Raw genomic sequence first — 190,041 nt, 5'->3', positions numbered from 1 at the left:
TGTTACTGACATCGTATTTTGACCGAAAATTGACGATGTCTGCTGACCGATATTTGACGATAATCGTGACCGTAGAGCATCGAAGACGGGAAAGCCCGAATTTATGGCTTTCCCGTTCTTGTTAGATGTCTACTTGGTAAGTTTCCTTCTTCCTCAAGTTGAACCTGGCTTCCCGCATGATCACGTACCAGTCGCGATCCAACTCAATCCTACAAGGAATTCCCTTGTCTCCGATTCGAATTTCTATGCACTCGCCGCAATGCAGCGTATACGAGCGACCGCCGAGGTATACCACCCAGCACGCCCCGTCTTTGTCATACGTCATCTTGTTCCACGATCTGGTCATGAAAGCTCGCCCTGAATGACGTGCTTCACCATGTGGTCGTCGATGATCCGCCGCTTATTCTGCGCCCCATAAATCAGGCTGTGGGTACACACTTTGTTGATAAGCCGCGCGGATCCGCTTGAGAAGCGGTATACCTCATCGACGGCTCCGTCTGAGAAGATGTCATGCTCGCTGCCGGCGTAGGCTAGATGACGCCCGATATACTCTCTGGCCTGAGCGCGGTCGAAGTGCGGCAGCTTGCACTGCAAATCGATTCGCTGGCGGATGGCGGCGTAGGCTTGCAGACGAAGCCGGTCCCAAAGTTCGCTTTGACCGACCAGAATAAGCGCCATGGGGCTTTGGGCATCCATTTTGAAGTTCAGCAGAAACCGTACTTCCTCGAGCATTTCCCGATCCAACAGGTGGGCTTCGTCGACGATGACAACCGGTAGCAGGCGGTGAATGCCGCGCATGAGCTCAATCTCCCGGTGCAATTGCCGCTTGGCATCGCCGCGGTAGAACTTCGATTCGCATCCGAGTTGCTCAAGCATCCCCTTGTAGAAGTGACGGGGCGTCAGCTTCGAATCCGACAGATACAAGATCTTATATTTCGCCGCATCCAGCGCCGAGGTAAACCTGCGAATGGTTGTCGTTTTGCCCGTACCGCAGTCGCCGGTAATGACAGCAAAGAGCTGGCGCTCGGCGGTGTATTCGAGCCGTCCCAACGTCTCCTCCAGCATGACGGACGCATACAGTTCCTCGGTCGGCATATCCCGTGAAAACGGTGTTCGACTCAGCTCGTAAAACGATTCAAACATGGCCGTCCTCCTCTTTCCGGACGGTCCGGTAGGAGACCGCGTGTGCCTGCTGAACATGGCGCTCCGCATGTCTGCGCTCAGCGCCGCGAAGCAGACGGGAGGAGTCTGCCGCTTCCGGCTGAAGGTGATCCGGAAGTTGCGGCCTTCGGCCTGATCGTTCCCCGATGACGAGTTCACGGGCTTTCCATGGTGTATGCCCTTCATGCTCGATCGTCACTTCCACGATGTCGGCCGGATCGTAGGCGACCTGAACCGTCCGTCCGATGAACAGAAGCCCGACTTCATACTTCTTGCCCATGAAACTGATGCAGCCAGCCTTGTCCACTTTCCGATCCTCACAGTGGAGGAAAGCGCTGGCCAACATGTCCGGTTCCACGAAGCGCAGTGGTTTCGCGTCGCTCCGATAAGCCGTTTCGGGGCTTTTCTCTTCCAAAGCGGAATGCGGTTTGTGTTGATGGCACTCGCTCAGCCATACCTGAAACCAGGTATTGAGCTGTTCTAGCGTCTTTACGTTTTCGAGTGAAACTTCATTAAGAAATCCTTGTACTACGCCGTTTAGCCTCTCAACCTTGCCCTTGGATTCCGGCGAATACGGCTTTGCAAATAGCAGGCGAATGCCTAGTTTGGCACAAGTCCGGCCCATCCATTTGTTCTTGTATTGCTTGCCGTTGTCGAAGTAAACCGCTTCTGGTAAGCCATATTTCTCGATGGCTTTGCGGAAGCAATCTTCGACGATGGCCTTCTCCAGCGACTCGTAGAAGGCGCCATGAAGCACGAACCGGGTGGCGTCGTCGACGAACAGGACCAGGTACACTTGCTTGTTCGTGCCGCCCGGTCCAATGGGGAGAAACGGGCCAAATTTTATATCTGACTGCCACAGACTATTGCGATGGCGCTTTTGGAACCGCCTGGCGGCGATTCCGCTGCTAGCGTACATCCGCATCTGCCGGGAACTGTAGCCGCGCTGGGTCAGTTGTTCTTGCAGGGTACTGCGTTTGAGCTTCCCCGGTGTCACCTTCTGATCCCATTCCAAAATCTGAATGATCTGGCTGACGCTGCGGCCCGGGACTTCCCGACGCAGGAGAATGGCTTCTTCCAGCAGTTCCGCAGAAATGGCATCCGGGCCAAGCTTTCTGCCTTTGGCTTTCGGCTTTAGTCCGCTGAAGCCCTCCGTCCTGTGCTTCGCTAAGTACCGACGCAAGGTACGCTCCGACAGTCCCGTCTGAGAGCAAATCGCTGCTCGAAGCTCCTTGGCCTTGGCCGGATCCAATCCGGACGTGAGCAGCGGTGACAAGAAGGTAAACCGCTGCTCCGCTACATCCTCTGCTTTTCTCTGATCTTTCATCTCTCATGCCTCCATTTATTCAGGATTAGCATGAGTTTATGACAGAAGGGTGCGGACATACAGGCAGAACGGGTCTGTAATCCAAAGATTTAAATTGGCGATGGGGCGGACAGATCTTCTCAGCCATCCAGCGGCGTTACCGACAAACCGTCCAGGGTGGTGGAGTGCGGACTGTGAAGGACAGGACGAGTTCTCCACAGGAAGATGAAAACGAATGGCAATCGATTGCAAGACGCATACCGCATACAGTGCCCAGAGAGCAAACCAGCCTCTCCATCTGGCGATGGTGGATTCGTCTGCTGCAATGTCCTCTCGCACCGGCTCCGACAGCACACCTTCGATGCTTTCTGCGTCGTAACGCCTGTAGGGTACGAGCAGATCCGGCAGTTCGTGATGAATCGTCGCGCACGGCTCACAACGAAGGCGGCGAATGATGAGCTTTGCCCGAGTCCCACAACTCTTGTACCACGCCCGTGGACGACTGCCTACAACGATTAAATCCCCCTCACAGCATGGGCAAGGCACACGTCCCGCACTCCTAACAAAAAACGCCGGTATCCGGCTCCTTCTCAACCAACGAAAAATCTGATACAATGACCATATTGTGGTGGGAAGACGTCTCCAGTGGTGCTGCTCGAACAGCTCCACATCTAAATGGAGGCGTCTTTTCCTTTCCCTGGATTGATGTTCTGGTCATTATATCGGTCAGGATTCGGACAACCATTACCGTCAGTTTTTGGACATTACGTATTAGCGGAAACAGTATATTAAAAAAGCCGCCGTAAGATTTATCAAGTACAAACGCAATTATAAATATTTTCATGAGGATTTGGTTCAGCAAGGGTGCGAGGGGCTCTTATATGCTTATAGAAACTATGATCCCACAAAATACGATGTTAAGTTCTGGACGTATGCTGAATATTTTGTTTTTGGTCAGATGAAGGATTATATTAAAAAATCTACAAATATCATACGTCCGAGCAATAAAATAAATCAATTAGCAATGAAGATAAGAAAACTCGATCTTTGGGGAAAAAGCTCAGATGACATAGCAGCTATTTTAGGGTGTTCAAGAAAAATGGCAATAATGGCAAAAAGTTTTTTGAGAGATAGAAATGTAGCTTCACTACAACGAAAAGTAGTACGTCTAAATACAGAAGAAGGAAACCTTGAGTTGGGAGATATTGTCCCCAGCAACATGGATGATTACAATGATGCTATTATTTCTGACTTTCTGGAGACACTTACCCAAAATGAAAAAGAGCTTCTTTTTCTTAAAATGGAAGGGTATAAGTTCAATGAAATTAAAAAAGTAACTGGGTTACAATTAGCAGAAATAGAATCTATAGAAAAATCACTCATTATGAAACATGAATCTTACTACCAACATAAGTATAATGAAAGTGAGGAAGCTGAATTGACCAAATTAACTCAGAAGAACGCTCCACTTTTAACAAAAGCAGAGTATACAAAATTAAAACAATCGGGCTTATCAAATGAGGAAATTGCTGTAAAGAAAAAGATATCTAAGAGCATGGTAAATCGCTATTCACAAAAGTGGAAAAACGAAATCGAGTCAAAAAGCAAAGAGGATGTGAAAGATCAAGTGCTAACGGTATCTGTAAATGAAAATAAAGAATCAGAACATATTAGACGAGAAATGGAGATCATTCAAAAAGAAAATTTCTCTCTAAAAGAGCGCCTGACAAAACTACAAGAAGAAATCAATTTACTCTGGAAAATGCAGGATATATTAAGAAGTAAGATTTGGGACTAAGATGGGGGCCCCTAGGGTGACATCAAAACTGGAACTGCACCCGTAGAAGTTTGTGTGGCGTTATTTTCGAACAGGGGTTCGATTCTCCTCGGCTCCATTTGAAAAATCCACAATCGCATGAGATTGTGGATTTTTGCGTTTATATTTTAGGCTCTCATAAATTATGAAGGTAAATATAATACTATGTCGAAATATATCATTAATTTAATTATGGGGGATCCTGGGAAATGAAAATAATGGATAGAGTTATAGATCCTAAGAATATTCACTTGGCTTACCTCAGGGTTATCAACGAGTCTATGAATAAAGAACTGTTGATCGAAGCCGAACAAGAGTTATTCCATGATTCAATCCCAAAAGTATACGAAGATATTCAACAAATTTTACAGTCGCCCCAGAAATACAATTTTAATACAGTTGAGCAATTGCATAAACCTAAGTATTCCTCCGAAACAGGTGAATACGGGAAGAGAACTTTGATAAGAATTAACTTCTTTGACTCTGTGATCATTCAATGCGTGGTAAATATTATTGCTGAACAATTAAAGAGTTTAATGCCAACATGGAACTACGGTTATAAAATCGTAAGTAGAACTGATTCCCCTTACTTCTACCAAAATTGGAGAACGGGATACGCAAAATTCGTCAAAAATGAGCTTGAAATTATTGAAAACAGGAGATACCTCTCGGTAATAGAAACTGATATTGAAAAATTCTATCCTACCGTAAATCATCAACTCCTACTATCTGAATTAATACCTTATTTCTCATCTTACGAAGACTCAGCTATTATCCTTTTGTGGATTGAGAAGATTTTAGATATTTATTTTGAAATTGATGAAAATCAATTCAAAGTTGGATTACCTCAAGGACCGTTACATTCTCCCCTCTTTGCCTTATTTTATATAAGGGATTGTTTCAATGACGTTAAACAAGAGTATCCTCGCATTACTTGCTTTGGTTATGTTGATGATTTGCGTATTTACTCTGAGTATTCCACAGAAATAGCAAATTCAATTTTTTTGAGCTTAAAAAATATATGGATAAAAAGAGAATCTCTTTAAATGAGAGTAAGACCACCATTGCAAATATCACTCAACATAAAGAACATGAAGCTAAGCTTATGAGTAAGGCATCTAACCTAGGTAGAGCGATCAGAGACGAAGTTGTTCTTTCATCTGAAGGTTTGGAAGAAATGAAGGAGCGGTTAAGAAAACTATTTAATGAACTTAACGAAATATACTCTGAAGAAGAGAGTCAAAAAAATAAGCTGACAGAAAAATTGGAGAAGTTTGTTGATTACCGTTTAGTTAAACTTATTAATTCAAATGATGGCTGGTATGAACAACTTGAAAAAACATTTTCTGGTGATTATTTAAAAGGAAATATTGTCGCCGTTTGGCATATTCTATATATAAAAGCAGAGGCTCCTGCGATGAAACGGGCTTTTCTTTCAAAGCTGAGAACTGTCATTTTCTCCGAAGAAGCTCAATCTTTTAGTTATGTGAAATTTTTAGCTTACAAATATCTGTTCAAGTGTTCCCCTTCTGAATTACGTCTGTCTAATGAAGAAATTACGGAGAACTTTACTCGTTTAATTACGGAGAATATGGAAAAGGTGTATCTAAAAGCGATACTTTCATCTATTCATAAAAACTGGATTCCGCACATCCCAATATTAAAGGATTTGACCACTAAGACGAAAGATAATGAGTTGCACTCTTTGTGTTACAAAAAAGGACTGATTGATGAAGTACCAAACCTATATAAAAGACATGTATTTCAGCCAAGATTAATTCAAAACAATGAAGAATTAATTTTTGAATCTAGGAAAATTGTTGTTGGAGACCCTATAAGATATTTAGAGGACGAGGACTTAAAGACGATTAAATATAGGCTTTTTAGATTTGATAAAGGTAATTGGAGAGTACAATACACAGGTACGTTAGATTCTTTAAAAGATGTATCTTGGCATTATGATGACTTAATTAAAAGTCTACTAAAATCTTTAGTTTCATGGTTGAAAGTTCAGATAATTATGGAAGATCAAAGAGTGCCATCTAGCGTAGTTGATCCTGATCATATTTGGTTCGATATGAAAACTGGTCACATTTATTTGCTCGGTAATCCTGCTTGGCAGTTAGACTATCTTTTTGATAAGACTCCATCTATCTTATGGAAAAAGTCATTTGTTTCTTTGTTTCAAGTTCTTTTTAATATCGATCTTTCAAAAGGAATAAATGTTTTTAAAAAGTCATGGACTTCTTCACAATCACCATTGTTGTATCATTGGCAATATCGAATACTTAATTATCTTTTTTCTAATAAATTTTCCGTAACGATTTTTCTTCAACAAATGGATAAAGTTCTTTGTGATATGGAATCCAAGACTATTGTAGATTTTGAACAAATTAAACTTGATCATATAGTGAAGCATTATGTAACTGATTTAGAACATAGAGACAATTTTATTTTAATCGCCAATTTCGTAGAAGGAAGTTGGAAAAATGGCTCCAAAGAATGTTACTTTTTTACCTTACATAATCATGAACATGCACGTTACCTTGTATACAGATTACATGAGATCTTCGAAAGATCTGGGTTTTCAATTTATCTAAATAGCAAAGAAGCATTTCGTTTATTTTCTGCTTGCTTTTTGCATGACTTTGGAATGCTTTCTGAACCAACTAAACATAGACTACATGACACCAACAAGATGGATATTCAACACTTACAAAACGAAATCCGTCAGATTCTTCAAGTGGCTGTTGCGAGGAATCCCGGATCTGTTGATTTAGAACTACAGCAGATTTATGAAATTTTTGGTAATGTTGAGCGTGTTCGGGAGAATATTGTTCGAGTTGAACATCCATACATTTCCGAAAAAGAGTTGGTGGGTGACTATCCTGATTTGCCTCTTAGTGTGGCAGAGAGAAGGGATATTGGCGTTATAAGTGCTGCCCATGGTTGGGGAAAAGCTGAGGTTATAAATATTTCAGATGATTTGCATGATGGGAAACATCCAATCCATCTGAAACTCCTCTCATTACTTCTTAGGATCGCGGATCTAAGTGATGTGTCAAAAGAACGGGTTAGGAGAGAAGTACTTGAAAGAAATTACCATAGAATGTCGGACACATCGGTGTTTCACTGGATAAAACATCTGAGTGTTGATAAGTTAACTATTGAACATCGAGACCTGGAAGATGGTGCTACAGAAATTATATTTACTATCAGTCATAATTATCTACCAACAGGTAGTATCTTGACTGAAGTATTAGAAAGAACTTGTGGGAAAAACTGCAAAAAAATTGATAGTAATGACATGAGCGAATTTATTGACAGAGGTGCCAATTTAGGTCGAGGGAGCTTCTTTAGCTATTTTGAACGGTCACAATGTGATATTACTTGTGCATTTATTAATGAGTCGTATAGATGGTTTTATGCGGAAGTAATTTTTATCAATGATTATTTTAGGCAAAATGAGATACCCGTATCATTTGATCTCAAAATTGTAAAGACAGAGCAGAGTCAAGTAGATTTTAATTTTATTAAGAATAGGAACAGTTTGAAGTCTGCCCAGGAGTTTATGTTTCAATATTTCCAAAAATAATTTGTAGTCATTAAATGTCGGCGAATTGTGGATTTGCTTATCAACGCTGCGCCTCCATAAGATGCAAAGAACCTCTGACCTGGGATACTAGTCCGAGGTTCTTTGCATTTTAAGGCTCAGTAGGATCGGCCAGCGGCTGAAGGGATATGAGTCCAGTCTGTGGTCGAGCGATCACTAGCAAGTCTTACCTCTTGAACATTGCCGTCAGCAAGATTAAGCTGTATGCCCACAATAGCCATGCGGCCAATAATGTAGTGCTTTCGTCAGATATAGCCGGAAACGCGAAGTTATGGAAGGCGAGGGATAATATATCGAGGAGCATGCCTGGTAAGGCTAGGAAAGCGGCGGAACGGAATCGTTCTGAAGGAACAATGTTAAACATGCCATACAAGGGCACAGTACACACATAAATGACCGGCGCAGAGATTATAAACGTTATAGCCGTTTTCATCTGTTTCTCCGCATCGATCAGCCATGCTCCGAAAAAGTGAAAGATCACTGTCGCCATGAGCCACAGGAAGAATCCCCATAATAGAAAAAGGCCGTTACGCTGACGGATCGTCAGTCCTGCTTTCATTTGTCCACCCCATTTGAAATAAAATCGAACAGAGCCCGCAATGCATCAAATACGGCTTCTTTAGGAAACTCTTCGTCCAATAAAGCTTGAACCGCTAAGCCATCGATTAATGCGTTCATCAGAATGCCCCAATGATCCAAGCTTATAAGATCAACGGGCGACGATCCCCATCGCGAAGCAAGAAGTTCGGTCAGGTGCTTGTTTTCTTGCCGAATCATAGAGCCTAATTGTTGACGATTTGGTTCAGATTGAAGGCTTGCAGCCAACGATGCGAAAAACAATCGGTGATACGTGGAGTTGTAACTGCACCTTTCTTGAGCGGATAACAACGCTTCCTCTATGCGTGCATGGTTTTTCTGCAAAGATTGCCACGAGGAATCGCATAAGCTTTGAACCAGTTCAATCATTAACTGTTCTTTCGTTCGAAAATGATAAAAAACGGTCCCTTGACTGACATTCGCTTGCTCGGCCACAGCCTTTAAAGTCGTCTTTTCAATTCCTCGTTCTGCCAGGCATTGTTGAGCGGCTTTTAAAAGCTCTGGTTTCGTAACCACATTTGGTTTTGCCATGTTTCCTCCCCTAATAGTAAGTTGGTTGAATAACTAACTCATTTTATTACTATCCTAACCTACGATCTCCAAAATGTCAAAATAAGGATGCAATTGACCGAGATGAGGTGACACCATCCAAACCGAAAATTTAGGACAGGGTTTCGATTTCCCTTGCCTCCATACCAAATTCACAACAGCACAAGGTTCTGTGAGAGTCAATGCATAAGTTTGCCACAACGGTAACCTCTGCTTTAACGCTTACGGCGAAAATAATAATTAACACCTTAGTACGGTTTGTTGAATAATAAACGAATCGCGTTCATTTAACCATTGAAAGCAGCCCGTTTCTTTTTATAATTACAGACATATGTTGATTAATCGATCGATATTGATTTTTTAACGACCTTAATAATCGTAAAATAGAGGAGGTAATGTTATGTCAAATTCAAAAGAACTTACCGGAACGCAGAAAATGATAGGGGATTTTGCCCCAAAACTTGTCGCATTAACGGATGATGTTTTATTTGGAGATGTGTGGGAGCGTAAAGAGCTTTCTCCTCGTGACCGCAGTTTAATTACCGTGGCTAGCTTGCTAACTGGCGGAAATACAGAGCAACTGAAATTTCATTTAAATAAAGCAAAAGAAAACGGTCTTACGGAAAATGAGCTTGTTGAAGCCATTACCCATCTTGCTTTTTACGCCGGATGGCCGAAATCGATGTCTGCCATTATGGTTGCAAAAGAAGTGTTCTCAGATAAAGCGTAACAACATAGGAGGTATGGAATATGTCTGACAAGAAAGTTTGGTTTATCACTGGTGCCGGGCGGGGCATGGGCGTGGACATTGCCAAAGCCGCCTTGGCCGCTGGCTACCGGGTCGTCGCAACAGGCCGAAACACCGAAGCGGTAGCCAAAGCCGTAGGTGAAGCCGAAAATTTGCTGATCGTGAAACTGGACATTACGAGCCCTGCCGACGCCGAGGCTGCCGTAAAGGAGGCGGTAGGCCGGTTCGGAACGATCGACGTGCTCGTAAACAACGCCGCCAACTGTTATCTCGGCTTCTTTGAAGAGCTAACCCCGAAGCAGATCGAGGGTCAACTCGCCACCAATCTCATCGGCCCGATGAACGTCACCCGTGCTGTGCTGCCCGTGATGCGCAAGGCGCGTTCCGGTCACATTATTTCGATTTCCTCGACCGCCGGCTTTGTCGGGTATGAGTTCTGTTCCGCCTATGCCGCTTCAAAGTTCGGCCTCGAGGGCTGGATGGAGTCGCTGCATTTCGAAGTCACTCCGTTTGGAATCAAAACTACCATCGTCGAGCCGGGCTTTTTCCGCACCAAATTGCTGGAGCCGGAGTCTTCGACGTACGCGGAAGGGTTCGTCGAGGACTACGCCGAGCGTAATGCCGGGCTTCGGCCTTGGTGGGAGGGAATGAACGGAAAGCAGTCCGGAGACCCTGCCATGCTCGCCAAGGCGCTGATCACGATTGCGAGCGAGGAGGAGCCGCCGCTGCGCTGGGTAGCCGGTGCCGACGCAATTGGCGAAGCGGAGCGGAAGATCGCCGAATTCCGGCAGCAGATCAACGCTTACCGCGACCTGTCCGCTTCCCTCGCTTACGAAGACGATTTGGAAATATAACGATTGGAAAGTGAGGAACGATCAAATGGAATATGTGAAACTTGGCAATACCGGCCTGGATGTATCCCGGCTTTGTCTTGGCTGTATGGGCTTTGGCGTAGCGGAGCGGTGGATTCATCCATGGGTACTTGATGAAGAACGCAGCGTCCCATTATCAAAAAAGCCCTGGAGCTAGGCATCAATTTTTTTTGATACGGCGAACGTATATTCAGACGGAACAAGCGAAGAAATTGTTGGACGAGCTTTAAAGGATTATGCCAATCGAGATGAAATAGTCCTCGCGACGAAGGTTTATTTCCGTATGCATGAAGGTCCGAATGGCGCCGGACTTTCCCGGAAGGCAATCATGAGTGAAATTGATAAGAGCCTAAAGAGACTGGGAACCGATTATGTGGATCTGTATCAAATTCACCGCTGGGACTACAATACTCCCATCGAAGAGACGATGGAAGCACTGCATGATATTGTGAAGGCCGGGAAGGCACGATATATCGGTGCTTCCGCCATGTATGCATGGCAGTTTCTGAAGGCGTTACATGTAGCCGAAAAACATGGATGGACCCGGTTTGTATCGATGCAGAATCATTTGAACCTCATATACCGTGAAGAAGAGAGGGAGATGCTGCCGCTTTGTAAGTCGGAAAAAATCGGTGTGATTCCATATAGTCCGCTTGCAGGCGGAAGATTGACTCGAGATTGGCAGGAAACCACGCATCGTTCCGAAACCGATCAAGTGGCAAAAGCTAAATACGACGCGACTGCAAATACCGATCGGGCCATCGTGGAGCAAGTTGCGGCCATCGCTGAAAAACGCGGCGTTCCCCGCGTTCAAATCGCACTTGCCTGGTTGCTGCAGAAGGAACCGGTCACAGCTCCTATTATTGGTGCTACGAAAATGTCTCATCTCGAAGATGCGGCAGCCGCTCTATCGATTGCGTTAACACCCGAAGAAATTGCGGCGCTGGAAGAGCCGTATGTGCCTCATCCGGTAGTAGGCGCTCAGTAATTGCGGTGCAGAAAAGCGACCATTGCATGGTCGCTTTTCTGATTTGAACTAAAATTGTTGGAAAAAAGCATTTATTTTTTTATGTACGGTTTTAGTAATTGCATCTCATCGTGCTCGGTTAGCAAGGACTTGATTTTAGAAGTAATATAGCTCTTGCTGCCAGCGATAAAATGCGCATTTGAGACCCCTATTTGATATATATATTTTCTTTCACATGGAAATATTATAGCATCTAATTTTTGGTCTTAAAATTAAACTTAATCGCCTCGTCATTAAGCCACGAATGGCAAATTATCAAGATGCCGGAAAAAATCGGCGATTTACTACGATACGAAATCAACTTATGTTTAAAAAAGGTTTGACAGCGTTTACAAAGCGAAAGGAGTGAAAAACATGAAGAAAAGACTGAGCATACTTATGGTAATTTGCCTGCTTTTCAGTTTGCTGCCCTTATTTGCTCCGGGTTTCGAAGGCGTGGCCCAAGCGGCCGGAGGTCCGGCGCAGCAAGGAAATCTGCTGCAGAACGCCGGATTTGAGTCCGTCACGACGGCAAGCGGATGGACGAACAATGTGGCGCCGGTAGCCTGGACGTCCCCGTGGAAAGCGGCCGGGGCTCCCGTTTTTACAGCGGATAACGCCGTAGCCCATACAGGGCAAAATTCGGTCCGTGTCGATGCGCAGGCAGCAAGCCGAATGGCTCTGGAGACGTCCTCGGTTCCGGTCGCGCCCGGCTCTACCTATAAGCTGGGGATCTGGATCAAAACAAGCAACCTGGTCCCTACATCGGGAGGAGGCGCCTATGTCAGAGTGCAATTTTTGGATAGTACCGGTGTAAAAGTTTCGGGCACAGCCGTTCCAAACACGGCAAAAGTATCCGGAACGAGCGATTGGACCTACAAGGAAATGATCGTAACAGTTCCGGGCGGCACTACGCCTGCTGTCAGCCAGTTGAAGGTCGAGCCTTACGCGGACAGCTTTACGGGAACGGTCTGGTTCGACGATGTATCACTGATGCCCTGGTTCAACCTGACGCTGGATCAAGCCTTCGTTACTTTGCTGCCGGGAAAGACGGCGAAGCTCACTCCCGTCTATGATCCCGCGAACACGCCGGCCCAAACTTTGGTCTGGTCTTCTTCCAACCCGGATGTCGCGACAGTAGACAATAGCGGCAACGTAACAGGTCAAAGCTTGGGGGTGGCGACCATTACCGCACAAACGCCGGACGGACTGCATTCCGCATCCAGCCAGATCAGCGTTGAGCCGGAATCCAATTTTCAGCAATACGATGCGCTTCGGCTAAAATGGTTCGACAAGTTGACCGGCGGCGCGTTCGACCGTTCTGATCCGGGCATTTCCGCCTATTTGTCCAACCTGGTTAACAGCGTCACCAATGCGAATCAAACCGGCTTCTGGGATACGATGAACAAATCGGCGACAAGCACGTATTTGTGGAGCGACTTGGCCAGCACATCGGATTCGGCCCAGATCAGCACCGCCTACGGCCGATTGAGGACGATGGCGCTCGCTTACGCAATCGACGGTTCGAGCCTGTACCGTAACGAATCGTTGAAAAATGACATTTTAAGCGGCCTCGACTGGATGTACGCCAACCGGTTCAACGAAGGCAAAACGGAGTACGGGAACTGGTGGGATTGGGAAATCGGCACGCCGCAAATTTTGAACGATGCGATGGTGCTGATGTACGATGCGTTGACGCCGTCGCAGCTTGGCAGCTATATCAGAGCGATCGACCGGTTTGTACCGGATCCGCAGGTCAGGACGATCAACAAGGTGACGGAAACGGGAGCCAATCTGCTCGATAAAGACCTGGTCGTCATCGTTCGCGGCATCGTCGGACGGACAAACGCGAAAATCAGCCAGGGGCGAGACGGGATGAGTCCGGCCTTCCCTTATGTGACAAGCGGAGACGGCTTTTACACGGATGGCTCGTTCATCCAGCATACGAATATTGCCTATACGGGTAGCTACGGTGCCGTTCTGCTTAACGACATGGCGAATTTGCAATATTTGCTCGGCGGCTCGCTCTGGACGGTAACGGATCCCAATGTGAACAACGTATACGATTGGGTGACGAACGGTTTTGCTCCCCTGCTCTACAAGGGAGCTATGATGGATATGGCCAGAGGCCGGGCGATTTCCCGATCGAACTCCCAGGATCACGATGCCGGCAGATCGATTATCGCATCGCTTGTGCGCCTGGCTCAAGGAGCTCCTTCCGACAAGGCGGCGCAAATCAAAAGTATGGTCAAAGCGTGGATTCAGGCGGATACGACGTTTGCCGACTATTACGCGAATTTGCCTATTTACGATATCACGCTGATCCGCTCGCTCATGAACGATGCTGCGATTGCACCGGCTAGCGAACCGGCCAAAAATCAAGTATTCGCCGCCATGGACCGGGTCGTTCACCTGCGTCCGGGCTTCGGGTTCGGCATCGGGATGTTTTCGAACCGCATCTCCGCATTCGAGTACGGCAACGGGGAAAACTCCAAAGGGTGGTATACCGGCATCGGCGCGACCTATTTGTACAACAACGATCTGACCCAGTTCAGCGACAATTATTGGCCGACGGTGGACAGCTCGCGGCTGCCCGGCACGACAACGGACGGCTCGACAGGAACGCTGAAGGACTGGGCGTCGTACATGAATCCGCGGACATGGGTAGGGGGTTCGTCCCTGGATGGCCTTTACGGCGCGGCAGGAATGGATTTCTCTCTGAGCAAAACGACCGGCAGCAGCCTGCAAGGCAAAAAGTCATGGTTCATGTTCGACGGCGAAATCGTCGCATTGGGGACCGGCATCTCAAGCCAGGACAACCGCAGCGTGGAGACGATTGTCGACAACAGGAAGTTAAACGGCAATGGGGATAACCTGTTGACGGTGGGCGGGGAAGCCAAACCGTCGCAGCCCGGCTGGTCGGAAACGATGAGCAATGTCAAGTGGGCGAATCTCGAAGGCAATGTGCCGGGTTCGGATATAGGCTATTATTTCCCGGAGGGCGCGACCATTTACGGTTTGCGCGAGGCAAGGACAGGCGCTTGGAAAGACATCAATACGGGAGGTTCCGCGGCCCCGATTACGAGAAATTATTTGAGTCTCGCTTTCGAGCACGGCGTAAGCCCTGCGGGCGCTTCCTACGCGTATGTCGTGCTGCCGAACAAGGACGCGGCGGCGACCGCGAATTACGCCGGCAATCCTAACGTCGCCATTCTCGGCAATACGCCGGATGTGCAGGCCGTAAAGGAGAAGTCGCACGGCATTACGGCGGCGAACTTCTGGAATCCTGGAACTGCCGACTTCATTACCGCGCGCAATCCGGCTTCCGTCATGGTCAAGGAGCAAAACGGCGAGCTGGAGCTTGCGGTTTCCGACCCGACGCAAACGCAGAGCCAGGTAACGGTCGAATTGGCGCGATCCGGACTATCGGTGGAAAGCCGGGACAGCACAGTGGAAGTAGTACAGACGTCGCCGACGATACAAGTCACGGTCAATGTAGCCGGTTCATACGGAAAGACGCACGTCGTTACATTTAAGGATACGACCCCGCCGGTTACAACGGACGATGCCAATCCGGATTGGCACAATACGGCGCAGACGGTGCACCTGACGGCAACCGATATAGGCAGCGGCGTCGCGGCCACATACTACAGTGTGGACAACACCGATTTTGTGCAAGGAAATACGATCGTCCTGAGCGACGAAGGGATCCACACGATCCGCTATTACAGCGTCGATGCCGCCGGCAACCGCGAACAAACGAAATCGGCCGAGGTCAAGATCGACGAAACGCCTCCGGCTGTCGCTACGTCGGCAGCGACAACGGCAGCCGCGGGGCAGTCAACGGTCACGATCACGGTGTATCATCCGGATCCGGTGAACATTCCGTTTGCGATCACGGACGCGCTCAGCGGCGTCGCCCATGCGGAGGTGACGCTGGACGGCGCCTCCGTCAACCAGCCTGTCACGGCTGAACCGTTAGCGCTGTCGCTCGGCGATCATTCGCTCGTCGTAACGGCAGCCGACTACGCGGGGAACGTTACGACGCAGCGCTATGTACTGCGGGTAATGATGGATATTCCGCATTTGCGCGAAGAGCTGCAGGTGGCGGGCAGCCGCGGATGGATTACCAATCAGGGAATTCTGAGCAGTCTGCTCGCCAAGGCCGACCATATTGAGCAAGTGCAAGATCAAGCAAACAAGCGCTGAACGGATTAAACGATTTGGAGAACGAAGTGCAAGCGCAATCCGGCAAAAAGATTGACGCCTCATTCGCACAGCTGCTGCTTAGCGATATTGCCTACTTGAAGAGCCGTCTGGAATAATGAGCTATAGGCTGGACATAGTAAGCGGGCGAGAAGCCGCATCCATCTCAACTTGAGTGGATAGCGGCTTTTTGCATTATGGGGGGGGAATTTCAGCTGCCGAAGAAAGTGCGGCTGCGCTGCGGATTGGGAATGTGGGTCTCCGGCTTCGTTGAACTTGTGTTCCAATGAAGTTGATATAAGGTTGGAACACGAGTTCAAAGGCGCACGCTACGCTCCAAGGCCCACATTCCCATCCTCCGCTCCGCCTTTCTTTGGCAGCTTGGCAATTTCCGATAAAAACGCGATGCGGCAAAAAACGTCCACACCGATTCGCAAGAAATGTAGACGGATGAAAAAATGCCGATATACGGATAGTGAAGCGGTTTTGTATGATGCAAACACAGGCCGAACCGCTCCTGCCGTTCCGCCGCCACATGCATAATGCAAGGGGAGTGTTTCCATGAGAAAAGTATTCCGCACCAAAATGATGCCGATTCTCGCATCCGTTCTAACGCTATCGCTTATTGCGGCGTGCGGCAGCACGGGCGAGCAAAAAGGATCGGCAGCGCCAAGCAACGCCCCGGCCGCAAGCGCCTCCAAGGAGCCGATGAAAATTTCGTTCTGGACCCCGCTGAATGCGAACCCTAAAGCCGTCGTCAAAAACTTGGGCGAGCTTCCGATGGTGAAGGAATGGGAGAAGCGCACGAACGTTGCGTTTGAGTTCCGGCACTCGTCGGGCAATACGCCTCAGGACGACATTCAGCAGTACGGGGTGATGATCGCGTCCAACAATTTGCCAGATGCCATGCTTTGGAACTGGGACAGCGTGCAAGGCGGGCTGCCGAAAATGTTTAAGGACGGCACGATCGTTAAGCTCAACGATCTGATCGCCAAAAATGCGCCGAACCTGAAAAAAATTATCGACGAAAATCCGCAAATCGCCAAACAAATCAAAGCGGATAACGGCGACATTTACGTGCTGCCGCACCTGCGGGTCGGCCAATACGGACAATACAAAACTTTCAGCGGCATGATGATTCGCCAGGACTGGCTCGACGAGCTCGGCCTCAAGGCGCCGGAAACGATCGACGAGTGGGAAACTGTGCTGAAGGCGTTTAAAGAGAAGAAAGGCGTCATCCCGTTTACTTTGGACAAAGGCACCCCCATCTCCAACTGGGACTTTGCCGGAGCCTTCGGCGTTCCGGGAATAGGGGCGACCGCAAACGCCGGCAGCTTCTATCTCAGCGGCGGGCAAGTCAAGTTCGGGCCGATTCAGCCGGAATTCAAGCAATATTTGGCGACGATGGCAAGATGGTATAAGGAAGGGCTGATCGATCCGGACTTCGCCTCGAACGATGCCAAAACGAAAGATGCCAAAATTACGTCGGGCAAAGCAGGGGCCTTCTTCGGGTACATCGGCGGCAGCATGGGAACGTACATGCCGGCGCTGCAGAAGGCGAATCCGAAGGCACAGCTTGCCGCCGTTCAGTATCCGGTGCTCCACAAAGGCGAGGAGCCGAAATTCATCAATACCGCCTGGGATTACGACAATGTCGGAACGGTCATCACCAGCTCGAACAAGCACCCGGAGGAAACGGTCAAAGCGCTCGATTATTTGTACAGCCAGGAAGGCGCGCTGCTGAAAAATTTCGGTATCGAGGGCCAGACCTACAACATGGTGAACGGCCAGCCGCAATATACCGACCTGATTTTGAAAAATCCGGACAACTTGCCGATTTCGCAAGCGATGGCCAAGTACTTCATCGCCAACTACGGCTTCACGGGGCTGGACGACGACCGCTATAACGACCAGTATTATCAATTGCAGGCGCAGAAAGACGCGGTCAAGATTTACGCGAAATATGCGAAAAACGCGTACAGCGTCATGCTGCCGCCGGTCAGCCTGACTACGGACGAAGCGAAGGAAGCGGCCAAAATTTTGAACGATGCGGGCACGCTCCTTACGGAGCAGATTACGAAAATCGTAATGGGCGCGCTGCCGCTGGACAGCTACGATAAGACGATCGACCAGCTCAAGAAAATGAACATCGATCGCGCAGTCGCCATCTATCAGGCCGCTGTGGACCGCTACAATAAACGCTAATGCTGCAGAAGGGGAGCCTGGTTTCTCCCCTTCCTTCATATTTTGACAACATGGCAAGGAAGTGAGCGTATGGCGAAATCCATCCGGCTTTTATGGGACGACGTCAGGAAAAACCGGGCGATTTACCTGATGGTGCTGCCCGTCGTGCTGTACTTTTTCATTTTTAAATATTTCCCGATGTATGGAGCGGTTATCGCTTTCAAGGACTTCACTCCCGCCAAGGGAGTATGGGGCAGCGACTGGGTAGGGCTCGAGCATTTCAAGGACTTCTTCGAAAGCTACTACTTTGTCCGCGTGCTGCGCAATACGTTTCTGATCAGCTTCTACAATCTCGTCTTCGGGTTTCCGGCCCCGATTATTCTCGCCTTGCTGCTCAACGAAATTCGGCAAAAGCTGTTCAAATCCGTGGTGCAGACGGTGTCGTACCTGCCGCACTTTATTTCGCTCATCGTGATTTGCGGCCTGATTATCGATTTCACGAACCGCGGCGGGGCAGCAAGCTCTCTCATCGCCTTTTTCGGCGGGCCAAGTACTCCGCTGCTGAACGACGCCGGCTATTTCCGTCCGATCTTCGTGAGCACGTCCATTTGGCAGGAGATGGGCTGGTCGTCCATCATCTACCTTGCCGCGCTGAGCGGCATTAACCCGGAGCTGTACGAAGCGGCCAAAGTGGACGGAGCGGGCCGGTTCAGACAAATTTGGAGCGTGACGCTGCCCGGGCTCATTCCGACCATCATGATCCTGCTCATTCTTCGGATCGGCGGGCTGATGGAAGTCGGCTTCGAGAAAATCGTTCTGCTGTACAATCCGAATACGTACGAAACGGCCGATGTCATCTCGTCTTTCGTGTATCGGGAAGGGCTTGCCCAGGGCAACGATTACAGTTATACGACGGCGGTAGGACTGTTCCAATCCGCGATCAACTTTGTGCTGCTGATTAGCGCAAACCGCATTTCCCGGAGATTTTCCGGCAGCAGGTTGTGGTAGTGGTAGGGGGGGACTATTGATGAAAGGAACCGCAGCGGAACGGCTGTTTGATATCGGCAACACGATTTTGATGCTGCTTCTGATCGTGTGCACGCTTTATCCGTTTTACTATGTGTTCATGGCGTCCATTAGCGATTCGAACCTGCTTATACAGCATACGGGTTTGCTGTTCAGGCCGCTGGGCTTCAATCTGGGGGCTTTCAAGAAGGTGATCGAAAACCCGAATATTCTGAGCGGGTACCGGAATACGTTCATCATTTTGGTGGCGGGGACGGCTGTCAATTTATTGTTTACGACGCTTGGCGCTTATGCGCTTTCCAGAAAGTTCATGCTGCGGAAGTTCATCATGATTGCTATCGTGTTCACGATGTATTTTAGCGGCGGTCTGATTCCTACGTATTTGCTGATCAACAACTATTTGCACCTTGGCAACAGCTTGCTGGCGCTGATCATTCCCGTAGCCGTCAGCACGTGGAACCTGATCATCATGCGGACCTCCTTCGAGGCCATTCCGGAGACGCTGCTGGAATCGGCGAAGATCGACGGAGCGGGGGAATTCCGGATCCTGTTTCAGCTTGTCGTACCGCTGTCGATGCCGGTCATCGCGGTCATGATTCTTTATTATGGCGTAGCTCACTGGAATTCCTGGTTCAATGCGATGCTGTTTCTGAGCGACCGCAACAAGCTGCCGCTGCAGCTCATCCTGCGGGAAATTCTCGTGCAGAACAGCACGGACTCGATGACGACCGGCACCGGCAACGCTAACGACACGGAGGCAATCGGACAAAGCATCAAGTACGCGACCATCATGGTGGCGACGGTTCCGATTCTCGTCGTGTATCCGTTCCTGCAGCGATATTTCGTGAAGGGCGTTATGGTCGGGGCGATCAAAGAATAGAAAAACGGTTGTGTCATGCCGGTGTAGGTGGGATAATGGCGGAGGAACAAGGGGGAGTGCAGCTTATGAAACGCAGCGTGTTCTTATTTTGGCTTTACTCTAACCTGACGATCTTATGTATCCCCATTCTCATCGCCATGGGCATCTTGATGCAGTCGAAGCATTTGCTCCAGTCCGAAGTGATGCGCTCCAACGAGGCGCTGCTTAACCAGGTGAAACAATCGCTGGACAATCAATTTCAGGATATTAAGAAAATCGGCCTGCAGCTGTCGCTGGATCCCAAAGTGTTAAGTTACATCAATCAGACGGATTTTTCGGCTCCCGATGTCAAGCTGAGCCTGCTCGATTTGATTAAGACGCTCCGCTCTTATGCCGCTTCGAACGGGAATATCGACGATTTTTATATTTACGTGAAGGCCGGGCAATTCGGCGTTACGACGTCGGCTCTGGACGAAGCGGATATTTTGTATCAATTGTTCCACGAGAAGAAGGGCGTCACGTACGAGCAGTGGAAGGAGAGCATGCGCAAGAGCTACTTTGGCAGCTTTGTCAAGCTGGCGGACAACGACCTGGTTTTTTTGCAATCACTTCCGGTCCAAAATATGAACGAGGAGGCGCCGGCTACGCTTGTCGTGATGCTGAACGGGGACCGCCTCAAGGCGGCGATCTCCGGCATCCAGCTCGCTCAGGCAGGGAGCGTCGTGATCGTCGATAAAAATAACAAGCCGCTGATGGCGGCGGGCGAGGCGCTCAATACTGCGGACATTGATTTCTCGCAGCTGACGAAGGAAAGCGGCTCGTTCTCGCAAAAGCTGAGAGGCGAGCAGGTCACAGTATCTTACGTCTCCTCCGGCGAGAACGACTGGAAATATGTATCGGTTATACCGACCAAGGTATATTCCGCCAAGGTGAATCAGCTGCAAATTTGGATTTTGATCGGACTCGCCCTCTGCGTTCTGATCGGCGGGGCGACGACCGTCTGGCTGACGAGAAGAAATTATTTGCCGATCCGGCGCATGGTCGATCTCGTGTCCCCGAAGGTGAAATCCAATCTGGAGGGCATCAAGAACGAATTTACGCTGCTGCAATCGTTCATGTCGGAAAATGCGGCGTTTCAGGATTTGGCCGCGCGCACGATCCGGATGCAGCAAAACGCGCTGCGCAGAAACTTCTTGGCGAGGCTGCTGAAAGGCGCGTGGAGAGCGGGTCGGCCCTTGCGCAAACGATGGAGTCGTTCGACCTGAAGTTTGAGACGAGCTGTTTTGCCGTGCTGCTGTTTCATATCGGCGGATATGCGGCGCTGTTCAAGGATAACGACCCGCGGGACGCCGAAACCAAGCTGCAATATGTATATCATATTGTGACGAATATAACGGAGGAATTGATCGGCCGGAAGCATCCGGTGTTTTCCACCGAAGTGGACGGGATGGTCGCGTTTCTGGTCAATATTCGGGGAGAGGACGAAAGCGCGGCGAAGCAGGAATTGGTGGACATTGCCGGGGAGGCGCAATCGTTTATCCAAAGCAACTTTTACATTCAGCTGACGATCGGCATCAGCAACACGCACCCGTCGGTTTCCGGCATTCCGCACGGCTTCGATGAAGCGCTGGAAGCGCTGGAGTACAAATTCGTCATCGGCCCGAGCCAAATCATTACGTTCGACCGTATCCGGAGGCCGAAGAACGAGCTGTATTACCCGCTCGATACGGAGCGGCAGCTGATCAACTACATCAAGACGGGGCAATATGAAGAAGCGATGGAGACGGTCAGCGGCATTTTGACTGCGAACGTAGCGGACGGAACGCTTTCCGCGCAGCTGGGCAAGCTGCTGATGTTCGAGCTGATCGGGACGATCCTGAAGTCGATCGAGCATTTGCAGCCCGGCCCGGACGAATTGTCCGTCGAGAAAACCGAGCTGATCAAGCTTCTGACCCAGTGCGAATCGTTCGCGGAAATGGAAGACGAAATTTACCGTTTTCTGAGAACGGTATGCGAGTATATCGACGCCAGGAAAAAAAGCCATAACAGCAATCTGAAGGAGCAAGTGCTGGCTTATATCGAAGAGCATCTGTCCGACATGAACCTCAGCCTGACCTCCTTGTCGCTGGAATTTGACGTGAACGCGCCGTATTTGTCCCGGTTTTTCAAAGAGCAGACAGGGGAAACGTTCGTCGATTACGTGGGCAAGCGGAGGGTCGAGCTGGCCAAGCGGCTTATGACGGAAACGGACGATACGATCGCCGAAATTACGAGCAAGGTCGGTTTCACGAACAGCAATACGTTCATCCGCGTATTCAAGCGGTATGAAGGCATTACGCCGGGGCATTTCCGCAAGGGGGAGTGAGGGGCAGCTCCCGCAAGTCAAACCGGTCGGCGCTTCGGCTGTAACTCAGGCGGGGGCGGAGACTGCACGTCCGGGGCCTAAACTGCTCGGGGACATGGCAAATAGTCCATAATGCAAGAGCGCCGGTCCAATTGTGTAGTGGTGCTCTTGTGCTTACCCGCACAAGATGACTTTGCCAAGTGGATTCGTGATCTGTACGAGAAAATCCATATGCGTACGTGTCCTGTTCCTTCTCCGGATGGAGGGCAGCAACTTCATGGCATTTACAGGCTTCCTTTACGATTGCTGGTCAGAACATGACCAACAAACTGCCCCCTGAATTCAGTAACCTGGTTGGCGGGTATAGTTTAAGTAAGACTGGTGTTGTGGTTCTGACTAGGAGCCGCCTCGCGCTGGTCTTTTTTATTTTGGGTATTCGGATTTTGTGGTGGAAAAGGTTTGTAATTCGCCCTCCTTCAATTTCTCAATCAAAGTGGAAATGTCGATATCAAGAAGGTCACTACGCTCACGATTAAACAACTTTCAACCATTTTTTTTTGCGATAAACTACTCTTAGAACATCACTATCACCGACTTTACTACAACTTTCTAAAAGTAAATTTACTTTAGAAAATCCTTGGGGAAAGAGCTGAACCCCATTCCCTAAAAGCGTAGGCAAATAGTAGATATCGTACAAGTCAATCAGATTCTTATTTAGAAACTCACGAATGATCACTCCGCCACCCATCAGCCATATATTCCCTGGTCGATCTGCCCATATTTGTTTTACAAGTTCGTCAACAGGCGTATTGACAAATGACACTTCATTATCGGAGAAACGATTCGGGTCGTGCGTATATACGTAGCACTTTTTCGCGGCATACTTCCATTGACCTTGTGAATGCTTTCTGATGTATTCATAGGTTGTTCTACCCATAATGATCGTGTTTATCGACGAATACAGCCGATCAAAGCCATAATCGGGCTGTGGATCAGGTGTTTCATAAAGAAAATCAAGCTTGTTATCTACACTTGCGATATACCCATCAAGACTTGCAGCAATATAAAGAATGACTTCGTTTTTCATCTACTTCACCACTTTCTATTATCGTTAATTCTCAATATCGAGTTGTCGAAACAGTTAAATTCCATTCGAGCGTAATACTCATTTCCACCAACTCCACCATACAAACGAAAATATGACAACTATCGTCATAATTAGAATGAGATGAACAATAATATAGGATATTTCAACCATACAATCCGATAATGCAACACCATGATATTATATCGTTTTCAACCACGTTTTCCGAATAGCCTTTATGGGAGCCGATTATACAGCCCTTCGCTACTATGGATGTGACAGGTCTGCAAGAGAAGTGGAGAAAATACGAAAACTTGTGCAGTAAAGGTCCACCCGTTCCGAAAAATAGGCTCGTGCTGCAAAAAACCTCGAAGCTAAGCGGCTTCGAGGTTTTTTTTCAAAGAGCGTGTATGCAGATACTATTTGTCGTTTCGACCTGGATACAAACGTTTTTGGTTGCGCTGCTTCTCCAGCAGATGCGCCATCCTTTGTTGAATGTTTCTGCTATATGGCGTTGCAAGAGCCGGATGTGCAAAGTTGCATGTTTCTAAAGGATCGTCGGTTAAGTTATACAGCTCATATTCGTCATGGACCGGCTCGGTTTTGACCCGTGCGACCGAATGGATGTACTCTCCGCCGATTCCACATCCAAATGGCTGAACAGCTACGTCTTTCACCCCCGGATGGCTCCAGAATTGAACATTATCAAAATAGCGGGAGAGCTTCCACAATTGTTTCGCTCCATTTCTGTGTACGGTCGTGATTACGGCTTCGATATGGTTAGGCTGAATAACGGAACAATACGGCTCTCCCAATGGATTAATTTGATGCTGACCTCGGGTAACATCGTCATCGGTCATGAAATAAATCGGCTCATCGGCCGCTGCGGCATCGTTCTGTCCTAACATAAAGGGAGTAAGGTCGCGTCCCACAAAAGGATGGACTTCGCTGAATTTGTTTCGCAAACGGCTCTGAATTTGTTCTATGTCAGCCTTCGCCAGTCCAAGCATGGTAGGCAGGAGATCCACATGGCTTGTAAGCGTGTGGAGGTTTTTATTTTGCGGAAAAAGATGTTTGTTATGAATGAGGAGTGGAACGTGCACAACCTCTTCGTAGGCGCAATACCATTTTTGATGAAGACGCCCGTGAGCGCCTAGCAGGTCCCCGTGATCGGAGGTGAAAATAACAATCGTATTGTGATAAAAAGAAGATCGGGTAAGAGCTTCAAATACTTTCATCATTTGCCGATCGACATTTTTCTGCAGCTGGTAGTAAAGCTTACGGTAAAACGATTGGTCGATAATGGGCTGCAAAGCTTTTGGATAAATATCGCGGTAGCTTGCTTGACAGCGCGGTTTGGTAAATAAAGGTTCGTTGATTGATGGAGGGGGGGCGACTTCCGGCATAGGGTCGACCTCAAACTGAAACATGGGAAGCCGCGCTGTAAGTGCACCATATAAAACGATATCGTGAGGGTTCACAAAAGAGGCTACGATTAGCCAAGGCTTGGCATTCTGGTCGCGGCTTTTCTGGCGGTTCAAGGAATCGAGGAGTGCAACGACTTCCGAAGCATAAATTTCGTCTCTGCCGCTTACTTTCATGCGAGCGGAAGAGGCGGAATTTCGTGGATCTATGCCGTGAGGCTCCGGGCCGATCCAGCCGGAAAAACCGAAGCTGTCCAAACGGTCGGCACGGGAATATAATTGCTCCCGCCGCTTATCAGGTACGCCTGTCACTGGATTATAGCTAGTGAGGCTAATGTGCGTGCCGGGTATGGCAATATCTTCGTATGATATATGCCATTTTCCTCTATAATAAGTCTGGTAGCCGGCTTCGCGAAAGTAATCCCCCATCGTAGGCACTGTGTTTCTTTCCAGCCAAAACATATCGGAGTCGTAAGTTTCCTTTGCGATGCCGTTCGTCTGGCTGACTCCATGGAGCGACGGATAATGGCCGGTCAACAACGTAGCCCGGCTAGGGCAGCAGGCAGTGCTGCCAATATAATGCCTGTGGAACTCCATCCCATGAGCCCTTAAAAGCTCTTGTGTCATGAGATTGTTTCTTCGCCATTCTCTTATTTCCGAGTTTTCGTAAACGGGGGGATACCGTTCCTCATCCACGAGAAACACAAGAAAATTCGGTTTTTCAACAAATCCGGAAAGAGATGGATTACCGTCCATGGAACACACATCCTAGATAAGATCTTTACCCTAGATTATGTTGAAAATGTCCGGCACAGTATCCATCTGGAGCCTGTAATCATCCCCGCACTTGTTGTCCCGCCAATCAGTCCCGCTATAACGGATACCTTTCCAGATCCGGGATATCCTATCCTCAAGAGGAGGAGGTCGAGAGCGGATGGACGAAAATCGGGTGACGGCAACTCCAAAATTGGAAGCAGAATCCATAGCGGAAACCGACAGCAATCAAGATTACGAATTGATGCGCGAATACGCCAAGCAGCTTAATGGAGAAATAATTGATAGCGAGGACGGGAGGAATTACTGATTTTGAATATCTCGAGCTATTCGTTAGCACGATAACCGGGTGCCTCGGCAGCCGGTATTTGACATTCGTCGGGAAGCACACTACAATTATCTCGATTAGCCGGCTAATGGAAGGGACGCGGCGCTGTGGAATTCAACTATTCGGAAGCTCTGACCCATTTATTGAGCCACGTTTACCGGCTGTACCGGCATAACGTGGATCTGCTCATTCAGGAATACGGCGTCTATCCCGGCCAGCCGCCTCTCTTAATGCGGCTTACGGAACAGGACGGGCAAATTCAGAAGGAGCTTGCCAGCAAGGTTCATGTGCAACCGGCCACACTGAACGTCATGATCGGCCGAATGGAGAAGGCCGGACTCGTGGAGCGCCGACCGGACGCGGACAATTACCGCGTGTCGCGGGTTTATTTGACCGAGAAAGGGCGCTTGGCAACCTCGGCGGTGAAAAGTGTGCTGAAAGAAATCGAAGAACGCTGCTTTGCGCGTTTCAGCGCGGAAGATAAGGCGGTGTTCCGGCAGCTGCTGCAGCGGATGCACGACGATTTGCGGCAGCTCAAGCATGAAAATGAGACATTGACTATGAAAGGACAAGGTGGTGAGCAGACGTATGATGCCAAGCGTTAATTTGCAGTCCGAAGCGCCGGCGCGGCCGCACCGCCTGAAAATGGCGCTGATTCTCGGCGCGCTCGCGGCGTTCGGGCCTTTGTCCATCGACATGTATTTGCCGGCACTGCCTGCACTCGCTCAAGATTTGCATGCCAATCCGTCGCTGACCCAACTCAGCTTGACCGCCTGTCTTGCCGGCTTGGCCGTCGGCCAGCTCGTGGCGGGACCGCTCAGCGACGTGCGCGGACGGCGTATGCCGCTTATGTTCGGACTTATTCTTTACGCTGTAGCTTCATTTTTATGCTCGATGAGCCCCTCCATCGAAGCGCTGGTCGCGCTGCGCTTCATTCAAGGCGCCGCAGGCTCGGCCGGCATCGTCATTTCCCGGGCGGTGGTCAGGGACATGTACTCGGGAACGGAGCTGACCAAATTTTTCGCTCTGCTCATGCTGATCAATGGAGGAGCGCCGATCTTGGCCCCGATTGCGGGGGCGCAGCTGCTCAAGTTTACCGCTTGGCCCGGCGTTTTCATCGTGCTCGGTGTCATCGGCATGATCATGCTGGCCGCCGTCCTGTTGGCTTTGCCTGAGACGCTCCCGGCCCAGCGGCGTTCCAAAGGAGGAATGAGGGGGACGTTCTCCACCTTCTGGCGGTTGCTGCGCGACCGCAGCTTCATGGGCTACGCTTTGTCGCAAGGACTCGTCTCCGCCGCAATGTTCGCCTACATTTCCGGTTCGCCGTTTGTGGTGCAAAATTTGTTCGGTGCCTCTCCGCAAATGTTCAGCTTGATCTTTGCCATGAACGGTATCGGCATCATCATCGCCGGACAGCTGACCGGCAGGCTGGCCGGGAAAATCGGCGAAACGAAGCTGCTCGTCTTCGGGCTCGGCTATGCGGCGACGGGCGGGGTGCTGCTGCTGGCGATGATATTGGCGGGAGGGGGACTGCCGGCGATTTTGCCCCCGTTATTCATGGTCGTATCCAGCGTCGGCATCGTAGGCACGACTTCTTTTTCGCTGGCAATGCAGAAGCAGGGCCAATCGGCGGGGAGCGCTTCCGCTCTGCAGGGCCTCTTGTCCTTGATCAGCGGCGGGGTAGTAGCCCCTCTGGTCGGTATCGGCGGGGGCGGCACGGCGATCCCGATGGGCACAGTGATTGCCATCGCGGATGTCGGCGCTGTGCTGTGCTATTTGTTCCTGATTGTCAGAGCGAAAAAAGAAGCTTCCCCTTCCAACTAGGGGAAGCTTCTTTGCTGCTGACCGAGTGCGGAGCGTGCCGGGCGGCCCCCGGGTTAGTTCCGGTTAACGGAAAATTGTTCCGCTAGCGGCCTATTTCCCGGGTATTTCCCGAAAATAGCGGAACGAGAGTACGTAATTACCGCGTTCTGGGGGAGGTTTCGCCCTAAAACCGGAGCAATAACGGAACCGTGTTCCGTTATGATTGATCCGGTCCCCTTCATTCCGCGCAATAACGGAACTACGTTCCTTTAAGGCGGCCAGGGCTAATTAGTGTAATTCGGCATGCGTGATGGAGTCATGTTTTGCACGCCAGCAGCGTTTCCGAGTCGAAGCCTTCGTCTTGTCTTTTCTCAGCAATCAGAAAAATACTCTGCTGCTCGTTAATCCCCCGACCGCGTGCGGCGGGGGATGCCCTTGCTTTTGTACATCTTCCAGCAAAGGGAATCGCAAAATTCCTTAGTCGTGTCGAACCTTGTTATGTTATAGTTAAGGTGTAATTGACCAGGTTTCGGAGGAAGCTCATGAATAAATATCAATCGGCGCTCTTCTCTTCCATGAAGCAACAGATGTCCGAATGGTTCGACGGACTCCGTGCGGCTGATTCGGAAGATGTGGAGCGTTTTTTGCATTCGCTGAAAGGTACGGCCGGCACGATCGGGTTGAGCCGGATTGCGGACATCGCCTCGCAGCTGTATGACCGGTGCGCGCACATTCAGCGCGACTCAGCGGCGTTCAGCCAGGAGGAGCTTCGCGAATTTCTGTACCCGTTAACGAGGGCCGCTTACGACGAGCAGTTGCTGGACGCGGACGACGGCGTGCCGGCCATGCCCTCGCTGCATCCGGCCTCCGCTTACGAACCGGGGGAGGAACCGCTGCTGCTCGTGCTGGACGACGATCCGACCTTCCTGCTCTACATACGGGAACAATTGGAGGGGCTCGGCTGGGTCGTGATGACGACGGTGGATCCGGCCAAGGCGATCGAATATTTCCATGACCTTAAGCCGGACTGCTTCATTACCGATTTGAACATGCCGGAGCAAAGCGGACTCGAGGTATTGGCGGCGCTTCGCGAGAAGGCCAGGCGCCAGTTCATCCCGACCGTAGTGATGAGCGGCTTTGCCGACAAGACGCATCGCATCGAGAGCTATCGGCTCGGGGCTGACGACTATATCGTCAAACCGTTCGAGTGGGACGAATGGATCGTGCGCATGGAACGATTGATCGAGCGCAAGCGCGAAGTCGAGAAAGTGGCGATGCTGGACAAGTTGACCGGCGCGTATACGCGCGGCTATTTGTCCGACAGCTTTCAGTCCATGGAATCCCGGCTCATGCGAAATGGAGACCCGTTCAGCTTGGCCCTTGTCGATTTGGACCGATTCAAGCAAATTAACGACAAGTACGGACACTGGATGGGGGACCAGGTGCTGGAGCGATTCGGCAAGACAGTTCGCGGGTTCAGCCGCAAGGAGGACTGTGTGATCCGTTACGGCGGCGAGGAGTTCGTGCTGCTGCTGCCGAACGCGAGAATGCCGGAAGCGAAAACGATGGCCAAGCGGCTGCTCTCCGTTTTCTCGCAGCAGTCGTTCGGAGACGGGGAGGACGTCTTCCGCGTGACCTTTTCAGCGGGGCTCGTCGAAGTGACGGAGGCAGGGCGCCCGTTAGAGGAGTGGCTTCATGCGGCGGACGCCGCTCTTTATGCCGCGAAGTCCGGCGGACGCAACCGTGTAATGGCTGCCGGGGGATCGGCGCAAGCTGCGCCTTTGAAGAAGCAGCTTCATATGACGATTATCGACGACGATGCGGTGATGCGAACGATGCTGTCGGAATCGCTGCGCGAAGCTTTCGGCGGCGGGTACGAGCTCGAGATCGAAACGTACCGGGACGGGGTGAGCTATTTCGAGCAGGCGCCCAAAACGCGGCAAGGGCCGGCGTTCTTCCTGCTGGACGGGATTATGCCGCGAATGGACGGCTTGGAAATTTTGCAAAGGCTGCGCCAGGAGAAGCCGGCTCATCCGGTTTACATTATTATGCTGACGAATCGAAAGAGCGACCGGGACATCGTTCGCGCCTTGGAGCTTGGGGCCGACGACTATTTGACGAAGCCGTTCAGCATGAGCGTGCTGGAAGCCAGAATCGACCGTCTGGTCAAAAGGATCCGGTGACAATGCTCGATACCAGCTTACGGGTATTGCTCGCAGCCGTTATCGCCGTAAGCGCCGTCTTGGCGGCGCTGCTGGTTTATCTGGTGGTGCGCAAAGCTTTGGACAATCGGCGCAGCCGCATCGTCGCGAGGTACGAAGAAGAGCTGCGGGTGAAAATGTACCGGTATTTGCAGGAGGGCCGGCTGATGCGGAATATGCTCCCGCACGGAAACCGGTATAAATTCGCGGCCCTCGAAGCGCTTTTGGCCCATTACCGCACTTTGTTGTCGGGCTCCGATATTCAGAAGCAGATTGCCGCGTTCGCCGAGCTCGCATTTGCCGATATTTATCGTAAGAGGCTGTACGGCAGGCAATGGAGCTTGCGGATGAACACGCTTTATTATATCGACAAGTTCGCCATGCGCTCGTTCGAGCGCGAGCTGGTCCGGTTGACCGAAGCGGGCAGGCTCCAAACGCAAGCGGAATTCGAGCTTGTGCTGAGCATTCTGGCCTCCTTCGCCAGCGACGAGCTGCTTCCGCTGCTGAGCCGGAGCGCGGGCCGGATATCCGAGGCGATGTGCCGGGAAATTTTGCTCCGCGTCCCGGAGGAGCGCTTCGAACCGTTCGTCGCCCGCTTCGATTCGCTGCCGCCGCAATTGCAGTACGGCGTGCTGGACGTCATCGGTTTGAAGCGCGGGACGGAACGGATCGGATTTTTGCTCGCGAACCTGACAGGCACAGGCGCCGAGCTGCGCATCCGGGCGCTGAAGGCTTTAAGCCAAATGCCGCTGCTGGAGACGCGCGCCGATTATGTGAATCATGCCGCCTCCGACCTGTGGCAGGAACGAATGATGGCCGCTAAGCTGTTCGCCGTCGTGCGCGACCGCCGGTTCTTGCCCGTGCTGGAACAGCTTCTCGCCGACAGCGTTTGGTGGGTGCGCCAGCAAGCGGCGCAATCGATCCTGAGCTTTCACGACGGGCGGTCCGTCTTGGCGAAAGTCGCGGCTTTCGGAGCGGACCGTTTTGCCAGGGATACGGCGGAGGAATATTTGGAGAAGGAGGGGAGCGGCGATGGCGACCGTTGATCGCTTGCAATGGTTCGGATGGTTGCTGTTCGGCTATATGGCGCTCGTCGTTTGCTTCTACACGTTCCTTTTTTTGGTTTCGGCCGTCCAGATGCGCCGCTCGTACCGATTGGATTCGGGCGATCTTCATACGATGCTGGAGGATAATACATACGCGAAGCCGGTCTCTATCCTGGTGCCGGCTTATAACGAAGAGAAGGGGATCTATGCCAGTGTACGGTCACTGCTCAGCATTCGCTATCCGCACTATGAAGTGATCGTGATCAACGACGGATCCAAGGATCATACGCTGCAGACGTTAATCGAAAAATTCCAGATGGTGCCCGTCCATAAAACCGTGCGCAAGCAGCTGGAGACGGCGCCGATCCGCGCGATCTACCGTTCGCAAATCCACCACCATCTGTTCGCCATCGACAAAGAGAACGGCGGCAAGGCCGATGCGCTCAATGCCGGCATTAACGTGTCCCGCTACCCGTACTTCTGCTCTTTGGACGGGGACTCGCTGCTGGAGCGGGAAGCTTTCCTGAAGGTGATGAAGCCGATTCTCGATGCCGACGGGGATGTGATCGCATCGGGCGGCAGCGTCCGGATCGCAAACGGATGCCGGATCGAAGCGGGCGAGGTGGTGAGCGTCGGGCTGCCCCGCCAGCCGCTCGTCGTCATGCAAGTGATCGAATATTTGCGGGCGTTTCTTATCGGGCGCATCGGGCTCAGCCGGCATAACTTGCTGCTGATCGTGTCCGGCGCATTCGGCGTTTTTTCCAAAGCGTGGGTCGTCGAAGCGGGAGGATACCGCAAATCGTCCGTCGGCGAAGATATGGAGCTCGTCGTTCGCCTGCACCGTCTCAACAAAGAGAAGAAGCAAAACAAGAAGATCGTCTATATTCCCGACCCCGTGTGCTGGACGGAAGCTCCCGATTCGCTGAAATATTTGCGCAGGCAGCGCAACCGCTGGCACCGCGGCTTGTTCGAAAGCTTGTGGGCGCATCGACGCCTCATTTTCAATCCGGGATACGGGGCAATCGGCCTTATTTCGATGCCGTATTTCGTCTTGATCGAGCTGATCGCCCCCGTCATCGAGCTGCTTGCCTACATCTTCTTCCTGATTGACTTGCTCGCCGGCGGCATCTATGTGAAATTTGCGGCGCTGCTGTTCTTGCTATTATTGTTATACGGATCTTTGTTCTCCATGTTTGCCGTGCTGCTGGAGGAATGGAGCCTGAGGAAATATCCGAAGGTGACCGATATTGTGAAGCTGTTCCTCTATGCCCTCGGCGAAACGCTATGGTATCGGCCGCTTACCGTTCTGTGGCGCTGCGAAGGGCTTCTGCAGCTGGCGATCGGCAAGAGGGGATGGGGCGAGATGAAACGCAAAGGGGTCTCGGCATGAGGCTGCAAAACGTACGGATTCGGGGGGACCTGTGATGGCGAAAATATTAATTGCGGATGACGAGTCGGTTTTGCGCATGCTGATTCGCGATACGCTGGAGGACGAAGGGCACGAGATCGAGGAAGCGAGCGACGGCGCGGAGGCGCTGGAGATGCTGGCCGAGCGGGAATACGATTTGCTTGTGCTGGACTACATGATGCCGCGCATGACGGGGATCGAAGTGATCGCCGAGCTGGCGCGCCGCTCCGAGCCGGGACGGATGAAAATATTGATGCTGACCGCCAAAAGCCAGCAGTCGGACCAGGAGCAAATCCGGGCGTCCGGCGCCGACGCTTTCATGGCCAAGCCGTTCAGTCCGGCGGAGCTGGCTCGCCTCGTAGAGGAGATGTGTTCATGATCGGAGCGCTCAACAAAAGCTTGTCCCGCTATTTGTTCTCGCGCATGGCGGCGGTTCTGCTGCTCGTCGTCATCGGCGGGGCCGTGCTTGTGGGCTACAACCAGCATTCGAAGCTGCAATATCAGGGCGCCATTGGCGAATGGAGGGCGAAGCAAGAGGCGGTTAGCGCAGTCGGCGACCATCTGGATCATCTATTTTTTCATGCGAGAGGGTATTTTGCGTATCAGCTTCCGTCGGATTACGAAGCCATTTTTACGGAGAAAGCGGAGCTCGCCGACGCTTTGGCCGCTTATCGGGCGCTTCCGCTGAACGACAGCGAAAAGAAATTGACGGCGAAAATCGAACAATTCGTCAGCGTTTATTACGCGGATTATTTGCCCAAAGGGGTTCAGGCGGTTCGCAAGAACGATTACGACGAGCTGCGCAGGCTTACGGCCAGCGGCATTCCGAACGAAGCGAACAATCTCGTTCAGGAGGCGTCCGCAGCATCCAAGGCGATTGACGCTCAGCTTAAGCAGGCCTACGAGGGGCTGTTCGAATCGATCTCCAATCGGGATCTTCTGTTTCTCGCGTACGTCGCCTTTCTTCTTCTGATTTACGCCTGGATGGCGTGGTTAACTTCCCGCAACATCGGGCTTCCGCTGCGCCAATTGACCGATGCCGCAGGAAAGCTGGCCGCCGGGGAGTACGTGGAGCTGAGCGTCTCCGGCCGCAAAGACGAGATCGGCCAAATATCGCGGGCGTTCCAGCACATGATGCAAGAAATTCAGACGAAAGAAGAAGAGCTGATCGCGCAGAACGAGGAATTGACCGCCCAGCAGGACGAGCTTCAAATGCAGCAGGAGGACTTGCAGGCGGCGCTCCGTAAAGCCGAGCAAAATGAAATGCAGCTGGAGCGGCGCAATCGCCTTGTGCAATCGATGTCCTTGGCGGTGAATAGCGAGGAGCTGCTCGGCAGCATCATTCGCGGCATGGTCGATCTGCTGGAAGCGGATAAAGGGCTATTTGTTTTGCTGGGCGACCGCAAAGATCATGCCGCCTTCGGCCTGTCCGAACGCGCTGTGGAGCAATGTCTCGCTTACCTGGAGGAAGGCCCGCTGCAGCGGGTGCAGGAAACGAAGCAGCCGTACACGATAGCGCGTCCGGCCGCTCCATCCGAACGCGGCATCCATGAACAGACGTGGACGGCGCAAGACGTGTATTTGCCGGTTCTGTCCGCTGAACGGGATACGGTGACGGCGCTCCTGATCCTCACGTTCACGGCGGGGCCGATCAGCCCCGAGCGGGAACGGGAAGCCCAGTCGCTGGCCGTCCAGATCTCGCTCGCCCTGGAGAGGCTCCGCCTCTATGAAGAATCGGAAACGCAGCGCCGCATGACGCAGGAAATACTCGATGCGATCCATGAGGGCGTTCAGTTTGTCGACGCGCAGGGCCTTATCCGCAATGCCAATTTGTCCATGTACGAGCTGTTCAAAGAGGGCAGAGCGGCTTACGTTGACCGGCTGCCGGTGGAGAGATTCTATCGATTCGTCGAAGATAAAATAGAGCGCAGCCACCAGCTGGTCGGCTTCATGAACGACCGGATTAACGGGGGTCCGTCCGCGCGCGGCTATGAGTTCCTGTATGAAATCAGCCGTCCCGAACGGCGCATGATCCATGTGTACGCCGAGCAAATCTACCGCGGCGAGCATCGCCTCGGCACCGTCTTCGTGCACAGCGACATTACGAAGGAATACGAGGTCGACCGGATGAAGTCGGAATTCGTCAGCACGGTCAGCCATGAGCTGCGCACTCCGCTTTCCAGCGTGCTCGGTTTCGCCGAGCTGCTGCTGACCAAGGAGCTTAAGCCGGAGCGGCAGCGCAAATATTTGAGCATGATTCATCAGGAAGCGATGCGGCTCACGGGATTAATCAACGATTTTCTCGATGTGCAGCGAATGGAGTCGGGCCGGCAAGCGTATGACAAGCAGCGAACGGATGCGTCGGCCGTTATTCGCGAAGTGTTCGATCTGCTGGCAGCTACGACCGAGAAGCATGAGCTTCGGTATGAAATGAACGGGGAAGCGCCGATCATACTGGGCGACCGCGAGAAGCTGGTGCAAGTATTCACCAATTTGATCGGCAACGCCATCAAATATTCCCCGCACGGCGGCGCCATAACGGTAAGCTGCAGCCAGACGGAGCGGGAAGTGGCGGTTTCCGTATCGGACGAAGGGCTCGGCATTCCGACAGAAGCGATTCCGAGGCTGTTCACGAAGTTTTATCGCATCGACAATTCCGATCGCAGGGAAATCGGCGGAACGGGACTGGGCCTGGCGATCGTGAAGGAGATCGTGAAGGCGCACGGGGGCAACGTTCATGTTGCCTCCGAGCTGGGACACGGCAGCACGTTCACGGTGACGTTCCCTTCCTTCAACATTGTGGCCGGCGATCTCCCTTCGCTTGAGCACGAGTATGGGAACGTTCCGGATAAGTCCTCTACGGTGATCATTATTGAAGACGACGAGAGCTTGACGGAGCTGCTGGAGAACGAGCTGCGCAGCCAAGGCTTCCGGGTGGCCTCATTCGCGAACGGACAGGAAGCGCTGGAAGCGATTCGGGCGAGGAAGCCGGATGCCATCGTACTCGACATTATGCTGAAGCACAGCATCGACGGCTGGACGATTTTGCGCGAATTGAAGGAAGACGAGGAAGTACGGGACATCCCGATATTCGTCTCTTCCGCGCTGGATGAGAAAGAGACGGGGCGTTCGCTGGGCGCGACGGTTTATCTGGTGAAGCCTTACCCGCCGAGCCTGTTGTCGCAAACGATCCGCGATACGCTGGGCGAGGAGTCCTAGGGATAGACGAAAGGCGAAGCGGGTTGTTGCCGGTGCCGAGGATCGGATTTATGCTGCCGGGCCGCAAGTCTGGCCGAATTGATCTTGCGGGCCGGCGACAGGATAGGCAATTCGGCCGGATTGTCACCGTACCGCCGTTGACTACTGCCCGGGAGAGGGGTTCGATTCATGCTTCGCCACGGAACGGAAAGCAAATCCATATTTCGCAAGCACTTGTTTCTGTTTATACTCACGATCCTGATCCCGACGATATTGCTGCTCTCCTTTCAGGTGTACCGCGTATCGCGGGAAGCCGTATCGCAAACGGAAAGCGTTTCCGTAAGCCAGTTGGATCGGACTGCGCGCAATTTGGACATGCTTCTCGGCCAATTGGATCAAATTTCGCTGCAAATTTCGCTGACACCGGCTATTCTCGATTTGCTGACGCGGCCGTTCGACCAACCGGCGTACCAATATGCGGAAATCAAAGATCAGCTAAGAAGCTGGATGACCTCCAACCCTTTGTTCGATTCGATGTATTTGGATATTTTGCAGAACAGAAAAGTTCTTACAACGAACGAGGGAATATACGACGAGTCCGGCTTCTACGATCAGGACTTCATGAAGCGGCTGCAAGCGGCACCCGCCGCACCCGCCGGCGCCTGGTTCGGTCTGCGCCAGATCGGCGGCTCCCAGACGCGTGAGGTGCTGACGTATGCTAGGGGGATTCCGCCGACCCAGCCGGCCCCGCTCGGGCTGCTGGTGCTGAATGTTCGCAAGGACGTGTTTTTGAGCACGCTGCAAACGCTTCAAGCCGGATCGCCCAACCGGATGCTGGCCTTCGATCCGAAACCGAAATAGGTCCAACGGAAAAAATATGAAATCCCTATTTACAGACCGACGGTCGGTATGGTAACATCGTTCATGTCGAGACCGACGGTCGGTATTGATGAAAGGGGTGAACGGCAATTCCGCCTGCTACCGCGAGTTTCCAAGCGATCCTCGACGCTGCCGAGGCGCTCGTCCAAGTGAAGGGCTGCAGACGGATGACGCTGCAGGATATTATTCGGCAGACGGGCTTGTCCAAGGGCGCCATCTACCACTACGTATCGGGCAAGGACGAGCTGCTCGGCATGCTGCTCCAATCGCGCGTAGAGCAAATGAACGTGCGATTCGCCGAAGCTGTGACCGATCCGGCAACGCCGGGCCTCGGCGATCCGCTGCGGCTCATAGCCGAAAGCATGGTCCGGTCCGCGAGCGAACGGGATGTGACGAGCAACATTTTCATTTACATGCTTAGCCGGATGGATAATTCGAAGGTGAACGCTATGGTCCGTGAGATGTATGCCTTCGCCCTGCAGACGTGCACGAGATGGATCGACGCCGGAAAAATGCACGGGGCGATAGCGGCGGAGGCCGATAGTGCGAAGCTTGCGGAGCCGCTCATTTTGTTCATGTACGGCATGCGGGTGCAGCGCACGATTATGCAGGAACAGCAGCTGATGACGGTGAATGATTTGGTAGCGATTATGTCCCGCTTATTACAGCCTTAGCGCTGATCAACTTATCGAAGGAGTGTTTTTCATGTCAAAACGAGCTTACGTTATTTTCACGCTTCTCATTAACGGGATTGTGCCCTGGGCCCTCTACGTCTGGTTGTCGGATTACATGAGCAGCATAGCCGCTCTTTCCATTGCCACTTTAGTGCCGCTAGCGGACAACCTCGTCCATCTGGCGAAACACCGCAAGCTGGATGCGTTCGGATCGCTCATGCTGTTTACGTTCCTGCTGACGATCGCGCTCGTGCTCTTCGGCGGCAGCGAAAAAATGCTGCTCGTCAGGGAGTCGCTGATTACGGCTTCAGTCGGCCTCATCTTCCTCGGCTCGCTGTGTTTCCGCCGCCCGATCATGTATTATCTGGCGCTGCGTTTTATCGGCGGGAGCGAATTTCCGTCCAACTGGAACTATGCGTACTTTCGCTTCGTGTTGAGGCTGATGACGTTCGTATGGGGCATTATGCTGACGATGGAAGCTGCCGTTCGCGTAGTCATGGTGTTCCGGCTCTCCACCGCAACTTATTTGGCGCTTTCGAACTTCGTGCTGTACGGCTTCATCGGCGCGGCCTTGCTGTGGACCATCGCTTACCGCCGCCACTCCGGCGCGAAGTTCGCCCGCATCAAGCAGCACGCCGCATAAGGAGAGAGGAAGGAATGCTCATGGACATAGTTCGGCTAAGCAAAGAAGACGGTAAAAGCTTGAGGGCGTTATACAAGACGGTCACGGCAGATCTGGAACAAGCCGGCGTACACCAGTGGGACAGATGGTATCCGAACCGGTTCGTCATCGGAGGCGACGTAAAGCGAGGAGCGGCGTTCGGTATCCGGGACGGCGGCCGGATCGTTGCGGCGGTCGTCGTCGACCGCCGCCAGAGCGCGAACTACGGCGGCCTGCCCTGGTCCGACGGGACCGGCGATCCGCTCTGCATTCACCGGCTTGCGGTACACCCGGAGTACCAAGGCCGAGGCATCGGAAAAAAGCTGCTGCAATTCGCCGAGGACAGGGTGCGGCGCGAGGGAGGCACGAGTATCCGGCTTGACGTTTATACCGGAAATCCGGGAGCCGTTCAGCTGTACCGGCGGGCCGGGTACGCCGAAGTCGGGGCGATCCGGTTCCCTATGCGCCCGGAGCCTTATCTATGCTTCGAGAAGCTGCTGCTGCCGAATCGTATTCCCGCCGAATAGCGCCCGCGTTCCCACGGGGGGCACCCGGGCCACCCCGCCGCGTCCCCTCCATCGCTTCCGGCGCCTCTCGCCGCCCCGGACCCCTTTCCGCCTAGCCGCGGCAGCGACGCGCAGTTAAAACGCCCAATTCCCCTTGCGGAAGACCGGCTCCGACCCCCCGCTCTCCATAATCCCGTCGATATCCATCTCTCCGGAACCGATCATAAAATCGACATGCGTCAAGCTGTCGTTCAGCCCATGCGCCTTCAAATCATCTTCGCTCATCTCTTTCCCGTCTTCGAGGTTGAGCGGGTAAGCTCTGCCGATGGCAAGATGATTGGAGGCATTTTCGTCAAACAGCGTATTGTAAAAAATCAGGTTCGAATTGGAAATCGGCGAATCGTGCGGCACCAGGGCAATTTCGCCGAGATAGTGCGAGCCTTCGTCGGTTTCGATAAGCCCTCGCAGCGCTTCGTACCCCTTGTCGGCGGTAAAATCGACAATGCGGCCGTCCCGGAACGTGAGCGAGAAATTCTCTATAAGATTGCCGGCGTAGCTAAGCGGCTTGGTGCTCGCGACAGTGCCGTTCACGCCTGTTTTGAGGGGCGCCGTAAACACTTCTTCGGTCGGCATGTTGGGCACGAACGTGACACCCCGGGCGTTGGAGCTTCCGGCGGCAACCCAGACGTGGCCTTTCGGCAGCTCCACGGTTAAATCCGTGCCTTCCGCCGTGTAACGTAAAGCTTTGTACTTGCGTTCATTAAGCCGCTTGGCGTGCGCGGACAAGCCCTGCGTGTGCCGCTTCCACGCCTCGACCGGATCGTCCTCATGAATGCGGGTCGCCTGAAAAATGGCGCTCCATAACGCGCCGATCCGTTCTTCGGCCGGGAGAGACGGGAACACTTTGTCCGCCCACGGCTGGGACGGATGCGCGACGATGGTCCAGCTGATTTTGTCGGTCATCGTATAATTGTTGAACGGGCGCATGGCGGTGCTGGCCGTTCGCCGCGCGTTTTGCACGCGCCCCGGGTCGATGCCCTTCAGCAGGTCGGGATTGCTCGCGTCGATGTACAGGTAAGCGGCTCCGGCGGCGGCCATCTCCTCAAAGCCTTTGGCCCGCCACATCGGATATTCGAGGAACGCCTCGTCCGGTGCGAGCTCGTACTTGAGGCGGGTCACTTCTTCGTCGGACCATTCGACGTGGACGTTGTGCGCGCCTTTCTCATAGGCGCGTTTCACGACTTTGCGGACGAACGGCGCAGCGGTGAGCGGGGCGTTCACGAGCAGCGTCTGGCCTGGCTGTACGTTAACTCCCACTTCCACGGCGAGCGCTGCGTATTTATCCAAATTCGTATCGAAATCTGTCATGATCTTCCTCCTGCAATATGATACCTTATTATACCAAACGTTCCATGATAAATCCTGCTCAAAGCGGAAACACGAATGGCGCACCAAGCCGTCGCCAAAGCGCTTCAACCTATGGAGGGCATCTTCATGCTCGATTCATTCGGCGATGCCCGACGTGCCGCGCCTTGGGCCGGACATCCGGCGAACGGTATGTGCGGCAATAACGAGTGAACGGCTCTATCGCATAATGATGCGATAGAGCCGTTTTGCGTTGTCAAGATGGCGGCTGGGCCGGCATATGATGAAATAGAACGGGCTCCGCCATGAACTGATGAGGGGGTATCCGCATGCTTCAGTATTTGGACTTCGGGCACTTTTTCCACAGATTGCCGATTCCGATCGGAAAGCATGACAAGAATGAGCTGGAAGCCATTTACCCGGGCAAAGACGGAAAACCCCGCGATTTCACTTATTGGCTCATCGCCCTGATGTGGAGCGAGGAGGAAGTCTCCGGCTGGAAAGTCATCGTGTTTCCGGTGGCGGAAGGGAGGGCTTTCTGGGCGGTTCCGCCTCTTTTTCACACGGATGCCCCTTCTTCGTTCGACAAGGCCTGGAAGCTGTCCGAGACATTGAGAGCGTATTCACGCGGCGATCAGCTGACGCAAAAGTTCGTCAATCCGTATTGGGACGATTGGGCTGCCGTATAAGCCGCAAGAGGAGGAGCAAAGCATGCTTCATCTTATCGTTTGCATCAAGCAAGTCCCCGACAGCAGGGAAATTCGCATCGATCCGGTTAACAACACGTTGATCCGGCAAGGCGTACCCAGCATTGTCAACTTCTATGACTTGCACGGGTTGGAAGAGGCGCTTCGCATCAAGGACGAACACGGCGCCCGGGTAACGGTTGTTACGATGGGACCGCCGCCGGCCGAAAAGGCGCTGAAAGAATGCATCTCGCTCGGCGCGGACGAAGCCGTTCTCGTCACGGACCGGAAATTTGCGGGAGCGGATACGCTGGCGACGTCATACGTGATCGCCAAGACGATTCGCAAAGTGGAGGAAGTGTGGGGGCCGGCGGATATCGTGTTTTGCGGCAAGCAGACGCTCGACGGCGATACCGGGCAAGTCGGGCCCGGCATTGCGTGCCGCCTCGATCTGGAGCAGCTCACTTACGTGGGGAAGGTGGTGCGGGTCGATCCTTCGAGCCGCAAAGTTACGGTGCACCGCTTTCTGGAAGACGGAATCGAAGTGGTCGAATCGTCCATGCCGGTGCTCATTACCGCGCTGAAGGAGCTGAATAAAGTGCGCAGAGCGCCGCTGCCGGGCATGATTCGCGCCGCCCGCTACAAGCCGTACATATGGACTACGGAAGATTTTCCCGATTTGGACGCAAGCAAGATCGGGCTGAAAGGGTCGCCGACGATCGTAAGCAAAACGTGGGTGCCCGAAGTAAGAAAAATTAACGGGCAAGCGGTCGGCGGCGAGTCGGAGAGGGAAATTGCCGGAGCGCTCGTCGAGCAGCTGTGGAAACCGGTCTGCCGGAAAAATTCGGGTGGACATCGTGAAGGGAGGGAGAGCGCATGTCTGCGAGAAGAGAAGCTGAACCGGCCCCCGATTGGTCCGATTACCGCGGCGTGCTGGTGATCGTGGAGCAGCGGGGAGGGGAAGCGAAAAAAGTGTCCTGGCAGCTGCTTGGGGAAGGGAAGCGGCTCGCCGCCAAGCTGGATGTCCAGCTGATGGCGCTGGTAATCGGGGACGATGTCGGGCATTTGGGCGGAGGAAGCGATTTATTACGGCGCGGACAAAGTGTTTTTATGCGAAGCGCCGGATGCTGAAGGCGTACCGGACAAGGCCGTACAGCCGGGTCGCGATGAAAGTGATCGGCGAGGCCAAGCCGGAAATTTGCCTGTTCGGGGCGACGGGCACCGGCAGAGATTTGGCCGGAGCGATCGCCACGCACTTGCCTACGGGGCTGACGGCGGACACGACCGAGCTCGATGTCGAACCGCCGCCCTCCCGTCTCCTGCTGGCCAGCCGCCCCGCCTTTTCCGAGAAAATGATGGCGACCATTCTGTGCAAGCAATACCGGCCGCAAATGGCGACGGCGCGCGCGGGCGTATTTCAGGCGCTGCCGCGCGATACGTCCCGCCACGGGGAAATCGTGCGAGTCCCGAACCCGCTGAGCGAAGAGCAGATTGCGACGCAGGTGCTCGATTTCATCCGGGAGCAGGGCAAAGTCAATTTGGAGGAGGCGGAAATTATCGTAGCCGGGGGCCGGGGGCTCGGGGGACCTGAGCCTTTTGCCATGCTGAAGGAGCTGGCGGACGCTCTCGGCGGGGTGGTGGGAGCTTCGCGGGCGGCGGTCGACGCGGGGTGGATCAAGCACGAGCATCAGGTCGGACAAACCGGCTGCACCGTAAGGCCGAAGCTGTATTTTGCCATCGGCATCTCCGGGGCGGTGCAGCACCTCGTCGGCATGTCGAACTCGGAAGTGATCGTGGCGATTAACAAGGATCCGGAGGCGCCGATTTTTCAGACGGCTCATTACCGTATCGTCGGGGATTTGTTCAAAATCGTGCCAGCCATCACGGCCGAAGTGAAAAAGAGACGGAAAGGAGGCGGAGGCAGATGAACGAGAAATTCGACGCGGTCGTCGTGGGAGCCGGTCCCGCCGCGCGGCGGCGGCGCTCACCATGGCCCGGGCCGGCCTCAGCGTCGTGCTGCTGGAGCGGGGCGAGTTTCCCGGCGCGAAAAACATTTTCGGCGGCGTCCTGTACCGGAAGCAGTTGGAAGACATCGTGCCCGAGTTCTGGAAAGAAAAAGGGTTCCCGATGGAGCGGCACATCGTCGAGCAGCGCATTTGGATGATGGGCAAGGAGTCCGTCGTCACGTTCGGCCACCGCAACGAAGCGTACAAACAGCCGTACAACTGCTTTACCGGGCTGCGGGTCAAGTTCGACCAATGGTTTGCCGACAAGGCGGTACAGGCCGGCGCGATCCCGGTCTACCAAACGGTGGCGACAGATGTGATCCGGGAAGGAAGCCGGGTTGTCGGCGTGAAGACGGACCGGGCGGACGGCGACCTGTACGCGAATGTCGTCGTCATCGCCGACGGCGTCAACTCGCTCCTCGGCAAAGCGCTCGGCATCCATAAGGAATGGCGGCCCGACGAAGTGTCGCTGGCGGTCAAGGAAGTGATCGCGCTGCCGAAGGAAAAGATCGAAGACCGGTTCAACCTGGAAGGCGACGAGGGCGTCACGATCGAGTTCATGGGCGAAACGACGCTGGGGATGGCCGGGATGGGCTTCCTGTACACGAACAAGGAAACACTGTCGCTCGGCGTCGGCGTTATGGTCGACCAGCTGCGGGAGAAGAAGGTGAAGCCGTACGCTCTGCTCGAAGCGGCGAAGCAGCATCCGATGATCCGCAAGCTGATTCAAGGCGGGGAGACGCTGGAATATTCCGGGCACCTCATTCCCGAAGGCGGCTACCATTCCATCCCTCCGCTGTCCGGGGACGGCTGGTGCGTCGTCGGCGACGCGGCGCAGCTCGTCAATTTCGTGCATCGGGAAGGCACCAATCTGGCCATGACGTCGGGGCGGTTCGCCGGCGAGGCGATCGTGGAGGCGAAGGGGCGGGGCGACTATTCCCGGGCTTCCCTGCAGTCGTACGACAGGAAGATCAGGAGCTCGTTCATCGAAGCCGATTTGAAAAAGTACAAAGGCATGCATCAATTGCTGAAAGAGCAAGACCCCGAGCTGCTGTTCGACAAGCTGCCGCACGCCCTGAACGAAGCCGCATATCAACTGTTTTTGGTCGATGGGCTTTCGAAGGCACAAAAACAAAAAACGGCCATAAAATTAATAAAAGATGCGGCCGGGGGAACGGTGAATTTGCTGAAGCTGGGCTACAAAGGCTGGAGGGCGATGAACGGATGAGCGAATCGATTTCCGACAAGCTGTTTACGATCCGCTACAAGTGCGACGACGTGTCTCATTTGATTATTAAAGAACGCGACAGCTGCTTGAAATGCGCGAAGAAAGACTGCAACTACTTCTGTCCGTCCGATGTGTACGAATGGGACAAAAAACAGAAGCTCACGACCGTCGCCTTCGAAAACTGCATCGAATGCGGCACGTGCCGCATCGCCTGCCCGTACGACAACATCGAGTGGGTGTATCCCAAGGGCGGCTACGGCATAACGTACAAATACGGGTGACCGAATTGCGCTGCTTGCCAAAAAAAGCGCTCCGATCCAGCGAGAGGTCGGAGCGCTTTTTTATTGTGCGCTGGGTTGGCGGCTCGGGGGCCATGTTCTTTGGCAGGGGCTTTCAGTAATTGTGCTTTTTACCGGGACTCAGACGCTACAGGCGGGTGGTGAAGAGGACAAGCTGGCATAGTTCCGTTGAGCGGAGCTATTAAGAACCGGTTCGCTCTGCAGCGTCTTAAGGGGCGTTATTAGACGCCAATTGGACGGAATGAACGTCCAGAGCCCTGTTGTTCCATAAATAACGACAAAAATTCCTATGGAGAGACTTTCGAGTCGCTAACGGACGGATTTTGCATTTTGGCTAAATATCTGCGTCCGTGAAGGCTCTAAATAGCGAACAGGGGCTTTAAAAATAAAGCGTTCGGCGTTTACTACGCGTCGAGAATTCCGATTTGGCCCATTTGAGCATTTGGCATATACCGGAATGATCAGGTTTTTTCCAAACTGCATCTTTTGCCTGCTCCGAGCCGTAGTTACAGCAAAAGCGGCGCATCGGGGGAACCGGCAAGCTGAACGCAGCCATATCGTCCAGGCCCGCACCGGTGCGAATAAGGAGCGAGTAATGCGAAAAGTTTTTCGATTCAGCGTACCAATTTTATCCTACTCTATTGTAAATTAGAGTTGTAGATTTGGATGAAATTGGGGGAGTGGATTATATGAAGTTATTACTACGGGTTTGCATGTATCCGGCTTTGATCGTGTCTCTTGCGGCATGCGGAGCCGCGGCTAAACCTGCCGCAACCATGCATAGCGAAAAGCCATCTATACAGCAAGAGGCGGCCGCTGCATCCGCGCCGGCAAGCCGGCCGTCTGGCGCCGATTCGGCAGCAGCTCCGCAAAATCAACAGGCCAACGGCAAAACCGAGAGCAGCCAGCAGCAATCCCAGCCGCAACCACAAACAACCGAGAGCAGCCAATCGCAATCCCAGCCACAGCCCCAGACGCAACCGCAATCCCGGCCGCAACCACAACCGCAATCTCAGTCCCAGCCTCAATCTCAGCCGCAGCCCCAGACGGAAACAGCGTCAACAACAGCGAAAGATACCGCAGCAGCAACGCCGGCAGCGGCGGCCAAACCGGCAGCAGACCAAAAACCGACCCAAGCTCCGGCAGAAAGCAAAAAGGAAACCGCTGTACAAATCCTTAGCGTCACTTCTCCCGTCAAACGCAATGCAAACGCTGCACTCCGTGCCAAAGTCGCGCCCGGAGCTATGGCTTCTATCGTTGTCCATTATAAAAGCGGACCCAGCAAAGCTGCCGGCCTGGAAGCGAAAAAAGCCGATGCGGACGGCAATGTCAGCTGGTCTTGGCGTGTAGGCGGCAATACCACGCTCGGCAAGTGGAGAATCACTGTGTCATCCGGCAGCGAAAGCGCAGAGACAACATTCGAGGTCGTTCATTAGAAAGAAGACCGCGGCAGTGCGACTGCCGGCTGCGGCTGCGGGATGTCCCGGGCGCGCGCTTTACGGTCGGACCAGTGCGATCTTGAGCGACTATAGAAGCATAACCTGCATGAGCGAAGGGGCGGCTGCCGCGTGCAGCCGGCTCTTTTTTCGAACAATGCCGGCAATTGATAAGAAACGGTTGACACTGCCGAGCGGAATGATCTATGCTGAGAACGAACGGCCTCTGAAAAAAAATAAGAATACAAAACAAAATGTTAGAAGATAGAAAGGAGGCATTCGATCCGATGAAGCACGTGAAAGAAGAGATGGAGTTCCTCACTTCGCTGACGAAAGGCATCGCCGCGCAATTCGGGGACAAGTGCGAAGTCGTCCTGCACGATTTGACCGGCGATTACGACCATACGATCGTCGCCATTGAAAACGGTCACATAACCGGCAGAAAAATCGGGGACAGCGGCACCAACTTGGGCCTGGAGGTGCTCCGGGGCACGGTGGAAAACGGCGACCGCTACAATTACATCACGCAGACGAAGGACGGAAGAATTCTCCGCTCGTCGTCCGTTTACATCAAAAACGCCGAAGGCAAAACGATCGGGGCGCTGTGCATCAATCTGGACATTTCCGATCTGCTCGTGGCCGAGAATACGATCCGCTCGCTGACGATGCACAGCTTCGATCAAGAGGTGAAGGAAACGTTCGTCAGCGACGTGAAGGACTTGCTCGATTACTTGCTGCAGGAATGCCACAACGAAATCGGCAAGCCGGTAGCGATGATGACCAAGGAAGACAAGTGCAAGGCCATCGAGTATCTCGACAAAAAGGGCGCTTTTCTCGTGAAAAAGGCCGGGGACAAAGTGTGCAAATACTTCGATATATCCAAATTCACCCTCTACAATTACTTGGAGGAAATTCGCTCTGCCGATAGCCAATCCAGACTGGAGGACTAACATCATGTACAACGAATTGTCAACGCCTGCAGTTATCGTCGATTTAGACATTGCGGAGCGCAACATAGCGCGCATGGCGGAGCGCCTCCGCGCCAAAGGCATCGCCCACCGTCCGCACATCAAGACGACGAAATCCGCTTATTTCGTCCGCAAGCAGCTGGCGGCGGGAGCGGCGGGCATTACGGTAGCCAAGCTGGCGGAAGCGGAAACGTTCGTCCAGCTTGGCATCGATAACATTTTGGTCGCGTATCCGATCGTCGGCGAGGACAAGCTGCGCCGGCTGGAAGCGCTGCGCAGCAAGGCGAGCATCGTCGTCACGGTGGACAGCATGGAAGCGGCCGAAGGGTTGTCCGGCGTAGGCATGCGTTCGAAGCAACCGGTCGACGTCCTCATCGAGGTGGACGGCGGCCTGCATCGCGGCGGCCGGCAGCCTGGCGCGGACACGGTCGATTTTGCCCGTGCGATATCGGCGCTGCCGGGGATTCGCCTGAAAGGAATCATGGGCTATTTCGGCACGATCTACCGCAACAAAGACGAAGAGGGCTTCCGCAAGGCGGCGCAGCACGAATCGCAGGTGCTGCGCGAGACGGCGTCGCTGCTGCGGGCGGCGGGATTTTGCGCGGATATCGTCAGCGCCGGCTCGTTCGCCGTCGGCCCTCATGTGCAACTATTTGGACGGGGTGACGGAAGTTCGGGCTGGCAACTACATTTTTTTCGACGCGTCCGGGGTTTCCATGGGGCTCGCCGCCGAGGGCGACTGCGCGCTGCGCGTCATCGCGACGGTTGTCAGCGTGCCGCTGCCGGGTAGAGCTACGATTGACGCCGGCACGAAGACGCTGACCAGCGACAAAGCCCATCACCGGGAAGGCTTCGGCATCGTGGTCGGGCAGCCGGATATCGCCATTACGGGACTGAACGAAGAGCACGGCTTCCTGCAGTTCGACCCTGCCAAAGTGCAGCTGCGGGTAGGGGACCGGATTGAAATTATACCGAACCATTCCTGCGTCATTCCGAATTTGAACAACACGATTACCGGCGTCCGTGCGGGCAAGCCGGTGGAAGCGATTGCGGTTGACGCGCGCGGTTGCAATTACTGACAAGGGGCGGCAGACATGGCGGGATATCGCGATTGGATCGACAAGGAGCGGCTGACGGAAATTTTGCGGGATCTGGTGCGCATCCCGAGCGTCAATCCGGGGTTTCCGGACGGACACGGGGAAGCGGAGGTCGCGCGCTATGTGAAAAGTTTTTTTGAGGAGCTCGGATTAAAGGCCGAGATGCAGCCGGTCGAGGCGGGCCGCGATAACGTGATCGGCACGCTGCCGGGCGCGGGAGACGCGCATTTGCTGCTGGAAGCGCATATGGATACGGTGCAGACGGCCGGCATGAGCGTCGATCCGTTCGGCGCCGCCGTCAAGGACGGCCGGCTGTACGGCCGCGGCGCTTGCGACACGAAGGCGTCGCTGGCGGCGATGCTGGCTGCGGTGGAGACGCTGGCGCGGCGCGGGGCCGTGCCTGCGGCGAACGTGCATGTGGCGGCAGTGGTCGACGAGGAGATCATGTACCGCGGCGTCGCCAAGCTGGCCGAGCACATTGAAGGCGGCCGTCTCCGCTACGATGCCGCGATTGTCGGCGAGCCGACGAATTTGAACGTGATCGTCGCCCATAAAGGCGTGGTGCGGTGCCATATCGACGTGCACGGCGTCGCCGCGCACAGCTCGACGCCGGAAAGCGGCGTGAACGCGATCGAGCATATGGCCGAGCTCGTGCTGTACTTGAAGCGAATGGCGCAGACGGAATTGCCGGCCATGCTCCATCCGCTGACGGGAGCGCCTACGCTGTGCATCAGCATGATTCAGGGAGCGTCGCTCCGAACACGGTAGCCGAGCACTGCCGCATTGCGATCGACCGCCGCACGATTCCGGGCGAGGACAGCTACGAAGTGTGGCGGGAGCTTAAGGCGCGTCTGGAAGCGTGGCAGGCGGAGATGCCCGGCATGAAGCTGGAAGTGCACGAGCCGTTCGTGCTGGACTACTCGATGGAAGTCGCGCCAGAGCACCCTTTTGTCGCAACGTTGTCGCACATCGCCGGGCAGTACCAAGCGGGCAGCGGCGTCATCGGCGCCCCGTACGGCAGCGACGCCAGCAAGCTGACGCGGGTCGACGTGCCAACCGTCGTGTTCGGTCCGGGCGATATTACGCAGGCACATACACACGACGAATGGGTCGATCTGGAGCAAGTAGCCGAGGCGGCGGCGATTTTGGTTCATACTGCGCTGCATTACGGTTCGGTCATGGACGGTCGCGGCGGCTAAGCGGACGTTCGTCTCATGGGAGGAGCCAGCCCGGACCTTGCGTATGAACATGCTGCCGTAATTGCTCTAACGGCAACTGCAGCGGCATGTTTCGGGGGAATGCCTGCTACAAGTGCCTGAAAAGCAACTGGAGAAGCAGTGGGAGCCGCTTGTCAGCAAAAATGCCGCTGTAATTGCGCAAGCAATTACAGCGGCATTTTTTGCATTGGTTTAGTCGCGGATTTCCACGATCAGTTCGATTTCCACCGGTGTATGGAACGGCAAATCGCTCGTGCCGATGGCGGAGCGGGCGTGGCGGCCGTTCTCGCCGAACACTTCGATCAGCAGGTCGGAAGCGCCGTTGATGACGTACGGCTGATCGGCAAAACCGGGAGCGCTGTTGACGAAGGCGAGCATTTTGACGATTTTGACGACGCGGTCGAGGTCGCCGAGGTAATGCTTCATGACGGCCAGGCAGTTGATGATGACTTGTCTTGCCGCCGCTTGGCCCTGCTCGATCGTCAGCTCTTTGCCGAGCTTGCCTTCGTACATCAGCACGCCGTCGATGCGGCAGTCCTGGCCGGACAAATACAGCAGGTTTCCGGTGCGATTTGCAGGAATATAGGAAAATTTCGGCTTGCCTACTTCCGGCAGCGTAATACCGAGTTCTTTCAGCTTGTTTTCGATTTGCGACATGGCAGGTGTCCTCCTAAGAGTTAAAAGAATTTAAGTTTCCTTGCAATCAAAACCTTGCTAAAATAATAAGTATCCATCGCAAAGGAGCGATTCATGTTGAATGAAGAGCTGACACAGCTTTTGCGTTCCGTTATTCGGGAAGAGCTCGTTCCGGTTCACGAGCGCCTGGACCGTATGGACGGCCGTCTCGACCGGGTGGAGGGACGCCTCGACCGGATGGAGGGACGTCTCGACCAAGTAGAAAGCCGCCTCGACCGGATGGAATCGGAACAGCAAATCATCAAGCAGGCTGTGCTGGAGACGAATGAAGCGGTACAGCGGCTTGAGGCCATTCAAGAACAACAGCACCGCATCATCGAAATGTTATCCGCCCGCTCGATTGAGCATGAGCTGCGCTGAAACGAATCAAATAATCCTTATAACCGCCGCAAGGCGGTCTTTTTTTTGCTAGCTCAATGGCAGCAGTGCTGTGCCGTTATGAAAGTGCCGCTCCTCGCGTGCGTATGCTTGCCGTGCTCAATCGCCGTCTTCCCCGCGACGAGCACTTTCGATATGCCGGCCGGGTACTGGCGCGGCTCCTGGAACGTGGCGGTATCCTGAATCGCCAGCGGATCGAACACGACGACATCGGCCGCATAGCCGGGAACGAGCAGCCCGCGTTTGCCCAGCTTGAACCTTTGCGCGGGGAACGAGGTGATTTTGCGGACGGCCTGCTCGAGCGATAGCACGCGGTCGTCCCGCACGTATTTGGCGAACACGCGGGGGAACGAGCCGTACAACCGGGGATGCGGCCTGCCGGTTTCGCAGTGCAAGCTGTCGGAAGCGATCAGCGACTTTTCATAGCCGACCACTTGCCGCACATCGTCGTCGGACATAAGGAAGTAGACGATCGACACTTTGCCTTGCTCGCTGATAAGCAGATCCATCATGCAGTCGGCCGGGTGCTGGCCGCGCAGCTCGGCGATTTCCTGCATGTGCTTGCCTTCCAGGGCGCGGTTCTCTTCGGTTTGCACCGACGAAACGTAAATGCTCTGCCATCCCGTCGAGCACAGCAAATTGTCCCAATCGGTCTGCTCGTGCGCCAGCTCTTCCTTGATGCGGGCCCGTACGCTCGGCTGCTTAAGCGCTTCGATCGTACGCTCGATGCCGCCTTCCAGCGTCCATGGAGGAAGCACCGTGGTCATCATGGTCGAGCTTGCCGAGTAGGGGTATACGTCGCACGTTACATCCATGCCGCGGGCGCGGGCGTCTTCGATAATTTCCAGCGCCTCCTGCACTTGTCCCCAATTGCGCTTGCCCGCCGCCTTCAGGTGGCTGATGTGCAGCGAAATGCCGGCTTGCTCGGCGATCCATACGACCTCGCGCACGGAAGGGATCAGGCTGTTGCCTTCGCCGCGAATGTGAGTGGAGAGCAGCCCGCCGTATTTCGGCAGCACTTTGCACAGCTCGGCGAGCTCCTCCTTGGCCGTATAGCTTCCCGGCGCGTAGAGCAAGCCGATCGACAAGCCGATCGCGCCCGCCTTCATGCCGTCTTCCAGCAGCTCTTTCATGCGCGCCAGCTCTTCCTTGGTCGCCGGGCGGTTGTCGAAGCCCATCACCGCGATGCGCAGCGCGCCGTGGGCCACATAAGTGGCGACGTGCTCGGCCGGACTCGAGCGGGCGACGAAAGCCATGTACTCGGCGACCGTTTCCCACGGCCATTGCCATTTGGTGCTGCCGAGCACGGGCTGGATGTAATTTTGCAGCGTGCTCAGCCTTTCCATGCTCACCGGTGCGGGCGCAAGTCCGCAGTTGCCCAGCACCTCGGAAGTGACGCCTTGCTGCAGCTTGATTTCGCTGAGCGGGTAATCGATGATCATCAGATCGGAATGGCAGTGCCCGTCGATAAAACCGGGAGCGATGACCTGGCCGCCGACATCGACGACGCTTGCGGCTTCTTGGTCGACATAGCCGACTCGGGCGATTTGACCGTCCTTGATCCCGACATCGCCGCGAAACCAGGGATTGCCTGTGCCGTCTACGATTTTTCCGTTTTTGAGAATGAGGTCGAGCACGGGTTGATCCTCCCTTAGATGTTAATCATTCCAGCATGCCGCGCGCGGCGACTGCGATGGCGCGATAACGGCCGTTCTCGTGCAAGTACACCCGGTTGTGCAAATTGACCGTGCTGCAAATATGGTTTGGAACGATGCGCACACGGCTGCCGATAGTCAGACCGTCGCCGGCTTGCGCGCGAATCATGCCGTGCTCCTCGGTAAGCCGCTCCAGCATTGCCTCGGGGGCTGCCGGGATATAGCCGAATCCGCTCAGGTTCAGCGGCTCTTTGTCCGGCTGCACGTCGGTGGCGAATGTCTTGCTGCCGCCGTCGATGATGGCCAGCGTATCGCTTGGTCTGCTCACGACGGTGGCCAATACGGAGGCGGCGCAATCGTCCAGCGAGCAGACGCCAAGCTTCGCCTGCATCCGGTCGTAAAAAATGTACGTTCCGGGGCGCACCTCGGTCACGCCTTCCACTTCGCCGGCATAAAGAGCGGTCGGCGTGGAGCCGACGCTGACTTCGCGCACGGGAACGCCTTGCGCCCGTATCTGCTCCGCCAAGGCGACCATAAGCCGCCCTTCTTCGTGCCCCGCGCTCCGCAAATCGAGCGTCGGCTTGCCGTCCAGCAAATTGCCGCGGAACGTGTAAATGCCGTCCAGGTCCAGGTGCGGCAGCCCGTGAATGAGCTGCGCCAGCTTGACCGCTTGTTCGTACGGGACGCCGGTGCGCCTGAGCCCGCAGTCGATCTCGAGCCGCACGCGCAGCGTGGTGCCGCGCCGGGCGGCGGCTTCCTCCATGTTTCGCGCGCCCGCTTCGCTGTCGACGCCGACGCATAACCGAATCCGTTCGCTCAGCCGCAAAGCTCTTTCCATTTTCGCGGCGGTGACGAGCGGATAAGCGACGAAAACGTCGTCAATCCCGTGGTCCGCCATGACCTCCGCTTCGGAAATTTTGGCCACGGTGATGCCGCTGCGCCGGCCGCAATTTGCGCCGCAGCAAATTCCGGGATTTTGTGCGTTTTGGCGTGGGGTCTGAGTCGAACGCCGAGGCGCTGCACGGCTTCCGCCATGCGGCGAATGTTGGCCTGCATGATCGATGCGTCGATGACGAGGCAAGGCGTCTCGAGCTGCTGTTCTTCAAACGTCGGTTGCTGATCAGGATGCCCCATACCGGCACCTCCTTTGCATCGTTGCAAGATTTCAGGCTGCCCGAGAAAGTAGGGCTGCGCTGCGGATTGGGAATGCGGGTCTCCGCCTTTCTCGGGCAGCCTCAAGATGTAAGAGTGCATGGGGATGCATCTGCCATGATAGTAACATAAACCGGCGGCGGTTCAAACAAAAAGTTTGGCATCATAACAAAAAGTGTGTGAAGTCGACCTCGCAGGCTGCGCGCGGACACAACCGGCCGGCCGAGCTCCGCACCGATCGGCGCAAGCCGCTGTGGCGCACAGGCGAACAAACTGTTTATAATGGGGAAAACGCCGAAAGCCTGCGAGGAGAACGACTGTGCCGACGATCAAAGATATTGCCAGCGCCGCCGGAGTGTCGGTGGCCACGGTCTCTTATGTGCTCAACGATACCCGTTACGTCAGCCCGGACAAGAAAGAGCGCGTGCTCCGCGCCATCCGGGAGCTGAACTATGTGCCGAACGCCGTCGCCCGCGGCCTTCGCGTGCGCGAAAGCAAGACGATCAGCCTGATCGTGTCGGACATCACCAACCCGTTTTACCCGGACGTGGCCAAAGCTTGCGAGGACTACGCCCGCGAATTCGGCTATACGGTCAATATGGTGAACACGGGCGACGACCCGCAGCGGCTCGCCGGGGCGCTCGAGCAGCTGCGCAAAGGCAAGGTGGACGGCGCCATCGTCACGACGGCGATGGAAGCGGACCGCGAGCTGCTGCGGCAGCTCATGGAGGAGGGCTACCCGATTGTGGTTGCGCACCGGCCGCTGGAACGTTTTGCAGGGGATATGGTCGTGTCCGACAACTACCGGGGCGGCGTGCTGGCGGCAAACCATTTGCTCGGGCTCGGGCATACGCGCATTGCGCTGATGACGGGCGTCCCGGGCTCGACAGTCAGCCTCCTCCGCGAGCAGGGATACGAGGATGCGATGCGCGAGGCGGGGGTAGAGGTACGGCCGGAATGGCTTATATCCGGTGAGGCGAAATATGCTCCCAGCTTTCAGGCGACACGCGCTTTGCTTCAGTTGCCGCAGGACATTCGCCCCACTGCCGTCATTAACATTTCCGACATCGGCGCCCTGGGAATTTTGGATGCGGCGTACGATTTGGGGGTGGAGGTGCCGGGCGAGCTGGCGGTCGTCGGCTTCGACGATCTGTTTATCGCGGCCAGCCGCTGCGTGCAGCTGACAACGGTCAAAATTCCGCGCTACGAGATCGGGCGTACGGCGACGGAGCTGCTGTTGAAGCGGATCGCCGGCGGCAAGCCGGAGCGTTCCGAGCTGCTCACGCTGCCGGTCGAGCTTGTCGTGCGGCGCACGTGCGGTTCGCAAACAAGCGAGTATAACGTTTCTGAAGAAACGTAACTACACGGTGCTGCCACGGAAGTCCCGGTCATGGAAGTAAATTGGACTACAGGTACGTTATCTGTGACAAAACGGCGTGTTTTCTCCTCGAGGGACACAGAAGACGTTATTTCAGGGAAAACTCCTCCGTTTCCAGCTTGAGACGCCAAATAAAAGATTTCCTGTCCACTGCAACGTCCACACAAGAAAAAAAGACCTAATAAAGGATTCTCGGTCCGTTCGAGTGCAGCTTCCCGCCGATGGTCCCCGCACGAATATGCTCGAGACAAGGGAAAGATGCGCCCGGCCGGGCAACTCCCGAATTTCCGGTCTTTTGTACGAACGTTAATTTGGGAACATTCTACCTGCCAGCCCCTTCTCCAACAAGTTAAAAATGCGTTATTGTTTGCCGATTTACGGCATGGTATGATCACGTTGCAAGTTTCATCTAATCGATTAGATGGACTAAGTTTGCCCATTTCCGATGCGAAGAGGAGGAAACTTCCCATGAAAATTGCTCGTCCCGGTCCCGGCAAAGCTTTAGATCTGCTAGCTATCGGACGGCTGTGCATCGATCTGAACGCCAACGAAATTCACCGCCCGATGGAAGAGACGCGCTCGTTCACCAAATACGTCGGCGGTTCGCCGGCCAACATCGCTATCGCCGCCGCGCGCCTCGGGCTCCGCACCGGATTTATCGGCAGAGTGTCGGACGACCAGTTCGGACGGTTCATTCGCGATTACCTGGAGCGCGAGCGCATCGACACGGGCTCCGTTGTGACGGATCGGCCGGGCACGGTAACGGGGCTGGCGTTTACGGAAATTTTATCGCCCGAGCAATGCAGCATCCTGATGTACCGCGAAGGCGTCGCCGACCTCAATCTGGAACCGGCGGACGTAGCGGAGAGCCAGATATCGTCCGCGCGGGCGCTGCTCGTTTCCGGCACGGCGCTGGCCCGAAGCCCGTCGCGGGAAGCGGTGTTCCGGGCGGTGGAGCTGGCGCGCAAGCACGGCGTCGCCGTTATGTTCGATATCGATTTCCGGCCTTATACGTGGGCGAACGCCGCGGAAATTTACACGTACTGCCGTCTTGTCGCCGAGAAAAGCGATGTCATTTTCGGCGGGCGCGAGGAGTTCGACCTGCTGGAGCGATTTCCCGGCGAGACGGCGCAGCCGGCTGGCGGAGAGGACGACGCGACGGCCCGCGAGTGGCTGGAACGATCGGCTGAGCTCGTCGTCATCAAGCACGGAGGCAGGGGCTCCAAGGCTTATGCCCGCGGCGGCAGTGTATGGCAAGCCGGCATTTTTCCGGCGCAGGTGGTCAAGACGTTCGGGGCGGGCGACTCGTTTGCCGGAGCTTTCATCTACGGCTTGCTCAGCGGCTGGGACATCCCCCGCTGCCTCGCTTACGGCAGCGCCTCGGCGAGCATCGTCGTATCGAGCCACAGCTGCTCGGACGCGATGCCGACGCTGGAGCAGATCGAGCAATTGCTGGCAAAGCACCAAAGTCCTTACGCACCGAAGTCATAAGAGAATAGCGAGAACCGGAGGGAATGCAGCATGACACGATTGAAAAATTTCATCGGCGGCGCTTGGGTCGAGTCGAGCGCTGCGAAGACGGAGCCGGTGCCGAATCCGGCTACCGGCGAAGTGATGGCGCACGTTCCTCTATCCACGGGCGACGACGTGGCACAGGCCGTGCGCGCCGCGCAGAAGGCGTTCCGCGAATGGAGCCGGGTGCCGGTTCCCCGCCGCGCTCGTCTCATGTTTCAATATCAGCAGCTGCTCGTGAAGCATCGGGACGAGCTGGCTGCGCTGATCACGCAGGAGAACGGCAAAAGCTTGACCGAAGCGCAAGGCGAAGTGCTGCGCGGCATCGAGTGCGTGGAATTTGCCGCGGGGGCGCCGACGCTGCTGATGGGCAGCGCCCTGCAGGGAATCGCGACAGGGCTCGATTCGAGCATGTACCGGTACCCGCTTGGGGTTGTCGCAGGCATTGCGCCGTTTAATTTTCCGATGATGGTGCCGTGCTGGATGTTTCCGCTCGCCATCGTATGCGGCAATACGTTCGTGATGAAGCCGTCCGAACGGACGCCGCTGACCGTGAACCGGCTGGCGGAGCTGCTGCAGGAAGCGGGGCTGCCGGACGGCGTGTTCAATATCGTTCACGGCGCGCACGATGTTGTCAACGGCTTCATGTCCGCTCCGGAAGTCAAAGCCGTGTCGTTCGTCGGGTCGCAGCCGGTGGCCGAATACGTGTACAAGACGGCGGCCGCGCACGGCAAGCGCGTACAGGCGCTGGCCGGGGCGAAAAACCACTCCATCGTCATGCCTGACGCCGATCTGAACCTGGCCGTCAAGGAAATCGTCAACGCTTCCTTCGGCTCCGCCGGCGAACGCTGCATGGCGTGCTCCGTCGTCGTGGCCGTCGGCGATATCGCGGATGCGCTCGTGCAGCGGCTGCGCGAAGCGGCGCAGGCGATTCGGATCGGCAACGGGCTGGAGCCGGACGTGTTTCTCGGCCCGGTCATCCGCGATGCCCATAAGGCAAGAACGCTCGGCTACATTGAGAAGGGCCAGTCCGAGGGGGCTGAGCTGATCCTCGACGGCCGCGGAGCGGCAGAGGAGCGGGACGGGTATTTCGTCGGCCCGACGATTTTCGATCGGGTAGACCCCGGGATGACGATATGGCGCGACGAGATTTTTGCCCCGGTGCTTTCCGTCGTGCGTGTGGAGACGTTGACCGAGGCGATCGAGCTGGCGAACCGGTCGGAATTCGCCAACGGCGGCTGCATCTACACGAACAGCGCGAAGGCGATCCGCGAGTTCCGGGACACGATGGATGCCGGGATGCTGGGCGTCAATGTCGGCGTGCCGGCGCCGATGGCGTTCTTCCCGTTTTCCGGCTACAAGAAGTCGTTCTATGGCGATTTGCACGCGAACGGCCGGGACGGCGTCGAGTTTTACACGCGCAAAAAGATGCTGGTGGAGCGCCATTAAACGCGGTTGATCATTTACCGGGTTAACGGTCCGTATTGTAAAATAATCAAGGAGGACGACCAAATGAACATGTTCGATCTGACAGGAAAGAAAGCGATGGTTACCGGAGCAAGCCGCGGGCTTGGCCGCGGGATGGCGACAGGGCTCGCCAAGGCGGGCGCGGAAGTCGTCATTGTCGATTTGGCGGAAGACGCCGAGGAAGCGGCCCGCGACATTGCCAAGACAGTCAGCGAATATACGGGCAAACCGGCTGCCATTCATGCGGTGCGCGGCAACTTGCTCGACCGGGCCGACCGCGCGCGCGTGTTTGAGGAAGGGCTGCAAAAGCTGGGCGGGCGCATCGACATTTTGATGAATAACGCTGGCATTCACGACCGCCGCTCTTGTCTCGACCTGCCGCTGGAAGCGTGGGATCAGGTGCTCGAAATCAACATCAGCGCCGTGTTCGATCTGTGCAAGCGCGCCGGCGAGAAGATGGTCGCCCAAGGCTCCGGCAAAATCATCAACACCGCCTCGATGCTCAGCTTTATCGGCGGCTTCAACGCTACCGCTTATGCCGTCAGCAAAGGCGGCGTCGCGCAGCTGACCAAGTCGCTGTCCAACGAATGGGCGGGCCGCGGCATCCAGGTGAACGCGATAGCGCCGGGCTATATGGCGACGACGATGAACCAGGACTTGTTGCAGGATCAGGTGCGGCTGCCGCAAATTTCGGCGCGCATTCCCGCCGGCCGCTGGGGGACGCCGGAAGACGTGGAGGGCATCACGATTTTCCTCGCTTCTTCGGCTTCCAACTACATTACCGGCGCGGTCATTCCGGTCGACGGAGGCTACCTGGGCCGGTAACGGACGGGCATGACGATCCCGCAGCCAGCAATCGCCGATGTCCAGGCCAAAAAGAGAGTCCGGGCTCCGCAAAGTGTTGTGAATTTTAACTTACCGTAGTAAAATAACTAAATTATTTATAGCATAAACAACAGGAGAGAGGACATCATGAACGCAGTAGAAAAAGTCAGCAGCTTTGTCGGCAAAACGTTTTCGCTTTGGGTGATTTTGTTTGCCTGTCTCGGCTTCTTTGCGCCGCACCTGTTCACCGGCCACAAATCGTGGGTTTCGCCGCTTCTGGGCGTCGTCATGTTCGGCATGGGCCTGACGCTGTCCGCAGCCGATTTTCGCGAAGTGTTCCGCCGCCCGAAGGACGTCGCTATCGGCGTGATCGGGCATTACCTGATCATGCCTTCCATCGCTTATTTGCTCGCCGTCGTTTTGAAGCTTCCGCCGGAAATTGCCGTCGGCGTCATCCTGGTCGGCTGTTGCCCAAGCGGTACCGCCTCCAACGTCATGACGTTCCTGGCCAAAGGGGATGTGGCGCTCGGAGTGTCGATCGCTTCCGTCTCCACCGTCATCGCGCCGTTCGCCACCCCGGCCCTCATCTCGGTGCTCGCCGGCAAATGGATGGATATTAACGCGAAGTCGTTGTTCATGGACATTGTTCAAGTAGTGATACTGCCTATCGTCCTAGGCATTATTGTGAAAGCCTTGTTCCGCAAGCAAGCCGCGGCCAGCGTCAAAGCGTTGCCGCTCATTTCCACGATTGCGATCGTGCTCATTGTGGCCATCGTCGTCGGCTTGAACCAGCCCAAAATTTTGTCCAACGGGCTGCTCATATTCGCCGCCGTCATTCTCCACAATTTGCTAGGCTACTTGCTCGGATATTTTTTCGCCAAGCTGTTCGGCATGGACCTGGCCAAGCGCAAAGCGGTTACGCTCGAAACCGGGATGCAAAACTCGGGCCTGGGAGCCGCTTTGGCTGCCGCTCATTTTAGCCCGCTGGCAGCCGTGCCGAGCGCTCTGTTCAGCGTATGGCACAACTTGTCGGGTTCGATGCTGGCTACCTGGTTTGCGCGCAGAACCGGCGATAAGAACAATCAGCCGTCAGCCTGAAAAAGCCCGCGCCATCCGGGACCGCGGCACACATAGCGGCGAATCAAAAGAGGCAGTCCGGACGCGGCATTCGCGTCCCGGGCTGCCTTTTTGCATGCAATACTCCTTGACTGTGCGTTATCGATGTTGAAACTTCGTTATATCGAACGCGGTTGCAATCGTTTACAATTTGAACTACAGCGGAACATGGACAACCTAGTAGAAAAGCGTTAGGCTGCCCGAGAAAGTATGGCTGCACTGCGGATTGGGAAAGCGGGTCTCCGCCTTTCTCAGCAGCCTGAAGCTTGCTTGCCGATGTTCCGGCCATTCAATGCTACAGGAGGGGTACAGACACATGAAAAACCGATTGAACCGCGTGCTGAGCATCGGTCTTGTCGCTTCGATGTCTATGGGGCTTCTGGCTGCCTGCGGAAGCGGCGGCAATGCGCAGCCGAAAGCTCAGGAGCCGGCGAAAGGCACTGACACTAAAGCCGCAGCCAAACCGTTCGAAGGCAAAAAGCTGACTATCGTGCTGGCCAACCACCCGTGGGGGGACGCGATTAAAGCCTTGCTCCCGCAGTTTGAAGAAAAAACCGGGATGAAGGTCGATGTGCAAAGCTTCTTCGAGGATCAGCTGTCGCAGAAATTGACCGTGCAGTTCACGGCGGGTTCGGCAACGCCGGACGTATTCATGTACCGCCCGCTGCAGGAAGCGAAGCTGTACTACAAGAACGGCTGGATCGCGCCGCTTGACGAATATGCCAAGAAAGACGCTGACTACGATCTCGCCGATTATTCCAAGGCGTCGATCAGCACGGTGACGGTAGACGGCAAGCTGTCCGGCATTCCGACCATCACCGAGCAGCACATTTTGTACTACCGCAAAGATTTGCTCGAAAAGGCGGGCATTCCGGTTCCGAAAACGATGGACGAACTGGAAGCAGCGGCGAAAAAGCTGAACGATCCGAAGAACGAAATGTACGGTTTCGTCGCCCGCGGCCAGCGTTCCGCGCTTGTGACGCAAGTAGGCTCGTTCATGTACTCCGAGGGCGCCGACTTCATGAAGGACGGCAAGGCGACGATCAATACGCCGGAAGCGATCAAAGGCATGACGATCTACACGAATCTGCTGAAAAATTACGGCCCTCCAGGGGTGCTGAACATGTCGTGGCCGCAAGCGATCGGCGTGTTCGCGCAAGGCAAAGCGGCATTCTTCGCCGATGCGAACTCGATCTACAAAAACGCCATCGATCCGGAGAAATCGAAAGTGGCCGACAAAGTCGGTTACGCGCAGTTCCCGGCGGGCAGCAAAGGCTCGCAGCCGTATAACGTAACGTCGTGGGGCCTGGCGATGAACTCCAAAGCGGCTAACAAAGACGCGGCTTGGGAATTCATCAAATGGGCGACGAGCAAGGAAATTACGCTGCAGACGCAAAACAAAGGCAACCCGGGCGCTCGCTTGTCGGTATGGGACAAGCCGGAAGGCATCGCCGCCTTCCCGAAAGAGTGGGCCGCTGTTGCGAAAGAAGAGCAGAAGGGCGGCGTCGACCACTCCTTGCCGCCGGTTAACAACGTAGGCGAAGCGCGCGACATTATCGGCGCGGTCGTGCAAAAGGCGCTGACGGGCGAAGACATCAAAGCTGCCGCCGATCAGGCGAACAAAGACTTCCAAGCGCTCATCGACAAGGAAAACGGCAAGTAAGCAAGACGAATAGAAGTGGATGCGGGGATGTGTCCCGGTGCGCGGGCGCATCCCCTCATTCCTACAGAGAGGGCTTCGATCGGAAAGGGATGATTTGGAATGCCGACAAACTGGTTCGACCGCAATTTGAAATGGATTTACACCTTGCCTGCGGTGCTGTTTGTTCTGCTTATGATGGTGTTTCCTATTTTATATACGGTGAGAATCAGCTTCTACGAATGGAGCATGTCGGCCACGACACCTCCGAAATGGGTATTTCTCGCCAATTACAAAGCGCTTTTAACCGACAGCCGCTTCTGGCACGCGGTACAAAGCACCATTGTGTTCACCTTCGGTTCGATTAGCGTAGAGACTGTGCTTGGCGTCGCTATCGCCTTGCTGCTATTCCGCGACTTTTTTGGCAAAAATATAGTAAAGACGCTGTTCTTGCTGCCCATGGTAGCAACTCCGGTGGCGATGGGCCTCGTCTGGCTGCTCATTTACGAGCCGTCGATCGGCATTGCCAACACGCTTCTGAAAATGTTAGGGCTGCCGCCGCAGCTGTGGATCGCTTCGCCGACGCAAGTGCTTCCGTCCCTGATGGTGATCGATATTTGGGAATGGACACCGATGATTTCCTTGATCGTTATGGCCGGTTTATCGACTTTGCCGTCGGAGCCGTACGAAGCCGCCGAAGTGGACGGCGCGTCCGCCTGGCAAAGACTGTGGCACATTACGCTGCCGCTGCTGCGCCCGACTATTATTGTGGCCTTTATGCTGCGGTTGATCGACGTTCTGAAGACGTTCGATATCATCTATGCAACAACGCAAGGCGGGCCTAACAACGTATCCGAAACGCTGAATATTTACGGGTATACACTCGGTTTCCAATACTTTAAGCTGGGCATGGCCTCGTCGCTGCTCGTCATCTTCTTTGCGCTGGTGATGGGAGCTACATTGCTCATGGTCTGGATTCGCAGAAGACTGGAGGCGTAAAGCATGAAGAAGAAAAAACGGTTACTCAATATCGTTCTTGGCGTGCTGACCGCGATCGTCATGCTGGCCTTCTCGTTTCCGTTCATATGGATGCTGCTCGCTTCCTTCAAGACGCAGGCGCAAATTATGGCGACCGATCAGTTTTTCGTCTTTAAGCCGACGGGCAAAAACTACTCGAGCGTGTTCGGCGAATACGACTTCCTGAAGTTCGTCTGGAACAGCTTCGTCGTCGCGGCGGGCTCCACGCTCGGCTCGCTTCTCCTCGGGCTGCCGGCCGCTTATGCGATCGCCCGCCACCGCCTGCAGGGGCTCGGGCTGATCATTTTGGTCGCGCGCATTATTCCGGGCATTACGTTCCTGATTCCGTGGTTCATCATTTTCTCCAAGATCGGTCTCGTCGATTCGTTCGTTTCGCTTATTTTGAGCCATATGCTCGTCGGGCTGCCGTTCATTATTTGGGTCATGATTTCGTTCTTCGAAGGGCTGCCGGAGGAAATCGAGCAAGCTGCCCTGATCGACGGCTGCACGTACAACAAAGTATTTACGAACATCGTGCTGCCGATTTCCGGCCCGGGCATCATCACGGCGTCGCTCTTGTCGTTCATTTTCTCGTGGAACAACTTCATGTTCTCCATCATTTTGGCCGGCGACAAAACGAAGACGCTGCCGATCGCCGTATTCAACTTCTTGTCGTACTCGGAAATCAACTGGGGCGCCCTGATGGCTGCAGCCTGCATCATTACGCTGCCGGTTCTCATCATCGCTCTCGTCGCGCAGCGCTACGTCGTAAGCGGCCTTGCATCCGGCGCCGTTAAGGGCTAAACTGTCCGTACATCAAGAAGCAAGGAGCTATCCTGGATGAACGGGAAACTTACGATTTTCAGCAAAGCGGTCAGTCTACTTATATTGCTGTTGACGCCTGTTCTCATTCTTTATATATACACGAACAAGGTCAGCGTGGATGTGGTGAAAGACGAAATTCAGTCTTCCAGCCTCAGCCAGCTGTCCTTTTTTCTTCATCAATTCGATACGACGGCGGAACAGCTGGCGATGTTTCCCGTCATCGCCAGCTCCGATCCGTACGTGCGGGACTTTGTCGACATGCGTTCGGACAACAACCAGTACGAATGGATCAGGGAGAAAAACCGCGTCGCGGAAGTGTTAAGCCTGCAAAGCGTGTCCAGCGCCTGGACCAACGATCTGACGCTGTATTTGCCGTTGGAAAACGCGATCGTATCTTCGAATCCGGTCAATTCGACCGACGTGCAGACGTTCTTGTCGTTCCGGCCTTCGCCCGGGATGTGGACGTTCGACCCGACGGTGCGCCCGGATGCCAGGCCGCCCGGGCCCCGTTTTGTCCGGCAGCTGGTTAACCCGTATAATGCCAAATCTTTCGATCAGATTAAAAGTATGATTCAGATCAGCTTTTCCGTATCGAATATGACGGCGATGCTCGATCAGGTCAAGTCCGGGGGCAAGGGCGACCCGTTCTTTTACCGTGCCGGCTTGCCGCCGATCGGCAGCAGCACGATGGACAGCGGCGTCGTGTCCGGACTGGTCCCGATTCTCGGCGGCCAGCGGCTGGCGGAAAGCGGGAGCTTCGTCTGCCAGCTCGGAGGCAGGCAATATTACGTGTTTTACGTGCAATCCAAACAGCTCGATTGGTATTTGATCGACTATGCGCCGGTCGAAAACATTTTGCTGCCGATTACGAAAACGAATGCGCTGTTCTACGTCACGATCGGCTTGCTCCTCGCGCTCGGCTTTCTTTCCGCGTATTTGCTGTACCGCCATGTCCAGCGGCCGATCGGCAAGCTGATCCAGGGCGTGCAGCGGATCAAGAAAGGGGACTTGTCCGCGCGGATTCGTTACCGGCCGAACAACGAATTCGATTTTCTCATCGTGCGGTTTAACGAAATGGCCGAACAGATTCAAGATTTGGTCGAGCGCGTATACGTCGAGAAAATCCGTCTCAACGATGCGACGCTGAAGCAGCTGCAGGCGCAAATCAATCCGCATTTCCTGTACAACAGCCTGTTCTTCGTCATCAACATGGCGATGCTTGGCGATACCCGCTCGGTCGTGGCGATGGCGCAAAATTTGGCGGAGTACTACCGCTATACGACCCGCATGGAAAATCAAACCGCCCCGCTGCGAGAGGAGCTCCATCTCGTCGAAAACTATTTGACGATCCACAACTTGCGGCTGCAGCGTTTCCATTACGAGATCGACGTGCCTGGGCCCATGATGGACTTGCAGGTGCCGCGGCTCCTCTTGCAGCCGATTGTGGAAAATGCGATCGAGCACGGCGTGGAGAGCCAGCCGGACGACGCGCTGATCGTCATTAGCGGCAGGCAGGACGAAGAATGGAATGAGATCGTGGTCGAAGATAGCGGCGCGGGCGTATCGGACGAGGCGCTGCGGGAGCTGGAAAAGCAGCTTTACCGGCCGATGGAAGCGAGTATGGGATATGGGGTCTGGAATGTCCATCACCGGCTGCAATATGCGTTCGGAGAAGGGGCAAGGGTGCAGCTTGCTCACAGCGCGCTGGGAGGTTTGAAAGTTACGCTATCGTGGAAGCGGAGGGATGATAATGACGCAGCTGCTGATCGTGGATGACGAGGCGCATGTCGTCGAGCGGCTGGCGGCGATGGTTCCGTGGGAGTCCGTCGGCGTTGCCGCCGTGCATAAAGCGTATTCCGGCATGGAAGCGCTCGAACTGCTGCAGGAGCATCCGATCGACGTCGTGCTGACCGACGTGCGCATGCCCGGCATGACGGGACTGGAGCTGTCGGCGCACATTCGCCGCAACTGGACGAAAACGCGGTGCATTTTGCTGTCCGGCCACGCCGATTTTGAGTATGCCAAGGAGGCGATCAGCTCGGGGCTTCCGGCTATTTGCTTAAGCCCGTTAAAGACGAAGAGCTGCTCGCTACTGTCGACGATGTGGTGAAACGTCTGCAGGACGAATGGGCGCAGGTGTTGTCCCACGAACGGACAGCCCGGATGCTGCGCGAAAATTTGCCGCAAATGCGCGGCAATTTGCTGCATGAGCTGCTGGAAGGCCGCCGCTACTCGCTCAAGGAGCTGCAGGACCGCATGTCGATGCTTCGCGTGCCGTCCTTTTTCGGGGAGCCGTTCCGGCTTATGCTCGTGCGCCTGGAGGAGCCGTTTTACACATACGATTCGCAGAGCCTCGCTCTGCTTGAATATGCAGTCGGCAATATCGCGGAGGAATTGTTCGCGCCGCATTTCGAGCTGTGGCCGGGCAAAGACTCCCACGATTATTTGGTCTATGTGGTGAGGAGAGCGGGGGGGCCGGATGCTGAGGAGAGCGCGAATGGGGAAGGAGAGCCGTTCCAGACGCTGGAGTCGACCGCAGCCCAGTGGCAAAGCGCCGTGCAAACGTATTTGAACGGCCATTTGACGATTTTGATTAGCCGTATCGGCGTATTCCCCGACGACTTGTCCGAGGTGTACGATACGACCCTTTCCGCCTTACGAAAACATGTCGGCGCCGAAAGAGACTTGATCATGACGGTCGCCGGAGAGCGGCAGGAAGGCTCCGAAGTCCGGTCGATTCCGGCGCTTTACGAGCTGCCCACGATGAATCAGCTGCTGGAAGCCGGTCAATGGGAGACGGCCGGAGAGCGCGTGGAGCGCATATTCGGCGAGCTTCGAGGCAAGCAGGAGGAGCTTCACGAGCACTTGCTGGAAACGTATTTCGTCATCGCCTCGGCCGCCTCCTATTACGCCCACAAAACCGGCCGCCCGCTGGCGGGGCTTCTCGGCTCCAGCTATGAAAAGCTCATTCAGGGCGCTCCGTACCGCTCGTGGCAGCAGCTTTACGATTGGGCGGCGGACGTGCTGCACCGGCTTCGCAGCCAGACGGAAGACGAGGCCAAAGATTCCCGCACGAAGCTGATCGAGCAGGTGCAGCGGTTCGTGGAGCAGCATTTGGCGAGCGACGTGTCTCTCACGGCGATCGCCGACCACGTATTCATGCACCCGGTCTATATTTCGAAAATTTACAAGCTGGAAACGGGCGAAAATTTGAGCGACTACGTGAATCGCGTCCGGATGGAGAAAGCCGCGCACATGCTGCTGCGCACGCAGGACAAAATTTACGAAATCGCCGCCAGCATAGGCTACCAGAGAGCCCATTCGTTCATTAACGTGTTTAAGAAGCATACCGGCCTTACGCCACAGGAATACCGGGATAAGTACAGCAATGCGTGACAGTCAACGTTCACGCGTTTCCCCGGCGAGTCTGAGGGCATAGCGGAATACGGTTCCGCTATTTGCCAAACGGAACGGGAATCCGGCGAAATAACGGACTCCCGTTCCGTTATTTCGGTGAAATGCCCTGGTTTTGCACGACAAGGTGCTGTGCTGGGGGCAAATAGCGGAACCGTGTTCCTCTAATTCCGGGAAATGACGGGAAATACAGGGCATAGCGGAACTATGTTCCGTTATGATGCCTGTGGCATTTTCGGTAGCGGTTGTTCGGGCTATACAGCCGAGCTGTGTCAGGGGATGGCCTCAACGCGGCTGCTTCCGCACAAGCTGCCACAACAAGCCTGCCACCACGGACTGCCCAAACTCGGAACGCACCGGCACGGGCCTTTCCAACAGAACTACCCGTGAGGGGATGCCATAACGCCGACTACCCCGCCACAAACTACCACCCCACGGACTTCGCCAATACCGAATGCCCCAATACTTCGCCCACCACGGGCTCTCCTAGACTAAACTCTTCTCAATCCCTTCGACGCTGAGTTCCCGGTCGCCACACCTCCGCCTAACATCCGCTCTCTTCCTATAACGAAAGCGGGGCGCCCAAGTCGTAATTGTAGTCTCACGATCATCTCTCGAAGCTTGTTGCCGGAATCGGGCCGATGAACCGCTCGTATTTCTCTCCGCTCAGGAGGAGCGATTCTGTCGTCAGGTACAGCATTTCCGCTACTTCCTTCATGGCCGGAACAAATATCCCTAGTAGAGATAATCCGATCCTTCCTAACGGCAGGACGGGTTTCGCCGACCCCGCGGCCATACGTGCGAGCCGGATTATTTCTTTGCCTGAGATGATGCCGGCTCCGGGGATGTTCCATTCCTGACCGCAGGCATGATCATGCAGCGCGATTTCTACCGCCATTTTGGCAGATCCAGCAAGTATACGTGTTTTTGTGTTGACCATATACTGTTTATACTATATACTGAATACAAAAGATACAGTTTATATTATAAACAGTAAGGAGTGGATCATGATGAAGGCTGCAAAAATACCGAATCAACGCGGCTCCCTTGTTGAACAGACCATGAAAAAGGAGGGTATTGCATTGACCGCCGCAACCGATACAGGCATTAATCCGGCAGGCCGCAAGGAATGGATTGCGCTTATCGTCCTATGCCTCCCGTTGATGATCGTATCGATGGACGTCTCCGTCCTGTTTTTCGCCGCACCCGCCATTGCTGCGGATTTGCATCCGACCGCGACCCAACAATTATGGATTTTCGATGTCTACGCTTCATTCTCGCCGGTCTGCTACTGACAATGGGCGCCGTTGGTGACCGAATCGGACGTCGGCGTCTGCTGATGATAGGCTCGGTGGGATTTGCATTATGCTCGATGTTCGCCGCGTTCGCCCAGACGGCCGCTGCCCTGATTTTGGCCCGCGGTATTCTTGGAATTGCGGGATCGACCCTGATGCCCTCGACACTGGCTCTCGTTCGCACGATGTTCCAAGACCCTGCTCAGCGGACCAAAGCGATGTCTATATGGAGCGCTGTCATGGCCAGCGGCGTCACTGTCGGGCCGATTATCGGCGGCCTGCTCATCCAATCGTTTTCTTGGGGCTCCGTGTTCCTCATTAACATCCCCGCAATGGTGCTGCTGCTTCTCATCGCGCCCTTCCTGCTGCCGGAGACACGCAGCGCCGTACGCGCCCGGATTGATTTATTCAGCTCGGTCCTTGCTCTCGCAGCCATTCTGCCAATTACTTACGGCGTCAAGACGCTCGCGGAGGACGGCTGGACAACGATTCCTATCGTTGTTCTCGCGGCAGGTATGATCGCCGGATTCGTGTTCGTCCGGCGCCAGTTGACCATTCAAAACCCTTTGATCGATATCCGTGCGCTAATGGAGAGGCGGACCGGCGGTTCGATTCTCATTAACCTTATCGCAACATTTACGCTCATGGCGAGCGCATTGGTCAATACCCAGTTCCTCCAGTCGGTTCTCGGGTACTCCCCGTTCGTCGCGTCGCTGTGGAGTGTACTGCCATCGGTTGCCGTCGGGGCGGCGGCACCGATTGCCGCAAAGCTGTCGTTAACGCACGGGAGGCCGCGCATCATGGCCGGAGGGTTCGTGTTGTCGGCGATTGGATTCGGTGTGCTGACCCAGGTGCGACTCGATGGTCTCCTGCCGCTTGCCTTCATGCTCGTTGGAGCCGGATTGGTCGCGGCGGGAATCGTTTCCGTCATGACCCTCGTCGCAGATTACGTTGTCGGTGTCGCGCCGGCCGATCGCGCAGGAGCCGTCGGGGGGCTCATCGAAACGTCCAGCGAGCTCGGAGGCGCCTTCGGCATCGCGCTTCTCGGCAGCATCCTCACGGCCGTCTACCATAATGCCGTATCGTCTCTACTCCCCGCAGGCCTGGCGCCGGAATCGGCCCTGGCGGCAGGGCAGACCATTGCCGGTGCGGCAGCCGCTTCACACTTATTGCCCGCCGAGGCCGCATCCCAAGTAATAAATGCCTCCAAGGAAGCCTTCATGACCGGCATGCACGTCACCTGTCTCATCGCCGGCGTCATCCTATTGCTTGCGACAGCAGTCACGGCGGTATTGCTCCGCGAAAAGAAGACGGACGTTAGCGCCGCCGCGTAATACCGGCCACGAATAAAAAAGGCTATTTCAAGGATTATCAACCTTGGAAATAGCCTTTTTTTATTTCGCTGAACAGCTTTATTTGTCCGTTTTGCCGGTCCTTTTTCGATCTAAATATTGTTCGATACCGTCCAGAATCCGCTCCAATCCGAAGTCTATGTCGTTGCCGACGTTGTTCTCGCTGTCATTCTCTTCGGTATAGGCCCCGGACATGACGATCGGATGCAGGTTCGGGTATTGTTCCGGCTTGACCAAAGCCTGAAGCGCTGCCGAATAATGGAGCCCGCTGAACGCTTCCGCGCTGGAACCGGCCTGAATCGCACGATCTATGTCCCGCTGAAGCATCCCGCTGGAACGCGCGTAGCCGCTTAGCAGTAGAACGATGGACATTTTTTCGTAATCATTCAGAGGCATGTCCCGCAGAGGCCGCAGCGCCCAATCCACGATGCGCAGATTGTTAGGCGCAATCGGAATTCCGAAGATCGGGATGTCTCCATACCATGGATGGTCGCGAAAAATGCCGATCGTACCCATTACGTACTCGCGCAAGCTCTCCCGCCATTCATGGGAAGGTCTCTCCGGAGGCAATGGAATGTCGCATGCTGCGTCCTGCATGAGGAGCAGCAGGTCGTCTTTGCTTGGAATGTAGCGGTATAGAGACATCGCAGTGAAACCGAGTTCCGATGCAACTCGGTTCATCGAGACGGCATCAAGGCCGTCCTTGTCCGCAATTTCGATCGCCTTCTTCACGATCTGGTCGATGCTCATCTCCCGCTTAGGCCCGCGCTGAGGCGGTTTCGCAAATCCCCAGCCGAGCGCTACGCCGGTCGGGAGCAACTTCGCTGCTTCTTCCGGCGTCAAGTCGTTTTTAGGCATACGCGCTCCTCCTCTCCAGTTGTTCGAAGCCGGCCTTAGAATCGCGTGCCGTTGCGAAGCCGTCTTACGATTAAAATGCTTATATAATAAACAGTATATCACAGTTAAGAAAATTGGGAAAAGCGGAAGCGATTCGTCCTAATCATTCGTGCATTTCGCTATTGCCGCACTTATCATGTTCGTATATACGAACCAATAAATTTGTTGGAACGGATTTAAAGTGCAATTAACGTGAATTATAATTGAATTACGCCTATAAAGTTCGAACATGCGAAACTGCAGCGAAGCGAAGAAAGGGGCGGCGTCGCTTGAAAATGGTCAAATCGGCCTATCGGGCCTTGAATGTGCTGGAGCTGCTGGCAAACCGGCCGGCGGGCCTTTCTTTTACGGAAATTTTGCACGAAACGGGCCTTGCCAAGAGCACGGTTCATGAGCTGATGCAAACGCTAGTGAACCGCAAATATGCCCACTATCGGCCGCTCACGAAAACGTATGTCGCCGGAGCAAGGGTATTGACGCTCGGCGTGCAATATTTGCGGCATTCGCCGGATATGCGGCAGGCTGCGGAATTGGCGCGGCTCATGGCGTCGTGCCCCGGGGCGAAAGTTCGCGTCGGCGTGCTGTCGGGGGAACGAGTCGTCATCGTGCAGGAGGAGCGGGCGGAAGCGGGGGCGGAGCCTTACGGCCCGGCCGTTGGAGCGGAGCTGCCGCTCACTTCCGCGCTCGGCAAAGCGCTGCTGTGCCTCCATTCGGAGGAGGAGATCCGCTTGCTTTGGGAAACCGGCAGAGGTGCTAACGTCCGGTCGGGGCAGGTGCAGAGCGAATGGGAAGGATGGAGGTCATTCGTCTGGCAGCTGCGGGAAGTGCGGTCGCTTGGCTTTGCCTTCGAAGCGGATCACACAGGGCGAGGGCAGTATAGCATTTCAGTCCCGGTCTGGACCGATTCGGGCGAGGTGGCGGTCGCTGTCTGCCTGGAACTGGCGAAGGCGGAAACCGACTATGCGGACTTGAAACGGATCGTTTACACGCTCTATGACTGGTGTCAGCGAATGAACCCGGCCGCCAAGCCGGGGCGTGCGGAGTGCGGCGGCGAGGCAGCAGTGGCAGCCAATCCCATCTACGTATCACTGCCGAACCTCGATTCGCAAAAGGCGCTCGAATATTTACACACATTCGAGCAGGCGTTTCAAGCGGAGAAGCTGCCTTGGCTCATGACGGACGGCCATGACGACGAATGGAAACAACGCCTCTGCCTCGAACTGGCGATGGACAAGTTCAGCCCGCGCTGCATCATTATCTCGCCGGTCGACGCGCAGGAATCCGATCGGCTGTTTCGCGCGGCGGCGCAGGCCGGCATTCCGGCGGTCTGCTTCCAGCGCCCGTCGCGCAGCCGGTTCGCGGACTACTACGTCGGCGGCGACGGCTACGAGCAAGGCGTAATGCAGATGGAATACGTGGCGGCGCGGCTGAAGGGCAGAGGCCATGTGCTGCTGCTCGAGGGGGATCCGTACAACGACAATGCGCGCAACATGTCGTTCGGCCATCAGACGGTGCTCGCGAAATACGGGGAGCGGTTGCGGGCGACGTCCGTTCCCGTGCTGCGGTGGAGCAAGGAGGAGTCGCGGCAAATCGTCGCCGAGCTGCTTGCTTCCGGAGAAAAGCTGGACGCGGTCGTCGCCGGCACGGATCATATGGCCGAAGGCGTCGTAGAGGAGCTGGTGCGCCGCAAGCTGGCCGGCAAAATCATCGTCGTGGGCGGCGACGGGGACGCTTCGGCGGTTCGCCTCATCAAAGCCCGCCAACAGCATGCGACGGTATTCCAGCATCCCGCGGAGGCGGCGCGTACGGCGGCCCGCGTCGCCTCGGCCCTGGCGTCGGGGCAAGCGGACGGCGGCATGGAGCGCAAGCCGCTGCTGCGCGATGTTCCGGGGAAGGAAGTGTACGCCGCGGTCATTCCGTACACATTTTACGACGCCTCGAATATCGCCGAGCTGGAAGCTTACTGGGCGCGGAGCGAATCGGGGCTGCGAACGCACAAATTGGGAAAGGGGTATGTGCCGTGACAGTAACAGCGTCAATGCCGGCTTATCAGTACTTGCAGCTGGAGGAAAAAGAGGCGGTGCTGGTCGTCACGATCCGCCGCGAAGAAAAGCTTAACGCCATGAACAATGTCATGATGGCCGAGCTTACCGACTGCTTCACTCGCATCCGCGAGCATAGCGGAGTGCGTGCCGTCGTGTTGACCGGCAGCGGCAAAGCGTTTATGGCCGGTGCCGATATCAACGGCTATAACGAGTTTGACATGGGACAGTTTTTTGCTTTTCAGGACAAGGGCCGGGAGATGTACCGCGCGATTGAAAACTGCACCAAGCCGGTCATCGCCGCGGTTAACGGCTACGCGCTCGGCGGCGGCTTCGAGCTGGCGCTCGCCTGCGACATCATCATCGCTTCGGACAAAGCCAAATTCGGGCTGCCGGAAGTGAAGCTGGGGCTCGTTCCCGGCGGCGGCGGCGTGCAGAAAATCGCCCGCCTCGCAGGGCCGTTCGTCGCCAAAGAACTGACGATGACCGGGCGTTTCCTGACTGCTGCGGAAGGGAAGGCGCTGCTGTTCGTGGGTCAAGTGGCGGAGCCGGAGCGGCTGCTGGAAACCGCATTCGCTCTCGCCCGGGACATTGCGGGCCAGGCGCCGCTTGCCGTGCAGGCGCTCAAGAAGCTCGTCGACGCCGGCCGGGACGCAAGCCTGGAAACCGCGCAAGCGTACGATCGCGCCTATCTCGCCAACCTGTTTCACAGCGAGGATGCGAAGGAAGGAATCGCGGCGTTCGCCGAGAAGCGGCCGCCTCATTTTCAAGGGAAATAGGCATCGCCATACCCATAACAAAGGAGAAGAGAACGATGGACAAAGCGTTATCCGGCATCAAGGTGCTCGACTTCACCCATCTGCTGCAAGGGCCGTTCGCGACGCAAATGCTCGGCGACCTCGGGGCGGACGTCATCAAAATCGAACGAAAAGGGAGCGGGGACAGCTACCGGGCGTGGACGTTTTTGAAATATTGGGTCGGCGGCACGGAATCGCCGTGCTACTTGGCGTTCAACCGCAACAAGCGCTCGCTCGCCCTCGATTTGAAAACGCCGGAGGCGAAGAAGATCATTTATCAACTGGCGGAACAATGCGACATCGTCGTAGAAAACTTCCGCCCCGGCGTCATGGCGAAGCTCGGCTTCGGCTACGAAGATTTGAAAAAGATCAATCCGCGCATCATTTACTGCTCCAGCACCGGGTACGGACAAGACGGGCCGTACGTCGACCGTCCCGGCCAAGACTTGATGATCCAGTCGCTGAGCGGGCTGACGACGCTGACCGGCACCAAGGATGCGCCGCCGACGCCGCTCGGCACAGGCATCGCCGACCAGCTCGGCGCTTACAACATCGTGTACGGCCTGCTGTCGTCGCTGTACTACCGGGAAAAGACCGGCATAGGCCAGAAGCTCGAAATCAACTTGTTCCAATGCCTTTTGACGCACCAGCTGCAGGAGTTTGCCGTGACGCTCAATTCCGGCAAGCTGTTCGAGCGCCCGCAATCCGGCATCGCTCACCCCGGCCAATCGGCGCCTTTCGGCATTTACAAGACGGCGGACGGCTATATGTGCATTTCGGTGAACCCGATTCCGGTGCTGGCCGAAGTGCTGGGCGACGAGGGGCTGAACGAGTATAACGACCCGCAGACGCTGTACGACAAGCGCGACGAGGTGTTTTTCCGGATTCAGGCCAGCGTGGTGAAGCAAACGACGGCTTACTGGGTGGAGAAAATGCTGGAACGCGACATGTGGGTATCGGAAGTGTACAACCATCTGCAGGTTGAAAACGACCCGCAAGCCGTTCACTTGCAGGCGTTCACGTCGTATGAGCATCCGACGGCGGGGACTGTTCGCACGGTGAACGTTCCCGTGAAATTCAGCGAGACGCCGGGCGAAATTCACCGGCATCCGCCGCTCATCGGCGAGCATAACGAGGAAATTTTGCGCGAGCTCGGGTATTCGGCGGAAACGATCGAAGAAATGAAGCAGACCGGCGTTATTTAGCTCCGGTGCCGTGATGGAGGAAGGGAACCGATGGTCAAGCTCAAAGGGATGACTTGGAACCACGTCAGAGGGTATGCCCCTCTGGTTGCGGCTGCGCAGCGATTCCGGCAGCTGCATCCCGAAGTCGAGATGGAATGGGACCGGCGTTCGCTCAAGGACTTCGGAGACTACCCGGTTGATTTGCTCGCCCGCGAATACGACATTATTTTGATCGATCATCCGCACGTCGGGATCTGTTCGGAACAAGGCGTTCTCGTGCCGCTGGACCAGCATATTCCCGCAGCTTATTTGCGCGATCAGGCGGAGAACTCGGTAGGGCCGAGCCACCGCAGCTACGAATGGGGCGGCCGCCAGTGGGCGCTCGCCGTAGACGCCGCGGCGCAGGTTGCGTCGTACCGTCCCGATCTGCTCCCCGCGGCGGACGTGCCGCGCACATGGCAGCAGCTTATAGAGCTCGCCGAATCGCTGCCTCCCGGCCAAAAGGTCGGGTGGCCGCTCTGCCCGACGGATGCGATGTGCAGCTTCCTTACGCTGTGCGCGGGTATCGGCGGAGGGGAGTTTTTCGACGAGGCGGAAGGCGTGCCGCATCCGGTCGGGGAAGCGGCTCTCGAACGGCTGCTGGCGCTGCTGCCGCTGCTGCACGAATCGTCGCTTGGCTCCAATCCGATTCAAATGTACGACCGCATGTCGACCCGGGACGATATCGTGTATATCCCGTTCGCCTTCGGCTACACCAACTACGCCAGAGCCGGCTTCTCGGACAAGCTCATCCGTTTCGCCGACATTCCCGGCGACTCGGGAGAACCGCGAGGCGGTCTGCTCGGCGGCGTCGGCATGGCCGTATCGGCGTTTTCCGCGCACGTGCCGCTGGTGCTCGAGTTCGCGATGTATGCGGCGAGCGGCGAGACGCAGCGTACGGTATACGTGGAAAGCGGCGGGCAGCCCGGCCACGCGGCGGCGTGGCGCGACGATGCGGCGAACCGCAGCTGCAGCGGCTTTTTCCGTGATACGCTGCGCACGCTCCGGCTCAGCTATATGCGGCCGCGAAACCGCGCCTTCCCGGCGTTCCAAGAGCAGGCGGGAGTGCTGCTGCACGATGCGCTTAAGCAGCATGCGGCGGGCGGCGCCAAGGCGAAGCCCGCCGAAATCATTGCTGCCATGAACAAGCTTTACCGCGAAGCGTGCGCTTCCACCGGCAATCATTGATGTTGCCCTAACCTTAACGTCTGCCGGATGTGCTCGAAAACTTCGTGCGGGTTGCTTCCGGCAGGCGGCATTTTGAACTGCAGCATTGCTAAAATTTGCTCCATTTCACCGCGAGTGAGCGGCTGCGCGGACGGCTTCAATTCGTAGCCGAAGCGGCCGTTCACCTCGATGGTCCCCGTGCGGATATCGGAGATGTTGGCGATACCTTTTTGCCGCAGCCGCAGCTCGAGCTGCTCCGTCGTCATCCGCAGCTTCTTCAAGTTTTCCTCCACGATGTTCCCGTCCACAATAACGACCGTAGGCTTCCCGATAATGAGCCTCTCAAACAAACTCCACCTGAGGGCGATAGACTGAAAGATGAGTAAAATGACGATAAACAAGGCGATGCATACAATCGTCTGCCACACCTTATCCTCCGCGACCGCATGCCCGATAATCGTGCCGATCGAGAGAACGGTAACCATTTCGAGCGGAGTCATCTCGGAAATGACCTTTTTCCCCGCAATCCGAAGCAGCACAAATCCGGCAATGATGATTACGACTGCTTCATAAGCGAACGTGAACACAAGCTGAATCCCCTTTACAGTTGTACTTGTCCAATAAAAGGATAACGTCCCTATCTTAGTAAGATGCCCGGCGCGGTGTGCATTCATGCATAAATCGTTATTGACGGGGGATTGTGTCTTATGTATGATGTATACATAGACAGAAGGAGAAGGGTGTAGGTCATGTTATGGTTGCGTCCAAATTTAATCTGAAACCGATCGATAAACCGTCGACGACGAAGGAGAGGGCGTACAACGAAATTAAACATGTCATCCTCAGCGGCTACATTTCATCAGACCAGATTTTTACCGAAGTGAAGCTGGCCGAGCTGCTGAACACGTCCCGGACGCCGGTCCGCGAAGCGCTGCAGGATTTGTTGAAAGAAGGCTTGATCGTATCGGTCCCGCGCAAAGGAATGGCGGTCCGCAAAGTAACGGAGAGCGAGGTGGAACAAATTTTTCTGCTCCGCACCACGATCGAAACGAACGTGATTCAGCGGCTTGCCGAAACGATCGAGGCTAAGCAATTGGCGGAGCTGAAGCAAATTTGCCGGCTGCAGGAAGAGGAAATGTTGCGCAATGATGACATCGCTTTCATTAAGCTGGATCAGGAGTTTCACATGGCGCTGACTCGGATTGCCGGCTACGAATTGATCGAGCAGGTGCTCCTCAATCTTCATAATCTGTCGCAGCTGATCGGTCTGCGGGCGATTAAGAAGAGCAACCGGATGAAAGAGGTGCTGGAAGAGCACCTGGATATCATATCGTGCATCGAGCGCAAAAACAGCCTCGAAGCGGCCATTGCGATGGCGAACCATTTGAACAAGACAAAACTGTCGCTTACGCTAGATGGATAGCGGAAACGGCGGTGGCTTTTACGGCAATAGGTAAGCGCTTGCAGGAAAGATCAAATAGGCAAATAAGATGTTTAATGTGAGAAAGCATAACAATTTACGACAGGTATACCGCGAAATTAGTAAAATATATTGACTTGAGCCGATGACAGCCGTATGATCAGGTTAGATATTCTGACAATTGATTGTTTGGTATTCATGTAGCATTTTGTGTATACACAACACATAATACTCTGTGCATCAGGGTGAAAGGATGGTCAGCTATGGTTCGGAACGGCAAACAGTATTTGGAGTCTCTGCAGGATGACCGGTGCATCTATATTCATGGGGAGCGGGTCAAGGATGTGACGACGCATCCGGCATTCGCCGGCATCTCCCATTCGTTCGCCAAGCTGTATGATATGGCCGCCGACCCGGCAAACGAGATGACGTATACGACGGAGGACGGAACGGTCGCCAACAAAGTGTTCATGATGCCGCGCAGCCGCGAAGATTTGGCGGAGCGCCGCCGGGCGATCCAGCGTTGGGCGGAAGCGACATGCGGCTTCGCCGGCCGCAGTCCGGACCACGTCGCCGCTTTCCTGGCCGGGTTTTCGAGTTATCCCGAAGTGTTCGGCGAATATGAGCAGAACGTGCATAACTTTTATAAGAAAGCCCGCGACGAAGATCTGTTCGTCACCTACGTCATCATCCCGCCGCAGGTCGACCGCAGCAAAGCGGCTCACGAGCAGGAAGAAAAGTACTTGCCGGTAGGTGTGCTGGAAGAGCGCAAGGACGGCATCGTCGTTCGCGGCTCGCAAATGCTCGGCACGAGCGCGGCGGTCTCCAACTACTTGTTCGTCAGCTGCATTACGCCGTTGAAGCCGGGCGATGAAGACTACGCCATTTCGTTCGTAGTGCCGCTGAACGCACCGGGCCTTAAGCTGTATCCGCGCCCGAGCTATGCGATGGGCAAGGAGAGCGTGTTCGATTACCCGATGTCCACCCAGTTCGACGAAAGCGACTCGCTCATGGTGTTCGACGACGTGTTCGTTCCGTGGGAGCACGTTTTCGTCTACAAAAACATCGAAGCTACGCGCGATCAGTTCCATAAGACGCCGGCGCACGTGCTGGGCAACAATCAGGCGCAAATTCGCCTTTGCACGAAAATCAAATTCCTGATCGGCATCGCCCGGAAAATTACCGCAATGGGCGGTACGGACAAATTCCCGCAAGTGCAGGAGCGTCTCGGCGAGCTGGCGTCGCTGGCGGCGACCGTCGAAGGCATGCTGCTGGCGAGCGAGTACGAGTGCACGTTCGACAAGTACGGCAACGCCCGCCCGGCATCCCGCTTCCTGTACGGCATCGTCGGAATGCAGGACCAGGTTTACGCCGGCGTCATTAAAATTTTGCGCGAGCTGGTCGGCGGCGGCGTGCTCCAAATGCCGTCCTCCTATCACGAAATGGTGAACGAGGAGACGAAGGACGATATCCGCCAATACATCCGCGCGACGGGCGTCGATTCCGAAACGAAGATCAAATTGTTCCGGCTCGCCTGGGACGTCATCGGCTCGGAATTTGCCGGACGCCATCAGCAGTATGAAATGTTTTACAACGGAGCACCTTTTGTGGTGAGAGGGCACGCGTTCCGCAATTACGGCTACCATGAGCCGCTGGAGCTGGTGGAGCGTTTCCTGAGCAGCTACGAGCTGCCGAAAGCTTAACAAACATACGTCGCGGAAAGGGGTTCAACGCAAGCCATGTCCAAAGTAATCAACGAATTGTCGCCCGAAATGGCGGAGCAGCTGCAAGGCCAGAGCATTGTGTTCGTGAACGTCGTCAACAAGGAAACCGGGGATATTTACTCCACCGTTCTGTCGTGGGTATATGCCGTCAGCCCGACGGCGATCCGCTTCGCCATCGATGCGAAGTCGGATTTCGTGCGGATTTTGCAGCAGGATCCGCGGCTCGTCATGAATTTTATCGCGCAAGAGACGGTGTTCTCCGTCAAAGGCCAGGCAGCCGTGAAGGTGGCGCAGACGGAAGGGCTGACGCTCAAAATGGCGCTCATCGAAGTAACCGTGGAGGAAATCCGGGACATCATGTTCTACGGCGGCAAAATCGTGACTCAGCCGGCTTTCGTCAAGACGTACAAGGAAGATTTGATCAAGAAGCTGGATGACGAAATGAGAAACGCGCTCAAGAACTTGCCGTAACCGGCCGGCCGAAGCGCCGAATATAGGGAGGAGCAACGAGTTTTATGAAGATCGCTTCGATTCAATTGGAGATCAAGGATCAGGAGAGCAACGATAACTTTTCGGCGGTCTTTGGGATCGGGTTCACGCTTGGCAAAATGTTGTTTCTCAAGCCGATCGATAACATTCGTTACTGCGCCGGTGGTCAGATTTAGTCTCTGCGCGAGTTGTCCGGCCGTCATCGGGCCTTCCCGGAGCAAAATCGAAAGAGTCTTCATATCGGTAATGCCTAACCCGTGTTTCGCTGCAGCCGCCTGATGAAACAACGCCGTTTCGGTGCTGTATACCTCCCCCAACAAGTGCATTTGGCCTATTAGCGATTTTCGGTGCTCGAGATCGTTCATGTATTTTTCTCCTTATCCGCTTGACATCATATATCTTAGCAATTAAGATATATGATAACTAAAATAATTATTGATCAAGATAAATTTCAAGGCTATTATAGTCCTAATCCACTCCTAACACAAGAAAGGAACATCAACGTGAAGACGAAAACCGATATCGAAAGCCAACCGGCAAAAGCGGCCGTACGGGAGCCATACGTTACCGGCTCCGTGATTTCCAGGGACGGCACCGTCATCGGCTACCGCCAGTTCGGCCGCGGCCCGGGCTTGGTGGTGCTCCACGGAACCATGTCGTCAGCCCACAACCATATGCAGCTTGCCGAGGCGCTGGCCGAAGCGTTCACTGTTTACGTGCCCGACCGCCGCGGTCGCTGTCAAAGCGGTCCGTATAGCCAAAATTACAATATACGGGAGGAGATCGAAGATTTGGGCGCACTTCTTGCCGCAACGGGCGCCCGTAACGTGTTCGGGGTTAGTTCGGGAGGCGTCATCTGTCTCCAAGCGGCGCTTGCCTTGCCTGGCATTGACAAAATCGCTGTTTTCGAACCGCCGCTGTTCATGGACAGCGCGTTTCCGACCTCCGTATTGACGCGCTATGACTCAGAGATAGCTCGAGGCAAATTAGCTGCAGCGCTTGTCACGGCGATGAAAGGAGCGCAAATGGGCCCGCCGATTTTCCGCGCTATGCCTCGCTGGCTGCTCGAGCGGCTAACGAACATGGCGATGGCTGGCGAGGAGAAGAAAGGCTCGAGTGATTATGTAACGATGAGGAAGCTCGCTCCCTTGCTGCACTACGATTTGCGGCTTGTTGCCGAGAATAGCGGGGATTTCGAGAACTACAGAGCCATTTCCACCGAAGTGCTTTTGCTCGGCGGCAGCAAAAGTCCCCCTTACCTGAAAACCGCCCTCGACGAGCTGGAAAAGGTGCTGCAACACGCCATACGCCTTGAGTTGCCCGGGCTCGATCATGCAGCTTCGTGGAATAGCGACAGAGGCGGCAAGCCGGAACCTGTGGCCCACGCGCTGCGCCAATTTTTTTCTTGACCGAAAGTTGCCGAAGTGCAATGTCGGGCGAAGATGACGCCCGGCCAGACGCGCCATGCAAAAATGAACCGGCTGCCGATGCGGCAGCCGGTTCATTTTATCGCAATCGCTCATTCGTTTCCTTGCAGCGTCCGATACATCGCGTTCAGCAGACGGTGCGTTTTGTCGCAGCTGTACTCCCAAAACATGATGCCGGCCAAGCCTTGATCCTTCACATAGTCGCATTTGCGCCGAATCGATTCCTCGTCGTCGTAGGAGATGAGGCTGGATCCGTTAAACAAGTACGGCGCGCACGCTTCCTCATCCCAGTAACGGGTATAGCCGTTTTTATTGATATAATCGGCGGCGAGCTCGGTAAAAGCAGGCCCGTAGCCGCCGCTGCCGCCCGCCATTTGATGAAGGCCGCGATTGCGGTCCGGAACCCCGTGCCAGACGCGGGAATAAAATGCGGCTCCGATCACGAGCTTTTCCCGCGGTACACCTGCCCGGACGAACATGTTCACGGAAGCGTCCGCGCTGATCCTGAACAGATCCCCCGCCGGCGCATATAAATTCGTATGGTGCCCTGTCAGCACTTGAAAACCGCCGCGCATATCGTACGTCATCAGCTGGACGAAATCCAGATACTTCTGTGCCTGATCCATCTCCGTGCCGTCTACGTAATATTGGTCGGCTCCCGCCGCAATCGTAAGCAAATAACGGCGCCCCTCCAGGGAACCTTTCGCGTCCAGCGCTTCCCTGATCGTCCGAAGCAGCAGCGTGAAGTTTCTTTTATCGTCCGGGCTCGAAGCAATTCCCGCTTCCCCGTAGCAAGGGTACTCCCAATCCAGATCGATTCCGTCAAAAGGATGCTCGCTCAGCACCCGTACCGCCGAAGCGGCCATCTTCTTTCTGCCTTCTTCGGTGAGCCGCCCTCCGAGATCCGCCGGCGCCCCAGCCTCCTACGGATAGCAGCACGGTAAGTCCCGGATGCTCCCGCTTGATGTCCCGGATAACGTCTGCATGCTGCAAATGTTCCACAGTAATTTCATCGCCTCGGACATGGCCGAAGGTACGTTCAAATGGGTTAATTGGGCCAAATCGTCCCGAGCCATCGCCGGCAGCGCGGCATCGACCGCATAGCCCGCCACTATATACGTTTTCGGCATTTCATCTACTCCGATCCTTTGGATTTGCTGCAAATTGCCGCCAATATGCGCAGCGCTTCTTTCCCTACGCCGATCTTATACCCGGACGACGTATAACGGATTCGATGTTCTCCGTCCAGCACGAAGAGATGCGGGAAGCCGGCTTCGTGAGCGGGCGGCTTTCTTACGAAATCCGGCAACGAAGCGCAGCTCGCATCCCGCGCAAAAACGGTTCGCGCCGGCAGCTTCGGATAATGTGCCGGTTGAAACGAAGCGGTGCGCTGCGAATCGCCGATCACCAGCACAACGGGAACCCCCGCCTTGTCAAGCGCCTCGGCCGCCTCGCTCAGCTCGCGGAACAGATGCTTGCTCGGCTCCCGTTCGGGCTCGATCCATGCAGCGATCGCTCCCTCCGATCCGATGAGATCTCCCACCGTTTTGGAAGTGCCATCGAGAAGCGCGAGCGTGCCGTCTTGGTCAAAAGTTCCGAGCACAGGAATATCCACCGCCATCCTGCGATAGGTCAACGTAACGTCGGTCTGTTCCCCCGCCGGTACAGTGAAGTAAGCAAAGCGCACTTTTACTGTGCCGTCCTTCAGCCGGATACCTGATGTCAGGCGGTACGCTCCCGGCTCCACCTCGAACGGCTCGTCATAGACGTCGGTTTTGCCGTGCGGGTAGACGAGCGTTTTGTACACGCCGTTCTCCAGGCGGGCGAAGGTGAAGTTTTCTCCATAGGAAGCCGCCGGAGCGTCACTCCCGGCATCGGGATCCCGCAGCAGCCGCAGCTTCCCCCAAGCCCTGCTCTCTTGCCGCCCGGTTGACGTTAAACCGAACGCCGCATCTTCCCAGCTGCCGTTGTTCCGGTATTGCGGCTTCTGCTCGCTCGGATGGAGGCGCGCCGGAATGCCAAGACTGCGGCATACGGCCACAAACAAAACGTGCAGCGACACCGGATCGCCTGCTTTCAATTTGTAGGTCCCTACCGGATTTCCTTTTCCCGTCAAGTTGGGGATATCTTCCCACAAATTGAAGCCCTGCTCCAGTTTGCGGGCAAGAAGCGAAGGGTCCGCTTTGAACGCTTCGGACTCCTCGACGGTGAAAGCATTGCGGAAAAATCGCCGATACGGCACAATCATTTCATAGAGGACGCGCGGACAAAGAATATACGGGACGAACGTGTCCTCGGCGATAGCACCGCGCTGCGCGAGGGCTTCGGTCAAATGATCGTCCAGCGCGGGGCGGAACGTATCGATCAAATCTTTATCGTTCAACGTTTCCAAGAGCCGCAGCGGCCACTCGCCGTATTCGCCGGACCGCTCCCGCAGGAAGGCTGCGATCTCCTTGTCGTTGCCCCGCGCTTTGTGCAGCACGTTCCATACCCGCTCCGGCGGGAGCCCCGCTGCCCAGGCCAGCCCGAACGCTTCCTCCTCGCCGATGAATGAGCTCTCGTATTCGGTCCGGATTCTCGTCCCTTCCTCTAGACGGCTGTTATGCCGGCTCAGTGCCTGTTCGGAAAGCGGCTCTTCGGCCTCTCCTTCACGCTCCGGAGGAGGGACCATATCGAAATCTGCCGTTCCGGCAGGCTGTTCTGCAGCCCCGATTACGAGCTCAAAGCGGTCGCCCTCATAAGCCGAAATCTTCCTTTCGCCCCACATGCCGCCTTTCACCGCGCGAATCACCAGATCGCCGAAGCCGGTCTTGAGCGATGCCTCTCCCCGCTCGTCGCTCGGCAGTATCGCGATCGGATACAGTTCGGCCGTATTGTACAGCTCGAAACGGACATCGGCGCCGCAAACCGGCGCGCCTTGCCCGTCCTTTACGGCGACGGTCACCGTTCGGGCCGGCGCATATTGCTCGAGCAAGTTGATTTCCGTAAACCATTCGTCCGCGAGGGTAATATGTTCAGGCCCCGGATAATCCGCGTAAATGCGCGTGTTGATCAGCATGGCCCGCCGGGCTGGCGGACTGAACCACCCCCGATTGAGACGGGCTTCCGGCTCGCATGCGCCGATATAGTGCCACTGGCTGTCAGCCCACGCTTCTACCCAAGCGTGGTTGGAGTCGCAATGGGCCCAGCGCGGCGTATACACTTGGCGGGCGGGAATGCAGATGCTGCGAAGTGCCGCCACCGCCAGCGTCGACTCCTCGCCGCAGCGTCCCCGCGCACTTCGGATCATGGCGAGCGGCGACATCGTCCGCAGATCGCTTCCGATGTACGTCGCTTTTTCATGGCACCAGTAATTCGTTTCCAAAATCGCCTCCGCCATCGGGAGATTAACTGTCCGGGCTGCCAATTCGTTATATAGAATGCCTCGGGAATCCTCGATATTTTCCGTATTCACCCGGTACGGCAGCACGAAATGCAGGAAGAGGCTGTCCGGCACGCGGGATCCCCAAGGCACCTGCTTGCGGATTTCCAGCGTCCGCCGGACATGGCTTAAAAACAACGATCCGTCATAATCCGCCAAGTCGTTCACCGGCATGTACGCGAATAAGTACTTCAAAGCCCACGTCTCTTCCTCGCTCAGCTCCTCCGCGAAAATATCGAACAGCTCGTGTTCGCGGGCTTTGGCGAGCAGACGCTTCGCGCGAAATTTCCGATCGATTCGCTCCAAAGCTTGCCGGTCAAGCGAGAATACTGGCGCCTGGATGGTCACTTCGGTTCACTCCTTCCACAGTTTCCCGTCTTCTCGTATGCAGAAAACCGCTTTTCCGTCCGATGACGGGGCTGTAATCTGAAACAGGCTGCGGGTCGTCTCGATGACTGGGTCAATGCTCCACGAATCGGCGCCCATGAGCAGCTTCGCGTCTTTCGAAAATTCGCCGTGGGCGGCAAAATAATTGCGCTCGCGGTAAAAGAGCTTACGCAGCTCCCATTTGATGCGCTCATCCCGCGGAAGCTCGAACGACTGCGGCCCGTCGCCGTCCGCGAATACAACGTAGCCCCACAGCTCCGGATAATGCATATTGATAATGCCCATCGGCGACCATACCCAGTTATCCTCCGGATAAGGCTTGCCCGTCTCCGGATTCAGCACTTTGCGGTATTCGCCGTCACGAACTTCCGTCCGCCATTCGACGCGGGAGAAGTTGACGCGCCAAAATTCGCCCGGTGCCGGCGGCCGGCATCCGGCCGCGCATTCCCGCAAGCTGGCCCACGGCATCGCCACCTCAACGCTCCACTTCCGGTTGTCCGCGCCGGGGTCGTTTAACTTGCCTTCGATATGCACAGCCGTTTTCAGGCCGCTGATGTCCCAGCCGTTTACCGGCGGGCCGCCGTCGCGGTACGGCTTCACAAGCAGCAAATCCCACACCGTATTCAGCGCATTGATTTCGAACTCGTAATAGCGATGAGTGTCCCCATCCGGATCGATGAAGATTTCAAAGTCGTTGTCGTAGAAAATGACCGAATCGCGCTCCGTCAGCGTTGCCCAAATATGATCCTCGGTCAGCTCCGCCGCAAAATAAAAATATTCGTCGTCCCACAGCATTTTCACCCGGGTCTGCTTCGCTGGCTTGGGACGAAGATCGCCTTCGATATCGACGAAATCGTCCGTCCAATCCGCCGGCGCCCAGAACGCCTTATCTACGCGGCCGTCCGGAACGAGTGGCCCCTGCGCGCGCCGGCATATGTAATGTTTTGGAGCATATTCGATCTTTGGCTCCGGCACTCCGCTTAAGTTCATAACTTTCCCTCCGTTTCGCACATGCAGTCGCGGCAATGTCAGCTTCAGTTATGGGTGACGACGGCTCCCGAACCGCCGTACATTTCCAATTCGTCGTCGAATTCCAGCTTGAGCACCGTTACTTGTTCATGCGTATCCTCGGGAGTCATATCAATCCAGGTCGTTCCCGGAATGTTGAACCACGGAACGCCGCCGTGAATTTCATGGGCCAGCTCTTTGCCCGAATGAAGAACGGTAATCTTTTTTATCGGGTTGCAAAGTCCTTTGAGGCATACGTTTTGTTTCGGGTCGTCGTAGACGAACAGGTACAGCGTCTTCCTGTCTTTGGAAACCGTGCTGCCCCCGAGGTAATAGCGGGTCATAATCCCTTCGACCGTCCCGTATACCGCCTCTTCATGCGTCCGGATCCATTCCCCGAGCCCGAGCAAAATGTCTTCCTGCCGCTTGTCGATCGTTCCGTCTTCCCGCGGGCCTATATTGAGCAGCATATTGCCGCCCATAGAGATGCAGTCGCAAAACATGCGGATGATCTGATTCAGCGATTTGTATTTGTCATCCGTCGGCACGTAGCCCCAGGAAGCGTTGATCGTGGTGCAAAATTCCCACGGCCCTTCCGGTCTCGTGATCGGCAGTCCCTGCTCCGGCGTTTTGTAATCTCCATGGCCCTGCAGCCTTGAATTGATGACGATGTCCGGATTGAAGGTCTGCACGTAACGCTTGAATTCGGGCAAATTCCACTGCTCGGCGCTTCGCTCCCAGTCGCCGTCGAACCAGAGCAGGTCCACCTTGCCGTAATTCGTCAAAATTTCGCGCAGCTGGTTGTTGTTGAAAGCGAGAAATTGGTTCCACCTATCCTGATCCTGAACTCCGTTCGGCGGGCCGGAATACGGGTTGACCTTGCTGAGATCGCCGGGCACCTTGCCGCCTTCATAGACGCTCGGATAATCGGGATGCGACCAGTCGATCAAGGAATAGTACAGGCCGAGGCGAATGCCTTTTTTCGCAATGGCTTCCGCATATTCCTTGACAATGTCCCTTTTCGCCGGCGTCCTCTTCACCACATTCAAGTCGCTGTACTGCGTATCCCAGAGAGCTACGCCGTCATGATGCTTGGTCGTAAGGACCGCGTATTTGGCGCCCGATTGTTCAATCAAGCCGGCGAGCCGGTCCGCGTCGAATTTCGACGCCGTAAAGCCGTCCAGCTGCTTCATGTAAGCTTCGTAGGAAACTTTTCCGTTGTAAAAAGACCACGATTCGGCCACTCCGTCGACTGCGTAAATTCCGTAGTGAATAAATATTCCCAGCTTCGCGTCCTCAAACCATTTTTGCATTTGCGCCCGCACCTTTCCCGAAGTTCTCCGCTTGCTCTCTTTCGTTCCTTACGCGCAGCAATAGCGCGCTATGTTACTTCAGCCGGAATACGTGGGCGATCGGCGCCGGCCCTTGCCGTTCCTTATCCGGAATCCGTACAGCAATTCCGTCCTCGGTGCGGCGGTATTGGAGCATCTCCTGACCGCCTACCAGGTCTATGCGGCTCACATCCGACCGGATCGGCAAGTGCAGCTCCTCCGGAACGGGCTCATTCTCATCCTTATACAGGTTTAAGGCATATATGGTGCCGCTTTTTTCGGTGAAATGGACGGAGCCTGCGGAATACGGCTCGCAAATGCGCGTTCCATAGATGGCCTCGCCGTGGACTTTCAGCCAGGCTCCCATCCCCTCGATCCGGGAAATGGCCGTTTTGGATATTCTTCCGTCCGGCTGCGGTCCGACATTGAGAGCCAGGTTGCCGCCTTTGGCGACGATTTCCACGAGCAGATGAATCAGCGTCCGCACCGATTTGTAGTTGTCCTCATAACGGAAAGAGAACGCCGAGCCCATCGTAATGCAGCTTTCCCAAGGCACATGAAGCGCGCGCCCCGGCACCGTCTGCTCGGGAGTGATCAAATTTTCGTAAGGCCCGCCGACCGTGCGGTCCGCCGAGAGAAGCCAAGGCTGAATGCGCCGGGCTTTCTCCACCACTTCGCCAACTCTGATGTTTTGGTCCCGGTAGTCGTTCACCCATCCGGCATCAAGCCAAAGGACATCGATCCGGCCGTAATTCGTTATCAGCTCCATAATCTGCCTATGGGTAAATTGAACGAACTGCTCCCACAGCCATGGATATTCCTTCGGATCGTAGGTCGGCCCCCGCGTCGTCAGCGTTCCCGGCCGCATTCCAGGGGCCCAGTAGTATGGCGTATGCCAATCGGCTTTGGAGAAGTAGGCGGAAATGCCGAGACCTTTCGCGCGGAACGCGTTGAACAGCTGCTTCGTAATATCCGCGTATTTGTGCGTATGGAACGGGCAGTCCGGACCCGTGATGCGATAATCGGTTGTGCGCGTGTCCCACATGCAGAACCCGTCATGGTGCTTGGTCGTAAAATTCAAATATTTGAAGCCGTTGCCCGCAGCAAGCTCCGCCCATAAGTCAGGCTGAAAGCGGAGCGGGTTGAACGTCTTGTTTAAAGCAAAATATTGGCGTTTCAGCTCTTCCGCATCGATATCCCAGTCGATCTCGTTGCGCGACCATTCCTCGTCTTTGTCGCTTAGCGCCCAAGATTCGACGAGGCCGAGCTGGGAATACGGCCCCCAATGCATCATCAGCCCCAGCTTCTGGTCCTTGAACCATTCCAGCCGCTCAAGCAGCAGCGGATTATCCGGCTTCACCCATTTCTCCTCGCTGCTGTAGTTGTGAACGCCCTGCTCCACCGCGGTCTCCCGCTCTTGCTCTGCCGGCTTGTTTTCGCTCATCGCGCTTGCTCTCCCTTCTTCCCTATGTCCAAAAAGCCGATTCGTTGGTATCATAAAACGAGACAGACGAATCGCTGTTCACAGGGGGCGCAGTCATTGAAACGAAACTACTTCAAATCCAAGCTGTTTTTAAAATATATTTGGTCCTACTTGTTCATCTTGCTCATTCCTTTGATCCTCATGACCGTTTTCATTTATGAAAACGCCGTCGCGAATCTCCGGAACGAAATCGAACATTCGCGTCTCGACCAATTGACGCAGACGAAAGTCATTATTGACGGTCGGATGAAGGAGCTCGGCGAAATCGCTTCCCGCATTTCCTACGATAACCGGCTGACTCCGTACCGGGTTCACGATCCGGTGACAAGCGGCGAAGCGATTCAGGCTTTGGACCAATACAAAGCGACAAGCTCGATCATCGACGAAATCTTTTTGTATTTTCACAAGGACGGGAAAATCTACTCCAGCAAAGGCCTTTACGACTTCGCTGTGTTCGCGGATAACTTCAGCTTTCAGAGCTGGAGCAAAACCGAGCTGTTTCGGGACTTGAACAGCGCCAAATACCCTACGATGCGCCCGGCCGATACCGTCGCCATCTCCTCCAACCTGAAAGAAACGGCGCTCGCTTATCTGATTCCGATAACCCCGAACAACCCCGATCCGCACGGGACGGTCATGTACCTGATCCGGGAATCCGAGCTTACGAGCCTCATCGATTCGATTCTGGGAAACTATAAAGGGCTGACGTACATTCTCGACAATGAAGGCCGCATGCTGGTGGACGACCGGCAGGGCGAAATGCTGTCCGATGCGGAAACGAAATCTCTCATCGGCCTTCCCCCGGGCATCTACGAGCGGAAAATCGGCGGCAAGGCCCATTCCATCGTATCCGTCAAATCGGAAAACAACGGCTGGACGTATGTGGCGGTTATGCCCAGCTCGCAATTTTTCAGCAGCGTCTTGCACGTCCGCAGCTTCATTATCATGCTGTTTACCATTACGGTTCTCGTAGGGGCCGCCATCGCGCTTCTGCTCGCCAAAATGCAGTATCAGCCGATATCGACGCTGGTGGAGTTTGCCGCCTCCAGAACGGATGCCCGGCGCTCCCGCGACAGCTCCGCCGCTGCCGGCAACGAGCTCGACCGGATCCGGACCGCGCTGCAGGACTACAGCTCGCGCGTAGACCTGCAGGAGCCTTTTGCGCGCAATCATTTTCTATCGATGCTGCTCAAGTACGGCAACGTCCAAAGTCTGTCCCCCGGGCTGCAGGAAGCTTTCGATCTTCGCTTCGACCGCTCCCGCCACTTCGTCATGGTGATCGGCTCGGGCAGCACGGACGATTCCCGAAGCGACCGGCAAGAACGCCAGGAAATGATCAAGCTGCTTAACCGGATCGAATTTCCCGAACTGGACGCGCGCGGTTACGGCGTCGAGCTGCCGCAGCTCGATCAGCTGGGGCTCATCGTCAGCTTTAACCCGAACGCGCAAGGCGACGAGTTTACGCATGTCCGCCGCATTGTCGAAGCCGTGCGCGACAATCTGCTCGAGCTTTTCGACGCGATGCCGATGATCGGTGTCGGAACGTGCTATCCAAGCCCGGACCAGCTCAACCAGTCCTTTATCGAAGCCTGCTCGGCGTTCGAGCTCCGGGCATCCGCCGGCCATGGAACCGTCACTTATTTTGAAATGCTTTCTTATACGCACGATCACGCGGTTTGGATCCCGAACAACACCTTGATGAAGCTCTCCCAAAGCTTGAAGCAGGGCAGCTTCGATGTCGCGGCCCACATTATCGGCTCGGGAATTGAGGACATGCAGTCGAAAGAATTGTCTGCCTGGCTCATGCGCTGCATCTGCTTCGACTTGCTGAATACGATGCTGAAAACCGCATCCGAGCTCGGCATCCACAGCTTGTTGCAGGAAGTGGCCCCGAACATGATGTACGGCAACTCCTTGGACGAGCTGAAGCGCAGCCTGCTCAACCTCGCTTCGCGGATCTGCAACCAGGTGGAGCGGAACAACCAGAAGCAAGAGCAGTCTTTAATGGATCAGATCGTGGCCTATATCGACGGCCATTATAAAGATCATACGCTGAGCCTGGAAACCGTCGCCTTCGAGTTCAGCGTTTCGCCTTCCCACGTAAGCCGTTCGTTCAAAGAGAAAATGGGACTTAATTTTATCCAGTACATTTGGCAAAAACGGCTCGAGGAAGTGAAGCACCAGCTGAAAACGACAAACGACCCGCTCAAGGACATCATCGTTCGCGTCGGCTATCAGGACACGCCCAACTTCACGCGGAAATTCAAGAAAGAGACCGGCTACACCCCCGGCCAATACCGCAAGCTGTTTTTCGAAAACGGCCAGCCGCTGCCTGAAGCCGAGCCCGACGACGAAGCGTGACAAAAGCCAACCCCGGCCGATAGCCGGCCGGGATCCGTTGGCTTTTTGCTTTTACTTCTTGCCGTTCCAGCGGTCGTATGCGCCTTGATACAAGCTGGCGATCCGGTCGCCGCCCATTTTTTTGATTTGCGCCACATATTTGTCCCAATTGGTGAGCGGCTCCTGTCCGGTCACAAATTTCGCTTCCATCTGCTGAACATACGTGTTCAGGTCGGATAACAGGGTAGTCGCTTCGCTCTGTTCATCTTTCGTCAAATAAACGTTAGGGAACGGAGCTTTTCCGATCGGCGCAAGCTTATCGGCAGTCTCTTTGTCGATCCACCGGTCGAAGTCGGTTTTGAGCCCTTTGGACAGCTCGGCAGAGTTCATGCCTGGCGTAAGTATGCCATAGTTCGGAGTGAGCGTTCCGCGGAACTGATCGCGCTCTTTGCCGCCCGGCACCGGGAGCCATTCTTTCTCGTGCGTATCCTTGTTCTTGTATTTCCAGAGCAAGCCTTCGGGGCCTTGCGAAAACAGCGTCGCTCCCTCGTAGCCGTACTGGTAGTCGATCCAGCGCATTGTCGCTTCCGGAGCGGGGTTTTTGCTAGTAATGGCGAACGTTCCGTTGGCGGAAATACCCGGATGCTTGCCGTAGACCGGGGAGCCGGCCACTTCGCTCTTCACCGGCGTCATGAGCGGATTGTCCTCGCTTGGGTCTCCGCCGAGCGTGAAGTAAGGATAGTAGTCGTTGAACAGGGCGATCTGGTTGTTTTGCCCTTTCGCTTTTTTCTGTTCAGGCGTTTGCGAGAACGTCTCGTGATCGAGCAGATCTTCTTTCCAGAGACGGTTCATGAAAGTCAAATATCCTTTATACCCTTCTTCTTCAGGCGTATAATGAACTTTTCCGTCCTTGTCGGCGTAAATAACTTCGTCATAAATGCCCCAGAAGCCAAGGAAGTACATGCGCAGATCGTCCAGCTTAACGGAAGTCAGCGGAATTTCGTCCTTTTTGCCGTTCCCGTTCGGATCTTCGTCTTTCACGCGCTTCAAATACGCGTACAGCTCTTCTGTCGTCTTGGGCAGCTCCGTCATATGAAGCGCTTTTAAAAACTTGCCGTTATACCACATCGGGCTCCGATACCATACGGCGGAAAGGTCGATATAGGGAAGCGCATAAATGTGTCCGTCAGGCGTTGTAAACGACTTGCGGATATCCGGATGCTCGTCAAAAATTTTTTTGATGTTCGGCGCATAGCTTCATCGATATATTTTTCGAGCGGGATCAATACGCCTTGGCTGCCGTAAGTCACTTGCTCGGCCGGCTTGAGATCCGCTGCGTAGAACACATCCGGCAAGTCGCCGCTGGCGAAGACGAGATTTTTCTTGGTGGCGAAGCTGTCGATCGGCGAAAGCTGGTACGTAAACTTGATTCCCGTCAGCTTCTCCATTTCCTGAAGCACGGGCATCTTGTTCCAGTCCGCCACGCCGGCGTCCTGCGACATCATCGTAAGCGTAAGCGGCTTGTCGACGATCGGGAACCCTTCTTTTTTAACGCCTTTAGCGCTGGCTGCCGCTGCCGAAGCTGAGGATGAGGATGAGCCCTCCGTTCCTTTTGTCGTACTGCAGGCTGCGAGCAGCGCTCCGGATACAGTTAGGCATAGCAGCATGGATGATGCCTTGCGAAGATTTTTCATTACAACCAACTCCCTCTTTTCCCCTGTTTGAATTATGGCAAGATCAGCCCTTGACGGAACCGATCAAAACACCCTGAACAAAATAACGTTGAAGGAACGGATAAATCGCAATGACCGGAACGGTCGCGACGATGATGACAGCGTATTTGACGAGCGCGGCGATTTCCGCCTTGCTGTTCATCGAGACAGCCGTGGAAACGTCGATGGCACCCCCGCCCTGTGCGGCCATTTCCTGCAAAACCAAGATCTGGCGCAGCACCAGCTGCAGCGGGTATTTCGCGGAATCGTTCAAATAAATGAGCGCCGAAAAGTAACTGTTCCAGTTGCCGACGCCGTAAAACAAAGCCATTACCGCAATAATCGGCAGCGACAACGGTAAAATAATTCGGATGAACAGCCGCATATTGGTGCAGCCGTCGATTTGGGCCGCCTCCTGCAGTTCTTTCGGAATGGAGCCCTGGAAAAAAGTGCGCGACACGATAATGTTCCAGATCGACGCGGCGGACGGAACGACGATCGCCCACATCGTATTGATCATGCCGAGCTGCTTGACGAGCAGATACGTCGGTACGAGCCCGCCGCCAAAAAACATCGTGACCATGAACATTCCCATAAAGAAATTGCGCCCGACAAAATCTTTGCGGCTGAGAGCGTACGCCGCCGGCAGCGTGACCGCCAAATTAATGGCCGTCCCGACGGCAGTATAGAGAATCGTGTTGCCGTACCCGGTCCAAATGCTCGTATTGGCGAACACTCTTTTGTAGCCTTCGAATGTAATCCCTTTCGGCCACAGCCACATGGCGCCCGAGGCGACGAGCTTCGGATTGCTGATGGAAGCGCTAATAATATACACCAACGGATAGAGCACGATAAGAAAAGCGAGAAACACGTAAATGTAATTGCAAATGAGAAATGCTTTGTCCCGCCGAGTTTCTCTAACGCCCGATATCATCCGGCTCCTCCCCCCTTTACCACAAACTGTTCTCGCTCGTACGGCGGATGATCTGATTCGAAACAACCAGCAGCGCGGCATTGATCACGGAGTTAAACAAGCCGACCGCTGTCGAGAAGCTGTATTGAGAGTCGACAAGCCCCGAGCGGTAGACGAACGTCGAAATCACATCTGACGATGTCATATTGAGAGGGTTTTGCAGCAGCAAAATTTTCTCGTACCCGACCCCGAGCAGACTACCCATATTCAGAATGAACAAAATGACCATCGTCGGCACGAGCGTCGGGATGTTAATATGGCGGACGCGCTGCAACCGAGAGGCTCCGTCGATGATCGCGGCTTCGTGAAGCCCCGGGTCCACGCCCGAAAGCGCCGCCAAATAAATAATAGTGCCCCAGCCTGCGCTCTGCCACACATCCGACAAGACATACATGGTCTTAAACCATCCCGGATCGGTCAAAAAGTCGGGGGCGCCGAGGCCGAAAGCTTTCAACAAATGAATGACGATTCCCGTCGATGGAGAGAGGAACGTAATAATCATACCGGCCATGACGACCATGGAAATAAAGTGAGGTGCATAGGTGACCGTCTGGGCCAGCTTTTTAAAGAAGCCGTTGCGCACTTCGTTGAAGGCCAACGCCAAAACGATCGGAACCGGAAAGCCGACGGCCAGCGAATACAAGCTGATGGTCAGTGTGTTCCATAACAGGTTACCGAAATAGTAGGAATGAAAAAAGCGGATAAAATGGTCGAATCCGACCCAGGGGCTTCCCGTAATCCCCTTAGTTGGAATAAAATTTTTGAACGCAATTTGGATGCCGTACATCGGGCCGTAGCAGAAGATAAGAAAGTAGAAAAAAGCGGGTGCGATGAAAATGTACAATTCCCAGTTTCGGGCGATTTTATTCCATATACTGTTTTTTCCTTTTCCCGGCTTCAACGTCGGATAGCCCGCGACGGCGGCTTTAGCATCCTGCATAGGATCACCCCTTCCTGATGTAGTTATCGATTCCGCAGCCATCGTTAACGCCGACATGCCGGATGAATGCTGGATGCATGCCGGATGCCGGAGTTGCTAACGCTTACACAGTTACGATATCCGGTTCGGGCAAGCTTCGTAAATATGTCATTTTGTGAATGCTTTGAAAGCGCATAACCTCAAGGCTTTGCGCTTCCCGGCAGGCGGCTCTGACAAGCGGCGATGTGTCATTTTCGACCGATCTGAAAGTGCTTTCATGGCGGGATCAATAATGACCAATTGCCTGCAATCATGAACGATCAACGCAATTTCATCGTCCAAAATGACACATGCGAAATAAAAATAACGGAGCCGCGAATCCGCGCTGCTCCGTTATGTAAGTCGCTTTTCGTTTGTTATCCCTTTATCATGTTTGAATCTTCGTAAGCATTTCGAGCCTTTCAGCCTTCACTCCCCGTTCATCTTGGAAGTTCCGGAAGCAGAAAGGCGTCCTCCCGCAAGCTGTAGCCCCGAATTTGGCAGTTCGGCGAGTCGTCCGCAATGTACTGCACAACGTAGATTTCGCCGTCGTCAAATTGAACCCAGCCGGAATAGCCGTTGTCGGCAAGCGGCGAGCGGTCGTAATCGATCGGCAGCACCCGGATCCATTGTTTCTTATAGTCGGTCGCCAAGACGGTATTCATATCCATATAGGCGGCAAAGAGATTTTGGTTCGTTCCGTAGCCGGCAGGCCCGCCTTGGTAAAATCGATGCGTCATCATCACATGCCCGCTCTGCAGCAATCGCGCCACAGGGCGATGACAGCCCGGCAGCGGCATCCGGATTGGGCCTTCCCACGTTTCGCCGCCATCTCTCGAAATCGCTTTGTAACCGTCCCGGCCTTCGTTCGAATTTTCGCGCAAAAATGCGACGAGCGTTTGATCGGGCAGCGCCAGGATCGACGCCTCGCATAAATGCAAACCCTCCTGGCTGGCGACCGTTATCGGCCCCGTCCAATCCGCGCCCTCATTATCCGTATACCAAAGCATCTGCTCCAAGTACCCGTGCGCTTTGCTTTTCCAATGCGCCGACAATAGCCACCTTCCCGAAGGCAGTTCGCACAATGTATCCGGCACGATTCCCCGCACCGGAGTAGGAATCGGTCCTGCCCACGACTCGCCTTCCGGAGTCCCGATGTACAGATCGTTAACAGCTTCGTGAAAATAACCCCGGTTCGTATCCTCCGCATCTTTGAATATCCGGTTCGCGACGATCACCAGCCTGTTGTCTTTGAGCCGCGCAATACTGCAGCAATCGTAGAAGTAATCGAGATTTGCCGTTCCTTCGGTTAAGGCGATTTTCCCGCCCCATGTTCTGCCGCGGTCATGGCTTTCTTTATAGACGATACGCGTAAAAGTCCGGTCCGTATGCCGCGTGCACTCCGTAAATACACAAATGAGTTTTCTTTTTTCCGTCAACGTAAGGGCGGGAAATGCCTCGTAAATGGAATCGTCTCTGCTGACGACAAATTGTTCGATAGCCATAAGATAACGCCTCCCGTGAGAAAGAAGACGGGGACCATCGGATCCCCGGCCCCGCAATTTTATGTCAGCCAGACATAAGCCACTCGAGCGAAAACTTGGTAAACTCGACCGTAATCGGTTTATTTTCCGAAAAGCTGAAATCACATTCATAGAGCAGCGCAATGCCGCCATCCGAAAGTACCGTCAAACAGCAGTAGGAGAAGGGGCCGTCGTAAATTTGCTTGGCGTATTTCCATGTGCGGCCGCCGTCTTCGCTCAGCCTGACCGTGCCGTTCACGCGCTTTTCCGGATCCGCCGGATTGGCGAACAGCACTCTCGTCTTCCCGTCGTCCATATGCGGATAAACAATTACGCTGGATTGGCAGACGGGATCGATCAGTTCCTGATCGTATTCCACTTCTCCCCAGGTTTGACCGCCATCCTTGCTTGCAGCGACTGCGGTTCGCTGCAGCCCGGCATGGTTGCGCATATAGACCCGAAGCTCGCCATCCGGCAGCTCGATCAGCTGCGATTCGGTCAAATCACCGCCATCCGCTTGCAGCGACTCGGCATCGACCGTTTGTCCGCCAAATATCCTGCCGTCGTTGGGGGATGCGCCTCTCCGCCACGTTGCTCCGTGGTCGTCGCTGTAGATGACGGCGCAGGACATTTTGCCACTGCGGTTCGAGAAATAGATCGGAAACGCAAGCCTTCCGCGAAATGCGCCGTGTTTCAGCTGAATGCCTCTGCCCGGGCCGGCTCCGATAAACTTCATCCAGGCTTCCTTCACCATCGGATTCAATTCGATCGGCTTCGACCAGGTTCGTCCGTCGTCGTCGCTTTTGATGATTTGCAAAAAGGAGGTTCGGGCTTCAAGCAAGCTTTCTTCGGGATGCGCGCCCTTTTTCAAGAAGATGTTTCCTTTGCTGTTTCCTTCGATAGTGACGTTCCCCTCGCCATCAACCATATAAGGGGTTGCGCGCCCTTCGCCATCGGTGACGCGCCCGTCCGGTTGCAGGCTGTACACACCGCCGAAGCTGTCATACAGCAGCCTGTTGCCCTTTGCGTCAAAGCCTGTTCCTTCTTCGGCCGACCATAAGCCGATGCCGCCGGGGGTATGCGAAAACAGCATCCAGATCGTGCCCGTCTGCTCATCCTGCAGCAAAGCGGTGTCGATCGCCGCCGCCCCGTCCAGCCCTTCGCCGGGATACGCAACAAGCTGCTGCACATCGCTCCACGTTAGACCGTTGTCGGCGCTGCGGCGAATAACAGTATTGATTTTGTTCGGGTTGTCCCGCATATCGCTGATTCGCGCATCGATGCCGGCGATGATCGTTCCATTGACCGTCGTAATCATGGAAGGAATCCGATAGGCCGCCGATCCGGCCAAGCCGGGGGAAAAGAGCGCGATTGCTTCGCTTTTGTTCATTGCCTGCACCAACATCCCATCGTTATTTTTTGCTTAGCAGATCGGCAACTTTCGGCGCTTTCTCCAGTTCGGCCAAAATTTCTTTGCCGCCGCTGTTCAAATAGTTTTGCACGTATTTGTCCCATTCTTTGTCGATATCGATTTGCCCGACGATGGCCTTCATCCGGAACTCGTTCACGATCGTGTCCAATTGGCCTTTATATTTTTTGTTCAGCTCGGCAGATTTCGTTTGGTTCATCAAATCGTATCTAAAAGGTCTGATCTCCATCTTCTGCAGCACATCCGGTCTGCCGAAAAATTCGGTCTTGAGCTTCGTAGTCGCTTCGGATGTCTGATAGGACGCCCGTTTGTCATCGTACGACCGGAAGTTGTACGCCCAGAAGCCCATATTCCCTTCCATATCCGGATATTCCGGCTTGACCTTAATTTCCGATTTTTCCGGAGTTCCCTGCCAAGTGGAATGAGTGCCGATTTCTCCATAAAGAGTCCAGCGGGAATCGTCGTCAAAGTTAATATAGTCGAAAATTTGCAGAATACGCGCCAGCTGCTCATCCGTCACCTTTTTGGAAATGTAGAAAGCGTCGCCCAGCCGGTTGACCGGGGTAAAGGCGCCTTCCCCTTGCTGCCCGTTCGGGCCGATCTCCGGCGCGGTCACGAGCAATTTAACGCCCGGATCCTTCTCCACAAGGTTCGCCGGAGCGCGTCCTTTCGTCCAAGCGTCCATACCGACATAAGCGGGCTGCGCCGGATAATAACCGGTCTTCCCGAGCTTGTACTTCTCCCAGCTCTTGTTCACGTCGATCGTCGTCCACTCCGGATCGAGCAGGCCTTCTTTGTTCCATCTTGCCATCATTTTCAAAAAGTCTTTGTACTTCTGGGATATTTCGGCAGCTACCAGCTTCCCGTTCTCCTCCAGATTGTACCCGCTCGCTGCCCCGTAGGCGCCGAGCAGTGTGGCCGCCCAGTTCGAGAAATTATTATTGAACGGAAGCATGCCGTACGTATCGTTCTTGCCGTTGCCGTCCGGATCGTTAAACGTAAACGCCTTCAAAATGTTCTCGGTTTCTTCCAGCGTATAAGCTTTGTCCGTGAAGTAGATCCGTTCCAGGCCGCCGCTTGTGCCGATAGGCTTCATGTCGCCCGGCGGCTTGATCCCCAGCTTCTCGAGCCAATCGAGACGGAAGGTCGGAGCCCAAATTAAATTTTTGGTATGCCCCTGATACCCGACGAGAGCCAAATATTCGTCCTTTTTGCCCGGCGCCACATTCATTTCCCAGCCGGGCGGATTTTCATCCAGCATTTTCGAGTAAAGAGGCGCGTATTTTTTCAGCATGTCCTTCGGGATCGTTCTTGTCAGGCCGTTTTCGTAATATTCCAGCGCCGACAGCGTTCCGCCGTTAAAGGCAAACGTATCCGGCAAATCGCCGGCGGCGATCATCAGCTGCACCTGGTCTTTGTTCCACGTATCCACCTTCACGTTGGAAATTTTGATATTGTACTTCTCTTCAAGCTTTTTTTGCACCCAGTTTCCGTCTTCGATTTTCCCTCTTGTGAAGGCGCCGGAAAGCTTCAAATCAAGCTTTTTGGAAAAATCTCCGGGTGCCGGCAGCCCCGACTGCTGATCTCCTTGCTTTTGGCTCTCGGACTTGGAGCCGGTCGTGCCTGTACCGGTCTTGCTCTCGCTGCTGCATCCAACCATGGCTAGAACTAGCGACCCGGCGAGCGCGGCCGACAATAAGACATTGAAGCGTTTCTGCATATGGATTATGCCTCCCCTTGTTTATCCTTTTAACGAACCGATCATAATCCCTTTGATGAAATACTTTTGTGCGAACGGATAAATGAGAATGATCGGGCCGATGGAAATCATGACGGTAGCCGCGCGCACGTTGCTGAGCAGCAAGTTGGCATTCGACATGCCGCCGCCGCCGAACTGCGTCTGCGACAAATCGAGGGCGACCATCATTTGCCTGACGACCATCTGCAGCACCGTCTTGGACGGATCGCGGATGTAAATCATCGCATCGAACCATGCGTTCCAATGGCCGACCGCCGCCCACAGCGCCACCGTCGCTATGACCGGCTTGGACAACGGGATCACGATGCTGGTCAAAATTTTGAAATAGCCCGCTCCGTCCATAAACGCCGACTCTTCGAGCCCCTTGTCGATCGTCATCAAATAGTTGCGCATAATAATGATCGAGAAGACGTTGACCGCCCCCGGCAAAATAAGCGCGAGACGATTATCGAGCAGGCCCAGGCTTTTGATGAGCAAGTAGTTCGGAATAAGTCCTCCGGAGAAAAACATGGCGATCAGGAAAAAGGCCGTGAAATAGTTGCGGTACGGCAAATCCTTCTTGGATAGCGGATAAGCCGTGAGAAGCGTGCACGTAACGATGAGCGCGGTGCCGATAACCGTCCTTATGATGGTGTTGGAATAAGCAACCATAATATTTTGAAACGTAAACACAAACTGATAAGCATCCGTCACCCATTGGTCGGGCCAAAGATGGAATCCGAGTGTCGAAGCGTTATTTGCATCCGAGAAGGAGAGCACGAGCGTCTGCCAGAACGGATACAGGACGGCCAGCGAAAACAGGCTGAGGAAAGTGACGTTCAAGGTGTCGAATAAAGGAAAGCTTTTTTTGCGCACAGCTGTTGTCCCCCCGTTTCTACCAAATGCCGTGCTCGCTTCGTCTGCGAATAATCGCGTTCGCACCCACGATCAAAACGACGCCAACTACGTTTTTGAACAATCCGACAGCCGTAGCGTAATCGAGCTGGAACTGCTCAAGGCCTTTGCGGTATACGTACGTATCGATAATATCGGCGACATCGTACACCATCGGATTGTACAGGTTCAAAATTTGATCGAAGCCCGCATTCAGTATGTTGCCCAGACTTAAAATGAACAAAATGACGATCATCGGAACGAGCGACGGAACGGTGATATGGATCATTTTCTTAAACCGGCCTGCTCCGTCCACATCTGCCGCTTCGTATAGATCCGGATTGATCGAGGAAATCGCCGCCAAATAAATAATGGCCCCCCAACCGATTTCTTTCCAAATATCCGTCACAATCAAGGCCGGAATGAAGAAGTTTTTGTCCGCCAAAAAGTTGATCGGCGTCCCCCCGAGCGAATGAATCACAAAGTTGATGATCCCCCTTTGCGGGGAAAGCACCTCGCCCACCATCGAAGCCAGAATGACCCAAGACATAAAATGCGGCAAGTAGGAAATCGATTGCGTTACTTTTTTAAACATGACGTGCCTGACTTCATTCAAAAGCACAGCCAGCACGATTGGAGCCGGAAAAGCCACGATCAGCTTCAAAACGCTAATCACGAGCGTGTTCTTCAAAGCCCGAATAAACAGGAAATCGTGAAATAGGCTTTTGAAATGCTCGAAATGGTTCCATTCGCTTTTCCATATCCCGAGGCCAGGCGAAAATTTTTTGAACGCAACCAGGATGCCGTACAACGGAACATAATGAAAAAGAAACAGCAGCAGCATCGGCACCAGCATCATGAGGTACAGCGTTTTCATTTTTTTGGCGCGTATTAGGTTTTCGTTTCGCGGTTTGGAACGATGCTGCTGATCTCGTTGAAGAACGGCGTCCATGGGAAAGTCGTTCACTCCCTTCGTTTGTTTTGGAAAACGCTTACGCACCCATTATAAAAAATGCGGCTGCCCGGAAGTGAAACGATCTTTAGATGTTGTAGCATAATCTTAATGTGTTGCCGTTCCGTCTACGGATGCGCCGGCAAAACAATAGTAACCGACGTTCCATCCCCGTACTTGCTGTCGATGTACAGGCCGTACGCTTCGCCAAAATTCAGCTTGATGCGCGCATTCACGTTGTAAATGCCCGCCTTTCTGATCTCCGGGTCTGCCAGCCGGGCGCGGACTTCCGATAATTCTTCCTCCGGCATTCCTGTCGCATTATCCTTCACGACAACCTCGATGTGGTCCCCTCGAAGTAGACAGCCAATTTCGATGGTCACATGCTTCCTTGTTCTCCTTGCCCCATGATGAATAGCATTCTCGATAACCGGTTGCAAGATCAGCTTCATCGTGCTGCATTCCAGCACTGCCTCATCGATCTGCCACACACAATGAAAATTATCGTATCGATGAGACATGATGCCTGCGTACGTTTTCGCGTACATGATTTCGTCCCGCATCCGGATCGTCTGCTCCCGATTCGTAACATAACGGAACAGCCTGCTTAGCGAACTGATCATATCGACTGCTTTGTCTACTTCCTTCATCTCAACCAAGTAGATAAGATTGTCCAGCGTATTGTATAGAAAATGCGGATTGATTTGCGATTGCAAGGCGATCATTTGGCTTTCTTTCTTTTCGTATTCCAGCTTGATCCGTTCTTGGCCGGCGACAATCGTTTCATGAACGAGCTCATCGATTCTGCGGATCATTTGATTAAAATTGCGGCCGAGCAAGTCCACTTCGTCTATGCCCGACATATGATCCGCGATCATCCGTTGGCCATCCCCAAGCTCGTACTCGTTTAACATGAAGTTCAGCTTGCCCAGCGGTTTCAGCATACGCTGCGACATGTAGTAGGCAAATAGAAGCATCAGAAGAAAGATAAGAAAGACGAGATACGAATCGTTCAAAAACAAACCTGCGACCTGCTGCTTCACATCCGAATAATTGTACCTGGATACGAATTTCCATGGCACCCCGGCTATTTTCTTCGCGGATACCCAATATCCCCCATAGGGTCCGCCCTGCTGCAAATCTCCATCGGGGATTGGGAAATCCAACGCCTTTCCGATTTGGCCGACTATGGGGTGCGATACGATTCGATTGTCCATATCAGCGATAAACGCCTCGCTGCCGTTCTGCTTGAACTCGGCATATAGATTGGAAAAATAGCCGCTGTCCAACTCGATTGTTACATACCCCGCAACCTCCGGATACTTGTCCAGCGGAATGATCGGCATCCCAAGAACGATAATAGCGTTGCCGAGATCATCTTTTGACAAGCTGTAACGGATTACCCTGCCCGACGATTTCATTTTATTGTAAAATTCTGGGCCTATTTCCCCGGCTTGCTTCGACCGATTGGAAAACATAAGCGTACCCGAACGATCGTAAATGCTGATCGTATTGCGGTTGAGCCCCAGGAAATGGTTCTCGCTGAGCAGTTGTTTTTCCAGCTTGGCCGAATCGTTTGCCAAGAGATTGTCCTGAACCGTCTTGTCGAGCGAAATGCGGGCAATGAGTACCTCGATCTGATTGATGTCGTGTTCCAACAGACTGTTCGTTTTTTCAAACAAAGAGTAGTAGCCCTGCTTCAAATCGTCGGCGGCAATTTTGGACGATTGCCAATAAAAAACGGCCATATAAACGAGAAGCGGCAGCAATATCGTCGTTATAAAATAAAACAAAAGCCGGTCTCTGAGATTAAATTGTTTTCGGTGGGCGTGCAGTTCCTTATAATAATTCAATTTCTCTCTGGCAAAATCGTAGGATTGAAACAACTTGATCAGCTTATAAATGGGATAGAGCACCTTGTTCGAAATCATTCGTGAGGAAATAAAGGAAACCACGATGGCCAGCAAGACGGTGAGAATCGTCAAACGGATCATAAGGATAAGCTGCTCGTGATAAAAATCCAACCGATCCACATAGACCAACCGGAAATTGTTAAACGGAACGGTCGCTTCATGAACTTCCAATCCCTTTAGTTGCCGGCCGGCTGGCGCTCCGCTAAAAATCAAGTGGCGATTCGCATCGAATAGCGTGATGTTTTCGTTGTAGGGGATCTTGTCTTTGAAATAATTCGGGTCGAGCAAGATCAGGATTACTCCCTCAACCGCACCGCCGTCGCCGGTGATATTTGCAGCAAAAAACATATGCTGGTCCAGTTCTTTGCTCGCATTCGCCGCTCCCTTGCCCGGATCAGGTTCGCTTGGCAATACGATGCGCTCCTGCGCTTTCCCGAGAGGGATGAAATTGGATTCCTTCTCGAGCTCGCTTCGCACCCGGATGCCGTTCAGATTGAAGTCCAAATATTTATGGTCGGAGCTGAACTGGCTTTGCGGAGTAACGACCAGGACGTTATCGATGAACGCGTTCTCCTGTCTGACGTTATACAAATATTTTTCGAAATCGACCGCCAGCCGGTACTTGTCGACCGTATTCGTATCGCCGCTCCTCAAGCTTTGGATATAGCCCAGCAGCCGTTCGTTCGTCTTCAAATTGCTAAGCAGAAAATACACGTTGCTGAAGCTTGTATTGATTTCGAACGAAATTTGATTCATTCTGGTGCTGACGATAAACTGCTTTTTCTCTTCGATAAAATGTTTGATCTTGAAAAATAAAATACTGCTTAACAGCAGCAATAAAACGAGCATAGCCCCCAAGGAAAACAACATAAGGAAATTTCGAAACGAAATCCTCCGTATCCGATTCACACTCGGAACCATAACAAGCCTCCCGCGATGGCATTAGTTGTCGTTTGACCGGTATCCCAAAGGATTCCTGCCTATTACTTTCTTAAAAACTTTAACGAAGTAGGAATGGTTCTGAAACCCCACTATCGCGGAAATGTCCTTGATTCGGCAATCCTTGTTCCGGAGCAGTTCCGCGGCCTTCCGGACCCTGACTTCATTGACGTAATCGATAAAGTTTTGCCCGGTTTCTTTTTTAAATATGGAGCTGAAATAAGCCGGATGGATATACAATTGCCGGGCCATATCCTCCAAAGTGATTTTTTCGGAATAGCGGCCCAGAACGTGTTGTTTGGCAAGAATCACATACCGGTTTCCGTCCCGCTCCTCTTCAGCGCTGCGCAGCAAGTCGTCTACCGTTCGCTTCAGCCAGCTTTTCAGAACAGCGAGCGATTGGGCGGCATATATTTGCTCCAGCGCCTGCTTCTTGTCCAACGCGGGCAGCGATATCCCTTTTTCCTTAGCCTTCAGCAGCAGCGACAAGACAATTTCCGAAAAGACGATTCGGACCTCTCCCAAGCTTAACCCCTTGGCCTGCTCCAACGTATCAAAAAAATCGCGCAAAACGGAAGCGGTTTCATTTATGTGCTGCGATAAGACGGCTTGAGTTAAACGATCCGTGATTTCGGCCAGCTGTTCATTCGTTCGTTCTCTGCCGCTTTCGTCTGCATAGTGTGCGGATAAATCTTGGTAAAAAATAATGGAAAGACGTTCATCGAAAAATGTGTAGCTGCAGGAATAGATCGCTTGGTTGTACGATGTGTTGATATGCTCCGGTCCCTGCACCATATTGCCGATGCCGATCGATAAGCTGCATTCCTTGCCGAAGCCGGACATTACGGATTGTTTCACGCAGTCGGAAAATTGCTCCAATCTGTTCTTCAGATCGTATTTGCTGATCGGTCTTGGATCGTGTGCGAACAATACCAGATGGTTGCCGTAAAATAAAATCGGGATATGGCTTTCCTTCCAAAATTGCCTCGAGATTTCCGTAATAAAGTGGCGGATGGACAAGCCCAGATCTTTCTCAAACCGTTTTTCGAACGAGCACACGATGATTCGCATATTGTCGTAGAGCCACGGCTCGTCATAGCATTCCGCATTTTCTCCCTTTACAAGGTCGATCAGCATCGTTTCTTCTTGCGCAAGCGCACCCGTCTTCCGTTCGGTGTACAATTCTTCGTCTTTCTTAAGCTCTAGAGCGAGGCCATGCAGCAAGGCAACTAACTCTTGTTTCATCAGCGGCTTTAACAAATAGCCTTTGACCCCGAATCGTATCGCATCCTGGGCGTATTTGAAATCGTCATAAGCCGAAAGAATGAGTACCTTCGTGCGGGGATATCGGGCTTGTATCGATTTCGCAAGCTCGATTCCGTTCATTTCCGGCATGAGAATATCCGTCATAACGACGTGGGGAACGTCCCGCTCCATCAGTTCGAGCGCTTCCAGCCCGTCCGCTGCGGCGCCGGTTACTCGAAATCCGGCTTCGTTCCACGGAATCGAGGATACAAGCCGCTCTCTAATGTTCTTTTCGTCATCCACTACCAGCACTTTATACATGCGTTACCTCCCCCCTTGTCCGCTTTTCTATGCAGCAAAAGAGGCCGCATAAGCATGCGCCTCCCTTTTGCCAACAATTGCGTTATTCCAAATCTGCATATTCCCAAACCTGCAGCGCCGCGCCGATCGTGCCGCTCCAATTGCCGCGGTACGCCGCCTGGATCCGGACTCCCTCCGCAAGCGATGGCATTGACCGGCGCCGCACCTCCTCGTGCAGCCGCATCAGCAGCGCTTCACCTGCCTCCGCTACCCCGCCGCCGATGACGATAAGCTCCGGATTGAACATATGGATCAGCGAGGCGACGGCTGCGCCCAATGCGGCGACCATTTCATTCATTACGTCCGCTGCGATCGAGTCGCCTGCTTGCCAGCGGGCGAACGCCTCGCGCGCATCCGGCCGCTCTTCGGACCTTCCGCACGTCGCGAGCCGCTCCCGCATCCGCCGGGCGATGCTTGTTCCGGACGCGTATTGCTCCAGACATCCTCTGCCGCCGCATATGCACGGCTCGCCCCGAAAGTCGACCGTCATGTGCCCAAGCTCGCCGGCCCCTCCCCAGGCACCGTGCACGAGCCGACCGTCCGTTACGATCGCTCCGCCTACGCCTGTCCCAATAGCAATGCAAATCAGGTTGCGCACGCCTCGACCCGCACCGAGCAGCTTCTCCGTCAACGCCAGCACGTTGACGTCGTTGTCCACCCTGACCGGCAGCCGGAAACGCTCTTCCAGCAGCCGCTTCAGCTTCGTGCCGCTGTAGCCGGGAAGAAGCCCCGTAGCATGCCGGATGCTTCCCTCCACCCAGTCGATCTGGCCAGCGCTGCCTATTCCGATGCCTTTATAGCAGAGGTTCGGCCGCTCTCGCCGTGCCTCCGCCAGCAACCCCGCGATCGCCTCCTGCACGCGATCTGCCGTATCCTCTTGGCCGGCAAGCGTACTGAGGCTGAACGTCTGCAGCACTTCTCCAACAGCCGTCACGATACCTGCGTTAATCTTCGTCCCCCCGACGTCCACCCCTATCGCATAGGGCGACTCGGAGTCCCATATTTCCGCTCTCATGCCCCCGTCTCCTGCGCATGGAATTCGTTCCATTTGCTTAGCGCCTGAGTGTAACGCGCTGTAATTAACTGCGGCCGCGTAATCGCGCTGCCGACAACGACGTAAGAAGCGCCAGCTTGCATCGCCTTGATAGCGTCCTCCGGCGTCCAGATTCTTCCCTCCGCCACCACCGGAATCCGCACCGCTTCGCTAAGCCGCCGAACAAGCTCGAGGTCCGGCTCCTCCTGCTGCGGACTGTACGGCGTATATCCGGACAGCGTCGTCCCGATGAAATCGGCTCCGAGCCGCTCCGCGGCAAGCCCTTCCTCATACGTGGAAATATCGGCCATTACTGCCGCGCCGTGGCGGTGCGCATAGTCGATGAGCGTCGCTGCCTGTTCCGGGCGGCCCTCCCGGTCCGTCATATCGAGCGCCACGACATCCGCTCCCGCAGCCACAATCGCTTGCACTTCCTCCAGCGTCGGCGTAATGAAAATGTCCGACCCCGCAATGTCCCGCTTGATGAGTCCGATCACCGGCACCGGCACGGTTTGTTTGATGGCTCGGATATCGAACACACCGTTCGTGCGAATGCCGATGGCGCCGGAACTCACCGCCGCTTTCGCCATTTTGGCCATCGTATCGCCGCCATGCAGCGGCTCGTGCTCCAACGCCTGGCACGATACGATCAGCCCTTGCGCGAGAACAGGCCGCTTGCTTTCGCCATCCCAGATCCCTCCCCGATTCACACTTGGGCGATATAATGCAGTATTTTCTCATTAAGCGCCCGAACGCGCTCCATATCTGTCTCCGCCACCGGCAGCAGCGGCATTCGCGGCTCGCCGATGTCCAGCCCGCGCAGTTTCAGAATCGCCTTGCAGGCGCCGTACAGCGACGGGAACGACAGCAGCTCTGTAATGATCTCGTTCACAGTGAATTGCCACTTTCGCGCTTCCTCCAGCTTACCTTCCGCAAAACATCGCTCGATTTGCATAAACAGTTCGGGCATGACTCCGTACGTCCCGCCGATGCCCCCGTCCGCACCGATGCTGCGGCCCGCCAAATACTGCTCGTCGGGCCCGTTCAGGACGAGGAAATCGTCTCCGCCCGCCGCTTTGAACTGCTGCAGCTCGAACGTGCTCTCCGCCGATATTTTGACGCCAATGACTTTGTCCTGTGCCGCCATCTTCACGAGCAAACTCTTCGATAGCTGGAAGCCCGTCGTTTGCGGAATATGGTAAATGATGAACGGCAGCGAGGTGCTGTCGATAATCGCCTGCCAATGCCGTTCCACGCTTTGCGGGGACAAGCGGTAATAGATGGCCGGTACGGCGGAGACCGCATGGGCGCCAACTTCCTCGGCGTGCTTCGCCAGCTCGATGCTCTCGCGGGTCGACGGCGCACCGACATGCGCGATGACGGTCAGCTCCCGGCCAACCTCCTGCACAGCCGCCTCCAGCGTCAACTTGCGCTCCGAAGCGGACTGCAGCATGCCTTCCCCGGAGCTGCCGCCTACGTATAACCCGCTCACTCCGACGTCGGCGTAATGCCGGGCCAGCCTTCGCGCCGCTTCCGGGCTCACATTTCCTTGCTCGTCATAGCAGGAGTACATGGCGATGGTGATGCCTTTGAATCGATCCAAATGGTAAGATTTCATGCGAACTGCCTCCCCGGCATAGTTTCTTCTCGCCGCTCGCGCCCGATTGTACGGGACTACAGCGCAACTTTATAAACCATTTTCGTGACTTCAACTTCTGTGTCCACATGCGCCCCGACCAGGTGCGTATCTTCGGGAAAACAGATCAGAAAGCTGCCGCTGTCCAAATAACCGCTGAACTTCAGATCCGATGTCACATCGCCGAAATAAATATCGTTTGCCTCGTCGTAATCCGTCCGGCCGCTCAAATAATCGGTATGGCTTACCTCAACGTACTCTTTTCCTTCCAGAACGACGTGAATATCGGCATATTTGCGGTGGCCTTCGAATCTTTTCTCCGCTTTGGCAACCGTGTCGAACTTCATTTTATTCTTTACGAATCTTGCGGCTTCTGCGGCCTCCCCGTGCAGATTGGACACCATGTCTTGAACGGCGGCCGCCAGTCCGGGATGCTCGAAGGAGTAGCGGCCAAGGTTGGCGATTTTATCCCAGATCATGAGGATACCGCCTTTTTCCGGGTAATTTCGTCCACACTGACCTTCCGGTCTTCTTTCAGTGATAGCGTTAAAGCGTCCGCCGTAGCGATTGAAGCTCGTGCTGCGGTTCCGTCAAGCAAAGGCTTGAACTCCTGGTCGGGTTCGGCCCCCTGCATAATGCTATTGAAATACATCATCTCCTTTTTCATAATGCTGTGGAGCCATAACGGCGGCGCCAGGTTAGGCTTGCCGTACATGATCGCCCCATCCGTTTCCAGCCCTTTATAGATGCGGGTACGGTCTTCATCCTCTTCTTTGGATTCGTGCAGAAGAAACCTCTCTTCCCCTTCGGGAGTTTTCAATACGACTTTAACATCCTGCAAATCGATAAGAATTGCGCCTTTGCTGCCTTGAATTTTGACAAAATGGTCGCTCCAGCGAAAAGCGGAGCCGTACTGCAAGGTCGCATACCGATTATGTTCGAATTCCAGCGTAATGAATAACATATCTTCCTCGTCACCGAACCCGGCCCCTTGATGGGCAACGTTCCCCCCTGCCATGCAGACTCTTTTCGCCGGTCCCATCAGAAACTGGATAAAATCAAGCTCGTGAATATGGTGATACAGATGTCCGCCTGAGAGCTCCCGCTTCTTTTTCCAACTGACCTCGCTCTGAGCTTCCTCCCAGCCGTTGCGTTCCGCATGGCAGAACAGGATGTCCCCGATTCGCCCCTCGTTAATCAGCCTTTTGACCGTCCGGACCCCGTTCATAAAATTCATTACGTGACCGGCCATGAAAATAAGCCCCTTCTCCTTCGTGGCCGCAATCATTTCGTTGCAGTCATCATAAGACAACGCAATCGGCTTTTCGCAAAACACGTGCTTGCCGTGAGCGGCGGCACGCATGACAGGCTCTTTATGGAACCCGTTAGGGGAGGCTACGATAACCGCATGGACATCCTTCCTGCTGCATAAAGATTCAATGTCTTTCTCGGCATCGCATTGCAGCTCTTTTGCTATCGGCTCCGCGTGCATCGGGTCATAAACCGCTACAACTCTGGCGCCTTCCAGCTGATTCATCAGCCTCGCCAGCCCGGCGCCGAAGTACCCCGTACCTACAACAGCATAATGAATCGTATTCATGCGTAACTCCTCCCGATGGTTGCTTCATTTTTTATTTAACCGATCCGTCCGAAAGACCGCTCGCAATCTTTTACACCATTTATGATAGCGAAGAGAAATGGACATTTGAACATAGTAAACCATCCAATATTAGCACAAATCGCTCATGCCAAAATAAAACAGCCGGCTATTCTCTTGCCAGCTGCCTGTAAGAAAATGGCGTAACTCCAAAATGTTTTCTAAACACGCGCGAGAAGTAATTCGGATCTTCAATCCCGACCTGATACGCGATATCCGATATTCGCTCATCCGTTTCCAATATTTTTTTGGCGGCAACGACCATTCTCAATTCAATCAAATAATCGCTCGGCGATTTGCCGGTATGTTGCTTAAATAGCCGGCGCAACGAAGATGCGCTTACATTGACCATCCGGCCCATTTTCTCGATGCTGATATTTTCCTTATAGTTGTCCAGCATATAGGCCAAAACCACTTCGACCCGGCTGTCGGTTTTATTATCGAACTTTACTTTTCGCGGTTTATCCGATCTTACCGTGAACGCCTCGGAAGAGCTGATTAAATGGCCTACGATTAACTCCAGGTATCCCCTGAGCGTATAATGCTTTCCTCTGTTCGTCGAATCCTTCTCCCGAATAATGGATTGGAAATGCGATTTGATTTGAGGCTCCGTACATTTCACCTTCGTATCAAACCCAAATAATTCCGACCAAATCTCACTATCGATAAGCGCAAGCGTTGCGGTGAAACGAATGCTCATGAAAGTAAAATCGTCTGTCAGCGCTTCGCAAAACAGCGTGCTACCTTGAGGAATGTATACAATATCATCTTTGCCTAAATGATAGGTCGTATCGTCGATGATGAATTTGGCATTGCCCTTTTCAATATAACGGATCATGGAATAAGGAATAATGGACTCGTAATAATTCCATTCTTTGGGGAAGCTGTACCTTTCCGCATAAAGATAATTTAATCGAAGCGCATGAAAAATATCGTTTTCCGACATGATGCCATCACCCTTATTTCGTTTCAACGTACTATTTATTATACCTTATCGATCGGGGCTGAAATTGAAAAACAGAGAGAAACCGCACGGTCCCCTCTCAGTTTAATCCGAAATTTCTGTGCAGCTATTTGCCGATATTTGCTATGATATGAGAAAGATTTGTCTCGATGAGAGGGGTTTGCATTCGACGATGAAGCGGACCGTCTTCATTCGCTTGCTGCTGCAACTAACGATTGCGGTGGTCTTGATAACGTTCATGGTTGGTATCATGATGTATCGTTATACGAATTCAATGCTCAAAGATGAGGTGCTTGCTACGAATGCGGAGCTCCTCACGCAGACCAGAAAAATCGTCGAGCAAGCGCTTGGCGAGGTGCAGCAGCTAGCCAGTTCGATCGCGCTGAACAGCAACGTGCAGAAAGCCGTCTGGCTGGAATGGAATTTGGAGGACGAATACCACTTTCTGCTCAGCACAAGCGATCTGTTCAACGACCGGATCAATTCCTCGAACTATATTCATTCGATCTATTTATTCAGCGCCGTCAACCGTAAACTGATCTCAAGCTCCGGCATTTACGATTTTGACAATTTTGCTTATAAGGAAGGCCTGCAGAAGTTTCTTCAGAACCGCAATACATCGGCTTGGGACGCCAGCAGCTTAACGACATCGGGCGGAGCGAGCGATGACGTTATCTCCTTCTACTTCAGCGTACCGATCCAGAATGCGCAGAAAAAAGGCGTCCTCGTGATCAATCTGAAAGAGAATGTGCTGTACAATGCCGTCGTCAATACGAACGAGCGCAAGCTGGGAAACGTCGCGATATTAAACTCCGATGGAGAAGTGCTCTCCTATAAAGACAAGAACGCGTTGCCAACGCGGCTTGGCGAGGCCGACATCAAACGGATCCAACAAGGAAAAGAAGGCTATTTCGTCAAGGATGTAGCCGGCGTACAAACATTGGTGTCTTACCGGGCCTCTCCCATGAACGGGTGGATTTACTTGACTTTGAATCCGTACGACGAGGTGTTTAAACGGTCTAAAGAAGTGATCCGCATTACACTGCTTATTTCTCTCATCGGCTTGGCCGTCGGCGTGCTGCTGATGACGCTCGTCTCGAGAAAATATTATCAGCCGGTCAAAAAAATGGTGCAGTACCTCGCCTCCAATATGGACGAGCCGCCGGCAAGCGCACGGACCCGGGACGAATTCGGCTTTATCCGCGAATCTATCGATCACCTCTTCTATGAAAATGAAGAAGTCAAAGCCAAGTTTCTTGAGCAGGAACTGATTTTGCAGGACCATATGCTCGTCAATCTGCTGTCCGGCAAAGCGAAGGACGAAGCCGAAATGCTGCGCCACCTCGAGTACTACCGGCTGAATTTGGAGCCGCAGCATTTTATCGTGTTGGTGCTGCGCATCCATTACGACACTGCTTTAATGCCGGAGAACGAGGAGCAAGTACGCAATCTGATCCATTTTCAAATTCGCACCATATGCGAAGACAAGCTGGCTTTATTCGGCAAAGGGGTCTACATCAGCCAGTTTCACCGGCATGACGTAATGATTCTCAATGCCGGACAATGGGCAAGCCACGAGCAAGCGCTGGAAAAAGCGAAGGAATTGGCGTTCCAGATGATCTCCGCCGTGTCCGAGCAGCTAAAGAATGTGCTGATTACCGTCGGCATAGGCGGCAGATACAAAAAGCTGTCCGAGATTTCGCTTTCCTATAACGAGGCGACAGAAGCGCTCTTGTACGAGCAGATTGCCGGCAAGAGCAGCATCTTATCGATTCACGATATGCAGGTTAACCGCGCCAACCGGAACCGGTTTATCGCCTATCGCCAGCTGGTCGATAAATTGATCGGCGAACTGAAGTCGGGCGGTCTGGACAAGTCGGTTAAGACGAAGGATCAAATTATCGATCAGCTTGAGGGCGATGCGCATTTCGGTTTTTCGTACAAGCATATGATATTGATGCATCTCTTGAATGGCCTGGTCGCCATGAAGGTGGAGCTGGTGCAGCGTGACGGCGATGCGGATGAAGAAGGAAGCCGCTGGTACGCGGAATTTTCCAAGCTGCGCAATTTGCAGGAAATCCGCAATTGGTTGGACCGTGTGCTGATGGGAATGGCTGACGAGTTGCAGAACAAACGGGAACATAAAAACGCCGAAGTCATTGCCAAATTGATTTCCTACATTCGCGAGCATTACCACGAACCGATCGGCCTTCAGACACTCGCTGATTTAGCTTTTATGAACAGCCATTATTTATCCAAAGTCTTCAAGGAAATCACAGGCCAAACGTTCATCGACTTCTTGACGGAAATTCGCTTCAAGGAAGCATGCCGCCTGCTGCTGGAATCCGACAAGCCGATCGTCGAGATTGCCGGACTCACCGGCTTCGGACAGAAGCAAAATCTCATTCGGACGTTCAAAAAATATACCGGCCTCACTCCGACCGAGTATCGGAGCCGCGGTCTGCTGCAGCGTCTGAACGACGAAAGCTGAACAAACGATACGTTTCCGATCAATTGATACCTGGTAATCACAATAATCGAAACCGTTTACACCAATTGAATCTTGAGCGCTCCTCCCCCCTTCCGTATGATGAAAGTGCTTTCAAATAAGAGCCGACTTTCACAAGGGGGAGGATATTTTATGTCTGTGCCAGCGGCTGCGGCAGACGCCCGTGCAGTGGTTGCAAGGCGGACGCTGTGGAAACGCGTTGCGAGAAGCCGTTATTTGTACATCATGCTTTTGCCCGCGATATTGTACTACGGCATTTTTCATTACTATCCGATGTACGGCGCTTTAATCGCTTTTAAGCAGTTCAGCATTACGAAAGGGATAATGGGCAGCCCATGGGCAGGCTTCAAAAATTTCGAATATTTATTCGGCTTGGACAAGTTTTGGCACGTCTTTTGGAACACCATCGTCATCAGCGTGTACCGGCTCGTTTTCGGGTTCCCTTTTCCGCTTATTATGGCGATTTTGATGAATGAAGCCAGAAAGCTTCTGTTCAAGAAGACGGTTCAGACGATCGTGTACTTGCCCCATTTTATTTCTTGGGTCATTATGGGCGGATTGCTGATCAACCTGCTTTCAGCGGACGGCGGCGTCGTAAACGGCGCAATTCGTTCGCTGGGCGGCGAACCCGTCGGCTTTTTGACGGACGATCGCTATTTTCGCGGCACGCTTGTCTGGTCGATGATCTGGAAGGAGTTCGGTTGGAATACGATCATTTATATGGCAGCGCTCGCAGGCGTCAATCCGCAGCTCTACGAAGCTGCGTTGATGGACGGCGCAAGCAGATGGCGTCGAATATGGCACATCACCTTGCCGTCCATTCGCGCTACGATCGTCATTTTGCTCATCCTTCGCATCGGCAGCTTGATGGAAGCAGGGTTCGAGCAAATATTCGTGCTGTATCACCCGGGCGTTTACAACGTGGCGGACATCATCGATACCTATGTGTACCGCATCGGCTTAACGGACGGGCGCTTCAGCCTGGCGGCTGCAGTCGGATTGTTCAAATCGGCGATCAACTTCGTGCTGCTCGTCATTGCCAATCGCCTTTCCCGCATGATGGGGGAAAATGGGATCTATTAGAGCGGCTTCTTTAGGAGGTTACGTATGGCTCATTCCGGATTCGGCAGCAAGTTGTTCGATGTCTTGAACTATTTATTTCTGGCCTTGACCGCGCTTGTTACCTTATATCCTTTTTGGGACTCCTTGATCGTTTCCATTACCCCGATGAAAGAAGGAATTTCGGCGGGTTTGCATCTTTTTCCCAAAACGGTTACGTTCGAAGCTTATCAATATTTGCTGCAGCTTGAACAGCTTTGGAGCTCGTACAAAATCAGCGTTCTCGTCACCGTGATCGGAACGGCGATCAGCATGTTCGCCACGATTCTTGCCGCGTACGCGCTTTCCAAAAAAGAGCTTCCCGGCAGTCGGGTAATCATGTTCACCATCGTATTCACGATGATGTTCGGCGGCGGCATCATTCCAAACTTTCTGGTTGTCAAGCAGCTCGGCATGCTCAATACGGTGTGGGCCATGATGATTCCGGCGGCTATTCAAACGTATAATCTGATCTTGATGCGCAGCTTCTTTCTATCGATTCCGGAGAGTCTGGAGGAATCCGCGAAAATCGACGGCTGCCACGATTTCGGCATTTTGCTGAAGATCGTCATTCCGCTTTCGATGCCGGCCATCGCGACGATTGCGCTATTTTATGCGGTATCCAGGTGGAACGAGTTTTTCATGGCGGTCATGTATGTGACCGACAAACAGCTTTGGCCGTTGCAGTTGTTTCTAAGATCGATGTTGATGGAGAACGAAGCTGCGTTTCAATCCGGAGGAGATAGTCCGTTTTTACTGGGGCAATCCATCAAGATGGCGACGATTATGGTTTCCGCCATCCCGGTCATGATTATTTACCCGTTCTTTCAACGATATTTCGTGCAGGGCGTCACACTCGGCGCCATTAAAGAATGAATATATTGGAGGGTGACTGCATGAGGAGTTTCAAAAAATGGATGCTAACGGCCATAGTCGCCGCGCTGGCTTTGTCGACCGCCGCTTGTACGAGGGGCGAGTCCGAGACGAAGCAGGATGATGCGAAAACCGGCAAAACAAGCTCGCCAACCAAACTCGTCTTTTTGACGCCGGGCGACAATGCGGCCAAGGCGATCACACCCGGAGACCGGATTGTAGCGGAAATCAACAAGCGCCTTAACATCGACCTGGAAGTGAAGTTCGTTCCGGAAAGCGGCTACGAGAAAATTAACGTCGCGATGGCGACCGGAGACTTGCCGGATATCGTTACCATTAACTACCCTTCTCCGTCGCTTAGTCAATGGATCAGCGAAGGCTTGTTGGTACCTCTTGACGACTACTTGCCGGTTATGCCGACCGTGAAGCAAAAAATCGAGAGCAATTTAACATGGACAGCCGTCAACGGCAAATATTACGGCTATCCGTTCATCGAGGAGAGAGCCAACACGGCGCTTGCTTATCGGGCCGACTGGCTGGAGACGCTCGGCATGAAGCCGCCGCAAACGTTGGATGAGTTTTATGAGACGCTAAAGGCAATAGCCGCGAAGGACCCCGGCAAAACCGGCAAGAACGACGCTTACGGCATGACAGGCGAAAAAGGCGTCAGCCAATTTAACTTTATCTTGTTCGCTTACGGATTGCCGCATGGCGACTGGGTGCTGGACAATAGCGGAAAGCCTGCCCCGATCTTCGAGCATCCGGCTTTTAAGCAGGGCGTTCAGTATTTGCGCAAGCTGTGGGAGGAGAAACTGATCGACCCCGAGTTTTTGCTGAACGACACGCAGAAGCGCGAGCAGAAATTTTATCAGGGTAAAGCGGGTTTCATGGCCGCCCCATTGTTCCGCCATGTCAACCGCATCGAAACCAGCCTGCAGAAGGTGAACCCGAACGGAAAGCTGGGCTTCATGGCTCCGCCTGCCGGTCCGGACGGGAAACGCGGAATGAACGCTGCGCCTAAAGGCGGCTTATTTACGGCTATTACGAAAAATGCCAAAGATAAAGCGAAAGCGGCAAAGTTTATCGAATTCATGCTGTCTCCCGAAGGCCGCAGCTTGCTCGAGCTCGGCATCGAAGGGATCCATTATACGAAGCAGGGCGATAAAATCGTATATAACGAAGCGGAACGCGCGAAGGACGGCTTTGCCGCGAACGGCTGGGCGCATCCGCTGGCATGGGGCAACGTCGTTTGGCCGCTAACGGAAAATTACTTGCCGCAAACCGAACCGCAGGCCGACAGAGCGAAGCAGTCCGTCGATATCGCCACCAAAAACATGGTGCCGAATTTGCTCAATACGACGACAGCGGAGGAAGTTGAACTTAGCGGTGTCCTTGGCGAGTTGTACACCCAGTATTATCTTGAAATGATTACCGGCAAGCGCGACATCGACGCCGGCATCGCCGAGCTGTCCAAGAAGTGGCGGGATCAAGGCGGCAACAAGGTGCTGGATGCGGTCAACAAAGCGTATCAAGCGCAAAATAAAAAGTAGGAGTGATTGGCGGATGGAGCAGCGTAACGCAAATATGCCGAATATCGTCTTTATTTTAACAGACGACCAGGGACCTTGGGCGCTTGGCTGCGCCGGAAATGACGAAATCCGCACGCCGAATCTGGATCGGCTTGCGGCGGAAGGGATGCGCTTCGATCATTTTTTCTGCACTTCTCCGGTTTGCTCGCCGGCTCGCGCATCGCTGCTAACCGGACGCATTCCTTCTCAGCACGGCGTTCACGATTGGATTCGGGGAGGCAATGTCGGGGAACGACCGATCCGTTATTTGGACGGCCAGACGGCCTATACGGAGCTGCTGGCTGCCGGCGGCTACGTGTGCGGGCTTAGCGGCAAATGGCATCTCGGCGACAGCAGGTCACCGCAGAAAGGGTTTACCCATTGGTACGTTCACCAGACGGGAGGCAGCGCGTACTATGACGCACCGATGATACGGGACGGCGAGCTGATCGACGAACCCGGATATTTGACCGATGTCATTACCGATGACGCGCTGCAATTCCTCGAACGCCAAGACGGAAGCCGGCCGTTTTATTTGGGCGTGCATTACACGGCGCCGCACAGCCCTTGGATCGGCAACCATCCCAAGGAATATGTCGACCTGTACGAGGACTGCGCTTTCCGGACATGTCCGCAAGAACCGAAACATCCGTGGTCGATTCGAACAGCCCCTTGGGAAGACGATCAAAGGGAAAATCTGAAAGGCTATTTTGCGGCCGTAACCGCAATGGACCATAACGTCGGCCGCATCGTCCGCAAGCTGGAGGAGCTGGGCTTACGCGAACAGACGCTGCTCTGCTTCCTGAGCGACAACGGCTTTAACTGCGGCCACCACGGCATCTGGGGCAAGGGCAACGGGACGTTCCCCCAGAACATGTACGATACGTCGGTGAAGGTTCCGGCGATATTCAGCCAGCCTGGACGCATTCCGCAGGGCCGTGTTTGCAGCGATTTGGTCAGCGGCTATGACTTTATGCCGACACTTCTCGCTTATGTCGGGATTGACAACGCGGAAGCGGACACACTGCCCGGGCGAAGCTTTATGCCGCAGCTGCTCGGTGAAGAAGGCAGCACCCGCGAAGACGTCGTCATTTTCGACGAATACGGGCCGGTTCGCATGATCCGAAGCAGAGAGTGGAAATACGTGCACCGTTATCCTTACGGGCCGCATGAGCTGTATAACCTGATCCGCGATCCGGACGAACGGCAGAATATGGCGGATGCTCCGGAAGCGCAGGAGCAGCTGGCCTCCATGAAAGCGAAGCTGGACAGCTGGTTCGTCCGTTACGCCGATCCGGCGCGCGACGGAACGCGGGAAGCGGTGACCGGCTTCGGACAGCTGGAGCTGGCCGGTCCGGCGGGACTTGGGAGAAAAGCTTATGAAGAAGGATAATCACAAGCGGGGGCTAATCTAAATCGTGAGGCCCAATCTGATGTAAGCCGGATATTAGAAAACGGAGCCCGCGCGCGGCTCCGTTTTTTCGTGGCAGCGTATTGGCGATTCCAATATAGTCCGCCTCCGTTGCCCCCGCAAAATTCAGATGCGGCTTACTACCCCTTGGTTCCGGTCAAGGTGATGCCTTCGACGAAGTATCTTTGCAGCAATAAGAACAGCAGCAGCATCGGCCATATCGCGAGCACCGCGCCGGCCATAATCACCGGATAGTTCGTCAAATTTTGGCCCTGCAGCGAGGCAAGCCCGACGGAGAGCGGCATTTTCTCGGGGGAGTTGTTGACGACGAGCGGCCATAGCAAATCGTTCCAGGCCCAAAGCATCGTAATGATCGACAGGGCAATCAGTCCGGGCACGACCATCGGCAGCATGATCCGGTAATAAATTTGAAAATGGTTGCAACCGTCCAGCTTGGCCGCTTCCTCCAGTTCCTTGGGCAGCGTCATGAAAAACTGCCGCAGCAAAAACGTGCCGAAAGCGCTGAACAGCCCGGGCACGATAAGCGCCTGCAGCGAGTTCAGCCAGCCCAAACTCTTCATAATCATATATTGAGGAAGAATATGAATTTGCGACGGCACCATCAGCACCGACAGCACGATAATGAATATGACGTTTCGTCCCGGAAATTCGATCCGCGCGAACGAATAAGCGGCCAGCGAGCAAAGCAGCAACTGCCCCAACGTTTTTGCCACCGAAGAGATGACCGTATTCCAGTAAAAATGGACGAAGGGCAATACGGCCGTTACGTCTTTGTAGTTGTGCCACTGGAACTTGGCCGGGAAAATGACGGGAGGCACGAGTGTCGACTCCCCGAACGTTTTCACGGATGTCAGAAGCATCCAGATAAACGGCCCGACCATAAACATAGCGCCGATAATCAACACGGCATGAACGACCAGCTTTTGAGCCGAACGGGCGGTTTTCGCATTCAAGGCCGTTCCTCCTTTCCGCCTAGCTGTAATGAACCCATTTTTTCTGCAGCTTCATCTGCACGATCGTGACCAGCAAAATGATGACAAACAGCACCATGGCGATGGCTGCGGCATAACCTTTGTTGTTGAGCATGAAGGCATTTTTATAAAAGAGGAATACGACGGATTGGGTCTGCTCGATCACGATGCTGTTGGGGCCGATCATCATGAACACCAGATCGAATACTTGGAAAGCGCCGATTAAGGAAATGATGGTGACGAAAAAAATGGTCGGGGTTAATAATGGAAGCGTAATAAATATGAAATTTTTAAACGATCCGGCACCGTCAATCGCAGCCGCTTCGTAATAGGACACCGGAATTCCCTGCAGTCCGGACAAAAAAATGACCATGTTGTTGCCGATAGCCGCCCAAACGGCGACGATGACCATGGAATACAGGGCGATGTCCGGATCGGTCAGCCAGCTCGGGCCTTTGATGCCGATGGCACCGAGCAAGTAGTTGATCAGACCGTAATCCGCGTTGTACAGCCATTTCCACACCATGGCAACGGCCGAGGGCATCGTGACGACCGGCAGAAAATACAGCGTGCGATAGAGGGTGACGCCGCGTATTTTTTGGTTGAGCAGCACTGCGGCAACAATCGATAAGGCGATGGCGCACGGAATGGTGACGCACGTATAAATGAAAGTATTGCGGAGCGCCATCCAAAACATCGGGTCCGCAAACATGGCTTTGTAATTGTCAGTCCCGGTCCATTCGTAATTGCCGAACGATCCCCACGACGTAAAGCTGAAATACAGAGTCTGAAAGACCGGCCAAATGCTGAAGACCAGCAAACCGAGCACGGTCGGGGCGATCATCAAGTAACCCCAGAAGTAATCCCCTCTCGTTCTGGGATTGAACCGTCTCTTTTTCGCCTGTTTGCGTTCGTCAAGCACCGGCTGCCGAGGCAAGTCCAGTTCGGTTGAGTTCACATTCCGGCCTCCTTTTTATAAAAGAAGCTGTACAGGTACGTACTCGGCCCTGCCGACAGCAGAGCCGAGTACCTGAAAAGCTATTTACTTTTCCTGCTTAAGGAGCTCGTTCATTTTCGCAGCCACTTGCTTGGCGGCTTCTTCCATCGGGATTTCGCCGGACAAGCCTTTATTGAAGGTCGACTTCTCCACCTCTTGCCATTTCGGGGCATCCTTCGACACCGGGTAAGGCACCGAATACTGGAGCTCGTCGATAAAGATCTGAAGATGGAAATTCGGATTCGACTTCACCCATGCGTCCTGCGTGCCGTTATAGGCAGGAATGGTCGTGCCCGTCTTGGCTTGAATGTCGGCGGCGTCCTTTGAGCCGAGGAATTTGACGAACTCCCACGCTTCTTTCTGATGCTTCGAATTCGCAGCGATCACGTTACCGAGGCCGTGAATGACCGTGGCCCGCTTTTTGCCTTGCGGCAGCACGGTAACATCGACTTTGTCCTTCGTATATTCGTTTTTGCTGAACTCGATTTGGGCCCATGATCCGTCCGTCAGCATGGCGACTTTGCCGGATTCGAACAAGTTTCTCGGCGCCGTCTCGGTCATTTGGGCGACGGTTGGCGACAGCTTATCCTTGATCAAATCCGACCAGAATTTCATTCCTTCGATCGCCTCTGGCTTATCGTAGCCGGACGACTTCTTGTCGGGGGAAATCACGTAGCCGCCTGCCTGGAAAATCGTATTGTAGTAGGTCGTCTGTTCGCTCGCGGCGAGAGCGGACGCCATCCCCCACACGCCCTTGGCAGGGTCGGTGAGCTTCGTCGCCGCATCGCGCAGCTTGCTCCAATCCCATGTCTCATCGGGATATTTCAAGCCCGCCGCATCGAACATTTTTTTGTTATACCATAAACCGACAGTGTCGAAGTCTTTCGGCATGCCGTAAAGAGTGCCGTTATAGGAATACAGATCGACGAGCGATTTCGGGTAGTTGTCCAGGCTGATGTTGCCGGACTTCACTTTATCCGAGAGAGGTGTGAGCATTTTGTTCGAGGCATACTTGATGATGTTGACGCCGTTCATCCAGAAAACGTCGGGCAGCGTGCCGCCGGTTGCCGCCGTTTCCAGCTTGGTCCAATACTGGTCCCACGGCGTGACCTCGATCTTGACCGTAATGCTCGGGTTCGCTTCCTGAAATTTATTGGCGATTTCCTGCATGGCCGGGACTTGGTTTTGGTCCCAGAGGCCGTACGTGATCGTCACTTTTTCCTGCTTGTCGCCGCCGCTGCCGCCACCTCCGCCGCCGCTTCCTCCATTGCCGCCGCTCCCCCCGCTTGCTCCGGTGGACGAACTGCATGCCGCCATAGCCAAGACGAGACCCGCAATTGCCGCCAGCGAAATCCATTTTTTCATTTGCCGCGCCTCCTTCTCAATTGTTTTTTCTTGCTTTACTGCGTCACTTTCAGCTCATTTATGTAATTTTCCATGATGACGGTTTGTCCGGTGAGTCGCGAATGCTCGGCGGCGAAGGCGATCAAATGGCTTCTCGCCGATTCCATGGCCGAGGTTCTGCCGGCGGTCCCGCTCCGCACCTGCCTCAGAAAATCGCGCATGATCAGCGTATCCGCGCCGTCATGTCCGCCTTCCACACGCTCCGGATGAATGACTTGCCGCTTCCCGGAGAAATGGATGATTTCGATTTCGTTCCATTTATGGTTGCCGCGGATTTCTCCGGCGGTGCCCATAATCTTGAACGTACGGCTGATCTCGTTCGTAAAGGCGGTCATCGTAAAGGCGACAGTCACCTCGTTGTCGAACAGAAGATTCGCCACCTGATGATCGACGACGTCATTGTCGCAGTGATAAACGCAGCGTCCGTAGGGGCCTTCCTGCAAAGCCTTCAGCCGCACTTCGCGGTCCGGCTCCAGAGCCACGACCTTGGCCGGCCATTCGTCCTTGTCATTGTAGTACAGCTTTAACGCCGAATACGGGCATTCATGTTCCACCTGGCAACCGTCCGTGCATCGCAGCGTCGAGCCTTCAGGAGCGTTAGCCGGAGTGAAGTGCGTCAGGCTGCCGAAGGAAGATATTTTGAGGCATTGTCCGCCCACGAGCCACTGCAGCATATCCATGTCGTGGCAGCATTTTTGCAAAATCATCGGGCTCGATTCCTTGGAATTGCGCCAATTGCCGCGGACGAAGCTGTGGGCCTGGTGCCAGAAGCCAACGTTCTCGTTCCACTGAATGGAGATGAGCCGGCCGACGATCCGCTCGTCAATGAGCTGTTTCAGCGTGCTGTAATAGGTGGAATACCGCATCCCGTGGCAAATCGTCAAAATGCGTCCCAGCCGTTCGGCCTTCTCCGCCATTTGCAGCGATTCCAGAGGATCCGGAGACATCGGCTTCTCGAGCAAAATTTGGTAGCCTTTGTCCAAGGCTGCCATGGTCGGCTCGAAATGCTGCGTATCCTGGGTGCAAATGAGCAGCGCTTCGCATAACTGCGGCTGGGCGAGCAGCTCCTGCCAAGACGAGAACTGGTTTTCGGGCGGAATGTTGTGCAGCTTGGCGAACAGTGCTCTCTTCTCCTCGTTCGGTTCCGCCACAGCCACAAACTGCACCTCGTCGGGACGCTTTAGCGCATAGGACGCATACGCGAACATCCCCCTGCTTCCTGCACCGATCAAAGCCGCTTGAATCATTTCCCGACACTCCTTTTTGTGATGTTTATAGGATCTACCGGCTGCCGGTTACCTCCGCGCCCTTCACATAGGTAGATTGAAGCTGCAATTCGTGGTCCACTATCAAAAAGTCCGCGTCCTTGCCTGCCTCCAGCGAGCCCTTGCGCTCCTGGACCTTGATCTGCCTTGCCGGAACGAGCGTCAGCGAAGGTAAAATGCGCTCGAGCGGATACCCCGTAAATGCCATGACGTTCTTCAACGCCTGCAGCGTGGTCAACGAGCTGCCGGCCAGGCTGCTGCCGTCTTTGAGAACCACTTGCCCGTTCGTCATGACCACATTGCCGTACTCGCCGTCGGGCAGCCCTGCACAGCTTATGGCGTCCGTAATCATGCACACGTTCCACGGCGACTTCACATCAAATAGCAGCTTCACGACAGCGGGATGCACGTGAATCCCGTCGGCAATCAGCTCGGTCGTCAGCCCGGACATTGTGAGTCCGGCGCCGGCCACGCCAGGCTCGCGATGGTGCAGCGGGCTCATGCCGTTAAAATGGTGGGTGGTGTGATTGGCCCCCCGCTCTACGGCTTTGGCCACCTGCTCGAAGGTCGCGTCCGAATGGCCGATCGACACCGTGATGCCCAGGGCGGCAAGCTGCTCGACGGCGGCCAATCCTCCTTCCACCTCGGGAGCCAAGGTGACGAGCCGAATCGTATCGTTCGATGCGCCGATATACTCCTCCAGCTCTTCCGGATTCGGCAGACGGATATGCTCTTTCTTTTGAGCGCCGCGCCGCTTTTCGCTAATGAACGGCCCCTCCAAATGAACGCCGAGCAGCTCCGCTCCGCCTACTCCCCTTGACTTCGCTTCCGCTGCGCACCGCAGCGCCTTTACGGTGGCATCCTTGGCAGAAGTTGTGGTCGTCGCCAAAAACGAGGTTGTGCCGTGTGCGGCATGAAACCGGCTTATGCCGTCCAGACTTTCGTAAGTGCCGTCCATCACATTGAAGCCGTTGCCGCCGTGCATGTGAACGTCGATAAACCCCGGCAGCACCGTCAAGCCGCGCAGATCCGTCACCCGCACGTCCTGCCCCGCTTCGAGCTCGGGACCTCCGATCGCTTCGATTTGTCCTGCAGCGCCGACCAGCATGCGGCCGTTTTCGATGATCCGATCCGGCGTATACAGCTTGCCGTTCACAAATAATGTGCTCATTCGCTTCCCTCTCCCATCAGCTATTGCTTCATAAATAGTCCGACTGCCGCGAGGCGAAGGCGGCCGCCCCGATGAGCCCCGCCGAATCGCCCAGCACTCCGGCGCATACCTTCAGCTCGCCGTACTTCGGATAGTTGGAGGCAATCCATGTGCGGATAGGCTCCAGCAAAAACTCTCCGGCAGCTGCTGCTCCCCCGCCGATTACGATCGCCTCCGGATTGAGCAAATAAACGGCGGTGAGCAGCTTCCCGGCCAGCGTCGTTCCTACGTAAAGGAACAGCTCCTTGGCCAACCGGTCGCCCTGAAGGCACGCTTCATAAACGTCGCGGGAAGTAATCGTTCCTTCGTGCCGGCGCAAAATCGTCTCTTTGCCGGAAGCCACCGCTTCCCGCGCCAGACGCGCGATGCCGGTCGCGGAGGCAATCGTTTCGAGGCATCCCCGTTTGCCGCAGTTGCAGAGGGAGTTGTTGCCCGGAACGATATCGTGGCCGATCTCTCCGGCGTAAAAGCCGCTGCCGCGAATCATTTTCCCGTCTACGATAAGCGCCGCCGCCATGCCCGTGCCGAGCGTGACGCCGATCATGTTGGAGTAGCCTCTTCCGGCGCCGGCTATCATTTCGCCTAATGTGTAGATGCGCACATCGTTATCGATGTATACCGGCACCCCAAGCCTGGCGCTCATTTCCTCGGCAAAGGCCACGTCGGCCCAGCCCAGATTCGATGCGCCGAGCGCTTTGCCGCGAATCGGGTCGACCCGGCCCGGCACCCCGGCTCCGACCTTGGACAATTGCCTGGCGTAACCTGCGCCTTGCACAAGCTCTTCGATCGTTTCGGCCAAATAATCGAAAAATGCGGCGGGTTTGCTCGTAATAGCCGGAAAATCAGGTTTTAACGTAGGGATGTCCCGTTTGGCAACCAGCTGCATTTCCTCGTTGAAAACCCCGACGACGGTGCTTGTTCCCCCTACATCCACGCCAACGACGGCATGCCCCATACGGACGCGCCACTCCTTTCAACATGCATGGATCGAAATGCAAGGATCGGATGATGCGACAAGATGCGACATAATTTTATTGAATTTTCGTAACATTGACATAATATGATCGTTTTCATCATAAAACAGAATGTTATCGATCATATTATTGATTGTTTCCTTCCACATTTTGCGTATTTCCAATTCTAATCCAAGGGTTTTATACCGTCAATATATTTTTTTTGTGCATAAAAAAAGACCTGACGCCGCTACAGATTGACATTTTTTATTCAAATCTTTTATTGTATAAAAGGGCTATTTGAAAGATTTCGATCATCCGCTATGCGCCTGATCGATTATCGCCACAGAACGAACCTACTTGGATGGAAAAGGGGCAGCCATGAAGAGCAGACATCGCGATATTTTGCAATTGCTGAGAACGAAACCGATCATGAAAATACACGAGCTGTGCGAGGCGCTTCAGGTGTCCGAGGCGACAATCCGGAGAGACTTAACCGAATTGCGGAAGGAAGGGGTCGAGCGGATCGGCGGCGCAGCGTATTGGAAACATGCCGGTGCCGATAGGCGCGGTGCCGCGCAACCGGGGCAAGCGAAGAGCGGGGCGCAAATCGGCTGCATCGTATCCGTATCGCGCAAGCTTGTGCATCCGTATTTTTCACCGATCGTGGAAGGCATTGAAAAGGGGTTGGCGAGCCTCGGGTGTTCGCTGGCTTTTCTGCACAACCTGGACGACCTCATGGATGAATCGCTCGTGGAAGCGATGCTTTCCGAGCGGAAAATCGACGGCCTGATCGTCGTCGAAGGCGTCAGACCGGACATTTACGAGCGGCTTAAGCAGGCCATTCCCTTTATCGTTGGCATCGATATATCCGATCATACCGTCCCGGTTATCGCCTATGACCGCATTGGCGCAGCGGCGTCTGCCGTTCGCCACCTGCTTTCGCAAGGGCACAGCCGCATCGGCTTTATCGGCGGTGCCGGCCTCTCGGGCGACTTGGACCGGGAAAAACGATACCGCGGATACAAACACGCCTTGCAGGAAGCGGGTATCGCGCTTAACCCGGATTGGGTCCTGAATGCGGATTGGGACGTGAACGCCAGTTACGCCCGCATGCTCGAACTGCTGGAGCGGGATGCGCCGCTGCCCACGGCGATGTTCGCCTCCAGCGATATGATGGCGATTTCGGCGATGCGCGCCGTGACCGAAAAAAACATGCGCATCCCGGAGGACATGGCGTTCATCGGCTTGGATAATATCGAAATTGCCCAATATACGACACCGCCGCTTTCGTCCGTACACATCCCGAAATACGAGATGGGAGACATGGCGGCGAAAATGCTGGTAGGCTTCATGCAGGGCACCTATTCGTTACCGTTCAAGCTGCTGATGCCGTACGAGATCATCGTGCGCCAATCGTCGGCCCATATATAAATAATCAAAAACGTCAAAATTATGATTGTAATAATCATTTATTCATTTTATAATTTCATTATTTCCGAAAGGAGTGAACGCGTTGAAAGAAGCAGGCCAATATACGTATAGCGAAATCTCGTCTCAGGCGGACGCTCTATCTGCGGCATGGCAGCAGCTGCAGCGGCAGCACGATTGGATATCCCGCTACTTGGCGAACCCCGATTACGACGAAATCGTTTTTATCGGCTCCGGCTCATCTTACTACCAGGCGTTGACGATGGCTTCCACCTGCAGGGCATGGCTCGGAAAAAGCGCTTCGGCGTACCCGTCCTCGGAGCTCCTTTTGTTCCCCAAGCAGACGGCTCCGTCGCACCGCCGGTATTTGGCGGTCGGCGTATCGCGCTCCGGCGAATCGACCGAGGTTGTGCTGGCGCTGGAAGCGGTAAAACCGCTGCCGAACTGGAGTGTCGCCGGCATTACCTGCTACGAGGACAGCGCGATGGCCAAATTGGCAGACTGCTTGCTCTCCCCTCTCGGCAAGGAAAACAGCACCGTCATGACCAAATCGCTCAGCAGCATGACGTTTATGATGCAGGCGCTATCGCCATAGCGGCAGGAAACGGTGCGCTGGAAGCCGAGTTGAACGCGGTGCTCGGCGAAGCCGGCGGCTCGGTCCAGGCGGCCGATTCCTTTGTCCGCAATTTGGTTCAAAACCAGACATTCACCAAATACATTTATTTGGGCATGGGCTCGTTTTACGGCTTGGCGCTGGAAGCGTGCCTGAAAATCAAAGAAATGTCCTGCGTATGGACCGAAGCGTTCGGGACGCTGGAATTCCGTCACGGTCCCAAATCGATCGTCGAGCCGGGCACGTTCGTCTGTCTGCTGCTTTCCGAGCAGGCGCGGGACTATGAGCTTAAGGTCGCCCGGGAAATGCAGGAGTACGGCGCATTCGTCATGCTGCTGACCGGCAGAAACGGCGAAGACACGGCATTTGCCGATAGCGTGTTCGAGGTGGGCGGCAGCCGCATTTCGGACGACGCGCGGGCCGTTCTTTATCTTCCGGCGCTGCAGTATATGGGCTATTACACGGCGCTGAAGCTCGGCTCCGATCCCGATTCCCCGCGCAATTTGACGCAGGTCGTCAAAATTTGACCGCACGTAAGAAAAGCTCCTGTTCGGAGCCCTCTCCACGATGAATGACCTTGCGTAAGAGGTAGCTTTTCATGCCGAATCAGGGAGCTACTCGAGGAAGTTTATACTTTCGGATTCGGTTAACAAGTTGAAGAACAGGATGATGGCCAATGTCCACAGATCGGATCAGCTTATCCAAAGGTGAGTTGCGGCGCGAAAACATCATGAGGCTGCTGAAGCTTCAAGGGAAAGTCACCATTCAAGAAATCACGGAAAAATTCGGCTGCTCGGAGCCTACGGCCCGGCGGGACCTCGATCTTCTGGAGAAGCAGGGCGGCATTATCCGCAGCTTTGGGGGAGCGCAGCTGGACGCTTCCCCTATCGCTTTTGAAGCTTCGTTTACCGACAAGCAGCAGCTTTTGCTGCTGGAAAAAGAGGCGATAGCGCGAACTGCGGCCGCGATGGTGCAGCAGGGCGATATCGTCGGCTTGACCGGGGGCTCGACCACCTTTTTGATAGCCCGCATGCTCAAGCAGCATCAGGGCATCACCGTCGTGACCAATGCGGTCAATATCGCCATGGAGCTGTCGGACTCAGAGGGCGTGCAAGTCGTTCTCACCGGCGGCGTCATGCGCCGCAAGAGCTTCGAGCTATGCGGCCCGCTGGCGGAGAAAGTGCTGGAAGGGCTGCATATCGGCAAAATGTTTATGGGCATCGACGGCTTCACCGTCGAAGCGGGCATGACCACGTTTTCCGAGCAGGAAGCGGTCATCGGCGCCTTGATGCTGAAGCGGGCCGCGACGTCTTACGCCGTATTCGACCATACCAAGGCAGGGAAAAATTCGTTGTTCAGCATCGCCCCATTGACGGCGTTGAAAGGCTGCATCACGGATCAAAAGCTTCCGGACGCCATGACGAAATATTTGAAGGCTCACCGCATTGAGCTGTTCGTGGCGGAAAAGGAACAGATGGAGGTTTGACCATGCCGTTAGTTTCATCTACCCCCCTTTTGCAGGCAGCCCGGCAAAACGGTTACGCTGTCGGCGCTTTTAACGTGCACACGCTGGAGATGCTGCAGGCCGTCGTCGAGTCAGCGGAGGAAACCGATTCGCCGCTCATCCTGCAATCGACCGTCGGCACCGTCAAGCATTTGGGCGCCGATTATTTGGCCGCCGCCGCCGCAACGGCGGCGAACCGCACTCGCGTGCCGATCGCCCTTCACCTCGATCACTGCACGGACTTCGACACGATCGTGCAATGCATCCGAGCCGGCTACACCTCGGTCATGATCGACGCCTCGATGCATCCTTTCGAGGAAAACGTCGCGCAAACGAAGCGGATCGTGGACATCGCCCGCGCCGCCGGTGTGAACGTCGAAGCCGAGCTCGGCAAGGTCGGTGGCGTCGAGGACGACATCGTCGTCGGCGAACACGAAGCGCTGCTGGCCGATCCGCAGGACTGCGTCCGTTTCGTGGAACTGACAGGGGTGCCGACGCTCGCTCCGGCCGTCGGCACCGCGCACGGCATTTACAAAGGCGATCCGAATATCGATTTCGAACGAATCCGGAGCATCGCCGCCGCCGTCTCCGTCCCTCTCGTGCTGCACGGCGGCTCGGGCATCCCCGAGGAGCAGGTCAAGCGCTGCGTGGCGCTCGGCATGTCCAAAATGAACATCGCCACGGAAATTCGCATCGTGTTTTCGAACGCGATCAAAGAAGTGTTCGCGACGAATCCGGACGAGAACGATCCCCGCAAATATATGATTCCGGCCAAAAAAGCGGTCAAAGCTGCCGCCATCGAGAAGATGCGCATGCTGGGCTGCATCGGCAAAGCCGCGGACTGCCGATGAGCCGGAGACGATGACCGTATGATTACAACCGTGACGCTTAATGCCGCTATCGACAAAACGTACTATTTGTCAAGCTTCCCGCTCGGCCAAGTGACGCGCGTGCGCCGCATGTTCGCCGAGCCGGGCGGAAAAGGCCTTAACGTGGCCCGGGTCATCCGCCTGCTCGGCTACCCTGTCCTGGCGACAGGGATCGTCGGCGGCCACAACGGCCGGTTTATCGAATCGGCGCTCTCCAGCCAGCAAATCGATCACGATTTTATCCGAATTGAGGACGAATCGCGGCTCTGCTTGAATTTCATCGACGAATCGTCCGGTACGTCGACGGAGGTGCTGGAGCAAGGTCCGGACGTGCCCGAAACCGCCTGGGCAAGCTTTAAGGAGCGGCTCGCCGGACTGGCAGGACGCTCCCGCATCGTCTGCTTTTCCGGCAGCTTGCCGAAGGGCGTGCCTAAGGACGGCTATGCTCAGCTCATACGTATCGTCAAGCAAGCGGGGGCGCTCGCTTTTTTGGACACGAGCGGGGAAGCGCTCATTCAAGGCACGGCGGCGCAGCCGGATTTCATCAAGCCTAACGAGGACGAGATCGGGACTTTGATGGAGAACATGGGGATACCGTCCGGCGCCCTGCAGCCCGGCGAAGCTCTGCAGCGGCTGCAAGCCGCAGCGAGGATACCGAACATTACGGTTTCGCTAGGTGCCCGAGGCTCCCTCACGTGCTTTGAGCAGACCTTGTTTCAGGTTAGCCCTCCCCCGCTTCAGGCGGTCAATACGGTCGGCTGCGGCGATTCGTATGTAGCCGGCATGGCGGTTTCCGCGCTGGAGGGGCTGCCGGTCGAGCGCTGCCTGCAGCAGGCAGCGGCGGTCGCGGCGGCCAACGCCCTTACCGACCGCGCGGGCTACGTGAACAAGGCCGATGTCGACGCGCTTCTGCCGCAAATTCGCGTAGAGCGGCTGTAGCGATTCTGCTGCAGCCGGTTGCTGTATTCCGGCACGATAACGATGGCTCGGTTATGAACGGAAGTTGATGACGGAGAGGGGCTTTATCTTTATGTTTTATCTCGGCGTCGACGGCGGCGGGTCAAAAACCGCTTTTTTATTGATCGATGAGGAAGGCAAACGCATTTCAAGCGTAACGCTCGGCTCCCTGGATTGGTTTCAAATCGGGCCGCAAGGTTTGGAGCAAACGCTTCGGCGCGGCATTGACGAGGTTTGCCGCCAAGCCGGCATCGCCGGGGCTGAGCTGGCGTTTGCCATGCTCGGCATTCCTTGTCTGGGCGACGAGCTCGTCGAGGAAGCACCCCTCGTCGAGGAAATCGCCGGCCGCCTTCTTCCGCCGGGACGCTTCCGTCTGGTCAACGACGTCGAAGTCGGCTGGGCGGGTTCGCTCGCCTGCCGTCCCGGCATCCATCTGGTGTCCGGCACGGGAGCGATCGGCTACGGAGTCGATGCGGCAGGCCGGACGGCTCGGGCCAGCGGATGGGGACACGAGCTCGGGGACGAAGGTTCGGCCCATTGGCTGGGCAAGCTGCTGCTGGCGACATTTACCCGGGAGGCGGACGGAAGAGAGCGGCGCAGCCTCATTTACGGCCTTGTGCGGAATCATTTCGGGCTCGAGGACGATTTTCAGCTGCTGAAAATGATGCAGCAATGGCAGTGGAACCGGGAAAAGATAGCCGGCCTTGCCCGGCTTCTGCATCAAGCGGCGGAAGCCGGAGAGCCGAAGGCGCTGCGCGCGTTCGAGCGGGCGGCCGGCGAGCTGTCCGCCATCATCAGGTCGATCGCGGATCAGCTGGGCTTCAGCCGGGAGACCGAAATTCCGGTTTCGTATTCGGGTGGCGTATTTCGTGCCGGCACTTACGTGCTCGAGCCGCTGCGGCGGCTGCTCAGAGACCGCCGGTATAAGCTCATGACGCCGATTCTCGAGCCTGTGGCCGGTGCCGCGTTATACGCCTACAAGCAGGTGCATCCCGAGGCTGATGACAGGTCGCTCGTTCAAGCGCTGACAATGCCTTAAGCGAGATCAGCGGGTAAAATCTCGGCTTTACAGAGGAGGCATTCCCCCCACCTAAAATTGCTTTTCTTAAGTCGAACTGGCAGCTAATTGATAGAGCCTATCTTTGACCATATTTAACAATGAAATGTTGCTTGCGTCGGATATAATTGTATCTTTTTGAATATAATCATATGCCAATTGAAGGTTCCCCATTTTCGCATAGATAAATGCGAGAATTTAAGCCGGAGAGGGGAATCTCATCTCGGAATAAGGGGACTCGGGATTTTCTAATTGACTGTTTGCAATTTCAATGATTTGATCAAGACTTGAAGCCTTATCGTAGAAGGCCTTTATATCGTTAATTTCCCCCTCAATAGCTTGAGTGATTGTCTTTTCGGAGATCCGGCTACAATGAGAAGCTACACCAACCCCGTCAATCATTTCTTCGCCCCGAAATGACCTCAAGTATCCATCCGGCCATTCGCCGATATGGATCATTGCTGTTTTTTCCGTTCGATTGTAGACGAGTTTATTCCCATTCGGCATCATTACCATTCGGTCCTTCAGGCTCAATCGTCGCTAACTAAAGGATAGTCTAAGCCGCTTGCTCGGAGTTCTTGGAGCAGATGGTCCCCCCATATCTGTACGTACCCATCCCGGATCGGCCGCATTAAAATCCTCCTCCAAGTAAAGAGGCACACCGGTTTAGGCGTGCCTTAATTCATTGATAGGATTAATCGTTATTCATTCCCCATCGTAGTACTGATGTCGATTACAAATCGATACCGGACATCTGAAGCTAGTTGTGGCAAGGGCGGCTTTTGCGAATTCGACGCCCATGATTCTTAGCACCATAAACTTAACACGAAGTTCATAAACAAAATAATTTGTTTATTCAACCCATGTCTATTATTATATGGGTAAGAAGCATTCATTCAATGGTTAAAAAAACGTAGTTTGTTGATATTTCAACATAGAAATCGAAAGTGTTAATTATCTAAGAAAGTATGGTGTAATTTACGATGGCAAAAGTGGATCGGAGAATTGTTAAAACTCAACAATCGATGAAAAAGGCTGTCATCGAGCTGATGACTGAAAAAAGCTTCGATGACATTACCATTCAGGATATTGCCGACCGGGCAAACATTAACCGCGGAACCATTTATCTTCATTATCAGGACAAATTTGATTTATTGGATAAACTCATTGAAACTCACATTAATGAATTAGGGGAATTGGGTGAATGGGCATGTAAGCTGGATTGGAGCAATGCGCTTGTACCTTTTTTTTGAATACTTTGAAAAAAACTATTTATTTTTTTTCGACTATGTTAGCGAGTAAAGGGGCCCCATCATTTAGAACTCGTTTTTTTGATTATATTGTGGAAGGATTCAAAGGGGAAATTGACAAAGAAAGCGGAAGAAATGCTGAATTAAGTGAAGATGTTATGTTGCAATATGCGGGGACCGCTTATGTAGGAGTAGTTGAATGGTGGATCAGGAATGGAATGCCTTATCCTCCCCGCGTTATGGCCAAACAAGTTGGGGCCTTGTTAGAGAGAACTCTATAATCGACCTGTCTCCCCCACTAACGTTATCCGTAATGATAGATCCCGATCTATATGAACTTAAGATGGTCAACGAAATTCCGCCTCGACTTGGCCGTGCATGACCCCCCTTAATGTAAAGCCATTGTAGAATTATATACAGGAATACAGATTTACAGAAATAAGGAGGTATGGGTTATGGGATCTATCATTTCAATCGGTAATCAAAAAGGCGGCGTCGGCAAAACGACAACCACGGCCATTACAGGTTATCTTCTCTCAAAGAAATACAAGGTTCTCTGCGTGGACTTCGATAGCCAAGGCAATTTGACACAGTTTCTTACTCAACGAGATATACACGATTACTCCAAAATGACCATTTTGGAGGCCTGCAAAAACAGGAATCCCACCCCTTACATCCGCAAGTTGACCTACAACCTCCACTTGATTCCTGCCGATGAAATGCTGGCAACATTGCCCATGCTTATCCATCAAAATCCTTCAAAGGGTTCAACCGTTTTGAAAGATACACTACATAAAGTAAAGGCTAGATATGACTACATCCTTATTGATTTACCTCCAAATCTTGGAGAACACACGATTAATGGTTTAGTTGCTTCTGACTATGCTATCGTCATGCTTCAATGCGAACCAATGTGTTATGACGCGCTGGATAAATACATCGCAACTATTTTTCACATCAAAGAAGTTAAAAAACTGGACCTTGTTATATGCGGCATACTGCCGACAATGATCGATTCCAGAACAGTCATTGATAAAACAATCATTGATAGGGTAAGGAGAGAGTACGAAGGAGTTGTGTTTCGAACGGAAATCAAGCGAAGAAATAGAATCAAGGAATTTTCTATTACAGGAATACAGGAATACAGCAATACAGATACAGCTGCACTAAGCAATTATAGAAATTTTGTCGAGGAGCTGGTGCAGCGTGTCCAAGCGTGAAACAATTGAGCAGCTATTAGGTACACGGAGAAGCAAAAAAATACAGGAAACTGTAAATACAAGTATACAGAAACCTGTAAATAAGAAAAAAGCAACTTTTGATTTCGATGATCAATTCCATACTGAGTTAAAGATATTCGCCGCGAAACACAATAAGAAGATGGTTGATATTGTGGTAGAAGCCGTAGATGAGTATATGAGAAGACATAAAAATATCCCCCCGGTCGAGTAGGCGTTGATCATTGAGAAGGCGGTAGACAAAATGCAAACAAAAGATTCGTGACTTGGACGGGTCGTGAATCTTTTGTTCGCACTATTTATTTTTTGTATGGTATCCCAACACCTTGCGCTGTCGCTTACATTAATAATCTCCTTTAATTACAAAAAACGAGCCCCGAATTGTTCCAGCTAGTTTAGACTTCTGCCTAGCAAACTTAAACTTCCCTTCTAACTCCTTCGGTACCTCCATCCCCTCGGAAAGCTTAAAACCAACAGCCCGATTCTTAGGGTCATCAACCGTATACATGACATTGAGCACGAGACCATCCTCATATATGACGTAGGCGATTTTGATATTTTCCACTTGAAAACGCGACGTTTCTAAAGGCTTGCTCGAAAACTCAATATCACGTTCTTCTTTCAAAATTCGGTTCACATAATCTAGGGTCTCCTGGCTTTCGCTGGCTGGTACAACCGTAAATTCATGCTTGTATTTGTTCATAAAGTAACGAGCTTCATTCGCACGCAAACCAGCAAGCGCTTCTGCTACAGGCGAAGACTCCAAACCAACCGTAGACACATTATTAAAATCAACGATATAGGACATTTCCATCTCTCCTTGTATCTCTTTATTTCCTAAACAACAGGAATCCGCATTTCATCAAAAACTAAGCCGTTTCGTTGCCCCTTCTGAACTCTGTGATAAATAGAAGAAGATGTTTTTGCACCGGCTGCGGTTACTGTTCCAACACCTTTTCAAGCTCGCCGCACCATTTCCCCCACCCATACTTAGCTCCACCCAGTGCTTGAGCGTTTGAGATTCCGGTTTGTTCGAGATGAAGGTTCACCTTCCCGTCCCCTAAATCCTGCAGTGTCCAGGTGACCGTGTGCTTCTCTCCGCTGGCCCAAGTATAAGACAACCGGTTTGGCTCCTCCACGATAAGCACTTCACCTTCGATAATCCCATTCCAATATTCGGTCGGTTGCGTGCGAAACTGAAAATGGTGTCCTACGACGGGCTTAAAATTATTTTCCATCCCTTCTCCGGTTTGGATATTGGCCACCCACTTGGCAAGCTTGCTTGAGTCGGTTAAGGCGGACCAAAGCTTCTCGATCGAAGTCATGAACTGAAAATCCATAGATAAGGTTAAACTCATTCTTCTTCCTCCTCTAAAAGTTGGCTCAAACGCAACATATTCGTACTCCAGAACTTGCTGTAGAAAGCCACCCAATCTTGAATTTCTCTGAGCGGAGAGGCGTTTAGTCTGTATCGCGTTTCTCTGCCGACTTTTCGATCAAGGACCAGCCCGGCCTCTTTGAGGATTGTCAAATGCTTGGATACCGCTGTGCGGCCCATTGGAAACTGTGCCGTTAACTCATGGAGCGGCAGCTCCTCTGCCTCTGCCAATAAGTGAATCAGTCGGCGTCTGGTCGGGTCTGCAATCGCGTCAAACACATCACGCAACTGGTTGTTTTCGCTCATAGTACCCCTCCCAAACTTTATCTTTCTGAAATAGAAATCTATTGTTGGTTTGAAGGGCCAATCTTTACCTTCCCTTTTCTTAAAAGTCTTCGGCTCCGATTATTTGACTCACTAATTTCCTCCTTATGTTTCTCAACTTTTCAACTGACTAACCGATATGGGACACCATTTGGTGTCCACTTGATTATATGACACCATTTAGTGTCGTGTCAACACCATTTTAAATACCCGGCAGGGCATGGGGCCTACCGTTAGTCTGATCCCAACGACCTTGTTGCACCACGGAATGTCGCCCTTCTTGGGGAGCATGCAGAGTAGATTAACCCTTATAAAATGTTGACACATATAGCTGACAGACAGCTTTCATTTCAGGAGGGCGTTGACCTTTCCTTTCACTGCGGCCATTTGTATCGATCTTCCAGCATCCCCCATATCTCTATCTCCTCCCTTAAGCCGAAAAAAATAAAGCGAGAAATCGGGTTTATCCTGATCGTCTCTCCTTTACAAAAGAACGAATAATTATCGACTTTTTTTCATTATCTTTGAGTCATGCCGCGCTGCTTGTAAGGCAACTTTGGCAGCTTCAATGATTCGTCACAAACATAAAAAGAGAAAATAGGAAGAAGGTACGAACGGTAGAAGGTGCGAAGGAACTAGGGTTGTAAAAAGACACACATCTTTTTGAATGGTATAGTTTCGGAATCGGAGAGGGTCGTCTATGACACTTGAAGCATTTCTTTGCCGCCGCCGCAGATACGAATAGGGATTCAGTATAAGCACACGTTACGATTTCGGTGCTTTTTCTGAGCACCGTCTTTTATCAATGTCGCCATTCGATCGTTACTCATGAGGCATGCTGCGGCAAGCGATAACAGGGCTGGAATCATTGCCCACAAGAAGGTATGGGTAATGGACGTAGACAATGCGCCGATCATTTTTTCAAGAAGCGGAGCAGGGATTGCAGCGCGTGTTTCAGGTGTTAGCATAGCGCGTTGATCCCAGAGGGTCCCACCGTGCGATCCGTGTCCAGCTTCCTCAATCGTATCGGTCAATTTATTCGTAAAGTCAGTCCTTTGAATGATTCCGAACACCGTAATGCCTATAGTCATGACCATTTGCCGCAGAAAAGCCATCGTCGATATAGCCGAAGCGCGTTGCCGTGAATCAAAGTGATGAATCGCCGCCATTTCCAAAACCGAAAAAGAAGCGCCTATACCCAGTCCGATCATGAGCATATACAGCGTTATCGTAAAGCCTGTCGTTTCCGGAGACAAAGTCCCCAGTAGCCCAATTCCCGTCACAAAAATGAAGAAGAACACGATGACGATGTTTCGATAGCTGGTTTTGCTTGCAGCATATCCCCCCAAACGTGCGGACACCGTACTGCCCAGCATCATCGGCAGCAGAACCATCCCTGTGTTTTTTGCTGAACCTCCCATTACTCCCTGAACAAAAATCGGAATATACACGGTAGCGACGATGAAACTGACGCCGGAAAACATCCCAACGAGATTGCTTGTGGCATAGAGTCGCTTATGGAACATCTCGAACGAGATGAACGGTGCCACCGCTTTCGTTTCCACGTATAGAAACACGCTCGATAGGATGGCAAACACGGCAAATAAACCAATGATGACGCTTGAATCCCAAGCGTATTCGCTGCCCCCCATTTCCAAAGCGAACATCAAGCATATGACAGCACCAACTAATGTACCCGCACCCGCCCAATCGATTTTTTGTCTGGAGTGCTTATGCAACTCGCGGTAGAAAAGTACAACCAACAACAAAGCCAAAAAACCAAGCGGCAGGTTGATGAAAAACACCCAATGCCATCCGATATAATCTGTAATATAAGCCCCTAGCAGTGGTCCAAAAATACTTGAAAGACTGAACGCCCCACCGAACAAACCGCTCATTTGCCCGCGTTTTTGTGGAGGGAACAGTTCGAACATAATCGTGAACGCGATCGGAATCAACGCCCCACCGCCGACCCCCTGAATGGCCCGGTATATGCTCAATTGAACGATGCTATGCGCCGTGCCACACAAAATTGAACCGATCAAAAACATGATTAAACCGAAAATAAAGAATCGTTTGCGCCCATACATATCAGATAGCTTGCCGAATATTGGCATGCCTGCCATCTCGGTGACCATATATGCCGAAGTGACCCATATGAACTTGTCGAGTCCCCCAAGATCGGAAACTATGGTGCCCATTGCGGTGGATAGAATCGTATTATCCATTGATGCCATCAGGATCACCATTAGTAACCCCGCAACAGTAAATTTCAAATGACCTCTTTTCGCTACCATCAACATTAAGCTCCTAATCAATAAAATAAAAAACGCCCTCATCCAATAGGGACGAGGAGCGCTCGGCTCGCGGTCAATGATTTTCTTTTTATTATATCTTATCGCTTCTTTTCATTCAACATCTACTTCACCCATTCGCCAAACAAACCGGGCGAAATCGCAAGCGGATATCGATCAGTCATTCGCTCTTTTTCCCAAGATGGAAAGCGATGATCTAATGCATCCACTTTATATTTTCCCACAGCGGCTGCTCCGCATAAATGCCGTGAAATGGGGGACCGCTTGGATCCCCTTGAAGGTTACCTCTTTGATTCGTTGCTTATTTCTTAACCGCCAACATTTTGATAATCGCGCTTGCGGCTTCCGCTCGGGTAGACAGTTGTCCTGGAGCGAACTTATCGTTCGGCTTGCCGCCGACGATGATGATCCCGTTAAGCTGAGCGGTGGCGACCGCCGGCCTTGCCCAGTCCGGGATGTCCGAGTCATCCGCGAATGTTGTCTTCGCCGCAGCATCCGGCGTTAGACTCGAAGCGCGCACCACCATCGCGATCATCTCTGCGTGCGTGATGTTCGCGTCTGGTCTGAATGTGCCGTCGCTGTAGCCGGTTATGATGCCGAGTTTGACCGCCTTGGCAATCGGAGCGGCGGCCCATTCCTCGATTTTGTCCTTATCATTGAATGCAAGAGCATCTACCGCTACATTCGTGCTTATCGCCTTCATCAGCATCACAGCAAATTCGGCTCGCGATATGTTCCGCTCCGGCTTAAACGTATGATCCGTATAACCGGATACGATACCGAGATCCACTGCAGTCATGATTTCAGCTTTGGCGGGATGATCGGCGATGTCCGTTAATTTATTCTCGTCCTCATGGATGTTGCCTGCAAGCTCTGCTGCAGGTTCGTTGACCGTTGCTATACATACCGCAACGAACCCGCCCTCGTCTGTTTTCACCGTAATCTTCGCCGTACCGGGCGTAACGCCGGTTACTTTCCCGTCATTGTCTACCTTGGCGACGGCGGGGTTGCTGCTCTCCCACGAAACTTTTTTGTTAGCGGCATTATCCGGTACGACCGTAGAGATGAGAGCCACTTGATCGCCCGGTTGAATTGAAAGCGACTTCGAGCCCAGCTTGACGCTCGTCACCGGAACCAGATCATTGTCGACACCGGGTATAACCTTGCCTTCCTTATTCAACTGATCCACGATATGTTGATACGTATTACTGTTGTTCAAGACAAGGTCTTTTCTGACGATCAAATCTTTCAGAGTCGGCTTGGTGATTGTATTGCTGAGATCAGGAAGCTTAGGCACGGACGTGGGATCGATTTTGAATTCCTTAGCAGGCGCTTTTGTCTTTACTAGCCTATATACATTCACCGGCTCATATTGAAATCCAGTACCCTGGAACATTCCTATATCGATCATCATATTCAATTTGTACATGTAGATGGTATCTTTGTCCTTATTCGTCGTCTTGTCCGTAAACGTAAGCGGACCGACAGTGCCCATCGTATTATCGACTGTGAATTGTTTATCTCCATCAGGCCCGGACCGTGTTATGACATATTGGGACTCCATATTGGAATTATCGTACCAATTCAAGGTGACCGTGCCGTCATCGTTCGCGATCGCTTCCAAGTCGGACGGATCCATCGGTTGATATACGGGCATCGAAGCTGAATACGAATTGTCTCTTGTTGACTCGCCGAGAATCGGATAAAAAGAAACATGAAGACCAACAGCTGCATTTGTAATCATAGAATCATAAGGAATTGTGAAACGAAGCGTACCATCTTTTAACAAGGAGTAAGGGGCTTGGAAAAGGCTAAATGTATACTTATTTATTACCGTGCTGAAGCTCAATTCTATCTTTTTTTTAGTCGTAAAATGAGCATCGTCCCGGAAGGACACCTTGTACTCCATACCTGCAATTAAATAATTTTTTCCCTTTGTATCTATGTTGAACTCAGTTAAATAGGCGGCTTTAGCCGCTCTCGCCGGCCACACTGCGCATACCGTAAGCAGGATGGCGACGGCAAGCGGAAGGAATTTGAACCGGATGGTCATGTAGACTCTCCTCTCGAGTCTGTAAGCCTATCGTTTATTTGCTACCCGAGCTGCTTCCGGCGGCTGGATCTCCATTATCAAAGAAGGATGTGTCTAAAATTCTCGCATAAATATACGGGTTCAGATTATGACTTTGCACATGGATTTTGATCTTCTCCAGACCTTCTACATTGAACACAAGCTGCTTCACCTTATCTTCAGGGCTCACCGTGTGCATGTCCAGAACGGTATCGGCTGTGTTCGAAGCCAGGTCGGAAGCGTTATAAAGCGAAACCTCCACTTCATGCTCCCCCGGACTTACGACCGCTGCATCCAGAACAAGACGTTTGTATTGACGGTTAGTAGTAAAGTAAATGTCCCCATACTGGTCGATTTTCATAATTTGCCCGTATTGCTTTCCGTTCACCAGCGTTTCTTTGGGGCTTTTGGTCGAAGTCACGTAGATATTGTCAATTTCCATCGGCATGGCGAATATCGGCGTTTTTGCCGCGAGTTTGTTGCCGATATAGATGATTTGATTGGCGCCGTCGAATTCAATTGGTATTTTGAGCGCTTCCGCCAAAGCCCGCACCGGCAAATAGTTGGAGCCGTTATAAAAAATTGGGCTGAGCGCTTCCCCGGTTGTGTCTTTAGGCTGCCATCTTTCCCCGTTCAATACGAAGGAAACGCCCCGGTTGAAAAATGCGTTAATGGGCTCCAGATTAGCGGCCGCATATGCGGACCCGAGAGAGCTGGATAGCATGCCGGCTGCAACCAGAATGATCGTGACCGGTTTCTTTTTTAAAATCTTCATTCCTCAATCACCGTCCTTAAATGAATTTTGATCACTCTAAGTGTACCTGCATGTGCGATCCGGCCAACATTATCCGAAAGTTGTAATTTAGTTGCAATCCAGCAGGATACTTTTAACGATCCCTGATCTGATTCATAAGCTCCACCCGGTTATTGACTTGAAACTTTCTGAAAATATGGAAGACGTGTTTCTTGACCGTCGCCTCGCTTAAGTAAAGCTCAGCGGCAATTTCCGAGTTGGTGCGGCCTTTGATCAGCAGTTCGATCACGTCTCTCTCGCGCTTGGACAAAAGATGCATCCGGTTTTCCCCGGCGTTTTTGTCTTGGGCGAGACCGAACGAAGCGATCATTTTGTTCAAATAGTCCAGTCGTTTTTTTCCTCTCGTATCGAGCACGAAATAGGGGGTCGGCTGCCGGTCGCCGTAATCGAAATGAACGACGTCCTTCGTCTTCTCGAATCCCAGGCTTTGAAAAATCACATGAAAAAAAGGGATCGTCGGGGAGGTGGTCACGATCAGACCGGCGGACAGCATGCAGGAAATGAAAGTGAGTCCTGCCGCTTGCCGCATGGAAAAATCGGCGTAGTCGATTACATCGATAGAAGCGATAAAATACCCGGCGGCGGATTCCCGCGGAGTCCTCAGTTCATTGAGCCCGAACTCGGACAGGCTGGCAAAATAGGACGAAAAAGGCGGGTTGGACAGCAAAAAGTCCAATGTCCCTTCATGGATCGGAACGATCTCCGCCATGCCGCATACCTTGCCTTGTTCATCGCGAATCAGTTTGACGCTGTTCGGATCCAACTCGAACAAGGTGGGCATATGAAAATGCCGGAGCCAAAGAAGACTATCCGCCCCCGCAATGAAATATTCGAATCGTTCGTTCGTCTCCGGGTCCGAATGCCGAATCCACATATCTTGAGAGGATAGGATGCGGCCTTCGATATAACGTTCGGCTTCGGTCCAGTTCGAAGGATGAAGCGGCTCTAACGTATAGGTAACGGATTGTTGGTAAAACAACGTGCGAATGAAACGGTCTCCGATATAATACACCCATTCCGCGCTTTCCCATGAGACCGACTTCTTTTGGGCCTTTTTTTTAATTTGGAGATAGTAATACAGCACACATCGTTTCCAAAGCTTGTCGTAGTATTCCGGCGCGCGCAGGCGCAGTTCATGGCCGATCGTATCCCGAAGCAAATCGTGCAGCAACCAGCCGCGGTCAACCCTGCGGATAAAAGAATACCCGGTCAGCTGCAAAAATTGTTCGGTTGTCACTTCCTTTTCTAAGATAAAGCCTAACGTTTCCAAGTTAAAATGGCGCAAAACCGCCGCAGCCTCAACTAATTCGCGAATATCGCGATCCGGAACCTCTTTCAGCCACATGCTTACTACATATGGAAAAATCTCTTGATCTTTCTGAATCGGGGATTTCAGCTGTGTTTGAGCCAGCGAAGTAGAAGCGAACAGTGATAAGGTGAGGGGATGGCCTAACGTTTTGGACCAAATATGCCTAATTAATTCTTCTTGAACTATACCTGCACGTTCCAAATATTGTTTGACAGCATCAAAAGGCAAATCCGCGAGCTGCAAACGGCAAATCATCTGCTGCCAACCCGGCGAGGAAAGCCATGCCCCCTGCAGAGGCTGTCTCCCTGAAATAATCGTTAGAGAACTCGGACTTAAATGAGGTAGGAACTCGTCCCTCACCCAAGTCTCCATTTCTCCGAATTCTTCGAAGGTGTCCAGGGCGAGGATCATTTTTCCCTGTGCCGCAGCTTTCCTCATCTCGTATGAGCATATTTCTGTCAGAAAGCGGATGTCCGTGTGCGTTTCGTCTGCTTTGGGGATCGGATAACGAAGCAACCGCAACAAGTAGGTGCAAAACTCGGAGGGGATCCGAGGAAACGCTCGGCTGTCAATATACAAAAACCAGACATGAGCCTTCTCGGATAGCCGGCGATATTCATCGAGCAAGTAGCTCTTCCCGACACCCCCCGTACCATAAAGATTCAGAATTCGCATTTCCGGGGCATTGCCCGCTAACCATTCACAAAATAACCGGACTTCCCGATCCCGCCCCACGAGATAATGATGCTTTATTTGGTCAATCTCGCCTGCTATGTTTTGAGATGGACCCTCTTTTGACATGCCCAAGTCACCCCCACTGCCAAAAATCTCCGCGAAATTTCATTTTCGTAATTCTATAACAGCCACATGTAACAGGTTCATTGTCATTATCATAACCCTGATTCGCGAACGGCAGTTACTTGAATATGCGCCGGCTTAAGGGTTTATGATCGGGGGTTCTTTGCATTTTTCGGGACGATTTATTGTAGGGGAATTTTTATGGGCGCTATTACAGGTGTTTGCGTTCTTGTTCGGCTCGAAAAGCATCAGTCTGATCATCGTTTCCCGGATGTTCGGTCGATTCATTCATATCATTTCGTAATTCCGGTTTCTGCGAATTTTCGTTTTCCGTCAATGTAAGCTCGCTCGGTTTGATCTAGCCATAGGTTTGGAAAAAATAAAACGCATGTTATTAGTTAGCTCCCCTGGACATATGCGTAGATGCCTTCTCATGTTAAAAACATTTATGCCACAATGGTATCAATATGTATGGTGTCCAGATGGTCGAGTTATAGGGCAAGCGAACAATTGGTGGAAAGTCTCAATGAACATTGATGAGAAGATCCCCTCCAAATCCCCAATCGATTTGAAAGTGATTATTTACACGCCTTTCACAGCGACAAGGGTAAAACTGAACGTTGCCTCCATATTTGGCGATTTCCTTCACAAGACTGGAGCTAAAATAGGAAAATTCCGGTATGGAGGGCATTAAGAGAGTTTCAATACCAGTCTGGATTTTCCGGTTGGTCGTGGCGATTTGCAGTTCGTATTCAAAGTCTGTCACTGCGCGGAGCCTCTTACGATGATCGGGATGCCGTTCTTGCTCATATAGTGAATCAGCAGTCCTTGAAAATAATCGATCTGCACATTAAGCAAATCTTCCGTTACTCGCCGAAGCATGTCCGTTCTTTCCTCCGCGGTGAAGAAAGGCTTTTTGCTGCTGTTGTTAAGAACGGCTACCACCAGCTTATCAAACAGCTTCGCTGCCCGCCTGATAATGTCCAAGTGACCGTAAGTCACCGGATCGAAGCTCCCCGGATAAACCGCGATATTTCTATTTTTTTCCATGTGGGCTAACCTCTTTATTTTTGTAGAGCTTTTCCTCTGATGCAACTTCATTATAAAAAAAACAACTTATCATCAATACGTCCACTATGTACTAAAATTAAGCCGAAAATTCATTCATTAATTACAAATGAATACTGAAAAAAGAACCCGCACCATCACGGTACGGGCCTAGCGACATTTATTCATTTGAACGCATTCGGCAATCCAAATCCTGAACACATTTCTCGCATTTCTGCAAACTTGTGGGGAGTTACACGGTAACCCCCGACAAAGCAACTTCTTCATCTTTCGAAGAAGTCCGCCCTGCCGTCACAGCCCCCCCATCATCGTACTCCCTCCTTGGCTGACACGACGACGCTCGCGCCGTCGCATTCAGACCATCTCCGCACCCGGGCTTCTCGATTCTTGAGAGGGTCGACGCTTTATGTTGGAAATCGCGACGCCAGCCAAAATCAGAATCCCTCCGGCAACTTGCGCAGCTCGAATCGGATCGCCCAAAACGAAGAAGCTGACGATGATGGCGACGAACGGCGGAATGTTCATAAACATCGAGCTCGTGGACGGGCCGACGACGGCGATGCCTTGGTTCCACCAAAATCCCGCCAAGCCTTGGCCGATGACGGCCACGCTGACAAGCAGCACCCAAGTCAGCACCTCGTGGCTCCAATGAAAATGCCCCTGGAAAGCTTCAAAGGCTACGGCCGGAGACATCAAGATCGTCCCGATCACTGTCGAATAGATCGTTACCTCATAAGAGGTCATGCCGGTCGTCAGCTTGCGAATGAACAGCAGGCTGATCGACATACCCAGCATCGCTAACAGCAAATAAATATCTCCCTTGGATATGCCGAACGTTTTCCCTCCATACAGCACGATGCATACGCCCCCAAGCAGAGCGATGAAGGCGCCCGACAATTTCAGCCACGTGATTTCCTCTTTTAGAAACATGCGCGATAATAGCGTCGTGGCGATCGGGGACAGCGCAACGATCAGCGCAGCGTTTCCCGCAGTCGAATACTGCAGCCCGGTGAAATAGAACAGTTGATTGAACAGCGTGCCGAATATTCCAGCGAACAGCAGCAGTCCCCACTCCCGGTAAGTCGGGCGTCTGAGCGATTTGTTGACGGCTGCTACGGATATTAGGAAGAGCGACATGACAACCAATCGGGCAAATGATAAAAGAATCGGCGAAAAATCCCGAAGCATGTAGGCGCTGGCTACATAATTTCCTCCCCACAGCAGCGAAACTCCCCAAAGCTCCATAGAACAGTACGGTCGGGCATCTCTCTTATTCTCCTTGAGTTCCGTATAAAAATTTTATCTGTGGTGAACCGGTGCCCCCGCCACTTTGGGACGCCTGTTCGACCGCAAGTAGGACATCACGGTGGCCAGCGCCATCAGTGCAGCCATAAACCAGAACACCGCATGCAGTCCGGAGATAAATCCGCGCAGAGCCGATACATCCCCGTTCATTCCCACCTGCGTCCCCGAGAAAATCGCCAGCATCGCTTCATGCGGGATGCTGTGCGTAACGATCGGCATCGAGAAGGCGATGCTGAGCATCATACCCATATTGGTCGTCAGCGAGCGTATCCCGGATGCTTCACCGCGGTATTTGGGTCCGGCCGCGTTCATGATGCTGCTCGAGTTCGGCGAATTAAACAGACCGGAACCGATGCTGATGATGGTCATGTAGATCGCCAGATGCCAGAACGGTGTCGAGAGCCCCGTATCCAGAGCTAGACCGGCCATGCCGAAAATGTTCAAAAACAAGCCGACAGTCGCCGGCATCGTTTCCCCATATTTGTCGCCAAGAATGCCCGCGAGCGGCGAAACGACCAGCATCCCCGCGGCGAGCGGAATCGTCATAATGCCGGCTGCGAGGGCATCCTTCTCCAGCGCTCCCTGGAAATAAAAAATCAGCATGAACATGACAGCCATCCGGGCGATCGCGTTCAGCGTCGCCGAGACGATCCCGAAGGAGAAGATCCGATTCGTGAAGAGCGGCAGATGCAGCAGAGCGTTCGGATGCCGCTTCTCGCAGCGCAGGAACACCGGGAACGTGATCAGGAATAAGACCCCGGAAAGCCCGACAACCGGCGAAGTCCAGCTCTGAATCGGCCCCCAGGTAAGGGCAATTAGCAGAGCGGTGACGGATACGACGTAGGTAACGATTCCGCCGCGGTCCAATCCTCCTTCCTTTCGCGCAGCAATTTTATCGTCGTTGACCCCCATAGCCCCGAGACCCCATACCACACCGATGATCCCGAACGGCACGTTGAACCAGAACGTCCACTCCCAGCCGTAAGCGGTCGTCAGCCATCCTCCCAGAACCGGGCCGATGATCTGCCCCACCGCCACGACCATAATATTAATTCCAAGCGCGCGGCCGAGCTCTTCCTTCGGGAACGCGTCGGCGACGATCGCTGTGCTATTGGCCATGACCATCGCGCCTCCAATGCCTTGCAAGATCCGGAACAGGATCAAAAGCGTCGCATTGCCGGTAAATCCGGCTGCGAAGGAAATGACGGTGAACAGGAGCATACCGGCGATATAGAGCCGTTTGCGTCCGAATCGGTCGGCCAGCGAGCCGGCCATAAGTACCATGACAGTTTGGGAGACCATGTAAGACAGCATCACCCACATCGCCTGCAGCAACGAAGCGTGCAGTCCTTTCAACAGATCCGGCAGTGCGATGATCAGCGTGCTGAAATTGAGCGCCGCGAGCAAGGAGCCCAAGCTCGTCACGGATAAAATCCACCATTTTCTCGAATTGTTCATCGGCTTCTCTCCCTCTCTTTACCTATCTGGCAATGATCGATGCTTTAAACGGTTCGCTCGATCGAGCCGCTCGCCGAAGCTTTGCCGCATCGCCTGCAGCTTCGCCATTTTCTCATCTATATGAATGATGATCGACTGCAGCCGCTCTATCGCTTGGTCGAGCAGAAGGTCGCGTTCTTCCTCCGTGTGAGGCTCCTTGTAGTAGGAAGCTTTGATGTGCTCGAGCTCTTCCTCCGCCTGCAAAATATCGCGAATCTCCTGCAGCGATGCCCCGAGCACCCGCTTCAACTTCAAAATGTGCTCGATACGCTCAAGCATGATCTCATCATAAATCCGGTGCCTGCCATCCGTTCGCATTACGGCCGGGAGTAAACCGATCTCCTCATAGTAATGGAGCGTTCTCGCCGTAATTCCGAGCCGTTCCGTAACATCTTCCATCGTATATTTGGGCGATGCCGTCATTCTTCAGTTCCCCTCCTTTCCGGACAAATTCGATACACGCTATTCTAAACATACCAGATTATACAACTTACGTTAACGTTAGTTTTGTAAAATTTTCTGAAACTGCAAAAAACTTCGTTGAAATTAGGAACGAACAAAGATGTCAGGACCTTGATCAGACATTGTATTTATCCATGGCTGAACGCAACTATAAGGAGGCGGCGCCTGTAGGCAAACCCCGTGCTGCTGAAGAAAAAAGTGTGATATTCCAGAATTAATTAGAAAACGGAGCCCGCAAACCCGCGTGGCTCCGTTTCCCTTGTTCCGTAATTCATTAGAATTTGAAGACCACCAAGGCGGAAAAGTCGATTTGTTTCAGAAATCGTTAGAAATAATATTTTAGCCTTATTGCATAAATATACATGCATTTTACTCATTCAATTTCCATCATTCTTAAGGGCTGAAATTGCGTTCTGAATAATGTTTTCGCGAATTTTCTCTGGCAAATTTATGTTTCCATGCATAAGTGTAAAAAGAAAATAACGTATTTTCTTAGTGCTTAGGTTAAGATACAGCAATATTTCTAATGTCTTCCTCATGGAAAGCAAAATCAAGAGCGTCCTTATAAATTTTATATCAGCATTCTTAATAGGGGTTAATTTTTGGAATTGATAATGGTTTGTACTTGTTCTCATTATTTTCTCAACCTAAAATACGACATTAAATGTTATAATTCTCCACTAAGCCACATGCTCCTTCTCTGAAGTCAGACTTTAAATTGTCAACGCCTACCAAGATCGAGATGTGTATAATAAGTGAAGAAGCCAATCTTTCATAACACTCACACCAATCCGGTGCCGGAATGTGCCTTTTCGATCTTGATCTGCCCGTTGTCCAAACCGCCTGCACCTTTTATTCAGAAACAAGGCTGCCTAGAGTTTGACTTCAAGGCAGCCTTGTAAGAGGTTCATTTACTTGCCCTTGTACGCCAGCATTTTCAGCAGCACTGTAACCGCCTCAGCTCTTGTCGTTTTATCGACCGGAGCAAATTGGTCGGCGCCTTTGCCTTCGATAATACCCAGCTTTTTCATAGCCGCCACTGCGCCTTTCGCCCACACCGGAATGTCCTTGTCGTCCGCGAAGCCCGTTGTCGCAGCCGATCCGCTAGACTGCCCCAAGGCGCTTGCGATCATAACAGCCATCTCGGGGCGGGTTATTTCGGCATCCGGACGGAAGGAGCCGTCCTCATAGCCGCTAATAATACCTGCATACACCGCTTGTGCGACCGATTTCTGCGCCCAGGTACCGATCTTCGCCTTATCGGTGAACGTCAGTGCCGCGCCATCTCCTTGTGGTTTGAGCACATTCATCAGTATGACTGCAAATTCCGCGCGGGTTACGGTACGATCCGGTTTGAACGTGCCGTCCGGGTAGCCATTGACGATGCCGGCGTCTACAGCTTGCTTGATATTCGCCTCCGCCCAGTGTCCGGAAATATCGCTGAAGCTGATCGTCTGCTTCGTGTTTACCGACGAGTCTACCCCTTGGCCTACACCGAATACCGCATACTTCGTAAAGTGGTTAACCTTTACGGTAATGGTATTGTCGTTCACCAAGCCGCCGACTTCCACCCAGGTCTGCTTCGTTTCATCATAGTAGAATACGGAAGGCTTTTGATTGCCCTTCAAGCTGTTCGGATCGAAAGCAAAGGTCAGCGTGATGTCCTTGCTGAAGTTTTCCGAGAAGTTTTTCAGGATTTCGAATACCGGGCTGGCCAGAACGTCTTTACTTGTGATTAGCTTTTGCGTGTCCGTCACTTTGGTTATCGTTAATTGCAGATCTTTGTTGGTAGCATCGGCAGGAATATCGATCTTGACCGCATCGCCCAAGCTAACCTCGCCTGATTTACCGACAGGAAGTGTCAGTGTGCCGTCTGTCGAGGTAACTGTAACTGTATTGCTTGAGGACGTTGACGGTGCACCGCCGCCGCTAGAATGATAGTTTGTATAGTTCCATTTCGCATACAGCGTCACATTCGCCGTGCCCATCGTGAATGAAGTGCCGGGGGCATAGCTCGTTCCGCTTCCGTCTGTCGCCGTATTCCAGCCAGCGAACGTGTAGCCCGTCTTCACCAGATTTCCCGTGTTGCCGTATACCGACACCGTGACTCCCGGCGCATAAGTGCCGCTGTCGGTCGGCACGCTGCCGGACGTAGCACCGTTGCCATTATAGGTTACGGTGTAGGTAGGTGCTGGTGTCGGCGTGGTTACCGGTGCAGCAGTTACATTCACGTTTGCCGTAGCCGTTTGACCTTGGTAGATAGCCCTAATGACGGTAGTACCGGCAGCAATACCATTTACAACACCGGTCGTGGAATTCACCGTAGCAATATTGCCATTCCCGGAGACATATGTTACCCCGCTGGTCAACGTTGGAGTCGTACCGTCAGAGTAGGTTCCATATACAACCGTGCTCACTGTCGATCCCGCTTGTACGCTGATTGGCTGGTTGAAGCCGATCCCTGTCAGTGTCGGAGCCGCCGGGGCCTGTAGAGCCTTCACAAGTAACTTGAAAGGTTTGGATAGAAATAGGTTGTTGCTATACACGGTTGCCGTCACAGTCACATTAGCGTCCCCACTGCCGACACTTGGAGGGTGCACAATCCCTGTAGAAGAAACAACCGCCGGATTGCTGCTTAGCCATGAAATGCTAGTGCCATTTGCTCCGGAAGTCGGCAACGTCATATTCTGCGTAACGTTATTCGCTGAATCGCCGGAAGCATATCCGATCGCTAATGATTGAATTACCGGACTAATATTCGAGTCATATATTAATTTCGAACCTGAATATAAAGAAATAGGTTTTGACGAGATATTATTAATGTCGGACTGAATCACAAATGTAACAATTCCGTTGACCGTATACCAGGAGAAACCTTCGTTTACAGTGTTATTATTCCCGTCATTGGGATCTGCGTTGTAAAAAGTTACGCTTGAATCAGTAGAATGGGCGAACACTTCCGTACGATCATCCACAAGGTGACCATTGGCGCCATAAACGGCAAATGTCACATCTACAAAACCTTGATGATCGGGATCAATCGTTGGTTGACTAACTTGAATGACATGATCTACAGGAGACCCAGGTTTTGTTGTTTGGTTCAGAGTTACAGCAGAATTATTCGGATTCGCATACTGACTATTGGGAACCCAGCTTACTGTGCCGTCGCTCACATAGAAACCTACAATTGTTTTATCCCTGTAAGTATTGATTGTTACTGACGTCTGCCCGGATTGAATACTTTGTGTTGAAACATCTCCATCTGAATATCTTACATATACTTGCTCCGGGCCATTTAACGTATTACCAAAGTTAAATGTCATTGAGGCAATGTTTGTTAACACACATCCACCTAACAAGAGCAAAAGCAGAACCGAGACTATAACGAAACAGTATGCTGAAAAGCGCTTCATGTGATATCTTCCTTTTTCTTCCAGTATTTTTAGATCGTTTAAACATGTTTCGACAAAAAACAAAAATCTCTCTATTTGGGTGAACCCAACCCCTCCAAGCAAAGCAACTTTTTCTTTACTGTTCTATCACGAGAAACTTGTGGTTCACCTCTCTCAAAATGTCAAACAAGACTGCTTCGAATTTCACTTCAAAGAAGCCTTGCCGGAGAAACGCTTTACTTGCTCTTTTGCGCCAGCATTTTCTGAAGCACCGTTACCGCCTCTGCTCTTGTCGTTTTATCGCCGGGTGCAAATGCGTTCGCGCCTTTGCCTTCGATTACGCCACGCTTTTTCATGGCCGCCACGGCGCCTTTCGCCCAGTCCGGAATGTCCCTGTCATCCGCGAAGCCCGTTACTGCCTTTTCTTCGATCGACTGACCCAAAGCTTTGGCGATCATCGCGGCCATCTCCGGGCGGGTTATTTCGGCATCCGGACGGAAAGTGCTATCCTCATAGCCTGTAATGATGCCTGCATACACCGCCTGCTCGACCGATTTCTGCGCCCAGGCACCGATCTTCGCCTTATCGGTGAACGTCAGCGACGCTCCATCTCCTTGCGGCTTCAACGCATTCATCAGCATAACTGCAAATTCAGCACGCGTTACGGAAGCATCAGGCTTAAATGTGCCATCTGGATAACCGCTTACGATACCGCTTCTTATTGCCTGCATGATGCTTGCTTCTGCCCAATGTCCATTCATATCGCTAAAATTAATCGATTTTTCCATGCCTGGGCTTGAACCCTTTGTCGATATATCGTCCGCTTTGTCAACAGCGAATACAGCAAATTTCGTAAAGTGATTGACCTTTACAGTAATGTGATTGCCATTTTCCACGCCATCAACGACTTCCACCCATCCCTTATTTATTTCGTCATAATAGAAAACGGCTGCCCTTTGATTGTTCTTTAAGGTATTCAGATCGAAAACAAAGGTCAAAGTTACGGGTTTACTAAAGTTTTCCGAGAAGTTTTTCAAAATCTCGAATATAGGGCTGACTGGAACCTCATTATGCGTAAATAGATTTTGTGTGTCCGTCACTTTTTCTATCGACAATTTCAGTTCTTTATCCGTAGCTCCCTTAGGAATAACGACCCTTACCGCATTTCCCAAACTGACATTACCCGTTTCACCTGAAGGAAGCGTTAATTTTCCGTCTGTTGCGGTAACGATGTTGCCACTTGGGGACGACGATGGTGTATCGCCACGGGATGTCGCACTTTGGCCGCGTGTCACTGTGACCCTGTATGTCTTCGTCGTTCCGTTCTGGGCTGTCACTACGATGTTTATCGGGTTAGTCCCAACATTCAGGTAGACGACGCTGCTTGCTTGTCCGTTTGCTGCGGCATTCCCATTTACCGCCAACGTCGCGTTGCTGTCGTACACATTTGCCGTCACGGTTAGACTTGATACGGAGTTTGGCACTGTAGCCGTGTAGACTATTGACCCCGGTGCGAATGCGGGACTTAGCTCTCCGCTCGACAGCGTTAAACTGTTTAAGTCGGCGTTTCCACTTGGTAACATCGATGGTGTACTACCATCGGTTGTCGGACTTAGGCCTCGGGTAACTGTAACCTTATAAGCCTTCGTCATGCCATTCTGAGCTGTCACTAAAATATCGATTAGGTTAGTCCCAACCTTCAGATTGACGATGCTGCTAGGTTGTCCGCTTGCTATGACGCTTCCATTCACCATCACCGTCGCTTTGCTATCGTACACACCAGCCGTTACGGTAAGCATCGATACGGGATATGGCACACTAGCCGCGTAGGCTGTTATCCCTGTTGCGAATGCGGGACTTAACTCACCGCTCGACAGCATTAAACTGCTCAAGTCGGAGTTTCCGCTTAACGGCATAGATGGTGCACTGCCACCAGATGTCGCACTTTGGTCGCGGCTCACGATAACCTGATATACCTTCGTCGTCCCATTCTGGGCTGCCACTACGATGTCAACTGGGTTGCTCCCGACACTTAAATTGATGGCAACGCTTGGTTGGCCGCTTGCTGCGGCAACTCCATTCACCGTCATCGTCGCGTCGCTATCATACACGCTCGCCGTTACTGTAAGACTTGATACGGAAAATGGCACTGCAGCCGTGTAGGCTGTTGCCCCCGGTTCGAATGAGGGACTTAGCTCACCGTTCGAAAGCGTTAAGTTCCTCAAATCGGCGTTGCTGCTCGCTTCAGTTCGGGTTACGTTCACGGTGTAAACCTTCTTGGTCCTATCCTCCGCCGTCACTGTCACCGTAACGGTGTTCTCTCCAACAGGCAGATACACATCACCCGTTACTGCTACACTCGCATGGCTGTCCGATTTCGAGTAGGTTATGTCGGCCCAAGTCAACGAGTTCGGGATGCTTACGCTATACGGACCGGTATTGTTGCTCTCGAATCCTGTCACGGTTGTCCCGTTTACCTTGAGATCCGTCAAGTCGGCATTGTTGGATAGCAGTGAACTACTCGGGTCGTTAACGGAGGCGATGTTAATCGTTACTGTTTTCTGAACGTCAACGTAATAAGTATTATACGTACATTTATAATCGAAACCAGATCGCACGCAACTTTTTTGAAGTCTTTGCTCAGCTACTGAAAATACGAGCGATATTGCGCCAGTAGCGTTCGGGTCGAAGAAGCTAAATGCGACTCCGCATCGCTGATCAGCACTCCGTACTGACCATGTGGGAGACCCAATAACGTTGACACCGGTTATATAGCTGCCGCTAGTGCCAAGAATATCGGAATTTGGAATACAAAACTCTTGCTGCTGCTGCATGTGCTGATCCGACATGGCTTTTGAGGAATCGTAATATACAAGACTTGAAGGAGACATCCGTCTGACATATATCGTATAAGTTTGGATTGTGCCTCTGCCCGCATTCAATTGTAGTTGTATGGTATTTTTCCCATCGGCAAGAGCTATCGACGTGCCCGTGATAGGGGAACCGTTGACCGAAATCGTGATTTGAGATTCCGAGTCCAGAGCTGTAGCCATGATGTCCAGTTGGTCGAAATAGCTTGGCAGATCCTCCAACGTGTAGGACAATACATTTGGATCAAATGCTTGATTGAGATTCACGGTCTGATTATATGAGGTAAACCGCAATTCCTTCAGTTTAGCGATGTCCGTCCCGAGTGTGTATACGGCGGCTTTATCAGAGTACTCTTTTCCGTCATATCCACTCCAGGATAACGAATCAATACCGTTCCAGCCGTCAACCGGTATATAAGCAAGCTGAGGAAGCTCTGTCCTTGTGATTTCCTGCAGCAAGGTCACCGGCGCGCCTTTAAGCAGCAACTGTCCATGCTCCGGCAGTCTCGTGATCTGAATCCGCTGCAGCGGATCACCGTCCACATCTGTATACTGGTTGACAAAATCGTCTTCCTGGAAATGTAGAGTTGTTTCCCCGGAGATCCATTTTTCAGCGTTGGTTACAATCGGCCTCATGTTGACCGCATCGTCGACCGTCACCGTAAAGGCAGAGGAAACTGACGATTCGCCGTCGAAAGCCGTTACGGTAATAACGGAGCTGCCCCGTTGACCCGGCACCGGTTGCATGCGCAGATTCCATGTTTGCCCAATGTCGTTAACGATGAGCCGATCTATCGGGAATAAAGCAGCATTGCTCGAAGCAACAGATACTTGTAAGTTTTCCCTGGCGGTGTCAGGGTCCGTCACTGAAATGGGAATATCAAGCGGCGGATCATTCCCTCTCATTTTGACATCCTGCAATGTCTGAACGATCGGCGGGTTGTTAACGGAGGCGACATTGATCGTCACTGTATTGTGAACTGTCACATAGTAAGTATTCCAATAAACGGTACATGTACCCCACCTATCGTATGAACAATACTTATCAGCTCTTTGCTCGGATACTGAAAAATCAATCGATATCACACCAGTAGCGTTCGGATCAAAGAAGCTGTAGGCGTTCTGTCCGCATTGTGGTTCATATTGCACGGACCAATTGGGAGACCCTGTAACGTTGATACTGTTTAAGTAGCTGCCTCCACCTAAAATGACAGAATATGGGATGCAAAACTTTTGACCTTGCTTCATTTGCTGATCCGATATAGCTTTTGAGGAATCGTAGTATACAAGACCGGAAGGAGACATACGCCTGACATATATCGTATACGTTTTGATCGTGCCTCTGCCTGAGTTTACTTGCAGTTGAATGGTATTTTTCCCGTCGCCAAGAGTTATCGTCGAGCCCGTAGTTGGGGAGCCGTTGACCGTTATCATGATTTGCGAGACCGGGTCCGCAGCTGTGGCCGTGATATTTAGTTGGTCAAAATCGCTGGGCAAGTCCAACGAATAGAACAGTATATTTGGGTCAAATGCTGGTTTGAGATTGACAGTCTGGTTATTTGCGGCAACCCTTAGTTCCTTTAGTTTATCGATATCGTCCGCTGCTTTCGCCTCCGAGACAAACCCGAAAAAGGCGCATGCGAACAGGAGCAGCATAAAAATGACGGCTCCCTTAAAGAAGCTTGTCTTTCCCGCCATTTACATATACACCTCTTTTCACTCTAACAAACAGATACTGAGTCATTTACCCTATCTTCAGTGCTCAATCGTATGCCCATCCAACCAGTTCAACAGATCCTCGAAAAAACGCTCCCGCCCCAAATCATCAAACGGGCGCGCCAATGTTGCGCATGCACAAAAGTTTTGCAAACCACCGCTGTGGTCGCCATGTCCGTGAACGGCAATAACGGTTCCTTTGGCGGAATCCCGCGGAAACATTTTTCTATAAAACAGTTGGGTCCCGTTCACCCCGTAAAAAGTTCCTTCGATTTCTTTCAAATTGATCACCCCTGGCATTCACTCGTATTCCGGGCTCAGAACGGCTTGAAATACATTAACACAATCAACAAAAAGGCAAGCAAGTGCGTAATTCCTTCCAGCTTTCCCGCCTGCTTCCCGATCGCTGTATAAGAGGCAGGAAGGTCTTCGCCGGTATGGTTTGCGAGAATGTCAGCCTGCTCTTTCATTTTCTTCGGCAGCATTCCGATCACAATCACCTGGGCGGCGAAATACAGAACGATAGATGCGATGTACCAACCGGCCTTAAATAACGAAGGGTTCATGATGCCAAGAACAATTCCTGTGACAAGAAGCGTAATACTCCCTATCTTCGGGAGTAGTTCCAGATTCTTAAGAAGCTTCAAAGTGTACTTTGCTTGAGACGCGGTTTTTGCGCACTTAACCACAATGGGGAATCCGAAGGCAGCCCCGAGGCCCATAACCGCGGCTACGATGTGGATGAATACCAATAAACTGTACATGCAATCTAAACTCCTTTTCTTCATAGTCTATATTTCACTAGCTAATGTCGAATTATAGCAAGAGGCTCTCCCAAAATTCTCACAAAATAGAAAGAGAGCCGGAATGGAGCAGCCTCCGTTCCGGCTTTCTGCGAAATCATTTATGCTCATCACGTCGATATGATACTTGCCCCGAGCTCTCGAATTTCGTCCGATGGTTTAAGGCCAAGCTCCGTTTCCAAAAGATTCGCATACCTCTCGTATTGCTTACAAAATAAACTCGTTTCTCCGTCCTCGGCATATAGGCGCAATAGCTGCACCGTCATCTCCTCGTCCAACTGAGCGGATGACAAATAGGTACGAAGCGCTTCTTTCATCGCCTTTCGGTCGCCGATTGTGCGATAAAATTTCGCTATCATGCGGCAAAGCGATGCCTGCTGAACGGATACCTCGGATGCGAGCCCAAACTCCATACGTAATCCTTGCCCCTGAACAAGAGGCCGTTGCTGGTGCGGAGCAGTTGATCCCCTTCGCCCACGTTCCGTTCATCGATCTCGTCCGTTCGGCTCATGAATTCCCGCAGCAGCTCCAAATCCGAAAACCCCGGACCGGTTTGTAAAACATACCCCTCATTGGAGTGAACCAAATCCATATGTATACCTGCGCCCTTCAGCGCCTTTTTCAGCCTGTATACCGTATTGTACAAATTATGCAGCGCACGGTCTTCGTCCAAATCCGGTCAAAGGAGGTTGGACAGCTGCCATTTGCCCGCAAGCCTGTTTGGGTAGGCAAGCAAATAAGCAAACAGCTCCTCCGTCTTCCGGGTCGGCCAACTGAGCAAGGTTCCATCCGCCCCTCTCGTTTCAAATGTGCCAAGGCATCGCACGATCGGTCCCTGTTGGATTAGTGAAAGCGGCCTTCCAGCGGCTTGCAGAACCCGATGCTTCAAGAGCTTGGCAATGACTCGCTCCAGCGCTGCCGGCGTAACCGGCTTCAGTAAATAATCGAGCGCGCTGACACGGAACGCCTCTACCGCATAACCCGGATAGGCCGTCGTAAACACGACTTGCAAGTCTTCGTTCAGCTCTTTTAGCTTTTCCGCAAGTTCGATGCCCCCCATCCGCGGCATTTCGACGTCGAGAAATACCGCGTTCGGCAACAGGAGCGGATACTGGTCCAGAGCGGTGACCGGGCTTGTGAACGTACCGACGACCTCGAGCTCAGCATGCTGAGCGGCAAGCCTCGCCATTAAATCCAATATCGGCTTCTCATCCTCCACAATCATGACACGTATCACTTCTATTCCCCCTAGCTCTTCCGTTTCGGCAAATAAACCGTCACTCGCGTACCTTTCTCCAAAGCGGAATCAATCGATACGCTTGCGCCATGCAAGGCTGCCAGCCGTTTACGGACGTTAGCCATTCCGATGCCGGAACCGACGGGCCGCTCGCCGGCTTTCAATTGATAGAGCACATCATCCGCCATGCCCACACCGTCGTCCGCAATCTCGAATCGGATATAGCCGTGGCCGTCGGTAATCGTTAACGTTACCGTTCCGGTTCCTTCTTTTTCAAACAGGCCGTGCCGAACCGCATTCTCAACAAGGGGTTGAATCGTTAAAGACGGAATGGCTAGCGACTCTAGGCCTTCATCCTGAAACAAATGAAAGTTCAACCGGTCGCCAAAACGAGCTTTCTCGATTTCCACATAAGCTTGAATCAGTTCCAGCTCGGAGCTTAAAGGCACATACGGCGTTTGCAAATCCCGCTGGAACACCGTTCGCAAATAGCGGCTCAGCATGGACAGCAAATAGGCGGCTTTCTCTCCGTCCGTGTAACAGAATGAAATAATGCTGCTAATCGCGTTGTACAAAAAATGAGGCTTGATTTGCGCTTGCAGAAATGCCAGCTCGTTATGAATCGCTTGATCCATAGACGATTTCATCGACAGGAGCGTCCGGACTCTCGCCGTGAGCGTTTTCGGATCAAACGGCTTTGCGATAAAGTCGTTCCCGCCCGCCCGAAAACAAAGCTCTATATCATGCAAAGAATTTTTCACCGTTGAAAACAAAATGGGAAGTTCGATGACGGATCGCGTTTCTCTTATGGTCCGGCACAAATCGATTCCCGATATTTCCGGCATCATGACATCAAGGATGACCAAATCGATGTGTGGATGAGCTTCAAGCTTGTCAAGCGCTTCCTTTGCGGAGAAAGCCGTCAGTACGTTGTACTCGTCCCCCAGCAGATTGAGTAAAATCCGAATATTGGACACCTCGTCATCGACAAGAAGAACGGTATTCGTACGCGTCGGATCCTCGATATCAAATTGAGTACGTCCCGCTAGTACAACCGTTCTGCTTAGCACCGGGGATACAAGCGAACGATCTACCTCCGCCGCCGGGAGAGTAAACGCCATCCGTGTGCCATGGCCCGGTTCGGAGCGCTCCACCCAGATCGCTCCGTCCATCTTTTCGATAAGCTTCCGGCTAATGAAAAGGCCAAGCCCCATCCCCGTATAACCGCCGTTCGATATGGCTTTGTCCGCCTGCTCGAAATATCCGAAAATCGATTCGTGGCTTTCCTTCGGAATGCCTATGCCGGTATCCTCCACCCAAACGGAAACCCTGCCTTCCGCCACCGTGGCGCCGATCTCGATCCATCCCATCTTCGTATGCTTAATCGCATTATGAATCAGGTTGTACAACACCTGCCGCACCCGGTTTTCGTCGGCCATGGCGAACGTTCCCGGTGCGATCCGGTTTTCCCAGTATACATCCTTACCGGCCAATTCGAGTTCGAGCACCTGAAACGTCGTCTCGGCTGCCACTCCAAGATCTACAACCGACCGCTCCAGCTGCAAATCCCCATGCTTCAATCGGACGACATCCAGAAGATCGTTTACAAGGGCGGTAAGCTTCGTCGAAGTATCTTGAATGAGCGTAAGCTCGGATCGTTGGCCTGCTGTCAGCTCGCCCGCCTTCCCGTCGAGCAAGTAGGAAGCCATATTTTGAATGCCGTGCAGCGGCGTTTTCAATTCATGCGACGTGTTTGCCAAAAATTCGTCCTTTAATTTGTCGCGTACAATCAATTGTTCCGTCAACTGCTCTGCCCGTCTCGTTGCATGAGCCAGACGGAGGGCGAGCAGCAAGTTCATGAACACGATGATACAGATGAATGCAACGCGGCGGCCCATATCCGATTCGACCCAGCTAATCCTGTAGATCAAACTGATAAATCGAATCGACGCCATCGCGAGAATGACCCCGACGAGCAGAGCCGTTTCTTTGCGGCCTATTTGCCCGTCCTGTTTCAAGTAAAGCCGGATTGCCCGGTAAAGGTAAAATACGACAAGTAGCGTAAGGTAATTCCAAGGGAGATTCCCCAGCTTCGAATAGGCCTCGAAAGGAAGCGCCAGCACCGCGGCCAAATATACTCCGATCGGAGACACAAGCAGAAGCAGCCATCTCCGGTTCAGAAGCTTGGTGTCCAGATGGTGAAGGAAGAACCCGAGCACAGCTATGTTGGAAAATCCACCGAGAAAGTTTAGTTTTATCACCCATTCGTTTGAGATGCCCGGAAGGAGCTGAAGGATGAGCTTGTCCCCGTCGCTTATGATCAGCACCAGTAAAGTCAGGAAGTACAGCGAGCTGTATAGATAAGCCTTATCTTTCGGCTGCAGCGTGAAGATGCTCAGATGGTAAGCCCCGAACAGCAAAAGAATGAACAGCCCGGTAACCTCAACTGCAAACCAAATATGATCTGCCCGAAGGATATCCTCTTGCAGGCCGAACTGCAGATCCCTAAATCCGCCGGTATTCGGCGAGGTTAAATTGGCCACTTGCAGTACGACGTCCATCTCGCTGCCTTGAATACGGGTATAGGTGGAGTAAGGCGTAGTCCCGGCTTTATAGCTTTGAACGTCCGATGCCGGAGTTCCTGCATTCCCGATCAACATACCGTTTACGAACAAGCGGTGGGCCATCTGTACGTTCGATACCCTAAAGCCGTAGCCTTCATCGCTTTCCTTTAGTTTAACCAACAGCCGGTAAGTGCCCAGCTTCGCTTGACTGGCGCGATCGGTAGAATCTCCTCCCGACCAGTAATTTGGAATATCGGCATAGGCGGCGGATAACCGTGCTGCTTTACCACTGCGAAAATCATCCGGAGTGAGAAGCTCGTCAGGATAGAACAGCCATTCACCGTCGAGATTCACAAAGCCGTCCTTGCCAAAATCCCACCGGTTCAAGTCCAGCACGCCTTGGTGCGCTTGAGGAGCCGCCTTATTCGGCAATGTATATCCGTAAATGGATATTAAAAGGAGGCATGTCAATAACGGGATCAAAATTAACCCTATCGTTCGGTAAACATATCGCGCTTTGTTGTGCCGGCTTAAGCCTTTCAATGCAATTCCTCCTACTTATTCTTACCTATCATATACTTGCCTCACAACAAATTCTATCAAAAACGCCTCTCAAATCTCTCACAAAGCAGTTGACACGAAAAAAGCCAGCAAACTCAAGGGTTTGCCGACTTTTCATGAAAAATACCTTTTTCTTTTTTAGCGAAAGTAATCGCGGACATTGCTACAGTCGAAATACTTGATAATTTGCATCCACATTTACATAAATCATTTATTATGTCTGTTATTGTTATTCTTCTGCCGCAAATAGCACAACTGCTCAATAATATACAGTTATGGATATAACATCTTGTATAAATACTTAAATCCCAAACTTTTCTATAATATAATTTGTCCTTTAAACAAAGGGGACAAAAAGCTTTCATTGTATTTCTAATAGCAACCACATTTAAATTCTTTTGGATTACATTAACTGAGCTATTATGGCCCGCCGCCTTAACTCGCATCTTTGGGCTGGGTTTACTGGAAACTTCACTTTATGTATTTCACTTATCACAATTGAACTTTGTAAGTGTGTTACATTATCTTTATGTTCCATTCGGTTACCCCTATCAATAATTAATTGCCGGATTAAAATTATCGCCTTCGATTAGCACCTTATATATCAATCGTTCTATATTCTCAATGTCTATTACTCCATTGTTATTTATAAAATAACTAATGTCATATGGGAAAAAGCGATAATTGAAATCATACATTCTCCTTTTATCATAGTAATTGCTGATAGCAAAGGAGCGGGTCCACTCCCATATGCCATGAGGCATATTATTAATAACACCGTACAGGCTCATTAGATGCTTATGAATAACGTCATTCCTGATTCCTCTTATGGAGTCCCTTCCCCATATCGATCTTTTATCCCCGAAATGAGAAACTTGTTGCCCAAGAATAAATAAGATAAAATTAATTATTTTTTCTAAGCTTGCCTTATAAAAGAAGTCTGGTAATCGAGTACGATGCAAAGATGTTAGTCGATACGTACCCACAATCAAAGAAAATATTACTTCTTCCTCATAATTTACTTTTGGGGTTTCAGCTTTACAGAAATTAAATCCACAAGGGCACATTAATATCGACTTTCGATTCCAGGATATTAATGACTCGCATTTGGGGCAGCTATCAAGAAGTAAACAATGGTGTTCGGTACAAATTGTATAGAGAAGAATATCCCAGTTTTTTCTCCCATATGGTACCTTTTCAGCTAAGCATTTTGGACAAACTTTAGTTTTTTTTTATCGGCAATACATACTGCGGTATGCCCTCATTACTTTCAAAGGTGGAAGAAAATAGTTGTTTCTCTGGTTTGCCAGATAGAATACTTAGTGATTTTAAACTATAGGAGGTACTATCAAGAAAATTAACTCTGGCCGAAACTGTATTATTAGTAAGATTGGCTAGTTTGTACAAATCAAACGAAGACTCGAAGGAGTTTGCATCGGATAAGCGGTGAATAAAACTAGCAAGACTTTCAGCATTAAAAAGCTGGGGCCTTTTAGGAAGTGCACATAACATACTCATCACCTCTAGAAATAACAACCCAAAGAAACGTTCATCGAGTAGACTAAAAAACAAAGATTCCTTCTTCGTTACGCTTAGCTTGTTTTCATTCCTTATAACTCCCGTGGCAATAACTGCGATCGGACTTAAAATTAACCCTTATTTAAAAAAAGAAGTAGACGGTTTAAAGGTCTACTCCTTTTTTTAGCCAGCCCCCTTGAAGTGGCAAAGATCGTTTAACGATCTATTTCAATCATTACACGATTTGTTCTGCTTTATACTATGTTAAAAAAGTAAAAATCTTGGCCTAAAATAAAAAGTAGGCTTGATTGTTACATCGTCTCTTGGCATTGTTTTAGAACTAAGTAAACATAATATATCAGAATCTAGAACTTGATTTCATTCATTTACACCGCTCCCTTCGAACTGTCCGCGGTAGCCTGCGCGAGCCCGCCTGCGCGGCGATTTCCCCCTATCCCTCAGGGGGCTTCTAGTTTGATTTCATATACCAATGGCTCCTTAAGCATCGGCGGCGTAGCGGAAGCCCATATTGCCTGTCGAGCTGTCTGGGGTATTTTGACTCCGGGCAGCCACACGGTAGCGATTACAGTAGGACTTGTGGCATAAATAGGAGCCGCCACGCATGACTCGGCTTGTCCCGCTTGGCGGACCTGTTGGATTCACCGGCGGCCGGTTCACATGGAAGGTCGGACTGAACCAGTCCGCACACCACTCCCAAACATTGCCGGCCACTTGATACAGACCAAACCCGTTCGGCTCGAAAGTCTTCACAGGCGCTGTCCCGATATATCCGTCCCCGGCATTGTTTTTACCGGAAATTTGCCCTGCCAATTATTGCACATATGTTTACCACCCGGTTTCATCTCATCCCCCCACGGATATCGCTTCTGAACGAGTCCCCCCCGTGCGGCAAACTCCCATTCCGCCTCCGTTGGCAGCCGTTTGCCCGCCCATTCGCAGTAAGCTTCCGCGTCGTTCCAAGATGTATGAATAACCGGATGTTCAAGCCTATCTTCGATACCGGAGCCGGGGCCTTCTGGTGCGCGCCAACTGGCGCCTTCGACGGCAAGCCACCATGGAGTATTCCTTGACGAACCTAGAACTTTGACGCTGTATACGTTTATAAATAGATGAAAGACGTAGGACCATCCGAACTTTTCCGCTTCCGTGACATAGCCGGTGTCGTCCACAAACTTCATGAATTCCAAATTTGTTACCGTATACGGATCGATGTAGAAGGGATCCACAGTAACCTCACGGACAGGTCCCTCTCCATCTGAAGGAAAGCCCTCTCGATCGTCAGTCCCCATCAGAAACTCCCCACCTTATATCCTAGCTAGGTAATTGAAATGACAGATGCGGAACCTGATTATCTCTATCAAATCATCCCCGCCGTGAGAAATGCTAAGGATAAAATTTGCTAATATCGCCGCCGATGACAATACCGCCGGATTTAGCAGATTGATCACTACAGCAAGCACAGAATGCCCAAATACCCGCCAGCGTTCCCAGTAAATGCTGAAGGCTTCCTCCATTCCGCTCAGTACTACTTCAGCGAGCGACTGCACCGTAATGTTGGCTGAGGCGGCAAACCGTCTTCGCAGAGGAGAGTCTTCCTCTGCTACAGCGAAAGCCTGCCGACCAAAGACGGTAATCGTCATCCCTTAAGTGTACACCTCCGAACCTGACAGACTCACATGCAGCTCGACGCCGTTCTCAGTAGCGATATAGTCGGTACGTGCAAACTTTCTCTTATTTACGATCGATGCCGTTAAGTACAACAGTGTCTTTAAAATTCATGAGTCTTTTCCCTCTTTTGAATTTCGATGCAAATTTGTCCGGTTTGGTAATACTATTGCCTTACTTCTTGAGTCGAGTCAACACTAAGGCTCTACACTGGATCCCCAACCTGTTTTTTATTTATTTTCAAGGTTTATGTGTTTTAAGTTTATATTCAACGATCTTCAGATTCTTAAAACACCTGCTTAGAATCAACATTTTTATCTCTGCATCATTTTTATTCATTGGCCTAGTTAGTGTCATATGTTTATAAGCAATACAGTAAAGCAAATCAACACCTACTTTAATTGTCGTTAAAATTGGTCTTACAAAGTAGATTTGACAAAGCTACTTGATAATCCATCGCTAGGCTAAAAAGCATATTAAGTCCGTTATTATTTTGAAATCGTCTTTTTAATATCGAATAAATGATGGGCTTTTCAAATCTTATTAAGGTCACAGCCTCTAAGACTGGTCCCCGCTTCCGCTGAAGTACATAAATTAAATCTATATATTTTTCAATATGGACTTGGTTATCTTCTAGGTTTCTTATGTAATTAGGAATCTCCTTAGCCTTCATTATCAATCCATCCTTTCAATAGCTTTAAGACAGCATCTTTTTCTTTGGTTTCTTGTACATTGAGGGGTAATTTTAAAAACTCATACACATAAAATTCATCAAATTGGGTATCATTTGTTTCATTAGTTTCTCTCGTGCCTGAATACATGTGCGGCCCCTACGATAAACACGATCTGAAACCATACTGTTGTAAGCATCAATTATCGATCAGATCCTCGTATAATCTCTTTACTCGGTAATCAAAAAGGGTATCCGTTCCCGTCAATACGTTCGTGATGGAATGTTCACAGCTTTCTTTTTGACGACCGTAATTGATTAAAAAGTCATCGCACGCTTTTCTGCATCCGAGATACCCTTGCGAATAATTTCATCTGCTCGATCCCGCTCAAAATCATGTCCTTCCACATATATTACTTCTACATTATGTATACCTATGATGTTAAGCACTTGCTTTAAATACGGGTGACTATGATCCATTTTCGTTAAGGGTCCTTGCGAGTAAATACCGCCGCTAACTTGAATATGAATGGCTGTTTTACCTATTAAATGCCCGACAGGACCATTTTCGGTGTAATGAAATGTTTTTCCAACCACCACAATGGAATCGATAAATTCTTTTAATCGTGGTGGAATACTCCAGTTCCACATAGGAGATACAAATACGTATTTATCAGCGCTCGTTACCCGATCTATAAATTGATTTAAAGCATTGATTTTTCGCTGTTCGACTTGACTCAAATCTGAAAATGGAATTCCCCCTCGACGCATTTTCTCCCAGCTGTTAAGGATATCGCGATCCACGATTGGAAATTTCTCTTCATATAAATTTATTTCCTGAATCTCATCATTTGCATGAGTCTCGCAATAAGCTTTAAGAAAAGCTTGTCCTACTCGATGACCAACTGAGCTTTCAATTGATTTTGGATTAGCAGTAATGTATAGAACTTGTGCCATGTTAAATCAAACGCTCCCTTTTTCTTAAATTAATAAAATCCCAAATAAATGACATTTTCTTTCTTTTAGCGTCGTTATATTTTGCAGCCAATCTTAAAGCAGCTACTTCAGCTTCTTTATTGTGTCAGGTCTTTTTGTCGCCATGGGTAAAATTGGGATGACTCCATTGTTACAGTCCCCCAAAGAATCCTACCCGTTAGCACCATAAAAAAGGAGTTGCCGCACCTGCAGCAACCCCCATTCTTAAACTCAAGCACCTGTTAGCGAAACATGTCCCATGTTGCTGAGAAATGTCATCTTAAGTTTATCGCCACTCAACAATCTCATCGAGATGTTGTCTTGTTTGTGGACGTTTGGGATCCTTTTGACGATATCCGAAAGCGACCATACAGGCTACACCGAAATCGTCGCCGTTAATGATACCCTCATTTTGTAAAATAGCGGTCACCCGCTTTTTATCAAAACCTTCGATCGGACAGGAATCAATACCGATTTGAGCCGCGGCTGTCATCATGTTTCCCAATGCTATATAGGTTTGTCTGATTGACCATTCAAAAATGAGACGGTCATTATCTTCGAGTTCTGTTTCGACGAAGGATTTGTAGAAATCGTACCAATCTTGCACAACTTCTTCAGGCATATGATGAATGTCTTTCCACATTTTGTTCACGTGAACCGAGTCAGGCTGTAAGCCTTCTTCTCTTCTGGCCAATATAACTACAAAATGGCTGGCAGTGGCCAGTTGTCCCTTGGCACCGCCAGATACAGGTTTTAATTTTTCGCGAAGAGCTGCATTCTGGATCACGACAAACTTCCACGGCTCGAAGCCAAATGAACTTGGAGACAATCTTCCTGTCTCCAAAATAAAGTGAAAATCTTCATCCGAAATCTTTTTGTTGGTATAAAATGCCTTGCAAGCATGTCTGAACTGGTAAGCTTTTAAAATTTCTTGTTTTTTACTCTCCGTTCCTATCATGCGGAATCAACCTTCCTTTATATTTTACTCTCTTTGATAACCGATCTTGTAATCACAACCACTTTGTGGATTGATGTCAATTAAAGGTGTACTAAAGACTGCTGTGTGGCCGCTTCCAGCTGTACGGTTAAATTTTGGTTGCTTATCGTTCTGAAACCTCCAATATCAAGCGATAGCTTGAATATAATTCAAAAAAAAAACGGAGAACTGTAATGTAATTTACAGTTCTCCATTTTATTTTTTGAAATTATGTAAAACGGCAGAACAACGTAATGTAGATGACAGATGCCGATTCGGTTGGCATGTTAATTTGTAAACTAAACCGCCAAGTACCATTGAGTTATCAGTCAATTTTATATGACGAACTAGCGAAAGGTCCGGCATAGTACCGCGCAAACCTTACGGAATAACCCAACATGTAGAGAACCGTCAGGGAAGCGAGAACATTCAGGACGATCAGAGACACGTACAAGTCAAATACGTAGCTTAGGAGACCAACTCCCACGATGGGAACAATAAAGCCGATGTAACCCGCAAAGTAGAAAGTCGTTATCACCTTCGGCCGCTCCGATGAATTCGGAAGCTCGCCGGCCAGTCGCAGGCTGATCTGGAACGTCCAACCGCTACCCAGTGCCTGAACGAGCACCCCGATCCACATTAGGCTCATGCTTTCCGACGTCCCGGAGAGAACGACAAGCCAGGCTCCGCTAGCCAATAAAGCGATACCGATCCGAAGGCGTACGACTGGCTGTTTGAACCAAGGCAGCATTTGCATCATCGTGCCGCCTCCCATAAGCAGCAGAATCAGGAGACCGGATACGGCAAGATTGGAAGTGTGAATCACGTTTTTCACGAACGAAGGAATCAAGGAGAGAACGGTTCCGTTCAAGGTAAACAGCGTGAAAATGGGCAGCGCACTGAACGACCAGAAATGAGGCTTAATGTCGTTAGACACCCCGAGCGAGATCGATGCCGACGCCGTTCGACGATGTTCCTTCCGGGCTTGAAAATCCTCGTCCTGCGACGTTTCCAGGCCGACCCAAGCGCTCAGCAACAGAACGGTCAAAAGCGAAAACGGCGCGCGCAGCGGCATCAGATACAGATACTCGATGATCAAACCGGCCAAGGCAGGTCCTAGACCGAAACCAACGGAAACGGCCATACCCGATAACATAATCGCTTTGCCCCCTTTCTCTTTGGACGTTTGCTTTAGCAAGAACGCGACTGCGGTGCCCGTAAAGCTTCCATAAGCTATTCCTTCCAGCATTCTCGCCCCGTAAACGAGCCAGGCCTGCTGGCTTGCCATAAAGAGAAGGGTGGCCAGGATCGACAACAGGATGCTAATGCGAAGAACCCGCTTCAGCCCCCAACCGCTTCCTCTGGAGCCGACAATGAGTAAAGAGGGCAGCAGGAAGACCGCATAGACAGCGAATAAAATGGTGATTTGCAGACTGCTTAATCGGTACTGCTCCTGATACAGCGGAAATAAAGGCGACGTAAAAGAAGTTCCGGTGGACATCACGAGGATGACCCATAGCATTTTTTTCATAGAGAACGACCTCGTTTTTATTGGATGATGATTATCTTGCTCTCTTTTTACTGTGGACCGGATGGCATACGCCGTACAGGTCCTCTATCATTACTTTGCTTAAATAGGTCAATGTACTCTAATTCTTTAAGTTCACGTTTCTCACGATCTACAATCAATTTAGGAACCCGAGAACCAGTTTGAGCGCTTTTAACTATATGGTAAGCTGCCATGCTCACATAAGCAGCAGATCCATTATAATCACTATTAAAAACTTGATTAACCAACGTCTATTTGTAGTCGACCCTACATCAAAACCATTCGTTACAACGAAGCTGAATTACTCACCTATTAGCAAATCCTCTGCTATTGAAACATCTGGCAGGATCAACCGCTTGCTCAACAAGCACCGCGAATATTTATCAAATTCATAAGCAAGAAGTAGTTCGAACCTGAGAGGTCACTTCAGTTCAAAGTGTCCTCTCGAGTCGCATTACCGCCTTGTTTATTTCAGCTTGAACCGAGCCACCAATGCTTGCAGTTCCGCCGCCATTTGGGTCAAGGCTTCAGATGAGGACGAAATTTCTTCCATCGATGCCAGCTGTTCTTCTGTAGCGGCAGATATATGCCCGCTTGCGGACGCGGTTGTTTGCGCAACTTTCGCGATTCCTTCAATGGATTGTTCCACTTGGACGCTTCCGTCCGATATCTGCTGCGTTGCGGTCGAAACATCCTTGACCTGGCTGCTCACCTCATCTACAAAGCGCTCAATCTCGGCGAAATAGATGCCGGCCGTATGAACAACTTCGATTCCGAGACTTACTTCCTTGGTTGCCGTTTGCATCGAGTCCTGGGCCTTACCGATCTTCTCGCATATGGTTCGGATCAAAGCAGCGATTTGTTTCGCCGAATGCGATGTTTGCTCGGCAAGCTTCTTCACTTCATTCGCTACGACGGCGAATCCGCGTCCGTGCTCACCCGCTCTGGCCGCTTCGATAGAAGCATTCAACGAGAGCAAATTCGTTTGTTGGGCGATTTCCGTAATGACTTCCGTAATTTTGCCGATTTCTTGAGAAGTATCCGCCAACTGTACAATGACTTGCGCGAGTTCGTCCACAGAGCCATTAATAGAACTCATTTGAACTTCTACGGTTTGAATCGCCCGCCCGCCTTCGGCGGATTTCTGAGCAGCGCTCCATGCGGTGTCGGCAACCGACTGGGCGTTTGCTGCGATTTGTTGGATTTTTGCCGATACGTCTTGGATGGTTTGGGCGCTATCTTCTACCGTTTGTACTTGATGGTTCGCCCCTTCCGCCATCTGTTCTATTGAGCTTGCAATATGCTCGGTGGCTTTGGATGTTTGCTCAGCGCTGCTCGACAGCTGCTCAGAAGAAGCGGCCAATTGACTTGACGATTCGCTGACTTCCACGAGGACGGCTCTGAGTGAATCCGCCATAAGGTTAAATATGACGGCAAGTTCGCCGAATTCATCTTTCGACTTGATCTCGACACGCTGGCTTAAATCTCCCCAGCTGATTTCCTGGGCCGTGCCTTTCAAAATTTGTAAAGGAGAAGCTATCATACGCACAATGAAGAATACGATAATCGCTCCTGCCAACAAGGAGATGATCACCACAAGAATCGTCGCATGAAAAATCGGAGCAGCCTCTTGGTTCACTTCGTCTACCAACCAAGTGCCAGCCAGCTTCCACCCGGTCATCGGATTCGTTGTGAACACAAGTTTCTTTGGTTGATTGTCAATCGGATTGGTATAGTCGAATGAGCCGGAATCAGAAGCAAAAACACCATTAACATCCCCGCCGACTGCAATTCCCCCCTCTTTTTGCGAAGGATGATATAAAAACTTTCTCTTGGAGTCATAGAGAACCATATATCCCTGTTTGCCGATTTTCACTTTTGAAATCATGTCATTCAGCGCTTTCAAGCTCAGATTCAGGTTCACGACGCCATGATTGTCATTCACCATCCTCGCAATCGAAACGACTACGTCACCTGTTGCGGGCGATATTCGCGTATCCGTGATAATCACTTTGCCCTGATTATCATTGGCTTTCGTATACCAATCTGTTTTTCTGGGATCATAATCGGAAGCGATCTGTACCGGCGGCGATACCATAATCACCCCATTATCCGTTCCGACGGCAATGTTCTCGACCTCCGGATGAATTTGTTTAAATGCATCCAGTATTTCTCTTACTTTCGGATCTTCGTCTCCTTGTTTCGTGCCTATGGATTCCGCAGCTATTTGTTGAGACAGGAAGTCGATATTATTCATTTCGGCTTCTATCATTAGCGATATGGTTTCATTCAGGGTGTTCACGCTATCCGAAGCGGCATTCTTCATTTCGGCATCGACTTTGCTTTTCGCCGATTGATAGGAAATGCTTCCAATGGCGATACTCGGCAATAACAGAATAGCGACAAATGCCAACACCAATTTGCTTTTGGCCAGTCGGAGTTTGGAAAAGAACGCAGCTATTTTTATAGATCGCAGCCATTTTTTCATCTTCTTGATAGACCTCCAAGTATGTAATGGTTAAAGTCCGGGCTTTGACGCTGCATGAAATTCGGATTGACAAACTTGAAATTCCAATCCTTCCTTTTCCAGGACCCCCTGTTCCGCGAAATCAAAGGAATTGTTGTCCGATTGAAGGGATAACGAATGATCCGGTTTTTGCGGGCTAATCACTATAATTTGCGCTCCAGCACAACCGACCCTTTCGCGAGTTCTTCAAATAAGATGACATCCCGGCCTAGTGCGTTTGTTAATTTAAAGTCCACCGCCTTCTCGCCTGGTTGCTTCCCGGAAGCGATCCCCGATTTCTGAAGTTCCTCAATCATTTGACCAATCTTGATCTGCGCTACAATCGGTGAATTGGCCTTAACTGTTGTATGGCCACTTCCAACTATTCAGTTTAATTTTGGTTGCTCATCGTTCTGAAAACTCCAATAACGAGTGATAGCTTGCTTGAATATAAATCCAACATAAAGAAGAGTTCAGTAATGTAGTTTACAGATTGAAATTGGGTAAAAACGGTAGAACAATGTAGTGTAGCTTAAAGATGCCGATTCGGTCGGCATGTCCTAAGGAGGTTGATTCTATGGTCGCCAAGTTGCCGAAACTGAGGTGAATGTCTCAAAAACATCACTCCTCTTGATGTTTTTGATTTTTACTCGGGAGGGATAGATGTGGCAAGAATTCTGATTGCTGATAATAACCCTTCAATTCGTTTCTTGATCGCTGTTTTAGTTACCAAATCAGGCCATGAGGTTGTCGAGCAAGCTAATGATGGACTCGAGGCACTAAACGCATACTCAAAAACGAATCCCGATTTATTGATCGTCGATTATAAAATGCCAATCGCAAAAATCAATTCTAAGTCGAATGGAGACATACTCATTCGTAAAAAAAGGAGTGATTCAATGCGATCTCTATTCAACAGGGAACATCATCTTCTTTTTGGACAATTCGTATGTCGGGGTTCCAAGCTTAAGGCGGGAGACACCATATCAGCAATGTTTTTTAGTGGGACGACTGGAGTATGGACAAGCCTTAAATCTGCAAAGAAAGTTATTGTGAAGAAGATGTTTGAAGGCAAAATTATTGTGGATCGGTATAGTGTGGATATCTCTGAGCCAGTTGAAGAAAAGACGTTTGACCGCAGTACCATTAGACAAATGGCGAAAGAAAGCGGGTGATTCCTATCGATAATACATGGTTTATTGGGAGAAGATTAAACAACAATATCTATTCCAAGCAAGGCAGCTTGCTTCTGCCAAAGAACAATATTTTGGAGGCTCGCCATCTTGATCTTCTACGTCAGCATGGAATCGAGATTATGGCAGAAGATACCGAGTTGGTCATCGAAGCACTCGTTGATGAAGCGATATCTGAAGTTCAGTCGATCTATGAAAAGATACATCATAATTCCAGTCAACTTTCAAATCAAGTTATCCGTCATACTGTGATGCCGAAAATTCAAGAACTGTGTTTCAATAACAACCTTTCAAACGTCATATTGGCCTTAACCAAGAAAGATCATTACACTTATCGGCATTGTATCGGTGTTGCAGTCATCTCCTACTTAATTGGTAAATGGTTGGGACTGAAAGATGAGGAACTGAATGATCTCACCGTCGCGGGCTTGCTACATGATCTTGGAAAGACCAAGATACCTGACTCGATATTGAAAAAAGTGGGTAAACTCAGTGCGGAAGAGTATTCAGAAATGAAACGCCATACTCACTTTGGGTATGAAATGATTGGCAATCTTCCAGGCATGACGGAACAACAAGCCTTGGTTGCTCTTCAGCATCATGAACGGGAAGATGGCAGTGGTTATCCTTTCGGGGTCTGTGGTGATAAGATCACTCATTTCTGCAAAATAGTAACGGTTGCCGATGTGTTCCATACGATGGTTTCAGAAAGGGTGTATAAGAATCCAGTTCCCTTATACCAGGTGTTTCAAGAAATCTATCAACGTTCTTTCGGATTGTTCGATCCAATAATTGTTCAATGCTTTATAACCAACGTCATGAACAGAATGATCGGGGATTCGGTTCTCTTATCAGATGGTAGAGTGGCTCGCATAGTTATGCTTCATCCAGATGACTTGATCAATCCACTGGTTGAGCTTCAAGGGGAATATTGTGATCTGCGGCAGTCTAAAATAAAATCGTAAGCTTTGCCAGCAACCAGTAACAGTTAGCTTGAGGAAACTCTTACATTTCACGTTACGATGTCAATTACGAAGGAAATGAGCCCGTATGCAAAATAATTTCATCAAATACTGTCTAAACAAAAATGGAGCGATTATGGATTATCCCTTGGGACCCGATCAAGATCCATTCGCTATAAAAATTGCAGGTAAAATATTCGCTCTTTTTTATGAGGAAAAAGGGTACTTGAACCTAAAATGCGACCCAGTGATTGCGGAAAATTTGAGAGAGCAGCATGAAGACATTCGACCGGGGTATCATATGAACAAACAGCACTGGAATACGATTATTCTCGAGGGTTCTTTGCCAGAGTCGGCTATCTTTGAAATGATAGACCACTCTTACGATTTGGTTGTTAAAAGCCTTCCTAGGAGCATCCGGGAGTCTATTTAGTTTAACAATTTTTGGATACCTATCATACAAATGTGTTTCCTTATTTTTACATGACGAAGGCTGCGCTCCCGTATCTCAAGGCAGGAAGGGACAGATCCGCGTAAACCGCGGATTTTTTCATTTTCACGATATAAGTTAATGTCCAATTCGCACGACAAAAACTTGCATATCGTTAGCCGAAAGGACAAAAACTTATCGATATCATTTGCCCGGAGCCAAGCAATGGAGGGCACCCACTCAGCAGCGGTCGGCCGGTCGGCGGGGGCCAAATCCATCACTACCGCATAGTGCTTGAGTTGCCGGAAATCCGGATGTTGTTGTGAATGCCTGTATTATACGTGTATCCTTTCGGATGACGAGCCAACCGTTCCGTGCCGCCAAGCGGTGACGTCTACCAGCCGCATCTTCCCGATACCGGCCTCGCCTTGGATGAATATGGTCTGCATGCGTCCGTTCCGCGCCTTATCCATCGCCTCGCTCAGCCGCTCCAGCTGCTCGGTCCTTCCGACAAACGGAAGGCCTTCATACTCGGACATCCATGTCTTCATGTTGGAGATGCCATTCCCTTTCGCTGCATGCGCACTTCTCGATACCCACATTATTCGACATCCGCCGATGTCTTCCCTTCCCTTTCGATCAACCTCTCCTCATCCGATATTGTGTGGGCTAAACTACGGCTAAAATCCCAGCGATAAGGAAAAAATGAAACTTAGCGATTACGACATGCAGAGTCGCCGTTCAAAACATCCCGTTAAATGACTGAGGTATGCCATGTCTACTACACAAAATACAAGTTCTAACGGTAACCTGCCTGATGAAGCACTCCATGCTCCGATAAGCAAATCTTTAGAAAAGAATGAACTGATTCTCAGAAATACGTTTAAAAGTTGTTATGATATCGTCTTTCGGCGTATCCAAATTTTCGGACAAATCAATGCTCTATTGGTTTATTTGGATGGTTTGGTGGATACCAAGGCATTGGATAACCTATTGTTAAAACCTTGGATGTTAGAAACTCCCCGTCCCGGATTGGGGGAGTTAAACGCTGTTGATTTGATGTTGATACAACAGCTGGTCTCCATCGCAAAAACAAAAACTGTGGAGACAATAGACGATATTGTACAAAGTATTTTATCCGCCAATGTCGTTATCCTATCGGATGGATTAAGCCATGCCGTTATTGCCGAATTGAAAGGCTTCGAACAGCGAGCCGTTGAAGAGCCCGCCAATGAGACGACGATTCGGGGACCAAAAGAAGGTTTTACGGAAAACATTAATGTGAATACAAGCCTGGTTCGCAGGAAAATTCAGAGCACGAAACTTAAAATGGAGTCCATGACCGTCGGCAATCTTTCCAAAACGACTATTGTCATCGCCTACATGGAAGGCCTCGCAAAAGAATCGATCGTTGAAGAAGTTCGAAAACGAATCAGTCGAATTCAAATCGATACCGTGCTTGGCGGGAATTTTATTGAGGAGTTCATAGAAGATCACCCGTTCACATTATTCCCGCAAGTGCAGAATACCGAACGCCCGGATATTGTCGCCTCATGCCTTGCGGAAAGAAAAGTAGCGATTTTCATCGATGGCACACCTTTTGCACTGATCGTCCCCTGTTCCTTATGGAACGCATTTCAGTCGGCTGATGATTATTACGAGCGGTTTCTATACGCTACCCTCATCCGTTGCTGCGAATGCTATTGATTATCACTACGCTATTCTTGCCTTCTCTTTATGTTGCAATCACGACGTTTCATCCGCAATTGTTGCCCACTAATTTTTTGCTCAGCATCACATCTGCTCGCGAAGGGGTTCCCTTTCCGGCGGTCATCGAAGCATTTATGATGGAATTTTTATTCGAAGGTTTACGCGAGGCCGGCATACGATTGCCGAGGCCAAGCGGTTCGGCGGTCAGTATTGTCGGGGCTCTCGTTATCGGCCAAGCAGCCGTTCAGGCAGGGATCGTATCGGCTCCGATGGTCATCGTAGTTTCCCTGACAGGAATTGCATCTCTCATCACCCCCAGATACAGCATGGGAGTGGGATTTCGAATGCTCCGTTTTCCGATGCTCCTTTTTTCAGGGATGTTCGGGTTATACGGAGTGACGATGGGATCTTTATTCCTTCTCATTCACCTGACGAATCTGGAGTCATTCGGAGTCCCTTATTTAAGTCCGATAGCCCCATTATCAAGAACGGAATTAAAGGATGTATTGATTCGCGCGCCAAGATGGAATATGCATACCCTCCCGTTATCCGGTTCTACCCAAAATCATTTGCGATTCCCCAAAGGACAAAAACCAGGCGGCTTCCAAGGAGACGAAGCATAATGAAACACCGCCCGACAGCTTTCCTATTTCTGATACTCTGTATCGCTTTAACGACAGGTTGTTGGGATCGTGAAGAGCTAACGGACAGAGTCTTTGATCTTGCCGCATCGACTGATCTTAACAAGGATGGGACGTATTTAACTGCCGCTCAATTCATTATTCCCTCCAGAATTGAGCAAAGCTCAAAAGGAGGAATCGGCGGTGAAAAACCTTATTTTATCGTGACGGGCAGCGGTAAAAATATTCTGGAAGCCATTCAGAAAACACGACAAAAACTTTCTCGCATTATCACCCGCGGTCATCGACGCAATTATTACATTGGAGAGGATCTGGCTAAACAAGGAATCAAAGATTTGTTGGATGAGTTTTCTCGAGATCCGGGCAATCGAATTCGAATGGACATGTGGGTGGTCAAGGGAAATACAGGCTTGGAAGTTTTGCAAGTGCCCTACCCTCTGGAGAAAATTCCTGCGGTCGCAACACTCAAAATACATAAAGCGATTGGAGCTGCTTCAGGCACAACCTTTCTCGAATTTTTGATGGCCTCCAGTACCGAAGGAAGCTGCCCGACTTTGCCCGTAGTAGACATCGTACCGGGAGACTCTTCGCAAAGAACGATCCGATTATATGGTCGCGCTATTTTTAATCACGATTATCAATTAGCCGGTTATATAAATTTTGTAGAAGGCGCTTATCGAGCGTGGATTCTCAAAGAAATATCTTACTTGGAAGCAGAGGAATATATTCCCGAAGCAGGCGGGAGCGTCGGCGTCGTCATTACAAATTTTGGAATCAAGTTAAAAAGCAGCATATCACCGGAAAATAAGGTGAAGATGGAGATTGAGCTAAGCGGAGTGGGACGTGTTTCAGAAAACAATACGAATTTGGATCTAAGAATGCTGAAAAATTTGAAACTTGTGCAGAACACGATCAATAAGAAAACGAGCGAGCATGTTCTTGAAATGGTCACTAAAGTTCAAAAACAATATGGTGCCGATGTACTTGGTTTCAATGAAACTCTGAATCGTCAGCATCCAAGAGAATGGAACAAAATAAAAGGACAGTGGGATACGATATTTAAGGACATAAAAGTCACGGTCAATGTAAAGGTAAATTTAAAAAGTGTCGGCTTGGTCGGGCCGCCGCTCCAATTTAAGGAAGGTGATAGTAAAAAATGAAAATTTCCGGATATCAGCTATTTTGGCTTATTTTCACAATGGAATTTGGGATGACGGCCATTTACAGCCTCTCGTCCGACGCTTTTGTTGCCAAACAAGACGCATGGATTTCAATCATCGTCGCAACCCTGATCTGCATATTCACTACATTTGTCGCAGTCAGATTAAGCCTCCTTTACCCGGAGCAAACCTTTATTCAATACAGTCAGTCGATTCTCGGAAAATGGCTGGGAAAAATCATACTGGTTCCTTACATTTTGATGTGGGTCTCCGTGACCGGAATCATTTTAAGGGAATATGCGGATTTTGTTTTCGTTGCTTTATTCAGTTCGACGCCGCTATGGATTGTCATTCTCATTATGTTAGGCGCTATCGTATATGTCACCTATTCCGGAGGTCTTAGAAGTATCAGCCGTTGCAGCGAAATCATCGGTCCTATTACCGTTTTAAGCACAATTCTCGTCATTTTATTAAGCGTGAAGGATTGGAACTGGCTTAGAATACTGCCGGTTTACTCCAACTCGGGATTGTTGCCCATTGTTAAAGGAGGTTTATCTCCTGCCTCCTTCCTAGCCGAATCCTTTATGGTGGTCATGTTAATCGCTTTTATGACCAAACCCGAGCGAGCTCTAGTCTCTTCCTTAGCTGGGGTTGCAGCAGCTTCATTCGCCGTTTTGGTTATGACATTGTTCATCATTATGGTCTTAGGGCCTAATTTGCCGGCTAAATTTATCTATCCTATGTACTCTGTTGTAACGTATATTTCCGTAATGGAATTTATCCAAAACGTGGATGTGTTGAATGTCTTGATTTGGATCATCGGCATTTTTATTAAAGCATCCCTTTATTTCTTTATTACCAGTTACGGTACTGCGCAATTTTTTCACATCAAAAAATGGAAAAACACCATTTGGTTGATAGCGCCTATTGTTTTTGTCATTTCACTGCTGCCGCGAAACACGAACGAAGTCATGAATTTCGCGAAGTTTTGGCGTGATGTGATATTTCCTGTAAATCTCGTCGGCATTCCTTTACTATTGTGGATTATTGGTTCTATTCGAAAAAAATACATGTTACAGTAGCAATTTCAGAGGCGCATAACACTCTTATCATTCATGGCCGGAATTTCCTTGAAAATATCGCTCACGACGAATGACACGCATGGCTGCTTGTCCGACGACGTATCGTGCTTCTCTTCATCCGCCATGCTCTACTCCCTCTTGAAAATAAACAGCACCCCAACAAAGCAACACACTGTGCTGCGGTTTGTGAGGTGCTTCCCCGGTCACCGTTTCTTTTTCCGGTTATCAATCGCACGTGCGGCTTATGATATCGATAAGTTTTTGTCCTTTCGGCTAACGATATGCAAGTTCTTTTCCAGCGCATCTGACATAAGTCAACAGGAAATGTCGTAGCTTATGAGGTGACAAGTTTTGTACAAGACTAGCTTCCTCCGAATATTTATGCGACCCTTACTCCCCTTGCCCTTATTGATCCGGATTTGGCAATAATGGAAATCAACATCGGACAACTTGATATTGATCAGCTCGCTTACCCGAACACCGGTATATAGCAGCGTCTTGACGATCATCATGTCTTGAAAGTTCTTCGCTTGCCAAACCGCATCGTAGTAAGGCTTAATCCCTTCTTCAGTAGGTACATAGGGGAGCTTCTTCGCTGTTTTGGGCACCTCTACCTCCAGCTCTGCTCGAAGATGCTGAAACAGGCTCTTGAGATAGGCATAATTTGGCCGTTCCCCCCGCAGTTACTTGGCCAACTCCTTCTCTTTGCGTAATGTGCCAAACGTCAAGAAAATACCCAGAAAGCGTTCGAGTGCCAGTTTACTGAAATATTTATTTGTACAAAATGTGTATTAAGAACATAATTCGTGAGGGGAACTTTAATGTACACACCTATTATTACTTCAAGTCGTTGTACTTATAAAATCGGTACATTGCAAAAAAAGACCTACCATATTAGTAGGTCTGTCTGTTCAGATTCATCCAATATTTTCAATACCAGTTTGCTCGTTTTCTGTTGCGTACTTTAACTGATGAAAATTGGGTCTGACATAATACATCCAGTTTCCTGTGCCGACCCTAACATCTTCCACACTATCGATAATTCCGGATTCTTGCAATTCTTGGAATGGTCACGGATTTTAAATTGTTTCCTTTAGGCCCGGCTGTTAAGAGCGCTAATCTGTGATACCCGTTTCCGTTTTATTGCAATCAATAACATACCGGCAATCGTCATGAGTCCCCCGAGCATCTGCGACATCTCCAAAGCATGACCCAAAGTAACCGAAATAATTGCTGTAAATACAGGAATCAGATTCATCGTTATGCCGGCCTTGCCCGCACCTAATATCTTAACTCCTTGATTCCAAAAGATAAACGAACCTACTGACGGAAACACCCCCATGTATAAAACCCCTACGATCCCCAAAGAAGTGATTTTGTCGGAGTGAATCGGCTGGAAAAATAAAAAAAGGAATCATTAAAACAGCACCGACCAGGGCAATCATCGCAACCAACGTCACAGGCGGAATGCCTTTTGCTTTTTTTAAAAGCAATGAATAAGCAGTCCAACATAAGACGGCAAATAGCATGATCGCATCGCCCTCGTTATACTGAGTATGAAACATCTGCAGCAGGTTGCCTTTCGTCAACACAATCAGAACACCAATAAATGAGATGATTAATCCAATGAACTGAAAAGCATTTACTTTTTCCCTCAGGAAAATCAACGAAAAGAGCATAATCAAGCCAGGCGCAAGGGTAGTAAATAGAGCGCTGTTCGTCGCAGATGTGAACTTCAATGAAGCATACGAGAGATAGGTGTAGAGCACAATGGATAAAGCAGCAAGCATAATGATCAACACCCAATTATTCCTCCATATTTGATCCCATGAAGGCTTCTCAATAAATTGGGCAATGGGAATAAGAAGAATCAGTCCGATGACCCACCTTAGAAAAACTGTCCATTCAGCAGGTAATTCAGCAACAATCAATTTTCCAAAAATGATATTACCGGCCCAAAACAGATTAGCTCCGATCAGAAATGTCCATGCCTTATATTTCACCATATTTTTCACCTTCACTTTTTTTCTTTTGCAGATTAACTTGTCGCTATTGCCCATTAAATTCTTTATAAGTGATCTTTGGATTTCTCTATTGAAGCTCTCACTCGAGATGACTTTGTTATCAGTAATTACAGCGGACGATTCGGGTTAGCTTCATCATGTCTTTTTTCGGGAATTGGCCAAAGTCGGCGCGGATATCCTTATTTATATAAATGGGATATCATGTTATTAAAGAAAGAGACTGTCGTTGAGACAGCCTCAAGGTTAAGTTTATTTAAAAACTCTTATACGTTCTTGTACCGGATTAAATTTCTTTTCACCTGCTGCGACAGTTGGTTTACCGAACGGCATTTGGGCAATCAGTTTCCAGCTTTCCGGCAAATTCCATTCTGCTTTTACCCGTTCATCAATCAATGGATTGTAATGCTGTAGGTTTACACCCAGCCCTTCAGCCTCAAGCGCCATCCATATCACCATTGGTGCATTCCATTTGTTTGCTGTGACCAAATCGGGAAGTGTTCTTGGTAAGATGGGTATTGTTTCATGAAACTATCAACAATTGACTGATCTTCAAAGAAAAGCACTGTACCGTATCCGTTCCGAAATCCGTTCATTTTTTCCTGAGTAGAAGAAAATTGTTCGGCAGGAACGTATGCATTAAGAACTTCGGTCGTAATATCCCATAACTTGTTATGTTGTTCACCCAAGAGCAGAACAACGCGGGTAGTTTGATTGTTAAACGCCGATGGTGTATGTTTAACGGTTTCCTCGATTATTTCTTGGATACTTTGATCCGAAATCGGTGATTCTTTGCTAATTCCATAAATGGAGCGCCGTTCGCGTAGTGCAGTGAATAGATCTTTCTCCAAGGTTTTCATGATACCTCTCCTAACCGTTTTTTTTTGATTTTCATCGACTGAATCCGTTAGCGATTTCCGAAGTGGAAGAGTGGAATCAGAAAGTATCGATAGATGTGACTTCGTAAGTTTACTTGAACGAAACGGAATTGCTGCTGAACCAGGTTCACAAATGACAACTACCCTGCGAACATGGAAGCAAATTTCCTTGTGCCTCACGGACGAACACGGATGATCGTCTTTCCCTTGACCCGCTCGGTCGGGTTGAAGGCCGCGACGGCATCGTCGAGGGTCGCGATTTTGCCGATGTTCGTCCGTAGCCGTCCGTCACGAACTCGCTGGGCAATCTCACTCAGTTGGGCGCGATCGGATACGACTACGAAGTCGATCGCCAGGCCGTCGGCCGGCCGCGCCTCGGGCGGTCCGGCGACGGTCACCAGCATTCCTCCGGGTCGAACCAGACCCGCGGACCGCTTCCCTATGTCGCCGCCGAAGACATCGAAAACCAGATCGACGCCGCCGACGTCTTCCAGTACGTCGTTCTCAAGATCGACGAACTCCTGCACGCCGAAGTCAAGCGCCGTCTGACGGTGGGCAGCACGTCCGGTGCCGATGACGTAGCGCCGACCTGACGTGCGAGCTGTGCCGCCATCGAGCCAACTGCTCCGGCTGCACCGTGCACGAGGACGCTCTGCCCCGCCCGGAGGTGGCCGTGCTCGAACAGACCTTGCCAGGCGGTCAGACCTGTCATTGCGACGCCAGCGCCAACCGTGAAGTCAACATCGCTCGGCAGCGGCGCGAGGTTGCGTGCCTCGACGACTACATACTCCGCGAGGGTGCCGTCGCGAGTCCAGTCTGTGAGGCCGAACACCCGCTGCCCCACCGACAGGCCTGTTGTGCCATAGCTGAGGGCGGTGACCACTCCGGCCACCTCGTGGCCGGGGATCGACGGTGTCCGGTCTCGCCCGAGGCGATCGGTCCAGGTCGAAGGCCACGTCAGCTCATCCCAGGTGAATCCCGACGCATGAACCTGAACAACGACATCGCCGTAGCTCACGCCCGAGAGGCTGGCGAGCTTCGCCGCGTCCGGCTCCGGCCGCTCCACCAGCTTCATCCCGGCAGTTCCCGCGGCCTCGTCCGTTACCACAATCGCTTTCATCTAGACACCTCCCTGTATAGTCTTTCCCTACACAGCACGTCGATCCGCAATCTATTAGCGCCGTCAACGCTCGGCGTCTTACCACGACAGATAAGCTGGCGTAGAGATGCGGCTACAGCGCCCGTTATTCGTTTGTTGATCAGAATTTGGAACATTGCACTCACCCTCACCCTTGATTAATTGCTATAAATGAGAAAAATCTGATACAAAGGTAGACCCTTAGATTAGTTTGAACCGCTCACAAACGACATGAAAGGGGATACCGTTTCGACCACATTCACAAGCAGCCCGAATCCGTCATGTCGGACTAGCTTATGAACCTTACAAATGCCGTCATATTATATTTATTTGACCCACTTCACAACATCATCAAACGGTCTGCGCGTTTTCGGTCCCGGCTCTTTTTTGCGATAACCGAAGGCAATCATGACCGAGATGGTGAAGTGTCCGTCCTCCAGCAGCCCTTCCTCGTCCAACAACTGATTCATTTTCTCAATATCAAAGCCTTCGATCGGACATGAGTCGATACCGATTTGCGCCGCAGCCGTCATCATGTTCGCAAGCGGTATATACGTCTGCTTGACGGACCAATCGGTAAGAAAGCGTTCATGATCCAGGAGCTTGAAATCATGTCTTTGAAACTCTTCAAGTATTTCAAGCCGCCTTGTCAGGTATTCCTTCGGAACGTCTCTGACCTGCTGCTCCTTAAGGTAGGCGGAGTCATATCTTATATCCAGCGGGGTCCGGGCCAGAATAATGACGAAATGACTGGCTTCCGGCAGTTTGCTTGCCGCTCCGTACGAAGAGTTTTTTATTTTGTTCCGAAGCTGTTCGTTTTGAACAACAACAAATCTCCACGGCTCTGTGCTAAACGAGCTGGGCGAGAGCCGGCCCGTTTCCAAAATAAATTCAAAGTCGTCGTCGGAAACGGTTTTGTTAGGATCGAATTCTTTGGTTGCATGTCGAAAACGATGAGCTTCCAAAATTTCTTCCTTGGTTACTGTCATGATATATTCTTCACCCTTATTCAGACTTGTTCTAACCATAATCGATTATTCTGCTTACAAGTGATGCAAAAATCGTTACAGATTTCTTAGCTCTCGCAAAATTTCCTCCGGGCTTTGACGCTGCATGAAATTCGGATTGACATAAGCGGAGCGGATAATGGCTCTCTCATCGATCATGAAGGTAGCCGGAACCGGCAAAATCCATTTGGAGGTATCGTTGTACTCTGCAAGATCGACTCCGACACCTTCCATGACTTCCCTTACTCCCGGCGGAACATCGAAGAGCAGATTGTACTTGGCCGCTACTAAGCCGTTCGGATCACTGAGGACTTGAAATTCCAATCCTTCCTTTTCCTGCAGGGATAACGAATGATCCGGCTTTTGCGGGCTGATCGCTATAAGCTGCGCTCCTATCGCTTGGATTTCCGGCAAAATCTGCTGGTAAGCCTTTAATTGCATATTGCAAAAAGGACACCATCCGCCACGATAGAAGACCAGTACAACCGGCCCTTTCGCGAGCTCTTCAAATAAAATTACATCCCGGCCTAGTGCGTTTGTTAATTTAAAGTCCACCGCCTTTTCGCCTGGTTGCTTCCCTGAAGCGATCCCCGATTTTTGAAGATCCTCAATCATTTGACCGATCTTGATCTGCGCTTCAATCGGTGCATTGGCCTTAAACCGCTGTGTGGCCGCTTCCAGCTGTACGGTTAGATTTTGGTTGCTCATTGTTTTGAAACCTCCACTATCGAAAGATAGCATGATTATAATTCTATAAAAATCGAAGTACTGTAATGTAGATGACAGATGCCGATTCGACCGGCATGTTAGTCTGTAAACCAAACGCCCATTGAAATATCAAATTTTACTTTGTCCTGGATGGCAGGAGAAAATTCGCTCAATTAATAAAAGTAAGAATTCAAACGTGAAAGGAGAATATGGATGAAGATACTCGTTTTAGGAGGAACAGCGTTTTTCGGTCGCCGCTTAGTCCATTTATTAATCGGGGACGGTCACGATGTGACCATTGCAACAAGAGGTCAGACATCGGATGATTTTGGCGACGCCGTAACCCGAATAAAGGTGGACCGGACGAATCGGGATGCCATGATGGAAGCGTTCGGCAATTGTTATTATGATGTCGTCTACGATCAAATCTGCTTTAATCCTCAAGATGCCAAAATCGCCGTGGAAGCGTTTGGCGATCGCGTTAAGCGATATATTTTAACCTCGAGCATGGCAGTTTATAATAGTAAAGATACCGAAATCACCGAAGACGATTTCATGCCGGAACAATACAGCTATGATTTAGACGCTCAGAAATATGATTATGCCGAAGGAAAACGTCAAGCCGAAGCCTATTTCTTCCGGAATGCGACATTTCCCGTCGTTGCGGTTCGCGTAGCCATGGTCGTATCGGGAACCGACGATTATACAGGCCGGTTTGATTACTATGTGAAGCATATCGCCGAACATAAATCGATTGGCGTGTTGGAAGCCGAGCACCCTATTACTTATGTGACAGCGTGGGATGCGGCCGAATTTCTTAATTTTATCGGAGCCAAATCCGATTTTGTCGGACCAATCAATGCGGCGAATAGCGGTTACTTAAGCATCCAAGAACTCTGTTATGAGATAGGGGACTTCTTGAATACGACCCCGCTGTTTCATGTAGGCCGACATGAAGAACAAACTTTATCCCCCTACGCCATGTTTCCTTGTACTTGGAAGATATTGAATACCAGAGCAGCATCTTTAGGATTTGAATTTTCTCCAATTCAAAAATCGATTTCGCTTATGGTCCAGGACAGTATTTCTAAATGGGAAAGAAGCTTAAAGGATGAACTTGATGCATTTCAGGCTCAAAACCAAATGTCGCCAGATGCCGCGGCGACATTTGCCAGATTGCTTCAGGACCTTCGAGATCAAGGTGCAGGCAAAGGACTGAATATCGGAGATAAGGCTCCGGATTTTACCCTGGAAGATGCTACGGGCAAACCCGTCACATTATCTAAAGAACTAGCCAAGGGCCCCGTAATTATCGTGTTCTATCGAGGTGAATGGTGCCCGTACTGCAATTTGCAATTGAAGGCCTATGAGCGCATCATGAATGAGATTAAAGCTGCCGGTGCTCAATTGATTGCCATTAGCCCGCAAACACCGGATCATTCGCTTTCCATGAAAGAAAAACACGAACTGAGCTTCTTCGTCCTTAGCGATGTGAATAACAAAACTGCGGAAAACTACAATCTTAAATACAAGCTGCCTGACTTTATGCAAGCCATTCAGGAAAAATCCGGTATTGAGCTACATCAATATAACGGTGACCATACATTTGAGCTTCCAGTCACAGCCACATATATTATCGATAAAAAAGGAACCGTAATAGCTGGCACTTCAGATTTAAACCATAGAACGCGTATGGAACCGTCCGAAGCCTTAAAAAAAGTCCGTTAGTTGCAATAAGGTTATTGCAACTAACGCCAATGACTTTGCTACATTATTGGGGAGGCCCGATATATCCGATGAACAAGCTCTGGTATTTATCGCAAATAAGTATTTTTGAAGAAATGTCGCGAGAAGAAATTAGAGAAATCGATCAGCTAGATACCATCCATCATTTCAATTGGATCACAAAAAACACATTGGTCCAAACCCCGGAGTCTACTCGCGAGGGACTCTATTTCGTCAAGGAGGGCAAACTTAGACTCTATAAACTGAACGACAGCGGAAAACAGTTCACGCTTGGCATTCTCACAAGAGGAAATATATTCGGAGAATTAAATTCATTCTCGTTCGGAACCAGGGGGGTTTATATTGAAGCGATGGAATCGTCGCTTATTTGCTCCATGTCCGAGCCTCAGTTCGAACGGCTGATGATCAATCGGCCTCAGCTTGCGCTCAAATTCCTTAAAGCGCTCAGCGACCGCTTAAACGAGCGGGAGGAACAATTGGAGCAGCTTGCGCTTCATGGTCTTAGAAAACGCGTGCTCCATCTTCTTTCCACACTGAGCGCAAAATTCGGCGTCATTCAAGACGGATATGCGCTGATCGATCTGCCTCTTTCGCATCAAGAGATTGCTAATATGCTTGGTGCTAGCCGCGAAGCGGTCAGTGGCGTGATGAGCGAGCTTGCCAAGGAAGGGGTCGTTAAGACATCACGCCTGTCTGTTCAACTTGCTGTTACAATACTTGAAGAAAATATTCCTCGAAACTCTACACATTGATATGCTCAGATCTCTGCCGACGGTTTAGATAAACGGCATGGACTTTACGATGTCATTACGAAGGAGATAAACCGGTTTGAAAAATAATTTCATCGAATACTGTCTAAACAAAAAAGGAGCGATTAAGGATTATCCCTTGGGAACCGATCCACTCGCGATAAAAATTGCAGGTAAAGTATTCGCTCTTTTTTATGAGGAAAAAGGGTTCTTGATCCTAAAATGCGACCCGGTGATTGCGGAAACCTTGAGAGAGCAGCATGAGGACGTTCGACCGGGGTATCATATGAACAAACAGCACTGGAATACGATTATTCTCGAGGGTTCTTTGCCAGAATCGGATATCTTTGCAATGATTGACCAGTCATACGAAATGGTTGTTAAAAGCCTTCCTAAGAGGATCCGGGAGTCCATTTAGTTTTACAATTGTTGGATATCTTAAGCACGTCGACAAATAGAGGGAAATGTCTTGTTGTATGATTATTCCTTCATGAAAAAAAACTTCAGCTCCGCCGTAGGGCAATATTTTCGTATTAAATTGTCAATTCCCATATATTATTAAAACAGGGAGCTAACCCTGCTCCCTTTCAATCAATTTCAAATTAATCTACTTACCTCCAACATTGCTTGTTCACCGCTTCGACTTATAAAACTCATGGTACAGCTTCATCAGCGCCCGTTTTTCAAGCCGCGACACGTAGTTGCGCGAGATGCCGAGCTCCTTCGCGATCTCCCGTTGCGTCCGCTCCTCGCCGCCAGCCTCGAGCCCGAACCGGCCCACCACGACTTCCGCTCTCGTTCGTCCATTATGTCCAAATTGCGGTAAATCTTCGACCGCTCAATCTTCAACTGCACTTTGTCGATGACATCATCGGTTTCGGTGCCCAGTATATCGATCAGCGTTATTTTATTACCTAAAACTGATTGAGAATGATTTAGTAGAAGCGATAATTTTATTACCTCGAAACCTGTTCTACACGACAGACATATGTGTGACACTTTGGATAATTAAATAAAAATAAAAGCGCTTTTTTCAGTGGGGGTAGCGAGCTTACCGATAACACCGCATCATTAAACAGAACCCCCATTTAATCATTTCTTTGGGCGTAGCTTATATCGCACTTCCGTTGCCAAATGATTTTGACTGACTAATCCACGAAAGTTTTTTCGATTTAAAATCCAACTGTCTATGCTTCTCTTCTTCAGTCTGCCGTGTCATCAGTATATATCTTTCTTGAACATCAACTAATTTTCTAAGCGAATCTAACTCTGACTTGTTCAAGTACCCTCTCGCGGCACATTCATCTAGTGTCTCTGAATTTACATAGGAACAATGAATCAATGTATCAGACCCAAACCGTTGATACACATCTACTGCTTTATATGTCACTGGTGTCTTTAACAAGGAAAGAGACCCTGTCTCGAGTCTTACGCTTGTTGACGATTGGAAGGCTTCAGATGTTAAAGTCTTCGCTTGCTCCATCTTCCAAACTCTATTTAGAAACTCTTTTCTTAAGTGAGTTTCTTTCCAAATTGCAACTTTATCCTTAAGCGCCAAATCGACATATTGACTACAACACTCATCATTAATATGAGAAATATCGACCTTTCCCAATCGATTTGGGGTGTATCGCAAATATCGTTTGCCTTGCTGGCAACATGATGTAAGCTCCTCGGTTTGTTCTGTCGTTAATAATCTCCCATCAATGGATGCTACCTCAGGAATGAGACCAAGATGATAAAGCAGCTCGTTCAATTCTAATCGATTGTTCTCATACACACTATAATTTTGAAAAATCCCTGTGACCCCAATGTTGGTCCATTCCATTCGTTTTTGATTTAGCGTTGCTTGTCCATCGCGAATCATGGTTTTCAAAATTTTTGCCTTTTCTTCAATACTTTTAGCTGTTACACTATGATCACGAGCAAAAGAATTCCAAATAACATCATCATATTCTATTGGAAGTGTCCTTAATTCTTCCGTTCTTATCAAATGTTCGTACTCAGACTTATACTTCTCATCAAAAGCTATTTTAAACGAGACGCCACACCCATGAGCTTTTTCACTATTTCCGTCCCCTTCAAACAGCGGCCAATCCCCACCATCAAAATATAATTCAATTAATATGTAAGGTAACTCAGTAGCTTTATTTTGTTTTAATTTGTCAAAAAAAACTATTTAATACGTCATTATTAAAAAGATATTGAGTCAACTCATTTTTAAGATACTTCCCATTGTACATTCCGGTTAAAGCAAGATGAATAGCTTCTAATATCGTTGATTTACCTGCCTCATTGTCACGTACAATGATATTTACTCCCTTATCCAATTCTAATTCAAACTCATCTTGAAAAGACTTAAAGTTAACAATTTTAACCTTTTTTAACGCCATGTTACTACGCATTTCATTTTAATTATCATTAGTGTTACTGACATCGTATTTTGACCGAAAATTGACGATGTCTGCTGACCGATATTTGACGATAATCGTGACCGTAGAGCATCGAAGACGGGAAAGCCCGAATTTATGGCTTTCCCGTTCTTGTTAGATGTCTACTTGGTAAGTTTCCTTCTTCCTCAAGTTGAACCTGGCTTCCCGCATGATCACGTACCAGTCGCGATCCAACTCAATCCTACAAGGAATTCCCTTGTCTCCGATTCGAATTTCTATGCACTCGCCGCAATGCAGCGTATACGAGCGACCGCCGAGGTATACCACCCAGCACGCCCCGTCTTTGTCATACGTCATCTTGTTCCACGATCTGGTCATGAAAGCTCGCCCTGAATGACGTGCTTCACCATGTGGTCGTCGATGATCCGCCGCTTATTCTGCGCCCCATAAATCAGGCTGTGGGTACACACTTTGTTGATAAGCCGCGCGGATCCGCTTGAGAAGCGGTATACCTCATCGACGGCTCCGTCTGAGAAGATGTCATGCTCGCTGCCGGCGTAGGCTAGATGACGCCCGATATACTCTCTGGCCTGAGCGCGGTCGAAGTGCGGCAGCTTGCACTGCAAATCGATTCGCTGGCGGATGGCGGCGTAGGCTTGCAGACGAAGCCGGTCCCAAAGTTCGCTTTGACCGACCAGAATAAGCGCCATGGGGCTTTGGGCATCCATTTTGAAGTTCAGCAGAAACCGTACTTCCTCGAGCATTTCCCGATCCAACAGGTGGGCTTCGTCGACGATGACAACCGGTAGCAGGCGGTGAATGCCGCGCATGAGCTCAATCTCCCGGTGCAATTGCCGCTTGGCATCGCCGCGGTAGAACTTCGATTCGCATCCGAGTTGCTCAAGCATCCCCTTGTAGAAGTGACGGGGCGTCAGCTTCGAATCCGACAGATACAAGATCTTATATTTCGCCGCATCCAGCGCCGAGGTAAACCTGCGAATGGTTGTCGTTTTGCCCGTACCGCAGTCGCCGGTAATGACAGCAAAGAGCTGGCGCTCGGCGGTGTATTCGAGCCGTCCCAACGTCTCCTCCAGCATGACGGACGCATACAGTTCCTCGGTCGGCATATCCCGTGAAAACGGTGTTCGACTCAGCTCGTAAAACGATTCAAACATGGCCGTCCTCCTCTTTCCGGACGGTCCGGTAGGAGACCGCGTGTGCCTGCTGAACATGGCGCTCCGCATGTCTGCGCTCAGCGCCGCGAAGCAGACGGGAGGAGTCTGCCGCTTCCGGCTGAAGGTGATCCGGAAGTTGCGGCCTTCGGCCTGATCGTTCCCCGATGACGAGTTCACGGGCTTTCCATGGTGTATGCCCTTCATGCTCGATCGTCACTTCCACGATGTCGGCCGGATCGTAGGCGACCTGAACCGTCCGTCCGATGAACAGAAGCCCGACTTCATACTTCTTGCCCATGAAACTGATGCAGCCAGCCTTGTCCACTTTCCGATCCTCACAGTGGAGGAAAGCGCTGGCCAACATGTCCGGTTCCACGAAGCGCAGTGGTTTCGCGTCGCTCCGATAAGCCGTTTCGGGGCTTTTCTCTTCCAAAGCGGAATGCGGTTTGTGTTGATGGCACTCGCTCAGCCATACCTGAAACCAGGTATTGAGCTGTTCTAGCGTCTTTACGTTTTCGAGTGAAACTTCATTAAGAAATCCTTGTACTACGCCGTTTAGCCTCTCAACCTTGCCCTTGGATTCCGGCGAATACGGCTTTGCAAATAGCAGGCGAATGCCTAGTTTGGCACAAGTCCGGCCCATCCATTTGTTCTTGTATTGCTTGCCGTTGTCGAAGTAAACCGCTTCTGGTAAGCCATATTTCTCGATGGCTTTGCGGAAGCAATCTTCGACGATGGCCTTCTCCAGCGACTCGTAGAAGGCGCCATGAAGCACGAACCGGGTGGCGTCGTCGACGAACAGGACCAGGTACACTTGCTTGTTCGTGCCGCCCGGTCCAATGGGGAGAAACGGGCCAAATTTTATATCTGACTGCCACAGACTATTGCGATGGCGCTTTTGGAACCGCCTGGCGGCGATTCCGCTGCTAGCGTACATCCGCATCTGCCGGGAACTGTAGCCGCGCTGGGTCAGTTGTTCTTGCAGGGTACTGCGTTTGAGCTTCCCCGGTGTCACCTTCTGATCCCATTCCAAAATCTGAATGATCTGGCTGACGCTGCGGCCCGGGACTTCCCGACGCAGGAGAATGGCTTCTTCCAGCAGTTCCGCAGAAATGGCATCCGGGCCAAGCTTTCTGCCTTTGGCTTTCGGCTTTAGTCCGCTGAAGCCCTCCGTCCTGTGCTTCGCTAAGTACCGACGCAAGGTACGCTCCGACAGTCCCGTCTGAGAGCAAATCGCTGCTCGAAGCTCCTTGGCCTTGGCCGGATCCAATCCGGACGTGAGCAGCGGTGACAAGAAGGTAAACCGCTGCTCCGCTACATCCTCTGCTTTTCTCTGATCTTTCATCTCTCATGCCTCCATTTATTCAGGATTAGCATGAGTTTATGACAGAAGGGTGCGGACATACAGGCAGAACGGGTCTGTAATCCAAAGATTTAAATTGGCGATGGGGCGGACAGATCTTCTCAGCCATCCAGCGGCGTTACCGACAAACCGTCCAGGGTGGTGGAGTGCGGACTGTGAAGGACAGGACGAGTTCTCCACAGGAAGATGAAAACGAATGGCAATCGATTGCAAGACGCATACCGCATACAGTGCCCAGAGAGCAAACCAGCCTCTCCATCTGGCGATGGTGGATTCGTCTGCTGCAATGTCCTCTCGCACCGGCTCCGACAGCACACCTTCGATGCTTTCTGCGTCGTAACGCCTGTAGGGTACGAGCAGATCCGGCAGTTCGTGATGAATCGTCGCGCACGGCTCACAACGAAGGCGGCGAATGATGAGCTTTGCCCGAGTCCCACAACTCTTGTACCACGCCCGTGGACGACTGCCTACAACGATTAAATCCCCCTCACAGCATGGGCAAGGCACACGTCCCGCACTCCTAACAAAAAACGCCGGTATCCGGCTCCTTCTCAACCAACGAAAAATCTGATACAATGACCATATTGTGGTGGGAAGACGTCTCCAGTGGTGCTGCTCGAACAGCTCCACATCTAAATGGAGGCGTCTTTTCCTTTCCCTGGATTGATGTTCTGGTCATTATATCGGTCAGGATTCGGACAACCATTACCGTCAGTTTTTGGACATTACGTATTAGCGGAAACA

Annotated in this window: 161 protein-coding genes and 15 pseudogenes; 84 read left to right on the top strand and 92 right to left on the bottom strand. The window is 52.0% G+C overall.

Annotated elements, in window-relative coordinates:
- Positions 1 to 121: 121 nt before the first annotated feature.
- The 4 genes from SD70_RS04045 to SD70_RS37580 are packed head-to-tail and all read right to left on the bottom strand — an operon-like array spanning position 122 to position 3,013.
- Positions 122 to 346, bottom strand: coding sequence for a DUF5348 domain-containing protein (locus SD70_RS04045; RefSeq protein WP_041045656.1), 225 nt, complete (start codon positions 344 to 346; stop codon positions 122 to 124).
- Positions 343 to 1,143, bottom strand: a complete 801-nt coding sequence (locus tag SD70_RS04040) for an ExeA family protein (protein WP_041045654.1) — start codon at positions 1,141 to 1,143, stop codon at positions 343 to 345. The genes SD70_RS04045 and SD70_RS04040 overlap by 4 nt, the downstream gene beginning before the upstream one ends.
- Positions 1,136 to 2,488, bottom strand: a complete 1,353-nt coding sequence (locus SD70_RS04035) for a DDE-type integrase/transposase/recombinase (RefSeq protein WP_041045652.1) — start codon at positions 2,486 to 2,488, stop codon at positions 1,136 to 1,138. Before SD70_RS04035 ends, SD70_RS04040 begins: the two co-directional genes overlap by 8 nt.
- A 36-nt stretch (positions 2,489 to 2,524) precedes the next feature.
- Entirely contained in the window at positions 2,525 to 3,013 is a 489-nt protein-coding gene (locus SD70_RS37580) for a DUF6431 domain-containing protein (RefSeq protein WP_231571016.1), read from the bottom strand.
- Between the two features lie 241 nt (positions 3,014 to 3,254).
- On the opposite strand from SD70_RS37580, the gene SD70_RS04030 reads away from it, so the two are divergent.
- From SD70_RS04030 to SD70_RS04020, 3 genes are all read left to right on the top strand, one after another.
- Entirely contained in the window at positions 3,255 to 4,265 is a 1,011-nt protein-coding gene (locus tag SD70_RS04030) for a sigma-70 family RNA polymerase sigma factor (RefSeq protein WP_082053114.1), read from the top strand.
- 227 nt (positions 4,266 to 4,492) lie between these two features.
- The gene (locus SD70_RS04025) at positions 4,493 to 5,329 is read left to right on the top strand and encodes a reverse transcriptase domain-containing protein (protein ID WP_041045855.1); all 837 of its coding nucleotides are present in this window, start codon (positions 4,493 to 4,495) and stop codon (positions 5,327 to 5,329) included.
- Complete coding sequence (locus tag SD70_RS04020; RefSeq protein ID WP_156157883.1) at positions 5,305 to 7,878, top strand: HD domain-containing protein; 2,574 nt, start codon at positions 5,305 to 5,307, stop codon at positions 7,876 to 7,878. The genes SD70_RS04025 and SD70_RS04020 overlap by 25 nt, the downstream gene beginning before the upstream one ends.
- Positions 7,879 to 8,062: 184 nt before the next feature.
- Here SD70_RS04020 and SD70_RS04015 read toward each other — a convergent pair whose 3' ends face one another.
- Entirely contained in the window at positions 8,063 to 8,455 is a 393-nt protein-coding gene (locus SD70_RS04015; RefSeq protein ID WP_052487030.1) for a DUF5367 family protein, read from the bottom strand.
- The gene (locus SD70_RS04010) at positions 8,452 to 9,024 is read right to left on the bottom strand and encodes a TetR/AcrR family transcriptional regulator (RefSeq protein ID WP_041045851.1); all 573 of its coding nucleotides are present in this window, start codon (positions 9,022 to 9,024) and stop codon (positions 8,452 to 8,454) included. Before SD70_RS04010 ends, SD70_RS04015 begins: the two co-directional genes overlap by 4 nt.
- A gap of 418 nt (positions 9,025 to 9,442) precedes the next feature.
- Here SD70_RS04010 and SD70_RS04005 point away from each other — a divergent pair, with 418 nt between their 5' ends.
- The 9 genes and pseudogenes from SD70_RS04005 to SD70_RS03965 all read left to right on the top strand — a co-directional run bounded on the left by SD70_RS04005 (position 9,443) and on the right by SD70_RS03965 (position 22,308).
- Positions 9,443 to 9,772 carry a carboxymuconolactone decarboxylase family protein gene (locus SD70_RS04005; RefSeq protein WP_041045849.1) on the top strand — a complete coding sequence of 110 codons (330 nt, stop codon included), beginning with the start codon at positions 9,443 to 9,445 and terminating at the stop codon, positions 9,770 to 9,772.
- Between the two features lie 20 nt (positions 9,773 to 9,792).
- On the top strand, positions 9,793 to 10,644 hold the full coding sequence (locus SD70_RS04000) for an SDR family NAD(P)-dependent oxidoreductase (RefSeq protein ID WP_041045847.1): 852 nt from the start codon (positions 9,793 to 9,795) through the stop codon (positions 10,642 to 10,644).
- Between the two features lie 25 nt (positions 10,645 to 10,669).
- Positions 10,670 to 11,650: pseudogene (locus SD70_RS03995) on the top strand (aldo/keto reductase).
- 393 nt (positions 11,651 to 12,043) lie between these two features.
- Positions 12,044 to 15,877 (top strand): polysaccharide lyase family 8 super-sandwich domain-containing protein, encoded by a 3,834-nt coding sequence (locus tag SD70_RS03990; RefSeq protein ID WP_052487029.1) that lies wholly within the window; start codon positions 12,044 to 12,046, stop codon positions 15,875 to 15,877.
- Between the two features lie 558 nt (positions 15,878 to 16,435).
- Positions 16,436 to 18,079 (top strand): hypothetical protein, encoded by a 1,644-nt coding sequence (locus SD70_RS03985; protein ID WP_041045845.1) that lies wholly within the window; start codon positions 16,436 to 16,438, stop codon positions 18,077 to 18,079.
- Positions 18,080 to 18,148: 69 nt separating this feature from the next.
- Complete coding sequence (locus SD70_RS03980) at positions 18,149 to 19,066, top strand: ABC transporter permease (protein WP_052487028.1); 918 nt, start codon at positions 18,149 to 18,151, stop codon at positions 19,064 to 19,066.
- A gap of 19 nt (positions 19,067 to 19,085) precedes the next feature.
- Entirely contained in the window at positions 19,086 to 19,964 is an 879-nt protein-coding gene (locus tag SD70_RS03975) for a carbohydrate ABC transporter permease (protein WP_041045841.1), read from the top strand.
- Positions 19,965 to 20,029: 65 nt separating this feature from the next.
- Positions 20,030 to 21,208 (top strand): cache domain-containing protein, encoded by a 1,179-nt coding sequence (locus tag SD70_RS03970; protein WP_197080932.1) that lies wholly within the window; start codon positions 20,030 to 20,032, stop codon positions 21,206 to 21,208.
- A complete protein-coding gene (locus SD70_RS03965) occupies positions 21,160 to 22,308 on the top strand; it encodes a helix-turn-helix domain-containing protein (RefSeq protein ID WP_156157882.1) in 1,149 nt (382 codons plus the stop codon). Before SD70_RS03970 ends, SD70_RS03965 begins: the two co-directional genes overlap by 49 nt.
- 511 nt (positions 22,309 to 22,819) lie before the next feature.
- Here SD70_RS03965 and SD70_RS03960 read toward each other — a convergent pair.
- Positions 22,820 to 23,374: a dihydrofolate reductase family protein gene (locus SD70_RS03960; RefSeq protein WP_041045836.1), complete on the bottom strand. Its 555-nt coding sequence runs from the start codon at positions 23,372 to 23,374 to the stop codon at positions 22,820 to 22,822.
- Positions 23,375 to 23,790: 416 nt separating this feature from the next.
- A complete protein-coding gene (locus SD70_RS03955) occupies positions 23,791 to 25,551 on the bottom strand; it encodes a sulfatase-like hydrolase/transferase (RefSeq protein WP_041045835.1) in 1,761 nt (586 codons plus the stop codon).
- 178 nt (positions 25,552 to 25,729) lie between these two features.
- Between SD70_RS03955 and SD70_RS35770 the strand changes: the two genes are divergently transcribed.
- The 12 genes from SD70_RS35770 (at position 25,730) to SD70_RS03900 (ending at position 38,294) form a co-directional block, all read left to right on the top strand.
- The gene (locus SD70_RS35770) at positions 25,730 to 25,879 is read left to right on the top strand and encodes a hypothetical protein (protein ID WP_156157881.1); all 150 of its coding nucleotides are present in this window, start codon (positions 25,730 to 25,732) and stop codon (positions 25,877 to 25,879) included.
- 125 nt (positions 25,880 to 26,004) lie between these two features.
- On the top strand, positions 26,005 to 26,502 hold the full coding sequence (locus tag SD70_RS03950) for a MarR family winged helix-turn-helix transcriptional regulator (RefSeq protein WP_052487027.1): 498 nt from the start codon (positions 26,005 to 26,007) through the stop codon (positions 26,500 to 26,502).
- Entirely contained in the window at positions 26,486 to 27,721 is a 1,236-nt protein-coding gene (locus tag SD70_RS03945; RefSeq protein ID WP_156157880.1) for a multidrug effflux MFS transporter, read from the top strand. Before SD70_RS03950 ends, SD70_RS03945 begins: the two co-directional genes overlap by 17 nt.
- A 521-nt stretch (positions 27,722 to 28,242) precedes the next feature.
- Positions 28,243 to 29,883: a response regulator gene (locus SD70_RS03940; protein ID WP_041045833.1), complete on the top strand. Its 1,641-nt coding sequence runs from the start codon at positions 28,243 to 28,245 to the stop codon at positions 29,881 to 29,883.
- A gap of 2 nt (positions 29,884 to 29,885) precedes the next feature.
- Entirely contained in the window at positions 29,886 to 30,947 is a 1,062-nt protein-coding gene (locus tag SD70_RS03935; RefSeq protein WP_041045831.1) for a HEAT repeat domain-containing protein, read from the top strand.
- Complete coding sequence (locus tag SD70_RS03930; protein WP_041045829.1) at positions 30,934 to 32,337, top strand: glycosyltransferase family 2 protein; 1,404 nt, start codon at positions 30,934 to 30,936, stop codon at positions 32,335 to 32,337. The genes SD70_RS03935 and SD70_RS03930 overlap by 14 nt, the downstream gene beginning before the upstream one ends.
- Before the next feature lie 34 nt (positions 32,338 to 32,371).
- Positions 32,372 to 32,734: a response regulator transcription factor gene (locus tag SD70_RS03925; RefSeq protein ID WP_041045828.1), complete on the top strand. Its 363-nt coding sequence runs from the start codon at positions 32,372 to 32,374 to the stop codon at positions 32,732 to 32,734.
- The gene (locus tag SD70_RS03920) at positions 32,731 to 35,574 is read left to right on the top strand and encodes an ATP-binding protein (protein ID WP_041045826.1); all 2,844 of its coding nucleotides are present in this window, start codon (positions 32,731 to 32,733) and stop codon (positions 35,572 to 35,574) included. Before SD70_RS03925 ends, SD70_RS03920 begins: the two co-directional genes overlap by 4 nt.
- Positions 35,575 to 35,742: 168 nt before the next feature.
- Positions 35,743 to 36,414: a cache domain-containing protein gene (locus tag SD70_RS03915; RefSeq protein ID WP_041045824.1), complete on the top strand. Its 672-nt coding sequence runs from the start codon at positions 35,743 to 35,745 to the stop codon at positions 36,412 to 36,414.
- 107 nt (positions 36,415 to 36,521) lie between these two features.
- On the top strand, positions 36,522 to 37,106 hold the full coding sequence (locus tag SD70_RS03910) for a TetR/AcrR family transcriptional regulator (protein WP_082053113.1): 585 nt from the start codon (positions 36,522 to 36,524) through the stop codon (positions 37,104 to 37,106).
- A 31-nt stretch (positions 37,107 to 37,137) separates the two neighbouring features.
- On the top strand, positions 37,138 to 37,749 hold the full coding sequence (locus SD70_RS03905) for a VC0807 family protein (protein ID WP_041045820.1): 612 nt from the start codon (positions 37,138 to 37,140) through the stop codon (positions 37,747 to 37,749).
- Between the two features lie 20 nt (positions 37,750 to 37,769).
- Positions 37,770 to 38,294: a GNAT family N-acetyltransferase gene (locus SD70_RS03900; RefSeq protein WP_041045902.1), complete on the top strand. Its 525-nt coding sequence runs from the start codon at positions 37,770 to 37,772 to the stop codon at positions 38,292 to 38,294.
- Between the two features lie 114 nt (positions 38,295 to 38,408).
- Here the strand turns inward: SD70_RS03900 and SD70_RS03895 are convergent, their stop codons facing one another.
- Entirely contained in the window at positions 38,409 to 39,641 is a 1,233-nt protein-coding gene (locus SD70_RS03895) for an aminopeptidase (protein WP_041045818.1), read from the bottom strand.
- Between the two features lie 75 nt (positions 39,642 to 39,716).
- On the opposite strand from SD70_RS03895, the gene SD70_RS39120 reads away from it, so the two are divergent.
- The 12 genes and pseudogenes from SD70_RS39120 to SD70_RS37565 all read left to right on the top strand — a co-directional run bounded on the left by SD70_RS39120 (position 39,717) and on the right by SD70_RS37565 (position 48,557).
- The gene (locus SD70_RS39120; RefSeq protein ID WP_269432411.1) at positions 39,717 to 39,851 is read left to right on the top strand and encodes a hypothetical protein; all 135 of its coding nucleotides are present in this window, start codon (positions 39,717 to 39,719) and stop codon (positions 39,849 to 39,851) included.
- Positions 39,852 to 39,967: 116 nt separating this feature from the next.
- Positions 39,968 to 40,327, top strand: a complete 360-nt coding sequence (locus tag SD70_RS03890; protein ID WP_041045816.1) for a hypothetical protein — start codon at positions 39,968 to 39,970, stop codon at positions 40,325 to 40,327.
- Between the two features lie 22 nt (positions 40,328 to 40,349).
- Positions 40,350 to 41,264, top strand: coding sequence for an electron transfer flavoprotein subunit beta/FixA family protein (locus tag SD70_RS03885; protein ID WP_082053112.1), 915 nt, complete (start codon positions 40,350 to 40,352; stop codon positions 41,262 to 41,264).
- A pseudogene (locus SD70_RS03880) lies at positions 41,201 to 42,252 on the top strand (electron transfer flavoprotein subunit alpha/FixB family protein). The gene SD70_RS03885 and the pseudogene SD70_RS03880 overlap by 64 nt, the downstream one beginning before the upstream one ends.
- Positions 42,249 to 43,558: pseudogene (locus SD70_RS03875) on the top strand (FAD-dependent oxidoreductase). Before SD70_RS03880 ends, SD70_RS03875 begins: the two co-directional pseudogenes overlap by 4 nt.
- Positions 43,555 to 43,839 (top strand): ferredoxin family protein, encoded by a 285-nt coding sequence (locus SD70_RS03870; RefSeq protein ID WP_041045814.1) that lies wholly within the window; start codon positions 43,555 to 43,557, stop codon positions 43,837 to 43,839. The pseudogene SD70_RS03875 and the gene SD70_RS03870 overlap by 4 nt, the downstream one beginning before the upstream one ends.
- Positions 43,840 to 44,546: 707 nt before the next feature.
- Positions 44,547 to 45,293, top strand: a complete 747-nt coding sequence (locus SD70_RS32825) for a hypothetical protein (RefSeq protein ID WP_052487026.1) — start codon at positions 44,547 to 44,549, stop codon at positions 45,291 to 45,293.
- Positions 45,294 to 45,580: 287 nt separating this feature from the next.
- The gene (locus SD70_RS03860) at positions 45,581 to 46,243 is read left to right on the top strand and encodes a helix-turn-helix transcriptional regulator (protein ID WP_041045812.1); all 663 of its coding nucleotides are present in this window, start codon (positions 45,581 to 45,583) and stop codon (positions 46,241 to 46,243) included.
- A 4-nt stretch (positions 46,244 to 46,247) separates the two neighbouring features.
- Positions 46,248 to 47,051 carry an alanine racemase gene (locus tag SD70_RS03855; RefSeq protein WP_231571030.1) on the top strand — a complete coding sequence of 268 codons (804 nt, stop codon included), beginning with the start codon at positions 46,248 to 46,250 and terminating at the stop codon, positions 47,049 to 47,051.
- The gene (locus tag SD70_RS37575; protein ID WP_231571029.1) at positions 46,978 to 47,340 is read left to right on the top strand and encodes a hypothetical protein; all 363 of its coding nucleotides are present in this window, start codon (positions 46,978 to 46,980) and stop codon (positions 47,338 to 47,340) included. Before SD70_RS03855 ends, SD70_RS37575 begins: the two co-directional genes overlap by 74 nt.
- A gap of 15 nt (positions 47,341 to 47,355) precedes the next feature.
- Positions 47,356 to 48,158, top strand: a pseudogene (locus SD70_RS37570) (M20/M25/M40 family metallo-hydrolase); the annotation flags it as partial.
- Between the two features lie 72 nt (positions 48,159 to 48,230).
- Positions 48,231 to 48,557, top strand: a complete 327-nt coding sequence (locus SD70_RS37565) for a M20/M25/M40 family metallo-hydrolase (protein ID WP_394297933.1) — start codon at positions 48,231 to 48,233, stop codon at positions 48,555 to 48,557.
- 210 nt (positions 48,558 to 48,767) lie between these two features.
- Here the strand turns inward: SD70_RS37565 and SD70_RS03845 are convergent, their stop codons facing one another.
- Complete coding sequence (locus tag SD70_RS03845) at positions 48,768 to 49,232, bottom strand: RidA family protein (protein WP_041045810.1); 465 nt, start codon at positions 49,230 to 49,232, stop codon at positions 48,768 to 48,770.
- 93 nt (positions 49,233 to 49,325) lie between these two features.
- Between SD70_RS03845 and SD70_RS03840 the strand changes: the two genes are divergently transcribed.
- Positions 49,326 to 49,631 carry a hypothetical protein gene (locus tag SD70_RS03840; RefSeq protein WP_052487023.1) on the top strand — a complete coding sequence of 102 codons (306 nt, stop codon included), beginning with the start codon at positions 49,326 to 49,328 and terminating at the stop codon, positions 49,629 to 49,631.
- 53 nt (positions 49,632 to 49,684) lie between these two features.
- On the opposite strand, the gene SD70_RS03835 is transcribed toward SD70_RS03840, so the two are convergent.
- From SD70_RS03835 to SD70_RS37560, 3 genes are read right to left on the bottom strand one after another with little or no spacing between them, the layout of a single operon-like run.
- On the bottom strand, positions 49,685 to 51,286 hold the full coding sequence (locus tag SD70_RS03835; protein WP_041045808.1) for an N-acyl-D-amino-acid deacylase family protein: 1,602 nt from the start codon (positions 51,284 to 51,286) through the stop codon (positions 49,685 to 49,687).
- Positions 51,287 to 51,311: 25 nt separating this feature from the next.
- Positions 51,312 to 52,202: an alanine racemase gene (locus SD70_RS03830; RefSeq protein ID WP_231571028.1), complete on the bottom strand. Its 891-nt coding sequence runs from the start codon at positions 52,200 to 52,202 to the stop codon at positions 51,312 to 51,314.
- Positions 52,121 to 52,438 carry a hypothetical protein gene (locus tag SD70_RS37560; protein ID WP_231571027.1) on the bottom strand — a complete coding sequence of 106 codons (318 nt, stop codon included), beginning with the start codon at positions 52,436 to 52,438 and terminating at the stop codon, positions 52,121 to 52,123. The genes SD70_RS03830 and SD70_RS37560 overlap by 82 nt, the downstream gene beginning before the upstream one ends.
- 337 nt (positions 52,439 to 52,775) lie before the next feature.
- Between SD70_RS37560 and SD70_RS03825 the strand changes: the two genes are divergently transcribed.
- The 11 genes from SD70_RS03825 to SD70_RS03780 all read left to right on the top strand — a co-directional run bounded on the left by SD70_RS03825 (position 52,776) and on the right by SD70_RS03780 (position 65,631).
- Positions 52,776 to 53,816: a LacI family DNA-binding transcriptional regulator gene (locus SD70_RS03825; RefSeq protein ID WP_041045805.1), complete on the top strand. Its 1,041-nt coding sequence runs from the start codon at positions 52,776 to 52,778 to the stop codon at positions 53,814 to 53,816.
- 486 nt (positions 53,817 to 54,302) lie between these two features.
- Entirely contained in the window at positions 54,303 to 55,325 is a 1,023-nt protein-coding gene (gene iolC / locus SD70_RS03820; protein ID WP_041045803.1) for a 5-dehydro-2-deoxygluconokinase, read from the top strand.
- A 30-nt stretch (positions 55,326 to 55,355) separates the two neighbouring features.
- Complete coding sequence (locus SD70_RS03815; protein ID WP_041045801.1) at positions 55,356 to 56,795, top strand: CoA-acylating methylmalonate-semialdehyde dehydrogenase; 1,440 nt, start codon at positions 55,356 to 55,358, stop codon at positions 56,793 to 56,795.
- 63 nt (positions 56,796 to 56,858) lie between these two features.
- A complete protein-coding gene (locus tag SD70_RS03810; protein WP_041045798.1) occupies positions 56,859 to 57,638 on the top strand; it encodes an SDR family NAD(P)-dependent oxidoreductase in 780 nt (259 codons plus the stop codon).
- A gap of 147 nt (positions 57,639 to 57,785) precedes the next feature.
- Complete coding sequence (locus tag SD70_RS03805; protein ID WP_041045796.1) at positions 57,786 to 58,736, top strand: bile acid:sodium symporter family protein; 951 nt, start codon at positions 57,786 to 57,788, stop codon at positions 58,734 to 58,736.
- 334 nt (positions 58,737 to 59,070) lie between these two features.
- Positions 59,071 to 60,417 (top strand): ABC transporter substrate-binding protein, encoded by a 1,347-nt coding sequence (locus tag SD70_RS03800; RefSeq protein ID WP_041045794.1) that lies wholly within the window; start codon positions 59,071 to 59,073, stop codon positions 60,415 to 60,417.
- Positions 60,418 to 60,516: 99 nt separating this feature from the next.
- Positions 60,517 to 61,392, top strand: coding sequence for a carbohydrate ABC transporter permease (locus SD70_RS03795; RefSeq protein ID WP_041045792.1), 876 nt, complete (start codon positions 60,517 to 60,519; stop codon positions 61,390 to 61,392).
- 3 nt (positions 61,393 to 61,395) lie between these two features.
- Positions 61,396 to 62,214 carry a carbohydrate ABC transporter permease gene (locus tag SD70_RS03790; RefSeq protein WP_041045790.1) on the top strand — a complete coding sequence of 273 codons (819 nt, stop codon included), beginning with the start codon at positions 61,396 to 61,398 and terminating at the stop codon, positions 62,212 to 62,214.
- 36 nt (positions 62,215 to 62,250) lie between these two features.
- Positions 62,251 to 64,011: a sensor histidine kinase gene (locus tag SD70_RS03785; RefSeq protein WP_041045788.1), complete on the top strand. Its 1,761-nt coding sequence runs from the start codon at positions 62,251 to 62,253 to the stop codon at positions 64,009 to 64,011.
- Complete coding sequence (locus tag SD70_RS37555) at positions 63,986 to 64,345, top strand: response regulator (RefSeq protein ID WP_231571026.1); 360 nt, start codon at positions 63,986 to 63,988, stop codon at positions 64,343 to 64,345. The genes SD70_RS03785 and SD70_RS37555 overlap by 26 nt, the downstream gene beginning before the upstream one ends.
- Positions 64,291 to 65,631: an AraC family transcriptional regulator gene (locus SD70_RS03780; RefSeq protein ID WP_231571025.1), complete on the top strand. Its 1,341-nt coding sequence runs from the start codon at positions 64,291 to 64,293 to the stop codon at positions 65,629 to 65,631. The genes SD70_RS37555 and SD70_RS03780 overlap by 55 nt, the downstream gene beginning before the upstream one ends.
- A gap of 625 nt (positions 65,632 to 66,256) precedes the next feature.
- Here the strand turns inward: SD70_RS03780 and SD70_RS03775 are convergent.
- Positions 66,257 to 66,565: pseudogene (locus tag SD70_RS03775) on the bottom strand (epimerase); the annotation flags it as partial.
- Between the two features lie 166 nt (positions 66,566 to 66,731).
- On the opposite strand from SD70_RS03775, the gene SD70_RS36770 reads away from it, so the two are divergent.
- Complete coding sequence (locus tag SD70_RS36770; RefSeq protein ID WP_197080930.1) at positions 66,732 to 66,944, top strand: hypothetical protein; 213 nt, start codon at positions 66,732 to 66,734, stop codon at positions 66,942 to 66,944.
- 44 nt (positions 66,945 to 66,988) lie between these two features.
- On the top strand, positions 66,989 to 68,278 hold the full coding sequence (locus SD70_RS03770) for an MFS transporter (RefSeq protein WP_231571024.1): 1,290 nt from the start codon (positions 66,989 to 66,991) through the stop codon (positions 68,276 to 68,278).
- 78 nt (positions 68,279 to 68,356) lie between these two features.
- Here the strand turns inward: SD70_RS03770 and SD70_RS03765 are convergent, their stop codons facing one another.
- The gene (locus tag SD70_RS03765) at positions 68,357 to 69,154 is read right to left on the bottom strand and encodes a TetR/AcrR family transcriptional regulator (RefSeq protein ID WP_041045784.1); all 798 of its coding nucleotides are present in this window, start codon (positions 69,152 to 69,154) and stop codon (positions 68,357 to 68,359) included.
- Positions 69,155 to 69,468: 314 nt separating this feature from the next.
- Here SD70_RS03765 and SD70_RS03760 point away from each other — a divergent pair, with 314 nt between their 5' ends.
- Genes SD70_RS03760 through SD70_RS03745 form a run of 4 tightly spaced genes read left to right on the top strand, consistent with a single transcriptional unit; the run spans position 69,469 to position 74,443 of the window.
- Positions 69,469 to 71,217 carry a substrate-binding domain-containing protein gene (locus tag SD70_RS03760; RefSeq protein ID WP_231571036.1) on the top strand — a complete coding sequence of 583 codons (1,749 nt, stop codon included), beginning with the start codon at positions 69,469 to 69,471 and terminating at the stop codon, positions 71,215 to 71,217.
- Positions 71,214 to 72,014, top strand: coding sequence for an enoyl-CoA hydratase/isomerase family protein (locus SD70_RS03755; protein WP_156157878.1), 801 nt, complete (start codon positions 71,214 to 71,216; stop codon positions 72,012 to 72,014). Before SD70_RS03760 ends, SD70_RS03755 begins: the two co-directional genes overlap by 4 nt.
- Positions 72,015 to 72,049: 35 nt before the next feature.
- Positions 72,050 to 73,237, top strand: a complete 1,188-nt coding sequence (locus SD70_RS03750; RefSeq protein WP_041045779.1) for a CaiB/BaiF CoA transferase family protein — start codon at positions 72,050 to 72,052, stop codon at positions 73,235 to 73,237.
- Positions 73,238 to 73,267: 30 nt separating this feature from the next.
- A complete protein-coding gene (locus SD70_RS03745; protein ID WP_041045777.1) occupies positions 73,268 to 74,443 on the top strand; it encodes an extracellular solute-binding protein in 1,176 nt (391 codons plus the stop codon).
- Here the strand turns inward: SD70_RS03745 and SD70_RS03740 are convergent.
- On the bottom strand, positions 74,437 to 75,009 hold the full coding sequence (locus SD70_RS03740; protein WP_041045775.1) for a DUF421 domain-containing protein: 573 nt from the start codon (positions 75,007 to 75,009) through the stop codon (positions 74,437 to 74,439). The genes SD70_RS03745 and SD70_RS03740 overlap by 7 nt on opposite strands.
- 167 nt (positions 75,010 to 75,176) lie before the next feature.
- Here SD70_RS03740 and SD70_RS03735 point away from each other — a divergent pair, with 167 nt between their 5' ends.
- The 3 genes from SD70_RS03735 to SD70_RS03725 all read left to right on the top strand — a co-directional run bounded on the left by SD70_RS03735 (position 75,177) and on the right by SD70_RS03725 (position 78,037).
- Positions 75,177 to 75,845, top strand: a complete 669-nt coding sequence (locus SD70_RS03735; protein ID WP_041045773.1) for a GntR family transcriptional regulator — start codon at positions 75,177 to 75,179, stop codon at positions 75,843 to 75,845.
- A gap of 260 nt (positions 75,846 to 76,105) precedes the next feature.
- Positions 76,106 to 77,545 (top strand): 4-hydroxyphenylacetate 3-hydroxylase family protein, encoded by a 1,440-nt coding sequence (locus SD70_RS03730; protein ID WP_041045771.1) that lies wholly within the window; start codon positions 76,106 to 76,108, stop codon positions 77,543 to 77,545.
- Positions 77,546 to 77,581: 36 nt separating this feature from the next.
- On the top strand, positions 77,582 to 78,037 hold the full coding sequence (locus SD70_RS03725) for a pyridoxamine 5'-phosphate oxidase family protein (RefSeq protein WP_041045769.1): 456 nt from the start codon (positions 77,582 to 77,584) through the stop codon (positions 78,035 to 78,037).
- Here SD70_RS03725 and SD70_RS34510 read toward each other — a convergent pair.
- Positions 77,950 to 78,258: a MarR family winged helix-turn-helix transcriptional regulator gene (locus SD70_RS34510; RefSeq protein ID WP_231571035.1), complete on the bottom strand. Its 309-nt coding sequence runs from the start codon at positions 78,256 to 78,258 to the stop codon at positions 77,950 to 77,952. The genes SD70_RS03725 and SD70_RS34510 overlap by 88 nt on opposite strands.
- Positions 78,259 to 78,558: 300 nt before the next feature.
- Between SD70_RS34510 and SD70_RS03720 the strand changes: the two genes are divergently transcribed.
- Positions 78,559 to 79,464 (top strand): alpha/beta fold hydrolase, encoded by a 906-nt coding sequence (locus tag SD70_RS03720; protein ID WP_052487022.1) that lies wholly within the window; start codon positions 78,559 to 78,561, stop codon positions 79,462 to 79,464.
- Between the two features lie 110 nt (positions 79,465 to 79,574).
- On the opposite strand, the pseudogene SD70_RS03715 reads toward SD70_RS03720, so the two are convergent.
- From SD70_RS03715 to SD70_RS03695, 5 genes and pseudogenes are all read right to left on the bottom strand, one after another.
- Positions 79,575 to 80,612: pseudogene (locus SD70_RS03715) on the bottom strand (glycoside hydrolase family 18 protein).
- A gap of 5 nt (positions 80,613 to 80,617) precedes the next feature.
- Positions 80,618 to 83,251: a transglutaminase domain-containing protein gene (locus tag SD70_RS03710; RefSeq protein ID WP_041045767.1), complete on the bottom strand. Its 2,634-nt coding sequence runs from the start codon at positions 83,249 to 83,251 to the stop codon at positions 80,618 to 80,620.
- Positions 83,252 to 83,257: 6 nt separating this feature from the next.
- The gene (locus SD70_RS03705; RefSeq protein ID WP_041045765.1) at positions 83,258 to 84,280 is read right to left on the bottom strand and encodes a carbohydrate-binding family 9-like protein; all 1,023 of its coding nucleotides are present in this window, start codon (positions 84,278 to 84,280) and stop codon (positions 83,258 to 83,260) included.
- 44 nt (positions 84,281 to 84,324) lie between these two features.
- Entirely contained in the window at positions 84,325 to 85,611 is a 1,287-nt protein-coding gene (locus SD70_RS03700; protein WP_041045892.1) for an alpha-L-fucosidase, read from the bottom strand.
- Between the two features lie 73 nt (positions 85,612 to 85,684).
- Positions 85,685 to 87,073, bottom strand: coding sequence for an alpha-L-fucosidase (locus SD70_RS03695; RefSeq protein WP_041045763.1), 1,389 nt, complete (start codon positions 87,071 to 87,073; stop codon positions 85,685 to 85,687).
- 96 nt (positions 87,074 to 87,169) lie between these two features.
- Here SD70_RS03695 and SD70_RS03690 point away from each other — a divergent pair, with 96 nt between their 5' ends.
- A complete protein-coding gene (locus SD70_RS03690) occupies positions 87,170 to 89,473 on the top strand; it encodes a helix-turn-helix domain-containing protein (protein ID WP_041045761.1) in 2,304 nt (767 codons plus the stop codon).
- Between the two features lie 51 nt (positions 89,474 to 89,524).
- On the opposite strand, the pseudogene SD70_RS03685 reads toward SD70_RS03690, so the two are convergent.
- The 16 genes and pseudogenes from SD70_RS03685 to SD70_RS03610 all read right to left on the bottom strand — a co-directional run bounded on the left by SD70_RS03685 (position 89,525) and on the right by SD70_RS03610 (position 109,360).
- Positions 89,525 to 91,146: pseudogene (locus SD70_RS03685) on the bottom strand (extracellular solute-binding protein).
- A gap of 43 nt (positions 91,147 to 91,189) precedes the next feature.
- Positions 91,190 to 92,098 (bottom strand): carbohydrate ABC transporter permease, encoded by a 909-nt coding sequence (locus SD70_RS03680; protein WP_041045760.1) that lies wholly within the window; start codon positions 92,096 to 92,098, stop codon positions 91,190 to 91,192.
- Between the two features lie 16 nt (positions 92,099 to 92,114).
- Positions 92,115 to 93,077 carry an ABC transporter permease gene (locus SD70_RS03675; protein WP_041045758.1) on the bottom strand — a complete coding sequence of 321 codons (963 nt, stop codon included), beginning with the start codon at positions 93,075 to 93,077 and terminating at the stop codon, positions 92,115 to 92,117.
- 458 nt (positions 93,078 to 93,535) lie between these two features.
- Complete coding sequence (locus tag SD70_RS03670) at positions 93,536 to 94,600, bottom strand: sialidase family protein (protein WP_041045756.1); 1,065 nt, start codon at positions 94,598 to 94,600, stop codon at positions 93,536 to 93,538.
- A 64-nt stretch (positions 94,601 to 94,664) separates the two neighbouring features.
- Entirely contained in the window at positions 94,665 to 96,008 is a 1,344-nt protein-coding gene (locus tag SD70_RS03665) for a sialidase family protein (RefSeq protein ID WP_052487021.1), read from the bottom strand.
- 22 nt (positions 96,009 to 96,030) lie between these two features.
- Complete coding sequence (locus tag SD70_RS03660; RefSeq protein WP_041045754.1) at positions 96,031 to 97,767, bottom strand: ABC transporter substrate-binding protein; 1,737 nt, start codon at positions 97,765 to 97,767, stop codon at positions 96,031 to 96,033.
- 21 nt (positions 97,768 to 97,788) lie between these two features.
- Positions 97,789 to 98,661: a carbohydrate ABC transporter permease gene (locus SD70_RS03655; protein ID WP_041045752.1), complete on the bottom strand. Its 873-nt coding sequence runs from the start codon at positions 98,659 to 98,661 to the stop codon at positions 97,789 to 97,791.
- A 19-nt stretch (positions 98,662 to 98,680) separates the two neighbouring features.
- Positions 98,681 to 99,556 carry an ABC transporter permease gene (locus SD70_RS03650; protein ID WP_231571023.1) on the bottom strand — a complete coding sequence of 292 codons (876 nt, stop codon included), beginning with the start codon at positions 99,554 to 99,556 and terminating at the stop codon, positions 98,681 to 98,683.
- 203 nt (positions 99,557 to 99,759) lie between these two features.
- A complete protein-coding gene (locus tag SD70_RS03645) occupies positions 99,760 to 102,393 on the bottom strand; it encodes a sensor histidine kinase (RefSeq protein ID WP_197080928.1) in 2,634 nt (877 codons plus the stop codon).
- Positions 102,394 to 102,486: 93 nt separating this feature from the next.
- Complete coding sequence (locus SD70_RS03640) at positions 102,487 to 104,049, bottom strand: response regulator (protein ID WP_041045746.1); 1,563 nt, start codon at positions 104,047 to 104,049, stop codon at positions 102,487 to 102,489.
- A gap of 82 nt (positions 104,050 to 104,131) precedes the next feature.
- Positions 104,132 to 105,103, bottom strand: a complete 972-nt coding sequence (locus tag SD70_RS03635) for an ROK family protein (protein WP_052487020.1) — start codon at positions 105,101 to 105,103, stop codon at positions 104,132 to 104,134.
- Complete coding sequence (locus tag SD70_RS03630) at positions 105,100 to 105,831, bottom strand: N-acetylmannosamine-6-phosphate 2-epimerase (RefSeq protein ID WP_231571022.1); 732 nt, start codon at positions 105,829 to 105,831, stop codon at positions 105,100 to 105,102. The genes SD70_RS03635 and SD70_RS03630 overlap by 4 nt, the downstream gene beginning before the upstream one ends.
- A complete protein-coding gene (locus SD70_RS03625) occupies positions 105,828 to 106,739 on the bottom strand; it encodes a dihydrodipicolinate synthase family protein (protein ID WP_041045744.1) in 912 nt (303 codons plus the stop codon). Before SD70_RS03625 ends, SD70_RS03630 begins: the two co-directional genes overlap by 4 nt.
- A 56-nt stretch (positions 106,740 to 106,795) precedes the next feature.
- Positions 106,796 to 107,236: a YhcH/YjgK/YiaL family protein gene (locus SD70_RS32810; protein ID WP_052487019.1), complete on the bottom strand. Its 441-nt coding sequence runs from the start codon at positions 107,234 to 107,236 to the stop codon at positions 106,796 to 106,798.
- Positions 107,233 to 108,357: a Gfo/Idh/MocA family protein gene (locus SD70_RS03615; RefSeq protein ID WP_041045742.1), complete on the bottom strand. Its 1,125-nt coding sequence runs from the start codon at positions 108,355 to 108,357 to the stop codon at positions 107,233 to 107,235. Before SD70_RS03615 ends, SD70_RS32810 begins: the two co-directional genes overlap by 4 nt.
- A gap of 166 nt (positions 108,358 to 108,523) precedes the next feature.
- Positions 108,524 to 109,360 (bottom strand): AraC family transcriptional regulator, encoded by an 837-nt coding sequence (locus tag SD70_RS03610; RefSeq protein WP_041045740.1) that lies wholly within the window; start codon positions 109,358 to 109,360, stop codon positions 108,524 to 108,526.
- Positions 109,361 to 109,550: 190 nt separating this feature from the next.
- On the opposite strand from SD70_RS03610, the gene SD70_RS03605 reads away from it, so the two are divergent.
- The 5 genes from SD70_RS03605 (at position 109,551) to SD70_RS03585 (ending at position 116,819) form a co-directional block, all read left to right on the top strand.
- Positions 109,551 to 111,869 (top strand): helix-turn-helix domain-containing protein, encoded by a 2,319-nt coding sequence (locus tag SD70_RS03605; protein ID WP_041045738.1) that lies wholly within the window; start codon positions 109,551 to 109,553, stop codon positions 111,867 to 111,869.
- A gap of 150 nt (positions 111,870 to 112,019) precedes the next feature.
- Complete coding sequence (locus SD70_RS03600) at positions 112,020 to 112,970, top strand: ABC transporter permease (RefSeq protein ID WP_041045736.1); 951 nt, start codon at positions 112,020 to 112,022, stop codon at positions 112,968 to 112,970.
- A 24-nt stretch (positions 112,971 to 112,994) separates the two neighbouring features.
- Positions 112,995 to 113,861: a carbohydrate ABC transporter permease gene (locus SD70_RS03595; protein ID WP_041045734.1), complete on the top strand. Its 867-nt coding sequence runs from the start codon at positions 112,995 to 112,997 to the stop codon at positions 113,859 to 113,861.
- Positions 113,862 to 113,881: 20 nt separating this feature from the next.
- Complete coding sequence (locus tag SD70_RS03590; RefSeq protein WP_041045732.1) at positions 113,882 to 115,408, top strand: extracellular solute-binding protein; 1,527 nt, start codon at positions 113,882 to 113,884, stop codon at positions 115,406 to 115,408.
- Positions 115,409 to 115,421: 13 nt separating this feature from the next.
- Positions 115,422 to 116,819, top strand: a complete 1,398-nt coding sequence (locus tag SD70_RS03585; protein ID WP_041045730.1) for a sulfatase-like hydrolase/transferase — start codon at positions 115,422 to 115,424, stop codon at positions 116,817 to 116,819.
- 158 nt (positions 116,820 to 116,977) lie between these two features.
- On the opposite strand, the gene SD70_RS03580 is transcribed toward SD70_RS03585, so the two are convergent.
- The 6 genes from SD70_RS03580 to SD70_RS03555 form a co-directional block, all read right to left on the bottom strand.
- Positions 116,978 to 117,745 (bottom strand): carbohydrate ABC transporter permease, encoded by a 768-nt coding sequence (locus SD70_RS03580; RefSeq protein ID WP_197080933.1) that lies wholly within the window; start codon positions 117,743 to 117,745, stop codon positions 116,978 to 116,980.
- Positions 117,746 to 117,830: 85 nt separating this feature from the next.
- The gene (locus SD70_RS03575) at positions 117,831 to 118,751 is read right to left on the bottom strand and encodes a carbohydrate ABC transporter permease (protein ID WP_231571034.1); all 921 of its coding nucleotides are present in this window, start codon (positions 118,749 to 118,751) and stop codon (positions 117,831 to 117,833) included.
- Positions 118,752 to 118,871: 120 nt separating this feature from the next.
- Positions 118,872 to 120,191 carry an ABC transporter substrate-binding protein gene (locus SD70_RS03570; RefSeq protein ID WP_041045726.1) on the bottom strand — a complete coding sequence of 440 codons (1,320 nt, stop codon included), beginning with the start codon at positions 120,189 to 120,191 and terminating at the stop codon, positions 118,872 to 118,874.
- Positions 120,192 to 120,226: 35 nt separating this feature from the next.
- Positions 120,227 to 121,477 (bottom strand): Gfo/Idh/MocA family protein, encoded by a 1,251-nt coding sequence (locus tag SD70_RS03565; RefSeq protein WP_041045724.1) that lies wholly within the window; start codon positions 121,475 to 121,477, stop codon positions 120,227 to 120,229.
- A 34-nt stretch (positions 121,478 to 121,511) separates the two neighbouring features.
- On the bottom strand, positions 121,512 to 122,666 hold the full coding sequence (nagA, locus tag SD70_RS03560; RefSeq protein WP_041045722.1) for an N-acetylglucosamine-6-phosphate deacetylase: 1,155 nt from the start codon (positions 122,664 to 122,666) through the stop codon (positions 121,512 to 121,514).
- Positions 122,667 to 122,694: 28 nt separating this feature from the next.
- A complete protein-coding gene (locus SD70_RS03555; RefSeq protein WP_041045720.1) occupies positions 122,695 to 123,660 on the bottom strand; it encodes an ROK family protein in 966 nt (321 codons plus the stop codon).
- Positions 123,661 to 124,039: 379 nt separating this feature from the next.
- Here SD70_RS03555 and SD70_RS03550 point away from each other — a divergent pair, with 379 nt between their 5' ends.
- The 7 genes from SD70_RS03550 to SD70_RS03525 all read left to right on the top strand — a co-directional run bounded on the left by SD70_RS03550 (position 124,040) and on the right by SD70_RS03525 (position 130,071).
- Complete coding sequence (locus tag SD70_RS03550) at positions 124,040 to 125,092, top strand: substrate-binding domain-containing protein (protein ID WP_231571021.1); 1,053 nt, start codon at positions 124,040 to 124,042, stop codon at positions 125,090 to 125,092.
- Positions 125,093 to 125,174: 82 nt separating this feature from the next.
- The gene (locus SD70_RS39670) at positions 125,175 to 125,684 is read left to right on the top strand and encodes an SIS domain-containing protein (protein WP_331436716.1); all 510 of its coding nucleotides are present in this window, start codon (positions 125,175 to 125,177) and stop codon (positions 125,682 to 125,684) included.
- Between the two features lie 29 nt (positions 125,685 to 125,713).
- Positions 125,714 to 126,229 (top strand): SIS domain-containing protein, encoded by a 516-nt coding sequence (locus SD70_RS39665; protein WP_331436715.1) that lies wholly within the window; start codon positions 125,714 to 125,716, stop codon positions 126,227 to 126,229.
- Between the two features lie 149 nt (positions 126,230 to 126,378).
- A complete protein-coding gene (locus SD70_RS03540) occupies positions 126,379 to 127,188 on the top strand; it encodes a DeoR/GlpR family DNA-binding transcription regulator (RefSeq protein WP_041045719.1) in 810 nt (269 codons plus the stop codon).
- Between the two features lie 2 nt (positions 127,189 to 127,190).
- Positions 127,191 to 128,057 carry a class II fructose-1,6-bisphosphate aldolase gene (gene fba / locus SD70_RS03535; RefSeq protein WP_041045717.1) on the top strand — a complete coding sequence of 289 codons (867 nt, stop codon included), beginning with the start codon at positions 127,191 to 127,193 and terminating at the stop codon, positions 128,055 to 128,057.
- Positions 128,058 to 128,075: 18 nt separating this feature from the next.
- Positions 128,076 to 129,014, top strand: coding sequence for a 1-phosphofructokinase family hexose kinase (locus tag SD70_RS03530; protein ID WP_041045716.1), 939 nt, complete (start codon positions 128,076 to 128,078; stop codon positions 129,012 to 129,014).
- Between the two features lie 91 nt (positions 129,015 to 129,105).
- A complete protein-coding gene (locus SD70_RS03525) occupies positions 129,106 to 130,071 on the top strand; it encodes an N-acetylglucosamine kinase (RefSeq protein ID WP_041045714.1) in 966 nt (321 codons plus the stop codon).
- A gap of 216 nt (positions 130,072 to 130,287) precedes the next feature.
- Here SD70_RS03525 and SD70_RS03520 read toward each other — a convergent pair whose 3' ends face one another.
- Positions 130,288 to 130,599, bottom strand: coding sequence for a hypothetical protein (locus tag SD70_RS03520; protein WP_041045713.1), 312 nt, complete (start codon positions 130,597 to 130,599; stop codon positions 130,288 to 130,290).
- 473 nt (positions 130,600 to 131,072) lie between these two features.
- Here SD70_RS03520 and SD70_RS03515 point away from each other — a divergent pair.
- The 3 genes and pseudogenes from SD70_RS03515 to SD70_RS03505 all read left to right on the top strand — a co-directional run bounded on the left by SD70_RS03515 (position 131,073) and on the right by SD70_RS03505 (position 132,791).
- Positions 131,073 to 131,620, top strand: a pseudogene (locus tag SD70_RS03515) (TetR/AcrR family transcriptional regulator).
- A 174-nt stretch (positions 131,621 to 131,794) separates the two neighbouring features.
- Positions 131,795 to 132,559: a ParA family protein gene (locus tag SD70_RS03510; protein WP_041045711.1), complete on the top strand. Its 765-nt coding sequence runs from the start codon at positions 131,795 to 131,797 to the stop codon at positions 132,557 to 132,559.
- On the top strand, positions 132,546 to 132,791 hold the full coding sequence (locus SD70_RS03505; RefSeq protein ID WP_041045709.1) for a hypothetical protein: 246 nt from the start codon (positions 132,546 to 132,548) through the stop codon (positions 132,789 to 132,791). The genes SD70_RS03510 and SD70_RS03505 overlap by 14 nt, the downstream gene beginning before the upstream one ends.
- A 129-nt stretch (positions 132,792 to 132,920) precedes the next feature.
- Here the strand turns inward: SD70_RS03505 and SD70_RS03500 are convergent, their stop codons facing one another.
- The 30 genes and pseudogenes from SD70_RS03500 to SD70_RS03375 all read right to left on the bottom strand — a co-directional run bounded on the left by SD70_RS03500 (position 132,921) and on the right by SD70_RS03375 (position 168,923).
- Positions 132,921 to 133,385 carry a hypothetical protein gene (locus tag SD70_RS03500; RefSeq protein WP_041045707.1) on the bottom strand — a complete coding sequence of 155 codons (465 nt, stop codon included), beginning with the start codon at positions 133,383 to 133,385 and terminating at the stop codon, positions 132,921 to 132,923.
- 130 nt (positions 133,386 to 133,515) lie between these two features.
- A complete protein-coding gene (locus SD70_RS03495; RefSeq protein WP_041045705.1) occupies positions 133,516 to 133,935 on the bottom strand; it encodes an SRPBCC family protein in 420 nt (139 codons plus the stop codon).
- A complete protein-coding gene (locus tag SD70_RS03490) occupies positions 133,932 to 134,261 on the bottom strand; it encodes an ArsR/SmtB family transcription factor (RefSeq protein WP_041045703.1) in 330 nt (109 codons plus the stop codon). The genes SD70_RS03495 and SD70_RS03490 overlap by 4 nt, the downstream gene beginning before the upstream one ends.
- Before the next feature lie 767 nt (positions 134,262 to 135,028).
- Positions 135,029 to 136,576, bottom strand: a complete 1,548-nt coding sequence (locus tag SD70_RS03485; protein ID WP_041045702.1) for an MDR family MFS transporter — start codon at positions 136,574 to 136,576, stop codon at positions 135,029 to 135,031.
- 319 nt (positions 136,577 to 136,895) lie between these two features.
- Positions 136,896 to 138,647, bottom strand: a complete 1,752-nt coding sequence (locus SD70_RS32805) for an S-layer homology domain-containing protein (protein ID WP_052487018.1) — start codon at positions 138,645 to 138,647, stop codon at positions 136,896 to 136,898.
- A 34-nt stretch (positions 138,648 to 138,681) separates the two neighbouring features.
- Positions 138,682 to 139,440, bottom strand: a complete 759-nt coding sequence (locus SD70_RS32800; protein WP_052487017.1) for a hypothetical protein — start codon at positions 139,438 to 139,440, stop codon at positions 138,682 to 138,684.
- A 112-nt stretch (positions 139,441 to 139,552) separates the two neighbouring features.
- Positions 139,553 to 140,824 carry a response regulator transcription factor gene (locus SD70_RS37550; protein WP_231571020.1) on the bottom strand — a complete coding sequence of 424 codons (1,272 nt, stop codon included), beginning with the start codon at positions 140,822 to 140,824 and terminating at the stop codon, positions 139,553 to 139,555.
- 330 nt (positions 140,825 to 141,154) lie between these two features.
- Positions 141,155 to 141,589, bottom strand: a pseudogene (locus SD70_RS40200) (ATP-binding protein); the annotation flags it as partial.
- Positions 141,590 to 142,109: 520 nt separating this feature from the next.
- Positions 142,110 to 142,636: pseudogene (gene coaD / locus SD70_RS03465) on the bottom strand (pantetheine-phosphate adenylyltransferase).
- Between the two features lie 372 nt (positions 142,637 to 143,008).
- Complete coding sequence (locus tag SD70_RS03460; RefSeq protein WP_041045700.1) at positions 143,009 to 143,899, bottom strand: DMT family transporter; 891 nt, start codon at positions 143,897 to 143,899, stop codon at positions 143,009 to 143,011.
- A 54-nt stretch (positions 143,900 to 143,953) separates the two neighbouring features.
- Positions 143,954 to 145,417 (bottom strand): MFS transporter, encoded by a 1,464-nt coding sequence (locus tag SD70_RS03455; protein ID WP_041045698.1) that lies wholly within the window; start codon positions 145,415 to 145,417, stop codon positions 143,954 to 143,956.
- Between the two features lie 18 nt (positions 145,418 to 145,435).
- Entirely contained in the window at positions 145,436 to 145,879 is a 444-nt protein-coding gene (locus SD70_RS03450) for a MerR family transcriptional regulator (protein ID WP_041045696.1), read from the bottom strand.
- Positions 145,880 to 146,829: 950 nt separating this feature from the next.
- On the bottom strand, positions 146,830 to 149,331 hold the full coding sequence (locus SD70_RS34505) for an S-layer homology domain-containing protein (protein WP_082053102.1): 2,502 nt from the start codon (positions 149,329 to 149,331) through the stop codon (positions 146,830 to 146,832).
- 215 nt (positions 149,332 to 149,546) lie between these two features.
- The gene (locus tag SD70_RS32790; RefSeq protein WP_052487014.1) at positions 149,547 to 153,878 is read right to left on the bottom strand and encodes a cadherin-like beta sandwich domain-containing protein; all 4,332 of its coding nucleotides are present in this window, start codon (positions 153,876 to 153,878) and stop codon (positions 149,547 to 149,549) included.
- A 57-nt stretch (positions 153,879 to 153,935) separates the two neighbouring features.
- Positions 153,936 to 154,178 carry a hypothetical protein gene (locus tag SD70_RS03430; RefSeq protein ID WP_156157876.1) on the bottom strand — a complete coding sequence of 81 codons (243 nt, stop codon included), beginning with the start codon at positions 154,176 to 154,178 and terminating at the stop codon, positions 153,936 to 153,938.
- 35 nt (positions 154,179 to 154,213) lie between these two features.
- Complete coding sequence (locus SD70_RS03425) at positions 154,214 to 154,660, bottom strand: DUF2269 family protein (protein WP_041045690.1); 447 nt, start codon at positions 154,658 to 154,660, stop codon at positions 154,214 to 154,216.
- Positions 154,661 to 154,809: 149 nt separating this feature from the next.
- Positions 154,810 to 155,058, bottom strand: a complete 249-nt coding sequence (locus SD70_RS40195) for a BTAD domain-containing putative transcriptional regulator (RefSeq protein WP_052487013.1) — start codon at positions 155,056 to 155,058, stop codon at positions 154,810 to 154,812.
- Complete coding sequence (locus SD70_RS36765) at positions 155,055 to 155,291, bottom strand: hypothetical protein (RefSeq protein WP_197080926.1); 237 nt, start codon at positions 155,289 to 155,291, stop codon at positions 155,055 to 155,057. Before SD70_RS36765 ends, SD70_RS40195 begins: the two co-directional genes overlap by 4 nt.
- A gap of 87 nt (positions 155,292 to 155,378) precedes the next feature.
- Positions 155,379 to 155,936 carry a LytR/AlgR family response regulator transcription factor gene (locus SD70_RS32775; RefSeq protein WP_156157875.1) on the bottom strand — a complete coding sequence of 186 codons (558 nt, stop codon included), beginning with the start codon at positions 155,934 to 155,936 and terminating at the stop codon, positions 155,379 to 155,381.
- Between the two features lie 11 nt (positions 155,937 to 155,947).
- Positions 155,948 to 159,043 carry a hybrid sensor histidine kinase/response regulator gene (locus SD70_RS03415; RefSeq protein WP_052487010.1) on the bottom strand — a complete coding sequence of 1,032 codons (3,096 nt, stop codon included), beginning with the start codon at positions 159,041 to 159,043 and terminating at the stop codon, positions 155,948 to 155,950.
- A 113-nt stretch (positions 159,044 to 159,156) separates the two neighbouring features.
- A complete protein-coding gene (locus SD70_RS40190) occupies positions 159,157 to 159,507 on the bottom strand; it encodes a TniQ family protein (protein ID WP_082053100.1) in 351 nt (116 codons plus the stop codon).
- Between the two features lie 105 nt (positions 159,508 to 159,612).
- Positions 159,613 to 160,275: pseudogene (locus tag SD70_RS40185) on the bottom strand (hypothetical protein); the annotation flags it as partial.
- Between the two features lie 802 nt (positions 160,276 to 161,077).
- Positions 161,078 to 161,904: pseudogene (locus SD70_RS03405) on the bottom strand (formylglycine-generating enzyme family protein); the annotation flags it as partial.
- A complete protein-coding gene (locus tag SD70_RS40180; RefSeq protein WP_041045686.1) occupies positions 161,905 to 162,240 on the bottom strand; it encodes a hypothetical protein in 336 nt (111 codons plus the stop codon).
- A 422-nt stretch (positions 162,241 to 162,662) separates the two neighbouring features.
- Positions 162,663 to 162,938, bottom strand: coding sequence for a hypothetical protein (locus SD70_RS03395; protein WP_041045684.1), 276 nt, complete (start codon positions 162,936 to 162,938; stop codon positions 162,663 to 162,665).
- Entirely contained in the window at positions 162,928 to 163,086 is a 159-nt protein-coding gene (locus SD70_RS35760) for a hypothetical protein (RefSeq protein WP_156157874.1), read from the bottom strand. Before SD70_RS35760 ends, SD70_RS03395 begins: the two co-directional genes overlap by 11 nt.
- Before the next feature lie 167 nt (positions 163,087 to 163,253).
- Positions 163,254 to 163,892 carry an FMN-dependent NADH-azoreductase gene (locus tag SD70_RS03390; RefSeq protein WP_041045682.1) on the bottom strand — a complete coding sequence of 213 codons (639 nt, stop codon included), beginning with the start codon at positions 163,890 to 163,892 and terminating at the stop codon, positions 163,254 to 163,256.
- 304 nt (positions 163,893 to 164,196) lie between these two features.
- Positions 164,197 to 164,868, bottom strand: a complete 672-nt coding sequence (locus tag SD70_RS03385; protein ID WP_041045680.1) for an NAD(P)H-dependent oxidoreductase — start codon at positions 164,866 to 164,868, stop codon at positions 164,197 to 164,199.
- A gap of 343 nt (positions 164,869 to 165,211) precedes the next feature.
- Positions 165,212 to 166,417 (bottom strand): MFS transporter, encoded by a 1,206-nt coding sequence (locus SD70_RS03380; RefSeq protein ID WP_052487008.1) that lies wholly within the window; start codon positions 166,415 to 166,417, stop codon positions 165,212 to 165,214.
- A gap of 484 nt (positions 166,418 to 166,901) precedes the next feature.
- Positions 166,902 to 168,923: a methyl-accepting chemotaxis protein gene (locus SD70_RS03375; protein ID WP_052487007.1), complete on the bottom strand. Its 2,022-nt coding sequence runs from the start codon at positions 168,921 to 168,923 to the stop codon at positions 166,902 to 166,904.
- A 683-nt stretch (positions 168,924 to 169,606) separates the two neighbouring features.
- On the opposite strand from SD70_RS03375, the gene SD70_RS03370 reads away from it, so the two are divergent.
- From SD70_RS03370 to SD70_RS03360, 3 genes are all read left to right on the top strand, one after another.
- Complete coding sequence (locus SD70_RS03370) at positions 169,607 to 170,116, top strand: response regulator (RefSeq protein ID WP_041045678.1); 510 nt, start codon at positions 169,607 to 169,609, stop codon at positions 170,114 to 170,116.
- Entirely contained in the window at positions 170,113 to 171,099 is a 987-nt protein-coding gene (locus tag SD70_RS03365; protein ID WP_231571019.1) for an HD-GYP domain-containing protein, read from the top strand. Before SD70_RS03370 ends, SD70_RS03365 begins: the two co-directional genes overlap by 4 nt.
- A gap of 85 nt (positions 171,100 to 171,184) precedes the next feature.
- On the top strand, positions 171,185 to 171,529 hold the full coding sequence (locus tag SD70_RS03360) for an MmcQ/YjbR family DNA-binding protein (protein WP_041045676.1): 345 nt from the start codon (positions 171,185 to 171,187) through the stop codon (positions 171,527 to 171,529).
- Between the two features lie 332 nt (positions 171,530 to 171,861).
- On the opposite strand, the gene SD70_RS03355 is transcribed toward SD70_RS03360, so the two are convergent.
- Positions 171,862 to 172,128: an AAA family ATPase gene (locus SD70_RS03355; protein ID WP_041045674.1), complete on the bottom strand. Its 267-nt coding sequence runs from the start codon at positions 172,126 to 172,128 to the stop codon at positions 171,862 to 171,864.
- Between the two features lie 172 nt (positions 172,129 to 172,300).
- On the opposite strand from SD70_RS03355, the pseudogene SD70_RS40175 reads away from it, so the two are divergent.
- From SD70_RS40175 to SD70_RS03340, 3 genes and pseudogenes are all read left to right on the top strand, one after another.
- A pseudogene (locus SD70_RS40175) lies at positions 172,301 to 173,859 on the top strand (spore germination protein).
- Positions 173,859 to 175,037: a Ger(x)C family spore germination protein gene (locus SD70_RS03345; protein WP_041045672.1), complete on the top strand. Its 1,179-nt coding sequence runs from the start codon at positions 173,859 to 173,861 to the stop codon at positions 175,035 to 175,037. Before SD70_RS40175 ends, SD70_RS03345 begins: the two are co-directional and overlap by 1 nt.
- Positions 175,034 to 176,119, top strand: coding sequence for a GerAB/ArcD/ProY family transporter (locus SD70_RS03340; RefSeq protein ID WP_041045670.1), 1,086 nt, complete (start codon positions 175,034 to 175,036; stop codon positions 176,117 to 176,119). The genes SD70_RS03345 and SD70_RS03340 overlap by 4 nt, the downstream gene beginning before the upstream one ends.
- A 314-nt stretch (positions 176,120 to 176,433) precedes the next feature.
- Here SD70_RS03340 and SD70_RS37535 read toward each other — a convergent pair whose 3' ends face one another.
- The 8 genes and pseudogenes from SD70_RS37535 to SD70_RS03310 form a co-directional block, all read right to left on the bottom strand.
- Positions 176,434 to 176,628 carry a tyrosine-type recombinase/integrase gene (locus tag SD70_RS37535; RefSeq protein ID WP_231571033.1) on the bottom strand — a complete coding sequence of 65 codons (195 nt, stop codon included), beginning with the start codon at positions 176,626 to 176,628 and terminating at the stop codon, positions 176,434 to 176,436.
- A gap of 584 nt (positions 176,629 to 177,212) precedes the next feature.
- Positions 177,213 to 177,485, bottom strand: coding sequence for an EamA family transporter (locus tag SD70_RS40170; RefSeq protein ID WP_197080924.1), 273 nt, complete (start codon positions 177,483 to 177,485; stop codon positions 177,213 to 177,215).
- On the bottom strand, positions 177,409 to 178,125 hold the full coding sequence (locus tag SD70_RS03330; RefSeq protein WP_197080923.1) for a DMT family transporter: 717 nt from the start codon (positions 178,123 to 178,125) through the stop codon (positions 177,409 to 177,411). The genes SD70_RS40170 and SD70_RS03330 overlap by 77 nt, the downstream gene beginning before the upstream one ends.
- A gap of 267 nt (positions 178,126 to 178,392) precedes the next feature.
- Positions 178,393 to 178,991, bottom strand: a pseudogene (locus SD70_RS03325) (nitroreductase family protein).
- 203 nt (positions 178,992 to 179,194) lie between these two features.
- Entirely contained in the window at positions 179,195 to 179,545 is a 351-nt protein-coding gene (locus SD70_RS36760) for a zinc-binding dehydrogenase (RefSeq protein ID WP_197080922.1), read from the bottom strand.
- Positions 179,458 to 180,138, bottom strand: a complete 681-nt coding sequence (locus tag SD70_RS39660; protein ID WP_197080921.1) for an NADP-dependent oxidoreductase — start codon at positions 180,136 to 180,138, stop codon at positions 179,458 to 179,460. The genes SD70_RS36760 and SD70_RS39660 overlap by 88 nt, the downstream gene beginning before the upstream one ends.
- A gap of 344 nt (positions 180,139 to 180,482) precedes the next feature.
- Complete coding sequence (locus SD70_RS03315; protein WP_041045668.1) at positions 180,483 to 181,145, bottom strand: NAD(P)H-dependent oxidoreductase; 663 nt, start codon at positions 181,143 to 181,145, stop codon at positions 180,483 to 180,485.
- 75 nt (positions 181,146 to 181,220) lie between these two features.
- Positions 181,221 to 181,871, bottom strand: coding sequence for a peroxiredoxin-like family protein (locus SD70_RS03310; protein WP_041045666.1), 651 nt, complete (start codon positions 181,869 to 181,871; stop codon positions 181,221 to 181,223).
- Between the two features lie 213 nt (positions 181,872 to 182,084).
- Here SD70_RS03310 and SD70_RS34490 point away from each other — a divergent pair, with 213 nt between their 5' ends.
- From SD70_RS34490 to SD70_RS03290, 3 genes are all read left to right on the top strand, one after another.
- Positions 182,085 to 183,599, top strand: a complete 1,515-nt coding sequence (locus tag SD70_RS34490; protein WP_082053096.1) for a redoxin domain-containing protein — start codon at positions 182,085 to 182,087, stop codon at positions 183,597 to 183,599.
- 68 nt (positions 183,600 to 183,667) lie between these two features.
- On the top strand, positions 183,668 to 184,369 hold the full coding sequence (locus SD70_RS03295) for a Crp/Fnr family transcriptional regulator (RefSeq protein ID WP_041045664.1): 702 nt from the start codon (positions 183,668 to 183,670) through the stop codon (positions 184,367 to 184,369).
- Positions 184,370 to 184,445: 76 nt separating this feature from the next.
- A complete protein-coding gene (locus tag SD70_RS03290) occupies positions 184,446 to 184,784 on the top strand; it encodes an MmcQ/YjbR family DNA-binding protein (RefSeq protein ID WP_041045662.1) in 339 nt (112 codons plus the stop codon).
- A gap of 213 nt (positions 184,785 to 184,997) precedes the next feature.
- Here the strand turns inward: SD70_RS03290 and SD70_RS03285 are convergent.
- A pseudogene (locus tag SD70_RS03285) lies at positions 184,998 to 185,281 on the bottom strand (sigma-70 family RNA polymerase sigma factor); the annotation flags it as partial.
- Positions 185,282 to 185,286: 5 nt separating this feature from the next.
- On the opposite strand from SD70_RS03285, the gene SD70_RS35755 reads away from it, so the two are divergent.
- On the top strand, positions 185,287 to 185,382 hold the full coding sequence (locus tag SD70_RS35755; RefSeq protein ID WP_331436720.1) for an N-6 DNA methylase: 96 nt from the start codon (positions 185,287 to 185,289) through the stop codon (positions 185,380 to 185,382).
- 95 nt (positions 185,383 to 185,477) lie between these two features.
- Here SD70_RS35755 and SD70_RS03280 read toward each other — a convergent pair whose 3' ends face one another.
- From SD70_RS03280 to SD70_RS37520, 7 genes are all read right to left on the bottom strand, one after another.
- On the bottom strand, positions 185,478 to 186,359 hold the full coding sequence (locus tag SD70_RS03280) for a hypothetical protein (RefSeq protein WP_041045660.1): 882 nt from the start codon (positions 186,357 to 186,359) through the stop codon (positions 185,478 to 185,480).
- A 172-nt stretch (positions 186,360 to 186,531) separates the two neighbouring features.
- On the bottom strand, positions 186,532 to 186,759 hold the full coding sequence (locus tag SD70_RS03275) for an AAA family ATPase (protein ID WP_041045658.1): 228 nt from the start codon (positions 186,757 to 186,759) through the stop codon (positions 186,532 to 186,534).
- A 153-nt stretch (positions 186,760 to 186,912) separates the two neighbouring features.
- The gene (locus tag SD70_RS03270; RefSeq protein ID WP_041045656.1) at positions 186,913 to 187,137 is read right to left on the bottom strand and encodes a DUF5348 domain-containing protein; all 225 of its coding nucleotides are present in this window, start codon (positions 187,135 to 187,137) and stop codon (positions 186,913 to 186,915) included.
- Positions 187,134 to 187,934 (bottom strand): ExeA family protein, encoded by an 801-nt coding sequence (locus SD70_RS03265; RefSeq protein WP_041045654.1) that lies wholly within the window; start codon positions 187,932 to 187,934, stop codon positions 187,134 to 187,136. The genes SD70_RS03270 and SD70_RS03265 overlap by 4 nt, the downstream gene beginning before the upstream one ends.
- On the bottom strand, positions 187,927 to 189,279 hold the full coding sequence (locus SD70_RS03260) for a DDE-type integrase/transposase/recombinase (protein WP_041045652.1): 1,353 nt from the start codon (positions 189,277 to 189,279) through the stop codon (positions 187,927 to 187,929). The genes SD70_RS03265 and SD70_RS03260 overlap by 8 nt, the downstream gene beginning before the upstream one ends.
- 36 nt (positions 189,280 to 189,315) lie before the next feature.
- Complete coding sequence (locus SD70_RS37525; protein ID WP_231571016.1) at positions 189,316 to 189,804, bottom strand: DUF6431 domain-containing protein; 489 nt, start codon at positions 189,802 to 189,804, stop codon at positions 189,316 to 189,318.
- Positions 189,805 to 189,817: 13 nt separating this feature from the next.
- Positions 189,818 to 190,041, bottom strand: a 224-nt coding sequence (locus tag SD70_RS37520) for a hypothetical protein (RefSeq protein WP_231571015.1), incomplete at its 5' end; no start/stop codon positions are given.

The sequence above is a fragment of the Gordoniibacillus kamchatkensis genome, assembly GCF_000829455.1.
Classification (GTDB): domain Bacteria; phylum Bacillota; class Bacilli; order Paenibacillales; family NBRC-103111; genus Gordoniibacillus; species Gordoniibacillus kamchatkensis.
The sequence above is the reverse complement of the archived record's forward strand: the minus strand, read 5'-3'. Positions and strand labels throughout refer to the sequence as shown.

Excerpts from the sequence above, each read along its gene's own strand:
- SD70_RS04045 (WP_041045656.1), bottom strand. The coding sequence starts at position 346 with ATGACCAGATCGTGGAACAAGATGACGTATGACAAAGACGGGGCGTGC.
- SD70_RS04040 (WP_041045654.1), bottom strand. The coding sequence starts at position 1,143 with ATGTTTGAATCGTTTTACGAGCTGAGTCGAACACCGTTTTCACGGGAT.
- SD70_RS04035 (WP_041045652.1), bottom strand. The coding sequence starts at position 2,488 with ATGAAAGATCAGAGAAAAGCAGAGGATGTAGCGGAGCAGCGGTTTACC.
- SD70_RS04025 (WP_041045855.1), top strand. The coding sequence starts at position 4,493 with ATGAAAATAATGGATAGAGTTATAGATCCTAAGAATATTCACTTGGCT.
- SD70_RS04020 (WP_156157883.1), top strand. The coding sequence starts at position 5,305 with ATGGATAAAAAGAGAATCTCTTTAAATGAGAGTAAGACCACCATTGCA.
- SD70_RS04015 (WP_052487030.1), bottom strand. The coding sequence starts at position 8,455 with ATGAAAGCAGGACTGACGATCCGTCAGCGTAACGGCCTTTTTCTATTA.
- SD70_RS04010 (WP_041045851.1), bottom strand. The coding sequence starts at position 9,024 with ATGGCAAAACCAAATGTGGTTACGAAACCAGAGCTTTTAAAAGCCGCT.
- SD70_RS04005 (WP_041045849.1), top strand. The coding sequence starts at position 9,443 with ATGTCAAATTCAAAAGAACTTACCGGAACGCAGAAAATGATAGGGGAT.
- SD70_RS04000 (WP_041045847.1), top strand. The coding sequence starts at position 9,793 with ATGTCTGACAAGAAAGTTTGGTTTATCACTGGTGCCGGGCGGGGCATG.
- SD70_RS03990 (WP_052487029.1), top strand. The coding sequence starts at position 12,044 with ATGAAGAAAAGACTGAGCATACTTATGGTAATTTGCCTGCTTTTCAGT.
- SD70_RS03985 (WP_041045845.1), top strand. The coding sequence starts at position 16,436 with ATGAGAAAAGTATTCCGCACCAAAATGATGCCGATTCTCGCATCCGTT.
- SD70_RS03980 (WP_052487028.1), top strand. The coding sequence starts at position 18,149 with ATGGCGAAATCCATCCGGCTTTTATGGGACGACGTCAGGAAAAACCGG.
- SD70_RS03975 (WP_041045841.1), top strand. The coding sequence starts at position 19,086 with ATGAAAGGAACCGCAGCGGAACGGCTGTTTGATATCGGCAACACGATT.
- SD70_RS03970 (WP_197080932.1), top strand. The coding sequence starts at position 20,030 with ATGAAACGCAGCGTGTTCTTATTTTGGCTTTACTCTAACCTGACGATC.
- SD70_RS03960 (WP_041045836.1), bottom strand. The coding sequence starts at position 23,374 with ATGAAAAACGAAGTCATTCTTTATATTGCTGCAAGTCTTGATGGGTAT.
- SD70_RS03955 (WP_041045835.1), bottom strand. The coding sequence starts at position 25,551 with ATGGACGGTAATCCATCTCTTTCCGGATTTGTTGAAAAACCGAATTTT.
- SD70_RS35770 (WP_156157881.1), top strand. The coding sequence starts at position 25,730 with ATGGACGAAAATCGGGTGACGGCAACTCCAAAATTGGAAGCAGAATCC.
- SD70_RS03945 (WP_156157880.1), top strand. The coding sequence starts at position 26,486 with ATGATGCCAAGCGTTAATTTGCAGTCCGAAGCGCCGGCGCGGCCGCAC.
- SD70_RS03940 (WP_041045833.1), top strand. The coding sequence starts at position 28,243 with ATGAATAAATATCAATCGGCGCTCTTCTCTTCCATGAAGCAACAGATG.
- SD70_RS03935 (WP_041045831.1), top strand. The coding sequence starts at position 29,886 with ATGCTCGATACCAGCTTACGGGTATTGCTCGCAGCCGTTATCGCCGTA.
- SD70_RS03930 (WP_041045829.1), top strand. The coding sequence starts at position 30,934 with ATGGCGACCGTTGATCGCTTGCAATGGTTCGGATGGTTGCTGTTCGGC.
- SD70_RS03925 (WP_041045828.1), top strand. The coding sequence starts at position 32,372 with ATGGCGAAAATATTAATTGCGGATGACGAGTCGGTTTTGCGCATGCTG.
- SD70_RS03920 (WP_041045826.1), top strand. The coding sequence starts at position 32,731 with ATGATCGGAGCGCTCAACAAAAGCTTGTCCCGCTATTTGTTCTCGCGC.
- SD70_RS03915 (WP_041045824.1), top strand. The coding sequence starts at position 35,743 with ATGCTTCGCCACGGAACGGAAAGCAAATCCATATTTCGCAAGCACTTG.
- SD70_RS03905 (WP_041045820.1), top strand. The coding sequence starts at position 37,138 with ATGTCAAAACGAGCTTACGTTATTTTCACGCTTCTCATTAACGGGATT.
- SD70_RS03900 (WP_041045902.1), top strand. The coding sequence starts at position 37,770 with ATGGACATAGTTCGGCTAAGCAAAGAAGACGGTAAAAGCTTGAGGGCG.
- SD70_RS03895 (WP_041045818.1), bottom strand. The coding sequence starts at position 39,641 with ATGACAGATTTCGATACGAATTTGGATAAATACGCAGCGCTCGCCGTG.
- SD70_RS39120 (WP_269432411.1), top strand. The coding sequence starts at position 39,717 with ATGGCGCACCAAGCCGTCGCCAAAGCGCTTCAACCTATGGAGGGCATC.
- SD70_RS03890 (WP_041045816.1), top strand. The coding sequence starts at position 39,968 with ATGCTTCAGTATTTGGACTTCGGGCACTTTTTCCACAGATTGCCGATT.
- SD70_RS03885 (WP_082053112.1), top strand. The coding sequence starts at position 40,350 with ATGCTTCATCTTATCGTTTGCATCAAGCAAGTCCCCGACAGCAGGGAA.
- SD70_RS03870 (WP_041045814.1), top strand. The coding sequence starts at position 43,555 with ATGAGCGAATCGATTTCCGACAAGCTGTTTACGATCCGCTACAAGTGC.
- SD70_RS32825 (WP_052487026.1), top strand. The coding sequence starts at position 44,547 with ATGAAGTTATTACTACGGGTTTGCATGTATCCGGCTTTGATCGTGTCT.
- SD70_RS03860 (WP_041045812.1), top strand. The coding sequence starts at position 45,581 with ATGAAGCACGTGAAAGAAGAGATGGAGTTCCTCACTTCGCTGACGAAA.
- SD70_RS03855 (WP_231571030.1), top strand. The coding sequence starts at position 46,248 with ATGTACAACGAATTGTCAACGCCTGCAGTTATCGTCGATTTAGACATT.
- SD70_RS37575 (WP_231571029.1), top strand. The coding sequence starts at position 46,978 with ATGGGGCTCGCCGCCGAGGGCGACTGCGCGCTGCGCGTCATCGCGACG.
- SD70_RS37565 (WP_394297933.1), top strand. The coding sequence starts at position 48,231 with ATGCCCGGCATGAAGCTGGAAGTGCACGAGCCGTTCGTGCTGGACTAC.
- SD70_RS03845 (WP_041045810.1), bottom strand. The coding sequence starts at position 49,232 with ATGTCGCAAATCGAAAACAAGCTGAAAGAACTCGGTATTACGCTGCCG.
- SD70_RS03840 (WP_052487023.1), top strand. The coding sequence starts at position 49,326 with ATGTTGAATGAAGAGCTGACACAGCTTTTGCGTTCCGTTATTCGGGAA.
- SD70_RS03830 (WP_231571028.1), bottom strand. The coding sequence starts at position 52,202 with ATGGCGGACCACGGGATTGACGACGTTTTCGTCGCTTATCCGCTCGTC.
- SD70_RS37560 (WP_231571027.1), bottom strand. The coding sequence starts at position 52,438 with ATGGGGCATCCTGATCAGCAACCGACGTTTGAAGAACAGCAGCTCGAG.
- iolC (WP_041045803.1), top strand. The coding sequence starts at position 54,303 with ATGAAAATTGCTCGTCCCGGTCCCGGCAAAGCTTTAGATCTGCTAGCT.
- SD70_RS03815 (WP_041045801.1), top strand. The coding sequence starts at position 55,356 with ATGACACGATTGAAAAATTTCATCGGCGGCGCTTGGGTCGAGTCGAGC.
- SD70_RS03810 (WP_041045798.1), top strand. The coding sequence starts at position 56,859 with ATGAACATGTTCGATCTGACAGGAAAGAAAGCGATGGTTACCGGAGCA.
- SD70_RS03805 (WP_041045796.1), top strand. The coding sequence starts at position 57,786 with ATGAACGCAGTAGAAAAAGTCAGCAGCTTTGTCGGCAAAACGTTTTCG.
- SD70_RS03800 (WP_041045794.1), top strand. The coding sequence starts at position 59,071 with ATGAAAAACCGATTGAACCGCGTGCTGAGCATCGGTCTTGTCGCTTCG.
- SD70_RS03795 (WP_041045792.1), top strand. The coding sequence starts at position 60,517 with ATGCCGACAAACTGGTTCGACCGCAATTTGAAATGGATTTACACCTTG.
- SD70_RS03790 (WP_041045790.1), top strand. The coding sequence starts at position 61,396 with ATGAAGAAGAAAAAACGGTTACTCAATATCGTTCTTGGCGTGCTGACC.
- SD70_RS03785 (WP_041045788.1), top strand. The coding sequence starts at position 62,251 with ATGAACGGGAAACTTACGATTTTCAGCAAAGCGGTCAGTCTACTTATA.
- SD70_RS37555 (WP_231571026.1), top strand. The coding sequence starts at position 63,986 with ATGACGCAGCTGCTGATCGTGGATGACGAGGCGCATGTCGTCGAGCGG.
- SD70_RS03770 (WP_231571024.1), top strand. The coding sequence starts at position 66,989 with ATGATAGGCTCGGTGGGATTTGCATTATGCTCGATGTTCGCCGCGTTC.
- SD70_RS03765 (WP_041045784.1), bottom strand. The coding sequence starts at position 69,154 with ATGCCTAAAAACGACTTGACGCCGGAAGAAGCAGCGAAGTTGCTCCCG.
- SD70_RS03760 (WP_231571036.1), top strand. The coding sequence starts at position 69,469 with ATGGTCAAATCGGCCTATCGGGCCTTGAATGTGCTGGAGCTGCTGGCA.
- SD70_RS03750 (WP_041045779.1), top strand. The coding sequence starts at position 72,050 with ATGGACAAAGCGTTATCCGGCATCAAGGTGCTCGACTTCACCCATCTG.
- SD70_RS03745 (WP_041045777.1), top strand. The coding sequence starts at position 73,268 with ATGGTCAAGCTCAAAGGGATGACTTGGAACCACGTCAGAGGGTATGCC.
- SD70_RS03735 (WP_041045773.1), top strand. The coding sequence starts at position 75,177 with ATGGTTGCGTCCAAATTTAATCTGAAACCGATCGATAAACCGTCGACG.
- SD70_RS03730 (WP_041045771.1), top strand. The coding sequence starts at position 76,106 with ATGGTTCGGAACGGCAAACAGTATTTGGAGTCTCTGCAGGATGACCGG.
- SD70_RS03725 (WP_041045769.1), top strand. The coding sequence starts at position 77,582 with ATGTCCAAAGTAATCAACGAATTGTCGCCCGAAATGGCGGAGCAGCTG.
- SD70_RS34510 (WP_231571035.1), bottom strand. The coding sequence starts at position 78,258 with ATGACGGCCGGACAACTCGCGCAGAGACTAAATCTGACCACCGGCGCA.
- SD70_RS03705 (WP_041045765.1), bottom strand. The coding sequence starts at position 84,280 with ATGAACTTAAGCGGAGTGCCGGAGCCAAAGATCGAATATGCTCCAAAA.
- SD70_RS03700 (WP_041045892.1), bottom strand. The coding sequence starts at position 85,611 with ATGCAAAAATGGTTTGAGGACGCGAAGCTGGGAATATTTATTCACTAC.
- SD70_RS03695 (WP_041045763.1), bottom strand. The coding sequence starts at position 87,073 with ATGAGCGAAAACAAGCCGGCAGAGCAAGAGCGGGAGACCGCGGTGGAG.
- SD70_RS03680 (WP_041045760.1), bottom strand. The coding sequence starts at position 92,098 with ATGATATCGGGCGTTAGAGAAACTCGGCGGGACAAAGCATTTCTCATT.
- SD70_RS03675 (WP_041045758.1), bottom strand. The coding sequence starts at position 93,077 with ATGCAGGATGCTAAAGCCGCCGTCGCGGGCTATCCGACGTTGAAGCCG.
- SD70_RS03670 (WP_041045756.1), bottom strand. The coding sequence starts at position 94,600 with ATGGCTATCGAACAATTTGTCGTCAGCAGAGACGATTCCATTTACGAG.
- SD70_RS03665 (WP_052487021.1), bottom strand. The coding sequence starts at position 96,008 with ATGAACAAAAGCGAAGCAATCGCGCTCTTTTCCCCCGGCTTGGCCGGA.
- SD70_RS03660 (WP_041045754.1), bottom strand. The coding sequence starts at position 97,767 with ATGCAGAAACGCTTCAATGTCTTATTGTCGGCCGCGCTCGCCGGGTCG.
- SD70_RS03650 (WP_231571023.1), bottom strand. The coding sequence starts at position 99,556 with ATGAAAACGCTGTACCTCATGATGCTGGTGCCGATGCTGCTGCTGTTT.
- SD70_RS03645 (WP_197080928.1), bottom strand. The coding sequence starts at position 102,393 with ATGCTCGTTTTATTGCTGCTGTTAAGCAGTATTTTATTTTTCAAGATC.
- SD70_RS03640 (WP_041045746.1), bottom strand. The coding sequence starts at position 104,049 with ATGTATAAAGTGCTGGTAGTGGATGACGAAAAGAACATTAGAGAGCGG.
- SD70_RS03635 (WP_052487020.1), bottom strand. The coding sequence starts at position 105,103 with ATGAGAGCGGAAATATGGGACTCCGAGTCGCCCTATGCGATAGGGGTG.
- SD70_RS03625 (WP_041045744.1), bottom strand. The coding sequence starts at position 106,739 with ATGAAATCTTACCATTTGGATCGATTCAAAGGCATCACCATCGCCATG.
- SD70_RS32810 (WP_052487019.1), bottom strand. The coding sequence starts at position 107,236 with ATGATCTGGGATAAAATCGCCAACCTTGGCCGCTACTCCTTCGAGCAT.
- SD70_RS03615 (WP_041045742.1), bottom strand. The coding sequence starts at position 108,357 with ATGAATACGATTCATTATGCTGTTGTAGGTACGGGGTACTTCGGCGCC.
- SD70_RS03610 (WP_041045740.1), bottom strand. The coding sequence starts at position 109,360 with ATGTCGGAAAACGATATTTTTCATGCGCTTCGATTAAATTATCTTTAT.
- SD70_RS03605 (WP_041045738.1), top strand. The coding sequence starts at position 109,551 with ATGAAGCGGACCGTCTTCATTCGCTTGCTGCTGCAACTAACGATTGCG.
- SD70_RS03600 (WP_041045736.1), top strand. The coding sequence starts at position 112,020 with ATGTCTGTGCCAGCGGCTGCGGCAGACGCCCGTGCAGTGGTTGCAAGG.
- SD70_RS03595 (WP_041045734.1), top strand. The coding sequence starts at position 112,995 with ATGGCTCATTCCGGATTCGGCAGCAAGTTGTTCGATGTCTTGAACTAT.
- SD70_RS03590 (WP_041045732.1), top strand. The coding sequence starts at position 113,882 with ATGAGGAGTTTCAAAAAATGGATGCTAACGGCCATAGTCGCCGCGCTG.
- SD70_RS03585 (WP_041045730.1), top strand. The coding sequence starts at position 115,422 with ATGGAGCAGCGTAACGCAAATATGCCGAATATCGTCTTTATTTTAACA.
- SD70_RS03580 (WP_197080933.1), bottom strand. The coding sequence starts at position 117,745 with ATGTTTATGGTCGGGCCGTTTATCTGGATGCTTCTGACATCCGTGAAA.
- SD70_RS03570 (WP_041045726.1), bottom strand. The coding sequence starts at position 120,191 with ATGAAAAAATGGATTTCGCTGGCGGCAATTGCGGGTCTCGTCTTGGCT.
- SD70_RS03565 (WP_041045724.1), bottom strand. The coding sequence starts at position 121,477 with ATGATTCAAGCGGCTTTGATCGGTGCAGGAAGCAGGGGGATGTTCGCG.
- nagA (WP_041045722.1), bottom strand. The coding sequence starts at position 122,666 with ATGAGCACATTATTTGTGAACGGCAAGCTGTATACGCCGGATCGGATC.
- SD70_RS03555 (WP_041045720.1), bottom strand. The coding sequence starts at position 123,660 with ATGGGGCATGCCGTCGTTGGCGTGGATGTAGGGGGAACAAGCACCGTC.
- SD70_RS03550 (WP_231571021.1), top strand. The coding sequence starts at position 124,040 with ATGAAGAGCAGACATCGCGATATTTTGCAATTGCTGAGAACGAAACCG.
- SD70_RS03540 (WP_041045719.1), top strand. The coding sequence starts at position 126,379 with ATGTCCACAGATCGGATCAGCTTATCCAAAGGTGAGTTGCGGCGCGAA.
- fba (WP_041045717.1), top strand. The coding sequence starts at position 127,191 with ATGCCGTTAGTTTCATCTACCCCCCTTTTGCAGGCAGCCCGGCAAAAC.
- SD70_RS03530 (WP_041045716.1), top strand. The coding sequence starts at position 128,076 with ATGATTACAACCGTGACGCTTAATGCCGCTATCGACAAAACGTACTAT.
- SD70_RS03525 (WP_041045714.1), top strand. The coding sequence starts at position 129,106 with ATGTTTTATCTCGGCGTCGACGGCGGCGGGTCAAAAACCGCTTTTTTA.
- SD70_RS03520 (WP_041045713.1), bottom strand. The coding sequence starts at position 130,599 with ATGATGCCGAATGGGAATAAACTCGTCTACAATCGAACGGAAAAAACA.
- SD70_RS03510 (WP_041045711.1), top strand. The coding sequence starts at position 131,795 with ATGGGATCTATCATTTCAATCGGTAATCAAAAAGGCGGCGTCGGCAAA.
- SD70_RS03500 (WP_041045707.1), bottom strand. The coding sequence starts at position 133,385 with ATGTCCTATATCGTTGATTTTAATAATGTGTCTACGGTTGGTTTGGAG.
- SD70_RS03495 (WP_041045705.1), bottom strand. The coding sequence starts at position 133,935 with ATGAGTTTAACCTTATCTATGGATTTTCAGTTCATGACTTCGATCGAG.
- SD70_RS03490 (WP_041045703.1), bottom strand. The coding sequence starts at position 134,261 with ATGAGCGAAAACAACCAGTTGCGTGATGTGTTTGACGCGATTGCAGAC.
- SD70_RS03485 (WP_041045702.1), bottom strand. The coding sequence starts at position 136,576 with ATGGTAGCGAAAAGAGGTCATTTGAAATTTACTGTTGCGGGGTTACTA.
- SD70_RS32805 (WP_052487018.1), bottom strand. The coding sequence starts at position 138,647 with ATGACCATCCGGTTCAAATTCCTTCCGCTTGCCGTCGCCATCCTGCTT.
- SD70_RS32800 (WP_052487017.1), bottom strand. The coding sequence starts at position 139,440 with ATGAAGATTTTAAAAAAGAAACCGGTCACGATCATTCTGGTTGCAGCC.
- SD70_RS37550 (WP_231571020.1), bottom strand. The coding sequence starts at position 140,824 with ATGTGGCTGAAAGAGGTTCCGGATCGCGATATTCGCGAATTAGTTGAG.
- SD70_RS03460 (WP_041045700.1), bottom strand. The coding sequence starts at position 143,899 with ATGGAGCTTTGGGGAGTTTCGCTGCTGTGGGGAGGAAATTATGTAGCC.
- SD70_RS03455 (WP_041045698.1), bottom strand. The coding sequence starts at position 145,417 with ATGAACAATTCGAGAAAATGGTGGATTTTATCCGTGACGAGCTTGGGC.
- SD70_RS03450 (WP_041045696.1), bottom strand. The coding sequence starts at position 145,879 with ATGACGGCATCGCCCAAATATACGATGGAAGATGTTACGGAACGGCTC.
- SD70_RS34505 (WP_082053102.1), bottom strand. The coding sequence starts at position 149,331 with ATGAAGCGCTTTTCAGCATACTGTTTCGTTATAGTCTCGGTTCTGCTT.
- SD70_RS32790 (WP_052487014.1), bottom strand. The coding sequence starts at position 153,878 with ATGGCGGGAAAGACAAGCTTCTTTAAGGGAGCCGTCATTTTTATGCTG.
- SD70_RS03425 (WP_041045690.1), bottom strand. The coding sequence starts at position 154,660 with ATGTACAGTTTATTGGTATTCATCCACATCGTAGCCGCGGTTATGGGC.
- SD70_RS40195 (WP_052487013.1), bottom strand. The coding sequence starts at position 155,058 with ATGATAGCGAAATTTTATCGCACAATCGGCGACCGAAAGGCGATGAAA.
- SD70_RS36765 (WP_197080926.1), bottom strand. The coding sequence starts at position 155,291 with ATGGATTTGGTTCACTCCAATGAGGGGTATGTTTTACAAACCGGTCCG.
- SD70_RS40190 (WP_082053100.1), bottom strand. The coding sequence starts at position 159,507 with ATGCGAGTTAAGGCGGCGGGCCATAATAGCTCAGTTAATGTAATCCAA.
- SD70_RS40180 (WP_041045686.1), bottom strand. The coding sequence starts at position 162,240 with ATGACGATTACCGTCTTTGGTCGGCAGGCTTTCGCTGTAGCAGAGGAA.
- SD70_RS03395 (WP_041045684.1), bottom strand. The coding sequence starts at position 162,938 with ATGAAGGCTAAGGAGATTCCTAATTACATAAGAAACCTAGAAGATAAC.
- SD70_RS35760 (WP_156157874.1), bottom strand. The coding sequence starts at position 163,086 with ATGTATTCAGGCACGAGAGAAACTAATGAAACAAATGATACCCAATTT.
- SD70_RS03390 (WP_041045682.1), bottom strand. The coding sequence starts at position 163,892 with ATGGCACAAGTTCTATACATTACTGCTAATCCAAAATCAATTGAAAGC.
- SD70_RS03385 (WP_041045680.1), bottom strand. The coding sequence starts at position 164,868 with ATGATAGGAACGGAGAGTAAAAAACAAGAAATTTTAAAAGCTTACCAG.
- SD70_RS03380 (WP_052487008.1), bottom strand. The coding sequence starts at position 166,417 with ATGAAAAAAATGCTATGGGTCATCCTCGTGATGTCCACCGGAACTTCT.
- SD70_RS03375 (WP_052487007.1), bottom strand. The coding sequence starts at position 168,923 with ATGAAAAAATGGCTGCGATCTATAAAAATAGCTGCGTTCTTTTCCAAA.
- SD70_RS03360 (WP_041045676.1), top strand. The coding sequence starts at position 171,185 with ATGCAAAATAATTTCATCAAATACTGTCTAAACAAAAATGGAGCGATT.
- SD70_RS03355 (WP_041045674.1), bottom strand. The coding sequence starts at position 172,128 with ATGTGGGTATCGAGAAGTGCGCATGCAGCGAAAGGGAATGGCATCTCC.
- SD70_RS03345 (WP_041045672.1), top strand. The coding sequence starts at position 173,859 with ATGAAACACCGCCCGACAGCTTTCCTATTTCTGATACTCTGTATCGCT.
- SD70_RS03340 (WP_041045670.1), top strand. The coding sequence starts at position 175,034 with ATGAAAATTTCCGGATATCAGCTATTTTGGCTTATTTTCACAATGGAA.
- SD70_RS37535 (WP_231571033.1), bottom strand. The coding sequence starts at position 176,628 with ATGATCGTCAAGACGCTGCTATATACCGGTGTTCGGGTAAGCGAGCTG.
- SD70_RS03330 (WP_197080923.1), bottom strand. The coding sequence starts at position 178,125 with ATGGTGAAATATAAGGCATGGACATTTCTGATCGGAGCTAATCTGTTT.
- SD70_RS39660 (WP_197080921.1), bottom strand. The coding sequence starts at position 180,138 with ATGAAAGCGATTGTGGTAACGGACGAGGCCGCGGGAACTGCCGGGATG.
- SD70_RS03315 (WP_041045668.1), bottom strand. The coding sequence starts at position 181,145 with ATGACAGTAACCAAGGAAGAAATTTTGGAAGCTCATCGTTTTCGACAT.
- SD70_RS03310 (WP_041045666.1), bottom strand. The coding sequence starts at position 181,871 with ATGAGCAACCAAAATCTAACCGTACAGCTGGAAGCGGCCACACAGCGG.
- SD70_RS34490 (WP_082053096.1), top strand. The coding sequence starts at position 182,085 with ATGAAGATACTCGTTTTAGGAGGAACAGCGTTTTTCGGTCGCCGCTTA.
- SD70_RS03295 (WP_041045664.1), top strand. The coding sequence starts at position 183,668 with ATGAACAAGCTCTGGTATTTATCGCAAATAAGTATTTTTGAAGAAATG.
- SD70_RS03275 (WP_041045658.1), bottom strand. The coding sequence starts at position 186,759 with ATGGCGTTAAAAAAGGTTAAAATTGTTAACTTTAAGTCTTTTCAAGAT.
- SD70_RS03270 (WP_041045656.1), bottom strand. The coding sequence starts at position 187,137 with ATGACCAGATCGTGGAACAAGATGACGTATGACAAAGACGGGGCGTGC.
- SD70_RS03265 (WP_041045654.1), bottom strand. The coding sequence starts at position 187,934 with ATGTTTGAATCGTTTTACGAGCTGAGTCGAACACCGTTTTCACGGGAT.
- SD70_RS03260 (WP_041045652.1), bottom strand. The coding sequence starts at position 189,279 with ATGAAAGATCAGAGAAAAGCAGAGGATGTAGCGGAGCAGCGGTTTACC.